The sequence below is a fragment of the Saliphagus sp. GCM10025317 genome (genome assembly GCF_042663665.1).
Classification (GTDB): domain Archaea; phylum Halobacteriota; class Halobacteria; order Halobacteriales; family Natrialbaceae; genus Natronosalvus.
Genome location: NZ_JBHTAQ010000005.1, coordinates 2,256,757 through 2,466,102 on the forward strand (window position 1 = coordinate 2,256,757; position 209,346 = coordinate 2,466,102).

General features: G+C 62.6%; 198 protein-coding genes, 6 tRNA genes, 2 rRNA genes and 8 pseudogenes (1 of these 214 only partly in view). 124 read left to right on the forward strand and 90 right to left on the reverse strand.

Annotated elements, in window-relative coordinates; all coding sequences use genetic code 11:
- Both ACFQS4_RS13025 and ACFQS4_RS13030 read right to left on the reverse strand, forming a co-directional pair.
- Nucleotides 1-706 carry the start of a PQQ-dependent sugar dehydrogenase gene (locus ACFQS4_RS13025; RefSeq protein WP_497901917.1) on the reverse strand. It extends 1,595 nt beyond the left edge of the window, so the window shows 706 of its 2,301 coding nt (coding positions 1-706); the start codon lies at nt 704-706; its stop codon lies beyond the left edge, outside the window.
- 277 nt (nt 707-983) lie between these two features.
- Nucleotides 984-2,108, reverse strand: a complete 1,125-nt coding sequence (locus ACFQS4_RS13030; protein ID WP_497901918.1) for a multicopper oxidase domain-containing protein — start codon at nt 2,106-2,108, stop codon at nt 984-986.
- A gap of 877 nt (nt 2,109-2,985) precedes the next feature.
- Between ACFQS4_RS13030 and ACFQS4_RS13035 the strand changes: the two genes are divergently transcribed.
- Both ACFQS4_RS13035 and ACFQS4_RS13040 read left to right on the forward strand, forming a co-directional pair.
- The gene (locus tag ACFQS4_RS13035; protein WP_253436010.1) at nt 2,986-4,212 is read left to right on the forward strand and encodes an orc1/cdc6 family replication initiation protein; all 1,227 of its coding nucleotides are present in this window, start codon (nt 2,986-2,988) and stop codon (nt 4,210-4,212) included.
- A gap of 625 nt (nt 4,213-4,837) precedes the next feature.
- Nucleotides 4,838-5,314 (forward strand): 50S ribosomal protein L11, encoded by a 477-nt coding sequence (locus ACFQS4_RS13040; protein ID WP_497901919.1) that lies wholly within the window; start codon nt 4,838-4,840, stop codon nt 5,312-5,314.
- A gap of 193 nt (nt 5,315-5,507) precedes the next feature.
- Here the strand turns inward: ACFQS4_RS13040 and ACFQS4_RS13045 are convergent, their stop codons facing one another.
- Nucleotides 5,508-6,119, reverse strand: a complete 612-nt coding sequence (locus ACFQS4_RS13045; protein WP_497901920.1) for a hypothetical protein — start codon at nt 6,117-6,119, stop codon at nt 5,508-5,510.
- A gap of 273 nt (nt 6,120-6,392) precedes the next feature.
- Here ACFQS4_RS13045 and ACFQS4_RS13050 point away from each other — a divergent pair, with 273 nt between their 5' ends.
- The 3 genes from ACFQS4_RS13050 to rpl12p are packed head-to-tail and all read left to right on the forward strand — an operon-like array spanning nt 6,393 to nt 8,451.
- On the forward strand, nt 6,393-7,025 hold the full coding sequence (locus tag ACFQS4_RS13050) for a 50S ribosomal protein L1 (protein ID WP_254156754.1): 633 nt from the start codon (nt 6,393-6,395) through the stop codon (nt 7,023-7,025).
- Nucleotide 7,026: 1 nt separating this feature from the next.
- The gene (locus tag ACFQS4_RS13055) at nt 7,027-8,079 is read left to right on the forward strand and encodes a 50S ribosomal protein L10 (protein WP_497901921.1); all 1,053 of its coding nucleotides are present in this window, start codon (nt 7,027-7,029) and stop codon (nt 8,077-8,079) included.
- A gap of 33 nt (nt 8,080-8,112) precedes the next feature.
- Nucleotides 8,113-8,451, forward strand: coding sequence for a 50S ribosomal protein P1 (gene rpl12p, locus ACFQS4_RS13060; RefSeq protein WP_497901922.1), 339 nt, complete (start codon nt 8,113-8,115; stop codon nt 8,449-8,451).
- A 97-nt stretch (nt 8,452-8,548) separates the two neighbouring features.
- Here rpl12p and ACFQS4_RS13065 read toward each other — a convergent pair whose 3' ends face one another.
- Nucleotides 8,549-8,725: a hypothetical protein gene (locus ACFQS4_RS13065; RefSeq protein ID WP_253436028.1), complete on the reverse strand. Its 177-nt coding sequence runs from the start codon at nt 8,723-8,725 to the stop codon at nt 8,549-8,551.
- Between the two features lie 479 nt (nt 8,726-9,204).
- Here ACFQS4_RS13065 and ACFQS4_RS13070 point away from each other — a divergent pair, with 479 nt between their 5' ends.
- The 3 genes from ACFQS4_RS13070 to ACFQS4_RS13080 all read left to right on the forward strand — a co-directional run bounded on the left by ACFQS4_RS13070 (nt 9,205) and on the right by ACFQS4_RS13080 (nt 10,983).
- Nucleotides 9,205-10,449 carry a tripartite tricarboxylate transporter permease gene (locus tag ACFQS4_RS13070; protein WP_497901923.1) on the forward strand — a complete coding sequence of 415 codons (1,245 nt, stop codon included), beginning with the start codon at nt 9,205-9,207 and terminating at the stop codon, nt 10,447-10,449.
- 83 nt (nt 10,450-10,532) lie between these two features.
- On the forward strand, nt 10,533-10,712 hold the full coding sequence (locus ACFQS4_RS13075; protein WP_253436037.1) for an HVO_2753 family zinc finger protein: 180 nt from the start codon (nt 10,533-10,535) through the stop codon (nt 10,710-10,712).
- Nucleotides 10,713-10,716: 4 nt separating this feature from the next.
- Nucleotides 10,717-10,983 carry an elongation factor 1-beta gene (locus ACFQS4_RS13080; protein WP_254156846.1) on the forward strand — a complete coding sequence of 89 codons (267 nt, stop codon included), beginning with the start codon at nt 10,717-10,719 and terminating at the stop codon, nt 10,981-10,983.
- Nucleotides 10,984-11,222: 239 nt separating this feature from the next.
- Here ACFQS4_RS13080 and ACFQS4_RS13085 read toward each other — a convergent pair whose 3' ends face one another.
- Nucleotides 11,223-12,044, reverse strand: coding sequence for a YihY/virulence factor BrkB family protein (locus ACFQS4_RS13085; RefSeq protein ID WP_497901924.1), 822 nt, complete (start codon nt 12,042-12,044; stop codon nt 11,223-11,225).
- A gap of 10 nt (nt 12,045-12,054) precedes the next feature.
- Nucleotides 12,055-13,284 (reverse strand): cystathionine gamma-synthase, encoded by a 1,230-nt coding sequence (locus ACFQS4_RS13090; protein ID WP_497901925.1) that lies wholly within the window; start codon nt 13,282-13,284, stop codon nt 12,055-12,057.
- A gap of 176 nt (nt 13,285-13,460) precedes the next feature.
- Here ACFQS4_RS13090 and ACFQS4_RS13095 point away from each other — a divergent pair, with 176 nt between their 5' ends.
- The 9 genes from ACFQS4_RS13095 to asd all read left to right on the forward strand — a co-directional run bounded on the left by ACFQS4_RS13095 (nt 13,461) and on the right by asd (nt 21,123).
- Nucleotides 13,461-13,751, forward strand: a complete 291-nt coding sequence (locus ACFQS4_RS13095) for a 50S ribosomal protein L21e (protein WP_253436045.1) — start codon at nt 13,461-13,463, stop codon at nt 13,749-13,751.
- Entirely contained in the window at nt 13,748-14,104 is a 357-nt protein-coding gene (locus ACFQS4_RS13100) for an RNA polymerase Rpb4 family protein (protein ID WP_254156851.1), read from the forward strand. Before ACFQS4_RS13095 ends, ACFQS4_RS13100 begins: the two co-directional genes overlap by 4 nt.
- A 112-nt stretch (nt 14,105-14,216) precedes the next feature.
- Nucleotides 14,217-14,810, forward strand: a complete 594-nt coding sequence (locus tag ACFQS4_RS13105; RefSeq protein ID WP_497901926.1) for a DUF655 domain-containing protein — start codon at nt 14,217-14,219, stop codon at nt 14,808-14,810.
- A gap of 166 nt (nt 14,811-14,976) precedes the next feature.
- Nucleotides 14,977-15,864, forward strand: coding sequence for a 16S ribosomal RNA methyltransferase A (locus ACFQS4_RS13110; RefSeq protein ID WP_497901927.1), 888 nt, complete (start codon nt 14,977-14,979; stop codon nt 15,862-15,864).
- A gap of 6 nt (nt 15,865-15,870) precedes the next feature.
- Complete coding sequence (locus ACFQS4_RS13115) at nt 15,871-17,022, forward strand: mechanosensitive ion channel family protein (protein WP_497901928.1); 1,152 nt, start codon at nt 15,871-15,873, stop codon at nt 17,020-17,022.
- On the forward strand, nt 17,022-17,600 hold the full coding sequence (locus ACFQS4_RS13120; protein WP_497901929.1) for a HemK2/MTQ2 family protein methyltransferase: 579 nt from the start codon (nt 17,022-17,024) through the stop codon (nt 17,598-17,600). Before ACFQS4_RS13115 ends, ACFQS4_RS13120 begins: the two co-directional genes overlap by 1 nt.
- Nucleotides 17,601-17,786: 186 nt before the next feature.
- On the forward strand, nt 17,787-18,788 hold the full coding sequence (locus ACFQS4_RS13125) for a 5-methyltetrahydropteroyltriglutamate--homocysteine methyltransferase (protein ID WP_497901930.1): 1,002 nt from the start codon (nt 17,787-17,789) through the stop codon (nt 18,786-18,788).
- A complete protein-coding gene (locus ACFQS4_RS13130) occupies nt 18,785-19,864 on the forward strand; it encodes a methionine synthase (RefSeq protein ID WP_497901931.1) in 1,080 nt (359 codons plus the stop codon). Before ACFQS4_RS13125 ends, ACFQS4_RS13130 begins: the two co-directional genes overlap by 4 nt.
- Before the next feature lie 224 nt (nt 19,865-20,088).
- Complete coding sequence (asd, locus tag ACFQS4_RS13135; RefSeq protein ID WP_497901932.1) at nt 20,089-21,123, forward strand: aspartate-semialdehyde dehydrogenase; 1,035 nt, start codon at nt 20,089-20,091, stop codon at nt 21,121-21,123.
- A gap of 46 nt (nt 21,124-21,169) precedes the next feature.
- On the opposite strand, the gene ACFQS4_RS13140 is transcribed toward asd, so the two are convergent.
- A complete protein-coding gene (locus tag ACFQS4_RS13140) occupies nt 21,170-21,598 on the reverse strand; it encodes a universal stress protein (RefSeq protein ID WP_497901933.1) in 429 nt (142 codons plus the stop codon).
- Nucleotides 21,599-21,801: 203 nt separating this feature from the next.
- Nucleotides 21,802-22,551, reverse strand: a complete 750-nt coding sequence (locus ACFQS4_RS13145) for a fumarylacetoacetate hydrolase family protein (RefSeq protein WP_497901934.1) — start codon at nt 22,549-22,551, stop codon at nt 21,802-21,804.
- Between the two features lie 197 nt (nt 22,552-22,748).
- On the opposite strand from ACFQS4_RS13145, the gene ACFQS4_RS13150 reads away from it, so the two are divergent.
- Nucleotides 22,749-22,823, forward strand: a tRNA-Glu gene (locus ACFQS4_RS13150).
- A 150-nt stretch (nt 22,824-22,973) separates the two neighbouring features.
- Here the strand turns inward: ACFQS4_RS13150 and ACFQS4_RS13155 are convergent.
- Nucleotides 22,974-23,810, reverse strand: coding sequence for a glycerophosphodiester phosphodiesterase (locus ACFQS4_RS13155; RefSeq protein ID WP_500193607.1), 837 nt, complete (start codon nt 23,808-23,810; stop codon nt 22,974-22,976).
- A gap of 476 nt (nt 23,811-24,286) precedes the next feature.
- On the opposite strand from ACFQS4_RS13155, the gene ACFQS4_RS13160 reads away from it, so the two are divergent.
- Nucleotides 24,287-24,733, forward strand: coding sequence for a response regulator (locus ACFQS4_RS13160; RefSeq protein ID WP_497903199.1), 447 nt, complete (start codon nt 24,287-24,289; stop codon nt 24,731-24,733).
- Nucleotides 24,734-24,748: 15 nt separating this feature from the next.
- Here the strand turns inward: ACFQS4_RS13160 and ACFQS4_RS13165 are convergent, their stop codons facing one another.
- Nucleotides 24,749-26,470, reverse strand: a complete 1,722-nt coding sequence (locus ACFQS4_RS13165) for a carbamoyltransferase family protein (RefSeq protein WP_497901936.1) — start codon at nt 26,468-26,470, stop codon at nt 24,749-24,751.
- Between the two features lie 148 nt (nt 26,471-26,618).
- On the opposite strand from ACFQS4_RS13165, the gene ACFQS4_RS13170 reads away from it, so the two are divergent.
- From ACFQS4_RS13170 to ACFQS4_RS13185, 4 genes are all read left to right on the forward strand, one after another.
- On the forward strand, nt 26,619-26,945 hold the full coding sequence (locus ACFQS4_RS13170) for a helix-turn-helix domain-containing protein (RefSeq protein WP_425499148.1): 327 nt from the start codon (nt 26,619-26,621) through the stop codon (nt 26,943-26,945).
- The gene (locus ACFQS4_RS13175) at nt 26,942-27,208 is read left to right on the forward strand and encodes a DUF7521 family protein (protein ID WP_497901937.1); all 267 of its coding nucleotides are present in this window, start codon (nt 26,942-26,944) and stop codon (nt 27,206-27,208) included. The genes ACFQS4_RS13170 and ACFQS4_RS13175 overlap by 4 nt, the downstream gene beginning before the upstream one ends.
- A 460-nt stretch (nt 27,209-27,668) precedes the next feature.
- Nucleotides 27,669-27,944: a HalOD1 output domain-containing protein gene (locus ACFQS4_RS13180; protein ID WP_497901938.1), complete on the forward strand. Its 276-nt coding sequence runs from the start codon at nt 27,669-27,671 to the stop codon at nt 27,942-27,944.
- 141 nt (nt 27,945-28,085) lie between these two features.
- Nucleotides 28,086-28,418 (forward strand): DUF7344 domain-containing protein, encoded by a 333-nt coding sequence (locus tag ACFQS4_RS13185; RefSeq protein WP_497901939.1) that lies wholly within the window; start codon nt 28,086-28,088, stop codon nt 28,416-28,418.
- 128 nt (nt 28,419-28,546) lie between these two features.
- Here ACFQS4_RS13185 and ACFQS4_RS13190 read toward each other — a convergent pair whose 3' ends face one another.
- The 3 genes from ACFQS4_RS13190 to ACFQS4_RS13200 form a co-directional block, all read right to left on the reverse strand.
- The gene (locus ACFQS4_RS13190; protein WP_497901940.1) at nt 28,547-29,494 is read right to left on the reverse strand and encodes an HNH endonuclease; all 948 of its coding nucleotides are present in this window, start codon (nt 29,492-29,494) and stop codon (nt 28,547-28,549) included.
- A gap of 100 nt (nt 29,495-29,594) precedes the next feature.
- The gene (locus ACFQS4_RS13195) at nt 29,595-29,759 is read right to left on the reverse strand and encodes a hypothetical protein (RefSeq protein ID WP_500193616.1); all 165 of its coding nucleotides are present in this window, start codon (nt 29,757-29,759) and stop codon (nt 29,595-29,597) included.
- Nucleotides 29,760-30,317: 558 nt separating this feature from the next.
- A complete protein-coding gene (locus ACFQS4_RS13200) occupies nt 30,318-30,668 on the reverse strand; it encodes a site-specific integrase (protein ID WP_497901941.1) in 351 nt (116 codons plus the stop codon).
- A 585-nt stretch (nt 30,669-31,253) separates the two neighbouring features.
- On the opposite strand from ACFQS4_RS13200, the gene ACFQS4_RS13205 reads away from it, so the two are divergent.
- Nucleotides 31,254-31,565 carry a winged helix-turn-helix domain-containing protein gene (locus ACFQS4_RS13205; RefSeq protein ID WP_497901942.1) on the forward strand — a complete coding sequence of 104 codons (312 nt, stop codon included), beginning with the start codon at nt 31,254-31,256 and terminating at the stop codon, nt 31,563-31,565.
- 388 nt (nt 31,566-31,953) lie between these two features.
- Here ACFQS4_RS13205 and ACFQS4_RS13210 read toward each other — a convergent pair whose 3' ends face one another.
- Nucleotides 31,954-34,137, reverse strand: a complete 2,184-nt coding sequence (locus ACFQS4_RS13210; RefSeq protein ID WP_497901943.1) for a P-loop NTPase fold protein — start codon at nt 34,135-34,137, stop codon at nt 31,954-31,956.
- Between the two features lie 967 nt (nt 34,138-35,104).
- Between ACFQS4_RS13210 and ACFQS4_RS13215 the strand changes: the two genes are divergently transcribed.
- Complete coding sequence (locus ACFQS4_RS13215; protein WP_497901944.1) at nt 35,105-35,494, forward strand: hypothetical protein; 390 nt, start codon at nt 35,105-35,107, stop codon at nt 35,492-35,494.
- A 329-nt stretch (nt 35,495-35,823) separates the two neighbouring features.
- On the opposite strand, the gene ACFQS4_RS13220 is transcribed toward ACFQS4_RS13215, so the two are convergent.
- The 13 genes from ACFQS4_RS13220 to ACFQS4_RS13280 all read right to left on the reverse strand — a co-directional run bounded on the left by ACFQS4_RS13220 (nt 35,824) and on the right by ACFQS4_RS13280 (nt 48,130).
- Nucleotides 35,824-36,732 (reverse strand): hypothetical protein, encoded by a 909-nt coding sequence (locus ACFQS4_RS13220; RefSeq protein ID WP_497901945.1) that lies wholly within the window; start codon nt 36,730-36,732, stop codon nt 35,824-35,826.
- A gap of 154 nt (nt 36,733-36,886) precedes the next feature.
- On the reverse strand, nt 36,887-37,855 hold the full coding sequence (locus tag ACFQS4_RS13225) for a hypothetical protein (RefSeq protein ID WP_497901946.1): 969 nt from the start codon (nt 37,853-37,855) through the stop codon (nt 36,887-36,889).
- The gene (locus ACFQS4_RS13230) at nt 37,848-38,339 is read right to left on the reverse strand and encodes a phosphatase PAP2 family protein (protein WP_497901947.1); all 492 of its coding nucleotides are present in this window, start codon (nt 38,337-38,339) and stop codon (nt 37,848-37,850) included. Before ACFQS4_RS13230 ends, ACFQS4_RS13225 begins: the two co-directional genes overlap by 8 nt.
- The gene (locus tag ACFQS4_RS13235; RefSeq protein ID WP_497901948.1) at nt 38,296-38,973 is read right to left on the reverse strand and encodes a DUF8125 domain-containing protein; all 678 of its coding nucleotides are present in this window, start codon (nt 38,971-38,973) and stop codon (nt 38,296-38,298) included. The genes ACFQS4_RS13230 and ACFQS4_RS13235 overlap by 44 nt, the downstream gene beginning before the upstream one ends.
- Nucleotides 38,974-39,077: 104 nt before the next feature.
- Complete coding sequence (locus tag ACFQS4_RS13240; RefSeq protein WP_497901949.1) at nt 39,078-39,692, reverse strand: DUF8063 family protein; 615 nt, start codon at nt 39,690-39,692, stop codon at nt 39,078-39,080.
- Nucleotides 39,693-39,694: 2 nt separating this feature from the next.
- Entirely contained in the window at nt 39,695-42,523 is a 2,829-nt protein-coding gene (locus ACFQS4_RS13245) for an Env/VP5 family phage fusion protein (RefSeq protein ID WP_497901950.1), read from the reverse strand.
- Nucleotides 42,524-42,752: 229 nt separating this feature from the next.
- Complete coding sequence (locus tag ACFQS4_RS13250; protein ID WP_497901951.1) at nt 42,753-43,295, reverse strand: fibronectin type III domain-containing protein; 543 nt, start codon at nt 43,293-43,295, stop codon at nt 42,753-42,755.
- A gap of 3 nt (nt 43,296-43,298) precedes the next feature.
- The gene (locus ACFQS4_RS13255) at nt 43,299-43,679 is read right to left on the reverse strand and encodes a DUF8023 family protein (protein ID WP_497901952.1); all 381 of its coding nucleotides are present in this window, start codon (nt 43,677-43,679) and stop codon (nt 43,299-43,301) included.
- 61 nt (nt 43,680-43,740) lie between these two features.
- Nucleotides 43,741-44,109: a hypothetical protein gene (locus ACFQS4_RS13260; RefSeq protein ID WP_497901953.1), complete on the reverse strand. Its 369-nt coding sequence runs from the start codon at nt 44,107-44,109 to the stop codon at nt 43,741-43,743.
- Nucleotides 44,110-44,184: 75 nt separating this feature from the next.
- Nucleotides 44,185-45,945, reverse strand: a complete 1,761-nt coding sequence (locus ACFQS4_RS13265; protein WP_497901954.1) for a hypothetical protein — start codon at nt 45,943-45,945, stop codon at nt 44,185-44,187.
- Between the two features lie 492 nt (nt 45,946-46,437).
- The gene (locus tag ACFQS4_RS13270) at nt 46,438-46,566 is read right to left on the reverse strand and encodes a hypothetical protein (protein WP_497901955.1); all 129 of its coding nucleotides are present in this window, start codon (nt 46,564-46,566) and stop codon (nt 46,438-46,440) included.
- A 358-nt stretch (nt 46,567-46,924) separates the two neighbouring features.
- A tRNA-Trp gene (locus tag ACFQS4_RS13275) sits at nt 46,925-47,099 on the reverse strand.
- Between the two features lie 113 nt (nt 47,100-47,212).
- Nucleotides 47,213-48,130 carry a DUF5794 domain-containing protein gene (locus tag ACFQS4_RS13280; RefSeq protein WP_497901956.1) on the reverse strand — a complete coding sequence of 306 codons (918 nt, stop codon included), beginning with the start codon at nt 48,128-48,130 and terminating at the stop codon, nt 47,213-47,215.
- Nucleotides 48,131-48,669: 539 nt separating this feature from the next.
- Here ACFQS4_RS13280 and guaB point away from each other — a divergent pair.
- Nucleotides 48,670-50,169 (forward strand): IMP dehydrogenase, encoded by a 1,500-nt coding sequence (gene guaB, locus ACFQS4_RS13285; RefSeq protein ID WP_497901957.1) that lies wholly within the window; start codon nt 48,670-48,672, stop codon nt 50,167-50,169.
- Nucleotides 50,170-50,293: 124 nt separating this feature from the next.
- Nucleotides 50,294-52,240 (forward strand): DUF7289 family protein, encoded by a 1,947-nt coding sequence (locus ACFQS4_RS13290; RefSeq protein WP_497901958.1) that lies wholly within the window; start codon nt 50,294-50,296, stop codon nt 52,238-52,240.
- Between the two features lie 61 nt (nt 52,241-52,301).
- Here the strand turns inward: ACFQS4_RS13290 and ACFQS4_RS13295 are convergent, their stop codons facing one another.
- Together ACFQS4_RS13295 and ACFQS4_RS13300 are read right to left on the reverse strand one after the other, a co-directional pair.
- On the reverse strand, nt 52,302-53,138 hold the full coding sequence (locus ACFQS4_RS13295) for an aldo/keto reductase (RefSeq protein ID WP_497901959.1): 837 nt from the start codon (nt 53,136-53,138) through the stop codon (nt 52,302-52,304).
- Nucleotides 53,139-53,221: 83 nt separating this feature from the next.
- On the reverse strand, nt 53,222-53,959 hold the full coding sequence (locus ACFQS4_RS13300) for a proteasome assembly chaperone family protein (RefSeq protein WP_497901960.1): 738 nt from the start codon (nt 53,957-53,959) through the stop codon (nt 53,222-53,224).
- A gap of 147 nt (nt 53,960-54,106) precedes the next feature.
- On the opposite strand from ACFQS4_RS13300, the gene ACFQS4_RS13305 reads away from it, so the two are divergent.
- Entirely contained in the window at nt 54,107-55,021 is a 915-nt protein-coding gene (locus ACFQS4_RS13305) for an RsmB/NOP family class I SAM-dependent RNA methyltransferase (RefSeq protein ID WP_497901961.1), read from the forward strand.
- Complete coding sequence (locus tag ACFQS4_RS13310) at nt 55,021-55,536, forward strand: DUF7122 family protein (RefSeq protein ID WP_497901962.1); 516 nt, start codon at nt 55,021-55,023, stop codon at nt 55,534-55,536. Before ACFQS4_RS13305 ends, ACFQS4_RS13310 begins: the two co-directional genes overlap by 1 nt.
- Before the next feature lie 63 nt (nt 55,537-55,599).
- On the opposite strand, the gene ACFQS4_RS13315 is transcribed toward ACFQS4_RS13310, so the two are convergent.
- The 3 genes from ACFQS4_RS13315 to ACFQS4_RS13325 all read right to left on the reverse strand — a co-directional run bounded on the left by ACFQS4_RS13315 (nt 55,600) and on the right by ACFQS4_RS13325 (nt 59,625).
- On the reverse strand, nt 55,600-55,719 hold the full coding sequence (locus ACFQS4_RS13315; RefSeq protein ID WP_497901963.1) for a DUF7989 family protein: 120 nt from the start codon (nt 55,717-55,719) through the stop codon (nt 55,600-55,602).
- Nucleotides 55,720-55,946: 227 nt separating this feature from the next.
- Complete coding sequence (locus ACFQS4_RS13320) at nt 55,947-56,252, reverse strand: HalOD1 output domain-containing protein (protein ID WP_254156908.1); 306 nt, start codon at nt 56,250-56,252, stop codon at nt 55,947-55,949.
- A gap of 106 nt (nt 56,253-56,358) precedes the next feature.
- The gene (locus tag ACFQS4_RS13325; protein ID WP_497901964.1) at nt 56,359-59,625 is read right to left on the reverse strand and encodes a PAS domain-containing protein; all 3,267 of its coding nucleotides are present in this window, start codon (nt 59,623-59,625) and stop codon (nt 56,359-56,361) included.
- A gap of 155 nt (nt 59,626-59,780) precedes the next feature.
- Here ACFQS4_RS13325 and ACFQS4_RS13330 point away from each other — a divergent pair, with 155 nt between their 5' ends.
- Nucleotides 59,781-60,062 carry a ubiquitin-like small modifier protein 1 gene (locus ACFQS4_RS13330; RefSeq protein WP_500193638.1) on the forward strand — a complete coding sequence of 94 codons (282 nt, stop codon included), beginning with the start codon at nt 59,781-59,783 and terminating at the stop codon, nt 60,060-60,062.
- A gap of 56 nt (nt 60,063-60,118) precedes the next feature.
- Here the strand turns inward: ACFQS4_RS13330 and ACFQS4_RS13335 are convergent, their stop codons facing one another.
- Nucleotides 60,119-61,807 carry an aldehyde ferredoxin oxidoreductase C-terminal domain-containing protein gene (locus ACFQS4_RS13335; protein WP_497901966.1) on the reverse strand — a complete coding sequence of 563 codons (1,689 nt, stop codon included), beginning with the start codon at nt 61,805-61,807 and terminating at the stop codon, nt 60,119-60,121.
- 510 nt (nt 61,808-62,317) lie between these two features.
- Nucleotides 62,318-63,766, reverse strand: coding sequence for a short-chain fatty acid transporter (locus ACFQS4_RS13340; protein WP_500193641.1), 1,449 nt, complete (start codon nt 63,764-63,766; stop codon nt 62,318-62,320).
- A gap of 62 nt (nt 63,767-63,828) precedes the next feature.
- On the opposite strand from ACFQS4_RS13340, the gene ACFQS4_RS13345 reads away from it, so the two are divergent.
- The gene (locus ACFQS4_RS13345) at nt 63,829-65,088 is read left to right on the forward strand and encodes an MFS transporter (RefSeq protein WP_497901967.1); all 1,260 of its coding nucleotides are present in this window, start codon (nt 63,829-63,831) and stop codon (nt 65,086-65,088) included.
- 5 nt (nt 65,089-65,093) lie between these two features.
- On the opposite strand, the gene ACFQS4_RS13350 is transcribed toward ACFQS4_RS13345, so the two are convergent.
- The gene (locus ACFQS4_RS13350) at nt 65,094-67,124 is read right to left on the reverse strand and encodes an AMP-binding protein (RefSeq protein WP_497901968.1); all 2,031 of its coding nucleotides are present in this window, start codon (nt 67,122-67,124) and stop codon (nt 65,094-65,096) included.
- A 111-nt stretch (nt 67,125-67,235) separates the two neighbouring features.
- Here ACFQS4_RS13350 and ACFQS4_RS13355 point away from each other — a divergent pair, with 111 nt between their 5' ends.
- The 4 genes from ACFQS4_RS13355 to ACFQS4_RS13370 all read left to right on the forward strand — a co-directional run bounded on the left by ACFQS4_RS13355 (nt 67,236) and on the right by ACFQS4_RS13370 (nt 72,462).
- Nucleotides 67,236-67,823: a GNAT family N-acetyltransferase gene (locus ACFQS4_RS13355; protein WP_497901969.1), complete on the forward strand. Its 588-nt coding sequence runs from the start codon at nt 67,236-67,238 to the stop codon at nt 67,821-67,823.
- 69 nt (nt 67,824-67,892) lie between these two features.
- On the forward strand, nt 67,893-69,764 hold the full coding sequence (locus tag ACFQS4_RS13360; protein ID WP_497901970.1) for a formate/nitrite transporter family protein: 1,872 nt from the start codon (nt 67,893-67,895) through the stop codon (nt 69,762-69,764).
- Between the two features lie 89 nt (nt 69,765-69,853).
- Complete coding sequence (locus ACFQS4_RS13365) at nt 69,854-71,536, forward strand: acyl-CoA mutase large subunit family protein (protein WP_497901971.1); 1,683 nt, start codon at nt 69,854-69,856, stop codon at nt 71,534-71,536.
- Nucleotides 71,537-71,628: 92 nt separating this feature from the next.
- Nucleotides 71,629-72,462: an aldo/keto reductase gene (locus ACFQS4_RS13370; RefSeq protein ID WP_497901972.1), complete on the forward strand. Its 834-nt coding sequence runs from the start codon at nt 71,629-71,631 to the stop codon at nt 72,460-72,462.
- A 60-nt stretch (nt 72,463-72,522) separates the two neighbouring features.
- On the opposite strand, the gene ACFQS4_RS13375 is transcribed toward ACFQS4_RS13370, so the two are convergent.
- A complete protein-coding gene (locus tag ACFQS4_RS13375) occupies nt 72,523-72,837 on the reverse strand; it encodes a YbjQ family protein (protein ID WP_497901973.1) in 315 nt (104 codons plus the stop codon).
- Between the two features lie 155 nt (nt 72,838-72,992).
- On the opposite strand from ACFQS4_RS13375, the gene mce reads away from it, so the two are divergent.
- Nucleotides 72,993-73,376, forward strand: coding sequence for a methylmalonyl-CoA epimerase (gene mce, locus ACFQS4_RS13380; protein ID WP_497903201.1), 384 nt, complete (start codon nt 72,993-72,995; stop codon nt 73,374-73,376).
- 69 nt (nt 73,377-73,445) lie between these two features.
- Here the strand turns inward: mce and ACFQS4_RS13385 are convergent, their stop codons facing one another.
- Together ACFQS4_RS13385 and ACFQS4_RS13390 are read right to left on the reverse strand one after the other, a co-directional pair.
- Nucleotides 73,446-74,093 (reverse strand): hypothetical protein, encoded by a 648-nt coding sequence (locus tag ACFQS4_RS13385; protein ID WP_497901974.1) that lies wholly within the window; start codon nt 74,091-74,093, stop codon nt 73,446-73,448.
- A gap of 69 nt (nt 74,094-74,162) precedes the next feature.
- Nucleotides 74,163-75,440: an HAD family hydrolase gene (locus ACFQS4_RS13390; RefSeq protein ID WP_497901975.1), complete on the reverse strand. Its 1,278-nt coding sequence runs from the start codon at nt 75,438-75,440 to the stop codon at nt 74,163-74,165.
- 127 nt (nt 75,441-75,567) lie between these two features.
- Here ACFQS4_RS13390 and ACFQS4_RS13395 point away from each other — a divergent pair, with 127 nt between their 5' ends.
- The 4 genes from ACFQS4_RS13395 (at nt 75,568) to ACFQS4_RS13410 (ending at nt 78,542) form a co-directional block, all read left to right on the forward strand.
- On the forward strand, nt 75,568-76,635 hold the full coding sequence (locus ACFQS4_RS13395; RefSeq protein WP_497901976.1) for a glucose 1-dehydrogenase: 1,068 nt from the start codon (nt 75,568-75,570) through the stop codon (nt 76,633-76,635).
- On the forward strand, nt 76,632-77,279 hold the full coding sequence (gene gfcR, locus ACFQS4_RS13400; RefSeq protein ID WP_497901977.1) for a transcriptional regulator GfcR: 648 nt from the start codon (nt 76,632-76,634) through the stop codon (nt 77,277-77,279). The genes ACFQS4_RS13395 and gfcR overlap by 4 nt, the downstream gene beginning before the upstream one ends.
- 155 nt (nt 77,280-77,434) lie before the next feature.
- Nucleotides 77,435-77,782, forward strand: coding sequence for a glutaredoxin family protein (locus ACFQS4_RS13405; RefSeq protein ID WP_497901978.1), 348 nt, complete (start codon nt 77,435-77,437; stop codon nt 77,780-77,782).
- A gap of 175 nt (nt 77,783-77,957) precedes the next feature.
- On the forward strand, nt 77,958-78,542 hold the full coding sequence (locus ACFQS4_RS13410; protein ID WP_497901979.1) for a DUF7110 family protein: 585 nt from the start codon (nt 77,958-77,960) through the stop codon (nt 78,540-78,542).
- A gap of 109 nt (nt 78,543-78,651) precedes the next feature.
- Here the strand turns inward: ACFQS4_RS13410 and ACFQS4_RS13415 are convergent, their stop codons facing one another.
- Nucleotides 78,652-78,981, reverse strand: coding sequence for a hypothetical protein (locus ACFQS4_RS13415; RefSeq protein WP_497901980.1), 330 nt, complete (start codon nt 78,979-78,981; stop codon nt 78,652-78,654).
- A gap of 246 nt (nt 78,982-79,227) precedes the next feature.
- On the opposite strand from ACFQS4_RS13415, the gene ACFQS4_RS13420 reads away from it, so the two are divergent.
- Nucleotides 79,228-80,199 carry a phosphoadenosine phosphosulfate reductase family protein gene (locus tag ACFQS4_RS13420; protein ID WP_497901981.1) on the forward strand — a complete coding sequence of 324 codons (972 nt, stop codon included), beginning with the start codon at nt 79,228-79,230 and terminating at the stop codon, nt 80,197-80,199.
- Between the two features lie 77 nt (nt 80,200-80,276).
- Entirely contained in the window at nt 80,277-80,471 is a 195-nt protein-coding gene (locus tag ACFQS4_RS13425) for a cold-shock protein (RefSeq protein ID WP_179259303.1), read from the forward strand.
- 186 nt (nt 80,472-80,657) lie between these two features.
- Here ACFQS4_RS13425 and ACFQS4_RS13430 read toward each other — a convergent pair whose 3' ends face one another.
- Entirely contained in the window at nt 80,658-80,855 is a 198-nt protein-coding gene (locus ACFQS4_RS13430; RefSeq protein ID WP_497901982.1) for a DUF7333 family protein, read from the reverse strand.
- A gap of 92 nt (nt 80,856-80,947) precedes the next feature.
- Complete coding sequence (locus tag ACFQS4_RS13435; RefSeq protein WP_497901983.1) at nt 80,948-81,721, reverse strand: hypothetical protein; 774 nt, start codon at nt 81,719-81,721, stop codon at nt 80,948-80,950.
- Nucleotides 81,722-81,877: 156 nt separating this feature from the next.
- Between ACFQS4_RS13435 and ACFQS4_RS13440 the strand changes: the two genes are divergently transcribed.
- On the forward strand, nt 81,878-82,261 hold the full coding sequence (locus ACFQS4_RS13440) for a PaaI family thioesterase (protein ID WP_254156935.1): 384 nt from the start codon (nt 81,878-81,880) through the stop codon (nt 82,259-82,261).
- 82 nt (nt 82,262-82,343) lie between these two features.
- On the forward strand, nt 82,344-82,874 hold the full coding sequence (locus tag ACFQS4_RS13445) for a hypothetical protein (RefSeq protein ID WP_497901984.1): 531 nt from the start codon (nt 82,344-82,346) through the stop codon (nt 82,872-82,874).
- A 36-nt stretch (nt 82,875-82,910) separates the two neighbouring features.
- Here ACFQS4_RS13445 and ACFQS4_RS13450 read toward each other — a convergent pair whose 3' ends face one another.
- Both ACFQS4_RS13450 and ACFQS4_RS13455 read right to left on the reverse strand, forming a co-directional pair.
- A complete protein-coding gene (locus ACFQS4_RS13450; protein ID WP_497901985.1) occupies nt 82,911-84,686 on the reverse strand; it encodes a YcaO-like family protein in 1,776 nt (591 codons plus the stop codon).
- Between the two features lie 141 nt (nt 84,687-84,827).
- Nucleotides 84,828-85,523 (reverse strand): ThuA domain-containing protein, encoded by a 696-nt coding sequence (locus tag ACFQS4_RS13455; protein ID WP_497901986.1) that lies wholly within the window; start codon nt 85,521-85,523, stop codon nt 84,828-84,830.
- A gap of 272 nt (nt 85,524-85,795) precedes the next feature.
- Between ACFQS4_RS13455 and ACFQS4_RS13460 the strand changes: the two genes are divergently transcribed.
- Together ACFQS4_RS13460 and ACFQS4_RS13465 are read left to right on the forward strand one after the other, a co-directional pair.
- A complete protein-coding gene (locus tag ACFQS4_RS13460; protein WP_497901987.1) occupies nt 85,796-86,908 on the forward strand; it encodes a Gfo/Idh/MocA family protein in 1,113 nt (370 codons plus the stop codon).
- 72 nt (nt 86,909-86,980) lie between these two features.
- A complete protein-coding gene (locus tag ACFQS4_RS13465) occupies nt 86,981-88,309 on the forward strand; it encodes a hypothetical protein (protein ID WP_497901988.1) in 1,329 nt (442 codons plus the stop codon).
- A gap of 135 nt (nt 88,310-88,444) precedes the next feature.
- On the opposite strand, the gene psmB is transcribed toward ACFQS4_RS13465, so the two are convergent.
- Both psmB and ACFQS4_RS13475 read right to left on the reverse strand, forming a co-directional pair.
- The gene (gene psmB / locus ACFQS4_RS13470) at nt 88,445-89,176 is read right to left on the reverse strand and encodes an archaeal proteasome endopeptidase complex subunit beta (protein ID WP_497901989.1); all 732 of its coding nucleotides are present in this window, start codon (nt 89,174-89,176) and stop codon (nt 88,445-88,447) included.
- Between the two features lie 158 nt (nt 89,177-89,334).
- Nucleotides 89,335-89,511 (reverse strand): hypothetical protein, encoded by a 177-nt coding sequence (locus ACFQS4_RS13475; protein WP_253436193.1) that lies wholly within the window; start codon nt 89,509-89,511, stop codon nt 89,335-89,337.
- A gap of 327 nt (nt 89,512-89,838) precedes the next feature.
- Between ACFQS4_RS13475 and ACFQS4_RS13480 the strand changes: the two genes are divergently transcribed.
- The 3 genes from ACFQS4_RS13480 to ACFQS4_RS13490 all read left to right on the forward strand — a co-directional run bounded on the left by ACFQS4_RS13480 (nt 89,839) and on the right by ACFQS4_RS13490 (nt 91,568).
- On the forward strand, nt 89,839-90,195 hold the full coding sequence (locus ACFQS4_RS13480) for a DUF555 domain-containing protein (RefSeq protein ID WP_497901990.1): 357 nt from the start codon (nt 89,839-89,841) through the stop codon (nt 90,193-90,195).
- Nucleotides 90,196-90,263: 68 nt separating this feature from the next.
- Complete coding sequence (locus ACFQS4_RS13485; protein ID WP_253436198.1) at nt 90,264-90,803, forward strand: CBS domain-containing protein; 540 nt, start codon at nt 90,264-90,266, stop codon at nt 90,801-90,803.
- Between the two features lie 108 nt (nt 90,804-90,911).
- The gene (locus tag ACFQS4_RS13490) at nt 90,912-91,568 is read left to right on the forward strand and encodes an HAD family hydrolase (RefSeq protein WP_497901991.1); all 657 of its coding nucleotides are present in this window, start codon (nt 90,912-90,914) and stop codon (nt 91,566-91,568) included.
- A gap of 18 nt (nt 91,569-91,586) precedes the next feature.
- On the opposite strand, the gene ACFQS4_RS13495 is transcribed toward ACFQS4_RS13490, so the two are convergent.
- From ACFQS4_RS13495 to ACFQS4_RS13525, 7 genes are all read right to left on the reverse strand, one after another.
- Entirely contained in the window at nt 91,587-92,285 is a 699-nt protein-coding gene (locus ACFQS4_RS13495) for an HAD family hydrolase (RefSeq protein WP_497901992.1), read from the reverse strand.
- Nucleotides 92,282-92,788: a double winged helix-containing putative transcriptional regulator gene (locus ACFQS4_RS13500; protein ID WP_497901993.1), complete on the reverse strand. Its 507-nt coding sequence runs from the start codon at nt 92,786-92,788 to the stop codon at nt 92,282-92,284. Before ACFQS4_RS13500 ends, ACFQS4_RS13495 begins: the two co-directional genes overlap by 4 nt.
- A 7-nt stretch (nt 92,789-92,795) precedes the next feature.
- On the reverse strand, nt 92,796-93,740 hold the full coding sequence (gene mch, locus ACFQS4_RS13505) for a methenyltetrahydromethanopterin cyclohydrolase (RefSeq protein WP_497901994.1): 945 nt from the start codon (nt 93,738-93,740) through the stop codon (nt 92,796-92,798).
- 65 nt (nt 93,741-93,805) lie between these two features.
- Complete coding sequence (locus ACFQS4_RS13510) at nt 93,806-94,117, reverse strand: MTH1187 family thiamine-binding protein (protein ID WP_497901995.1); 312 nt, start codon at nt 94,115-94,117, stop codon at nt 93,806-93,808.
- 201 nt (nt 94,118-94,318) lie between these two features.
- Nucleotides 94,319-94,669 carry a HalOD1 output domain-containing protein gene (locus ACFQS4_RS13515; RefSeq protein WP_497901996.1) on the reverse strand — a complete coding sequence of 117 codons (351 nt, stop codon included), beginning with the start codon at nt 94,667-94,669 and terminating at the stop codon, nt 94,319-94,321.
- Between the two features lie 306 nt (nt 94,670-94,975).
- The gene (locus ACFQS4_RS13520) at nt 94,976-95,815 is read right to left on the reverse strand and encodes a hypothetical protein (RefSeq protein ID WP_497901997.1); all 840 of its coding nucleotides are present in this window, start codon (nt 95,813-95,815) and stop codon (nt 94,976-94,978) included.
- A gap of 388 nt (nt 95,816-96,203) precedes the next feature.
- Nucleotides 96,204-96,288 (reverse strand) — tRNA-Leu (locus ACFQS4_RS13525).
- Between the two features lie 148 nt (nt 96,289-96,436).
- Between ACFQS4_RS13525 and ACFQS4_RS13530 the strand changes: the two genes are divergently transcribed.
- The 4 genes from ACFQS4_RS13530 (at nt 96,437) to ACFQS4_RS13545 (ending at nt 100,135) form a co-directional block, all read left to right on the forward strand.
- Nucleotides 96,437-96,961 carry a helix-turn-helix domain-containing protein gene (locus ACFQS4_RS13530; RefSeq protein ID WP_497901998.1) on the forward strand — a complete coding sequence of 175 codons (525 nt, stop codon included), beginning with the start codon at nt 96,437-96,439 and terminating at the stop codon, nt 96,959-96,961.
- 85 nt (nt 96,962-97,046) lie between these two features.
- Nucleotides 97,047-98,282, forward strand: a complete 1,236-nt coding sequence (locus tag ACFQS4_RS13535) for an alanyl-tRNA editing protein (RefSeq protein ID WP_497901999.1) — start codon at nt 97,047-97,049, stop codon at nt 98,280-98,282.
- Nucleotides 98,283-98,383: 101 nt separating this feature from the next.
- Nucleotides 98,384-98,653: a DUF7553 family protein gene (locus tag ACFQS4_RS13540; RefSeq protein WP_497902000.1), complete on the forward strand. Its 270-nt coding sequence runs from the start codon at nt 98,384-98,386 to the stop codon at nt 98,651-98,653.
- Between the two features lie 249 nt (nt 98,654-98,902).
- Nucleotides 98,903-100,135 carry a mandelate racemase/muconate lactonizing enzyme family protein gene (locus ACFQS4_RS13545; RefSeq protein WP_497902001.1) on the forward strand — a complete coding sequence of 411 codons (1,233 nt, stop codon included), beginning with the start codon at nt 98,903-98,905 and terminating at the stop codon, nt 100,133-100,135.
- Between the two features lie 442 nt (nt 100,136-100,577).
- On the opposite strand, the gene ACFQS4_RS13550 is transcribed toward ACFQS4_RS13545, so the two are convergent.
- Nucleotides 100,578-100,739 (reverse strand): hypothetical protein, encoded by a 162-nt coding sequence (locus ACFQS4_RS13550; protein ID WP_497902002.1) that lies wholly within the window; start codon nt 100,737-100,739, stop codon nt 100,578-100,580.
- Between the two features lie 137 nt (nt 100,740-100,876).
- Between ACFQS4_RS13550 and ACFQS4_RS13555 the strand changes: the two genes are divergently transcribed.
- Together ACFQS4_RS13555 and ACFQS4_RS13560 are read left to right on the forward strand one after the other, a co-directional pair.
- Nucleotides 100,877-101,053 carry a protein translocase SEC61 complex subunit gamma gene (locus tag ACFQS4_RS13555; RefSeq protein ID WP_253436227.1) on the forward strand — a complete coding sequence of 59 codons (177 nt, stop codon included), beginning with the start codon at nt 100,877-100,879 and terminating at the stop codon, nt 101,051-101,053.
- Entirely contained in the window at nt 101,053-101,490 is a 438-nt protein-coding gene (locus tag ACFQS4_RS13560; RefSeq protein ID WP_253436230.1) for a transcription elongation factor Spt5, read from the forward strand. Before ACFQS4_RS13555 ends, ACFQS4_RS13560 begins: the two co-directional genes overlap by 1 nt.
- A 322-nt stretch (nt 101,491-101,812) precedes the next feature.
- Here the strand turns inward: ACFQS4_RS13560 and ACFQS4_RS13565 are convergent, their stop codons facing one another.
- Entirely contained in the window at nt 101,813-102,106 is a 294-nt protein-coding gene (locus tag ACFQS4_RS13565; protein WP_254156956.1) for a DUF7565 family protein, read from the reverse strand.
- A 171-nt stretch (nt 102,107-102,277) separates the two neighbouring features.
- Here ACFQS4_RS13565 and ACFQS4_RS13570 point away from each other — a divergent pair, with 171 nt between their 5' ends.
- Complete coding sequence (locus ACFQS4_RS13570; protein WP_497902003.1) at nt 102,278-103,042, forward strand: PHP-associated domain-containing protein; 765 nt, start codon at nt 102,278-102,280, stop codon at nt 103,040-103,042.
- A 113-nt stretch (nt 103,043-103,155) separates the two neighbouring features.
- On the opposite strand, the pseudogene ACFQS4_RS13575 reads toward ACFQS4_RS13570, so the two are convergent.
- The 3 genes and pseudogenes from ACFQS4_RS13575 to ACFQS4_RS13585 form a co-directional block, all read right to left on the reverse strand.
- Nucleotides 103,156-103,614: pseudogene (locus ACFQS4_RS13575) on the reverse strand (Mut7-C RNAse domain-containing protein); the annotation flags it as partial.
- Between the two features lie 72 nt (nt 103,615-103,686).
- Complete coding sequence (polX, locus tag ACFQS4_RS13580) at nt 103,687-105,438, reverse strand: DNA polymerase/3'-5' exonuclease PolX (RefSeq protein WP_497902004.1); 1,752 nt, start codon at nt 105,436-105,438, stop codon at nt 103,687-103,689.
- Entirely contained in the window at nt 105,438-105,878 is a 441-nt protein-coding gene (locus ACFQS4_RS13585) for a DUF5788 family protein (RefSeq protein WP_497902005.1), read from the reverse strand. Before ACFQS4_RS13585 ends, polX begins: the two co-directional genes overlap by 1 nt.
- 123 nt (nt 105,879-106,001) lie before the next feature.
- Between ACFQS4_RS13585 and ACFQS4_RS13590 the strand changes: the two genes are divergently transcribed.
- Nucleotides 106,002-106,928 (forward strand): rhomboid family intramembrane serine protease, encoded by a 927-nt coding sequence (locus ACFQS4_RS13590; protein WP_497902006.1) that lies wholly within the window; start codon nt 106,002-106,004, stop codon nt 106,926-106,928.
- A 90-nt stretch (nt 106,929-107,018) separates the two neighbouring features.
- On the forward strand, nt 107,019-107,852 hold the full coding sequence (locus ACFQS4_RS13595) for an endonuclease V (RefSeq protein ID WP_497903202.1): 834 nt from the start codon (nt 107,019-107,021) through the stop codon (nt 107,850-107,852).
- Nucleotides 107,853-108,115: 263 nt separating this feature from the next.
- Here the strand turns inward: ACFQS4_RS13595 and ACFQS4_RS13600 are convergent, their stop codons facing one another.
- The 3 genes from ACFQS4_RS13600 to purD all read right to left on the reverse strand — a co-directional run bounded on the left by ACFQS4_RS13600 (nt 108,116) and on the right by purD (nt 110,588).
- Nucleotides 108,116-108,832 carry an acyltransferase gene (locus ACFQS4_RS13600; protein WP_497902007.1) on the reverse strand — a complete coding sequence of 239 codons (717 nt, stop codon included), beginning with the start codon at nt 108,830-108,832 and terminating at the stop codon, nt 108,116-108,118.
- 92 nt (nt 108,833-108,924) lie between these two features.
- On the reverse strand, nt 108,925-109,164 hold the full coding sequence (locus ACFQS4_RS13605; protein ID WP_497902008.1) for a DUF8593 domain-containing protein: 240 nt from the start codon (nt 109,162-109,164) through the stop codon (nt 108,925-108,927).
- Nucleotides 109,165-109,238: 74 nt separating this feature from the next.
- Entirely contained in the window at nt 109,239-110,588 is a 1,350-nt protein-coding gene (purD, locus tag ACFQS4_RS13610) for a phosphoribosylamine--glycine ligase (RefSeq protein WP_497902009.1), read from the reverse strand.
- Between the two features lie 178 nt (nt 110,589-110,766).
- On the opposite strand from purD, the gene thyA reads away from it, so the two are divergent.
- The 5 genes from thyA (at nt 110,767) to ACFQS4_RS13635 (ending at nt 118,679) form a co-directional block, all read left to right on the forward strand.
- On the forward strand, nt 110,767-111,825 hold the full coding sequence (thyA, locus tag ACFQS4_RS13615) for a thymidylate synthase (RefSeq protein ID WP_497902010.1): 1,059 nt from the start codon (nt 110,767-110,769) through the stop codon (nt 111,823-111,825).
- Nucleotides 111,822-112,382, forward strand: coding sequence for a dihydrofolate reductase (locus tag ACFQS4_RS13620; RefSeq protein ID WP_497902011.1), 561 nt, complete (start codon nt 111,822-111,824; stop codon nt 112,380-112,382). The genes thyA and ACFQS4_RS13620 overlap by 4 nt, the downstream gene beginning before the upstream one ends.
- A gap of 175 nt (nt 112,383-112,557) precedes the next feature.
- Nucleotides 112,558-115,293 carry an aconitate hydratase AcnA gene (gene acnA, locus ACFQS4_RS13625; RefSeq protein WP_497902012.1) on the forward strand — a complete coding sequence of 912 codons (2,736 nt, stop codon included), beginning with the start codon at nt 112,558-112,560 and terminating at the stop codon, nt 115,291-115,293.
- Nucleotides 115,294-115,523: 230 nt separating this feature from the next.
- On the forward strand, nt 115,524-116,288 hold the full coding sequence (locus ACFQS4_RS13630; protein WP_497902013.1) for an Ig-like domain-containing protein: 765 nt from the start codon (nt 115,524-115,526) through the stop codon (nt 116,286-116,288).
- Nucleotides 116,289-116,519: 231 nt separating this feature from the next.
- Nucleotides 116,520-118,679, forward strand: a complete 2,160-nt coding sequence (locus ACFQS4_RS13635; protein WP_497902014.1) for a thioredoxin domain-containing protein — start codon at nt 116,520-116,522, stop codon at nt 118,677-118,679.
- Between the two features lie 443 nt (nt 118,680-119,122).
- Here the strand turns inward: ACFQS4_RS13635 and ACFQS4_RS13640 are convergent, their stop codons facing one another.
- A complete protein-coding gene (locus ACFQS4_RS13640) occupies nt 119,123-119,503 on the reverse strand; it encodes a TlpA family protein disulfide reductase (RefSeq protein WP_497902015.1) in 381 nt (126 codons plus the stop codon).
- Nucleotides 119,504-119,626: 123 nt separating this feature from the next.
- Between ACFQS4_RS13640 and ACFQS4_RS13645 the strand changes: the two genes are divergently transcribed.
- Nucleotides 119,627-120,619 (forward strand): PLP-dependent cysteine synthase family protein, encoded by a 993-nt coding sequence (locus tag ACFQS4_RS13645; protein ID WP_497902016.1) that lies wholly within the window; start codon nt 119,627-119,629, stop codon nt 120,617-120,619.
- A gap of 89 nt (nt 120,620-120,708) precedes the next feature.
- On the opposite strand, the gene ACFQS4_RS13650 is transcribed toward ACFQS4_RS13645, so the two are convergent.
- Both ACFQS4_RS13650 and ACFQS4_RS13655 read right to left on the reverse strand, forming a co-directional pair.
- Complete coding sequence (locus ACFQS4_RS13650; RefSeq protein ID WP_254156979.1) at nt 120,709-120,909, reverse strand: hypothetical protein; 201 nt, start codon at nt 120,907-120,909, stop codon at nt 120,709-120,711.
- A 189-nt stretch (nt 120,910-121,098) separates the two neighbouring features.
- Nucleotides 121,099-121,740 (reverse strand): DUF5804 family protein, encoded by a 642-nt coding sequence (locus ACFQS4_RS13655; RefSeq protein ID WP_497902017.1) that lies wholly within the window; start codon nt 121,738-121,740, stop codon nt 121,099-121,101.
- A gap of 136 nt (nt 121,741-121,876) precedes the next feature.
- On the opposite strand from ACFQS4_RS13655, the gene ACFQS4_RS13660 reads away from it, so the two are divergent.
- The 5 genes from ACFQS4_RS13660 to ACFQS4_RS13680 all read left to right on the forward strand — a co-directional run bounded on the left by ACFQS4_RS13660 (nt 121,877) and on the right by ACFQS4_RS13680 (nt 128,384).
- The gene (locus ACFQS4_RS13660; protein WP_497902018.1) at nt 121,877-123,490 is read left to right on the forward strand and encodes a SufS family cysteine desulfurase; all 1,614 of its coding nucleotides are present in this window, start codon (nt 121,877-121,879) and stop codon (nt 123,488-123,490) included.
- Between the two features lie 123 nt (nt 123,491-123,613).
- Nucleotides 123,614-124,060: a UPF0179 family protein gene (locus ACFQS4_RS13665; protein WP_497902019.1), complete on the forward strand. Its 447-nt coding sequence runs from the start codon at nt 123,614-123,616 to the stop codon at nt 124,058-124,060.
- Between the two features lie 114 nt (nt 124,061-124,174).
- Nucleotides 124,175-125,341, forward strand: coding sequence for a hypothetical protein (locus ACFQS4_RS13670; protein ID WP_497902020.1), 1,167 nt, complete (start codon nt 124,175-124,177; stop codon nt 125,339-125,341).
- A gap of 115 nt (nt 125,342-125,456) precedes the next feature.
- A complete protein-coding gene (locus ACFQS4_RS13675; RefSeq protein WP_497902021.1) occupies nt 125,457-126,803 on the forward strand; it encodes a plastocyanin/azurin family copper-binding protein in 1,347 nt (448 codons plus the stop codon).
- A gap of 168 nt (nt 126,804-126,971) precedes the next feature.
- A complete protein-coding gene (locus tag ACFQS4_RS13680) occupies nt 126,972-128,384 on the forward strand; it encodes a sulfite oxidase (RefSeq protein WP_497902022.1) in 1,413 nt (470 codons plus the stop codon).
- Between the two features lie 21 nt (nt 128,385-128,405).
- On the opposite strand, the gene ACFQS4_RS13685 is transcribed toward ACFQS4_RS13680, so the two are convergent.
- A complete protein-coding gene (locus tag ACFQS4_RS13685) occupies nt 128,406-129,008 on the reverse strand; it encodes an FKBP-type peptidyl-prolyl cis-trans isomerase (RefSeq protein WP_497902023.1) in 603 nt (200 codons plus the stop codon).
- Between the two features lie 226 nt (nt 129,009-129,234).
- Between ACFQS4_RS13685 and ACFQS4_RS13690 the strand changes: the two genes are divergently transcribed.
- Nucleotides 129,235-129,576, forward strand: a complete 342-nt coding sequence (locus tag ACFQS4_RS13690) for a hypothetical protein (RefSeq protein ID WP_497902024.1) — start codon at nt 129,235-129,237, stop codon at nt 129,574-129,576.
- 66 nt (nt 129,577-129,642) lie between these two features.
- On the opposite strand, the gene ACFQS4_RS13695 is transcribed toward ACFQS4_RS13690, so the two are convergent.
- Nucleotides 129,643-130,044, reverse strand: coding sequence for a winged helix-turn-helix transcriptional regulator (locus ACFQS4_RS13695; protein ID WP_497902025.1), 402 nt, complete (start codon nt 130,042-130,044; stop codon nt 129,643-129,645).
- A gap of 242 nt (nt 130,045-130,286) precedes the next feature.
- Between ACFQS4_RS13695 and ACFQS4_RS13700 the strand changes: the two are divergent.
- The 8 genes and pseudogenes from ACFQS4_RS13700 to ACFQS4_RS13735 all read left to right on the forward strand — a co-directional run bounded on the left by ACFQS4_RS13700 (nt 130,287) and on the right by ACFQS4_RS13735 (nt 139,580).
- Nucleotides 130,287-130,902 (forward strand): annotated as a pseudogene (locus ACFQS4_RS13700) (flavin reductase family protein).
- Nucleotides 130,903-130,981: 79 nt separating this feature from the next.
- The gene (locus ACFQS4_RS13705) at nt 130,982-131,530 is read left to right on the forward strand and encodes a hypothetical protein (protein ID WP_497902026.1); all 549 of its coding nucleotides are present in this window, start codon (nt 130,982-130,984) and stop codon (nt 131,528-131,530) included.
- A 138-nt stretch (nt 131,531-131,668) separates the two neighbouring features.
- Nucleotides 131,669-132,580, forward strand: coding sequence for an ABC transporter ATP-binding protein (locus ACFQS4_RS13710; protein ID WP_497902027.1), 912 nt, complete (start codon nt 131,669-131,671; stop codon nt 132,578-132,580).
- A complete protein-coding gene (locus ACFQS4_RS13715) occupies nt 132,577-134,457 on the forward strand; it encodes a PrsW family intramembrane metalloprotease (protein ID WP_497902028.1) in 1,881 nt (626 codons plus the stop codon). The genes ACFQS4_RS13710 and ACFQS4_RS13715 overlap by 4 nt, the downstream gene beginning before the upstream one ends.
- Nucleotides 134,458-134,470: 13 nt before the next feature.
- Entirely contained in the window at nt 134,471-135,532 is a 1,062-nt protein-coding gene (locus ACFQS4_RS13720) for an ABC transporter permease (RefSeq protein WP_497902029.1), read from the forward strand.
- An 83-nt stretch (nt 135,533-135,615) separates the two neighbouring features.
- Nucleotides 135,616-138,204 carry a penicillin acylase family protein gene (locus tag ACFQS4_RS13725; protein ID WP_497902030.1) on the forward strand — a complete coding sequence of 863 codons (2,589 nt, stop codon included), beginning with the start codon at nt 135,616-135,618 and terminating at the stop codon, nt 138,202-138,204.
- Nucleotides 138,201-138,566: a hypothetical protein gene (locus ACFQS4_RS13730; RefSeq protein ID WP_497902031.1), complete on the forward strand. Its 366-nt coding sequence runs from the start codon at nt 138,201-138,203 to the stop codon at nt 138,564-138,566. The genes ACFQS4_RS13725 and ACFQS4_RS13730 overlap by 4 nt, the downstream gene beginning before the upstream one ends.
- A 39-nt stretch (nt 138,567-138,605) precedes the next feature.
- Complete coding sequence (locus ACFQS4_RS13735) at nt 138,606-139,580, forward strand: aldo/keto reductase (protein ID WP_497902032.1); 975 nt, start codon at nt 138,606-138,608, stop codon at nt 139,578-139,580.
- Between the two features lie 25 nt (nt 139,581-139,605).
- On the opposite strand, the gene tenA is transcribed toward ACFQS4_RS13735, so the two are convergent.
- Together tenA and ACFQS4_RS13745 are read right to left on the reverse strand one after the other, a co-directional pair.
- The gene (gene tenA / locus ACFQS4_RS13740; RefSeq protein WP_497902033.1) at nt 139,606-140,304 is read right to left on the reverse strand and encodes a thiaminase II; all 699 of its coding nucleotides are present in this window, start codon (nt 140,302-140,304) and stop codon (nt 139,606-139,608) included.
- 109 nt (nt 140,305-140,413) lie between these two features.
- A complete protein-coding gene (locus ACFQS4_RS13745) occupies nt 140,414-141,073 on the reverse strand; it encodes a glycerophosphodiester phosphodiesterase (protein WP_497903203.1) in 660 nt (219 codons plus the stop codon).
- 214 nt (nt 141,074-141,287) lie between these two features.
- Here ACFQS4_RS13745 and ACFQS4_RS13750 point away from each other — a divergent pair, with 214 nt between their 5' ends.
- From ACFQS4_RS13750 to ACFQS4_RS13770, 5 genes are all read left to right on the forward strand, one after another.
- Entirely contained in the window at nt 141,288-142,001 is a 714-nt protein-coding gene (locus ACFQS4_RS13750) for an SDR family oxidoreductase (protein WP_497902034.1), read from the forward strand.
- A gap of 205 nt (nt 142,002-142,206) precedes the next feature.
- Nucleotides 142,207-143,337: a branched-chain amino acid ABC transporter permease gene (locus ACFQS4_RS13755; protein WP_497902035.1), complete on the forward strand. Its 1,131-nt coding sequence runs from the start codon at nt 142,207-142,209 to the stop codon at nt 143,335-143,337.
- A complete protein-coding gene (locus ACFQS4_RS13760; protein ID WP_497902036.1) occupies nt 143,334-144,641 on the forward strand; it encodes a branched-chain amino acid ABC transporter permease in 1,308 nt (435 codons plus the stop codon). The genes ACFQS4_RS13755 and ACFQS4_RS13760 overlap by 4 nt, the downstream gene beginning before the upstream one ends.
- Nucleotides 144,634-145,494 carry an ABC transporter ATP-binding protein gene (locus ACFQS4_RS13765; protein WP_497902037.1) on the forward strand — a complete coding sequence of 287 codons (861 nt, stop codon included), beginning with the start codon at nt 144,634-144,636 and terminating at the stop codon, nt 145,492-145,494. Before ACFQS4_RS13760 ends, ACFQS4_RS13765 begins: the two co-directional genes overlap by 8 nt.
- Entirely contained in the window at nt 145,491-146,324 is an 834-nt protein-coding gene (locus ACFQS4_RS13770; protein ID WP_497902038.1) for an ABC transporter ATP-binding protein, read from the forward strand. The genes ACFQS4_RS13765 and ACFQS4_RS13770 overlap by 4 nt, the downstream gene beginning before the upstream one ends.
- Nucleotides 146,325-146,463: 139 nt before the next feature.
- Here the strand turns inward: ACFQS4_RS13770 and ACFQS4_RS13775 are convergent, their stop codons facing one another.
- The gene (locus ACFQS4_RS13775; protein WP_497902039.1) at nt 146,464-147,774 is read right to left on the reverse strand and encodes an ABC transporter substrate-binding protein; all 1,311 of its coding nucleotides are present in this window, start codon (nt 147,772-147,774) and stop codon (nt 146,464-146,466) included.
- A 315-nt stretch (nt 147,775-148,089) separates the two neighbouring features.
- Between ACFQS4_RS13775 and ACFQS4_RS13780 the strand changes: the two genes are divergently transcribed.
- A complete protein-coding gene (locus ACFQS4_RS13780; RefSeq protein ID WP_497903204.1) occupies nt 148,090-149,634 on the forward strand; it encodes an acyl-CoA carboxylase subunit beta in 1,545 nt (514 codons plus the stop codon).
- Nucleotides 149,634-149,987 carry a DUF8022 family protein gene (locus ACFQS4_RS13785; protein WP_497902040.1) on the forward strand — a complete coding sequence of 118 codons (354 nt, stop codon included), beginning with the start codon at nt 149,634-149,636 and terminating at the stop codon, nt 149,985-149,987. The genes ACFQS4_RS13780 and ACFQS4_RS13785 overlap by 1 nt, the downstream gene beginning before the upstream one ends.
- A 35-nt stretch (nt 149,988-150,022) precedes the next feature.
- Here the strand turns inward: ACFQS4_RS13785 and ACFQS4_RS13790 are convergent, their stop codons facing one another.
- Nucleotides 150,023-150,769: a hypothetical protein gene (locus ACFQS4_RS13790; RefSeq protein WP_497902041.1), complete on the reverse strand. Its 747-nt coding sequence runs from the start codon at nt 150,767-150,769 to the stop codon at nt 150,023-150,025.
- Nucleotides 150,770-151,001: 232 nt separating this feature from the next.
- On the opposite strand from ACFQS4_RS13790, the gene ACFQS4_RS13795 reads away from it, so the two are divergent.
- Nucleotides 151,002-152,837, forward strand: coding sequence for an acetyl-CoA carboxylase biotin carboxylase subunit (locus ACFQS4_RS13795; protein ID WP_497902042.1), 1,836 nt, complete (start codon nt 151,002-151,004; stop codon nt 152,835-152,837).
- A gap of 100 nt (nt 152,838-152,937) precedes the next feature.
- On the opposite strand, the gene ACFQS4_RS13800 is transcribed toward ACFQS4_RS13795, so the two are convergent.
- The 7 genes from ACFQS4_RS13800 to ACFQS4_RS13830 form a co-directional block, all read right to left on the reverse strand.
- The gene (locus ACFQS4_RS13800) at nt 152,938-153,504 is read right to left on the reverse strand and encodes a DUF7529 family protein (RefSeq protein WP_497902043.1); all 567 of its coding nucleotides are present in this window, start codon (nt 153,502-153,504) and stop codon (nt 152,938-152,940) included.
- Between the two features lie 64 nt (nt 153,505-153,568).
- Nucleotides 153,569-154,018 (reverse strand): DUF7555 family protein, encoded by a 450-nt coding sequence (locus ACFQS4_RS13805; RefSeq protein WP_497902044.1) that lies wholly within the window; start codon nt 154,016-154,018, stop codon nt 153,569-153,571.
- A gap of 9 nt (nt 154,019-154,027) precedes the next feature.
- A complete protein-coding gene (locus ACFQS4_RS13810; RefSeq protein ID WP_497902045.1) occupies nt 154,028-155,383 on the reverse strand; it encodes an ABC transporter ATP-binding protein in 1,356 nt (451 codons plus the stop codon).
- Nucleotides 155,380-156,756 carry an ABC transporter ATP-binding protein gene (locus ACFQS4_RS13815; RefSeq protein ID WP_497903205.1) on the reverse strand — a complete coding sequence of 459 codons (1,377 nt, stop codon included), beginning with the start codon at nt 156,754-156,756 and terminating at the stop codon, nt 155,380-155,382. Before ACFQS4_RS13815 ends, ACFQS4_RS13810 begins: the two co-directional genes overlap by 4 nt.
- Before the next feature lie 5 nt (nt 156,757-156,761).
- Nucleotides 156,762-158,492, reverse strand: a complete 1,731-nt coding sequence (locus ACFQS4_RS13820; protein WP_497902046.1) for an ABC transporter permease — start codon at nt 158,490-158,492, stop codon at nt 156,762-156,764.
- Nucleotides 158,489-159,544 carry an ABC transporter permease gene (locus ACFQS4_RS13825; RefSeq protein WP_497902047.1) on the reverse strand — a complete coding sequence of 352 codons (1,056 nt, stop codon included), beginning with the start codon at nt 159,542-159,544 and terminating at the stop codon, nt 158,489-158,491. Before ACFQS4_RS13825 ends, ACFQS4_RS13820 begins: the two co-directional genes overlap by 4 nt.
- Nucleotides 159,545-159,700: 156 nt before the next feature.
- Nucleotides 159,701-161,566: an ABC transporter substrate-binding protein gene (locus tag ACFQS4_RS13830; protein ID WP_497902048.1), complete on the reverse strand. Its 1,866-nt coding sequence runs from the start codon at nt 161,564-161,566 to the stop codon at nt 159,701-159,703.
- 357 nt (nt 161,567-161,923) lie between these two features.
- On the opposite strand from ACFQS4_RS13830, the gene hisC reads away from it, so the two are divergent.
- The 4 genes from hisC (at nt 161,924) to ACFQS4_RS13850 (ending at nt 164,898) form a co-directional block, all read left to right on the forward strand.
- Nucleotides 161,924-163,075 (forward strand): histidinol-phosphate transaminase, encoded by a 1,152-nt coding sequence (gene hisC / locus ACFQS4_RS13835; protein WP_497902049.1) that lies wholly within the window; start codon nt 161,924-161,926, stop codon nt 163,073-163,075.
- Nucleotides 163,072-163,638 (forward strand): adenylate kinase family protein, encoded by a 567-nt coding sequence (locus ACFQS4_RS13840; RefSeq protein ID WP_497902050.1) that lies wholly within the window; start codon nt 163,072-163,074, stop codon nt 163,636-163,638. Before hisC ends, ACFQS4_RS13840 begins: the two co-directional genes overlap by 4 nt.
- On the forward strand, nt 163,635-164,249 hold the full coding sequence (locus ACFQS4_RS13845; protein ID WP_497902051.1) for a CDP-alcohol phosphatidyltransferase family protein: 615 nt from the start codon (nt 163,635-163,637) through the stop codon (nt 164,247-164,249). Before ACFQS4_RS13840 ends, ACFQS4_RS13845 begins: the two co-directional genes overlap by 4 nt.
- 109 nt (nt 164,250-164,358) lie before the next feature.
- The gene (locus ACFQS4_RS13850; RefSeq protein WP_497902052.1) at nt 164,359-164,898 is read left to right on the forward strand and encodes a multiprotein bridging factor aMBF1; all 540 of its coding nucleotides are present in this window, start codon (nt 164,359-164,361) and stop codon (nt 164,896-164,898) included.
- Nucleotides 164,899-164,937: 39 nt separating this feature from the next.
- Here ACFQS4_RS13850 and ACFQS4_RS13855 read toward each other — a convergent pair whose 3' ends face one another.
- Complete coding sequence (locus tag ACFQS4_RS13855) at nt 164,938-165,912, reverse strand: ABC transporter permease (RefSeq protein ID WP_500191502.1); 975 nt, start codon at nt 165,910-165,912, stop codon at nt 164,938-164,940.
- Between the two features lie 159 nt (nt 165,913-166,071).
- Here ACFQS4_RS13855 and ACFQS4_RS13860 point away from each other — a divergent pair, with 159 nt between their 5' ends.
- The 7 genes and pseudogenes from ACFQS4_RS13860 (at nt 166,072) to ACFQS4_RS13890 (ending at nt 171,612) form a co-directional block, all read left to right on the forward strand.
- Nucleotides 166,072-166,857 carry a hypothetical protein gene (locus tag ACFQS4_RS13860; RefSeq protein WP_497902054.1) on the forward strand — a complete coding sequence of 262 codons (786 nt, stop codon included), beginning with the start codon at nt 166,072-166,074 and terminating at the stop codon, nt 166,855-166,857.
- The gene (locus tag ACFQS4_RS13865; RefSeq protein WP_497902055.1) at nt 166,854-167,309 is read left to right on the forward strand and encodes an ABC transporter permease; all 456 of its coding nucleotides are present in this window, start codon (nt 166,854-166,856) and stop codon (nt 167,307-167,309) included. The genes ACFQS4_RS13860 and ACFQS4_RS13865 overlap by 4 nt, the downstream gene beginning before the upstream one ends.
- A complete protein-coding gene (locus tag ACFQS4_RS13870) occupies nt 167,302-168,342 on the forward strand; it encodes an ABC transporter ATP-binding protein (protein ID WP_497902056.1) in 1,041 nt (346 codons plus the stop codon). The genes ACFQS4_RS13865 and ACFQS4_RS13870 overlap by 8 nt, the downstream gene beginning before the upstream one ends.
- Before the next feature lie 6 nt (nt 168,343-168,348).
- Nucleotides 168,349-169,685 (forward strand): annotated as a pseudogene (locus tag ACFQS4_RS13875) (ABC transporter ATP-binding protein).
- 31 nt (nt 169,686-169,716) lie between these two features.
- On the forward strand, nt 169,717-170,361 hold the full coding sequence (tpiA, locus tag ACFQS4_RS13880) for a triose-phosphate isomerase (protein WP_497902057.1): 645 nt from the start codon (nt 169,717-169,719) through the stop codon (nt 170,359-170,361).
- A 151-nt stretch (nt 170,362-170,512) separates the two neighbouring features.
- Nucleotides 170,513-170,947 (forward strand): DUF8159 domain-containing protein, encoded by a 435-nt coding sequence (locus tag ACFQS4_RS13885; RefSeq protein WP_497902058.1) that lies wholly within the window; start codon nt 170,513-170,515, stop codon nt 170,945-170,947.
- 45 nt (nt 170,948-170,992) lie between these two features.
- A pseudogene (locus ACFQS4_RS13890) lies at nt 170,993-171,612 on the forward strand (toll/interleukin-1 receptor domain-containing protein).
- Nucleotides 171,613-171,615: 3 nt separating this feature from the next.
- On the opposite strand, the gene ACFQS4_RS13895 reads toward ACFQS4_RS13890, so the two are convergent.
- The gene (locus ACFQS4_RS13895; protein ID WP_497902059.1) at nt 171,616-172,329 is read right to left on the reverse strand and encodes a J domain-containing protein; all 714 of its coding nucleotides are present in this window, start codon (nt 172,327-172,329) and stop codon (nt 171,616-171,618) included.
- Nucleotides 172,330-172,489: 160 nt separating this feature from the next.
- On the opposite strand from ACFQS4_RS13895, the gene ACFQS4_RS13900 reads away from it, so the two are divergent.
- The 3 genes from ACFQS4_RS13900 to ACFQS4_RS13910 all read left to right on the forward strand — a co-directional run bounded on the left by ACFQS4_RS13900 (nt 172,490) and on the right by ACFQS4_RS13910 (nt 174,467).
- A complete protein-coding gene (locus ACFQS4_RS13900) occupies nt 172,490-172,927 on the forward strand; it encodes a DUF3054 domain-containing protein (RefSeq protein WP_497902060.1) in 438 nt (145 codons plus the stop codon).
- Nucleotides 172,928-173,203: 276 nt separating this feature from the next.
- Complete coding sequence (locus ACFQS4_RS13905; RefSeq protein ID WP_254157053.1) at nt 173,204-173,419, forward strand: DUF8015 family protein; 216 nt, start codon at nt 173,204-173,206, stop codon at nt 173,417-173,419.
- 43 nt (nt 173,420-173,462) lie between these two features.
- Nucleotides 173,463-174,467 carry an ornithine cyclodeaminase family protein gene (locus ACFQS4_RS13910; protein WP_497902061.1) on the forward strand — a complete coding sequence of 335 codons (1,005 nt, stop codon included), beginning with the start codon at nt 173,463-173,465 and terminating at the stop codon, nt 174,465-174,467.
- Between the two features lie 43 nt (nt 174,468-174,510).
- On the opposite strand, the gene ACFQS4_RS13915 is transcribed toward ACFQS4_RS13910, so the two are convergent.
- Entirely contained in the window at nt 174,511-176,037 is a 1,527-nt protein-coding gene (locus ACFQS4_RS13915; protein WP_497902062.1) for a DUF7289 family protein, read from the reverse strand.
- A 320-nt stretch (nt 176,038-176,357) separates the two neighbouring features.
- Between ACFQS4_RS13915 and ACFQS4_RS13920 the strand changes: the two genes are divergently transcribed.
- Nucleotides 176,358-176,759: a hypothetical protein gene (locus ACFQS4_RS13920; RefSeq protein WP_497902063.1), complete on the forward strand. Its 402-nt coding sequence runs from the start codon at nt 176,358-176,360 to the stop codon at nt 176,757-176,759.
- Between the two features lie 98 nt (nt 176,760-176,857).
- Here the strand turns inward: ACFQS4_RS13920 and ACFQS4_RS13925 are convergent, their stop codons facing one another.
- From ACFQS4_RS13925 to dnaK, 3 genes are all read right to left on the reverse strand, one after another.
- Nucleotides 176,858-177,607, reverse strand: coding sequence for a hypothetical protein (locus tag ACFQS4_RS13925; RefSeq protein WP_497902064.1), 750 nt, complete (start codon nt 177,605-177,607; stop codon nt 176,858-176,860).
- 125 nt (nt 177,608-177,732) lie between these two features.
- Nucleotides 177,733-178,896, reverse strand: a complete 1,164-nt coding sequence (dnaJ, locus tag ACFQS4_RS13930) for a molecular chaperone DnaJ (RefSeq protein WP_497902065.1) — start codon at nt 178,894-178,896, stop codon at nt 177,733-177,735.
- A 204-nt stretch (nt 178,897-179,100) separates the two neighbouring features.
- On the reverse strand, nt 179,101-181,017 hold the full coding sequence (gene dnaK, locus ACFQS4_RS13935; protein WP_497902066.1) for a molecular chaperone DnaK: 1,917 nt from the start codon (nt 181,015-181,017) through the stop codon (nt 179,101-179,103).
- A 458-nt stretch (nt 181,018-181,475) separates the two neighbouring features.
- Between dnaK and ACFQS4_RS13940 the strand changes: the two genes are divergently transcribed.
- Nucleotides 181,476-183,395 carry a right-handed parallel beta-helix repeat-containing protein gene (locus tag ACFQS4_RS13940; protein ID WP_497902067.1) on the forward strand — a complete coding sequence of 640 codons (1,920 nt, stop codon included), beginning with the start codon at nt 181,476-181,478 and terminating at the stop codon, nt 183,393-183,395.
- Between the two features lie 200 nt (nt 183,396-183,595).
- Here the strand turns inward: ACFQS4_RS13940 and ACFQS4_RS13945 are convergent, their stop codons facing one another.
- A complete protein-coding gene (locus tag ACFQS4_RS13945) occupies nt 183,596-184,345 on the reverse strand; it encodes a peptidoglycan DD-metalloendopeptidase family protein (RefSeq protein ID WP_497902068.1) in 750 nt (249 codons plus the stop codon).
- A 352-nt stretch (nt 184,346-184,697) separates the two neighbouring features.
- Nucleotides 184,698-184,771, reverse strand: a tRNA-Lys gene (locus ACFQS4_RS13950).
- Between the two features lie 149 nt (nt 184,772-184,920).
- Between ACFQS4_RS13950 and ACFQS4_RS13955 the strand changes: the two genes are divergently transcribed.
- The gene (locus tag ACFQS4_RS13955; protein ID WP_497902069.1) at nt 184,921-186,390 is read left to right on the forward strand and encodes a DHH family phosphoesterase; all 1,470 of its coding nucleotides are present in this window, start codon (nt 184,921-184,923) and stop codon (nt 186,388-186,390) included.
- A gap of 54 nt (nt 186,391-186,444) precedes the next feature.
- Here the strand turns inward: ACFQS4_RS13955 and ACFQS4_RS13960 are convergent, their stop codons facing one another.
- A complete protein-coding gene (locus ACFQS4_RS13960; protein ID WP_254157076.1) occupies nt 186,445-186,738 on the reverse strand; it encodes a PRC-barrel domain-containing protein in 294 nt (97 codons plus the stop codon).
- 169 nt (nt 186,739-186,907) lie between these two features.
- Between ACFQS4_RS13960 and ACFQS4_RS13965 the strand changes: the two genes are divergently transcribed.
- From ACFQS4_RS13965 to ACFQS4_RS14010, 10 genes and pseudogenes are all read left to right on the forward strand, one after another.
- Nucleotides 186,908-187,633, forward strand: a complete 726-nt coding sequence (locus tag ACFQS4_RS13965) for an HD domain-containing protein (protein ID WP_497902070.1) — start codon at nt 186,908-186,910, stop codon at nt 187,631-187,633.
- The gene (locus ACFQS4_RS13970) at nt 187,557-188,420 is read left to right on the forward strand and encodes a cyclase family protein (RefSeq protein ID WP_497902071.1); all 864 of its coding nucleotides are present in this window, start codon (nt 187,557-187,559) and stop codon (nt 188,418-188,420) included. The genes ACFQS4_RS13965 and ACFQS4_RS13970 overlap by 77 nt, the downstream gene beginning before the upstream one ends.
- Complete coding sequence (locus tag ACFQS4_RS13975; protein WP_497902072.1) at nt 188,420-188,785, forward strand: hypothetical protein; 366 nt, start codon at nt 188,420-188,422, stop codon at nt 188,783-188,785. Before ACFQS4_RS13970 ends, ACFQS4_RS13975 begins: the two co-directional genes overlap by 1 nt.
- 102 nt (nt 188,786-188,887) lie before the next feature.
- Nucleotides 188,888-189,427, forward strand: coding sequence for a peptide-methionine (S)-S-oxide reductase MsrA (gene msrA, locus ACFQS4_RS13980; RefSeq protein WP_497902073.1), 540 nt, complete (start codon nt 188,888-188,890; stop codon nt 189,425-189,427).
- 82 nt (nt 189,428-189,509) lie between these two features.
- Nucleotides 189,510-190,262 carry a helix-turn-helix transcriptional regulator gene (locus ACFQS4_RS13985; RefSeq protein WP_497902074.1) on the forward strand — a complete coding sequence of 251 codons (753 nt, stop codon included), beginning with the start codon at nt 189,510-189,512 and terminating at the stop codon, nt 190,260-190,262.
- A 69-nt stretch (nt 190,263-190,331) separates the two neighbouring features.
- Nucleotides 190,332-191,137 (forward strand): annotated as a pseudogene (locus ACFQS4_RS13990) (cob(I)yrinic acid a,c-diamide adenosyltransferase).
- A gap of 105 nt (nt 191,138-191,242) precedes the next feature.
- Nucleotides 191,243-192,007 carry an ABC transporter ATP-binding protein gene (locus ACFQS4_RS13995; protein ID WP_497902075.1) on the forward strand — a complete coding sequence of 255 codons (765 nt, stop codon included), beginning with the start codon at nt 191,243-191,245 and terminating at the stop codon, nt 192,005-192,007.
- Nucleotides 192,008-192,059: 52 nt separating this feature from the next.
- Nucleotides 192,060-193,490, forward strand: coding sequence for a hypothetical protein (locus ACFQS4_RS14000; protein WP_497902076.1), 1,431 nt, complete (start codon nt 192,060-192,062; stop codon nt 193,488-193,490).
- Between the two features lie 51 nt (nt 193,491-193,541).
- Complete coding sequence (locus ACFQS4_RS14005; protein ID WP_497902077.1) at nt 193,542-194,936, forward strand: bifunctional metallophosphatase/5'-nucleotidase; 1,395 nt, start codon at nt 193,542-193,544, stop codon at nt 194,934-194,936.
- A gap of 35 nt (nt 194,937-194,971) precedes the next feature.
- Nucleotides 194,972-195,382 carry a universal stress protein gene (locus ACFQS4_RS14010; protein ID WP_497902078.1) on the forward strand — a complete coding sequence of 137 codons (411 nt, stop codon included), beginning with the start codon at nt 194,972-194,974 and terminating at the stop codon, nt 195,380-195,382.
- Nucleotides 195,383-195,490: 108 nt separating this feature from the next.
- On the opposite strand, the pseudogene ACFQS4_RS14015 reads toward ACFQS4_RS14010, so the two are convergent.
- Nucleotides 195,491-196,485, reverse strand: a pseudogene (locus tag ACFQS4_RS14015) (mechanosensitive ion channel family protein).
- A gap of 125 nt (nt 196,486-196,610) precedes the next feature.
- Between ACFQS4_RS14015 and trmB the strand changes: the two are divergent.
- Both trmB and ACFQS4_RS14025 read left to right on the forward strand, forming a co-directional pair.
- A pseudogene (gene trmB, locus ACFQS4_RS14020) lies at nt 196,611-197,668 on the forward strand (HTH-type sugar sensing transcriptional regulator TrmB).
- A 146-nt stretch (nt 197,669-197,814) separates the two neighbouring features.
- Nucleotides 197,815-198,906 (forward strand): aminopeptidase, encoded by a 1,092-nt coding sequence (locus tag ACFQS4_RS14025; protein ID WP_497902079.1) that lies wholly within the window; start codon nt 197,815-197,817, stop codon nt 198,904-198,906.
- A gap of 249 nt (nt 198,907-199,155) precedes the next feature.
- Here ACFQS4_RS14025 and ACFQS4_RS14030 read toward each other — a convergent pair whose 3' ends face one another.
- Together ACFQS4_RS14030 and ACFQS4_RS14035 are read right to left on the reverse strand one after the other, a co-directional pair.
- Nucleotides 199,156-199,629, reverse strand: coding sequence for a hypothetical protein (locus tag ACFQS4_RS14030; protein WP_497902080.1), 474 nt, complete (start codon nt 199,627-199,629; stop codon nt 199,156-199,158).
- Between the two features lie 166 nt (nt 199,630-199,795).
- A complete protein-coding gene (locus tag ACFQS4_RS14035; protein WP_497902081.1) occupies nt 199,796-200,413 on the reverse strand; it encodes a hypothetical protein in 618 nt (205 codons plus the stop codon).
- Between the two features lie 191 nt (nt 200,414-200,604).
- Between ACFQS4_RS14035 and ACFQS4_RS14040 the strand changes: the two genes are divergently transcribed.
- From ACFQS4_RS14040 to ACFQS4_RS14050, 3 genes are all read left to right on the forward strand, one after another.
- Nucleotides 200,605-200,994 carry a ribbon-helix-helix domain-containing protein gene (locus ACFQS4_RS14040; protein WP_497902082.1) on the forward strand — a complete coding sequence of 130 codons (390 nt, stop codon included), beginning with the start codon at nt 200,605-200,607 and terminating at the stop codon, nt 200,992-200,994.
- 46 nt (nt 200,995-201,040) lie between these two features.
- Nucleotides 201,041-201,280, forward strand: coding sequence for a DUF5816 domain-containing protein (locus tag ACFQS4_RS14045; protein ID WP_253436462.1), 240 nt, complete (start codon nt 201,041-201,043; stop codon nt 201,278-201,280).
- Between the two features lie 112 nt (nt 201,281-201,392).
- Nucleotides 201,393-201,698, forward strand: coding sequence for a DUF7116 family protein (locus ACFQS4_RS14050; RefSeq protein ID WP_497903206.1), 306 nt, complete (start codon nt 201,393-201,395; stop codon nt 201,696-201,698).
- Nucleotides 201,699-201,724: 26 nt separating this feature from the next.
- Here ACFQS4_RS14050 and ACFQS4_RS14055 read toward each other — a convergent pair whose 3' ends face one another.
- Nucleotides 201,725-202,927: a pyridoxal-phosphate-dependent aminotransferase family protein gene (locus tag ACFQS4_RS14055; RefSeq protein ID WP_497902083.1), complete on the reverse strand. Its 1,203-nt coding sequence runs from the start codon at nt 202,925-202,927 to the stop codon at nt 201,725-201,727.
- A gap of 360 nt (nt 202,928-203,287) precedes the next feature.
- On the opposite strand from ACFQS4_RS14055, the gene ACFQS4_RS14060 reads away from it, so the two are divergent.
- The 5 genes from ACFQS4_RS14060 to ACFQS4_RS14080 all read left to right on the forward strand — a co-directional run bounded on the left by ACFQS4_RS14060 (nt 203,288) and on the right by ACFQS4_RS14080 (nt 207,783).
- Nucleotides 203,288-206,200 (forward strand): 23S ribosomal RNA (locus ACFQS4_RS14060).
- Between the two features lie 139 nt (nt 206,201-206,339).
- A 5S ribosomal RNA gene (rrf, locus tag ACFQS4_RS14065) occupies nt 206,340-206,461 on the forward strand.
- Between the two features lie 116 nt (nt 206,462-206,577).
- Nucleotides 206,578-206,652, forward strand: a tRNA-Cys gene (locus tag ACFQS4_RS14070).
- A gap of 218 nt (nt 206,653-206,870) precedes the next feature.
- Nucleotides 206,871-207,110: a DUF8231 family protein gene (locus ACFQS4_RS14075; protein WP_497902084.1), complete on the forward strand. Its 240-nt coding sequence runs from the start codon at nt 206,871-206,873 to the stop codon at nt 207,108-207,110.
- Nucleotides 207,079-207,783, forward strand: coding sequence for a DUF8231 family protein (locus ACFQS4_RS14080; protein WP_500193740.1), 705 nt, complete (start codon nt 207,079-207,081; stop codon nt 207,781-207,783). Before ACFQS4_RS14075 ends, ACFQS4_RS14080 begins: the two co-directional genes overlap by 32 nt.
- A gap of 505 nt (nt 207,784-208,288) precedes the next feature.
- Here ACFQS4_RS14080 and ACFQS4_RS14085 read toward each other — a convergent pair.
- Nucleotides 208,289-208,362, reverse strand: a tRNA-Lys gene (locus ACFQS4_RS14085).
- Nucleotides 208,363-208,444: 82 nt separating this feature from the next.
- Here ACFQS4_RS14085 and ACFQS4_RS14090 point away from each other — a divergent pair.
- A pseudogene (locus ACFQS4_RS14090) lies at nt 208,445-209,346 on the forward strand (M20/M25/M40 family metallo-hydrolase); the annotation flags it as partial.

Here is a 209,346-nt window from a genome sequence, read left to right on the forward strand (position 1 = left end):
TCGGTTCGCCACTGTCGCTGTCGACGTGGTAGATCTGGCCTGGTTGATCGTGCACGTAGTAGCAATTTTGCTGACCGGGCGCCACCTCGAATCCGACCGGCGAGACGAACCCGTCGGCGACGCGCTCGAGTCCGATCGTGGGTCCCTCGCCGATGACGTCGGTCGTCTCCTCCTCGGTATCTTCGCCGTCGTCACCGTCGGCTGGTTCTCCGATCTGGATGTCGCCGCGCATCGTCCCCGGGTGGACCGAACAGTAGTACTCGGCCATCTCCTCGGTCGCCTCGAACTCGAGGGTCTGGGTTTCGCCTTGCTCACTCATGATTTCCGTCCCGACGATGTCATTGCCGTCGGCGTCCAGGATGATGATGTCGTGAGGCAAGCCGTCGACGTTCTCCCAGGTTATCGAGTACGTCTGTCCGGCCTCGAGCGTCAGCGTCGGGTTCGTCTCCCCTTCGATATCGGTTGGCGACCGCCCCTCCCAGCCGGAGGTGTTGCCGCCGAGTTCGATCGTGGTTTCTTCCTGGGCGACGGTAAGTCCGCTGAGGCTGGCTACGGCGCCCGCCGTAGCGGTCGCCCGAAGAAAGGTTCGCCGTGACGGCCACGTTCGTCGACTCGTCCCGTCGCGTAATTCTCTCTCGAGTGTCGTCCGTGCGGTGTCGGACGCCTGCTCGTTGTCAGGTGCCCGTCCGTTGTCGTTTGGTTTCATGTCCCTTCGAGAACAACTCCTGATACCGGAATAACGTGAAGCGACTGTTACGGTGGGTAATCGAGGCTTCGTCGAGGTAGTGATCCTTTTCTTCGAGAAACAGTCTCGAGCGGTGTCGGTGATTGAATAGGATGCGGAGAGCCAGACTCGGGCGAGAGTTGAACTCGAGGAGAGAGTAGATGCAGTGAGAGTAGATGCAGTGAGAGTAGATGTAGGGAGAGTCGATTCAGGAAGAGTAGATACAGGAAAGAGCGTCTGAGATCAGGCCACGACTTGCTCAGCCCTCGTAGCCTGCGTGCCCCATGAGTTCGCTGAAGATGTCGGTATCCATGACGTCTCGGTAGACGATCGCACTGACCATGCCGCCGGGATAGAAGTTCCCGTTCATCGCGTGGTCGACCTTGTGACAGTGCATCAGGTAGATACCGGGATCGGCGTTCGCCTCGAACTCGATCGTGTGGCGCTCCGCGGGCGCGACGTTAGTGATGTCGCGCTCGTACTGCGCCGCTTCGGGGATCTGGCCGCCGTCCTTCTCGACCAGACGGAAACGGTGGTTGTGCGTGTGCAACGGGTGAGACATGTACCCGGCGTTGACGAAGTGGAGCCTGACCGTGTCGCCCGAATCGACGATCATCGGCGAGCCGTCTTCGGGGTGGAGCGTCCGGGGAAGGCTCTTTCCGTTGATCGTGAACACGTCGGGGTTACGCTGGCGAGGGCTGTAGTCGACGTCCTCACCATTCATCTGCCTGGGGACGCGCGAGTCCCAGTCCTTGACCGTCATGAAGTACTCCTTGTCGGCTGGTTCGTACCCCTTCGGATCGACGCGGAAGATGCCGTACATCCCCATGTCGATGTGCCGGTTCGTCTGGTAGTGACAGTGGTAGAGGTGCGTCCCCGGAACGTTCGCCGGGATCGTGTAGGTGTGTTTCTCGCCCGGGTCGACGCGAATACCCGTCGTCGTCGGTACGCCGTCGTTCTCCCAGGTCTTGTGTGAGCCGTGGAAGTGGAGCGTGTGGGGGTGACTCCCGTCCGTGTTGTCGAGCGTCACTTCCATGTCGTTGCCCTCGGTCGTCCGCAGGATCGGCCCCGGGACGCTGGGTTCGCGATCGTCGGCCTGGAACGCCCAGACCTGCGGGAACTCAATGGGGCCGCCCATCGACTCGAGCGGGTGGACGGGATGTCGTGAAGTGACACTCCGCAACGTGACTTCACCGCCCTGCTCGTCGACCTGGACGACCGACGGCGAACTTGTCGTCGGGAGATCTGACTGGGCAGCGGCTTTCGAATTCAGGTTCATCGGTGACTGACAGCCGGCGAGGACGGCAGCGCCAGTTCCGCCGGTTGCAGCCAGATATTCGCGCCGCGAGATGCCAGTTCCAGGGGCTCCGATGTGATCGGTCATGTACACTTGACCGTATGAACTCCCGTAGTATAGCGGGCCACGCCAGTTCTTAACCGCTGGGAATACGAACGAAGATGTTCGTCTAGATGACTTAAAGAGAGAGTGGGGCCAATTCGTGGTCTGTCCGTTCGATAGGCCTTTCGTGAGGTGTCCCACCCCACCGTGTCGAGTGTTTTTGGGAGTGGGGAGCGGTGGTCGGCCGAGGGGTGGAGGGGTGAGAGACCCCACTTTGTCGAGTGTTTCGGGCTGGAGGGATAGTGGTGTCTTCGGGAAGGGAGACTTGTGACCTCTTCGGGAGGATAGCCTCGGGACATCTCCGGAGCAGGAAGATGTTCGAAGCAGCTTTAGGAAGTAAACTCGAGACAGAACGGTGCCTCGAGGGTGAGCATCTGGCAGAAGAGTAGGATAATGACGTCACCGGAGAAGAAAATCACGTCGATATTGGAATATCGAAAAGATAGTTATTGTCGAACGCAAACTCCCGTCAAAGGAACAAAACCGGCGATTCGGATGCGTCATCAGAACCGCCTCAGCAGAATCGCCGAGTGAGAGGTTCGAATCGAGTGTACGTCACTGAAAAGGTGTCTTCGGGTTACACGTGCGGTGGAAAACTCGAGGTGTGAACTCGACTATCGACGGGGTGTGAATTCAGCTATCGAGGTGGGCTATCTGGGATCTCGATACGACCCGTCTCGACGCGCCAGAACTTGACTCAAAAGGGCGACCAGGTCAAAATCCCGAGGCGTGCCGAAACACTCGACACGGTGGGGTGTCCGCCTCATCAGGGGACGACAGAGACAACCAAGGACGATCCGTCCGAACACTCGACGCACTCGACACGGTGGTTTTATATATCTTGCAGCGAGCAGTCCAACTAATGCCGCTGTTCGATCGGGACACGTCGATTTTCTCCGACGAGGACGTGCTACGGGAGGACTATCAACCGGAGTCGATCCAGGAACGAGACGAAGAGATCGACACGTACATGGCCTCTCTCCAGCCCGTCATCAACGGAGCACAGCCACGGAACCTGTTTCTCTACGGCAAGGCCGGCGTCGGGAAGACGGCCGTCACTCGCTATCTCCTCTCCCACCTCGAGCGAGACGTCGATGCTTACGACGACGTCGCGCTGACCGTCGTCTGGCTCAACTGTAACAATCTCTCTTCTTCCTACCAGGTCGCCGCGAACCTCGTCAACGAACTGCGACCGCCGAGTCAACAGATCAGTACTACCGGCTACCCGCGCCAGACCGTCTTCGACATGCTCTACACCGAACTCGAGAGCATCGGTGGTACCGTCCTGATCGTCCTCGACGAGATCGACCACATCGGCGACGATGATGGCATCCTCTACGAACTCCCGCGCGCTCGAGCGAACGGCTACCTCTCGTCGGTCAAACCCGGCATAATTGGCATCAGTAACGACCTGAGCTTTCACGACAGTCTCTCCCCGAAGGTCAAGGACACGCTCTGTGAGGAGGAGGTTCACTTTCCGCCGTACACCGCCGGCGAGTTGCGATCGATTCTCGAGCAGCGAGCGGAGAACGCGCTGTACGAAACCGCCTACGAGACGAACGTGCTCTCGCTGTGTGCAGCACTCGCCGCCCAGGACACGGGGAGTGCTAGGCAGGCACTGGATCTGCTCTACAAGGCCGGAGATATCACGCGTGCGGCGGACGAGACGACCATCAGAGAATCGCACGTGCGCGACGCCCAGCAGGCGCTCGAGCGCGGACAGATCCGCCAGGGAATGATGGAGTTGACCCGACACGGTCACCTGGCGCTGGCGGCGGTGCTCAGCATCGCGATCGGTGACGAGACGCCCGCCCGCGTTCGCGAAATCTACCCCGAATACTCGGCGATCGCCGAACGGTTCGGGACGAAGCCCCTCGTCCGTCGACGGATGCACGATCACCTCTCCGATCTGGCCATGCAGGGAATTTTGAAGCGGTACGCCCGCAACCACGGTCGGTCTGGTGGGCAGTACTACGAGTACGATCTCGACGTGACACTCGAGTTGGCCCTCGACGTCGTCGACGAACTCGAGGACGTCGACATCTCGCTCGAGGCCGTTCGTGGTGCGAAACTGCGGGGGTTACGGTGACTGCGAGGGTACGGTGACTGCGAGGGTACGGTGATCGACAACCGCCTGGACGAAAGCTACACCATCGTGAACTAATCGTCCGTTCGGGTCGAATAGTTCGCTATCTCGAGTCGCCGTCAACCTCCATTGATCCCAGTCGTCGAGTTGTCGTTTTCCATCGACCTGCCAGCCGAGTTGTTCCCATCTTCCATCGTCTCTTGAGTCGCCCTCCGTTCGACCCTCCACTAGCGTTGGCTGAACACTCGACACAGTGGGGTGGGGGTGTAATCTTCAGGACCCCCTGTCCTCGAGCCAACGGATATTCACTCTCGTTCGCCTGAATGCGATCCGAGACGGACGGTCGCCCGATTAAACACTCGACACGGTGGGGTAGGTCACCCAGATGTCCGAATATTTTAGACGTCTTCTCCTATTCTGACCGTTCCCCGCCGACGCAGGGAAACACTCGACACAGTGGGGTGGGTGAGTCACGGAAGTCGAGTAGCTCCCCTTCGATCCGACTCGGCACGGTCTCATTGAGGATTACTCGTCTCGTCTCACTCGCTACGTTACCCTCTCACACGTTTATCGGGCCGGACTGGACCGAATGGCAACCCTTAAAACTCGAGCGAGGATTCATTCGGGTATGGCTGGAACCATCGAAGCGCTCGTACCGGGTGGCCAGGCCAATCCTGGCCCGCCGCTCGGTCCCGAGCTCGGACCGACGCCCGTCGACGTACAGGCGGTCGTCAACGACATCAACGAACAGACTGCGGCCTTCGACGGCACCGAAGTGCCGGTTACCATCGAGTACGAAGACGACGGCAGCTATTCGATCGCCGTCGGTGTCCCACCGACGGCCGCCCTCGTCAAGGACGAGGCCGGATTCGACACGGGAAGCGGCGAACCGCAGAAGGACTTCGTCGCCGACCTCTCGATCGATCAGGTCAAAACGATCGCCGAGCAGAAAAAGCCCGACCTGCTCGCCTACGACACGAAGAACGCGGCCAAAGAGGTCGTCGGCACCTGCGCCTCAATGGGCGTCACCATCGAAGGCGTCGACGCTCGCGAGTTCAAAGCGAAAGTCGACGACGGCGAGTACGACGACGTTCTCGTCGAGTGACGACTCGAGCACCGAGCTGTCACCCACTTCTCCATCACATTCGGTGGTTCGAGTAGCAGCCGCTACCGTCCTCGCTTCGTCTCACTACGTCCAATTCGGCTCACCACGTCCACCTTGCCTAGTCACGTCCAATTCGGCTCACCGCGTCAAACTGTCCGTTACGTCCAGAATGCTGCAACAATCGCTCGAGTGCCTACACCTTGTTCGCCGGTGGAACGACCCGTTCCTCTGGCTGGCGAACGCCACCGTTCCCGACGAGCACTCGAGTACCGGCACCGACCCCCAGCGCGGTGGCTATCGTGACGAATGCGATTCCGAGAACCGGGACGAGCGCGGAAACCCCACCGAGGAGGCCGCCTGCGATCACCCAGACGGCGGTCCGAGACAGGCCGACTCGGGTCGCAATCGTCGCCCCGATGGCGACGTAGCCGAGTGCCGCACTCACCGGAAGTACGATCACGCCGATGCCGACGAGTGGAATCGCGAAGAAAATCCCGACCGGCGAGGACGAAAGGAGGATGCCGGTGTAGAACAGGCCGCCGAGGACGAGCGCACCTGGAAGACCGATACACAGGGAGATGACCGGACTCCGTCTGGAAACCTCGAGCGTCTTCGTCCCCGAATACCGGAGGATTCCGAGCGCAGCCCCGCCGACCAAGACGATCGCGACGGCCTGAATGACGGCCTGCTCCAGCGGCGACAGCCCGATAAACGCCGCGACCGCTTGTTCGTACACGTGAACGGACCCGCTCTCGCCCTCTCCCCCGACGCCCCCAACGATAGCGTATAAATCTATCGGCCCCATTGTCGCGTCCTACATCTGCCACGATAATGTATATTTCGGTCAATTGCACATTCATAATTTCTAATTGGTAGTCTTTTCTGAATCGGTCGGGGCGAACCACGCGCTCGAATTGCGTCGACCGCCTGGGCCAATTCGAGGCCACGAAACTCCTCGCTCCTCGAGGCGCGGAGTTCGACGGGTTTAAGTTCGCCATGACACTTTCTCAAAGCGAGACAGGCATGGCCTGTTTCACTGACCCGTAGGAGCATACCCTGCGTACTACGGAGGTGAACGATGGCAAATTCGGATATCGAAACAGCAGTCACTCGCGCACTCGAGGACGCGCCCGATCGGAACTTTACCGAGACGGTCGACCTTGCGATCAATCTGCGCGATCTAGACCTCAACGAACCGTCGAATCGTGTCGACGAGTCCGTCGTGTTGCCGTCTGGAACCGGCCAGGAGACCCAAATTATCGTCATCGCCGAAGGCGAGACCGCCGTCCGCGCCGAGGAGGTCGCGGACCAGGTGCTTTCGGGGAGCGACGTGGCCGATCTGGACGACGACGACGCCAAAGATCTGGCGGACGAAACCGACTTCTTCATCGCCGAGGAGGCGATGATGCAGGACATTGCGCGGCACCTGGGGACGATCCTGGGCCCGCGAGGGAAGATGCCGGACCCGCTCTCGCCCGACGACGATGTCGTCGAGACGGTCAACCGACTGAAAAACACCGTGCAAGTTCGCTCGCGGGACCGACGCACGTTCCACACGCGCGTCGGTGCCGAGGACATGGGCGCCGAGGACATCGCCGACAACATCGACGTCATCCTCCGGCGTCTGCACGCCGACCTCGAGAAAGGCCCACAGAACATCGACTCCGTCTACGTGAAGACGACGATGGGGCCGTCCGTGGAGGTGGCCTGAGATGAGCGCCGAAGCACAGGCGGAAGCCGAACGCAAGACCGAGAACCTTCCCGAGTGGAAGCGCGAGGAGGTCGACGAACTCGAGACCCTCATCGAGGACTACGAGAGCGTCGGCGTCATCGGCATCACCGGGATCCCCTCGAAGCAGCTGCAGGACATGCGTCGCGGCCTCCACGGCACCGCCGTGGTCCGCGTCAGCCGCAACACCCTGCAGACGCGCGCGCTCGAGTCCGGCGGACTCGACGACCTCGTCGAGCACGTCGACGGACAGGTCGGCCTGGTCGCGACGAACGCGAACCCGTTCGCCCTGTACAAGGAACTCGAGGCCTCGAAGACGCCCGCGCCGATCAACGCCGGCGAGGTGGCCCCGAACGACATCGTCATCCCCGAGGGTGACACCGGGGTCGACCCCGGGCCGTTCGTGGGCGAACTCCAGCAGGTCGGGGCCAATGCCCGGATCGAGGAGGGTTCGATCCAGGTCATGGAGGACTCGACCGTCCTCGAGGCCGGCGAAGAAGTGTCCGCGGACCTCGCGAACGTCCTCAACGAACTCGGCATCGAGCCCAAGGAAGTGGGTCTCGACCTGCGCGCCGTCTTCTCCGAGGGCGTGCTGTTCGACCCCGAGGACCTCGACATCGACGTCGAGGCCTACGAGAGCGACGTGCAGACGGCCGCGGCCTTCGCACGCAACCTCTCGATCAACGCGGGCTACCCGACGGCCCAGACCGTGCCGACGATCATCGCGAAGGCGACGGGCGAGGCCAAGAGCCTCGGCCTCCACGCGGCGATCGAGAACGACGACCTCATGCCCGACCTCGTCCGCAAGGCCGACGCGCAACTGCGCGCGATCGCGGCCCAGATCGACGACGAGGAGGCGCTCCCGGAGGAACTCCAGGGCGTCGAGGCCCCCGCCGCGGACGCGGGTGCGGCAGGGTCTGAGGAAGAATCGAGCGACGACCAGAACGGCGACGAGTCCGAGGCCGCTGATGATGACGAAGACGAGGACGATGACGACGGTGACGGCGCAGAAGGACTCGGCGCAATGTTCGGATAACACAGACACAAACACACTACGAGGATTACACCAATGGAATACGTTTACGCAGCACTCATCCTGAACGAGACCGACGAAGAGATCAACGAAGACAACCTGACCGGCGTGCTCGAGGCCGCCGGCGTCGAAGTCGAGGAATCCCGCGTCAAGGCGCTCGTCGCCGCGCTCGAGGACGTCGACATCGACGAGGCCGTCTCCGAGGCCGCTGCGGTCCCCGCTGCCGGCGCTGCCGCCGGCGGTGCGGCCGCCGCCGCCGACGAGGACGAGGCCGAGGAAGCCGAAGAGACCAGCGACGTGCCGGACACGACGGACGACGACGATGACGAGGAAGAGGAGGCCAGCGGCGAGGGCCTCGGCGAACTCTTCGGCTAAATCGGGTTTCGACGTTTCACACTGATTTTTTCGGAGTCAAACTAACGTGAGAGCCACAGCACCGTTACTGCCTAAAACCGTTGGCCGACGATAGGCCTCAGTCAAGCGGCGTCGTCAGGCTGGTCACGCCGGTCGCGAGAACCAGTCCGACGACGACCGCTGCCACTGTGGCTCCCCATCCAAGTTGGTAATAGAGCAAGAATCCGTTCATACTGACGAGGACGCACACCATCACGAGGATGACGTACGTTCGGTACTTCTCAGTTTGAGCCATGTGTTTATCCATATCTGAAAGAGGATTTATTTTACGAAACCGACGTCTAAGTCAGCGACCTCCGTTGCACCCGTCGAGATCAACTCAATCGGTCACGGGCCCGTCGCCTCGTAGAGTCTCCAACTCGCTCCTCCGGTGAGAGTGACACCAAACTTCGACCTCGAGATGGTAATCTCGAGCCATCCAAGAATCACAGCCCACGTATGTTCGTAATCGATATGAACACCAATCAGGGTGAGATAAGTTCGATTCAGTTCCGTCGAAAGGGTGGTCGAGAGACCATACCTGTCGTGAGACACTTCGGTGGTACAGGCAACGCCACCCGGTTCGTACGTGTCCGTCTTGATCGGAAGGTCGAGACTCGAGTCCGGGGATTTTCTGCCACAAAGACTCAGACAATTTCGTTATCTGGAGTCCGATCGGGGAACGACCAGTGGTCTACTCGAGTTTAAGTACTGAAACGCGCCCAGACGCGACCAATGGCACAGGCGTTCCTCGAGGTGACCGTAAATCCGACGTTCACGGCCGCCCTCCTGTGCTGGATCCTCGGCGGTGCCGCCCTCGGTTCGGTCAGCGGCCTCATTCCCGGGTTGCACGCGAACAACTTCGCCCTCTTGCTCGCAGGCGTCGCCCCGTCGGTTCCCGGTCCAACGCTGTTCGTCGGCTGTGCGATGCTCTCGGCGGGCGTCGTCCACACCTTCCTGAACGCCGTCCCGGCGATGGCCCTCGGAGTCCCCGATGCCGAGATGGCCGTTACGGCGCTACCGGGCCACCAGCTGGTACTCGAGGGCCGGGGCTTCGAGGCGATTCGGCTCTCGGCGGTCGGGAGCCTGTTGGCCGTCCTCGTGGCGATTCCGCTGGCGATTCCCGTGACCGCCGCCGTCACGGCCGTCTACCCCCAACTACGAGCCAACCTCTCGGTGTTGCTCGTGGTGATCGTTCTCGCTCTCGTACTCTCGGAGTCCACGTGGCGGCGTCGCTTCGCCGGTCTCTTCTCGTTTTCGCTCGCGGCGACTCTCGGGTGGGCGACGCTCGATCTGTCGCCCGATGCACCCCTCGAGGCCGGTGGGATGCTCGCGCCGCTGTTCGCCGGCCTCTTCGGTGCGCCGGTGTTGATCGACGCCGTTCGGGGCGGCGGCGTCCCGCCACAGGGAGGAACGATTCTCCGGATGTCCCGACCGCTACTTCTGGTGACAGCTGTCGCCGGCGCGCTGTCCGGTGCCGTCGTCGGTTACCTCCCCGGCATCTCCGCGGCTATCGCCGCAGTCGCCGTTCTCGTCGTCCTCCCAGGTGGGGCCACTGCCCGGAGTTACATCGTGGCGACGAGCGGCGTCGATACGGCCAATACGATCTTCGCGCTCTTCGCGCTCGTCGCCATCGGCCAGCCACGTTCGGGTGTCATGGTCGCCTTTCAACGCGTCGATGCACCGCTCGAACTTCCCATCCTCCTCTCCGGCATCGTCCTGGCCGGCGTCATTGGGTTCGCGCTGGTGATCGTCGTCGGGGACGCCTACCTCGAACTGGTCGGTCGACTCGAGTACTGGCGGATTTCGGCGGCGGTGCTATCGATGCTGGTCTGTCTCGCGTTCCTGTTCGCAGGTCCGATCGGCGTTCTCACGTTCGGCGTGGCCACCGTCGTCGGGCTGGTTCCCGTCCGCCTGCAGGCCAGGCGCGTCCACCTGATGGGCGTGTTGATCGGTCCGTTAGCTCTCGCCGGGCTCTGAGAAGCGACGAGGCTCGAGAGGGTGAGTGACCGCCGGTAATCCGAAAGACAACCGTTAAAAGCGACGGGCGGGAAGAAGCGAGTATGAGTTCCACGGACCGACGGGAGACTCGCTCGTGCGTCTCCTGTGGGATCAACATCGCGGGCACGAACGCCGCGTCGTTCAAGTGCCCCGACTGTGGCGCACAGATCTACCGCTGTGCCAAGTGTCGCAAACAGAGCAACCTCTACGAGTGCCCCGACTGTGGGTTCCTCGGCCCCTGATACCATGGGAAAAGTAGCCGCCAAGATCAAAGTCATGCCGCAGAGTCCCGATATCGACCTCGACGCGCTCCAGGAGCGCCTCGAGACCGCCCTCTCAGAGGGCGCGAAGATCAATGGCGTCGAGCGCGAGGAAGTCGCGTTCGGCCTCGTCGCGCTCTACCCGACCGTCATCGTCCCCGACGGTGCCGGTGGCACCGAGGGCGTCGAAGAGGCCTTCAGCGAGGTCGAGGGCGTCGAGAGCGTCAACGTCGAGAACGTCGGGCGTATCTGAGTAGGACCCGTTTACCGATTTTTCGTCCCATCGCCTCCACCTCGAGTGACGACGTTCGTCCATTGATTCGTGTCGTCGCGACCGATGACCGCCGAGCGCGAGTGTGCCTCGGTGTACTCGAGTCAGCGACCGCTCAGCGCGGTCCCATCGGATCGTTTCGACTGGCCGTCACAAATCGATTTTACTATAGAATAGATAGTTCGTCCACTACAGCAGAGGGTGCGCCGGTGATCGCGCGATCAATCGATCGTCCATCGATCCTCGGCTTCGGCCCGGCCTGCTTTGACGGCGTTGAGGACGATTCCCGCGAGCAGCGCCAGTGCTCCCAGGTACAGCCAGGTCAGGAGTAACATGACGGCGCCGGCGACGCCGTACAGTTCGACGCTTTCGGCGGTCGTCAGGTAGAGCCGGAAGCCGAACGCACCCACGGTCCAGGACACCGCCACGAGGACGGCGCCGGGCAGCGCTTCCCTGAACGTCACGGCTGACGGCGAAAACTGGTAGAACATCGGGAAGAAGACGGCAAACAGTGCAACTGCTAGGAGCGGGAGGCTCACCACTAGGGCCACCGTCTTGCCAGCAGTGGTCAGGAGGCCGACCTGCACGACGATTATCGAGACGAGGGCGAGGGCGACCGTCACGAGTACCAGGCAGGTGTCTCGAGCGGTCTGGCGAAGCGACCGTTCCGCCTGGACGCCGTAAACGTGACCGAACGCGCGGTTGATCGACTGGAACGTCGTGAACGAACTCCAGGCGAGAATGGCGGCGGCGATCGCCGCGGCCCGCCCTCGACCCGACCCCTCGCCGATCATACCGTCCATCGTGGAGATCAGCGATTCCGGGTCGGCCCCGAACGCGGGTGCCGCGAGCTGGAGGATGCTCTCGAGCCAGCCGACGGTCGTCATCCCGATGAGGACGAAGATGACCAGCGGGATCAGGGTGTTGAAGATGTAGAACGCGACGCCCGCGGCGACGAGAGCGAAGCCGTTCTCTCGAGCGACGGCGACGACACGTCGGGCGGTGGATTCGTCTATGGGGAGTGATCGTTCGAGTTGGCTCATTCGGATTGGCTCATTCGAGCGCCACTTCGATCGACTGATCGAGGTCCCCGATCAGGTCGTCGACGTGCTCGATGCCCACCGAGACGCGGATCAGGCTGTCGGTCAGACCGGCCGCGATGCGCTCTTCGCGGGGGATCGCCGCGTGAGTCATCGGCGCGGGCTGTTCGATTAGGCTCTCGACGCCACCGAGGCTCTCGGCGAGGGTGAACACCTCCGTGTTCGAGACGACGTCGCTGGCCTGCTCGAGCGTGCCGTCGAGTTCGAAGCTGAGCATGCCCCCGAAGTCGTCCATCTGCCGGGCCGCGATCTCGTGGCCGGGGTGACTCTCGAGGCCGGGGTAGTAGACGCGGTCGACGTCGGGGTGCTCGTCGAGCCACTGAGCGATGACGCGGGCGTTCTCGCAGTGGCGATCCATCCGGACGGGGAGGGTCTTGGTTCCGCGGAGGACGAGGAAGGCGTCGAACGGGCCGGGGGTCGCGCCCACGGAGTTCTGGTAGAAGCCGAAGCGCTCGTCGAGCTCAGCGTCGTTCGTCAGGAGCGCCCCGCCGACGACGTCGGAGTGGCCGCCGAGGTACTTGGTGAGCGAATGACTGACCACGTCGGCGCCCAGCTCGAGCGGGCGCTGGAGGTACGGCGTGGCGAATGTGTTGTCGATGGCGCAGATGGCGTCGTGGTCGTGGGCAATCTCGGCAGCGCCCTCGATGTCGACGATGGACATGAGCGGATTGGTCGGGGTCTCGAGCCACAGGAGTTCGGTGTTGTCCTGGAACGCCGCGTCGATCGCCTCGAGATCGGTCATGTCGACGAAGGTGAATTCGATCTCGTACTGCTCGTAGACCTGGGTGAAGATGCGGTGGGTGCCGCCGTAGACGTCGTTTCCGGTGACGACGTGGTCGCCGGACTCCAGCAGGTTGCAGACGGTGTTGATCGAACCCATGCCGCTCGAGAAACAGCGGCCGTACTCGGCACCTTCGAGGCTCGCGAGGTTAGCCTCGAGGTCGTCACGCGTGGGGTTGCCGGTTCGTGAGTACTCGTAGCCGCGGTGGTCGCCGGGGCCGTCCTGTTCGTACGTCGAGTTCGCAAAAATCGGTGTCATGAGAGCGCCGGTTTCGTCGTCGGGCTCCTGGCCCGCGTGGATCGAACGGGTCTCGAAGCGGAACGTCCCTGTGGCGTTATCTTCACCGTCACCGGCACCGTTACTATTACCGTTGCCATCGTCGGTACCGCGATCGTCACTCATACGTACGGAGGCAACCGCCGGCGGGATTACTGTTCCCTTTCTCGGTCGAGATTCCCGACTCCTCGATTACGAATTGCCTCACCTGTAGCTTCCTCGAGCGGCAGCCGTGACTCGAGACGAGACGGGTCGAGAACGTGCGTTTTATAACCGTCACCGGTCAAGAGCGTCGTACGACTATGCCGAACTCGAACGGACCTCGTCAGGGAACCCGGCGAAAGCTCTCGAACAATCCCCGCGATCGTGGGACCTCGCCGCCGCAACGTGCGATTCAGGAGTACGACGTGGGCCAGAAGGTCCACCTCAAGATCGACCCGAGCGTTCCGAAAGGGCGCTATCACCCACGGTTCGACGGCCACACCGGTGAGGTCGTCGGCAAACAGGGCAAAGCCTTCAAAGTCGAGATCACCGACGGCGGGAAGGCGAAGACGCTGATCGTCACCGCTGCCCACCTCCGCGCCCAGGAATGACGATCTTCAAAGAGATCGTCGACGAGGAGTACTTGACGGTCTCGGAGACGAAGGACCTCCTCGAGGACATCGAGACCGAACGAGCGCTCGACGACGAGCGCGAGCTGCGATACGAACTCGCGCGCGCCATCGAGCACGTCAACCGCTTCGCCATCCTCGAGACCGAGGACGCGAACGCCCTCGTCGAGGACCTCCAGGACCTCGAGAAGGTCGACGAGCCAACGGCGTACAAGATCGTGAACTTGCTCCCGCGGGACCGACAGGAGCTTCGAACCGTGTTCGCCCAGCAGCGCTACTCCGTCTCGGGTGACGAACTCGACGAGATTCTCAACGTCATCGCGAAGTACGTCTGAGGACGGTCCCATCGAGGGCGTCGTCGTGTCCGACTTCGGCTCGCTGTACGTCGTTCGCGCGAACCGTCGCTGAGCCGACTCTTTAAGTATTCCGTCGCCGTACTGCGAGTCAATGAGCGAAGCCGACAGCGATGAGACGGACGTGGACGTGCGCCGAGCGGTCGTGCTGGATTATCTGGCCCACGGGCTCTCGGGTGGCCGCCGTCGCTACCAGCAGTCACCGGCCGGCTACGCCCTCGGCGTGGACGACTTCACGCTGTACCAGGTCGCCTTCGACGAGGACGCTCGGCTCACGATTGGCACCCGAGTCGTCGTCGAGCCCTCAGCAGAGCGCGACGTCGTCGAGGAGTGTCACCCCGTCGAGTACGACGACCTCTCCTCGGGTGCCCAGTCGGAACTCGAGTACGTCATCGCCGACCTCATCGAGGAGAACGAACAGCGGTTCGTGGACTTCTACAACGATGCCCAGCCGATCACGCTTCGGCTCCACCAGCTCAACCTGTTGCCAGGCATCGGGAAGAAACTCCGGAACAACATCCTCGACCAGCGAAAGCGAAAGCCCTTCGAGAGCTTCGAGGACCTCGAGGATCGGGTTTCGGGACTGCACGACCCCGACGAGGTGCTGGCGAATCGGATCCTCGAGGAGTTGCGGGACGAGGACCTCAAGTATCGGACGTTCGTGGGCCGAGACCAGCGCGACGAGTAGCGTGCTCTCCTTTTCGTCTTCACTGCCGGTTGCGAGCAACGGCTATTCACGCGACGACTTCACGCAACGACTATTCACGCGATAGCTTTTGTCCAACGACTATTCACGCGAGTAACGCGCTCTCGAGACGGTGCGTTTACGGCCCCCTGCCACCTATGCCCGGGCAATGAGAGATCCAGACGGGTTAATCGCAAGGGCGGGGGTTCGCGGTGATCCCGACCGCGATCAACACTTTCTCGTCGACGATCGCGTCCTCGACCGGTTGCCGACGTATCTCGAGTCGATCGACCTCGACGACCCACCGGACACGCGCGAGAATTCGATCGAATCGACCCGCGAGGTGACGAGCCACCTCCTCGAGATCGGCGGCGGGACAGGTGCGCTCACGGACCGACTGCTCGCCGTTGCCGACGAAGTGACCGTCGTTGAACGAGACCGGCGGCTGGCCGCGTTTCTCGAGGAAGAGTTCGCCGAGGAGGTCACGGCTGGCCGCCTGACCGTCATCCAGGGCGACGCCCTCGAGGTCGACTTGCCCTCCTTTTCGGCGTCGGTCTCGAACCTACCCTATGGCGTGTCGAGCCAGATTGCCTTTCGCCTCCTCCCCGAAAAGCGCCCGCTCGTCCTGATGTTCCAGCAGGAGTTCGCCGAGCGAATGGTCGCCGAGCCGGGGATGCCCGAGTACGGGCGGCTGTCGGTGTCGGCCCAGCACTTCGCGGCCGTCGAAATCGTCGAGACGATCCCGAAGGAGGCGTTTTCGCCGCCGCCGCAGGTCGAGAGTGCAGTCGTCCGGTCGACCCCGCGGACGCCCGACTACGAGGTCGCCGACGAGGCGTTCTTCCTGCGGTTCGTCAAGGCGGTGTTCACCCAGCGACGGAAGACGATACGGAACGCGATTCGCAATACGGCTCACATCTCGGGGCTCGATGACGCGGACGCCGTCGTCGAGGCGGCGGACGAGGATCTGCTGGGTAAACGGGCGGGGGCCGTCACGCCCACCGAGTTCGCCGAACTGGCGACCCTCGCCGACGAGGTGGGCCGTTCGGGTGAGGGGTGAGAATCCGTGGTAGACGCGTTCACCGGGCTCGAGTGGCTCGAAAACACGTTCCACACCCAGATCCAGAAGGGAGTGGCGACGGCCGTCGTTACGGGGCTGTTCCTGCTCGTGTTGATTTTCCATCGACGACTCCAGTCCTGGATTTCCGACCGCTCGAGGGCGCTGTACGCCGATATCGTCGCGACGATTCTCCTCTTCGGGACGGGGGGATTGGCGCTATACGTGGCCGTCGGTGTCTGGGGGGCGACCGAGGAACTGTCGACGGTCCTCTCGCGGTTCGACCCGGACGGGACGTTCCTTCCTCGCATGACCGCCTCGTTCGTGATGGTCGTACTGACCTACATCGTCTGGCGATTCGTGAGGCGGCTGTTACACGACGTGGTGGCCTCCTCGACGACGGTTACGAAACACCAGGAGGAGGTGTCGAATCGCGTCATCCAGGTCTTCATCTGGTCCGTCACGCTCGTAATCGTCCTCAGTATCTGGATCGACGACCTCAGCGGGCTCCTCGTCGGGGCCGGGTTCCTGGGGATCGTCGTCGGTATGGCCGCCAGGCAGACTCTCGGTGCGTTGCTCGCCGGGTTCGTCCTGATGTTCTCCCGGTCGTTCGAGATTGGCCACTGGGTCGAGATCGACGGCCGGGAGGGGACGGTCACGAACATCTCGATCTTCAATACGCAAATTCAGTCGTTCGACGGGGAGTACATCGTCGTTCCCAACGACGTCGTCACGACGAGCATCGTGACGAACCGCTCGAAGAAGGGGCGTCTTCGCATCGAGGTCGAAGTCGGCGTCGACTACAGCGTCGACGTCGATCAGGCGGCGACCCTCGCTCGAGATGCCCTCGAGCCGATCGAGGAGGTGATGGACGTCCCAGAGCCAATGGTCGTCACGAAGCACTTCGGCGAGTCGTCGGTCGTCCTGGGCGTTCGCTTCTGGATCGATCGGCCGAGCGCGCGACGGCGCTGGACGGCCCGGACGAAGGCCATCAGCGCGATCAAGACCCAGTTCGAGGAAGCCGACGTCAAGATTCCGTACCCACAGCGGGAGTTGAGCGGACGCGAGGAGACCGACGGCTTTCGAATGCGAGTGAACGAACCGGTGAACGAAACGACAGCTCGAGGGACGGCCTCCAGTCGACCGTCGGAGGACGACTGATGGGAAAGGATCTCGCCGAGCGTCGCGGCCTCGAGACCGACGTCTACCAGCCGGCGGAGGATTCGCAACTGCTCGCGGACGCGGCCTGTGACCGACTCGAGGGCGAGGACCTGGTCCTCGAGGTCGGCACCGGTTCGGGATACGTCGCCGACCGGATCGCCACCGAGATAGGGGCTCGAGTCGTTGCCGCCGACGTCAATCCGCACGCGACAAGGAACGCGCGCGACCGTGGGCTCGAGGCGGTACAGGCGGACCTCGTCTCGCCGTTCCGAGCGGACACCTTCGACGCCGTCGCGTTCAACCCGCCGTACCTGCCCACGGACCCGGACCACGAGTGGGACGACTGGATGGAGCGCGCCCTCTCGGGTGGCGAGGACGGCCGGGCGGTGATCGACCCGTTCCTCGAGACGGTGTCCCGGGTACTGGCCCGCGGCGGCGTCGTCCTCCTGCTGGTCAGCAGTCTCACGGGGGTCGACGCGGTGGTCGAACGCGCGGGCGAGGAGGGGTTCAGTGCGGTCGCCGTCGCTGACGAGTCGTTCCCGTTCGAGACACTGACGGTACTCGAACTGGTTCGGTAATTGGGTCCGGAATGTATCTTCTGTGGCCATTCGCGTTTCGAGGTAACTGCATCGAGCGAGAGTTCCGCCGTTTCGACGCCGTCCTCGAATAGATCGAATGCCTTCTCAAGCCCACTTCAGATAACTCGTAGGCATACGAGTGTATGGAAAATATTAAGCACCGGCATAGCCTAGCCTCGTCTACGCATGACCGAGTACGTATCGACCACGCCGGGGCTGTTTCCGCTCCCGGACTGGGCGAAAGACGATTTATCCGACGCGAAAGGACACCAGAAACACGACCTCATCAGCGGCGACGAGGGTGAGACGGTCACGAACATCTACGACGAGGCACGCGCCGAGGTCGTCGAGACCCAGGTCGAGGCCGGACTGGACCTGATCTCGGAGGGCCAGCTTCGCTGGGACGACATGCTCGCTCACCCGCTAACCGTGCACGACGCCGTCGACACGGGGGGCATCGTCCGCTACTACGACAACAACAACTTCTATCGCGACCCCGTCGTCACCGACGACCTAACGTTCTCGGGCGACGTCGCAGGCGAACTCGAGGCCGCCGCCGCGTTGACGGATGAACCGCTCCAGGCCGTCCTCCCCGGCCCGTACTCGCTTTTCGACCTGGCTACCGACGACCACTACGGCGACGAGGAGACGTTCCTGTCGGCCGTCGCCGACTTCTTAGCCGGGGAAGTCGAGGCGTTCCCGGCCCACGAGACGCTCTTCCTGCTCGAGCCGTCGCTCGTCGAGAATCCACCCGGTGACGGCCTCGACGAACTCGCGAGCGAGGCGGTTGACACCGTCGCGAACGCGACCGACGCCAAGGTCATCGTCCAGCCGTTCTACGGCGCGCTCGAGGAGAAGATCTACGCCCACCTCCTCGACGCCGACTTCGACGCGCTCGGGTTCGACTTCGTGACCGAACAGGACCAGAACCTCTACAACATCCAGGAGTACGGCGCGACCGACGACGTTTCGCTGGGACTGGCCGACGGCCAGAACACCCTCCTCGAGGAGCCCGAAGCGATCCGCGAGCGGGTCGACTGGGTGTTCGACCAGATTCCAGTCACCGACTTCGAGACGACGTACCTGACGACGAACACCGAGACGTTCTACCTGCCGTACGCGAAGTTCGAGTCGAAACTCGAGGCGCTGGCCGAGGCCGCCGCGCTCGCGGAGGTGACCCACGCATGAGCCAGCACCAGAACGCGAACAAAGACCAGTTCCGACCCGAGGACCACGCGGCCGAGCACTTCCTGCTGACGACGGTCGTCGGCAGCTACCCCAAGCCCAAGTGGCTCAACCGGGCGAAAGAGCTGTACCGGGACCCGGAGCACGGCTTCGACGCCGACGACTACCAGGAGGCCAAAGACGACGCGGCGCGTCTCATCACGAACGAACACGAGCGCGCCGGCCTCGACGTGGTCGTCGACGGCGAAATGCGACGCAACGAGATGGTCGAGTACTTCGCCCACCGAATCGAGGGCTACGAGTTCAACGGCCCGGTCAAGGTCTGGGGCCACAACTACTTCGACAAGCCGTCGGTCGTCAGTGAGGTCGAGTACGACGAGACGTGGCTGGTCGACGAGTACGAGTTCACGGCGTCGGCGACCGACCGCCCGGTGAAGGTCCCCATCACGGGTCCGTACACCCTCGCGAACTGGTCGTTCAACGAAGCCTACGACGACGAAGAGTCGCTCTCGTACGACCTCGCGGACCTGGTCAACGAAGAGATCGAAAAGCTCGTCGAGGCTGGCGCTCGCTACATCCAGATCGACGAACCGGCCCTCGCGACCACGCCCGACGACCACGCCATCGTCGGCGAGTGTCTCGAGCGCATCGTCGCCGACATCCCCGAGGACGTGCGAATCGGCCTCCACGTCTGCTACGGGGACTACTCCAGGATCTACCCCGAAATACTGGAGTTCCCCGTCGACGAGTTCGACCTCGAACTCGCCAACGGCGACTACGACCAGCTCGAGGTGTTCAAAGACCCCGAGTTCACCAAGGACCTGGCCTTCGGCGTCGTCGACGTCCACGACGCCGAGGTCGAGTCGGTCGAGAACATCGAGCGCAACATCGAGAAGGGCCTCGAGATCGTCCCCCCGGAACAGTTGGTCGTCTCGCCCGACTGCGGCGTGAAACTCCTCCCCCGTGAGGTCGCTTACGGCAAGATGAAGAACATGGTCGAAGCCGCCCGCAACGTCGAACAACGGCTCGACGACGGCGACCTCGAGGTACAGTCGCGAGCGGCGCCGGCAGACGACTGAGCGACCCGGCTGTCTCGTTTTCGTGACTCGTTCTCGGCGAATTTCCCCGCCTCGAGCGACTGCCGTCCACGTCACGCGCCCCCGAACCACTGCAAACCGTGACACCCCTCGAGTCGCTGCAAACGGTGACATCACTGTAGCCACTGCAAGGTGACACCCCACGAACCACTGCAAACCGTGACACCATCCAAACCGTTTTGCGCGCCCGGTTCCCAGGGCCGACAATGACCGTACGAGCAGGCATCCTCGGCGCCACCGGCGCCGTCGGACAACGACTCATCCAGCTCCTCGAGCCCCACCCCGACTTCGAAATCGCGGCGCTCACCGCCAGCGACGCGAGCGCGGGCAAACCCTACCGCGAGGCCGCGAAGTGGCGCGTCGACACGCCAATTCCGGACGCCGTCGCCGACGCGACCGTCACCGAAACCGACCCTGACGCCGTTCCCGACGACGTCGACCTCCTCTTCTCCTCGCTCCCCTCGAGCGTCGGCGCCGCCGTCGAACCCGGTTTCTGCGAGGCGGGCTACGTCGTCTCCTCGAACTCCTCGAACGCCCGGATGGCTGACGACGTCCCGCTGATCATCCCGGAGGTCAACGCCGACCACCTCGACCTGCTTGAGGTCCAGCGCGACGAGCGCGGCTGGGACGGCGCGCTGGTCAAGAACCCGAACTGCTCGACGATCACCTTCGTCCCGACGCTCGCCGCCCTGGCCGAGTTCGACCTCGAGCGCGTCCACGTCGCCACCCTCCAGGCGGTGTCGGGGGCCGGCTACGACGGCGTCACCTCGATGGAGATTATCGACAACGCCATCCCCCACATCGGGAGCGAGGAGGAGAAACTCGAGACCGAATCGAAGAAGCTCCTGGGCACGTTCGACGGCGCGAAACTCGACCTCCACGGCGTCGACGTCAGCGCCTCGTGTAACCGCATTCCGACGCTGGACGGCCACCTCGAGAACATCTGGGTCGAAGCCGGCGACGACCTGACGCCCGAAGCCGCCGCCGAGGCACTCGAGGCGTACCCCTCGCTCGACCTCCCCTCCTCGCCGGACCCGCTGATTCACGTCTTCGAGGACCTCGAGCGACCTCAGCCTCGTCTCGACCGTACCCTGGGGGAGGGAATGGCAATCTCGGTGGGCGGGCTCCAGGAGTCGACCTTCGGCCTGCAGTACAATTGCCTCGCTCACAACACGATTCGCGGGGCGGCGGGTGCGAGCGTGCTGAACGGCGAACTGTTGCTCGAGAACGGGTATCTCTAGGTTTCGACGCCGACTGTGGACCGACAGCGGCCGACTGCGAGCCAACTCACTCCTCGACCGGCAACACCAGCACCGGGAGCGTCGCCTCTCTGATCAGCCGCCGACTCGTATCGCCGCTCAGCATCTCGACCAGCCGACTCCCCTTGCGCGGGACGAACGCGACCCCGTCGGCCCCGCGGTCGTCGGCGGCCTCGAAGATGGCGTCGACCACGTCCGTCCCGTACAGGACCTCTGTCTCGACACGGGCACCCGTCTCCTCGAGCGGGGCTCGCGCTCGCGAAAAGACGTCGTCGGCGAACTCCCGGCGAGCCTCGAGTGGCGCCTTGTCCGGCGCACCGCCTGCCTTCTCGACGACGTGGACGACCAGGACGGTATTTTCCGGGCCGATACGCGGCGCGAGCGCCCTCGCCGTTCGCTCGGCATCGTCGGGGTCGGCCACCGGAACGAGGATGGGGCCGTCGAACGTTATCGGCATTAGCACGCCTCCGTCGTCGCACGTGAATTCACGTCTCGACTCGGAGCGAACGGGCTCGAGTTCGGGGCCGTGTCTCGTCGCATACGTCTCAGTTCGTTCCCGGGGACGATAAATGTCGGTCGGACGGCGAACGATCCGGAATCGAACTCGGCGGCACCGACTCGGATGTGTACACTACAAAATTTATAGCATCGTGCGCAGCGTCAGCGAGGCGCGTCAGGGATCCGGACGTCATGTGCGAGCGTCCCGACACCCTCGACCTCGATTTCGACCGTATCGCCATCTTCGAGCGGTCCGACGCCCTCGGGGGTGCCGGTCGCGATCACGTCGCCGGCCTCGAGGGTGAGGTAGGTCGTGATCTCCGCGATGAGTTCTGGAATCGAGAAGATGAGTTGGGACCGCGAGCCGTCCTGTTTCAGCTCGCCGTTGACGCGCGAGCGGACGAACGCGTCCGCGGGCACCTCGTCGGGCGTCGCGAGCACGGGACCGATGGGCGCGGCGCCGTCGAACGCTTTCCCGCGGACCCAGTTTTTCTCCTGGCGCTGGTCGTCGCGGTTCGAGAGGTCGTTGACGCAGGTGAAGCCCTCGACGACGTCCATCGCGTCCTCTACTGGGACGTGGCGACACTGCTCGCCGATGACGACGCCGAGTTCGGCCTCGTAGTCGATTCGCTCCTTCCCGCCGGGAACGGTGACAGTATCGCCGTGGGCCGCCAGAGTGTTCGGCGGCTTGAGAAAGAGCAACGGGCGATCGGGAACGTCCGAGTCCATCTCTGCGGCGTGGTCGGCGTAATTGCGTCCGATGCAAACGACTTTCGAGGGCTCACACGGCGGGAGAACGTCGATTTCGTCGCTCTCGAGGTCGTAACTGTCTGATCCGAACTGGACGCGGTCGTTCTCGAGTCGGCCGCGTCGAATCGCTCCGGCCGGGTCGCGGAATCTGACGAACTTCATGCTGTACGTGCGTGCTCGCGCGCCTGGACGAAAAGCGTTGAGAAGGTGGCGAAGGCTCCCGGCGGAAGTGGGACTCGAGGCGCCAGCGGATGATTCGACACGATAGCGGAGGACTCGAGGCGTTCGTCACGGGCTATCACCCTCGCCGCGGAACGGAACGCTTTTTACTAGCCCCGGGAAACGATTGGATGCGACCCGCTCCGTTGGTGTAGTCCGGCCAATCATTTCGGCCTTTCGAGCCGATGACCTGGGTTCAAATCCCAGACGGAGCACTACTCGACCGAGTGTTGCGAGGGAGCCAAACGCACACGCTCTGGATTTGAATCGACGAGTCGCACCACTCGAGTGAAACTTGCGTCTACGAGGTTCGATGCCTTCGAAATCGAAATTCGGTCGGTAATCGTGACCTCTCGAGGACCGGGTTAGTTGTTGGTCGCGAAGGTGTCCATGTTTGGATAGTCCGCAATGAGGCCGTCGACGTTCAACTCGATTGGCTCCTGTGCCTCTCGCCAGCTATCGATCGTCCAGACGTTGACCTCGCGACCTTCCGCGTGTGCGGTTTCCACGAGGTCACGGTCGAGCACGCCGGTCGATGGATTGACTGCTTCAGCATCCAGCTCCCTAGCGATCGCCAGATTCTCGTCCTTGTTCCGCCCGAAAATCGGTGCCACGGCGACGCTCGGGTCGACGTTACGAACCGCTCTGAGCGCGTCCGGATCGAACGAGGACGCGTAGTAGTCGCCGGGATATCGCGACGCGATACGCAGTGTCCGCTCCGCGAACTCCTCCCAGGAGAGGGGCCCTCGATCTTTGAATTCGATGTTGATCGTGACGTCTGGTCTGGCCGCATCGAACGTTTCGGCCAGCGTCGGGATCGTCTCCCCGGAGTCGAGTACTTCCGCCTCCAGGACCGTGTCGGAGTGCGTTTCGCTGACGAGCCCTTCTTTGTCCGTGAGGTGATCGAGACGCGCGTCGTGGAAGACGACGATTTCCCCGTCGCTCGTCGCCTCTGTGTCGATTTCGATCCTATCAGCGCCGAGCCGCGACGAGCCTTCGACGGCCGCAAGCGTGTTCTGGGGGAACACGTCTCTGTACCCTCGGTGGGCCGTTATGTAGGGCCCGTCTCGTGATCCACGGTCCTTTTCTCGACCACCCTGCGCGCTTCCAGTACTGCCTAGCAATCCAAGGCCGAGTGCGCCTGCACTCGCTTTCAATACGGTTCGTCGCGACAGTCTTTCTTTCAGCATCTTTAATTGCATAATGCATATACCGACTCATTACAGTAGTATATAATCTATTACCTGTATATTTTGAGGAATACTGTTGAGTGACCCGTCAATGCATTCTCAAAATTCAGTGCCGACCGACATCCGACCTCCAGTTGGCCAGTGAGCAGCCGATCGATACCACCCACTGTTCATGAGACTACTTCGCCAGAAGCGTCTCCGCTCACGTATCAACGTTGAACCCGCCGATGACGTCGCCAATGATAGCTGTTGTGAGAACCGGGATTTCTCCCGACGGTTTCGACGCTAATTTTCTTCACGATCGATAGAGTCCGTGTTGAGGATACGCAGGTCGAAGAGGAATCGATCAGATCAATCCCCCTACGTTGCTCGAGTTCCTTCCATCGATGGTAGATGACCGCGGCGACGCGTCCCTGATCGTATTCCACCTGGCCGACTCCCCGATTCGGGCCGATATACTCATTTACCCCATCTACCGACTAGAAACGATGAAAGAAGGCGAACCCTCGGCCGACATTCTCCTCGTCGAGGACAATCCGGGTGATATTCGGCTCGTCACCGAGGCGTTCGCGACCGGCGACAGCGAGAGTACGCTCCACGTCACGAAAGACGGAATCGAGGCGCTCGAGTTCTGTCACCGGCGCGGTGCGTACGAGGACGCACCGCGCCCGGATCTCGTCGTACTCGACCTCAATATACCTCGGAAACACGGCGTGGAAGTACTCGAGGAACTCAAATCCGACCCCGACCTCATGACGATTCCGGTGATCGTACTCACCAGCTCGGAGAGCCGCGAGGACATGCGCCAATCGTACGAACGCCACGCGAACGCCTACGTCACCAAACCGGTCGATCCCACCGAGTTCATCGAGGCGATCCAGTCGCTCGAGACGTTCTGGCTCTCGGTCGTTCGATTGCCGACGTGGGTGCGGTAGTCGGCGACTCGCGTTCTACGCCGACTCTTTCTCCATGACGAGGTCCTCGAGGACGAGTACGTCCAGTCCCATTCCGTAGAAGTCCTTGATCGCGTGTGTCGGCGTTCTGACGATCGGTTCGGCGTGGTCGTTGAACGACGTATTGAGGACGACGGGAACGCCCGTGATGTCGGCGAACTCGGAGATGAGCCGGTGGTATCGTGGATGCTGGTCTTCCCGTACCGTTTGCGGTCGCGTCGAATCGTCGGCGGGGTGCAAGACCGCCTCGAGGTCCTCGATTGTCTCCGGGTTTGCGTCGAACGCGTCGATCATGAACGGGGCCGGTTCCCCATCGACCAGGTACTCCTCGGCGGCCGACTCGAGCATCGACGGCGCGAAGGGACGCCACTCCTCGCGGTGTTTGACGAACCGGTTGACTCGGTCGCGCGAGGCTGCCGTTCGCGGATCGGCGAGGATACTTCTGGCGCCGAGGGCTCGCGGCCCGAGTTCCATGCGACCCTGGAACCAGCCAACCAGGTCGCCATCGGCGATCCGTTCGGCGACGTAGCGCTCGAGGTCGTCGGGTTCGACGTAGGAGAGTTTGTTCGTCTCGAGAGTCGACCTGATCTCCTCGGTTTCGTACTCGGGGCCGAGATAGACGTGCGTCTGCCGGTCGACGTTGATTGGTCGCTGACGCGCCCAGCCAGCCCCCAGTGCGAGGCCGGCGTCGTGAGCGACTGGCTGGACGAACGTCTCTTCGACGACGGGCAACTCGCGAACGCGCTGGTTCAGCTTACAGTTGAGCGCGACGCCCCCGGCCATGGTGACCTTTCTCGTCCCGAGGCGGTCGACGGCCGCTTCGACGATGTCGACGACGGTCTCCTCGAGCAACTTCTGGGCCGTGTGAGCGAGGTCTTTCTCCCACTGGTCGAACTCGCCGGACGTCTCGCTTCGGGGGCGGTCGAACGCCTCCTCGAGCGCTTCCACGCCGTGACCGGTCCCCCAGCGTTTCGTCAGGCTGGTCACGTCGTAGTCGACGCCCGTTTCGATCAGCGTACGGAGGGTGTGTTCGATTTCGGTGTTGTCCTCGCCGTACGGTGCCAGTCCCATGACCTTCCCCTCGCCGTTGAACATGCGGTAGCCGAGGTACTCCGTGATGATGGCGTAAAACAGTCCGAGGCTATTGGGGTGTTCGTACGTCCGGGCCCGTCGGAGGCCGTCCTCGGTGGCGTGCCAGACGACCGTCGAGTCGTACTCGCCTTTCGCGTCGATCGTGAGAACGACCCCCTCGTCGAACCCCGAGGGATGGAACGCGCTCGCCGCGTGGCAGCGGTGGTGAGCGATCGTCTCGACCGGCGGCAACGGCGTACCGAAGGCCTCGAGGCGACGTTCGATCTGTCGAGTCGGCAAGAATCGGCTCCGAACCTGCGTGACGAGCGCCTCCTCGAGCGCAGACAGCGTCCGGCCGAATCCGGGTGCACGGATTGCGTCGGTCACGTAGTGAGCGGTGATCTTCCCGCGGAGCGTCGGATCGTAGGGCAAGACGATACGATCGAGTTCGGTAATATCCAGGTTGCGGTACTCGAGACACGCCTCGATGGCATTGGAGGGGAACGTTTCCGTCGCGTGTTTCTCTCGCGTGTAGCGTTCTTCCTCGACGCCGAATACGGGGACCCCGTTCTCGAAGAGGACCGCACTGGGATCGTGCTGGCCGTACAGTCCGATCGCGGGTTTAAATGCGAGTAGATAATCCGTCATGGTGGCGACTGGTTTCGATACTCGTACCGAATCGAGAGACACACAAAACACCCGTGGTCTTTTGCTGGACTGGAAAATCGCAGCTTATTTGCCGACGTTGGGTGACCGATTGGCCGTGAACCAGGAGGCAATGGGAGATTCATCGGATATGTTTCAAGTCCTGGCGGACGACTACGCCCGTCGAATCCTCGTCGCGGCTGACGACGGGCCAATGACCGCAAAAGCGCTCAGTGACGCCTGTGACGCCTCGCTCGCGACGGTGTACCGTCGGGTCTCTACGCTACAGGACCACGGACTTCTCGACGAGCGAACGTCGATCGATTCGGATGGAACGCACAGACGCGAGTTCGAAACCGTCCTCGAGGGACTCCACGTCGACCTCTCGGAAGGCGAGTTTACGCTCACCGTCGATACCTGCGATACGTTGGCGGACAATTTCACGGAACTCTGGGACGATATGCGAGTATCACGATGATCGGGCCATCGCTCGTCGCCGCTAAACTGATCACGTTCATCCTGGGACTGGCAGTCGCGTTGCTCGCGTACCACGGCTACCGTCGGAACCAGAGTCAGCCGATGCTCTACGTCTCGGCGGGATTCGTGTTCATTGCCGCCGGGGCGATCTGTGAGGGACTCATCTATCACACGTTCGGCTTCTCGATTCTTTCGGCCGGACTCATCCAGTCGGCGATCGTCTCGAGCGGACTGGTGCTCGTGCTCGTGTCGCTCGTGAAGTAACGGGCGCAGTACTCTGTGTGCTGTCAATACTGGTGCCGTCGAGCGACGGACGACTCGAGCCTCGATCCAGATGCGTTATTTTCTGCTTCTGGTGCATAGCTCCTCGCGGCTGCCACCAGCACCCAGCAGCGACTCGCCTATTCGTTGAGCGCCGCTGTGGGTTCTGGTCGCACGACGTTCTCGACGTCTCGCACGAGGACGTCGCACCCTGGGCGTTGCGTACGGGACGTCGAGACCGCTGCCAGGACAGCACTTCGCATGTGACGGAAACTGACACCGGGTTCGCGAGACGCCCGCCGAGCACTGGTGCGGAACCTACTCGTCGGGAGCGTAGCGAAGGCGCAAAGAAGAGACCAGCTGTAGCAATAGTATCGTTTAGAAGTTGTGTATTACCTGGCTGAGAGTGCCGTTTTCTGTCGTTTGACGGCAAATATTTCCCTCTGAAGTCGCAAGTAGATGCATGGGGGGTCACAATGCGGATGACGGTTCAGTACGGGAGGAGTACGACTGGTCGGTGACGAGGCCGAGCATCGCCGTAATCGACGCCGTTGCGCACGCTGAAGACGTCGAGATAACCGACGTTTCGTCCGCTCTCGATACGACGTTGTACGAACGAGTCGATCCGGACGCTCTCGATACACTCGTCTCCGCTTCTGATCACGTTTCGATCTCTTTTTCTGTCGCCGATTACGACGTCCAGATCGAGGGAGACGAGGTCGTCGTCAGCGACGAATAGTCCAGCTCTCGATTTTTGCCCGATCCACGTCTGGCGAATAGTTGATTCGACGCAGGTGGGTCGATCGGATGTAATTGTACGAGAATAACGTGAGAGGGTGGTGGTGGAGAGCGTTAAATGCTAACACGGCAAATATTGCATATGGTTACGTTGGACGAAATCTTTGAACTGTTGGAAGATCAACGACGGCGATATGCTTTGTATTGTCTCTACGAAAAAGACGGCCCAGTAGCCGTTTCTGAAGTGGTGGAACAAATAGAGACGTGGGAAGATGACCCGCCCGAGGCTGATGGGAGTCTTGATCGATTCGAAGAGATCGCTCTCGATCTGAAACACGTCCACCTGCCAAAATCTGCTGAAGTGGATTTCATCCAGTACGATCGGGAACAGGGGCTCATCCAGGTCCAGGGTTCACCCGAGGAATTCGATGCCCTGCTCACAATCGCAAAGATAGTGGAAGAACCGGAAGAATGAGGCGAAGTTTTGGCTCGAGTAGATACCAGCACTGCCCCTTACCACGTTGGAAATAGATTTCTCCTCCTGTTCTCAGTGTGTATCACAAACTCAAGTAAAATAATTCAAACTGGGGATCAACGCCGATTCTACGTGGCTGATTTGGCCTGTCGTCTAACCTTAGCTCGCAACTTAGTCCGTGAAATTCCTCCGCTATCGGCCTTCCGGTGGTGGTCAGGGCAGAGAACGATCAGATTTGAAGGGTCGTTTGGACCGCCTTCACTACGAGGCTTGATGTGATGGACCTCCGGGTGATCCGTCCGGTTATCACACCATTCGCAATGCTGGTTCGCACGATCAAAATACAGTTCATCTTTCAACGATTGTGGAGCGGGCGGTGTTCGCTTAACGTTATCCTCGTTGTCACCAGCGGTATCTGATTCGTCGTTCGAGTTTACTGTGGTGAGAAAAGTCCAAGCCTCGGCGGCCCCCTCTTGATTGTAAAGCGCGATCGCCCAGCCGAAGATTGCAAGACCTCCAAGGAGGAGCGCCGAGCTTATGTAGAACACTGGCGTTCCAAAGTCGAACGAAGACGAGAAAAGAAACAATCCACCAGCGAGCAACATTACTAACGCTATCCCACCAGGCGGAAGTTTACTATCCACACCAGACTGCCCCTCATTAGTCGAACCAGACGGATAACCCAGTCCAATTCCAGCATCAGATAGCCCGAGACTCGGGAGAACGGATGCCGAATCGGTTTCGACGATATCTTCAAAGACCGATCGGGCTTCTGCTGCTGAATCGGCCTCATACATCGGAACGCCAGCGGCGTTTCGATCGTCGAACATTCCCGGGTCGTACTTTGGCGTGGTAATAATTGCCTCTGTTCTCTCTTTGTAAGTGGCTTCATAGAGGCCGTTATCCTTTTTCTCCAGACGCCAATTCCCTTCGCGACGTACAACACCCATGCGAGCAAAGATATAACCCAGGAGAAATATAATTTTGGATGAAATTACCGCTGAGAGGATCAAGTAGGTCGAAGGGATTTGAACCACGGTCGCAGAAAAGCTGCTCTCTGGCTCAAATCCCTCCAAATCACATACCTGCCGCTCACGTGTTTGTTCGCGGCAGAGGGATGGGGTCGGAGGGCGTTGGGGAGAAGGTTTCGCCAAACCCAGACTACACAGCGGGCGATCATGCGTCCACCTCCTCGAAATCCGTCGGATCCATATGAACGCAGATATCGATGCCATCGAATTTCGTGATCCGTCGACGCAGCTCCTCGTCGAGATCGGGCCGATCGTAGTACCGCCGAATCACATCGGGAGTCGTTGCGGCCCGATCGGCAACGTCCTGCATCGACCGACCGATATTCAACTGCCAGGTGATACTGCCTCGACGAATCGGGTGCGGAGACGTTGACGACGGACACTTACTGGCGTGGGTTTGTTCCGTCCAGGTGCAGTTGTGGCGCTGTTTTCCGTGCGGACACTCCTGCATGACGCATGGAAGCGTCGCGACGTACAGCCAGTTCGTGATCGTACTCTTCGAGGGTCGACCTCGAATACTCGAAAACAACGGCTTTCGTCCGTTATCGTCTCGCTTCTTGTAGCGGTCACGCTGCACGTACTCGTTCAGAACGCGATTGGGTTCTTCCGAGAGGATTACCTTTCGCTGGTGAGTGTCGCCGCGTTTCAATCGAGTTCCTGATTCGGGTCGATTGATGAACTTCAGCGTTCGAGTCTCCGGGTCGTAGTCCTGGACGTCCAGCGCTCGGATGCACGATCGCCGCGCGCCCGTGTGACCGATGACCTCGAGGAGCGCATGGCATCGCTTTGCCCGCCACTGAATCGAGTCGCGGTAGAACTCCAGGAACTCGCGAAGAGTGTCCGGTCGGAGAATATCCGAGCTGGTCTGCTAGCTGTCCTCGAGGCGCAGCGTTTCGATGGCGAGGTGAGTCCCGACATCGACAAGACCCTGAGACTCGAGCCACTTGAGCCAGGTACGCGCCATCTTCTGCTTGCTGTAGATCGTTGCGCGTGCGTAGTCGGTTTGCACCAGCCAGTCGGTGTACTTGCCGACCTCCCAGAGGTCAAGGTCGTCGAGGGTTTCGAGATCGTGGTCCGCGGCGAAGTCCTCGAACGAATCGAGTCCCTTCCGGTACGACCGAGCCGTTTCGCCTTTCCAGTTCGGTCGCTGACGAGTGATGAAGAGTTCCGTGGCCTCGCGAATGTCGAGGTCGGGGGCATCGCGATGGTTCGGTGCCATCACTGTACCTCCACGATCGGCGTTTCGTTCGGGTACTCGCGAGCTTCGCACTCCTCGCAGAGCCAGCACGCGCCGTATTCTCGAGTGACCGCGAGTCGAGCATTACCGAGAACGTTACAGATGATGCAACGGTGGCTCACGAATCGACACCTCCTTTCGGGCCGATCGGCGCGGGCTCCTGGAGGAGTTGACGAACGACGCTATTCGATTGGAGTTTCGCGCAGCGCTTGCACGTTGGCTCCTCGAGGCGAGCGTCGAGGCCGCGTGCTCGAGCACCGCAAGCGCACGTAGCCTCTGACGTAAAACTAGCAAAATTATGGGTGCGCGATTCCTCTTGCCGTCTGTGGGGCGGATGCCCCGCAATAGTTCCGTGCTTCATGGTTCGAACGGAGCTATTTTCTGAGCGGCGTGCCAGCGCCGCTCGACTTTAGATGACAATGAGAGTCATCTTCAGCCGATTTGGTAGCTCCGATTACCATGATTAGAGGAATATTGCATAAATGCATCGGTTATTCGATCTTACCATATTTGAACCAAAGTAGCTAATTGCGGAGTGTTAGGTAAGACTATCCTAATACGGGAGTAATGAGACAATCTGGGACATGGATGACGATTTGGGACGACCGAATTCTAGAAATTATCAGAAGCGAGGATGCTGGGAGGGTCGGCGATCTGGCTGAACGGAATAGTATCAGAATTTCTCAATCATCTGTATCGAGACGCTGTAAAAAATTAGCTGAACATGGGCTTCTCACTCCTCTCGGAAATGGGGTTTACACTATCACAGATCGAGGTAGAGCGTATCTCGATGAAGAATATGACGCAGAAAATGAGGTCTATTTGAACGAGAACAGTTCAAACGATGGGCCAACGGCTAGAGGGAAATCGAAATCATGAGTGGACGGAAATCTGCCAGATGGATGTGTACACTAGATGAGCGAATATTAGAACATCTTGAAGAAGAAGATTGGTCTACTCCTTATGTTATGTCCCAAGCAATGAAATTCAATGCATCCCGTAGGCGAGTAGCTGAACGTTGCTCAATGTTAACTCAAGTGGGACTTGTAGCCCCAATCTTCGAAGGAAGTAATATGTATGAGATCACAGGGGATGGTTCAGACTATCTTAGTGGATGTATTGATATGCAGCTTCGCCCAAAACCTTCTCGTAACTCTATTCAGATAAGTGAAGGGTAAAACGGTGAATATAATGACCAGCAACTAACAGATGGCCTGAAGCAAATATCACTGAATGATTTTATAATTGAGAAATAGGCCAATTCTAATTATTCCGTATTATCCTGCTCAGACTCTTCCTGATACTCAGAAGTGCGAGCTCCCGGCCATTTCAGATCGTATAGATCCTTTTTGAATTCCAGGCCATGAGGGACAGATGTTGAATAGATCTTCTCGGCTTCCTCTGAATACTCTTCTTTATGTAGTTTTCCAACAACTTCATCAACAAAAATTGATTTGTTTGGCCCCTGATCTCTATTATCAAAGTCCCAGTTCTCTACGAGTTTAAGTAAATAGTCCGGGGCCTTGTTAGATTTCATTACCACATCATCTTTGAATATGTTTGATACTCTTTGAGAGGATCGTAATGGATCGTTGGATAATTCGCTAATTTCAAGTTCCAAGATACGGTCTACGATCTCATGGTCATATTGAGTAGCCACTTTACTTAACTGTTGAAGGAAGGGTTGTTTGTCCCTTCTCATAAACACCGACCTAGTATCCAATATCTCGTCCAATGCACTGTCACCAATAATTGATGCTACCTCGAGCCATTGCGGATACTTGTTTTTGTTAATTTTATTAATTATCCCACCATCATCAAGCAAATTCAGACACTCTTCGAAAATATCGTTATTTCGAGAATCAAGTGATCTCGAGGATTCTTGCATTCGCCCTATAACAAACGTTAAAGCATTTGCGATGTCTTCATCAGTATCATTGGTTGTCACACTATCTAATATGCGATAGCATATATCCAGACGAGTTGGTGAATCGTATTTTTGACATAGTCTGCTTGCATTGGATAGATTGCCATTATTGATGTGGTTCAAAATATCCCTCATATCATCCACTCCCGCCACGCTATCGCTTGGAGAATTCAGAGCTAAGAATGGGCGCGGATCCAGCTCATTACGATCAAATTTTGGTTGTAAATCAAATAGACCCCACCTTATGTTGCCTTCCCGTTTCTCATTGACCCACATTGAGGCATCAGTAACAAAATTCCTCAAGTCTTTATCATCACTCAGCAATTTAATCAATGCAATTCGATAAAGGGCAGAATCACTGCCCAAAATCTCATTGACCGAATGACTATCCTCGAGATCGAAATTATCTAGGTACTCTGAGCCTAGTTCTTTCATCCATTGGGCGTCGCAAAGAGCCGAACGAATTGTCCTAAGATTGGAATCAGCGTATGCAGCAGATGCCATTGCTATGCGTTCAGCTTCAGCATCTGTAATATTATAATCAATCTCTTGTGTGGTGTGATTAATCAACTCCACTATATTCTCTCGAGATAGAGGAGGCACAGGTATGACAACCTGAAACGTTTTATAAATAATATTAGGATCAATCTCGTCCTCTACATTTGAGTCAAAGGCTCTGATTACCTTTGGCCCGTCAATTGCAGCGACAAATGCAATTTCTGCACCTCCGTTATCTGGATTAAGGTAAGTTGATAATCCTGTGATGACTTCACGAATTTCCTGCTTACTGCAACGATCGATGTCATCAATAAACACGACGACCTTCTTGTTGTTATTTCCTGCTCTGTTCAGAACTTCTTTGTAACGGTCTTCAAACAGATCGATTTCACTAATTTTTGGTTCTTTAACGTCAAAGGTGGTTTTTGATGCCAATTCGGAACCTAAATCGTTTCGAGAGTATACGATAAGCGAAGTAAATAGGAGATAGGATAAGAATAAAAGCAGTCCTCCTCCAACCGAGGTTAAGATACCTGAATTTAGAGAGAATACAAGCAATCCGGCAATAAAAAATACAGATATGATAAATGAGAACGTCGCAATAAAAGTGAGTTGTGCACGAAGTGTTTTCAAGAAGTCAATGAGAAACTCGCTCATCGACTTCAGTTCTGACCTAGAAGACTCAAAATGGTACTGGGTTGTCTCTAAGATCGGATCTTTGTTAATTTCATCTGCTACCTGGTTGTCTAAGGTTTTTAGGAATGTTCGGCGTAGGGTTGTTTGATCAGGTCCATATCGCCACGGCTCGTACCAAATAGTTATAATATCGCCATTCTCTTCATCGAATTTTTCCTGAGCTAAGTCTAATATAGTGGTTTTTCCGGTCCCCCATGGCCCATTGACAGCAATATGAATCATAGGATCCTTCTTGACTTGCTGAGCAATCTGCTCCCCTAGCTCTTCTTGACCGAATTCTACGGAATTATCTGGGTTTGGCTTGTGAACAGCAGATCTTGTGGAACTCATGTTGTCTCCCAATGATTGATCCATTGAACTTTAATCATTTAAAGACACTGTTTGGTGTGCGGGTTATAAAGCATCAAGAAGCCAAAAACCAACAATGACTCTTAACCCACAGGACGAGTTATTAAAAGAGATATAATTAGAACTGACACTGAAGCCCTGTGGGATGATATCTAAGTATTCAGATAAAGATTCTAATCCCACATCAGGGTACTACAAGACTCAGGCAGCTGCTACGCTATCATTGATTCAAAAGCTGAATGAACTAAATTGGACGAACTACTTAGAACCCGTTTATAAATGGACGAGAAACGTAGATGTTTATTGAAATCTAATTCCAACCTCTCTACAATAATGGGTCTAAAGAATCATGGCGTAGGTTATTTACTCAAATTTCGATCTTCAATATATGATGGTTCAAAATGGTTGACCGACCGAATAGGGACGTTTCTGATAAGAGTTCTCAATAGAAAACATGACACAATTGGCGGAAACGTGCTGACCAAAGATTCAGGTCTTAGTCCTAGGACGATTTTTCTTCAATCATTTCATAAAAAGTTTTGTCTATATGCATCAGTGTTAATATTTATAATCATAGCCGGGTCGTTACTACCTGGGTACACAGACACGGCCGCTCTATCAATTAGAGTAGTAGGATCTTTGATCATTGCACGCGGGCTATTTCAGGGAGATGATGTAATTAAACAGAAATCAAGATCTACAGTAAATACAAGAGATGAAGATGGGAATTGGCGAGTTAATGACTTAGGTGTTGAAAGGGATACTAATCGGACGATTGATGTAATATTTGGGTCGCTATTTCTCGTCATTGGTTTTATATATCGAATACCGTCTCTGCTCTAATATCGTGAGTTAAATTATATGGTCGAATGTTTATTTCTATTTTAAACAAGCAGTTGGTTGAGGGCAAAATCGACGGGTTCATGTATTGTTGGAATACCGTTATTTCATGGTTCGAAGACGAACACTCTTGATCGGTGCCTGCGGCTTCCTTGGCTCCTTAGCAGGTTGTCTCAGTGACGAAGACAATAACAGTGAAAACGAGGAGGAAGGAAACGGAGATACAGATGAAGGAAACGGAGGTAAAAGCGAAGACGAGCCTCAAGAAGAGCATGTAAACGCAGCTGCGAGTGTAGACGGAAACACGGTTACTATAACCGACCTCGGAAACGCAGATGGACTATTCTGTAGCAGCGCAGACGTAGAAAGCGTTTCAGACATCGAGGACGGCGTTAATGGAGGGACAAGTACCGGATCATCATTCGAATGTGAGTCAGGTGATGGTGTTATTGGAATAAACAAAGCCGGTACAACTACTAGAATCACTTCAGTTGATTGAAACCATTTGAGAAACGGCCTCAGCCCCCACAAGGAGGGACTTCGGCCGCAAATTCGGCCTTTAGATTCGATCAGTATTGACGATCGACACCGACGAAGTGGGTCGGTGGGTTGGTGGGTGGCTCCTGGAGGGAAGCGCGCCGATCGTGGTCGAGGCCAACTGGATATCGCAAGAAAATCTGGAGGGGACCACACCGAATCAGGACACTCTGTTGAAGTCCATAATCGGTGATAGTTTCTTATGATTGTGCTGAATACAGGGCGCGTCTTGCAGTTTTCTCCGTGTCGAATTTCTATAAATTCGGCAATATCGAAAAAGTCTCTCCGTCGCTATGATACATAGAAGAACAGCCAATAGCTGACACCTCCATAAACCCCCATTGTTGCAAGATGGTGTGTGTTTCCTTGGAGAAACCGACTGAGCGATTGAGACCCGTATGCCAGATACCAGAACCCAGTAAGATGTCGAACGGCCATAATTGCGGTCAGTAACAGTAGACCACCTACTATAGGGAATCCAGTGAACGACAATATCCAACTCACCGTACCGTATCCCGTAACGAGTATAATTCCGCTTGCAAAAAACATCCGAGCCGCACTCGGGTGCGACTGTTCATCCTTGTCCATTTCTTCGACAAATTCACGAAGAGAATTCCACTTCTTAATGTCCTTCTCAGGGATAACGCCGGGTTCCTTCAAAATGAGGTATGCAAACTTATAGTAAAAAGTTGCCAGTACAGACAGTGACAGGTGATATAACGGATTATCGGTCTTCTCCTTCCCATTCTGAACGGCCAATCCTTTCGTGAAAAACGCTGAACCCCACCAGATTCGATAGTCTCTGAAAATAAGTTCCTGTAGCACTACAACGAACAAGACCGTCCCTATCAGTATGAGGGAAACCACAATGGGCCTTGTCGCCCAATCCCCCGCTACACTTAGAACCGTGGTGCTAATCTGAAGCACGCATACGATTGTTAACAGCTCAACCAGTCGTACAGTTCCGTTTAGGATTGACTCTTCTTCGGCAAATTTTCCAATAATTCCCATCCTACGAACGAGAGTTAACACAAGCAAAAAAAGAGCACAGAGGGTAATTATCAACGAATGTCTTGTTTCCGAATTGATGGAAGCAAGAGTAGCTGTTGCGACTAAGGCAGTGAACGCTATCTCGAAATCAACGGACTCCGGTTGCTTTTTCTCAAATATTAAATCAACTAATCGGTTAGAGTCCGCCATCTCTCGAAACATTCTATCCTGACGATATGAATCCTCGCATTCCTGAAACAGTGAACAGCAGCAATCAGTTCCGAACTTTGAGGTGCGTTCCAACAAATCTCCGTTATATTGGCTCGCTTTCCCGGTATATGGGTAAATATCTAAGTAAGGTCAATCAGGAGTCAACCGGTCCCGATTCGTGAAGCAATTCGAGCAGTTCGTTCCAGTTCAAGTCTTCAGCGAACAGCCCAGCGCGGAGGTTCCACGCCCAGGGTGCAGGTTCATCCGGGTCATAGCCCGTCGAGGTCGCCTCAAGGTTCTCGAGCGAACCACCGAACAGACGATCAGCCGGGAAATCGCTTTCAGCAGGCCACTCAGAGAAGAACTCAGCCGTTTCGGGAGCCGACTTAAACAGCGCCAGATTCGTCAATCGCTTCACTTCTGGGTCGACGTCCTTTCCCGTATGGCCGATCACCGCGCAAACCTCCACACCGAGTTTGCTCATTCGCTTGATCAGCGGAGACCACTGATTCGCCACCTCGTAAGAATACGTTCGGGCGTCGAAGTGCGTCGATCCTTCGTCGACGACGACCATTTTCGGGACGTCGCGATGCTCGAGCAGGGTAATGACGAGATCGTGCGCTGAGGTCACGCGATGATCTACGATATCTGCCCGTGCGTTCGAGATAACGAGGAGGTCCGACCACCAGGCCTTCGCGATCTCCCCGAGCAACCAAACGCTATTCGTCTTACCAGAGTTCGGAGCTCCAGCAGCGAGAATCGTCGCCAGTGCGCCGTCAGCCTCGAGCTGCGCGATGATCCTCGAAGGAAGTGACACCGACGAGGCGTCGAGGTCCTGTTCCGTTACGCCGACCAGGTAGGATGCGAGCGCGAAGTCTTTCGATTTCACCGCCTGCGTTGCCGCTTGCGTTTTTAGATTCGGGAGTACGACACTCCCGAGATCTGAGTCACGAAACTGGACCTGGTCGGCATCGGCGAGCACGTCCTCGACGAATGAGAGCGCCGCCGTGTGTTCAGTCGTGTAGGCCGCGTGCGGACGAATATCGTCACCGCCGTCTAGGCGACCAGCAATTTGTTCTTGTAATTTGGCTATCGTGAGCAGGTTTTCGTCGGTATCAGTCATGGGTGAATTTCGGTTTCAGGTACCGAGACAGTCCGAACGCGAGGCCGAGCACCGCCGTCGCGAGCAGCAGGCCAGCGATGATATCACTCCAGTAATGCACACCGATGATTACGCGAGTGAGCGCGATCGACGAACCGAGCAGCGCCGCGATCGTGGTTCGCCAACCGATCGATCGGTCCTCGAGCAGTGCGATCGAGGCATAGGTCACGAGCGAAACCGTCGCGTGACCGGACGGAAAGGCGTAGCCGCCAGCCGTCGCACCTGGAGGCCGTGGGACTGCGAAGTGGGTCTTAAGTGCAGTCACCAGCACAATAGCACCGAGTGTCAAAACCAGAGGCCGAACGTCTCCTGGACGAACCACGAGCGCGAACGCGATCGAGATAGCGACCAAAACATGATAGTCACCGAGATTTGTCAGCATTGCCGCGAGTGAAACGAGATCAGTCATCGGCAGGCCTCGGTAACGTTTCTTCGGGTTGCTCAAAATCGAGGTCGTCCAGGTCAGCCTCGAGGTCGAGGTCGTCCTGATCGAGTTCGTTCATCTTCTCGAGAAGGCCGAAGTCTTCGAGTGCGTCGTTGACCGCCACGTCGACGCCTTCGCCCCGATCGGGAAGCGTCCCTTCCTCGAAGGTTTCGACGACGGATTTGGTCGCGTCTTTCGTCGCCCGATAGACGATCGACCACAGGTTAGCCTCGAGCGCGAATAATTTTCGAGCGTCCTCCTCGAGCATTCCGCGACACTCAGCCACGGCCTGTAGTCCAGTCAGGAGCTCGCGATCGGAGAGCGTTCCGACCCACGTTCCTTCATATGTACTTTCGTCGAGATCGACACCACGAACCCAGTACAACATGGGAGCCGCCTGGTGCGGAGAACCATCCGTACAAGTCATCGCCTGAAAATCACTGGGCGTTATTTCGATGAGTCCACCGTCGGTGAGCTCACGTTCGACGTCCACGAGGTAGACGAACGTTGGTTCAATCTGCTCTTTGACTACGTCGCCAGTATAGAGACCAGGGAAGATGAACGCAAGGAACGCCAGCCCGACAATCTTGTGCCACCGTTCGAGCGACGGCGTGTAGCCGAGCACGATGAGCACGGCGACGCCGAGCAGGAGCACCGATAGTATCTTAAATATATTATTCGAGATATATCGGAACACCTTCAGGCGCGACGGCTCATCATCCGGGCCCGGTGAGTCGGTGGATTGAGTTTGTTCAGTCATTAGGCCAACCTCTTTGGATCGAGATCGAGTCCCGTCTTTCGTTTCAACACCTTCCAGATCACACCACTCATCACAGCGAGCCCGGCGCCGATCGCCGAGTACTGCGAGTCCTTGTGCGTCCAGGGGCCGCCGATCAGCGCGTCCGAGCCCTTGTCCAGCGTGGCGTACTCCTGAGTGGTGAAGACGTTCTCGGTAACGACCATCACGTCGCCGTCAGCCTCGATCGTGACCGTGCGCGAGTTCTCGCCGTCCAGGGCGATGACGCGAGCGTTCAGCGTGCCCGAGTCCTGGTCCTCGGAGTCCAGTGGTTCCATGACGATCACGTCGACAGCCTCGTCGGCGTCGACGGTGACGGTGAAGCGACCGTCATCGTACGACCACGATTCGACCCAGGCGTACTGGTCGATCTCGGTGTACGTCTCCGATCGGTTCTCGTTCTGGTCGTCGTCGCGATCGTCCTCGAGGCCGGGTGCGCCAGCGTCCGGTCCGTTGGGGTCGCCGGGAAGATCGTCATCGACGGGCGTCGAATTGTTTTCTTGTGCGGCTGCGCCGCCAGCGAGCAGCGCGAGCGCCATCGCTACGGCGAGCAGCAGCGAAAGAAATGTTCGAGACATGGTTAGTTGCGGGTGTTGGTGCGACCGCCGTCGCCGTCGTCGGACAGCATCGCGAGGCCAGCAGCGCCCGCGAGGAGCATCACGATGATGCCGGTGTTGCCACCGCCCCAGTCGGACCACGGCCACGAGAAGCCGTCGCCATCTCCAGACGACGTATCGTCTTCCTCCGTTCGGAGTTGTTCGAGGTACGTCTCAAGTTTGTTCAGGTACTCTGCGAACTCGGCAGAATTATAAGTATCATACTCAGGCTCCCGCCAGTCCGGTTCGACGACTACCACGTCGTTCGAGTCGTCTTCGCCGACGCTCGTCGAGTCCTCGATCCCGTAGTGCTCGAGAATCGCGAGGACGTGTTTCGTGTACTTGATATCATCAACGCTGTCGAACTGGTCCATCTCGGAGACGATCGTGTCGATCGAGTCCGGCGTGCCAGACAGCGCCTCGAGGTCGGAGATCGTCTGGTCGTCGACGTGGGTGATCGTGGCGTTGCCAGCGTCCCACATCTCTGTGACCTCGAGCACGCCGTGCCAGAGGTCGACCGGCCCCTGGCCGTTCGTCTTGTCGGTCGACTCATCGAACATGATCGCTTTCGACGCGATGCCGTCGAGGTCATCGACCCGTTGGTAAGCTGGAGAGTCAGCGCCAGAGTTACCCGAACGGAGTTCTTCGCCGGTGGTGATATCCCGGACGGAGATACTGGAACCAGACGCACTGACCAGATAGCCGTCAGGTGATACCGTCAGACCCCCCGACGGCGCATCGGCGTCATTCCATAGCGACGTGTTGGTGAAATCGTAAGCCCTGAGACTGTCACCGTTCACCAACAGAGTGTCATTTGTTAGTGCCACAGCATTCCGCGTACCCGCACCATCATTGCCGAAGACTTCCGTCCCGTCCGAGGTGTCGAGGACGGCATAGGATCGGTAAGTCGTGTTCGAGAGACCGTCACAGCCGAGGTAATTCCCGTCAGGAGACAACGCGAGATTACTCGCGTAATAGATATTTCTATTACTGATCCAAATTGTAGAACCATCAGAGGTATCGTATGCCTCCACCTCGTTCGTACCCTGGTTCGAGACGTACACGATCGAACCATCGGGCGTCATCTCGAGAGCGTCAACGTTCCCGGCGCTGATCGTCTGCTGAACAGACCCATCTGCATCACCGATTATGGCTACAGTGCTGTCAGTGCTCCGACCAGCGGCGATCGTGCCGGTCGAGGCCGAATAGACCAACTGATCAACAGCCGTCGTATCCGCACTCGTCCACACCTCGGAACCATCGGAGATATTGTAACAGGCGACACCGTCGGGACCAGCCGCGTAGATCACGCCGTCTCCGACCGCCACATCGTTTGAATAGGCGGTTTGGATCGCGAATTTGAACTCCAACGAGTGATGGTCGTATGCCCGAATCTCACCGTCTCCAACGCCGTAAACTAAGTTTCCGACGTAGTACCGGCCACCAGTTTGGAACCCGGAGCCAGGGAGATCGGCCCCGAACAGCACACCAGAATACGATTCGTTCTCGACGAATCCATCAGGGTGTGCGTGGCGGTCAGAGAGATTCGGGTCCGGGTCGACCCAGGTCTCGGTCGCGCCCGTCCAGTTGACCGACATTCCACGAATCTTCGAGAAGTCCGGTTGCACCATCCCGAGTTGCTGAAGCATCGAAATGCGGAATCGTTCATCCGACACGTCATCCGTCCCCGAGAGGAACCGTGCGATACCTTCCGGCGAACGTACCTGGTCGGGCGTGATGTTACCAGCGTCCAGCTCGGCGTAGATGTCGGAGACGAACGACTCAGAGTAGTTGCCCGTCACCGTATCCGAGAGCGACTTGATTTCGTCGAGCAGTTTGAAGAACTCCCGTCCGTCGAACACGCGAGCCGATTGCAGGTCGGCAGCACTGACGCTCTTGATTGTGAAGTCCAGGTCTGTCGAGACAGTCGTCCCGTCGCTCAGTTCATACGTGACCTCCTCGTTCGTCGCGTCCCAGGAGTCGACGACCGACTGGTCGAGAATCGGCGCCTCCTCGAGCACCGTGCTGCTCGAAGTGTCGTAGAACTCGACCCGAGGGATTTCATACGGCGTTTTGCTACCGTCGCCGAGGACCGGTTCGATTTCCTCCTCCGACGGCGAGACATTCCAGATGGCCGTCCCATCGTGGAGCGAAATGTCGGCAGCCTCGGTCGTGCTCTGTAGCCGGAGTTGAATCGTGTTACCGCCGTCGTCAGTCCCGACAGCGGCAGCCCAGGAGTCGTCGTCGAGGTCGTCCTTCGCAACTCCAGCCGCGAAACCGAGTTGCAGGAGCGACTTAGCCGTGACATGGTAGTGGTTGTACTCAGGGAGTTCGTAATACTGGCGAATACGTTGCATCGCCCGGTCGTAGGCGACACTGGAGCTATCGCCATCCTCCCAGGCCGACGCGATCCCGTGACGCGCCTCGAGCGAGGCGACTGGGCGCGTATCCGTCAGCCGGTTCGAGAACGTGACCTCGTGGGTCGTGAGCGATTCGTACTCGGACACACCGAGGTTGTGTAAGATTGCTTCGTCGCCACTCGGCGACTCGTTCACGTCGTTTTTGAGCAGCGTGTAGCCGACGAGGCCGAAGAAGCCGACCGGCGAGATCGTGGCGACCGCGTAAGCTCCAGCGCCTTCGGACGTGGCCGCGCCAGCGATCGACGAGACGACGCCATCGACGAGGCCATCAGCCGCGAGCGCCGAGCCGCTCGAGGCCGCCCCGGTGGCCGTCGCGAGCGCGAGCGTTGACGCTGCCTTGAGCGCCTGTCGGCGCGTCAGCGTGCAGCCGTGATCGTACGCGTCGGTAGACACTCAGATCACCCCCGCTGCGCGGAGGCCGACGAGCACGACGACGAGCGCCGAGGCCGTGACGTTATAGCCAGTGATTGTCTTGCTGTACCACTCTGCTTTCGATTGTGGTTTCGTGAAAAATTGCATAGTGATCGCTAGATCAGGCCGTACGAGATCGCCACGTAGGCGATCAGCGCGAGGCCAATGAGTTTCTTGATCGGCAGTACGCGGAGCGCCAGAAGTGGGACCATCAGCTACGTCCTCTGCTGCCTCCGTTCGAGCCGTTCTTTCCACTGAACATGATCGCGCCACCGACGATGATGCCGAGCACGATCGCCGTGCCCGTGAGGCCACCATCGGCGCCGAACAGCAGACCGCCCGAGGAGCCATCGTTCAGCGCCACCGAGGCGCTGGCGATGTCATTAGCGTCGCCGTCGACGACGACCTGATACGAGGCGTTCTGATCGAGCGCGGATTCGTCCTCGAGCACGTACGCCGTCGTGTTCGAGTCGCCTTCGTCGACGGAGATCGAGTCAGTGAGCAGCGCCGTGGCATTCGCCGAGTCGTTGGCGTACTCGTCGGCGTCGTAGAACGTCACGTCAGCAGTGGTCGAGTTCTGCCCAGCTGCGGCGCCCGCGAACGTCTCGTTCGCGTCGATCGTTACGTCGATCGACTCGGTGTCATTCGTCGTGTCAACGGTTTCGTTGAGGAGTTCTGCCGCAGCGACGATCCCGCCAGTCGCGACGAGCGCGACGAGCACGACCAGCGCGGCGACGGTGCGTTTCCCGATCATAATTTATTGAGTCGCGACGGCTAATCCGCCCATCGCGATCAGGAACGCGAGAATCTGCGTCAGCGGCTCCGAGGTGTTCACGAGGTCCGTAACGGGCTGGACGTACTCGTGGCCGAGCACGACGATCGGGGAGCCAGCGATGAGTGCCTTTTCCCAGTCCTGGTAGTGATCGAATGAAGTCGTCTCGGACGACATGAACGCCACCGCGTAGATGACGATCGAGCCGAGCGCCGCGTGTTCTGTGGTCAGCGTGTAGTCGATCCAGGCGAACGTGATGTCGCCCGAGATTGCGCCGAACTGGAACAGCGAGAGCAGTCCGAAGAACATCCCGAGCGCCGCCGGGAGCGTCCTCATGTTGGCGTAGTCGTTGAGCAGTCCGTTCATCGATTGTCGTCCGTAGCTCCGGTGAGTCATGGGTAATGAAGTGGTGTGTCAGCAGCAGCGGTTATTCGCGAGTGTAGACGGAGTAGCCGCGCCGGCTTTCCCCGTCGATCTCGAACGTGTCATCACAGACGACGGCGATCTCCTCGCCTCGAGAGATATCGTTCTCCTCGAGGGCGGCGTCGATGCCGTTAGTCGACCAGAAGCAGACGAGTGCGCCATCTTCGAACTCGCCGTACGGTTCGGAGAGGCGCATTTCGATGACAGTCGTGTCGTGATCGCCGCAGTCCGGCTTGAGATTCAGGAGCGTTCCCTGGACCAGCTCGCCGAGCGCAGGGCGATCGACCCATTCGGTGTCGAAGTCGTCGTCGTTCTGTTGCGGTGCAGTAACCTTCGTGAAGCCTTCAGGGACTTCGGCTGGTTCCGTTGCCATGCAGCTAGATATTCTAGGAATCTAGTGATAAACCTGAAACACCCTGGGTGAAAGTGAAAGCGACAAACGGAACGGTCATGATTCGGAAACCGGTACAACCGGTGTTTCAAATTCCTCAGGGACCGGTTTCCCGTTCCATTCAAATTGCACCAGATGATCAACCATAGCAGGGTCTTCAATATTGTGTTTATGATAGAAATGACCCGCAATCGAGGAAGCCCCGTATAACGCTACGTTACAGCGTCGGCAGCGTGTTTTCGGTGACGCGATATCATCGTAATACTGTAACCGGGTTGTTTCGAGAATATTGGTGATCGGGAGATGAGTCTCGACGAGATCGACGCCACCGCTCGAGGAAGGTGAATGTTCTTCCCCATCTTCGTCGATGAACGCCTCTATTTTCCATTTTCCACTTTCTTCAGGAACCGAAAAGCTATCTCGTATCGGTTCTGGCGAGTCTCCTGAAAGCACTTGTTTCACAAGTGGCAGATGTTTCGGATTGAGATCTAGCGCACCGAGAAGATGAGCTGGTGTAGTATCGCTTCCGTGTACGTCCACATAGCGTTCAATTTGGTTTCTCAAATCTGCATCAACGACCGGTTCACCGTACCGCGCTCCGGCAGTATCAGGTCGTTTCTCGAGGCCGTTCCAGTCCGTTTGATCGTCGTCGACGAGCTGGTCACCGCCGTTGGTGGTGGCACGATCGACGCGATCGCCCTCGAGGCGGAGTTCGGAAATCGTTTCCGAGGTCTGGTCAATACCAAAACCACTACCACAGCAGGCACAGACGATCTGCGATCCCCGACCAGACGAGTGTTTCAAACGGTCTCCGTGATTGTGTTCCTGCTCACTTCTGGAGTCACGGTACTCCGCCGCGCATTGATCAGCCGCGATGGCCTCGTTCAGAACTTTCGATCGGCCCATCCGTTGGCGATTCATCGACCAGATCACTGCACCCCACGCGACATACTCAATCGGGCGCTCGATGAGGTCTTCATCGCCGTACGTCTGTGCGTAGGCGCTCAGATAGGAGCCCATGTTTGCCACATTCGAATTTACTGAAATAGGGCGCTCATCGGGGTTTTCATGGGTGTAGTTGTGGGCTTCAATCGTCGCGAAATCGCACACTTCTACGTGTTTATCTATCGCCTTTCGAAATGCCTTCTCGATCTTGAATTCTGCGTGCTCGAGGTCGCTTCCGTACCGCTCTTCGAGATCGAGATTGAGATAGACGCCGATATGATTGTGGCTATAACAGGCGTTCGGACCAGGGTTTTTGTCTGGATCAGAAGCTGCACCGACTCCGTGTGGCTCACCAAACCGTAGATACCCCCATTCGTGCGATTCAAGACCAAGGTCAGTCTCGCAGATGTTGCGTACTGTATCACGAGTCGCGCCGTAACTCCAGGCGTCTGAGACGGCATCGAAGTGGTCGACCGGAGCAACCCGTTCACCATCCGGAATGCTCGATCCCGTATTGGTGAGCATCACCGTCACGAGGTTATCCCATTCTCCTTCGATTTCCGTTCCGTCAGGGTGTTTGCCGCCCGTCAACTGTCGTTCGAACGCCATCGCCCTGGCGTATTCCTTATTCGCGTACTCTTCCCCCCAGCTATCTTGTAGCGGCACCTCAAATTCGATCTCTTCGCCGGAATCGTCGATGCCCGAAAACCGCACGCTCATTCCTTTCTCATACCGTTCGTGTGCATCGAGGAACGCGAATACAGCGTCTTGCCATGTCGCGGCGCGCCGTTCGCGAAGGCGGTACGTGACGAAACCGTTCTCCCATTCGCGTTCTGGTTCGACGTACTCCGGTTCGTAGTCGGCTTCAGTCACCTCTCGACGGAGTGATCGACCGTGCTTTTTGGTCAGCGGAAGGTGCGCCAGGTGTGGGTAAACCTCCGCGAACTCCTCGGCACGATCGAGGGGTGTCGGGCGGTAGTCACCAGAGGGTGTAACACCAGGCTCCGCCGCGACGGCGCTTCCGGTTGTCGCGCCGTCTCCGTGGGTTACACAGTTAATCTGGGAAGGCCAAGACCGCGAAGTACCCTGCCCTTCGGAAGATGCTGATAGCTCTCCCGCCGCTTCGAACTCGTTTGAGCCCGACATTAGTCACGATTCAAGGGCGGGGCGTGATCCGCCAGGTCGATTACCTCGAGCTGAAGCTCTACGTCGCGATCGTGGTACCCACAGGTTTCACAGTACCAAGGGCGAGTTCGATCACGGAGTAGATTAACCGAAGAGCAGAATGGACACGACCACCGAGGAGACGGATCCCAGGTGATCCGTGTCATCGTGACCACCAGCCATCAGCTAGCGGTTGGTCAGCTACAGAAACGGAACACCCTCGAGGCGCTCCCTGGCCGGAACGAGGCCGGTCGCTCGCTTCGCTGCGCTCCCTGCATTCCGGGCTTCCGCTCGCGCTTTCAGCGCTGCGCGTTCCGGGCATCTGCCCATCCGGCACTCGCGCCTCTCGGTCGATGCTGGAAACAGACCGCCTTCGGGACGTGACCGCCGGAGTGTTCCCTGAGTGAGTCTGGTCACCGGGCTCGTGATCGGTGCGTTCGAGGTCAGCGGGACTGTGACAGTATCGACACTTGCCCGCTTGTGTGCAGCTCTCGTCGAGGTAGTTGAGACATTGAGATCGGCAGCTCCGACAGCGGTAGCTCTGGAGGCGATGCCAATCGGTCACGCCGACCACCTCGGTACCCAAAACCGAGCCAGGGTAGTCGAATTAGATAATGGATGTGGTAGTAGAAGGGTTTGTACTAAGCCCCCTTCTATCCACAGTATTAAGATATAATTAAGGTGAGGATGGGGTCGGAGGGATTTGAACCCCCGATCGACTGATATCTCCGGTGCGCCTCGGAACTCCAGAGGGTCATCACACGGACACTGATCAGGTGCCCGATCAGTATATCAGTCTGGAGTGTCGTCCCGGGCGCGGGACCTCTGGAGTCAGTCGCCATGCCTGGCTTGGCCACGACCCCTCGAGCAATCGTTGGGTGATCCAGCCTAAAGCAGTTACGATTCAGGTGAGAGTTTGCGACCGGACCGAACAAGCGACTCGAGCGCTCAGCATCAGGCGAAATCCGACTCGAGCCTAGAGCCAGGGGGCACGTCCAGCAGTCGACGTCGTGTCGTCGCCCGGGTACGGATCGGTGTCGCCGTTCGACTCGTCGACGGTCACGTCCGCGTCCTCGTGTTCGGAGTCGGTCGCTTCCGCCGCCGATTCCGAACTGACGCCGCCATCGGCCCGCGTTCCGGAGCTGGTTGACGAGTTGGACGCTTCGTCATCAGTGTCGGGATCCAGCGCGAACAACGCGGCGACGACCAGCGCAGCCAGTGGGGCCTGCCCGAAGGCCATCCCCATAATCGAGAGGGGCAACAGACCGAGGGCGACGGCGCTCCCGAACCGGAACCGGTTGAGGTCCATGTACTCGCGCAAGTACGGGCCGCTGACGGCCACGGAGAGGGCGAACGCCACGCCGATCACGGCAGCCAGCGTTGCGTTGGCGACCAACTGCGGGTCGTCCATGAGCGCGAACTCCGCACCCGTGGGCTCGAGACTGGCGACGAGTCCCAGTCCGATGATGACGCCAGGGCTCGGCAGGTACTCGCCGACGGTGGCGCTCGCGGTCTTGGCGGCGATCGCCAGGATGACCAGCGCGGCGAATCGCTCGAAGGTGGCCGTCTCGATCACGCTCTCGATCGCCGGTGCGAGCGCGGCCTGGATAGCCGCGAGCACGATCAGCGGGATGCCGACGATCAGCACGACGCGAACCTGTTCGCGGACGGTCCCCTGCATCTCCGCGAGGATGACGGCGAGGGTCGCACTGCCACCGAAGATGAGGAGGCCGACCTGAACGGCGCTCGTCGGCGTCTCGAGGGCGCCGGCCAGGATCAGGGCGACGAAGATGCCGTCGACCAGCGGGAGGGCCATCACCAGGGCGAGGAGTCTGGCGTCACCGCCGACTAACCGCTCGAGGCGGAGGGCGACGGGGTGTTGTGACGTACTCATCGATCACGAACGATGGCCGTGACCCGAGGCCTGGGGATGGGGGTAACGAGGTGAACGGTCCCGCAGCGACTGCTGGAGCGGAAGCCAGTCCATCGGCATCGGCGTCGGCGCCGACGTCGACGAGGAGCGTTTCCGCCCGAACCGAAGACCTCGCGCTGTGAGTGGGCAATTCCCAAAGAAAATCGCGGCTACGGAGTCGAACGTCGTCCGGCCGGCGAGTCGGGAATCGCGGAAGTTCACAGCGTGCATACTCGAATCGAGTGGACCTGTATTATTAAACGTTGTGTGAGATGGCTGAACACGAACCGTGAAATCGTAACTGAAACGCGAGTAGTATCGACGAATAGTTCCTGGCACGAGTGATTGGATGAGAGTTTTCAACACAGGCCGTCCTCGAGGGGCAATAATTGCCCGTCAGAACCTGAAACGTCGAATTGTGTTAGCGCTGGTATCGGTGTCGACCATCGAGAACGCCAATAAGTACCACACACTCGAGGGAGTCTCGGAACGCTTTTTACCGACGGTTCCGGACAGTTTACATGGCGAACGACGTTCCCGAGCACGAGCCGTATTCTGCGAAATTACGCGTACCGGAAGCGCTGACGTTCGACGACGTCTTGCTCCGGCCGAAGGAGAGTCGTGTCGAGCCCGACGAGGCGGATCTCACCTCGCGAGTGTCTCGAAACGTCGAGGTCTCGGTTCCGATCATCTCGGCAGCGATGGACACCGTCACCGAGAGCGAGATGGCGGTCGCGATGGCCCGTCACGGCGGACTCGGCGTCCTCCACCGGAACATGAATATCGATGAAATGGTCGAGGAGATCAGTCGCGTCAAGCGCGCCGACGAACTCATCATCCCCTTCGACGACGTGGTGACGGCCGACCCGGAGATGACCGTCCGCGAAGTCGACGAGATGATGGTCAAGGAGGGCGTCGGCGGCGCCCCCGTCGTCAACACCAACGGCGAGGTGCTGGGCATCATCTCGAGTACGGACATCCGCCCGCACCTTGAGGTCGGCGAGAACGACCCGGTCACGGAGGCGATGACCGACGAGGTCATCACGGCGCCCCAGGACATCGACGCGCGCGACGCGTTCGACCTGATGTACGAGCACAAGATCGAGCGCGTTCCCGTCGTCGACGACGAGAACTTGCTGGTCGGCCTGGTCACGATGCAGGGTATCTTACAGCGCCGGGAGTACAAGCAAGCCGCTCGAGACGAAACCGGTCGCTTGCGATGTGGCGTCGCCGTCGGTCCGTTCGAAACGGACCGCGCGGTTGCGGCCGACGAGGCGGACGTGGACGTGCTCTTCATCGACTGCGCCCACGCACACAACCTGAACGTCATCGACGGGGCCCGCGAGATCAAAGAGTCCGTCGACGCGGACGTCGTCGTTGGAAACGTCGGCACGCGAGAGGCTGCGGAGGACCTGGTGGACTTCGCCGACGGCATCAAGGTCGGCATCGGTCCGGGCTCGATCTGTACGACGCGGGTCGTCTCCGGCGCTGGTATGCCCCAGATCACCGCTGTCGCACAGGTTGCAGACGTCGCGAGCAAGCACGGCATCCCGGTGATCGCCGACGGCGGGATTCGGTACTCCGGCGACGCGATCAAGTCGATCGCCGCCGGTGCCGACGCCGTGATGCTCGGGTCGTACTTCGCGGGCACTGACGAGGCCCCGGGTCGCGTCGTGACGATGAACGGCAAGCGCTACAAGCAGTACCGCGGGATGGGGTCGGTCGGAGCGATGAAGTCGGGTGACGGCGACCGATACCTGAAGGACGATCCGGAGGACGACGAGGAGTACGTCCCAGAGGGCGTCGAAGCGGCGACGCCGTACAAGGGAACGCTCCAGTCAGAACTCCACCAGCTCGCAGGCGGGATGCAGTCGGGAATGGGGTACGTCGGTGCCGAGACGATTCCCGAGTTCAAGGAGCGAGCGGAGTTCGTTCGTGTCTCCTCGGCGGGTCAGGCCGAGGGGCACGCCCACGACGTCGTGATTACGGACGAGGCGCCGAACTACTCACCGAGCGAGTGATGGCTACGGTTGCGTAACGCGGGCTCTCGAGTTTCGTATTTTGACGTGCTTTCGAGACTGGTTCTACGATATAGTACCCCAAATCGGCCGATACTATCATATTGCCTGATTATCGAATACGCGTATGAGCGACGACGCTGACCACGGAGACGATACGTTACTGCCGAAGGGATATTCCCGTGGACAGGCCGAAGTCATTGCAGTTGTTGTTCTGCTTGGATTCGTTATTATCGCCGCGATCGGCATCGTTGCGGTCGGGCAAACCGCCCTCGCACAACTCGAATCACAGAGTCGCGACGAGGCCGCCACACAATCGCTCGATCAGGCGAAAATGGAGTTTGCCTCACTTCAAACTGGAGAAACTCGAGAATTCACGTTCAGTGAGTCGATTCAACGGGATACGCGAGTTGAGCCGGACGCGGGGTCGGTGACTATATCAGTGGAAGGATTTGACGCCATTTCAAACGAATCGTTCCAACTGGGTTCGATCATCTACGAACACGAGGGATCTCACGTTGCGTACCAGGGCGGTGGCGTCTGGAAGCGAACCGATGGTCGAACTCAACTCGTCAGTAGCCCGGATATCCAGATCGAGACGACAGAGAAGGGGCTCTCGAGTATACGAGTCGACGTGACGAGCGTGCGTGGTACTGAGGCCCAATCGAATAATTTGAAGGCGACATCGGATGGTCTCAACGAAACGGCTCTTGGCTTACCTGATCGACTACCTGCGGGCCCGATGACACTCGAAATCCAATCGGAGTACTACGACGGGTGGGCCGATTACTTTGCCAACCAGGATGGAATTGAAAAAGGAGAAGAGGGCGAAATCGGTTCAGTACAAGTCGATGACGCGACGCAGACGATGATACTCGAAGTGGACATCGACCACTCTATTCCCGAGGTTCACTCCGCTCGTATCGGTAGTTCTGAGGCAGGGTCACAGCCAGTCGCATTCGAAAACGGAAGCGAGATTAACAGCTACAACTCGGCAACGGCCGGCAACACGGCGCCAAATGGATCCGATTTCACCAATAGCACGAGTGTCGCAACCTGGTCCGGTACCGCGAAAAATTCGGACATGTCCTTCACGCTCGGCGGTGATTTCTACAACACACTCGGCCAGCATTCCAATGGTTCGGGGGACGAAATCCGACTCGGTGATGATGCAGTAATCACTGGTGACGTCCACAGCGACTATCTCTTCGACGTTGGTTCTGCGACGGTCGAAGGATCACTCTTCATCAACACCACTGGAACTACAGGCGGCTTAACTATCGACGGAGGAACGGTCGGTGGAGATGTTCACGCCATCGATGGTGCAATAATCACGTCGGGCAGTACAATCGGTGGCGATGTCCGAGTAGACGGCGATCTCGAAATTGACGCTAGTACGAACGTCACTGGCGATGTGTACGTTACCGGCGAAATCACCGGCGAAACTGATGGAGTCCAGGGAAATGCCTCGGAGGGAATTGAAGACGCTGAAACAGAAGAACCAACTGACAAAATCCAATCAGAGCCGGGCACACGATGGTATCCAACTGAGGGCGAATACGACGAATTGCCGGACGAATGTACCGATTCGGAAAGCATCTCTGTGAAAGGTGGTGATACTTGTTCAGTAGAGTCCGGGATCTACAAAGCAGACTCGCTTGTGGTCGAAAATGACGGCACATTGGAACTGGACACCAGCGATGGCGTGATCATCCTTCATATTACCGGGGACTTCGAGCTCGCGTCGGGGGCATCGGTTGAGCGACCTCACGAGCCGTACGATTCGACTGCGATTGAGGTAATCGTGGAGGAAACTGAGAAAAACAGTAAGAATACCGTGAGTATCTCCGAGGATTTCGTTGGACTCGTCGATGCTCGAGATAGCTCAGTTGAAATCCACGACGGGGCAGCGATATACGGAGCAGTCATTGGAAACCAGGTCACGCTCGACAGCGGCAGTGGGATCTACTTTGACGAACAACTCCTCACCGAAGACGGCGTAGACCCTCGATTCGCTCGTGCATCTGAGTTCGTCTTCTTCGATGTCAAGATACAAGAAATATCGATAGAGTAGCTCGCTTTGCGATTGACGCTTTCTGTCTTCTCCATATCATTTAAGAATTAATGGATTAAGATCAATTCCACGGCGCCATACCCGGATCGACCTCTCGATGCACTTCCTCGAGCCCGTCGATCCTCTCGAGATCCTCACTGTCCAACTCTACGCCTAACGACGCCCAGTTGTCCGAAATGTGATCATCGCCGGTCGCTTTCGGAATCGCGGTGACGCCCTTCTCTCGGAGCCAGGCGAGACTGACCTGGGCCTCACTCGCATCGTGCTTCTCCGCCACGGACTGCATCTCGGGCACGTCGAAGACCTCGCCTCGAGCCAGCGGCGAGTAGGCGACGAGTTCGACGTCGAGGTCGGCACAGACCGAGCGAAGCTCCTCCTGGGGGAGCAGCGGGTGACACTCGATCTGGTTCGCGAAGAGGGGCGCGTCGAGGAGGTCGATCGCTTCCTCGAGGTGACGAGGCTCGAAGTTACTGACGCCGACGTTGCGGATCAGGCCGTCGTCGTAGAGTTCGTCGAACGCGGCCAGCGTCTCCTCGGCGTCGTAGGTGTTGACCGGCCAGTGGACGTACAGCAGGTCGACGGCGTCGACGCCGAGTTTCTCGAGGCTCTCCTCGGTCGTCTCGAGGACGTCGTCGTGGGCGAGATTGGAGGTCGATACCTTCGTCGCCAGGAAGACGTCCTCGCGGTCGACGTTGGCGTCGGCAATCCCTTGACCGACGTACTCCTCATTATCGTAGCCCTGGGCGGTATCGACGTGGCGATACCCCATCTCGAGGGCGGTTCGAACCGAGTCCGCACACTGGTCCGGATCGGTGTTCTGCCAGGTGCCGAGGCCGAGGATGGGCATGCCGTTCGCTGCAGGGCAGTCAGCGGGGGTCAGATCTGTGTCGGAAGCCATACTCGAGCGCTAGCGGATGAGTCGAAAAGGCGTTGGGTTTGCGGGTGCCACCTCTCGTGACGGGCTGGGCGTGGATGCGTCGGCTACTGGTACATCCGCAACGGCTGGGCCTGCGTACTCTCGGCGGATTCGACCTCGCGCATCCGTTCGGCGAACGCCTGGCGCTGTTCCTGAATTTCCCCCGCCCGTTCGATCAACGCCTCGACGTCGAGTTCGACATCGGCGATGGGACAGATGCCGTCCTCGAGAAGGACGCTCGCTGCCTCGGGGTCGGGGAACTGCGGGCTGCACTCGACGACGAGTCCGAACGAATCGGTACCGAGTTCGGCCGCCCGGTTGAGCAGGGCGCCGGTCGGACCGCTGATGACGCCGTCCTCCGTCGGGCTATCGATGTCGTAGGTGTCGACGGCGTCGGCGTCGCCGGTCGTGACGCCGAACAGTTGGGGCGGTTCGTCTCGCTGGGAGGGCAAGCCGCTGAGGTACACCGGCGTCGCGTCGTGGTCGACCGCCCAGCTGGTCAGACAGCCGGCGACCGACTCGAGCGCTTGCGTGCTGATTGGAACGTCGCTCTGGAGGGCGATGACGTCCTCGTCCTCGCTGACGTAGAGACGGACGGGCGGCTGGATGGTCGTCGATCCGTCGCGGTAGATCCCGATTCGGGGGAGCCCGTCGCAGTGGACGCTCGCGTAGTAGCGCATCTCAAGCTGGTCGATCAGGTGGTCGGTTGCGATTTTCCCGACGAGACCGATGCCGGGAAACCCTTCGACGAGCACTGGCTCCTCGAGTTCGGCTTCCGGCCCCTGTCTACGGATCTCTGACATAGTCGAGGTGACGCCGTCCGACGACTTAAAACCGGCCGCGGCAGGCGCCCGCGGCCGTCGATCCCAAGGCGCCGACCCTGTGGCACCAGCCCCGTGGCGCCAACCGCTTCGAAACCCACAAACGAAGCGCCCTCGAATCACGTCTCAATGGAGCCACTCGAGCGGTACCGGCCGATCGTCGACGACTTCGAGGCGTTTCGGGCGGCCTGTGAGCGGCCGCTCGGAATCGCCGTCCGGGTGAACACAATCAAGGCCTCCGTCGAACGGGCAATAGCGACCCTCGAGCACGACGACATCGAGTACGAGCAGGCCGCGTGGAATCCGCGGGTACTCCGCCTCAAGACCGACTCGCCAGGGTCGACGTGGGCCTCGTTTCACGGGTTCATCCACACGCAAGAGGAGGTCTCCGCGGTGCCGCCCGTCGTCCTCGACCCCGAGCCCGATGAGACCGTGTTCGACGCCTGTGCAGCCCCCGGCGGCAAGGCGACCCAGCTGGCCGCGCTGATGGACGACCGGGGCACGGTCGTCGCCAACGACAGCAACCTCGGTCGCCTTTCGGCGCTTCGATTCAATGCCGAGCGTCTCGGCGCGACGTCGCTGGCGGTCACCCACCAGGACGCGCGGAATTTCTCGTTCGCGCCGCTGGCGGTCGACCAGTTCGATCACGCGCTCGTCGACGCCCCCTGTTCGTGTGAGGGGACGATTCGCAAAAATCCGACGACGCTCGAGGAGTGGTCCGAGGACCACGTGCACTCGGTGGCGGGCATTCAGAAGGGCATTCTCAGGCGAGCGGTACAGGCGACCCGGCCGGGTGGCACCGTGGTCTACTCGACGTGTACGTTCGCGCCGGAGGAGAACGAAGCGGTCGTTCAGCACGCCCTCGATGCCGAGGACTGTCGCGTCGTCGACGTGGATCTCGACCCCGACCTCGAGTACGCTCCCGGCGTCACCGAGTGGAACGACGAGACCTACGACTCGAGCCTCGAGCGGGCGATCCGCATCTATCCCCACCACAACGACACCGGCGGCTTCTTCGTCGCGAAACTGGAGGTGGGCGCCTGATGGCCGACGGCCTCGAGGCGAACGTCGGTCAGCAGTTCGATCGGCTCCCGGCGACGGACGCCGACCGAAGCGTCGAGCGTCGGGCCTCGCGAGAAGCGGTGCTCGAGTACTTCGAGGACCGCTTCGGCATCCCGCCGGAGACGTTCGAGGAACACACGTTCTGGGAGAAAGGGTCTGGGAAAATTTGGATATACAGTGGGGAAAGCCCGTCACCGGCCGAAATCGAGGCCCTGGGGATGACCTGTCTGCGAACGCGACAGGAGCACTGGAAACCGACGACGGATTTCGTACAGCGGTTCGGGCGTCACGCCACCCGGTGTGTTGTCGACCTTTCGGACGTGGAAGCGACCCGATTCGCCGACGGCGAGGACCAGTTGCTCGAGTGGGACGGCGACTGGGGGTATCTCATCGCCGCACACGAGGTCGACGGCGACCGCGAACCGATCGGCGTCGGACTCTACCTGCACGGCGAACTCAGGTCGATGATTCCGAAGGGGAGACGGCGGTCGCTCTGAAGGCAGTGGTTTCGTTTTCGGAGCGAGAATGGATCCAGGTTAGCGGATAGACGCCAGTTGCTTTTACTCGTCCGATTCGTCGTCTGGTCGGCCGCGGTGCCAGACGTTCGTGACGGAGTCTCCTGCTGGCGGGGTGTGGCTAACGTCTTTCATCGTTTCGGATGTGGGGGTCTTCGATGACATGCACAGACGTAGCGAGACGTCCTATAAAGACGTTTCCTATGGGGAATGAATACAATATAGTGTGTTAATATCACACTATATTTTGAGTGCGGCGATTACTCGCTACATGCTGTTCGTTTCTCGTCAGTTGCTACTCCTCGGTATTCGTAAGGTGCTACTCGGTACTCGCTCTCCGACAGCGATGGCGTCGCTCCCCGTCTCACTCGCTCGAGAAAATCCAAAACCGATCAGTCGTCGAGCGACTCGACGTTGATTTCGCCGCCAGCAGAGACGGTTACGAGACACTCGTTGTACGCAAACGAGACCGTTCCGTCAGATCGAAGCCCCTCCGCGCGCGGCTCGAAGAGGCGCTCGAGCGCGTCGGCGTCGATCGCGTAGTGAAGCGGATCGAGTTCCGTGACGTCGAGTCCAGTAAATGTCGCTACGGCGTCGGCGACGGTGACGCTCAGCGGCTCGTCGTCGAGTCGATCGAATTGAACCGAGTACGATTCAGTCGTTCCAGCGCGAATTTGTGGCGAAGATGTTTCAGTCATCGTGAATTCAACCCCCCGTAGAGATGGGAAGACAATTTACCGTTTGCAGGTGTGGGTAAAGAGTCTGGCTGTTAACTCTATAACGAAGTCGTAGGAAGAGGGTTAATCAGTTAACCCTACTCCACTCGTGATCGAAAACGGCGGTGAAGAGCTTTCGCTCGGCCGATCGCACGTGGTTGTGGAATGCTGGTGGCGAAATCCCGAGCGACCCGGCGAGTTCCTCGCCCGTGGTCTCTCGCGGCCACTCGAAGAAGCCGCCGTGATAGGCGGTCTGAACGACTTCTCGCTGGCGATCGGTCAACAGCGACAGGAACTGGTCACGTTCGCGCGTCCTCGGGTCCCCGGCCAGGCGTTCGTTTTCACCCGACCGCTCCCGGCGGGCGACCATCGACGCCGAGAACCCCCGTCGATTCATCTCGGCGAGAACTTCGCGGACGGCGACGGAGTTCGGTATTTCCAGCGTCGTTCGCGTTCCCGTCTCGGGGTGGACCGTAAACGATCGAAGCAGGCCGCCGTGGCCGTCGACGACGGCGACGAGGAACGGCTCCGTCAGCTCGGGCTGGATCACCGTTCGGTCGTCGGTTCGACTGATGATCGTCCCGTCGGTGACCGTCTCGATCGAGTCCAGGTCGTCGGGGTCGACGTCACTATCGACGCTCGCGAAGACGGTCGACGTGCCGTCGTCCTGTTGAATAATCCCCTCGAGTTCGACGCGGGCGTCTGCGACGCGGGAGAGCGCTGCCAGCGGCGTCTCGGTCGTCACCTCGAGTTCGACTTCGGTCGTTGCCCCGCCCAGGAGCGCCTGTTTTCGCTGCACGGCGTTGATCGTGTAGGCGACGGTCTCGCCGAGGTCGTCCAGGACGGACCGGATGGGTTCGTCGAACCCCGTTCGGTCCGTACTGTAGAGCGTCAAAACGCCGTACAGGAAGTCGTCGTAGACGAGCGGCACGGCGTAGACGCTCTGGAAGTCCCGCGAGAGGGCTTCGGTTCGCCAGGCGCCGTGACGGAGGTCCTGGGCGACGTTGTCGACGTTCGTCGGTTCGAGCGTGCGAGCGGTTCGACCAGCCGGTTCGGCGGCCGGATCGTCGACGGCCGTCACCGTCACCGACTCGAGATAACCGCGGCCGTACCCGGCTTCGTGACGAGCCAGTATCTCGTTGCCGCCGGGATCTGGTTCGCCGATCCAGACGTACGAACAGTCCTCGAGGTCCGTGAGTCGATCGCAGAGCCCGGTCTCGATTTCGTCCCTCGAACTCGCGCGTAACAGGAGCGACTCGATCTCTTCGCGGAGGGAACTGGCCTCGTTCAGGCGCTCGAGGTACTCGTTCTGGCGTTTGAGTTCCTGTTCGCGTTCGTGCAGTCGCTGGGTTCGACTGATCCGGTCGAGAGCGGCTTCGGCGGTCGCGCCGAACACCTGCGCGAGGTCGACCGTTTCGTCGGTGAACTGGCCCTCATCGGTCGACAGCGTCGCCAGCACGCCGTGTTCACCGAGTGGGACGAAGAGTCCGCTTCTGACGGCGGTCTCCTCGTCGTAGACGTGTGGCGACGTTCGAATGTCGTCGAAGACCTTCGCTTCGCCGTCGACGAACGTCTGCCAGGAGATGCTTTTGTTGGGCCCTAACCGTGGTGGCGAGCCGATGTCAGTCAGGAGGTCCGTCGTGTACGCGGCCGGAACGAGTTCGTTCTCCCGGTCGTCGAACCGGAACACGACGACGTTCTCCAGGTTTAGTACGTCGGTGGCGACGTCGACGATGTACTCACAGGCGGTCTGTTTCGATTCGACCGTCAGTAGGTGCTGGGTCGCTTCGTACAGCGTGTTGAGCGTTTCGTCGTACTGGCGGCGCTCGGTGACGTCGACGCCAATGCCGATGATCCGTTCGACCGTTCCACCGGTGACTACCGGTCGATACCAGGTCTCGAAGATTCGATCCTTGATCCGCTGGAAGCTGTGGACCGATTCGCCGCCGAGCGCTCGGTTGACGTCGCCGATGACCGACGGATGCTCCGCGTACACGTCGTATATCGACTGGCCGGCGACCGACCCGGATTCGACCCCGATTCGTTCGAGGCCGCGCCCCTCCGAGAGGGTGAACGTGCCGTCGTCGTCGATGACAAACAGGACGACGGGGACGTTTTCGACCAGCACCTGGAGCCGCTCGGACCGCTCGACCAGCGCCTGTTCGCGCCGAACTCGTCTCGACACGTCTCTGAAGTAAATCGACAACCCCGTCGGTGACGGGTACATCCGGGCTTCGATCCACCGATCGAACGGTTCGTAGTAGCTCTCGATCGTTCGCGCCTCCTGTGATTGCAGGGCTGCAATCGCCTCTCGCTGGAAGTCACCGCCTTCGGCTTCCGGGAAGACGTCGACGAACGACCGTCCCAGGGTCTCCTCTTTCGGCGTCTCGAGGAGCTCTTCGGCCCTGTCGTTGAGGTACGTGAATTCTCCGTCCGTGTCGAGTGAAAAGAACGCGTCGGTGACGCGGTCGAACGACTCGTTTAGCTCGCGTTCGATCCGCCGGTAGTCCGTGATGTCTCGCGCCGAAACGACGATTCCGTCCACGGCCGGGTCCTCGAGGCGATTCGTGAGGACCGCCTCGTGGACGTGCCAGGTTTCGTCGGCGTGACGATACCGATACTCGCAGGTCTTCGACGTGCCAGCGTCTGCATCGCGAACGGCCTCGAACGCCCGGTAAAACGAATCACGGTCGTCGTAGTGGATGCGTTCGTCGAGGGGGTGGTCGACGAGCGCATCGGGGTCGGCGCCGACAACGTGGGGCGTGGACGGCCCGGCAAAGGTTACTCGCCCGCCGTCGTCCAGGACCAGGAACAGCGACTGCGACTTCTCGATCAACGTCCGACACCACGTGTTCGCTTCTTCTGCGGCCGCCGTCGCTCGCTGGCGCTCGAGAACGGCCGCGAGGCGTCGTCGGAACAGACCGGGGTGGGCGGCCGTCGTGACGTCGACGACGTCGCTCGCACCGGCGTCGAGCGCGGCCTCGAGGTGTGCCGCCAGCGAGTCGCCGTCTCGGTTCCGACTGCGGCCGGGGACGGTCGATCGATCGGCTGGTGGACCGACGACCACGGGGACGTCTTCGAGTGCTGCGGAGGCGGCCGAAACGGTCTCGACGGCGTCGGTAAGGACGCAGTCGACCGCCTCGAGCGACTCGAGTTCCGGCGGCCGCTCGTCGACGGCCGAAACCGGGCCGTAAACGGTAACGGAGTGATCGGCTCGCTGGCTCCCGTCTTCGCCAGCCCACGTCCGCTCGCTCTCGGATTCAGCCGGTGGGCCGATGCCCTCGAGCCAGGACGCAGTGCCGACGGCCAGCACCGTCCCCGTCGCCGCTTCCATCGCGTGGCGCATAGACTCCATTGCGCGTAGATCACTAAAAGGGCGCCGCTACGCCAATCCGGTGGTTCCGGTTGTGACCTGGTGACTCCGGATACGACTCAGTGGCTCCGGCTACGATCGGACGAACGGGCACCGAAACCCGTACGTACAAGAACGAACGGCCCCTCCCTCGAGACGTGCAACTCGAGTGTGTCTTCTTCGGACCGTTTCGCGAGGACACCGACGAGACGGCGACCGAGTGGGAGCCGGACGGCGAGACCGTCCGCGACCTGCTCGTCGAACTCGAGGCCGCCTATCCGGTGCTCGAGGGCCGCCTGCTCGACGACGAGGAGGGATCCCTCGCCGGGAAGACGGTCGTGACGAAGAACAAGCGGGACGTCAGACACCTCGACGGCCTCGAGACGGAACTCGAGGACGGCGACGTGTATCGGCTCGTGCCGTCGGTGTACGGGGGCTGACGGCGAGATCGATTCTGCCTCGTCGATCACCTACCGAATACGGAACCCGCGGACGATCAGTCCGCGGAGGGAGCGACCGAATCGACTCGCTCTGCCGGAACCGTCCCGTCGTCGTTCCAGCCGCGAGCCTCGTAGTACTCATCCACTGCGGCCTCGAGGTCCGGCAGGTCGTACGGGGTTCGGTCGTCGTCGACGCCGAACCCGCGCTGGTTGTTGAAGTGGCGCTCCCGTTCGACCGTGCGAGCACCGATGGCCATGAGGTCGTCGTAGTCGGCGTCGAACAGTTCCTCGAGTCGCTCGTCGGTCACGTAGTCGCCGCCGAACGCACAGACGATTCCCGTATCTCGGAACGCCGACGAGTTCTCCTCGTCGACCAGCGTCTCGGCTTTCCCGAGTGTACCCTCCGGGTCGAGTTCACCGCTGTACTCGAGGCTCAGCATGCCGGCGTACATGTGGTCGCCGCCGCGGTTGGCGACGGCGTAGGAGAGGCCCTGCCCGTGGAGGACGCGGCCGTCGTGAGCGGCGAACTCCATCCCCTTGACGGTGTAGTCGTCGACGCCCAGTTCCTCGTGACAGCGGTGGACGCCCTCGGCGAGTACGTCGCCGATGCCGTCGCGATAGGCAATTCGCTCGGTGATCTCGTGGGCGAGGTCGGCGTCGCCGAAGGCGTCCTCGCTCTCGAGGTAGGCGGCGACCGTCACGCCGGCGGAGATGGTGTCCATCCCCAGCGTGTCACAGAGTTCGTTCCCCTTCATCACGTCGACGACGTCACCCACACCCTGCAGGGAGCCAAAGGAGTAGACCGTCTCGAACTCCGGACCCTCGGTCTCGAGGCCGGTCTCCTCGTCCCGAGTCGGGAGTTTACAGCCGTAGGCGCAGGCCGAACAGGCTGCGCGCTTGTACTTCTTCTCCTCGACGGCGTTGCCGCCGATGTCGGCCACGTGTTCGAACTCGTAGTCCCGGAAGTACCGCGTCGGCAAGGAGAAGTTGTCGTTGATGAACTCGGTGCCGCCAGTCGTCCCCTGGCGTTTCATCAGGTCGTCGGACTCGGCGGCTTCTTTGTGAACGTCCATCTGGACCGGCGGGAACTCGACGTCGGGCGCGGAGTCGCCCTCGAAGGTGACGCACTTGACGTTCTTCGACCCGAGCACGGCCCCGAGCCCGCCCCGACCGAACGCTCGCGAGTCGAAGGTCATCACGCTCGCGAAGCGCACGAGGTTCTCGCCGGCGGGGCCGATGGCGATGCAGTGTTCGGGGCCGAGGTCCCGGGTGTCGGCCATGTAGTCGGAGATTTCGGGCACGAGCGCGTTCTCGAGTTCGGGCACTGCTTCGAACGCGACTTCGACGCCGCCCTCGCCGTCGCTATCGCCGTCCGTGACGTGAACCGCGAGCAACTCGTCGCTCTCGCCGACGACCTCGAGGACGCTGATGCCCGTTCCCACGAAGTTTCGGGAGAGGTAGCCGCCGGCGTTGGTCGAGACCAGGCCATCCGTCAGCGGTGAGAGGCCGGTCATGTTCATCCGGCCGGTGAAGGACATTCGGCTCTGCTGGAGCGGCCCCGTCGAGAGGTAGGCGCGATTCTCGGGGCCGAACGGATCGGCGTCGAACGGGATGCGGTCGTGGGCGAGGGCGGTGGCCGTCGCGCGACCGCCGACGGTTCGCTCGAGCACGTCGTCGATGTCGGTCGTAGTTGCGGTCCGGTTGCTCACGTCGACCGTGAGCAGTGGACCCCGTGCGTGGCGCATACACGTGGGGTCGGACTCGAGTCTCTTATACTATCGGCTGCCGGCCGGTTTCGGTCCTCTGGCCCGTCCCGGTCGTGTCCGGCCGATCACGCTGTCTCGATGGTGTGACCTCTCTCGGAGATTGATCCGCGAAAAGTATTGTATCGCACTCCGTTCCAGCACGTGGTGCGATAAGGTGTGTCTGTGGGGGATCGCGTCCGTTGGGGATCGCGCGTGTCCGTGTGATCGCCGTCGAGTTCGCTTCACTCGCTCGCTGTCTCTCGAGTCGATACACGATCTGCCTCCGTGGTCCCATCTGTACCAGTTGGAAGCAGATCATCAGTATGTGGGGTGGTGACACGGAAGCGTGTTGTGCCGTCGATAGCAGGCATCGCCGCCTCGGTGGATTCGTCGTCGGACGGACCGATTCCTCGGGCGGCGAATTCCTCACCGATCGCTCGAGCCAACCTCGCGGTTCTCGGTCTCGAACTCAAGAGAAGATACCGTTTCGCTCGGCCCAGTCGTCTCGAGTCAGTACGGGATGAACGTGAGCGCGAGCGCGAGGAACGGCGTCAGCAGGAGCATCATCGCGATCGCGTAGCCGAACATCTCCCGCGCCTTGATCCCCGTGATCGCGAGCAGCGGAAGCGCCCAGAACGGGTTGAACAGGTTCGTGTGTGCGTCGCCGACCGCGTAGGCGATGGTGGCCTGGCCGACGGGGACGCCGTGGCCCTGTGCCGCCTCGACGACCGAGGGACCGAGGACGATCCACTCGCCGCCGCCGGAGGGCACGAAGAGATTGACGATGCCGCCGGCGATCCAGGCGACGATTGGGAACGTCGCCGGCTCTGAGATGGCGAACAGGCCCTCGGCGATCGACGACGAGAGGCCGGAGGCGTTCATCATTCCCTGGATACCAGCGAAGAACGGGAACAGGAGGATGATGCCGGCGGCGGCCTCCGCCGCCTCGCCGAACCGTTCGCGATAGTAGGCGGGGCGCAAGAAGACGAGCAGGCCGGCGAACAGGAACGCGAAGTTCACGAGATCGAGGTTCCAGGCGTCAAGACCCTCGCTCGCGAGGAGGTAGCCGACCATAAACACACCGCCGAAGGCGATCAATCCGCCGAGGAGTCGGCTGTTGTCGATCTTCTCTGCCGGCGTTTCGTACGTCTTCACACCGCCGTCGGGGACGGTGTCACTGCCCGACCCCGACTCGTCGAACAGGTTCTTCTCGTCGACGAATTCCGTAATCGAGCGCGTCCGCCCCGCCCCTGGCGCGAGCAGGTACAAGAACGCGGCAGCGACGACGATCGAGGAAATCGTCAGCAAGAGGGCGTAGCTGCTGAAGATGGTCTCGCTGGCCGGGACGATTCCGTCGATGTAGCCCCCCTCGATGAACTCGTTTTCGGGTGTGTTGAGCAACAGCGGGGCCGACGCCGACAGCCCCCAGTGCCAGGTCAGGCCGAGGCCCATGTACCCAGCGACGCACAGCAGCGGGTAGTGAACCGGCATTCCGTTTCGATGGGCCGTCTTCCCCATCTCTCGAGCGAAAATCGCCCCGAGGATGAGGCTGAATCCCCAGTGAATCCACGCCACGGCCATCGAGAAGACGCCCACCAGGACGACGGCCTGTTTCCCGGAACTTGGAAGCTGGGTCAGACCCTTGAGCAACGCGTTCACTCGCGGGTGATACGCGAGCACGAAGCCCGTCATCAGGATGAGCGTCATCTGCATCGCGAACCCGAGGAACGCCCAGAACCCCTCGAACCAGTAAGTGGTCATCTCGAGTGGACCTGATCCCTCGAAAACCATGCCGGCGACGAACACGATGTACGACAGGAGAATCGCGAACAGGAACGGACTCGGCATCCACCGTTCGACGACGTCTGCGAGCCCTTTTCCGGCCCGTTCGAAGAGTCCTGGTTTCGAGTCGCCACCACGATTCGTCCCTCCGCTAGCACCATTGGCTCGTGTTGCCATGATCCGTGGTATTTGGTAACTGTATTAAATATTTATATGTCGAACCGACCAATTCGGGGACAGTGACGGGGCCAGATTCGACGAATGACGGCTACTACTACGGCTGGGTCGTGACGACAGCCTGCTTCATCGGCACCTTCGTCATCTTCGGCGTGTCTTACTCCTTCGGCGTGTTTTTCGAACCGCTGGCGAGCGATTTCGACCTCTCTCGAGGCGCGACATCGCTCGTGTTCTCCGTACAGACCCTGATGATCTACGTTGGCGCAGCGCTCTTCGGCGGCGTCGCCGACCGCTACGGCGTCAGGCGAGTCATGGGCACCGGTGTAGTGTTGCTGGCGCTCGGATTGCTCTGGACGAGCGAGGCGAACTCGATCACGACGCTTGGCCTCGCCTACGGCGTCATCACGGCCCTCGGCATGGGGCTAATCTACGTCGTCTCGTACGCGACCGTTCCTCGGTGGTTCGAGCGCCGTCGCGGCTTCGCGAGTGGGATCGCCACCGCCGGCCTGGGTGTCGGCATGGTCGCCGTCACGCCCGTCGCGACACTCCTCATCGCCCGCTACGGCTGGCGACGCGCCTATCTCGCCCTCGTCGCGGGGCTGGTCGCCCTGCTCGTCGTCGCCACCGTGCTGATCGAGGACGACCCTCGAGAGAGAGGGGTTCCGGCGAGCGAATTTCCCGCCGGTTACCCGGAGACGCGCTCGCGGTCGAGAGGGTGGCTCGAGCAGGCTCGAGACATCGTGTCGATAGCCACCGGCCGTCGGTTCCTGCTGGTGTTCTTCGGCTGGATACTCATCTACGGGACCCTGTACGTGACGCTGGTCCACCTGGTGGCTCACGTCACGGACCTCGGGCTCGACGCACGAATCGGCGCGCTCGCGCTCACGATCATCGGCGCCACGACCGCCGCCTCGCGAATGGCAATCGGATTCGCGTCGGACCGCCTCGGCCGGAACCGAACGTTCATCGGGTGTTCGATTCTGATGGCCGTCTCGACGTTCGCCTTACCCGTCCTGTCGTCGCCGGCCGGGTTCGTCGCCTTCGCGGCCGTCTTCGGCGCGGCCTACGGCGGGAACGGGGCGTTGCTGTCCCCGCTCACCGTCGACCTGTTCGGCCCCGACGACGCCAACGCCCTCTTCGGCGTCGTCTCGCTCTCGTTCGCCGTTTCGGGACTGTTCGCCCCGCCGCTGGCCGGCGCGAGCTACGATCTCTTCGGGACGTACACGCCGGCGTTCGTCGCCGCCGGGGTTGCCGGTCTCGCGGGTGCGGCGCTCACCGGTCTGGCGACGTGGAGAACCGGCACGCGATCGCGAGCAGCCTGACCGCCCTACCGGGCGTCCTCGAGCGCCTCGAGCGCGTCCGGGTTCTCGAGACTCGAAAGGTCACCGAGGTCCTCGCCGGTGTAGGCGGCCTCGATGGCCCGGCGGATGATCTTGCCCGACTGCGTCTTCGGGAAGGCGTCGACGAAGAGGATCTCGCGGGGTCGGAACGGTTTGCCGTGCTCCTCGCCGATCTGTTCCCGGAGTTCCTCGCGGAGTTCCTCCGATTCGTCGACGCCGTCCTCGAGGATGGCGTAGGCGACGACTGCGGTGCCGGTCGTGTCGTCGGGAACGCCCACCGCTGCGGCCTGGTTGACGGCCTCGTGATCGATCAGGACGCCCTCGATTTCGGCGGGGCCGACCTTCCGACCCGCCACGTTCAAGGCGTCGTCGGCCCGACCGTGGAGGAACCAGAAGCCGTCCTCGTCCTTTTGGGCCCAGTCGCCGTGGTCCCAGAGATCCTCGAACGTGGACCAGTACTCCTCGAGGTAGCGCTCGTCGCCGCTCCACAGCGATTTGGTCATCGAGGGACACGAATCGCGGGCGACGAGGAAGCCGCGCTCGTGATCGTCTTTCACCGAATTACCGTCCCGGTCGACGATATCGATATCCATGCCGAGGCCGGGGCCGCCCAGGGTACACGGCTTGAGCGGCTGGTCGGGCATCGGCATCAGGAAACAACCGCAGATCTCGGTGCCCCCGGAGATGTTGACGATCGGTGCCTCGCTCCCGCCAACGTTCTCGTAGAACCACTGCCAGCTCTCGGGGTCCCACGGTTCGCCCGTCGAGCCCAGTATTCGAAGGGAGGAGAGGTCGTGGCCCTCGAGCCACTCGTCGCCGTGTTTCCGAAGTGCGCGGATAGCGGTCGGCGAGATGCCGAACTGGGTGAGTTTGTGGCGGTCGATCATTTCCCAGAAGCGGTCGGGGTTCGGGTAGTCGGGGGCACCCTCGTACATGAAGACGGTGCCGCCGAAGGTGTGGACGCCGATCAAGGTCCAGGGGCCCATCATCCAGCCGATGTCGCTCACCCAGAAGAAGCGGTCGGCGGGCTTGAGGTCGAACCCGAAGTGGAGTTCCTTCGCACATTGCGTTTGCACGCCCGCGTGCGTGTGGACGATTCCCTTCGGCGTTCCCGTGGTGCCCGAGGAGTACAGCAGCATCGATTCCTGGCTCGAGGGCAGTGACTTGCTCTCGTACGCGTCGTCCTGGTTCTCGACGGCGTCGTGCCACCACGCGTCGCGGGCGTCGTTCCAGGGGATTTCGACGTTGACGGCCGAGTTATCGTCGCTGGCGTCGCCGCCAGCGTCGCTCGATCCCAACCGATCGAAGACGACCGTGTGCTCGACGTGGCCCGCCTGGACGATGGCGTCGTCGGCGCTCTCCTTGAGCGTGATCTGGCTTCCTCGGCGGTAGAAGCCGTCGCCCGTAAAGAGCACCGAGCACTCGGCGTCTTCGATGCGGGTGGCGACAGCGTCGACGCCGAAGCCCGAAAAGATGGGGACGGCGATGGCGCCGACTTTGAAACAGCCGTACAGAATCGACACCACTTCCGGCACCATCGGCATGTACAGCCCGACGGTGTCGCCGGTTTCGACCCCCGCCGACTCGAGGTAGTTCGCTACCCTGTTAGCCTGTCGGTGGAGTTCGTGGTAGGTGATCTCCCGGACCTCGCCGTCTTCGCCCTCCCAGATGGTGGCGACCCGGTTTCGGTTCGCGGCCTCGAGGTCGGCGTGACGGTCGACGGTGTTGTGGGCGATGTTGAGCTCTCCGCCGGAATACCAGTCGGTGAACTGCGGGCCGTCGCTGTCGTCCCGGACCTGGTCGTAGTCCGCGTAGAAGTCGATGCCCAGGTAGTCGACCAGTTCGTCCCAGAACCACTCGACCCCGCTCTCGCCGTCGCCCCGGTCGGTCGTGGTGCGCTCGATCAAGTCGTCGTAGTCCTCGATGCCGTACTCGCGCATGAACGCCCGGACGTTGGTGGACTCGGCGAACGCCTCGTCGGGTTCGTGGACCACCTCGTCGATCAGGTCCCCTTCCATGTCACTGGCAAGGTTTACCGTCCCGTGTCATGAACGTTACCGTCTCGAGACGGGCCGAAACCTGCGAGTACCTCACAAACGCTTTTGGCCGCGGCGGCCCTAGCTCGAATCATGTACGTACGGGACGCGAAAAACCGGGAAGAGGTCTGGCTTCTCGACCACATCGAGGCGATGGGGCTCGACGACACGGCGTTCCGCTCGCGCGACTACGTGGTCGCCATCGACGAAGAGTCGGGGGAGAAGGCGGGGTTCGGCCGTATCCGCATCCACAAACCCGACGACGCCGACGACGTCTGCGAATTGACGAGCATCGGCGTCCTCGAGGAGTGGCGCGGCCAGGGCGTCGGCGCCCACGTGGTCGAACGGCTGGTCGAGTACGCCGGCGACGAGGGCTTCGAGACGGTCTACACCCTCACCGGGGAAGGGGCCTACCTCGCGCAGTTCGGCTTCAATCGCATCGAGGAATCGGCCCTCCCTGCCGTGTTACAGGAGCGACTGGCGGACAAACGGGAGGGCGTCGATCCGGACGCGGTCCCGTTCGCGATCGACGTCGACGGATTCGAGATGCCCGAACGGCTGCGGGACGCGTTCAAGGAGGCGAACGAACCGGAGCGCGGCGACGGCGAGGAGGAAACCCCCGAGGACTTCGGTATCGACCCCGACACGGCGACCTACAAGTACGATACGGGCCGTCGATGACGCTCGAACCCCGGCACGGACGGTCCGATGAAGAAAGTCACTTAGCCCTTCCATGAGTGAGGGTCGACAATGAGTGACGACGACGATTCCGCAGTGGAAATTCCACAGCGAGCCGAGAGTGGCGCGCCGGCGTACGGGACGGTCATGCCGGACCGGTTTTCGTCCGATGAAGTCTTCCAGCGCGTCGTCGCGGACGCCGATCACGAGATCACTTCCGGGACGCGCGAACTCTTCTTCAGCGCGCTCGCCGGCGGTTTCGCGATCACGCTCACGTTCCTGATCTACGCCTCGATGTCGACGAAGACCGACAGCGAGATCGTCGCCGCCCTGCTCTACCCGCTGGGGTTCATCTACATCATCATCGGCGGCTACCAGCTCTACACCGAGAACACCCTGCCGCCCGTCGCGCTGGTCCTCGAGCGCCTCTCGTCAATCCCGACGTTGCTTCGCCACTGGGTGATCGTCCTCGCCGGAAACTTCGCCGGCGGCGCGCTCGGGGCGGTGACTCTCGCCTACGGCGGCGTCTTCGACGCGCCATCGGCGGAGATGGCGATCTACCTCGCCGAGAAGGGCATCGAAACCCCGGCGACGAGTCTCTTCTTCAAAGGGACGTTCGCCGGTCTGGTCGTCGCGGGCGTCGTCTGGATCAACTTTGCCGTTCGCGACACCGCCTCGCGATTGCTCGTGGTCTACCTGGCTTTTCTGACGGTTCCACTGGGCAACCTCTTCCACGTCGTCGTCTCCTTCACCGAGGTGGTGTACCTCACCCTTGCCCTCGGTGACATTGGGGTGATATTTCCGGCAATGACCCAGTTCGTGATCCCGGTGTTGCTCGGGAACACCCTCGGCGGCGTCCTGCTCGTCACCGTCGTCAACTACTACCAGACCAGCGAGCGACGACTCGACATCGACCGGTACGAGAACACCAGGCGACTCACCATCCGGGAGTGGCTCCTCGGCTCGCTCTCGGGGCGAACCTACGTCCCCGTCGTCGACACCGTCGAGACGATCGTTCGCGACGAGGACTCCTACCGGATCCTCGTCCCCATCGCCAACCCGCGAACCGAATCCCAGCTCGTCGAATTCGCCTGCGCGCTGTCGGAAACGAAAGAGAAGGGGCAGGTCCACGTCGTCCACATCGTCCAGGCCCCCCAGCACGTCGCGGACAGTAGCGGCCATCACGACCGAATCCTCCGCGAGTCAGACCGCCTGCTCGAGGACATTCGACGAATCGGCGACGGCTACGACGTCGAGTTCGGAACGTCGACCATCGTCTCTCCCCGGTCGTTCGAGGAGATCTTCGACCGGGCCAGGCGGACCCGCCCCGACCTCGTGCTCATGGGGTGGGGACAGGACCAGCTGTGGACCTCCGCCCGCGCCGAGAGCCACCTCGACGAACTCACGAATCGGCTTCCGACGGACTTCCTCGTGATCAAAGACCGCGGGCTCGATCCGTCGCGGGTGCTCCTCCCGACCGCCGGCGGCCCCGATTCAGATCTCAGCGCCGAAATCGCGCAGGCCCTCGAGAACGGTGCCGACGCCGAGATCACCCTCTTACACGTCGTCGACGACCCGGCCGATCGAGCAGCAGGCGAGGCGTTCCTCTCCGACTGGGCGAACGATCACGGACTCGACGATGCAGAAATCGTCGTCGACGATTCGGGCGACGTCGAGCAGGCGATCTGTCGCACGGCCAGGGACCTGGACGCCACGATCGTCATGATGGGCGCGACCGAGCGTGGCCTGCTCTCTCGGCTCGTTCGGGACTCGCTCCACATCGACGTCGCGCGCGTCGTCGAGGGGTCGGTGCTACTCTCGGAGCGGCCGTCCGAGCGAACGTTTACCGAGCGGCTGTTCGGGGCGGGTTCGAGGGACGAGCGTCGCCTCGAGGAGTATCGCAACCGGGAGGAAAACGCCGAGGCGGCCGAGCCCAGAACGTAGCGTAGCGCCCGACGAACGCGGCCCATTGCGTTTCCGTCGACCGACTCGTTTGTCAACCTTCAAGCCACAGGAAACCGTCGTCATCGATAATGTTCGATGCCGAGGATCTCGAGGCGATCCGCGAGGGGAAAGAAACCTGGCACGACGAGCAGGTCGAACCGGTGATCGACCGCTTCGGCGAACGCGAGGAGACGTTCACGACCGACACCGGGGGCCAGGAGGTCGATCGACTGTACACGCCGGCAGACATCTCCGACCTCGACTACCAGGAAGATCTGGGCTATCCCGGGGAGGCGCCCTATACTCGCGGCGTCTACTCCACGGGCTACCGGGGTCGGCTGTGGACGATGCGCCAGTACGCCGGGTTCTCGACACCCGAGGACACCAACGAACGATTTCACTACCTGCTCGATCAGGGCCAGACCGGGCTCTCGATGGCGTTCGACCTGCCGACCCAGATGGGCTACGATTCGGACGCCGAGATGTCCGCCGGCGAGGTCGGCAAGGCGGGCGTCGCCATCGACTCGCTCGAGGACATGGAGACGGTGTTCGACGGCATCCCCCTTGACGAAGTGTCGACGAGCATGACGATCAACGCGCCCGCGTCGGTCCTGCTGGCGATGTACATCGCCGTGGGCGACCGCCAGGGCGTCGACCGCGCTGAACTCAGGGGGACCATCCAGAACGACCTCCTCAAGGAGTACGTCGCCCGGAACACCTACATCTACCCGCCCGAGCCGTCGATGCGGATCATCACGGACATCTTCGAATTCTGCGCCGAGGAAGTGCCCAAGTTCAATACCATCTCCATCTCGGGCTATCACATCCGGGAGGCCGGCTCGACGGCCGCCCAGGAACTCGCCTTCACCCTCGGAAACGGCCTCGAGTACGTCGAGACCGCCATCGACGCCGGCCTGGACGTCGACGACTTCGCCCCGCAACTCTCCTTCTTCTTCAACGGGCACAACAACATTTTCGAGGAGGTCGCGAAGTTCCGCGCGGCCCGACGAATGTGGCACGACCTGATGGACGAGCGCTTCGACGCGCAAAATCCCAAGTCCCGGCAACTGAAGTTCCACACCCAGACGGCGGGCTCGATGCTCACCGCCCAGCAGATCGAGAACAACGTCGTCCGGGTAGCGTACCAGGCGCTGGCGGCGGTTCTCGGGGGTACGCAAAGCCTCCACACCAACGGCAAAGACGAGGCGCTGGCTCTACCTACCGAGAAATCGGTCCGGACCGCCCTCCGCACCCAGCAGATCCTCGCCCACGAGTCCGGCGCGGCCGACACCGTCGACCCGCTCGCGGGCAGTTACTACGTTGAGCACCTCACCGACGAGGTCGAATCCGAGGCCTACGACCTCCTTGAGGAAGTCGACGAGCGCGGCGGGATGCGGCGAGCGATCGAACAGCAGTGGGTCCAGCGCCAGATCCAGGACACCGCGTTCGACCGCCAGCGCGAGATCGAAGACGGCGAGCGCATCATCGTCGGCGTCAACGAGTTCGAGGTCGACGAAGACCCCGAGATGGACGTCCAGGAAGTCACCGAAGAGGATGAGCGACGACAGATCCGGAGCCTCGAGTCCGTCCGCGGGGATCGCGACGAGGAGGCCGTCGAGGCGGCGCTCGAGATCCTTCGGGAGGCCGCGCAGGGCGACGACAACCTCATGCCGGTCATCGTCGACGCGGTCAAGGCGTACGCGACGGTCGGAGAGATCTGTAACATCTTCCGCGAGGAGTTCGGGGAGTACACGCCGGGAAGCGCGGTGTGAGTCGAACACCGGCTACCTGAATCGAACACGCAACTACCCCGACCGGCGAGTCGAAGCCGTCGTTTCATAACCCGGAAGGGTGTCCTGCTACCATGTCGCAACTGACCATCGACTCGACCGTATCGGCTGGCGGTGCGTCGATCCCCGCCCTCGGCTTCGGCACCGCCCGAATCACCGGCGAAGACTGCACGCGAGCCGTCGAGTGGGCCCTCGAGGCCGGCTACCGCCACCTCGACACGGCGACGATGTACGACAACGAATCGGCCGTCGGCGACGGCCTCGAGCGCGCGGACGTCTCCCGCGACGAGGTGTTCGTCGTCACGAAAATCGATCCCGAGGACGCGGCCTTCGACGACGCGCTCGAGTCGGCGCAGGGGAGTTGCGACCGACTGGGAATCGAGACGATCGACCTCCTGTTGTTGCACGCGCCGAGCGACGAGGTGCCCCTCGAGATCACCCTCGACGCGATGAACCACCTCCAGGACGAGGGCGTCGTCGACCACATCGGTGTCAGCAACTTCTCGGTCCCGGAACTCGAGGAGGCCGTCGACCGGTCGGCGACGCCCATCGTCACGAACCAGGTGAAGTACAACCCGTTCAACCGCCAGGACGCGTTGCTCGAGTACTGCCTCGAGGCGGGCGTCTCGCTCACGGCCTACTCGCCACTGGCGAGGGGAGACGTCGCCGACGACGAGCGCCTCGAGTCCATCGGCGAGCGACACGGCAAGTCGGCGGCCCAGGTCGCGTTGCGGTGGCTGCTTCAGCAGCCGTCGGTGGTCGCGATTCCGAAGGCGGCGAGTCGGGAGCACGTGGAAGCGAACGCCGACTGCTTCGACTTCGAACTCTCGGAGGAGGAGATGCGCGAGGTGTTCGAGATCTCGGGAGAGTCGCCGTCATTCGCGCTGGAGGGCGACGATAAGTCGTGATTCGGCGAATGTTCGACAGGACAGTGTTCGGCCGAGTGAAGATGGGAGAGACCGGTACCGTCACCGAAGCCGAACAGCCGTCCCGTAAGCCATGACCTCGGAGCCGCCGTCGATGATCTGGGAGGTCTCGAGACGGACGTTGACGACTGCGTCGGCGCCCATGCGTTCGGCGTCGGCCTCCATGCGGTCGACGGCCTCGTCCCGCGCTTTCGAGAGCAACTCGGAGTAGGCCTTGAGTTCGCCGCCGAAGATGTTGCGAATCCCCTGGGTGATGTCGCGGCCGACGTTTCTGGCTTCCACAGTGTTTCCGCGGGCTACGCCGAGGACTTCGTCGATCTCGCCGTCCGGAACGGTTTCGGTGGTAGTAATCTGCATTCGCTCGAGTATCTGTTGTTTCCCTACTAACACCTTTGGATTCGATCGACTCTCGCGTTCGTGATGGATCGGTCGTCACGGCGTCTGCACGGCAATTTCCGAAGTGAGACTCGAGCGCAACACTGACGACGCTGGTCGATTCATCTCGAGACATGATGCGCTTCGACCACGCGGGAATCGCGACCGAGGACGCCCAGGCGCTAGCCGACCTGTACGTCGACCTCTTCGACGTCGATCTCGTCCACGAGGAGACGTTCGACGGGATGACCGTCGTCTTCCTGGCGTTCGAGAACGGCTACTTCGAGCTGCTCGAGCCCCAGGAGAAGGGCACCATCGCGTCCTACCTCGGGCGAAACGGGGCCGGCATCCACCACCTCGCGGTCGAGACCGACGACGCGACGACGGCCCTCGAGCGCGCTCGGGACCTCGGCATCGAGTGTATCGACGACGAACCGCGGCCCGGCGCCTGGGGCCACGACGTGGCGTTCCTGCATCCCCGGGATACGGGCGGCATCTTGCTCGAGTTCGTCGAGCACTGATTTAGCGATCGGCATTGTCTTCGCTGTACTCCTGGCCTTCGTCATCTCCACTGTTGCCGTCGTCTCCACCTATTCGTCGTCCGAACCCGTATCGTTCTTCACACCGCCACCATCCTCCTGGTCGCTCACGGCCGGCCACTCCAGGCTCAGAACCGTCCGCGGATCCGCGAACGATTCGTGGACCAGCCTGAACGCCTCGGGTCGGGCCTCGAGGTCCGAAAACGTAACTGAGAGGCAGTAGGTCACGGTACCGACGCACTGGATACAGGCCTCGTCGGCCGGTTGGTCGGGACGGAGACGGACGACCAGTTCGGTCGTGCTCCGGTCCGGGTGCTTATCGCCATTGCCATCGCCATCGTTGCCGTCGGCCTGATCATCCTCGTCGTCCGGACGGTCGTCGCCACCGCGCTCGCGAACGACTGCCGACTCGAGGACGACCTCGTGACAGGGTGACGGCGTCTGGAGCGCGGTCTGGACCTGCAATCCGTCCTCGAGCAACCGCACCGCTGGATAGGCACCCGTCCCGCCGCTTAGACAGTCGCCCTCGAGGGTCTCGATGTCGATCTCGATGTCGATTGAGCCCGACAGATCTTCGTTCTGACCCACGGAATCGCCCCCGTCCTGGTCTCGAGTCTCGCACTCACCGTCGCTGGCACCCACTACGCCGGTGGCCGTACCCACACCCCCGAGTCCAGCCAGCAGTGTTCGACGTCGCATACGATCACGTCACGACGCGGGTGAAAACCACTTTTTCACGGTCTCGAGACGGTCCGTCCCACCGACCGGTCAGCGCTCGAGGCGAGCGAACCGGTTGAGCGCGTACACCGTCCGCAGGACGTCGACGCTCTTGCCGCGGTCGAAGACGAGTTCGTCCGAGCCGAGGACGTGCTCGAGGACGTCCTCCGAGGCGTGCTCCGGCGCGGCGGCGATGCCAGCGTCGTTCCTCGCGACCCACTCCATCACGCGCAGGTCGCTCTTCGAGTCGCCCATGACGAGTGCGAACGGATCCTCGACGTCCAGGACCGACAGCGCGCGCTCGACGCCGGCGACCTTGTCGAGTTCGAGACTGCCGATTTCGGCCGCATCGGCTTCGTAGTAGGCGACGTCGATGCGCTCGAAGACGTCCACGAGTGCGTCGGGCACGCTCGAACGATCGACGTCGGGGTAGGCGCCGCACTGCTCGAGGACGCTCCTGATTTCGGGGTCCTCGATGGCGTAGAACGCGCGAGCATAGTCGTTCGGTTCCGGGACATCGACGTCCTCGCCCGGTTCGGTCGTGTCGTCCCAGTCCACTGCCTCCGCGACGGCACCACCCAGCAGGTCGATCATGTACACGAGCGCGTCGTCGATAATCTCGCGAGCCCGACTCGAGCCGGTCTCGTAGTTCGGTTTCATCGTGACGTTGAACTCGTTGCCCTGCAGGTGACAGCCCCGGCGGAGGTCCTCGGGGGCGTCGGTGAGGACGCGCGCGCGAACGTCGTCGAAGACGTCGCGAATCTCCGCGTCGAGGTCCTCGTAGAGCAGTTGCTTGGTGTCGGCGCCGTGGCCCGGCGTGAAGACGCCGTTGCCCGTCTCGTAGACGATCGAGAGGTTTCCCGAGTGGACGATTTCACTGCCCAGCCCCTGGATGGCGAACCCCTTGACGTTCTCGAGGGTCTGGCCGGTGCAGATGACGATGGGGAGTCCCGCCTCGTGAAACTCCGTGAGCACGTGGAGGGTGTCGCGGGGAATCTCGTTGTCCGTGCCGCCCGCGGACCGAAGCGTCTCATCGACGTCGAGAACGAGGACGTTCACCGCCCGGCCGTACCTGGCCTCGAGGTCGAGCGCCGTGAACGCCTGGTCGCGCGTGGTTCGCGCGGCGACTTCGGCGAGTGTCTCACCGGCGGCGAACGCCGAGCGAATCTCGTCTTTTCGGGACTCGAGTTCCTCGCTCGCGTCCTGCCAGTGCTCGAGGGCCACCCGGGAGTCGATCGGCGGGAAGACGTCGACGAACTCCTGGTACTCCCGGAGCGTCTTCGTGTCGAACTCGTCGTAGAGTCGGTAGACGAGGTCGTAGCGTTCCATGGTGGGAATTGACGTGGTGGCGGGTTAATCGTTTCCGCTGGTGCGATAGTAACCACCTCTCGGCAGTGAACGCGATCTTTACTCGAGATAGAATAAACTTTTAGTCGTCGGGGCACGTGGTATCGGTATGAAAACGATCGCAGTCGAGCCGGGCTCGGGCGAGCCAGTGATGCTCGAGAAGCCGGTTCCCGACCCGGCTGACGGCGAAGCCCTCGTTCGCACGCTCCGCGTCGGCGTGGACGGGACCGACCACGAGGTCATCGCGGGCGAACACGGCGGCGTCCCCGAGGGCGAGGACCACCTCGTACTGGGCCACGAGGCCGTCGGCGTCGTCGAGGACGCGAACGGGACCGAACTCGAGGAGGGACAGCTCGTCGTCCCGACGGTTCGACGGCCGCCGAACGGCTCGAATCGCTACTTCGAGTCGGGATATCCTGACATGGCACCTGAAGGCGAGTACCACGAACGCGGTATCGTCGGCGCCCACGGGTTCATGGCGGAGTACTTCACCAGCCCCGCCCAGTACCTGGTTCCGATTCCGGAAGAACTGGCGCCGCTCGGATTCCTCGTCGAACCGATCACCATCTCCGAGAAGGCCATCGAACACGCCGTCGCCAGCCGCTCGGCGTTCGACTGGCAGCCCGAATCCGCGATGGTCCTCGGCAACGGCTCGCTCGGCCTTCTGACGGTCGCGATGCTCGCGGAAACCCTCGAGTTCGATCGGACGTACTGCCTCGGCCGGCGAGATAGGCCGGACCCGACGATCGACATCGTCGAGTCTCTCGGGGCGACGTACGTGGACTCGCGCGAGACGCCGGTGTCCGAGGTGCCCGAGGCCTACGAGGGGATGGACTTCATCTACGAGGCGACGGGGTACGCCCCCCACGCGTTCGAGACGATCGAGGCGCTCGCGCCCAACGGCGTCGGCGCTCTGCTCGGCGTTCCCTCAAGCTGGACGTTCGAAATCGACGGCGGCGCGCTCCACGAGGAGTTCGTGCTCCACAACAAGGCGCTGGTCGGGAGCGTCAACGCCAACCGCGGCCACTTCGAGGCCGCCATCGACACGCTCACGCAGCTGCCGTCGTCGTTCCTGGACGACCTCGTGACCGGGATTTACGACGTCGAAGTCTTCGAGGCGGCATTCGTCGACGACGACACGACTATAAAAACGGCGGTCGAATTCGACCGTATATGAAGAACGTCGACGACCTGATCGAGAGTGCGGCCGACCTCGCCGAACGCGGCCTCTCGAAGGGCGAGATCGCAGACGAGTTGAACGTCTCCCGCGAGACGGCGAGCTGGCTAGTCGAACGCAGCGGCACCGCACCGCAACCGTCGGCCCCCGAGACGGCCGATACCGCCGGATCGGCGGACATCCACGTCGACTGGTCGGCCATCGGCCGGGACTCGAAGCGGATGGGCTACGTCGCCAGCGCGATGGCCGACCTGCTCGCCAAACACGGCGAAGACGTCGACCTGACGATCGGAATCGAGAAGGCCGGCGGCCCCATCGCAGCGCTGGTCGCCCACGAACTCGAGACCGACCTGGGAACGTACACGCCGGCGAAACACCAGTGGGAGGAGGGCGACATCGACGAACTCGGCGGAACCTTCTCGCGAAACTTTGCGACGATTCGCGGCCGGGAGTGTTACGTCGTCGACGACACGGTCACCAGCGGGACGACCATGCGTGAGACCATCGACGCGATTCGGAAGGAAGGCGGCGAACCGCTCGCGTGCGTCGTCCTCGCGGACAAGCAGGGCGTCGACGAACTCGACGGCGTCCCCGTCTACTCCCTGTTGCAGGTCATCAGCGTCGGGAAAGACGCGGACGAGTGACCCCTCGCCCGGCGCTTCGATTCGTCGTCGAGTAGCCTGTTTTCGTCCGAACGCGGGTTCCGATACTATATTTTCTATAGTGTTGGGGGGGGGGGGGGGTGCGACGCCGTCCGTACGGCGCAAACACTTTCCATCCCACGCCCCTACGAACGCCCATGACGTTTCAGCCAGAAAGCAGCCTCGAGCAAGACGAGGTCGACGAGATCGTCGAAACCGCCCTCGACGAGAACGACGTCGTTCTCTTCATGAAGGGCAACGAACTCATGCCCCAATGTGGGTACTCCCAGCGCGCCCTCGAGTTGATTGGCAAGCACCGAAGCGATATCGAGACGGTGGACGTGCTCGAGTCCCTGCCCGAGTTCCGGGAGGCGCTCTCGGAACACAGCGGCTGGGAGACGATCCCACAGACCTACGTCGACGGCGAGTTCGTCGGCGGGTCGGACGTCCTGGCCGAACTCGACGAACGCGGCGAACTCGAGACGACGCTCCAGGCGAGTCCCTGAACGAGTACCCCGAATCTTGACCACCCGATGGGGCCGCCGTCGGCGAGGTCTGCGGCGACCTGTTCGCGAACACCCATATGAATTCCAATACGTCACCCGGGGAGATAATAGCAGGTCATATATGGGGAGCGACCGTACTAGGAACCAGACGACTATCGCCCACCCCCTTCCAGATATGTCAACAGAGGAATCCAGACACGTGTATCGGCTGCACTCCACGCTCGAACTCCCGCTCGAGGACCTCGAAGAGCACCTCGAGACGGCGACCTACCCCGACGGCGTCACCGACGTCGAGCTCACCCGCCGAAACAACACTCTCATTCTCAAAGCCGTCTCCAACGACGACACGGTCAGCAAGTACACGCCGACGGCCCAGTTGAAGGCTAGCGTTACGGAGAACCGCGTCTACGAGGAGGATCCGGAGGAACGCCGGCAGAACTCGTTCCGCTGGGACGAAGACGAGGAAGAGGAGATCGAGTCGGAACTCGTCGAGTTCGCGGCGTTCAAGGGCGATCGCGAGACTGTACTCCAGAACTCGCTTCTCCAGTACGAGATGTTCAAGGTGCTCTGTGACATCGCCCTCCAGACCGAGAAGGGGACGCTGACGGCGATTTCCGAGCGCGACGGCGACCTCGAGGCGACCCGGATCGTCGACGGCGAGGCCAGACCCGCCGACGTCGAGGTCGTTGAGGGACCGCGCGAGCGCAAGTCGGCCTCGAGTGGGGTCAACTGGCGGGACAACAAGTTCATCAGCGACTGAGGGGACGGTTTCGACACGATTCGTCAGTGTGACGATTGTATCGCAATTCGAGTAGGTCTCGAAGACTCGACGGTAAGAGTACGAAACGACGAGCGGAGCGGCGCATTCGTCATCGGCCGCTATTCTCGAGCCACCCCTCCAGGCGGCAAATCACGATTTCTGCAACCGCGTCGGCGATCCGCTCGGACGATTCCGAGAGGTTCCACACGTAATCGCCGACGCGGGTAACCCCCTCCCACTCGACGTAACCGTGGCGGTCGAGTTCGATGAGCACCCGCTCGAGGGCCATCTCGTCGAGCCGGTAGCCGATCTGTTCTTCCAGTCGATCGGCGAGTTGTGGGGTCGTCAGCACGGCTCTATCCTGGGGAGACGAGTTGCCAGTCGGGACGACGGACGGCTTCGATGCCGGCGTCTGCGGTGACTGCGGCCGCTGGGTCATTGTCGATGTCCGGTTGTGGTCGAGACGGCATAAGAACCGGCGTGAACAGACGTGATCATCAAGTGCGAACCGTCGAAACGAATACGTCCTGGGTCCGTGTACGAGGGAATCGTCAGCGTCAATCGTACGACCGAGTGCGATCAGCAGTTTTTGCTAGCATTTCCCACGTGAAGACCGAACGGCGGCGACAGCACGTTCCGCCGGCGTAAGGACTTTAACCCTCGTAATTATATGTAATTACACCGTATGCCCGACGATTTCCCCACGTACGTCGACGTCGATTACGAGGACGGCACCGACGAGGACCCCGAAGACTACCCGCAGATCCAGGACAAAATCGAGAAGGCCATCGAGGTCACTCGACAGGGCCTCGAGCAGTACGAGAACCCGGCCGTGATGTGGACCGGCGGCAAGGACTCGACGCTCGTCCTGTACTTCGTCAAGGAGGTCGCGGACCGCTACGACCTCGAGGTACCTCCCGCGATTTTCATCGACCACTACCAGCACTTCGAGGCGATCCACGACTTCGTCGACCACTGGGCCGACGAGTGGGACCTCGAGGTCATCTACGCGCGAAACCAGGACATTGGCAATTACGTCGAGGAGAACGACCTCGAGCCGGGCGACGACATTCCCGTCGACGAACTGTCCGAGCACAATCGCCATCACGTCGAGAACATCTTAGAGTACGAGGAGGACACGTTCCCGTTCCTGCTCGACACCTACGCCGGGAACCACCTGCTGAAGACGGTCGCGCTCAACGACGCGCTCGAGGAGTACGACATCGACGGCATCCTCTCGGGCGTCCGCTGGGACGAACAGGAGGCCCGCGCCGACGAGACGTTCTTCTCGCCGCGCCACGATCCGGACATCTATCCACCCCACGACCGCGTTCAGCCCATTCTCCAGTTCGACGAGGCGGCCGTCTGGGAGGCCTTCTGGAACTTCGTCGTCCCGGACACCGTCGAGGCGTTCCCGGACGAGGGCTACGTCCCGCAAAGTGCCGACGACCTGCCAAACGACCTCGAGCCTAGCGATACCCCCGTCTCGCCGAAGTACTGGGAAGGCTTCCGCTCGCTCGGGAGCGAGATCAGCACCGAGAAGACTGAGGACGACCCCGCCTGGCTCCAGGACCTCGAGGGAACGACCGAACGCGCTGGCCGCGCCCAGGACAAGGAGGACCTGATGGAGCGGTTGCGAGACCTCGGCTACATGTAGGACAGGGCGGGAGCGACCGTCGTGGTACCGCGACCCTCGCAAGGGTTATCCGTGTCCCGGGTGAACGTTTGTTTGCAATGGCAAACGGAAAGGTTGATTTCTTCAACGACACAGGCGGCTACGGTTTCATTTCGACGGACGACGCGGACGATGACGTATTCTTCCACATGGAAGACGTCGGCGGCCCGGACCTCGAAGAAGGCACAGACATCGAATTCGACATCGAACAGGCCCCCAAAGGCCCCCGCGCGACGAACGTCGTCCGCAACTAAGTTCTGACGCCGGGCCGTCGTCACCGACCGCCCGGACGATTACTTCGTTTACGATACGCTCCTAGCGAGCGCACGCTCCGTTTCGAGCGGTCCATTGGTAGGAAGCGACGGCTCACGAAAGGCGTCGTTACGACTCGAGACTCATCCTCGAGACCCGCACTATACGCTCGAAAACGAGTGCCTCGATCAGCGCGTCGCCCGGTATTCCCCGTGTTTGACGCCGATCGCGAGCATGATCGCGCCGAAGAAGGCCATCGACGGCAGGACCATCGTCAGGATCGTTCCGGTCGTCATACCCGGCATCATCGTGAGGGCTACGGTCCCGACGGCGATGATCGCGACAAACGCACCGACGGTCTTGACGAGGTCGAACTCGAGTGCCATGTGCGGACGTCGGTTCCGAAGATTCCTAAGAATACCGAAACGACGCGCCCGTTTCCGTCGGTTGCCGGAGTTGCTGGACGGCGAGCAGTCGATTACTCGCCCGACGGCCGGACGACGTTCGCCAGCGAGACCATCGTCCCGAGGAACCAGCCCATCGGGAACGAGAACCCGAGCCACATGGCCGCGTAGGCCGCGCCCTCGAGCTGGTAGTTCTCGCGCAGGTACTGGTTGAGGTCCCCGACGACGAAGACGGTGTCGAGGAGCCACACGGCGAGGTCGTAGCTGGGTTCGAGGACGTACGGCTCGAGCGAGGGGGTGACGAGCGCGGCGACGACTGGAGGCAAGAACAGGGCAGTCATCGCGAAGGGGTAGGCGAGGATCACCGAGAGTGCCCGTCCGCCGAACTTCGAGCAGGCGGCGGCGAGCGCGGTCGAGATCGTCGCGACGCCGCTCGCTGCGGCGACGGCGTAGACGGCGTCGAGCGGGACGTCGACTTGCTCCATGTACGACATCGCACCCCAGGCGATGGTCAGTAGGCCCCAGCCGAGGAGGGCGACGGCGGTGACGCCGACGATGCCGAATCGCGTTCGCGTCGAGTCGAGTTTCGCCGCGTAGTAGCGGGTCGCGAGGCCGATTACGGTGAACGGATACACCAGAAGCAAACCGAGGGCGCCGACGAAACTCCAGAGATAGTAGCCCACTTTCTGTGGGAGCGATTCCGGTTTCCACTTACCCATGACGGAGTGACCCCGGCCGCGTTGGCGGGGGAAGACGAGCTCCATCCACGCTCCGTGGAGCCGTGCCAGGTCGACTTTCACCGCGGCGACGAATCCGCCATCGCCACGGGAGTGTGCGCGCGTAGACATACCCAATCCAAAATACTGTGATACCGTAAGTTTTCCTCCTCGAGACCGTCTCGATTTCGTGATCGTTTCGCGATCGTCTCGAAAGCGGTTCGTGACAGTCTCGACCGTCACGCGAGACCCCCATCGTTTATGCGCCGTCCCGAACCATCCTCGAGTATGGACATCGAGTCTTTCTTCGAGGAGATGCCGTTCGCCGACCTGCTGGGCGTCGAGGTCACCGAAGCCGCAGACGGCCACGCCGAAGGCCGCCTCGAGATGCGCGAGGAACTGTCCTGGAACGCCGATCGGCTGATGGCCCATGGCGGGGTGACGTTCACCCTGGCGGACACCGTCGGCGGGGCGGCGCTCGTCTCGGAGGTCGACCAGCCGGTGCCGACGATCGACATGCGCATCGACTACCTCTCGGCAGGCACCGGCGACCTCTACGCCGAGGCCGACGTCGTCCGCTGTGGCGGGGACGTCGGCGTCGTCGACGTCGAGGTCTACAGCGAAGATGACACGCTGATCGCGGACGCTCGAGGCGTGTACAAGACCGGGTGACGCTCGAGGCGTGTACAAGACCGGGTGACACTCGAGGCGACGAATCAGCACGCTTAGGAGAGTCCACTCCCTAGCTAGCGGTGTGAACCGTCGGAACGTCCTCCAGGCGATCGGTGTCGGCGCGAGCGTCGGACTCGCCGGCTGTTTTCAGGGTCTCGGTGAGTTCTTCACGGGCGGTGGAATCCAGCCGAACGTGCCGATACAGCTCTTCAGCGAGGCCGAACGTTCGTACAACGTCGCGATCGAAGCCCAGGAAGTCGAGACCGGACGCAAGACGCACGACGATGGAATCAACATGATTCCGGGCGAGCGGGCCGTCACCGGCCGTATCGAACGAAGCCCACAGCAGTTTCGCGTCACCCGGTACGGACGCGACGGCGCGGAAGGGGGTCCAGGCGAGGACCTCGTCGAGACCGGCCAAATTACGGAGGAAACCCAGCTCGTGAGCATCCGAATTTACGACGATGCCCTCGAACTCGAGATCATCGAGGACGAAGACGAAGCCGAGGCCGAGCAGGAGGAACTCGAGGAGGAGGCGAACGACTCGAGCGAGAATACGTCGGGCTCGGGCGAGAGTACGACCGAATCGGACGGTAACTCGACGGACGACTGATCGTTCGACCGGCGCCGCCGAAACGCCGAGACCGACCTACGGATAGGGGTGAAACGCCCGATCGAGCCGCGGCTCGAACCCCAGGTCGTTGGGGACCGTCTTGGCTCGAGGCGCGAAGTACGGCTCGCTCGTAAACAGCGGCTGGGCTTCGGGGACGACGACGCGCACGGCCTCGAACCCGATTCGCTCGACGTCTCTCGTCGTGAATCGGGCGGCGTACGGCGTCAGTCCGGCGTCGGTCACGCGCTCGAGGAGCGCCTCGAGTCTCGCCGCACCAGTCGGTACGGGTTCCGGACCGACGGACGATGTTGAGACTCGCTGGGCGTCGCTCACGTCGACGAACTCCCTGGCCCGGTCGGGAAACGATCCGTACTTGCCGATGGCGCCGCTCGCGTTTTCGGCCTCCTCCGGTCCCATCCCTCGAAGTTCCATCCAGTTCTGGAGGGCCTCCTCGAGCGCGCTCGTCGCGGCAGCGCCGGCGTCGAGTCCGGCGGCGGAGCCGACGGCGAAGTGGGGCCACGGGTCCGCGTACTCCTCGGTGGGAGTCTCCGAGTCTCGGTGAACGGCGACCGCGACCACGGGGACGTCCACGTCTTGCGAGCAAAGCAGCGCGGTCGTCTCGAGTCCCTCGCTCCTCGCCCGCCTGGCGAGCGTCTCGTAGGCCTCGGTCTCGGCATCGACCTCGAGGGCCAGCGGTTCGAACGTGGAGTACCACGCGAGCATCGTGGCGTCGCGCTCGACGACCTCCGTCAGCCCGGAGCGGAGCGCGTCGACCGTCGACGATCCGAGGCCGAGTCCGGTCGTGATCGACGGCACCAGCGAGTCACCGGGCTGGGGAAACTGGACCGCCGCCGCCGGGAGGTGGACGGACTCGCCGCTCTCGAGGTCGATGCCCTCGACCCATCGGCAGTCCTCGCCGGGGTCGTACTCGGGGGCCGACTCCGGTCGAACGAGGTCGGTCGGTGAGACGGCGTCCTCGAGGCCGGCTTCGCTAGCGTGAACGAAGTCCGCATCGCGATAAGTTCCCGCGCAGTATCGTTCGAGGCCTTCTCCGACGGCCTTCATCAGCGCCGCGTTCCAGTCGACGGCGACGCCGGCGGCCTGGGTCGGCGCGCTCGCGTCGCTGTAGGCCGTCGTGTCGGCCACCGTCGCGAGGTAGTAAGGAGCCGGGAACGACTCGAGTTCGCCGATCGATTCGACGATCCCGACTCGCTCGTCGATGGCGAGTTCGGCCCGGTCGACGGCCGCCTCGAGGTCCAGGGACTCGTCGTCCTCGAGATCCAGGGACCGATCCCGATCCGACGGCTCGCACGCACAACCGGGAACGGGAAGCACCTGTCGCCTGGCGTGGGGAACCTCGCGAACCTGCCCGATGATCGTCGGTTCCTCCCCGCTGAACAGCCGAATGCACTCCCGGCCGGCGATGGCCCCCGCGAGCCTGGCCGCGCTCCGGTTCGCGCGGGGGCGGCCGTCGCCGACGTCCTCGTCCTCGAACGTCGACTCGACGCGCGCCTCGAGACACGAGAAGCAGGCCGTGTCGGCAGAGAACCCCGAGATTGCGGCGTCGACTGCCTTGAGCGGGTGACCCCCGACGCCGCCGACTTCGACGGCGATCCAGGGCGTGTTTCCCTCGCGAGCGGCCGCGTTCGCGCGCTCGAAGGTCTCGGCGCCGACGACGTCGCTCACGACGGCGAATCGAGCGTCGCTCAGATCGTCGGGGGTCGCGTCGACGGCCGATACCGAGTCCACGTCGTCGAACGCGGCGACGACGGCCGCGCGAACGGGGTCGTCACCGACTACGTGTACGTCCATACGCGAGCGTCTCGCGCCGGCGGCAAAAACGCGCCGCTCGAGCTCGAGGTGGAGATCAGGTACGAACTCGAGAACACGATTCAGGCGAACTCGAGACTGTGGCCGCGTCAGAGAAGGCTCCAGGCCAGGACGAACGCAGACTCAGTCTCGCTCACCGAACGTCCACGAGGCGCCCTCGTTCGGCGTGGCCCACTCGACGGCGTTTCGGATCACCCGCTGCACGTCTTCCTTCTCGTAGATCGGGATCGTCTCGTGGCCGGGCCGGAAGTAGAAGATGCGGCCGCTCCCGCGACGATAGCAACAGCCACTTCGGAACACTTCACCACCCTCGAACCAGCTCGTGAAGACCAGGCGGTCGGGTTCGGGGACATCGAAGGGTTCGCCGTACATCTCCGTCTCGGGGAGTTCGATATTCTCGTCGAGGCCGTCTGCAATCGGGTGACCAGGGTCGACGACCCACAGGCGTTCTAGGCCGTCGTCCTCGCGCCACTGGAGGCTACAGCTGGTCCCCATGAGCCGCTTGAAGATCTTCGAGTAGTGGCCCGAGTGCAACACGAGCAGGCCCATCCCCTCGAGGACGCGCTCCTGGACTCGGTCGACGATTTCGTCTTCGACCTCGTCGTGGGCCGTGTGTCCCCACCAGAGCAGGACGTCGGTTTCCTCGAGCACGTCCGAGGTGAGTCCGTGTTCGGGTTCGTCGAGCGTCGCCGTGGTCACCTCGTGGTCGCCCTCGAGGAAGTCGGCGATGGTCGCGTGGATTCCGTCGGGGTAGACGGCGGCGACCTCGTCGTTCTCCCGTTCGTGTCGATACTCGTTCCAGATCGTGACAGTGGCCATCGTGAAGCGGTTCGACATCGAGAGTGAAAGCGTGGGCGGTCCCGGCGGTGGCTGACGGGGCCGTAAGCTGGCACTAGCAGTAGGGACGCTGACATTTGTCGGCCCACCGACAAGAATTCGAACTCAACTGGTACGAATATATAGGTGACCTGGGTCACAACCCTTATTTTGATTGCCACCCCGGGTTTCTCTATGGGAGCGTTCTTTCGCATTCGTTTTCAGATGAAATCGGGCATTACCCGAACACGAGCCGGTAAATCGGGGGTTACTCGATGACCGGCGTCGGCACCGGAATCGGCGTCGGGATCGTTGGCCTCGGTGGGATGGGGCAACTCCACGCCTCGAACATGCGCCAGGAGGGCGCCAATATCGTCGCCGGTGTCGATCTGATTGCAGAACAGCGCGAACGGTTCGGTGCCGAATTCGGCGCCGAAACGTACGACTCTCACGACGCCATGCTCGAGGACGAGCGCGTCGAGGTGGTCGTCGTCACGACGCCAAACAAGTTCCACGAGCCGATCGCGGTGGCCGCGCTCGAGGCCGGTCGCCACGTGCTGGTCGAGAAGCCACTCGGGCACACTCTCGAGAGCGCCGAGCGTCTCGCCGAGGCGGCCGAACGGGCGGACGGAATCTGTATGGTGGGCTTTCACAACCGCCACGCCGCGTCGGCCGCGATGTTCGACGCGTACAAGGCTCAAGGCCGATTCGGCCGTCTAACCCACGTTGAAGCCAACTACATCCGTCGGCGCGGCGTTCCCGGCCCCGGTTCCTGGTTCACGAACCCCGACCTCGCTGGGGGCGGTGCGTTACTGGACATCGGCGTCCACGCTATCGACCTCGCGCTCTACATGCTCGACTTCCCGGACGTACTCGAGGTCTCCGGCACGGCCCGGAGCACGTTCGGAACCCAGAAGGAGTACGCCGATCCCGACGGCTTTGGCAACAACTGGGACGCGCAGTCAGAGGCCTACGAGGTCGACGATTCCGTCAGCGCGTTTATCCGCTGTGCCGACGGGCGAACGATCACCCTCGAGGCTGGCTGGGCGACGAACCGCGACCCCAGCCAGGAGTTCCACGTCCGGGGGAGCAACGCCGGCGCACGGTTCGAAATCGGCGATTCGGATCTCGAGTTGCTCGAGGCGGGCACCGCGGGCTGTGACCACTACGCGGACACCCAGCTCACCGGCGACGCGTCGGTAACCGGCCACTACGAACAGGATCGCGTCTTCCTCGAGACGGTCGCCGCGGGAGAGGAAGCGACGGTCAACACGGTCGACGAGGCCCTGGCCGTTCAGCGGGTCATCGACGCGATCTATCGCTCGAGCGAGACGGGGCGCGCAATTCGCCTCGAGGACACGCCCAGGGCGACCCGTCGGATGGACTAACTCAGGTTGGCCCGACGCTCGTATCATTTAGAAATACTTTTCGCCCTGTATTCAGGAGTGGAGCGTATCGTAATGAATGATGCTGGCCGAAGACGGTTGTTGCAATCACTGGCCCTCGGTGGAGTCACCGCGGTCGCGGGGTGTCTGACGTCCGATTCTCGAGACAGTGACGACGACGCGAACAACGAACGCTCGAATTCGACCGTTGACACCGACGGCGTCGATGACGAGTCCGAAACCGACGACCAGTCCAACACCGACGACGAGGCCGAGGAGACCTATGAAGCACGTGACGAACCGCTCTTTCGCCAGTGGACGCCGGCGGTGGATGCCTACGATTACGATGGGACTCCAGGATTCCTCGAGATCGACGTCCAGGCCGCCTACGACATGTCTGCCACGGCCTCGAGCGTCGACCGAGCCGAACTCGAGAAGGCCGTCGAAGCGTACAGCGCACTCGGCATCTCGAGTGAAGAGTTGGACCGGTACCTCAATCTAAACGTGGGTGAGATTCTTTACGGTTCGTTCGATCCGAGTGGCGTCACCGACGCCATCGAAACAGCAGGGTACGCCGACGCGAGCAGCCACGGAGCGTACGAAGTGTACGACGGCGTCTCCATCCAGGACGGCGACAGGGTACTGCTGGAGGACTCGGCCGTTGCCGTCGGTCCGTCCACCCTCGTTGCCGCGCCCACAGCGGGGCCGATCGACGAGAACGCTGTGGATTCGTCGACGTTGTCGGTTGGGTCGCTCCTGGAAACGGGAGGGGCGTCAGGCGCCACACTTCCCGAGACGCACGACGACGTCGGCACGCTCCTGGAGGTGCTCGAGGAAGCGATCGTCCCGAGCGGGGAAAGTTCGTATTTATTTTGTCTCGCTACTGACAGTACCGGGCGACCATCGTACGAACCGGGTGGGTTCATCGTTTCCTGGTCGTTTGGGGCCGAACGCACGGAGCTATCGACCGCCTGGATATACGATGATCTGGAAACGCTCCACGAAGAGCGCCCACGCTCCCATATCGAATCGTGGCTTCCACTCGAGTACTACAACGAGACGTCGGTGTGGACGACCGACCGCGTGGCCGTCTACGAGGGGTGGATCGAGACGACGGCGTTCAACTATTTCGAACCGCCGGCGGACGTGATGCGCCATACCCGACCACAGGCGGGCCTCAGCCTGAACGAGAAGGACGGTGAGGCCGTGATTACGGTCACCGCGATCGAACACCTCGACGGTCTGCGGATCAGTCGAAACGGGGAGACGGTTCGAACCGACGACGATCCCTCGGTCGGCGCAACCTACACGATCTCGACCGACGCGGAAGACCGGATCGTCGTCGTCGGTGTGAACGGCAGGATGGAGGCGATCTTGCTCGAGCAAGTTGTCAAGGGGTACTGAGTCGCTATCGGCTTTGGGTTACGGATCGATCGACACGACCACTCGAAAAGACGCCCAGCACACCTCAGGAAAGACGCGACGCTCAATACTCACAGAGGACGGGAAAATGGGTTCGCTCGCTCAGACCTCGCCCACTCAGATGACTTCTTCGAAGTCGTTGTGGCCGTGGATCTCGACGCCGTCTTCGGTAATCTCACAGAGGAAGACGCCGTTGCCGGAGCCAGTGTCGCGCTCGGCGGCGGACTTGATACTCCGGGCGGCGATGGTCATCGCCTCGTCGTTCGAAAGGCCCTCCTCGTAGGCCTGCTCGAGGTGGCCGTAGGCGAGTTGCATGCCGGAGCCGGTGACGGTGTAGTCGTCTTCCATGACGCCGCCGGCGGGGTCGATGCTGTAGACGTGGCTCCCTTCCGCGTCGACGCCGCCCAGGATGGGGTGGATGGCGAAGAACGGGCCGCCGCGGGCGAAGTTGCCCGCGAGAGTGGCGAGCGCGTCGATGCTCATCTCGTCGCCGCGTCGGGCGCTGTAGAGGTTGACCTCGGCGCGGAGGCTCTTGATGAACGACTGGGCGCCGCCGACGCTGCCGACCATCGTGAGCGCGCCGGTCGGGTGGATCTGCTCGACCTTCTGGACGTTCTTGTTCGAGACGAAGCGACCGCCGAGGCTCGCGCGCATGTCGGTCGCGATGACGACGCCGTCGGCCGTCGTGATGCCGATCGTCGTGGTCCCCGTCTTGTTCACGTTGTCCAGTTCGGCCTGCGAGAGGCCGTTCTGGGGGAGCGAGCCGAGTTCCGGCTCGTACGGCGAGGGCTCGTTCGCCAGCTGGTCGACGGTGCGAGAGAACTCGGAGTCGTGGGATGGCGTTCGCATTATCCGCATGTTACGGCCGACAGGGTATAAAACATCGGCGGTCACCGCGCTTCGTTCCGGTTTCGCCGCGTCGCGTAACGCGGAGGCTCGAGGTCGGGTCGTTCACGACGGCTCGAGGTTCGAGGTTCGAGGTATGGAAGGGCAGAAACGGTGTACGTTCAGGGCTCCGGCTGGGCGTTCTCGTAGGCCTCACCGACGGTGGCGAGCATCTTGTGGATCGGGATCGAGATCCCGGCCTGGCGGGCGGCGACCGCGAGCGGCATCATGACGATACCGACTGCGATGCACAGTTGATACAGTGCGAACAGGGACGCGTAGTACACGCGGGATATCATCGGCGTTCGGTCGATGGTCAGATCAGGTGTATATATAAGCCTTGTTGCCCCGACAGCGAGTTGATGATTAATCAGGGAGGATTGAAGTCGCCGCCGTATTGCGGTTCAAGTACAGTTGTGGAAAGAGAAACTGGACCCGCGTTTCCGCTCGAGGGATGGGTATCCAGACGCCAATACACCGGGGCAATTTCCATAACTTATGGCCAACGTAGGCCAACCGTGCGCGGTGATCGGCCGTACGAGCACTCGGCTCCAAGGTCGGTTTCGGCAACGAATGGAGCGCGGCCAAACCGCAAAGCAGGAAACCCCGGGGCCCGACCAATGGGTATGGCCAACTATCTCGTCGCAATGGAAGCCGCGTGGCTCGTTCGCGACGTCGAGGCGATTGACGACGCAATCGGCGTCGCCGTCAGCGAAGCCGGAAAGCGACTCAACAGCGAGAATATGGAGTACGTCGAGGTCGAGGTCGGCGCGACGGGCTGTCCCGCCTGCGGCGAACCGTTCGACTCGGCGTTCATCGCGGCCGAAACCGCGCTCGTCGGGCTCGCCCTCGAGATGGACGTCTTCAACGCCGACAGCGAGGAGCACGCCTCCCGGATCGCGAAGAGCGAGATCGGCGGGGCGCTTCGGGACGTGCCACTGTCGGTCGTCGAAATCTTCGAACTCGACGAAGACGACGACTGATCCCAACGGCGGATTCTCGAGACCGTCCCACCCAAACACATTTCTATAACCCGCGGTTATGTGCCGGTATGGACCTGCCGACGCCGACGGACCTCAGACAGCGCCGGAACGAACTGGAACTCACCCAGAGCGAACTGGCTAACCGGGCCGACGTCTCCCAGCCACTGATCGCCCGCATCGAGGGCGGCGACGTCGACCCGCGACTCTCGACCCTGCGTCGGATCGTCAACGCTCTCGAGGACGCCGAGGGCGACATCATCCGTGCGGACGACCTCATGCACGAAGACGTGGTCAGCGTCGCCCCCGACGATCCGGTCAGCGAGGCCGCCCACCAGATGGAACGGGAGGCGTACTCGCAACTGGCGGTCATCCAGGACGGAATTCCGGTGGGGTCGATCAGCCAGACGGAACTGGTACACCTGGACGAGGAGGACCGTAACGAACCCGTGGCCGAACACATGGCCGAGAGCTTCCCGACGGTCTCGAAGGATGCGACCCTCGACGAGATTAGCAACCTCCTCGAGCACTACAAGGCCGTCATGATCACCGAGGCGGGCCAGACCGTCGGCATCATCACCGAGGCGGATTTGGCGGCGCGGCTGTCCTGATCGTTGTCTTTACCGACTTAACTCTCCGGTGTCTCTCCCGGTTCGTCTCTCCGGACATTGTACGCACGAACCGAAACGACCTTTTCGAATCGCTCTCCTCGTCTCGCCATGACGACGACCGTCTACTTCGACCTCGACGGCACGCTCCTCGAGTACACGACGCCGTTCGACGAGTTGCTCGCCGGCGTCCTCCCCGAGGACCCGTCCCCGGAACTGGCCGAATTCTTCTCCGATCGGGTGCTCGAGGGCATTACCGGGATCGAACCCGATCCCTACGAGCAGGCGTTCGAAGCGGTCTACGAACGCTACGGGATTTCGGGGGATCCGCCGTCGCTCGCCGCTGAGTACGTCGCCCTCGAAGCAGCGTCGATGACCATTAACCCCGCGGTTCGCCGCCTCCTCGAGACCGTCGCCGACCGACATCGGACGGGCATTCTCACCAACGGGGATGGACCCATGCAGTGGCGCAAGATCGAGGAGCACGGCCTCGACGAGATCGTCGACGAGGTCATCGTCTCGAACGACTTGGGCGCCCGAAAGCCCGACCCCGCCATTTTCGAGGAAGCGAAGGCGCGCCTGCCAGCGGACGTGTACCTCTACATCGGAGATACGTACGAACACGACATCGTCCCGGCCCAAGAGCAGGGGTTCGAGACGGTGTACGTCGGTGACGAGGAGCGACCCGACGCGTCGGTCGCTGCCAGGGGGACGGACGCCCTCGCCGCCATGCTCCTTCCGCTACTGGAGACCGGCGACGATCGGTAATTGCTGGGCCAGACGTCGTTACGACTCGAGCCAGGGTGGCTGCTCGAGATTCGCCAGCGACTCGAGCGTGTAGTCCGGGCAGGGCGTCGGCTCCGCGGGAGCGTCTGGCTCCGGGGGCACCCAAACTGACCGAATCCCGGCCGCTCGAGCACCCGCGACGTCGCTCGAGAGGGAGTTCCCGACGTACACCGCGCGATCCGGATCCGTCTCGAGGGTCTCGAGCGCCCGTCCGAACGGCTCCGGGTCGGGCTTCGGCGCCGTGTCGTAGCCCGCGAAGACCGTCGTCTCGAACGCGTCGGTGAGGCCGACGGCGGCGAGTTTCTCACGTTGCATTTTGGGGTCGCCGTCGGTCACGAGGCCGAGTCGGTACTCCTCGCTCAGCGTCTCGATGACGTCGGGAACGCCCGAAAGCGGATCGACCGCTCGCTGGTCGCGCTCGGCGGCGAACGCCTCCGCGACGGCGACACCGACGTCCCGCTCGAAGTCCGCTTCGACCGCCAGGTCGCCGAAGCACCGTTCACGCAGGTCAGCGACGCTCGAGCTATCTTCCAGGTAGTCGTCGTACCGGTCGTGGTACGCCGACGGCTCGAAGAGTGGGTCGACGCCGGCGCGCTCGAACGCTCGCTCGAGGACGGCCGCCGGCGACCGGCGGTAGCGACAGAGGGTGTCGTCCAGGTCGAACAGTACGGCGTCGACGGGCGTCGTGGGCGCGGTCATTCGTTCCCTCTCCCTACGTCTCGAGCGTACCCCTCGGACGTTCGCTCGGCAAGGTCGAACAGGACCGCCCACTCGAGCAGTCGCCGGACGCGCTCGCCCCAGATTTCCTGCAGCCGGGTTCGGTGTTTGTGTTGTTCGTAGGCCGGGATTTCGTCGCGGAACGTCTCGAAGACGGCGTCGACCGAGAGCAGTCCGTCGGTGGTCTCGAGAATCCCGAGGACGGCGGGCACGCCGTAAACGCGCTCGCGGAACGCCTCGCGGAGGTGGTCGGGGTCGGGGTCGACCCGTTCGCGGTAGAACCCGGCCTGTCCCTCTCGAGCGAGTTCGAGCGCCCGGAGGAAGGTTAGCCAGGTCCGGGCCTCGTCTCGCGGGCCGATTCCCGTCTCGCGCATGATCCGGGCGCAGCAGTCGTCCTCGGTGCCGGGAACGAGGGGAACGGCTTGCTGGACAGTTTCAACGTACGCGAGGTCCTCGGGCGCCTCGGGGACGAGTTTGAACTGCATACGGACCTCAGCGGTCGGCGTCGAGGCCGAAGGAGTCGACCAGGACGTCCTCGTCCGTCTCGCCGTAGACGTACGTCGGGCCGCCGAGGACGTCCACGGTCACCTTCGCCGGGCCGAACAGGTCGGCCGACGTCTCCTTGAACGACCAGTCTCGATCCTCGAAGATGTCGGCGAACGGCGTGCCGTACTCCTCGCGCGCGCTCGAGACGACCGCGTCGAAGGCGTCGAAGTCCTCGCGGACCACGAGGTGGGCCGTCCCGCCGTAGGCGACGGCGTCGTTCGTCCGGCCGATGGCCGCCTGCTCGTCGTCGGCGACCGGCGGCACCGGCGCGCGCCCGGTCGCGGAGACGACGTCGAGCGGATCGTAGCCGAGTTCGACGAGGTTGAACGTCGCGTGCTCTGCCACGCGGGCCGCGTTCGTGACGCTCCCGACGACGCTGGCAGTGGGGTAGGCCAGCAGGAAGACGCCGCTGGTCTCGACGCCCGTGAGGGCGGCCACCTGCTCGGAAGCGGCCTCCGTCGGTTGCTCGTCGGTCTCGAGGGCGAGCGCCGTCAGGTCGAAGGCGTCGGTGTAGCCGATGCGGCGGAACTCCGTCTCCTCGGCGACGAGTGCGCGGGCTGGACCGCTCCCCAGTGCCTCGAAGTCCTCGGTCGCGAGTTCCCAGCTCGCTTTCTGTGAACAGAGTAACGCCAGTCCGGGCTGGTCCGTCGAGAGTTCGACGTGCGGGATGGGCGCGCCGCCAATCTCCGTGAGGTCGCGACTCGGGGTCGCGAGTCCAGCCGTCTGGATCTCCGTACACAGCAGTCCCGCTTCGATACCGCCGTCGAACTCGAGGCCGAAGTCGAGCACCGTCGTCTCGTTCTCGAGTTCGTACGCGCCCACGTTCAGCTCCTCGGTGAACTCGAGGGCCTCGTCGACGAGTTCGATGGCCATCCGGTTGAGACTCTCCATGGCTCGGGCTACTCGCTCCGCCTTCAAACCGTTTGTTAGTTGTGGCCAGGGGCGATTACTCGCGACTACTCACGACTTCTCGCCGGACGCTCGAGGTGGGACTCGACAGCGTCGACCTTCGCCGCCGCCGACTCGTCGCTTGTCCGCTTGTCGTCGATCTTGAGGAAGGTACTGACGCGGTCGCCGTCGACGGCCTCGTGGGCCGCTTGCGCCGCGGCGAACAGCTCGCCGACGTCTTCGGCCTCGATGGTCGTTCCCATCGGACCAGTTTCGTACTCGACGTCGTAGTCCTCGAGCGCGTCGATGGCGTTCGCGACCGCTTCGGACATGCTGTCTTCGACGACCGGTGCCGTGCTCAGAAAGCCGATGACCGTCATGGTCGATCCGATACCGAGCGAATAGAAATACCTGTCCGTTGGGCGGGGTTGTGAATAGCCCAATGTGGAGACCAGTGTCTCGATGACGAGTTCGACGATACTGAGGTCGACGAAAATCGAGAATGCAACGCTCGAGTAGCCCGGGGCGGTACCGATACGGGTGGTATGGCTGACGCTGGACGCCACTACCAGTGTCGGTCGTCAGCGAAGCGGTGACTGGCCGCTGCCAGTCGGCGGGTAGACGAAGATATCGCCGTTGGCGAAGACGTACACTTCGTGCTCGAGCGCGCTGAAGCACACGTGGCCGTCGAGTCGTCGTCCGCCGTCGTTCTTCGGGCTGAACAGTCGCTCGAGGGCGTCGGGGTCGATGCTGTCGTACAGCGAGAACTCGCCCTGGGAGACGTCGACGTTCGCGATGCTCGAGAGGGCGTGTACGATCGTCGTCGTCAACGTCGCCGTGCCGTCGGGGTCGTAGCGAAAGACGTACCGGCCGTTCGCCTGGTCGTAATTCGAGTCGTTCGTGCTGTCTGGGGGAGGGATTTCAGTTTGCATATCGGTACAAAGGGCTACGCAGTTTTCCAGGTGTCCGTACCGGGTCCGGACACAAAAGTCAATCGGCCCGAGAAACGGTTCGGCGGCCTGTATTGCTCTCGAGAGACACCGTCAACACCTCGTGACGGTTTCCTGGGTCGACCGGAAAACTACGATCGTTCAGATCAGACGCGCGCTCGTCAACACAGTGTATGCTTGAGCGTGGTGCCGAGAGACCATCCTCATGGGTTCGATCTAACCATCGAATTGGTTGTCACCTACCAGAGGAAACCCGTGTCTGGCCATTCACCAGATCCAACAACAATGTCACCTGGAAGTGGTTACTGTGTCACACTTCTCGACTTTCTGCTGGCTGGCAGCCTCATCGGTCTCGCCACCGACAGCGACAGGACCACCACTCGCACTATACGTGAACGTATACGAAGCTATCTTGCCGGACGAATGGAAGATTCCGATCTCTCCATTCCGTTCTGTGCCGTCACAAGCACCGTCAGGTGCGCCATCCACAAACGCAAAGGGGCGATATATTGTTTCGAACGGAACAGTCTCGCCCGGGCCAACAACGAGATCTGTCCTCGATGGATTGAGCGGCCGGCTACGACCAGCGCCAACGACACCTGGTCCTAGTTCGAAAGAACCGCGATCAAACGACTCACTCTGGAGATCGACAGTCGGGTTTGGAACGTTCCCATACATTCCGACAAACCGGACCAGAAGAGGAGCGGTGCCTGTATTGTGAATATCGAAGGAAGCCCTTCCGTCTGATTGCACCTCAATATTTTGTGCGACTCCATGGACTGGTTCCCAAACCCACTGACTAACCCAACCGTCAGAGGTTTTGGCTTCCACGTAGAGGTCTTTCGAAATATACGACGCTAGTCTGTCAGGGAACACGACATCAAACCGAACGCTATCAGAAGGGTGACTGATAGTTTGATATTGCTCATCAGCGGTTCGGTCGACCAGTACGGCCTTCTCGACCGTAGCCTCGTCTTGGAATCTTACCACTAGCTCTGTTCGCTCGTAGCTATAGCTCTGGAAGACGTCTGAACTGTTTTGGTTGTTACCTGTTGACGATAACCCTGTACAGCCACTTGCCAGTGATAGTCCACTGGCAATGATAGCAGCAAATTCCCTCCTCTTCATGATTCCATTAATATTTAAGGAGTGATATCTCCATCGGCCAAGAGGGGGAAATATCTAGATCGATCCCCGTATCTCGCTTTCTCACTGGCGGGTAAATCAATAGACACCGAAATCAGGCTTCGGCTAGCGAGCCTACGAAACACAATACTTGCGTTAACGTTCACAGATTGTACGGAGTACGGATACCAGCCGCCCGTAGACGGCGCTCGCGCTCGACGGACAAATGGCTCACCGGCAACCCCTACGGGACAGCGCTGTCGCTCGAGTAAGTGGTTCGTCGGAAAGGATTATGCGTGGGTGATGTCCGCGAAGGGAAATCACCTGCATCGTCTCGTTCGGCGGCGTTGCCGCCTCACGTTTCGCGGTCGTGATACGACCGCGCATGCGATGCGTGGGACCGGATTTGAACCGGCGGACCCCTACGGGACAGCGCCCTCAACGCTGCGCCGTTGGCCTAGCTTGGCTACCCACGCTCGCGGCGTCTTTCTGCACTTTCCGATATCCAACGGGCATATAAAAGCCCTTTCTTTTGCCGCGGACTCTGGGGGGCCGTCACACAGAAACCGGTAATCGACGGGCAGTGAACGGTGCCTTGAAATGTCGGACCGGCCAATGGTAGTCATGGCAAAATACTCGACCGGCTCGTCGTCCGGCGGCGGCGGGACGAACTGCGAGCTCTGTGGCGCCGAAAGCGACTCGCTGCGTCGAGCGACCGTTGCCGGCGCCGACCTCGAGGTCTGCCCGAACTGTGCCCCCCACAGCGACGAGCAAAAGCAGCGTAGTCGTCGATCGGGGGGCTCCGGCTCCAGCGGCTCGCGATCCCAGGACGAACCCAACCGCAAGAAGAAGGCCGCCCAGAACGTCGCCCGCGCGAACCCGATCTGGGACGGCGACTCCGAACACTGGGAGAAAGAAGGGACAAACTACGACGACGACCCGCTGCCGTACCTCGTCTCCGGCTACGGTGAACGCGTCGAGGCGGCCCGCCAGGAGGCCGGACTGAAGCGCGAAGAACTCGCCGAGGAACTCGGCTGTCGCGAATCCGATCTGCTGGCCGTCGAACAGGGACGAGCGACCCAGGCCGGCGTCGGCGGCGGGCTCATCACGGCTCTCGAATCGTATCTCGAGGTCGAACTCGCCGAATAGTGCCCATACTCGCACCAATTCGTTCCGCAGATCCAGAGACGCCCCGGCGAGCAGACTTTTATCGGAGGCCGACGGAGTGCCACCAATGAGCGGTCAACGGGCAGCGGCCGAGCCCTACACAACGCGATTCGAAACCGAGGTGACGGCAGTCGACGGGAGGCGCGTCTGGCTCGAGACGACGTACTTCTACGCCGAGGGCGGCGGCCAGCCAGCCGACCGCGGGCGGATCGGCGACGTCCCCGTCGAGGACGTCCAGATCGTCGACGGCGAGCACGTCCACGTCCTCGCGGACCCACCGTCGTTCAAGGCCGGCCACCGCGTCATGTGCTCGATCGACTGGTCGTTCCGAATGTACTGCATGCGCGCACACACCGCCAGCCACGTCCTTTACGGTGCCGGACGGCGCCTCCTCGAGGACCTCGGCTACGGCGGGTTCGACATCGGCGAGGAGAAGATCCGCGTCGACCTCGAGACGACGACCGAACTCGACGACGACGTCCTGATCGAACTCGACGACCTGGTCAACCGGGCAGTCTGGGAATCCCGGCCGGTCTCCTGGGAGGATGTACAGGTCGCGGACGCGCGCGAACGCGATGAGATTGCGTTCAACGAAGCCACGGAGGAAGGCGCCTTCTCCAGGGGGCAGGTCCGCGTCGTCACGATCGGCTCGAAAGACGACAACGGCCGGACGACCAATGGCTCGAGCAACCCCTGGGACGTCGCGGCCTGTGGTGGAACTCACGTTCGAAACACCCGGGAAATCGGGCCCGTCACGGTCCTCGACCGGTCGAACCCCGGAGAGGGACTCACGCGCGTCGAGTTCGCCGTCGGCCCGCGAGCGATCGAACGTCGAGCAGCCGAAAAGCGAGCGGCGTTCGCGGCGAAGCGGACGCTGGGGGCGGACGTCACCTCGATATCGGACGCCCTCGAGGAGACCGTCGAGCGCCAGGATACCCTCGAGGCCGACAAGCGAACACTCGAGGCCGAACTCGTCGAACGAGCGCTCGAGGCGGCCGATCACGTCGAACGGGACGGCGAGAGGTGGCTCGTGACGAGCGTCGACGGACTCGAGCCTGAAGCGCTCGGGGACGCCGTTCGCGAAGCGCCAGACTCGCACGCGGACGTCCTCGCCGTCGTCGGCGAAACCGACTACCCCTTCGTCGTGATCCGAAGCGACGAGGCCGTCGATGCGGGAGCGCTGGTCGACGACCTGACGGTCGAGTTCGGCGGCGGTGGCGGCGGTTCATCGTCGTTCGCTCAGGCCGGCGGCTTCGATTGTTCCGCTGATGCCATCCTCGAGGCGCTCGTGGACGGACACTAGGGCAGCGTCGCGTGCTCGAGTGGGTGCTCCGACGGTGGCTCTCGTATTCTCGTCCGGAAGTGGGGGAATCGATTATAGTCTCGGCCGAAAAATGTCCTGGTATGACTCGCACGGAACTCGCGGCTGCCAGCGACACCCTTCGGGAGGCCGCTACCGTGGCAGCCTCCGATCTGGCGACTCGACTCGACGAGCAGGCCGAGACGGTGGCCGACCTGGCCGACCGAGCAACTGGCCCGGACCACGGTCGCCTCGCTCGACTCGAGCACTCCCTGCGTGATATTCAGCGCGAAGCGGACGAGGACGTGGCTCACCGAATCAACACCGCGCTCGAGGAAATTCGGGCCTATCGAGCGACCGTCGAGGGGGTCTAACTCCACGTCACTACATTCGATCCGGTACCGACGAGCGGTCGCGGGCTGACGTCGACGAACCATTCGGGTGTTCAAGATCAAACCCGAATTCCGACCCGCTCGACCGGCGCACTCGAGAAAGTGCGCTTGCAAGGAAAGGGGGGTACTCCTTTTCTGCCCCGCAGATTCCATAACTATAGGCGCATTCTCTCGGCTCTTGCGGACAGGATAAGTGTAAGGTTTTACTACTATGCGAGTCAATGGTGGCGCATGGGTATCGATTACTCGCAGCTACACGATCCGAACGCGGAGTATACGATGCGAGAACTGTCGGCGGAGACGATGGGCCTCGCGGCGAAACGCGGCGGCGGCCGGGACGTCGAGATCACCGACATTCAGACGACGATGGTCGACGGGAACTTCCCGTGGACGCTCGTCCGCGTATACACCGACGCGGGCATCGTCGGCACCGGCGAGGCCTACTGGGGCGCTGGCGTCAGTGAACTCGTCGAGCGGATGAAACCCTTCCTGCAGGGCGAGAACCCGCTCGACATCGACCGGCTCACCGAGCACATGGTCCAGAAGATGTCCGGCGAGGGATCACTCGCGGGCGTGACGGTCACGGCGATTTCGGGCATCGAGATCGCTCTCCACGACCTCGTTGGAAAGATCCTCGAGGTGCCGGCCTACCAGCTGCTGGGCGGGAAGTACCGCGACGAGATGCGGGTCTACTGCGACTGCCACACCGAGGAGGAAGCCGATCCGATCGCCTGTGCCGACGAGGCCGAACGCGTCGTCGACGAACTCGGCTACGACGCGCTGAAGTTCGACCTGGACGTGCCCTCGGGCCACGAGAAGGATCGGGCGAACCGCCACCTGCGCGACGTCGAAATCGAGCACAAGGCGAGCATCGTCGAGGCCGTCACTGAGGCCGTCGGCCACAAGGCCGACGTCGCCTTCGACTGTCACTGGACGTTCTCCGCCGGTAGCGCGAAGCGACTGGCCAGGCGCCTCGAGGAGTACAGCGTCTGGTGGCTCGAGGACCCCGTCCCGCCGGAGAATCACGACGTTCAGCGCGAGGTCAGCCAGTCGACGACGACGCCGATCACAGTGGGGGAGAACGTCTACCGGAAGCACGGTCAGCGTCGCCTCCTCGAGGGGCAGGCCGTCGACATCATCGCGCCCGACCTGCCGAAAGTCGGCGGGATGCGCGAGACGCGCAAGATCGCGGACCTGGCGGACATGTACTACGTCCCCGTCGCGATGCACAACGTCGCCTCTCCGGTCGCGACGATGGCCGCGGCGCACGTCGGTGCGGCCATCCCGAACTCGCTGGCCGTCGAGTACCACAGCTACGAACTCGGCTGGTGGGACGACCTCGTCGAGGAGACGGTGATCGAGGAGGGCTACATCGATATCCCCGAAGAGCCGGGACTTGGCGTCACCCTCGACCTGGACGCCGTCGAGGAGCACCTGGTCGATGGTGCGGAGTTGTTTGACTGAGCGTAGCGAAGTCAAACTCGAAAATCAGAGATTTTCATTGTTCGACAAAGCGTGAGCTTTGTCGTGCCCGTGAGCTGTGCTCAGAGGTGTTCGACGAAGCATGAGCTTCGTCGTGCTTGCTGAGCTGTGCTCAGCGGTGTTTGACCGGGCGCGCAGGTGTCGTCGATCTCACCAGGCACACGCAGCGTCGTTCGTCCGATTCGGCGGTCGAGTTCCACCGGGACTCGAGCCTGCTTCGACTCCTCGACGCTCGACGTTTATACTATAGATTATATAGTATTGAGTTCGAAGCGACCGTCTCTCGAGAGACCGCGGCTCATGGTGGGGGAGCTGGCCCTGTCAGGTTCGCACCTGTTCGAGGTTTGGAGGTTCGCACGCTCGAAGGTTTGAAAGCTTGTAGGCTCGAGCGGGCAATAGGAGTGCACGACCGTCGCCTCAGCCGTCAGGACTCGTCGTCCGCTCGACGCGGCGCACTCTGCTTGCCGAGGTCGCCTCCCTCGTCGACGTCGTCCGGATCGCGATCGATTCGCTCGAGTTCGTCCTCGATCTCTGCCTCTCGTTCGGCCTTGTACTCGTCGGATCGGTCGGTATCGTCTTCGGCCATACGTGAAGTGCGCAGTCCAGGGTCAGGAAAGCGCGGCCGTCATCTGCAACGTGGGTGTGCTCCAGTGGGTACAGACCAGCGATTGACCCCCGGAAGAGAAAGACAGATAAAAGGCCCCGCATTGTGAACACACAGATATGGACGTTCCCTACGATCTCACCTCGTACGTGCGGGTACTGAAGATGGCGACGACCCCCACGCGGGAGGAATTCGTGCAAGTGTCGAAGATCGCCGGGGCGGGAATCCTGCTCGTCGGCCTGCTCGGATTCCTCATCGGCGTGGTCATGCTGTTCCTCACCGGTGGGGGCTTCTGATGCCGATCTACGCTGTCAAGACGACGGCCAGCCAGGAACAGACCGTCGCCGACATGATCATCAACCGCGAGGAACCGGACGTACACGCCGCGCTCGCCCCTGACTCGTTGACCTCCTACGTGATGGTCGAGTCCGACGGCCACGCCGTTCTCGAGCGGATCCTGGAGGACATCCCTCACGCTCGAACGGTCATCCCGGGCGAGTCAGACATCTCGGAGGTCGAGCACTTCCTCTCGCCCAAGCCGGACGTCGAGGGGATCGCCGAAGGCGACATCGTCGAACTCATCGCCGGGCCGTTCAAGGGCGAGAAGGCGCAGGTTCAGCGCATCGATGAGGGTAAGGACCAGGTGACTGTCGAGTTGTACGAGGCGACGGTCCCGATTCCGGTGACGGTGCGGGGCGATCAGATTCGCGTCCTCGACTCCGACGAGCGATAGCGAGTCGGTTCGCTCGGCGGGAGCGAAGCGAGCGCCGAGGGAGTTTTAGACTAAATTTTGCGAGGAGTGGTAGCCAATGCAGAGCGAGGCTACCCGACGACGGAAAATTTAGGTGCGCGACGGTGCCGATTCCGGTGACGGTTCGCGGGGACCAGATTCGCGTCCTCGATTCCGACGAGCGATAGCGTTCGGCGTTTTTTCTGGGACAGTCGAGTTTGGTCCCTCCGACTCGAGGCTCTCCTGTCAAATTCAACGACTCGTGAGCAGGTGGCGTTCATCCGATTCGGTGGCGCTCGAGGCTTTGGGGCCGTTCGAAGGACACCTAGCTCTCGAGGTGGTCGGCTAGCCGTTGCTGATCGACGACCTCGTCGATTTCCTCGAGGAGGCCCTCCCGCTGGCGTACGTCCTCAGCGCCGGCGCCGTAGGCGCGGACGTACTCCGCGCGGCTGTGTTCGGAGAAGACGTGGCGGATCGCCAGGTAGCCGTCGGGGACGATGGTTCCACAGACGCCACACTCGAGCCGTTCGTGGGCGGTCACCTGGTGGGCGATGGCCGACTCGACGTCCTCGAACACCGAGCCACAGTCGTCGATCCCACATTCCCAGGCCGTATCCATTCAATCGTGATACTTGGGCCGGTCATAAAGGTTCTTTCGGCAATAGTTCGCTCTGCGAGCGGGGCATCGCGAGACGATCGGTGGTGACGAGGGGAAAACGCGTCTCCGGCAGTGATTCCGGGGAGCCGATAAATCAGAATTCATAACTCCTCGGTTGGCGTACCACGAATCGTGAGCGACGGAGAGCAGGTCCGGGTCGACCTCCACGTGAAGGTGTTGAACGAGCGGGTAATCGAGAACGCCCGTCGGGCGGGAATCGGCGTACTCGTCTACGCCCCCCACTTCACTCGCCTCCCCGAGATTCGAGAACGGGCGAGCACGTACAGTACCGACGACGTGACCGTCGTGCCCGCACGGGAGGTGTTCACTGGTTCCTGGAACGACCGAAAGCACGTCCTCGCGATCGGCCTCGAAGAGCCCGTTCCCGATTTCATCACCCTCGAGGGGGCGATGGCGGAATTCGAACGACAGGGAGCCGCGGTGCTGGCGCCACATCCCGAGTACCTAACGGTGTCGCTGACGGAAGGCGACATCCGGTGCTTTCAGAACGGTATCGACGCCGTCGAAATCTTCAATCCGAAACATCTGCCCACGCACAACCGTCGAGCGAGTGACCTGGCCGACCGTCTCGACCTCGCCCCGTTTACCTCGTCGTACGCCCACCTCTCGAGTTCAGTCGGCGCAGCCTACGTCGCGTTCGAGCGGACGATTGAATCCGAGACCGACCTCGTCTCGGCGCTCAAAGCCGACGCGCCCCGACGGGTCGTCTACGCCAACGGCCTCCGGCGCTGGCGGACGACGGCGGCCGAACTGGCCCACCTCGCGTACGAGAACACGTGGAAGAAGGTCGATCGGCTGTACCTCTCCGGTACGGAGCCGACCCACCCGAATCACGTCTTCTACGACGGGCGGTTCGACGACGCCTCAGTCTACTGATCGCTGCCGCGTTCGTCGTCCGCGGGGTCGCTCTGGTCACCCATAGGGCCGATTTCGTCACCCGCACGATCGTTTTCGTCGCCCTCGAGGCCGCGTTCGCCCGCCGGTTCCCTGCTTCGCACCGCCTCGAGCGTTCGCCGAACCCGATCCCAGTGGCTCCCTTTCCAGAAGTGCTGGCCACAGTTACGACAGGCCCACACCGGCACATCGCTCGAGTCGGGTGCGTACGACGGCGTGTCGGTCGTTCCCGCTTCGGACACGCGCTCGAGCGGGCCGTTACACCGTCCACATCGGCGCGGTTCGTCGGGGAGCGACAGGTCGATACCGCGGCCCTGGAGGGTTCGCAGTTGCTCGTCCGTATCGCGTGACTCGAGCAGGATGGCACGTTCGCTTCGGCCGGCCAGGTTGACGTCTCGCGTGACGATCGTTCGATCTTCATCGGTCGCGACGTCGAGAAGCCGATCGTCCGCCTCGAGGTCGCGGTCGCCAGCGTACAGCGTGTCGTGGCCGCACATCCGGCAGTAAACGACGATGCCGCCGCACATGCCGTCGACGAGGAGTCGTTCGGTCACGGTGGATCACGTGGTTAGTGTGTTAGGGCAGGAACAGGATCAGTGCGTCAGTGCAGGAACGGAACCAGTACATCAATGCAGGAACTCGCGCAACTCCTCGAGTTCCCAGGCGTTGATCACGTCCGCGGGTTCGGCCCACCCGCGCCGGGCCGTGTGGGCCCCCCAGCGGACGTACTCGAGGGTCGCCGGGCTGTGCGCATCGGTGTTGACGGCAATCGCCGCGCCCTTGTCGATCACGGCCTGGACGGCGCTTCCCCACAGGTCGAGTCGGTGGGGATTGCTGTTGACCTCGAGGGCAGTGTCGTTCGCCGCGGCAGCCTCACCCAGCGCGGCCGCGTCGATTGAGAGGCCCTCGCGCTGGTTGAGCAGGCGGCCGCTGGGGTGGCCCAGGACGTCGATGGCCGGGTTCTCGATCGCGCGAATCAGGCGCTCGTTCGCCGCGTCCGAATCCTGGTCGAGCGCGCTGTGGGGAGAGGCGACGATCACGTCCAGGGCGTCGATGACGTCCTCGGAGAGGCCGATTTCCCCCTCGGCGTCGACGTTGGCTTCGATCCCCGCGAACACCTCGAGGTCGGCGGCGGCGTCCACCTCGCGGATCGCCTCTACCTGCTCCAGGATCTCGGTGTCCGTGAGCCCCATGCCGCCGACGACGCCCGGCCCCTCTGCGTGGTCTGCGATCGCGTAGTAGTCGTACCCCTGCTCCGCGGCCGCGGTGACCATCTCGTCGATCGAGTTGTTGCCGTCGGACCACTCGGTGTGGGTGTGCAGGTCGCCGCGGATATCCTCGCGTGTGAGGAGGTCCGGCAAGGTACCGTCCGCAGCGGCGTCGATCTCGCCGCGATCCTCGCGCAGTTCCGGGGGCATCCACTCGAGGCCGAGTGCCTCGTACATCCCTTCCTCGGTTTCGCCAGCGACACGCTCGCCGACGCGCTGGCCCGCCTCGTGGTCCTCAACCTGGGAAACGTCGAAAGCGCCGTACTCGTTGAGCTTCAGCCCACGATCGATCGCGTAGTTCCGCAGGGTCACGTTGTGATCCTTGCTCCCAGTGAAGTACTGGAGCGCAGCCCCGAACTCCTCGGGCACCACGACGCGCAGGTCCACGCGGACCTCGCCGACGCGGACGCTCGCTTTCGCCGACCCGGACTCGATTTCGTCGTCGACGGAGTCCCAGGAGACGAACGCGTCGACGACGTCCTCGGCCTCGTCGGTGGCCGCGAGGACGTCCACGTCGCCGATCGTCTCGCGCCACCGACGGATCGAGCCGGCGACCTCACAGCGCTCGACCGTCTCGAGCGACTCCAGGAACGCGAGCACGTCGTCTGCGAGCGGGCGGGCCTCGCCGAGCAGTTTTCGTTCGCCGATCTCACGGGCGAACGGGATGTTCTCGAGGATGTTCTGTTCGGTCTTGGCGCCGAACCCCGACACTTCGCGGATCTCGTTCGCCTCGGCGGCCGCCTCGAGGTCGTCGAGCGTCCGGACGTCGAGTTCGCGGTAGAGTGTGCCGACCGTCTTCGGACCGACGCCCTCGACGCGGGTGAGATCGGCCATGTCCACGGGGAGGTCCGCCCGTAGCTCCTCCAGTTCCTCGATCTTCCCGGTTTCGACGTACTCGACGATCTTCGACCCGATGGCGTCCCCGACGCCGTCGATGTCCTCGATCGCCTCCTCGTTCCCCGCGTTCACCAGGTCGGCAATCGGCGCGGGGTGGGCGCCGATCGCCTCGGCCGCCCGCCGGTAGGCCCGTGGTTTGTACTCCACGTCGTCGGCCTCGAGCAGGTCCGCGAACTCCTCGAACCGGGCGGCGAGTTCGGCGTTGGTCGCCATCAGCGACCCCTCCGCGTGCCCGCGTCGGTCTCCCGGCCGAGCGCTTTCTTCAGGAATGACATCCAGCGCTTCTTGTCCGCCGTGTTCTGCGCCTGTTGCTCGCGCTCGAGGTCCGTCGGGCCGAGGTTCTCGAGGGCGTTGAGCGCCCGGTCGATGCCGACGATCGACCGGACGAGTTCCTCGCCCTCCTCTCGACTGATGTCGCCCTCTTCGATCAACTCGAGTCGCTCGAGGCGCTCCCGCCTGAGGTTCCGTTTGGCCTGCTCGACGCGCTCGCGTTCGCCTGCCGGAACCGTCTCCCGGCGCTTGATCTCGAAGACGAACTGCCGGAGATCGATCGACTCGTCCTGGATCGTGATCTCCTCGGGAATGTCCGCGCCGATGGTCGCGCCATCCCGGTTGACGCGCTCGAGCAACTGTTTTCGCTCGTAGTCTTGCACACGTCGTCGTGGGACTCGAGGGGGCAAAAATCCTCGTCACGCGCTCGCACGGCCGCCGATATCTGGCCTGAGGGGCGAGTGAAACCCCAAACCCCATAGCGACGCGTCACATACGGGGCGCCAATGGCAACGTGTGACGTGTGTGGGAAAAACGAAAGCATGCCGTACAACTGTCGGCACTGCGGGGGGACCTACTGCAGCGAACACCGCCTGCCGGAGAACCACAACTGTACGGGGCTCCACAACTGGAACGATCCGCAGGGGGTCTTCGACAGCGGGTTCGACGATAGCGTCGACAGCGGCGGGAAGACGGCCTCGAGTCTGAGCGACAAATTGCCGTTCAACACAGGGCCTGGTGGGCCGCTGGGGTACTTCCGGGGGAACATGACGTACACGTTCCTGGCGCTCATGTGGATCACGTTTCTCGCGCAGTGGATTGTTCTTCTAGTTGCCGGGACAACCGCTCACCGTGCTATCTTCATGCTCTCGACAGCGAACCCGGAGTACGTGTGGACGTGGGTGACCTCGATTTTCGCCCACTCGCCGGTCAACATCTTCCACATCGTGTTCAATAGCATCGTGATATTCTTCTTCGGGCCGCTCGTCGAGCGGTACGTCGGTTCGAGAAAATTCGCGATTCTGTTCGTCGTCAGCGGCGTTCTCGCTGGCCTCGGTCAGATCGCAATCTCCGCTTATCAGGGCGTTCCCTCGAACGTGCTCGGAGCGAGCGGCGCCGCCCTCGCGATCATGGGCGTTTTGACGATTCTGAACCCGAACCTCAAGGTCTACCTGTACTTCATCCTCCCCGTACCGATCTGGCTCCTTGCGGCCGGAACCGCTCTCGTCAGTATCTTCTTCATCGGCGGCGGAAGCGCTGGCGGTAGCGGCGTTGCACACGCAGCCCACCTCGTCGGTCTCGTGGTCGGTCTCGCCTACGGCGAGTACATCAAACGGACCCAGAACGTGCGAACGGCGAATCAATTCCAGCTCGGCGGCGGCGGTCCAGGCGGCCCCGGCGGTCCCGGCGGACCAGGCCGCAGACGATTCTAACGCGTCCGTACCCGAGCGTCATCGTGCTCCCCACTTCCGACCAGTTCACGACGCACACACGTCACCCCTTTCACACACGTTACGACTATGATACGAATCCGCCGTCCTGACCTCGTCCCCGATCCCGCGCTCTCGAGAGCCGACATGGAAGCCATGCAGCACGAAATCGCTCGCGAGGCCGTCTTCGAGGACGACTTCGCGTTCGACCTCGAGACGTTGACGAATCCGCTGGCGGCGACTTCGACTTCGAGCGGGGGTGGTAGCGGTAACGGGAGCGACGGCAACCCCGATACCGGACCAACCACCCAGCCAGTCGTCGCCGGCGTCGACCAGTCCTTCCTGCTCAATTCGGAACCCGAACGTGCGCTCAGCGCCATCGTCGTCATGCAAGGTGGCGAGGTCCTCGAGCGCGTCTTCGCCGTCACGCCCCTCAAGATCCCCTACGTCCCGGGCCTGCTCTCGTTCCGCGAGGGCGGCCCGATCCTCGAGGCCGTCGAGAACGTAACGACCGACCCCGACGTGTTCCTGTTCGACGGGAGCGGCCGCATCCACTTCCGGGAGGCCGGCATCGCGACTCACATGGGCGTCGTCCTGGACGTCCCCAGCGTCGGCGTCGCCAAGAGCCTGCTCTGTGGCGAGGCGACGGGCGACCTCGAGAACCTCGCCGCCGGCACCCGCGTCCCAATCGAAGCGAACGCGCGCGTCGAAACCGATCCGGGAACGCTCCTGGGGTACGCCGTTCAGACGAAGCAGTACGACTCACCGAACCGCTACGTCAACCCGCTGTACGTCAGTCCCGGTCACCGCGTCGGCCCCGAAACCGCGGCCGATCTGGCCCTCGCGCTCTCGAGGGGCTACAAGCTCCCGGAGCCGGTTCGACTGGCCGACAGCTACGCCGACGAGGCGAAAGGCGAGTTGGACTAGTCGCCTCGAGTTGCGGCTGCACCGTGAAACCAGGGAACAACGGGTAAGTGCTTCGTCCGGCCCTGTAAGGTATCCGTCCGGACGGATACGTCGGCTAATGGGGTACGCGACGACCTGAATGCTGGGATCGACGCCATCGTCCACTTCGCGATCATCGGTGGCATTGCCTGGGCGACCGGTCGACCGTTCCTGTTCCCGAGTCTTGGCCCTTCGGCGTCCCTGTGAGTTCGGCGACGAGGCCGGGGCTCGAGGCGCGACTTGTTTCACTCGACAGAGTGGGGTGGGTCGTCCCGTTCTCGCGTCGTCTCCGTCTCGCCGTCGGTTTCGTCGGTGGTCGCGTCGAGTTCGCTGTCGCGGTCGACTGCGAGCCCTTCGTCCCCGTCGATTGTGTCCTCGGTGTCGCTTCGCTCGCTCGAGGTCGAATCCGAATCCGAATCCGAACCCGGACCCGGACCTGAGTCCATCATCGTCGTCGCCGGCACCCCCGCCACGATTTCGCCCGGCGGAACGTCCCGCGTCACGAGCGAGTTCGCCGCAACGCTGGCGCCGGCGCCAATCTCGACACCGGGGAGGATGATCGCCCCGGCGCCGATCATCGCCCGCTCGCCGACGACTACCTCCCCCGTTCGATACTCGTCCTGGAGGAACTCGTGACAGAGAATCGTGGCGTCGTAGCCGATGATGGCATGATCCTCGAGCGTGATGAGGTCGGGCCAGAACACGTCGGGCGTGGCCTCGAGGCCCCACGAGACGCCCTCACCGACCGTGACGCCGAGGCGTCGCATGAGCCAGCGCTTGAGTTTCAGGCTCGGCGAGGTCCGGATCAGCCAGACGACGACGTAATTGATTGCCACGCGAAGGGGGTGGCGGGCGCTCGTCCAGTGGCCCAGCGAGTTCGTCGGGCCGGGCGTCGGGTGGCGGTGCACGCGGTCGTGTCTGCGTTTCTGATTGTGCTCGCGCCTCGAGGGGTCGTTAGTCACTGCCACGGCGTTCGTTCCAATCCTACAAGAAACCAACTGAACGGGTGAGCAGATCGGTTTTCTGCTCCGTTACCGAACCCTCGCCGCCCCGTTCAAAGCTGCCCGAGTCGAATCTCGTCGTCGCCGATGTGGTCGACGTTGCTCGCGTCGAGTTCGTACGTGTCCTCGCTGGCGTCGCCCCAGCCGAGTTTGGACTTGATCGTGTCGGTCATCCCCGGATCGGGGTTCACGTGTGCGGTATCACCGTGGACGGATTCGACCATCCCGATTCGGTCGCCGTTTTCGTTCACGACTGGCTTTCCTTCGTCGTCGTCCGTAAAGCGTGCGGACATACGACACTCTCCGCCGTTCAGTCGAATATAACGCGGGCTTGAAACTGCGCGGGGGAAGGTACAGAATCGCGGTTTTACTTCCCGCGCAGTTCGTCCATGTGGTCGATCCGGCGCTGAACCAGGTCGGCTTTCCCGATGTCGTGACGCACGTGCAGGCCTTCTTCGCCGGCGTCGGCGAGCGCGTCCTCGGCGATTTCCTCGGCCTCGACGATGGTGTCCGCGAGCCCAACGACGGCGAACGACCTCGAGGTCGTGGTGTAGATGCCGTCGTCACGTTCGTCGACACTGGCGTAGTAGAGCAGGGCGTCGCCAGCGCTCTCTCGCGCCTCGTCGCCGCTCGAGTCGTCCGAGGCCCTCGCCGCGCGCGCCACGCTCTCTTCGTCGACCTGCACCTTCGCTCCCGCCTCCGGGTCGGTTGGATATCCCGCAGGAACCGCGTACTTACAGACCGTGGCCTGCTCGGCGAACTCGAGTTCGGGCAACGGATCGCGGTTTCGCGCTGCCGTGAGCACCTCGAGGAAGTCCGTCTCGAGGACCGGCAGGGTGTTCATCGCCTCGGGGTCGCCGAAGCGGGCGTTGAACTCGACGACCTTCGGCCCCTCGGCGGTGAGCATGAACTGACCGTAGAGGATGCCCTTGTAGCCCTCGAGGGCCCCGACAGTCTCATCGATGATGTCGACGGCGTCGTCGTAGTCGACCGCCGTCATGAACGGCAATTCGCGCGTGGCGTCCGAATAGCTCCCCATTCCACCGGTGTTCGGCCCCTCGTCGCCCTCGTAGGCGCGTTTGTGGTCCTGGACCGCTGGGGCCGTGCGGACGTCGCCGTTCGCGACGAACGCCTGGACGGTGAACTCCTCGCCGACGAGTCGTTCCTCGAGGACGAGGCGGTCGTACTCGGAGTCCCGGATGTACTCCTTGCCCTCCTCGGCGGTCACCTGGTCCCCGATGACCTTGACGCCCTTCCCGCCCGTGAGGCCGGCGGGCTTGATCACGAGGTCGCCGTCGTAGCTATCGATGTACTCGCAGGCGGCCTCGCCGTCGTCGAATGTCTCGAAATCGGGGCAGCCCGTGATGTCGTTCTCCCGCATGAACCGACGCTGGAAGGCCTTGTCCGTCTCGATTCGGGCCTCGTCCTGGTTCGGCCCGAAGGCGTAGACGCCCGCGTTCTCGAGCGCGTCGGCCACGCCGGCCTGGAGCGGCGCTTCCGGGCCGACGACGGCGATGGTCGCGTCGACGGACTGGGCGTACTCGACCACCGCGTCGGGGTCGGTCGTCTCGAGCGTCTCGAACCCGCTCGCCAGGTCGGCGATTCCCGGGTTTCGGTTCCCCGCGCAGGCGTACAGGTCGGCCTCGCTGTCGGCCAGGGCGCGCGCGATGGCGTGTTCGCGCCCGCCGCCCCCGATCAGCAGTACGTGCTCGCGCATGATCGAAGTCGGTACGCAGGAACATGTAAAAGTTGTCCTTTCTCGAGATCTGTATGTGCACGAACGTGCTGAATCGGGAAGGGAGTCCGTCGACCGTGGGCCGGGTTACTCGATTCCAGTGAGACGATCGAGTCGGATGGATCAATGGTTATAGGCATTCGCTCGAAACCCAGTCTCAATGCAACAGTACCTCGACCTCGTCGATTCGGTGCTTTCGGAGGGGGCGTACAAACCCAACCGAACCGGCGTCGACACCATCTCCTCGTTCAGCCAGCACTACGAGATCGACCTCCAGCGAGGCTACCCGCTCCTGACGACCAAAAAGATGGACGGCTACCGCTGGAACTCGATGATCCACGAGATGTGCTGGTACCTCTCGGGCGAGGAGCACATCCGCGACCTGCGCGAGGAGACGAAGATCTGGGACGCCTGGGCCGACGACGAGGGGCAACTCGACACGGCCTACGGTCGCTTCTGGCGCCGATTTCCGATTCCCGACGACGAGAGCCGGCTCGAGGGCGAGTCCTGGGCGGACACCGTCTCCGACGACGACGCCAGCGGAGAGCCCGCCGGAAGCCAGTGGGTCACTCGAGAGGCCGACGGCCGCCAGACGTTCGACCAGCTCCAGTACGTGATCGACCAACTCTCCGATAATCCGAACTCCCGTCGACTGGTCGTCAACGCCTGGCACCCCGCGAACGCCGCCGTCTCGACGCTCCCGCCCTGTCACTACTCCTTCGTCTTCAACGTCCAGGGCGACCGACTCAACTGCCACCTCACCCAGCGCTCGGGCGACGTGGCCCTCGGGATTCCGTTCAACATCGCGGCCTACGCCCTCCTGACGAAACTCGTCGCCCAGCAGACGGGCTTCGAGGCGGGCACCTTCGGCCACACCATCGTCGACGCCCACGTCTACTGTGGGACCGGCGACCGCGGGCGTTGGTACGCAGACAACCTCGAGGCGTTGCAGGACCGCCTGGCCGAGGTCGACCCTCGAGATGACCGCGAGGCCTATGCCGACGTGCGTGAGTGGCTCCTCGAGAAAGCCCCGGACGAAGCCGAGGGCGAGGAACGATACGATCACGTCCCCAACCTGCTCCGGCAATGCACGCGCGAGCCGCTCGAGCGCCCACAACTGAAACTCGCGGACGTGACGATCGACGACCTCTCGGCCGACGACGTCGAGCTGGTCGACTACGAGTCCCACGACGGACTCCGGTTCGCGGTCGCCGAATGACGGGTTCGTCGCCCGACTCCGACTCGGCCCTCGAGACCGACCTCGAACTCGTGGGAATCGTCGCCGTGGCCGAGAACGGGATCATCGGCCGCGACGGCGAGATGCCCTGGCACGTCCCCGAGGACCTGGCTCACTTCAAGCGCCAGACCACGGGTCACCCAGTCATCATGGGTCGGGTGACCTACGAGGGAATCCTCGAGGGACTGGGCGAGCCCCTGCCCGGTCGAACCTCCATCGTCCTCACGAGTCGCGACCTCGAGACACCCGAAAACGTCGTCGTCGCCCACGAACTCGAGGCTGCGCTCGAGGAAGCCGAGCGCGCGGCCGATGACCGCCACGACGGCACCGACCGTGCGTTCGTCGCAGGGGGCGCGACGGTCTACGAGCAGTTTCTGCCCGCGCTCGATCGACTCATCGTCACCGAGATTCGGGACCGCCCCGAGGGTGACACCTCCTTCCCCGAGTGGGACCGCGAGGAATGGACCGAAGTCGAGCGCGAAGACCACGAGGGATTCTCGTTCCTCGAGTACGTCAGGCCAGACCATTCACGGGAGTGAGGGCTTCGAACGGTCGGAATCCGAGCACTGCGAACGTGAGTACTCCGCCGAATTGACAGCTGATCACACGGGCAAATATAGCACTGGTCGCGGCCGTTCGAACCTGTTCGGCAAGATTTGCACTGGAAGACCGATAGGTTCACACCTGCGCATTTCCTCAGTTTAACCAATATCGATGACGAACGACTCCACAGCCGATCCGTTCGGGGCGATTCGCGAACTCGAGCGAGACGGCGAGACGTACAAATTCGCCGACCTCACCGTGCTCGAGGAGGAAGGGCTCTGTGACCTCTCGAGTCTGCCCGTCAGCGTTCGCGTGCTGCTCGAGTCGGTGCTCCGCAACGTCGACGGCGAAATGGTTACCGAAGACGACGTCCGAAACGCCGCGTCCTGGCAACCCGACGTGCCCGACGCCGAGGTGCCGTTCAGTCCCTCGCGAGTCGTCCTGCAGGACCTGACCGGCGTCCCCGCTGTAGTCGACCTTGCCGCTCTCCGCTCCGCGGCGGATCGCGCGGGCGAGGACCCCACGATCGTCGAACCCGACGTCCCCTGCGACCTCGTGATCGACCACAGCGTCCAGGTCGACTACTTCGGGAGCGAGGACGCCTACGAGCAGAACGTCGAACTCGAGTACGAGCGCAACGAGGAGCGCTACCGCGCGATCAAGTGGGCCGAACAGGCCTTCGACGACTTCAACGTCGTGCCGCCGGGAACCGGCATCGTCCACCAGGTCAACCTCGAGTACCTGGGTCAGGTCGTCCACGACCGCGAGGTCGACGGTGAGCAGTGGCTCCTGCCCGACACCCTCGTCGGCACGGACAGCCACACGCCCATGATCGGCGGCATCGGCGTCGTCGGCTGGGGCGTCGGCGGTATCGAGGCCGAAGCCGCGCTCCTGGGACAGCCGATCACGATGACCCTGCCCGACGTCGTCGGCGTCCGCCTCTCCGGCGAACTCCCAGAGGGTGCGACCGCGACCGACCTCGTGCTCCACATCACCGAGAAGCTCCGTCAGGTCGGCGTCGTCGACAAGTTCGTCGAGTTCTTCGGCCCCGGCGTCTCCCAGCTCTCGGTCGCCGACCGCGCGACCATCTCGAACATGGCGCCCGAACAGGGTTCGACCATCTCCATGTTCCCCGTCGACGAGAAGACGCTGGACTACCTCGAGCTCACCGGGCGCGACGACGATCACATCGCGTTAGTGAAGGAGTACCTCGAGGCCCAGGGTCTCTTCGGCGATCAGGACCCCGAGTTCACCGAGGTCGTCGAGTTCGATCTTGGTGAAGTGGAACCCAGCCTCGCGGGCCACAAGAAACCCCACGCCCGCATCCCAATGGGCGATCTGGACGAGCACTTCCCGACGTTGCTCGAGGAGGAAGGTGTAATTGATAGTGGTGCGGCGGAGAGCGACGGCGGCCTCGTCTCCAAAAAACAACCCGCCCTCGAGGAGAAGGTCCCTGTCACTCTCGAGGACGGCACCGAGGTCGAGATCGGCCACGGCTCCGTGCTCGTGAGCGCCATTACGAGTTGTACGAACACCTCGAACCCCTCCGTGATGGTCGCCGCGGGCCTGCTCGCGCGCAACGCCGTCGAGGCTGGCCTCGACGTGCCCGAGTACGTCAAGACGAGCCTCGCGCCCGGCAGCAAGGTCGTCACCGAGTACCTCGAACAGGCCGACCTGCTCGACGACCTCGAGGAACTGGGCTACCACGTCGTCGGCTACGGCTGTACCACCTGCATCGGCAACGCTGGCCCGCTCGCCGAACCCATCGAGGCCGCCATCGACGAGTACGACCTCTGGACGACCAGCGTTCTCTCCGGGAACCGCAACTTCGAGGCGCGCATCCACCCGAAGATTCGCGCGAACTACCTCGCCAGCCCGCCGCTCGTGGTCGCCTACGGCCTCGCCGGCAAGATGGACATCGACCTCGAGGAGGAACCAATCGGCACGAACGCCGAGGGCGAGGAGATCTACCTCGAGGAGGTCTGGCCGGACCCGGAAGAGATTCGACAGACGATCCACGACAGCGTCTCCCCCGAGATGTTCGAGTCGAAGTACGCGAGCATCTTCGAGGGTGACGAGCGCTGGGAAGCCCTCGAGGCCCCCACGGGCGACGTCTACGAGTGGGACAACGACTCGACGTACATCCGCGAGCCGCCGTTCTTCAAGGACTTCCCGCTCGAGGAACCCGGCGTCGAGGACATCGAGGGTGCGCGCGGGCTCATGATGCTCGGCGACACCGTGACGACCGACCACATCAGCCCCGCGGGGCCGTTCAGCGAGGCCCTCCCCGCAGGCCGATGGCTCGCCGCCCAGGGCGTCGAGCCCTACGAGTTCAACACCTACGGCTCCCGCCGCGGCAACCACGAGGTCATGATGCGCGGCACCTTCGCGAACGTCCGCATTCAGAACGAGATGCTCGACGGGAAGGAAGGTGGCTACACCATCCACCACCCCACCGGCGAAGAGGTGACCGTCTTCGAAGCCTCCGAACGCTACCGCGAGGAGGACACCCCGCTCGTCGTGATGGCCGGCATCGAACTCGGCACCGGCTCGAGCCGGGACTGGGCCGCCAAAGGCACTGACCTCCTGGGCATCCGCGCGACCATCGGCGAGAGCTACGAGCGAATTTACCGCGACAACCTCATCGGCATGGGCGTCCTGCCGCTCCAGTTCGAAGAGGACGAGGGCTGGAAGGAACTCGGTCTCGACGGCTCGGAGTACTTCGAGATCCGAGGGCTGGAGGACGGCCTCGAGCCCAACCAGGAGCTCACGGTGATCGCCGAAGCAGAGGACGGGGAGACGACCGAATTCACCGTGACCGCGCAGGTCAGTACACCCGCCGCGGTGAAGTACATCGAGAACGGTGGCGTGCTCCACCTCGTGCTGCGTCGTCTGCTGACGGAGTAAATCCGCGGCTCGAGGCTGAAGAACGCGTCGTTCAGTGACGTAATCGATTTTTCTGACTCTGTTGAAATAGTTTATGACCGACATGATGTGGCTGCTGAATAGAGAGAATTAGTGCAGCACGACGACCTCGTTTGTTTCACACTGAAATCGTTGAACCATCTGCTTACTACACCTGCGTACTAATCAATTATCCAATTAATGTTATAACCACTGCTAAATTATCATTACGTATGGATCGTCGAACACTGCTCGGGTGTGTTGGAGCAACGGTTCTTGTGTCTGGTGGTGGGTGTTTGGGAGATGTGGGCAGTGGAACGGGTCAAAACGGTCTCAAAGAGAAGGACTTTCCAGAGAAGCCAGATCCGGTTACGAAAGGAAGCGCTACCGGATTCGTCGCGGAATATGAGGAAGTCTGGATGCACAATGACATGCTTTCGGAGAACACGACAAAGATCACCGTTGGGTGTCCCGCCGCAGTAGACGCAGAGGCTGATGGTGGATATTATCTCATCACTATCTGTCGTGGCAGCCAAACAATCGATCGAGAGGGAAGTGAAGCCGTTGGTCATCTCGGTCCGAAACCGAAGTTCTATTTCGTCTCAGATGACTCTGTCCAGCGCATCGATACCGAGCATAGGAAGTCAGAGCCAGCTCCGGAAACGTATGGAAACGGGACAGGTGGTCGTGAAGTACAGGGATTTCGGCTGGTGAACTTTGACGAGACGAGTCACGAAGTCACCGTAACCGTGACCCACCGAAAAGAGAACGAAACCATCTTCGAAAGAACGTACGATCTCGTCTCCGAATCGTTACTTACCCGGTCGGGATTGACGGCAGTTGAAGGAATCTACGATCTCACTGTCGAACTCAAGACGGGCGAATCAGCGACGTATGAGTGGCATATAGACGATATTAGGCCTCCGTTCGGCGTAAATATCTACATCTCACGTAGTGGCGCTATACATTTTGGGAGGAATACCGATCCGGGAATGTGACCTAACTCGGAGTGATATATGTGTCGCCTGAACTGACCGGTCACTACCTTTCGAAAATCGGCTCTCAATTTGTGCAACATTCGCGCTCTATATTCAGCAACCATCCTAGAACGTATCACCGACCGAGGGGTTCGACAAGCCCGTTTTCCTGTATTCGTTTTTGCGGGTCCAGAAGCTACGGACTCGAGGCGTACGCCGCGCTTTTACAGCGCCCGCACGTAGACGACGTCAATGAGCACACCCACCGAGCGCAACCGCCTTGAGGACGCGGCCAGTCCCTACCTGCGCCAGCACGCGGACAACCCCGTCAACTGGCAGCCGTGGGACGACCAGGCCCTCGAGACGGCCAAAGAGCACGACGTGCCAATCTTCCTCTCAATCGGTTACTCGGCGTGTCACTGGTGTCACGTTATGGCCGACGAGAGCTTCGAGGACGACGGCGTCGCCGAGTTGCTCAACGAACACTTCGTTCCGATCAAGGTCGACCGCGAGGAACGCCCGGACGTCGACAGCATCTACATGACCGTCTGCCAGCAGGTCACCGGCCGCGGCGGGTGGCCGCTGTCGGCGTGGCTCACCCCCGACGGCCGCCCGTTCTACGTCGGGACCTACTTCCCGAAGGAACCCCAGCGTGGGATGCCGGGCTTCCGGGACCTCCTCGAGAACATCGCCCACTCCTGGGAGGTCGACCGCGAGGAGATGGAGAATCGGGCCGACCAGTGGACCGCCGCGGCGAGCGACCAGCTCGAGGCCACGCCCTCGCCCCCAGAGGGGGTCGAAACGCCGGGCAGCGAGTTGCTCGAGTCGGCCGCCGGGACGGCCCTCCGCGGCGTCGACGAACAGTACGGCGGCTGGGGCTCGAGCGGCCCGAAGTTCCCCCAGCCCGCGCGGCTCCACCTCTTGTTCCGGGCGACCGATCGCACGGGGCGAAGGCAGTACCTCGAGGCGGCAGTCAGGACCCTCGACGCGATGGCGGGCGGTGGCCTGTACGATCACGTCGGCGACGGCTTCCACCGCTACTGCGTCGACCGGGACTGGACGGTGCCCCACTTCGAGAAGATGCTCTACGACAACGCCGAGTTGACGCGTGCCTACCTGGCGGCCTACCAGGCCGTCGGCGACGAGCGGTACGCCGACGTAGCCCGGCAGACCCTCGCGTTCGTCGAGCGCGAACTGACCCACGAGGACGGGGGCTTCTTCAGCACGCTCGACGCCCAGAGCGAGACCGAGGCCGGCGAGCGCGAGGAGGGTGCGTTCTACGTCTGGACGCCCGACGAGATTCGGGACGCACTCTCGGACCTGGACCGTTCGGAGGAAATCGACGTCGACGACGAGACTGTCTCAGATCTGGTCTGTGACCGGTACGGCGTGACGTCCGGCGGTAACTTCGAGGGGAAAACCGTGCTCACGATTTCGTCCTCGCGATCGGACCTGGCCGACCAGTACGACCTCGAGGCCTCGACGGTCGAGACGGTGCTCGAGGCCGCCCGCGATCAGTTGTTCGAGGCTCGCGAGGAGCGACCGCGCCCGAATCGAGACGAGAAGGTGCTCGCCGGCTGGAACGGCCTGATGATCGCCGCGTTCGCGGAGGCGGCGATCGTCCTCGGCGACGACGCCTACGCCGAAACCGCCACCGACGCGCTGGCGTTTGTTCGCGAGCACCTGTGGGACGACGACGGTACCCTCTCTCGGCGGTACGAGGACGGCGAGGTCGGCATCGACGGCTACCTCGAGGACTACGCCTTCCTCGCTCGCGCGGCGCTCACGTGTTACGAGGCGACGGGCGACCTCGAGCACCTCTCGTTCGCGCTCGAGTTGGCTCGAACGATCGAATCCGAGTTCTGGGACGGCGAGCGCGAAACGCTGTACTTCACGCCCTCGAGCGGGGAATCGCTGGTCGCGCGTCCGCAGGAACTCACCGACGCCTCGACGCCCTCGTCGACGGGGGTCGCCGTCGAGACGCTGCTCGCGCTCGAGCACGTCGCCGACGAGTCGTTCAGTGACGTCGCGGAAGCGGTCCTCGAGACCCACGCCAGCCGGATGCGCTCGAGCCCACTCGAGTACACCTCGCTCGTGCTCGCGGCTGATCGGCTCGCGACCGGCTCGCTCGAGTTGACGGTCGCCGCGGACGAGGTTCCGCGGGACTGGCGAGACGAAATCGGCTCGACGTTCCTCCCGGACCGCCTGCTCGCCAGGCGGCCGCCGACCGACGACGGACTCGAGGCCTGGCTCGACGCCCTCGACCTCTCGGAGGCACCATCGATCTGGGCCGGGCGCGAGGCGAGAGATGACGAACCGACGCTCTACGCCTGTCGCCAGCGGACCTGCTCGCCGCCCAGCCACGACGTCGACGAGGCGCTCGAGTGGCTACTGGGACATTCCGAGAACTGATCGGCATTGTGGCCCAGGTTCGGTGGGTGGCTCGATCGTCCTCGTCGTTCGATTACCCCTCCCTTCGTCTTCGTTCGGCCGTATATCCTCACGATATCTTATGATTTGTATATAAAAGACGAACATTTTCAAACGTGTGTCTAGACTTACTATTCTAGATGGTCGAATGTTCACAAAGTATTTACCGTCCGACTCGCGACTGCCGGACGAACGCCCACATGACACTGACTACTCTCGCGGCAAACTGGATCAGGCGAACCTGGGACCGTCATCGCCAGTCGTCTCTCTACCACGAGTGCCGTCGATGCGGGACGTCACTGAGTCAACCCCAACATTCCTGCCCGGCGTGCGGGTCGGGTGAAGTCGCTGCGATCTCTTTGCGGTAGGCTGTCTCGTGACCTCCTGGTAGCGTTTCAGACCGTCTCGTGTCTGTCTGGTACGTCTCAGGCCGTCTCGAGCGCGCTTTCGATCTGTTCTGCGAGGTACACCGACGGGGGGAGCGACTCGCTCTCGACGAACCGGGTAACTTCGGTCCCGTCGTCGTCGAGCACGACGACCGTCGGAATGTACTCGACGTCGTAGTCGTCGACCTTCGGGCCCTGTTTGTCCGTGTCGACGGCGAGTTCCTCGATCCGGTCGTCCGGAATGTCGGCAGCCTCGAGCGCCGCCGCGAAGTCCGGCAGGAGCGCTCGACAGTCCTTACACCAATCGCCGCCCCAGACGAGGTACGTCAGGTCCTCGCGGTGGGCCGCGAGCGTGGAAACGGTCTCCTCGTAGGCGGCGCTGTCCCAGGTCGGGTTCGGTCGCATCGTCTCGAGCGTCACGTCCGCTAGTTTCGACGCGAACGGCTTAACGGATTTGTTCGTGGCATCCCATCCTATTTCGTCACCGGCACGTCCTGCCGGGGTCCGCCACGCGTTTACCGTTCGAGTCCCTACCGATGGACAATGAAAGGCAGTATCCTGGACACGATCGGCTCTCCGCTGGTCCAGGTCGACTCGCCCGAGGGGGCGACGGTCGCCGCCAAGGTCGAGTCGTTCAACCCCGGCGGGTCGGCCAAGGACCGCCCCGCGCTCGCGATGGTTCGCGCCGCCGAGCGCGACGGCGTTCTCGCGCCGGGCAACCGCCTCGTCGAACCGACCAGCGGCAACACGGGCATCGGCCTCGCGCTCGTCGCGGCGGCCCGGGGCTACGACCTGACGATCGTGATGCCAGCTTCGAAGTCCGAGGAACGGCGCCGGATCATGGCCGCCTACGGGGCCGACCTCGAACTCGTCGAGGGAGACATGACCGACGCGCGCGATCGCGCCGACGAACTCGAGGGCGAGGGCGCCGTCCAGTTGGGACAATTCGAAAACGCGGCGAACCCCGAGGCCCACTACCGGACGACCGGCGAGGAGATCGTCGACCAGGTCGGCGAGCGCGAGGTTGACATCTTCGTCGCCGGCGTCGGCACCGGCGGGACGCTCTCGGGCGTCGGCCGTCGGCTCCGCGAGGAGTTCCCCGACGTGGAGATCGTCGCCGTCGAACCCGAGCGCAACGCCGTGCTCTCGACGGGCGTATCCGGAAACGACGAGTTCCAGGGCATGGGTCCCGGATTCGTCAGCGACAACCTCGACACCGATCTGATCGACCGCGTGGAAACCGTTGCGCTCGAGGACGCCGAGGAGGAGTGCCGTCGCCTGGCCCGCGAGGAGGGGATCCTCGTCGGGCAGTCGAGCGGTGCGACGAGCCTCGTCTCACAGAAAGTGGCTCGCGAGATAGCCGATCCAGCCCTCGAGTGTCCGGAACTCCCCGACACGTTCGACGGTCCGCTCACGCCAGCGACCCAGACCCAGACTCGGACCGACGGTGGCCAGATGGAGGACGACTGTCCGCTGGTCGTGACCGTCTTCTGGGACAGCGGGGAACGATATCTCTCGACAGGTCTGTTCGACTGACGGTTCCGGTTTCTGTGGGGTTAACACCCCGAACGTCACTGCACGCGTACTCTTCGCTCGACCTCGAGGCGTCCGTCTCGATGGGCGACCTATGTGTCGATGTGATGGACCGCGTCCGGGGACAGGAGTCGACCAGTGGGTAGTTCGACCCATCCGTTCGCCAGCAGTCGAACGTCCCCCTCGTGCAGGATCGTTTCCTGCTCGAGATCGGCGTACACGACTGCGTCCTGATACTCCCGTCCGAGACCGTCGACGAGTTCCTTCCACGCCGGCTCTGTCGAAATGACCATGGAGTGTGTTTCTCGAGTAGAGTAGTGAATGTTCGCTGTGTGCGTGGCTCTCTGACGGACCGACGGACCGTTGAACTACTGAATTGCTAAATCGACGAATCGCTGAATCGACGAACTGTCAGAGTCCGCTCGGGGGACGACGAACTTTGAGGAAGGACGACGGGGACTCGAGCGACGGCAAAACCCGAGCTATGGCGAAAATTCGGATTCGGTGAGTCGCACGATCAGTGTCTCCTCGACGTCCCTGAGGTCGTACGTGGGCGTCTCCCCGTCCGTTCGGCGGACGTAGAGCGGTTCGACGAGTTTCGGCGGGCCGCCTGGCTCGACTCTGTTGCCGGCCCGATGCGTCGTCGCCTGTGCAGGCCCGGAAATCGAGTCGGCGTCGGTCGCCTGTTCGTCTCCGGCGCCGGGTTCGTCGCTTCGTGTGTCGGTCGCACGCTGTCGATCGTCGGGCTTCCCGCCGTCACCCGTCGAAGTCTCGAGCCCCGGCGCTTCGGGTCGCTCGAGCCCGAATATCTTCAGGTGTTCGCCGGTTTCCGCAGGCTCGAGGTCGCCGTTTCGAAGCGCGACGGCCAGGTCCCGCGAGAGCCACTCGTCGTCGCTCACGCTCGGCTCCTGGATCAGGACCTCGTCGACGAACCGGACGAGGTACCACTGGAGGTCGTTACACAGCGAGACGGCGGCCCCGAGGCTGACAGTCCGAACCGCCAGCGAGTTCTCGAAGGGGCGAGCCAGGTCGTACGTGGACAGGGCCTCCCGGGACGTCTCTCGGGAGAGGAGCTCGTACTGGAGCGAGACGTCGGGCGAGCCGACGAGGCAGACGCGCGTCACTGTTCGTTCGTTGGTACAGTCGTGCGTCCGGGTAATGTGGGTTTCGTCTCGACACTCACGACTACTGGCCTGTCTCGAGTGATGCGTAATTCGACGCCGTCACAACTACTTTAATCAATGGGGATAATCACGAGATATGACCGATTCCGTTCGATCGGACTTTCCGATCCTCGAGCGCGACGTCGACGGCCAACAGTTGGTATATCTCGACAACGCGGCGACGACCCAGACGCCGCAGCAGGTCTACGACGTGTTCGAGGAGTACTTCTCGACATACAACGCGAACGTTCACCGCGGGATTCACACGCTGAGCCACGAGGCCTCGATCGCTTACGAACAGGCCCACGACAGACTGGCCGAGTTCGTCGGTGCCAGCCGCGGGCGCGAGGAACTCATCTTCACGAAGGGGGCAACCGAGAGCATCAACCTCGTCGCTTACGGCCTGGGGCTCAACGAACTGGGCCCCGGCGACCAGGTCGTGACGACGGAGATGGAACACCACGCCTCGGTCGTGACCTGGCAGCAGGTCGCGAAGAAGACGGGCGCCGACATCGACTTCGTCCGGGTGACCGACGACGGCCACCTCGACCTCGAGCACGCCAACGAACTCATCGGTCCGGACACCGCGGTCGTCTCGGTCGTCCACGTCTCGAACGTCCTCGGGACGATCAACCCGGTCGCCGAGCTGGCCGAGATGGCCCACGAGCACGACGCCTACGTCGTCGTCGACGGCGCCCAGTCCGCACCGAACCGACCCATCGACGTCGAGGCGATGGGCGCGGACTTCTTCGCCTTCTCGGGCCACAAGATGGCCGGCCCGACGGGTATCGGCGCCCTCTACGGCAAGCGAGAGATCCTCGAGGAGATGGAGCCGTTCCTCTTCGGCGGCGAGATGATCCGGCACGTCACCTTCGAACGCTCGACCTGGAACGAACTCCCCTGGAAGTTCGAGGCGGGCACCCCGCCCATCGCGGAGGGGATCGCGCTCGCGGCCGCGGCGGACTACCTCGAGGAGATCGGCATGGACGCGATTGCGGCCCACGAGAACGAGCTCGCCCAGTACGCCCTCGAGCGACTCGAGGCGCGCGACGACGTGACGACCTACGGGCCGCCCGCGGGCGAGGAGCGATCCGGCCTGGTCGCGTTCAACGTCGACGGCGTCCACGGCCACGACCTCTCCTCGCTCCTGAACGACCGCGGGATCGCCGTCCGGGCGGGCGACCACTGCACCCAGCCACTGCACGACGCTCTCGACATACCTGGCTCCGTCCGCGCGTCGTTCTACGTCTACAACACGCGCGAGGAGGTAGACGCCCTGCTCGAGGCGATCGACGACGCCTGCGCGAAGCTGGACGCCTACCTGCGGTCCGATCGGTATCACGACGTCCTCTACGACCACCACTGCGACCCCCGGAACGCGGGCGGCCTCGAGAACCCCGACCTCGTCAAGTCCTCCGAGGAGACCTCCTGTGGCGACGACGGGGAGTTCCACGTCGACGTCGCTCCCGACGGTACGATCGAGGCCATCGCCTTCGAGAGCGAGAGTTGCGCCGTCAGCAGCGCCGTCGCGAGCATCCTCTCGACGGAACTCGAGGGAATGACCGTCGAGGAGGTCGCCGCCATCGACGGGCTAATCGCAGGCCGACTCGAGGGCCAGTACCCGGCGCTCAGGCGCGATTGCGTCGAGGGCCCCGAGGACGTGATCCGGATCGCGGCCCAGGACTACCTCGAGAGCGCCGGAGCCGACTGATCGGTAAGAACGACCGCATTGACCACGTCGCCCCACCTCGACAACCTCGACCAGCGAGCCACTGGAGCAGACTCGAGCGAGTGACGTGAGGCTTAACCGGTCGCGGTCCGAAGGAGACTACCAATGACCACCGTGACCCTCCTCGGGACGCGCCTCGCCGACCCTGGCACCGAGTTCGTCTACGAGGGTGAGGCCGACGGCTGTACCGGCTGTCCCTACCGGAGCCAGTGTCTCAACCTCGAGCCCGGCCGCCGCTACCGCGTCACCGACGTCCGTGAGAACGCCCAGACGCTCGAGTGTGCGATGCACGACGATGGCGTCCGCGCCGTCGAGGTCGAACCGGCGACCGTCACTGCGAACGTCCCCTCGAAGGGCGCGTTCAGCGGGAGTAAGGCGAGTCTGAGCGGCCCCTGTCCGTACATCGACTGTCCGAGCCACGCCCTCTGTGAGCCCGACGGCGTCGAATTCGACCGCGAGTATCGGATCCAGCAACTGCTCGGCGACCCACCACACGAGGTCTGTCACCTGAATCGCTCCCTCGAGCAGGTCGAACTCGATCCGGCAGAGTAGTCGAACTCGAGTCCGTCGTTCTTACCGATTCTGTCGCGTTCGTCCCAAACCAACGGTGAAATCGTTGTTTGACCTTCCAGAGAGCACTTATCGTCTCCGGCGAGAGTATCGCGTATGGACCCCTCCAGACGAACGATTCTTCGCTCGGGCGCACTCGGTGTCGGGCTCACCGTCGCCGGCTGTCTCGACGCCAGTCCGACCGGCTCGAGCCCCGGCGATGAAGACGGTGAGGACGACCCGAACGACGGTGACGGGGCGAACGGCACTAACGGCACCGACGACTCGGACAGCAACGATGATGACGGCACTGGCTCGAGTCCCGAAATTACTGCCATCGAGACCATTGCCCTCGAGCCCCGAACCGACGAACCGCCGTGGGCCTCGGATGGGATTGGTACGGTCGCGCTGATCACCGACGCCGACGTCCTCGAGCGACTGGACGCCATCGCGACGAACCGAACCGCCGAAACCGTGGACCCCTTCCTCGAGGAGACTGACTTCGAGACGGAGGTGCTCGTGCTCGTCGAATCCGGTGGCCCGACGATCTGCCACGACAGCATCGAGGTCAGCGACGTGAACTTCGACGCCCAGGAGAGCGCGATCACGGCGACGGCGACGGTCGTCGACTCGAGCGACGGCGGCTGTGGAGAGGCGCTAGCCTACCCGTCGTCGCTCACGCGGGTCTCGTTCGACGGCGACGGGATGTGGCACCACAACGCCGTCGTCACGCTCACCGATGGCTGGGGAGAAACCGAAACCGTCGAGGCGGCCCACGAGCGCGTCATCGACCCGGTCGGACTCGAGGGTGGCGTCGAGCCTGACGGCGATCCGGCGACGATTCCGGAACCACTCGAGTGCTCGGACGACGACTTCAAGCGTCTCTCGTCCGCCGAGTCGGTACACTGGGGCGACGCCGACGCGTTCGCCATGCGCGTCGACCCCCTCGAGGTCGCTCGCGGCGAGTCGGTGTCGGTCACGATGCGGAACCTCACCAGCGTCGAACAGGGCACCGGCAACGACCGGAAGTTCTCGCTCGAGGTCCGGACCGAAGCGGGCTGGCAGGAGGTTCGCGGCCACCGTTCAGAACACGGCATCGGCTACACCGACGAGGGAATCATCCACCGTCCCGGCGAGGGATTCGACTGGGAGCTCGAGCTATCCGAAGCGGCCGTCGAGGACCTGTACTCGGGGCTCGAGGTCTGCCCGGGGCTCCCGGCCGGCCGGTACCGGTTCGTCTACTGGCCGCTCGACCTGACGGTGGCGTTCGACGTGCTCGAGTGATCGGCCTCTAGTTGGAAAAGAGCTCCCCGGCCGAATTCGTTCTCGAGACGCTGTCAGTCACGTACTCGTGGAATAGCATCTTTGTCGGCGCCACCTTTGGGTAGATTGGATTCACATGAGCGACGCGAGCACCCGACGGCGCTTTCTGCGCCACCTCGGAGTGGGCAGCGCCCTGACCGCAGCCCTGGCCGGCAAGGTTGGTGGGACAGTCGGCAATCGATTCCAGGACGACGGAGACGGTGACGGAACGGAGGACGAAGGCGAAGGCGAAGACGAAGGAGACGGCGACGAAAGCGACGGAACCGACCGCGAAGACGACTCGAGCGACGACCCTGCCGTGACACAGGTCGTCGCCGGCCCCGACGGTGCCTGGCGGTTCGAACCCGAGGACGTCGAAATCGGTCTCGGAGAGGCGGCCGAGTGGACGTTCGCCAGTGCAGGCCACAACGTCACATCCCTTCCCGGGGCGTCGGACAAGAATCGAAACCCACCGAACGCGGAGCCGTTCGCCTCCTACGAGGGCGACGCCCACTTCTCGGTCGCTCCGGAGGGTGAGACATACCGTCACGTCTTCACCACCCCCGGCGAGTACGAGTACGTCTGCGTCCCCCACGAGAACACGATGGTCGGTACCGTCGAGGTGGACGCCTGCGCGGACGAAACCGTTGTCGTCGCCCCCGACGGCGACCGTCGATTCGAACCCAACGCGCTCGAGATCGGGCTCGGGAACACGGTGGAGTGGCAGTTCGAGGAAGAGGGGCACAACGTGACTGCGCACCCGGACGCCTCCGACAATACGTCGGTGCCGGAGGGGGCCGAGCCGTTCGCCTCCTACGACCTCTCGAACAGCGAGGACGAGGACGAGGGTGAAGGCGACGGCGAGGACGAGGGTTCTCAGATCGACAACGAGGCCACCCGCGAGGCCGACGAAACGTTCGCTCACGCGTTCGAGACCCCCGGGACGTACGAGTACGTCTGTGCGATTCACGACGAGGAGATGGTCGGCACGATCGAGGTTCTGGACGAACCGGACGCGACCGTCACCGTCGCACCGGACGGCGAACTCGCGTTCGATCCGGCTTCGCTCTCGCTCGAGGTCGGCGATGTCGTCCGCTGGACGTTCGAGGAGGAGGGACACAACGTTAGCGCCCACCCGGAGGCATCTGCCAACGCGTCGGTGCCCGAGGGAGCCGAGCCGTTCGCCTCCTACGACCTCTCATCCGGTGCGGACGAAAACGGAGAAGGGACACACGAAACTGACGACGGAGATGGAGAGGGCGAAACCGACGAAATCGATCACCAGGCCACCCGCGAGAGCGGGGATACCTACGACCATCGGTTCGTCGCCGTCGGGCAGTACGAGTACGTCTGTGCGATCCACGACCAGGAGATGATCGGGACTATCGAGGTCGAACCGTGTAGTGACGGGGACGACGAGTCGAACGAAGCGGCCGACGACTAACCGTTTCCTCGACCTCGAGCGACGTTTCGTTCCGAACTCGAGGGACCGGAAGCCGGTCGACTCGCGGGACTCTCTATTGGAGTGATCGGTAGACCGTTTATCGAGCGGGATTCGATACGGCAGGATTATGTTAGCTATATCGCCGTCAGGAGTGTGCGTGCGTTTGTCATGCAGGGACAGTCAACGAGCGGCGGGGACGAGCAGTCGGGCGAGACCGAACGACGACGACGGCGATTACTTGACCGGCGAAGGTTCATGATGGCATCGGGCGCACTCGCGGGACTGAGTGTAACCGGGTCGGTGGTAGCGAGACAGGAGCAAGAGGAATCGGAGTCCGACGAGGGCGAGGGCGACGGCGGACCAGAACGGGGGACGCCGGAGTACCTGGAGGAGCACTATCCAGGATTACGAATTTACTCACCGGATCCGGAGAACGCGGAGGCGGCGGCCCGCGAGACGTACACGAGTTACCTCACGCCGAAGGAGGAACACTACATCCGGAATCACTACCTGTCGCCCCAGCTCGACGCCGAGGAGTGGGAGATCGAACTCAGGTTGGGCGAGGAGACTGTCTCGCTGTCGATGGAAGACCTCGAGCGCGAGTACTCGACCGAGTCGGTGGCCCACACGATGCAGTGTTCGGGCAACGGTCGCTCCTACTTCGACCCCGAGGTGGCGGGCAATCCCTGGACCTTCGGTGCGGTCGGTAACACCATCTGGACCGGTGCGCCGGTGAGCGAAATCCTCGAGGCCCACGACGCCGACACGAGCGACGGGAAGTGGCTGATGGCTGCCGGCGGGGATCACCCGGAAGGCGAGCGAATCTTCGCGCGCTCCATCCCGATGCAGAAGGTGATGGACGACTGCCTGCTCGCCTACGAGATGGACGGAGAGCCGTTGAGCGCCGAACACGGCCACCCCGTTCGGCTCCTCGTCCCCGGCTGGATGGGGAATAACAACGTCAAGTGGCTCCGCGAACTCGAGGTCATGGACATGATGATGATCGGCGAGGAGTGGGAACAGTACCTCCACTGGCAGCAGAACTCCTACCGGATCATCCCCGAAGGCGAGGAGGCCGAGCACAACGAGACGATCGACGAGTTCGACACCTGGGCGCAGATGGAAGCAGCCGCCAACGGCGAACTCGACCACCTGCCGTACATCTACGATCAGGTCGTCAAGTCGATCATCGGCTATCCCGGCGAGGAATCGACGGTGTCGCCGCGCGCCCAGGACGGCAGCGTCGAGGTGCTCGGGGTCGCCTGGGCTGGCGACGACCGCGTCGAGTCCGTGGAAGTTTCCACCGATGGTGGCGAGAGCTGGGAGGAAGCGGAGTTCTTCGGCCCCGACCTCGGCCCTGGCGGCTGGCGACAGTTCCGCTACCTCTGGGAGGCCGAGGCGGGCGAGCACGTCCTGTACTCGCGGGCGACCGACGAGAACGGGTACACGCAGTTCGGGCCGATCTCAGACCCAGGCGCAGGACTCGAGGCCATCTCCGACGACCAGTTCCCCTGGAATCAGGACGGATACGCCTGTAACGCCTACGAACCGCACGGAGTGACGGTGACCGTCGAGGAGTGATCGCTTCTCGAGAGCGAAGCGTCAATCCGCCTTTTCCTCGGCTGCCTCGTTCGCGTTCGTCTCGTCAGCACCCGCCTCGTCCGCATCGACCTCCTTCGACCTCGAGAGCAGGCGCTCGTCAGCGAGGAGTTCGTCCGTCGCTCCCGTCGAATCGTCGCTCACCGCCAGCACGTGGAGGTCGCACTCGATGGTCGTTCCGGCGAGTTCGTGGTTGAAGTCCACGACGGCCCGGCCGTCGTCCTCGACCGCCTGAATCCACCCGGTTTGGCCGTTGTCGTCGCGAACGAGTGTTCCGGGTTCGAGCGCCGACGGATCCGACGTCAGCGTTTCAGCGGGCACCTCGAGCACGCGCTCCTCGCTGTAGGCCCCGAACGCCTCCCCGGGCTCGAGTTCGACGGTTCGTCGCTCGCCGACGGCCATCTCCTGGAGCACGCGGTCGATGCCCGGGAGGATCTTCTCCTCGCCGACCCTGACCTCGAGTGGTTTGTAGTCGCGGTGATCGTGGTAGATACCTTCCTCGAGGGCGACGTCGACGTCGGTCGTGTCGAAGACCTCGCCTGCGGCGTCCCCCTCGGCGATGCGGCCGGTGAAGTGAATCGCGGCGACGCGTCCGGGAGCTACCATGGGTCGAAGAGTGAGTGATGAGCCATCGTTCGTGTGTGAGCGTACCGCACGTCTCCCACTCGCGGCGCCATCAATCATTTCGTCAGCACCCGTGACCGACTCGAGTGTCGACTCGTTGTCCGTCAATGACCGGCGAGAGGACGGCTCGAACGGGAACGACGGACGTCATAGAACCGTTGAACACGCAAGGGTCACGCCAATTTTTCGAACTAGTGAATTTGCCTCTATGACCGACTACGAAATGCACGAACCAGACTTCTCGGGAACGACAACCGAGAACTGGGACGACCCCCAGCTAGAAGACTTCGACACCGACGACCTGGACGAGGTAGCGGACCACTTCATCCTCTCGTCGTCGGGCTTTCCGCCGGAGAACTTCACCGACCTCAAACTCCCCGTGGTCGGTCCCGACGGGAACCTGAACAAGAACGCCTTCGCTACGGCGAAAAGCGGCGGCCGCGGCGTTGGCGCAGTCGAAGACCTGAACGACGAGGCGGCGGACGAGATCACGGACCTGATCGACGACCTGGCTAACGAGCACTTCGACGACGCCGATTTCGGGGAGTGACTCGTACGTCTCCGGCAGAACGCAGTCACGGTCGCGGTCGCAGAGGACGTCGCAATCGCGAGAGGTCTACTCGTCTCCGGATGCTGACTCCTCGAGCCAGCTTCCCGCCCAGCACTCGATTTCGTCGAAGACCGGTTCGAGCGAGTGCCCCTTCGGCGTCAAACTGTAGTAGGTCGCGATGGGCGCATCCTCCTCGATCCGCCGGTCGACGAACCCGAGTTCGCCCAGGTCCTCGAGCACCCGCGAGAGCGTCCTGGCGTTGGCGTCGGTCGCGCGCTTGAGTTCGTTGAAGCGGTACTCGCCCTTCTGGAGTTCGTGGAGGACGGCGAGTCGCCACTGAGAGCCGATCTGCTCGATCGAATCGATGACGGGGCATGGAGAGTCCTCGGGTTCGGATCCGACGGCGACGTCGCCGTCAGTGGACGTTTCAGCGCGCTCGACCTCGAGTGGAGTGGATTCGGATGACATCGTGGGTATCTGATTCCTTTTCGTCTCGAAAGCCTATAGCAGTTCGGTATCGTACCAGCTAACACGAGGCAATCACTAACGATGATAGCCGGCCCAACCGAGCTACCGACGACGGAACTGCACCATGTCACTAACAGCTGCACCGACGTTGAAACTACGAAGGCGTTTTGCGAGGACGTTCCTGGAAGTAGTTTCGTTGATCCGCGAAACGAGAGCCGCGGCGGAGGCGCTGATCGGCAGTGATCGATCCCACGACGTCAACCGACGCGATCGAAATCGACGTCGACGAACGGGAGGGGTCGCTCTATCGAGTCCTCTCGAGCGCGGTCGTCCCGCGCCCGATTGCATGGGTCAGCACCCGAAGTGAGGCCGGCGTCGACAACCTCGCCCCCTACAGCTTTTTCACCGTCGCCTCGGTTGAGCCACCGGTCGTCGTCTTCGCGCCGGTCGACGGTGCGGACGGCCCCAAGGACACGCCGCGGAACGTTCGCGACACCGGCGAGTTCGTCGTCAACCTCGTGACCGAGGACCTCGCGGAAGCGATGAACGAAACCAGCGCCACCCTCGAGGCCGGCGACAGCGAGTTCGAGCACGCCGGTCTCGAGCGCGCCGAGTCGGCCGTCGTCGCACCGCCGAGAGTCGCGGATTCGAAGGTTGCCCTCGAGTGCACCCGCAGAGACCTGCTCGACGTTGGCGGGTCCACGCTCGTCCTCGGCGACGTTCGCTACGTCCACCTCGACGAGGAGGTGACGACCGATGGGAAAATCGACGTAGCGAACGTCGACGCCGTCGGACGATTGGCCGGGAGCTGGTACGCGAAGACCGACGAACGATTCTCCCCTCGAGCGACCACCGTAGCCGGGTTCGACGGACTCGAGCTTCGCGAACGGTCCCGGAAGAAAGCTTTTCGACGTACCGGGGACAATCCCCGAGCAACGTGAGCGACCGACGAGGCGATGCTTCCGGCGAGAACCCGGCGGCTCCCGGGGAGACGGTCCCTCGAGCGGAGTCGTTGCCCCTCGTCGACGTCCTCGAGACGGTCGCAGTCGGTGCCACACCGCCGCCGGCGCTGGGGCTATTCGCGCTGGTGGTGCCGTCGGTGCCGGTCGGCCAGGCGGTCTTCGTCGGCGTCCTGGTCGGCGCGATCCTCGCGACGTACCGACGAGGGATCGAGGCCGTCAGAGCCGAAGACGGAGACGGGGACGGGATAAAACGTCGCCTCCGCATACCCGGCGCCGACGACCCCAAGGGCGATGGATTCTCGCTACTCGCTCGTCTGACCGCTCGAATCGAGGGCACCGTCCTCGAGTGGGTCGTCGTCGGGGTCGTGGGGGCGATCGGACTCGCTTCCACCGTCGAACTCGCTACCGTCGGATTCGAACGGGTTGCCCCTCGAGTGCTCCTGTTCGGGTTGCTGTGTGGGCCGGCGGCCCTGTTCGCAGTCATGGTGCGATTCAGTGCGCCGGATAGGCAGGGCTCGGGTTAGAGACGGGAATAGAGGAGAGGGAGAGAGCCAGGGAAAGCCACCGCGTGACACGCCCTCGCGCTGCACGAATTGCACTCGCTCGAATCACGACCGGCCGCTAGCCTTTTCTGCGGGGTCTCCTTCTATCGATACAATTGAATGATTGACGTTGCGGATCTACGCAAGGAGTACGGCGGCTTCGTCGCCGTCGAGGGAAGTTCGTTCTCGATCGACCGCGGTGAGGTGTTCGGCGTCGTCGGCCACAATGGCGCCGGCAAGACCACGACGCTGAAGATGCTCGCGGGGTTGATCGAACCGACCGACGGTACCGCGGTGGTGGCCGGACACCCCGCCGGATCGTCGGCGATGCAGCGCCGTCTGGGCTTCCTCCCCGAGGAGTCGCCGCTGTACGAGGAGATGACGCCCATCTCCTACCTCGAGTTCTTCGCCGACCTCTACGACGTTCCGGACGACGTGGCGAGCGAGCGCATCACCGCCCTGCTGGATCGCCTCGACCTCGAGCACCGCGATCGAGAACTGGGAAACATGTCGAAGGGCATGAAGCGCAAGGTCGCCATCGCCCGCGCGCTGGTCAACGACCCCGACGTGCTCATCTTCGACGAACCCGCCTCGGGGCTCGACCCGCTGACGACGAACGCCATCCTCGAGTTCACGCTGGAACTCAGCGAGGAGGGCAAGACAGTCGTCTTCAGTGCGCACAACCTCTTTCACGTCGAGAGCATCTGTGACCGTCTCGTCATCATGGCCGAGGGGGAAATCGTCGCTCGCGGGACCATCGAGGACATCCGCTCGACTTACGGTGGGACGAGTTACCACGTCTTCGTCTCATCTGGCGGGACCGAAGTGGTGGGAAGCGACGCGATCGCCGCCCCCGTGACCGAGATCGTTCGCGAGAACGGCGACCTGCGATACGTGGTTCGAGACCTCGAGGGCGTCGACGCCGTCCGCGACGCCGTGGAGGCGGCCGGCGGCTCCGTCACCGACATCCAGACGAAGACGCCGAGTCTCGAGGAAATCTTCCTCGAGGTAGCCGGGGAGGCGGCTGCGTGACGGTCGGTTCCGACTCGAGCGATCCTCGAAGCCAGCGCCAGGACACGAACGACAGCCCGTCGAGAGCGGACGCCGTTCTCGGATTCGTCCGCCGAACCGCTCGGATCGCGCGCTGGGAAGTCTCGCGGAGCGCCGGGACGGTCGACCGAAAGACGGTCCTGATCGTCCTCGCGCTCGCCCTCGTCGTCGGTATGGTGGGTGTCGCGACCCTCGACGAAGGCGTGGGTCTCGAGGATGGCCTCTATACCGTGGCCGTCGACGAGGACAGCCCCTATCACGCGGTCGCCGTCGAGAATCCGACGTTCACGGCCGTCGAACCGGGCACCGACGCCGACGTGCAGGTGTACCGCGGCGACGTCATCGATCCCGACAGGGCACAGACCTCGAAAGAGAGGGCCGCCTACGCCGCGTTCGCCGACGCCGTCGAGACCTACAACGAGGAGCGAATGTACGCGGAGGACGACCGGACCGCAGCGTTCCCCGTCTCCGTGACGCTGACCTACCAGCAGCGATCCGGCCTCGATTCGGCGAGCGGAGGGACCGACTCGAGCAACGGCGGATCGACCGGATCCGGCGCCGGTTCGACGGACGGTGGCGACGGTTCGACGGACGGTGGCGACAGCTCGAGCGACGGTGGCGGCGCTCCCGCGGACTCGAGCGACAGCCCTGGTTCGGGCATCAGCGTACCTGAGTTCGGCGGCGGTTCGATCGAGGCGTCGAGCCAGCCCCAGACGCCGGGCTCGATCACGCCGCCGTTTCCCTTCCGGTCACTCGTGCTCGCGTTCCTCTTCGTCGTCCCGATGAACATCGTGATCCAGTCCTACGGGAGCACGATCATGGACGAACGGATCAAGCGCCGCGGCGAGTTGCTGCTGGTTTCGCCCGCCTCGCGATACGAAATCGTCGCCGGGAAGACGCTCCCGTACCTGCTGGGGCTCCTGGGAATCGTCGTCGCGATCGCGTACGGGATCGAGGGGAGCTGGCTGTCGGTCGCCGCCGTCGTCCCCATCGCGCTGGCCTTTCTCGCGGCCACGTTCGTCGGGGCGATGTTCGCCCGCTCGTTCAAGGAACTCACGTTCGTCACGGTGACGGTTTCGGTGGTGCTGACGACCTACACGTTCGTTCCGGCGATCTTCACGAACGTCACGCCGATCTCGCTCATCTCGCCGCTGACACTCGTCGTCCTGGACCTCCAGGGCGAGAGCGTTCGCCTCGGGGAGTACCTCTTCTCGACCGGACCGCTGTCTCTCGGCGCGCTCGTCCTCTTCGGACTGGGGCTCGGGAGCTACCGCGAGGAGGACATGTTCACCCAGAAGACGATCCCGTCGAAGGCGGTCGACGCTGTCGCCGCCCACGTCAGCGGGTACGCCAGCGTGCTCGCGATGCCGATCGTCTTCATTCCGTTCGTCTTCGCCGGCCAGTTGCTCACCGTCGCGCTCGTCTTCGCGCTCCCGCAGACGGTGTCGCTCCCGGTCGTCTTCGTCGTCGCCGCGCTCCTCGAGGAACTCGCCAAGAGCCTACACGTCTACGCGGGCTACGCCCACTCGCGGTTCGAGGCGTCCGTCCGAACCGCCGTCGCCCTCGGGGCGCTCTCGGGACTCGGCTTCTTCCTGGGCGAGAAGCTCACCCACGCCGTCCAGTTCGTCGGGCTTCCCGACTTGCTCGAGGGGCAGGCCGCGTTCGGTCCCTCGCTGTCCGGCGCCCCCGTTGCCGTGGTAGTTGCCGTCTTCCTCGCACCGCTAGCGTTGCACGCCGTGACGGCGATTATCGGGGCACTCGGCGCCAGTCGAGGCCGGACCGCGTACGCACTCGGCCTCACCGCCGCGACGCTCGTTCACGCGGTCTACAACCTCGGGGTGATCGCGCTTGTCGCGTGAGCCTCGAGCGGACGTGGACGACTCTACCCTGCACGCTCGACTGGCCATCGTCCGCCGCGAGTGGCACTCCCTGCGCTCAGAGAAGACCATCGTGCTCGCGCTGGCGATCCAGCTGGTCATCGCCGGCTTCTCGGGCTTCCTGGTCGTCGGCCTCGTCTCGCTGTACGACCCCGGCGCGGTCGAGGGCCAGGAGATGACCGTCGCGCTCACCGGTGACGACAGGGACGCCCTGCTCGAGGCCGTCCACCATCGAGAGGCCATCGAACCGCGGCTCTACGACGACCGCGGAGCCGCCTACGCGGACTTCGATCGGCGAGCCGTCGCCGCCGTCGTCGAGACCAACCGCCTCGAAAACGGCCGGCTCTCGGTCGTGGTCACGGCACCCGACGAGGGGATTGGGACGACGCTGTTGATCTCGGGACTCCAGGAGACGTTCCGCACGGTGGAGTTCGAGGAACGGCGGGCGAATGCCGACCGGCTCGAGTCGCCACCCCTGTCCGTGCCTACGACGAGCGCGACCCCGTACTTCGGGTTCACCTACACCATCCTGGTGCCGCTCTTGTTGTTCCTGCCGGTGTTCATCAGCGGCTCGATCGCTGTCGATTCGCTGATCGAGGAGCGCCAGCGCGGCACGTTAGAGTTGCTCCGGGTGGCGCCGCTGTCGTTCCCGGACGTGATCGACGCGAAACTCGTCGCGACGGCCAGCCTGGCCCCGTTACAGGGACTCGCCTGGCTCCTCCTGCTCGCGTTCAACGGAACGGCGATCGCCAACCCGGCGGCGCTGATCGTCTTCGTCGCCGCGTTGGCGTTGCTCATCGTCGCGCTCGGAATGGGTGTGGCGCTGTACGCCCCGGATCGACGCCAGGCGCAGTTGCTCTACTCGGCGGGCATCGTCGGCCTCCTGGTCGTCACGAGCCTGCTGCCAGAACATCCCGCGAACACGGTCGCGAAACTGGCCATCGGAAGCGAGACGCCGACGACCTGGCTCCTGTTCGCCGGCTACGTGGTGACCGGTTTCGGGGCGTACCTGTTGCTCCAGTGGTGGCTCGAGCGGGTGGACCAGGCGGCCCTCTAAGGGGATTCGGAGTCGGCACGCCCGCCGACCCTCCACCGCCGCGACCCGAGTAGTTATACGCTACCCACCGAATGTCATCGGCCGTGAACGAAGGAATCACCCGCCGGGGTGCACTCGCCGCGGGCGTCCTCGCGGGCGTCGCCGGTCTCTCGCTCTCGTCCGCGAGCGACCTCCTCGAGCAGTTCGCGCCGCTCTCGGGCAATGCGTGGAACGCCGCCGATCGGGAACGCCCGGAACGCGTCGAGAGTCCCTACGGCGACGCGACCGTTCGAATCGACGACGAGGGGGTCCCCCACGTCGAGGCGGACGACGAACGGGCGGCGTACTTCGCCGTCGGTCACCTCCACGGGTTCGATCGCGGCTTCCAGCTCGACCTTCAGCGTCGGCAGATGCGGGGCGAACTGTCGACCGTCGTCGGCGAGGCGACCCTCGAGAGTGACGAGTTTCACGTCCGGATGGACTTCGCTGAGGCCGCAGAAGCCACCTGGAACGCCCTCGAGGGGACCCACGCCGGGTCGCTCATCGAGGCCTACGCCGACGGCGTGAACGCGGCGCTCGAGGGCACGACGCTCCCGCTCGAGTTCGAACTGCTCGAGTTCGAGCCGGACCCGTGGGTGCCCGCCGACACGCTCTTGATGGAGAAACAGATCGCCTGGACGCTCACGGGGAACTTCAGCGCGCTTCGGCGCCGGGTACTCGAGGATCGGCTCGAGCCGGCAATTCTCGAGGCGCTGTTCCCCGAGCGGATGGACCACGACACGCCGGTGCTGCGAACGGATCCCGAGCACGTCGACGATCTAGGAGAACTCCGGGGTGTCCGTACCGGCGAGGACAGTTCGGAAGACAGTGCGGCCGACGCCGGCGACGAAGACGGGGAGGACCGAGGGAACGGCGACGGGAGCGACGAAGACGGGGAGAACGCGGAGAACGGGGACGGAACCGACGCCGAGGAATCCGGCGCCGGGAACGAGGAGACGACTGACGCTCACAACTCGAGTACCCCCTCCCTGGCGACGTGGCTCTCGCGATTCGAGTCACCGCCCGGGGTCGGCTCGAACAGCTGGGTGGTCTCGGGCGAGCACACCGAGAGCGGGACGCCTATCGTCGCGAACGACCCGCACCTCCAGTTGATGACGCCGCCGCTGTGGTACGAACAGCACGTCGAGACAGCCGAGACCTCGGTCCGCGGCGTGACGTTCCCGGGCGTCCCCTTCGTCATCATCGGCGCCAACGAGGTCGCCGGCTGGGGCTTCACGAACGTCGGCGCGGACGTCCTCGACTGTTACACCTACGAGATCGACGACGAGAACGAGCGCTACCGGTATCGGGGCGAGTGGCGCGAGTTCGAGACCGAGGAACGCGAAATCGCCGTCTCGAGCGGCGAGAATCGAACGATCACCGCCAGGAAGACCGTTCACGGCCCGTTGCTCGAGCGCGAGGGCGAGACGGTCGGCGTCGCCTGGACGGGACTCAGCGCGACCCGGACGACCGAGGCCGTCTACGACCTGACGGTCAGCGAGGGCGTCGACGACGCGCTCAGGGCCGCCAGCCGGTTCGACGTGCCGACCCAGAACCTCGTGTACGCAGATGCGGACGGACGGACGCTGTACGTCGCCGTGGGTCAGTTGCCGATCCGCCGGGATGGCGACGGCTCGAGCGGCGACCCAATCGCGGACAATCGCGTCTTCGACGGTTCCGCGGGCGAAGGCGAGTGGACGGGGTACGCGCCCTACGGCGTCTCCGACTGGGAAGCTGGCGGGTTCGTCCCCTTCGAGGAACAGCCCGCGGCGATCGATCCCGAGTTGCTGGCGACGGCGAATCAGCGGACCGCGGACGACCCCGAGCATTACGTCGGTACCGCCTTCGCGATGCCCTATCGTGGTCGGCGGATCTACGACGTGCTCGATGCCAAGGCCGACGAAGGCACGGCAACCAACCTCGCCTTCCACCGGGAACTCCAGACCGACCGCCGCGACGAGCGCGCCGTCGACACGGTTCCCGACTTGCTCGAGGCCGGAATCACGGCACTCGAGGATGGGGCGGTCGACGATCCCAACCAATTCGAGGACGCTCTCGAGACGCTCGAGAACTGGGGCCCGGAGTACGAGATGGTGCGCGACTCACGCGGGGCCCTCCTCTTCGCCCGCTGGTTCGAGCACCTTCGAACGGCCGTCCTGGAGCCGATCTTCGAGGCCGTCGACCTCGGTTCCGAGTACTACCCGAACGACTGGGTCGTCGCGACGCTGCCAGCCGAGAGCCCGGTCTTCGAGAACCGCTCGCGGGAGGCGATTCTCGTCGAGGCGCTCGAGACGACCCTCGAGGAACTCGAGGAGGAGGGGTGGGACACCTACGGCGACTGGAACACGACCGACCCCGTCGCTCACCCCTTCGGCAGCGAGGCGCCGTTTCTCAGCTACGAGGAACGTTCCACCGACGGCTCTCGGGCGACGATCGACAACTACCGCGTCGAGAGCGCCGTCGGCGCCAGCTGGCGGATGGTGGTCGAACCCGGTGCCGAAGCCTGGGCGATCCTCCCCGGCGGGAACTCGGGCGACTACTTCTCGCCTTACTACGACGACCAGTTCGGGCGGTGGGCCGACGGCGAGTACAAGCCGATGGACCTCGAGGCGAGTGGCGAGACGGCGACGCGGTTCGAGGGGGTGGACCGATGACGACTCGCGAGGCCGGGAACGGGGCGTCGACGACGGCACGAGCGACGCTGGCTCGAGTTCGAACCGAACGCCCGATTCACCTCCTCGCCCTGCTCGTCGCCGTCGGCCTCGGTCTCGTCCTCTCGTGGCTCCACTGGACCGGTCTCGTCGCCGGGGGCGTTCTCGTCGGCCTCGTCGCACGGAGCCTCCTGCGGGCGCTCGGCTACGGCCTCGGTTTCGGACTCGTCGTGCTCGTCGTCTTCGCGTTCGTGCTCGGTGGTGGTCGAGGTCCGGCGCTCGAGATGGCACCCGCCATCTACCTCACCGTCGGTGCGGCACTTGGACTCCCCGTGCTCGGGTCGCTGGCTCGCGGCGTCGTCTGAAACGAGTGGCTATTTGGCTCCGACGGTCGATCATCCCGCATGGAGTACACGACCCTCGGCTCGACCGGCATGGAAGTCAGTCGCCTCTGTTTGGGCTGTATGAGCTTCGGCTCGAGCGACTGGCGACCGTGGGTGCTCGACGAGGAGGAGAGCCGCGAGATCATCGAGCGGGCGGTCGACCTCGGGATCACCTTCTTCGATACGGCGAACATGTACTCGCGAGGCGAGTCCGAGCGGATTCTCGGGAACGCGCTCGAGGGCCACCGCGACCGGTCGGTCGTCGCCACGAAGTGCTACTTCCAGATGGACGAGGACGACCCGAACTCGGGTGGACTCTCGCGGAAGGCCATCGAGCAGGAACTGGCGGCCAGCCTCGACAGGCTGGGGATGGACACGATCGATCTCTACCAGATCCACCGCTGGGACGAGGACACGCCGATCGAGGAGACCCTCCGAACGCTCGACGACGCCGTCCGGCGAAATCAGGTTCGGTACCTGGGCGCTTCCTCGATGTGGGCCCACCAGTTCGCGGACGCGTTGCACGCGAGCGAGCGACTGGGCCTCGAGCGGTTCGTCACGATGCAAAACCACTACAATCTCGTCTACCGCGAGGAGGAGCGAGAGATGCTACCGCTGTGTCAGAAGCAGGGCGTCGGCGTACTCCCCTGGTCGCCGCTTGCTCGAGGCTACCTGACCCGACCGGACGAACGGGTGGATGCGACGACCCGCGGCGACGCCGAGGAACAGCTGTACGCCCACCCGTACCGCGAGGGCGGCGGCCGTGAGATCAACGTACGCGTCGAGGAACTGGCCGAGGAGAAGGACCTCACGATGGCCCAGGTGTCGCTGGCGTGGCTCCTCCACCAGGAGTGGGTCGACGCGCCGATCGTCGGCACGACGAGCGTCGAGCACTTAGAGCAGGCCGTCGAGGCGCTCGACGTCTCGCTCTCGCGTTCGGACCTCGAGTACCTCGAGGAGCCGTACGAGCCGATTCGCGTGTCCGGTCACGACTGATAGGAATCCAGCTACGACTGATAGGTTACTTCGAGTCCACGTGGTTTCGTTCTCCGGTCGCTCCCGACAGCCCCCAGTCTTCTCGCTGGTAGGCCATCTCCCAGAACCGGTACTCGAGTTTCGCACTCGTCAGGAACGCGCGTTCCATCGCCTCGTGTTCGCCCGGATACCGTTCGCCACAGCGGTCGACGAACGCGCGCATCCAGGCGACCGAGTCGCGAAACTCGTCGCTCGTGTACTTCTCGATGAACGGCGTGTAGCGGTGCTCCTCAGTCGCGAGGTCGTCCATGTGGGCCGCGATGTCGAGGTAGCCCTGGCCGCAGGGATAGATCGCGGCGGCGATTTCGGCGATCGACCCCTCGTAGGCCGTCCGGAGGAGGAAGTTCGTGTACGCGACGCACGTCGGCGCCTTCTCGGTGGCCTCGAGGTCCGCCTGCGAGAGGCCGTACTCCTCGGCGAACGAGCGGTGTAACTCGAGTTCGTCGCCCAGGATAGAGTGCGCGACCGAGAGCAAGTGTGCCCGCGTGTCGGGGTCTCGAGACTTCGATCCCGCGATCGAGAACGTTCGCGCGTAATCGAGCAAGTACCGATAGTCCTGGCGTACCCACGCGCGGAACGCCTCGTCCGCGAGCGTTCCCGCCGCGAGCTCCCTCACGAAGGGATGGGTCTGCTGGGCCTCCCAGATCGGCGTGCCGGTCTCGAGTAGCTGGTCGCTAAACGCCATCGTGGGGGACTCCGCACTCGGGCGATATAACTTGGTAGTATTCGTCGAGAATACCGAGCTCGAGATCGGAGTCGTTCACCTGGATGGCCACGGAGTGTCAGTGGGGCGGCTACAGATTTAGCGGCCGATCGGCGGAGATACAATCGACGCCGCGATATCCCAATGCACGGGCGAGGAGTTCGTGCTCGATCGACCAGGCGTGAACCTCGAGGCCGAGCGCCTTCGCTCGCGGCACTAGCCGAGTAGCGAGACAGCGCCAGTAGTTCGCCCCGATCACGTCGCAGTCGAGTTCGATGGCGGTCGTCACCGGGTGCTCGAGGTGGCGACTGGCCAGGAGACCGGTCGGCTGGTCGGGATCGAGTTCGCGTATTCGTCGGAGCTCGGGGTGGAGAAACGAGGTCGTCACGACTCGGTTTTCGACCCACTCGAGCGCCTCGAGTACGTCCGCGGCGATGCCGAGTTCCTTCATCTCGAGGTTGACCTCGAGCGACGGCGGCAGCGCCTCGAGGACCTCCTCGAGCGTCGGAATCGTGTCCTCGGAGTCCAGGACGGTGAGCGCTCGCAGTTCCTCGAGCGGGCGATCCGCGATGGCGCCGGACTCGACGGTGACGCGTTCGAGTGTGTCGTCGTGGAAGACGACGAGTTCGCCGGAGCCACACCGTCGAACGTCGAACTCGACGGCGTCGGCGTACTCCGCTGCCGATCGAATTGCGGTGATCGTATTTTCGGGGGCCGATCGGGCGAATCCGCGGTGAGCGATGAGTCGCATTGCCTGCGTGGACACACTGGACGAACGTGCTTGAAGTCTGCCCTGTCGATTGCCGCCGTGGTCTTTCGCATCGGAGTGTGATTTCGGTCGTTCCGCACTCGAGAGCGACCTCGGCCATTCCGCACCGACGTTCGAGTTTGGTCTTTCGCCCTCGAGTGTGATCTTACTTCACTCGCCCTCTAGTTTGATTCGGCTGGGCGTGGACGGGTCGCTCATGTCGACACCGATACTCGAGTTCGACGGAACCGTCGCGGTTATCACGGGCGCCAGCGGTGCGCTCGGAAGCGCTGCAGTCGACCGCTTTCGGGACGCAGGCGCGACCGTTTGTGCCATCGACGTCGTCGAACCCGACGACGAGGACGCCCAGCTCGACCCCGACGCGGATACCCACTTCTACCAGGCCGACCTTACGGACGAATCCGCCGTCGAGTCCCTCGTCGAGACGGTACTCGACGATCACGGCCGGATCGATCACCTGCTGAACATCGCCGGGACCTGGCGTGGCGGGAATCACGTCGAGGAAACGCCGCTCGAGGAGTTCGAACTGCTGGTCGACGTCAACCTCAAGTCGGCGTTTCTGGCATCGAAACACGCCCTTCCACATCTGCAGGAGACCGGAGGTGCCATCGTGAGCGTGAGCGCGCGCTCCGGGCTCGAGGGTGGGTCGGGCGACGGCCCCTACCGGATCACCAAAGCCGGCGTGAAAATCCTGACCGAGACGCTGGCGGAGGAAAATCGCGGGACGGTCAGGGCGAACTGCGTCCTCCCCAGCGTGATCGATACGCCTGCCAACAGGGAGATGATGCCCGACGCGGATCACGACTCGTGGGTCGACCCGGCCGACATCGCCGGGGTCATGGCGTTTCTCTGTAGCGACGGCGCCTCGGTGACCAGCGGCGCGGCCGTTCCAGTGTACGGCGAGGCCTGACCGTTCGCGCTTCTCGGGACTCGAGTGAAGAGGCCTTTTATAGCCCACTCGGAACCGATCTGATCGTACGCGGGGTACGGACCGATCGACGAATCCTCAATTGACCTAACTGTTTTGTACCCCGACACTGTCTCGTGATCTCGTGCCACTGAGACCGAAGAGTTATTTATACCTGCACTCGCTTGGTTACGTGATAGCTTCACACATGGGAGGTTCAGAATCATTAACTTGGGGAGCCCGCATACGCGAGCAGCCGTTTCTGTTCGTGGCGATTCTTGCGGGCGTGTTGCTGGTGCTCGACCTGATAGCCAGGCTCGCAGGGGTCGAAATACCGATGATCGGCGGACGAACGTTCGGTGGGCAACTGACGTTCAGTCGATTCAGAGGACTCGTCTGGAACGGCATCGTCGTCGGCCTCATCTTCGGCCTCGCTGGCATCGGACTCTCGATGACGTACAGCATTCTCAACTTCGCGAACTTCTCTCACGGCGATCTGGTGACCACTGGTGCGTTCACCGGCTGGGGTGCGGCGCTGCTGGTCGCCGGATGGGGAACGGCGGATACGGGATTTCTGTTGCTGGTTCGCTCGGGGAGCGGCCCGAATGTAAACGAAATCGGCGGCTCCATCGTCGAAGCACCGCTCGGTATCTTACTCGGTGTCGTCGTTGCCGCCGTAGCCACCATCCTCGTGACGGTGCTCATAGATAGGCTCGTCTACAAACCGATGCGCGACAGGGGCGGCATTTCCCTGTTGATCGCCAGCATCGGTGCGGCGCTCGCGCTCCGGTACGTAATCCAGCTCGTCTACGGTGGCTCCAACCGCGGCGTCACCTCGACTCAAGATGTCGAAACGGAGATCCTCGGCCTCTCCATCGACCTCCACGAGGCGTCGCTGGTCATCGTCGCCGTCGGGTTGATGCTCGGGATGCACCTCATGCTCCAGCGAACGAAACTGGGGAAAGCAATGCGGGCGATGGCCGACAACAAGGACCTCGCGCTCGTTACCGGTATCCCGACCGAACGCGTCGTGACGGCGACCTGGATCATCGGCGGGGCGCTCGCCGGTATCTCCGGCTACCTGTACGTGCTCGAGCGCGGAACCATCGAGTTCAACCTCGGCTGGTTCCTCCTCCTGTTTATCTTCGCCGCGGTCATCCTCGGCGGGATTGGCTCGATTTACGGGGCGATCGCGGGCGGGTTCGTCATCGGCTTCGTTCACGAGGTCTCGCTCGTCTGGATTCCCCCGGACTTCAACGCCGCTGCGGCGTTCGTCATCATGATCCTCGTCCTGCTCTACCGTCCGCAGGGCATCTTCGGCGGGGTGACGACCGCATGAACGTCGAGACCGAAAGTGGCGAACCGTCGGGCGCCGACGACCCTTCGAGCGACGAACCGACCAACGTTCGCGCTGTCTTGGCCCAGGAACTGGCCGCGACAGATTTCCGGCTCATCCTGGTCACGCTCCTCGGCGTGTACGCACTGTTCGCCGTCTTCACGTTCGCCTCGGGTAACGGTATGGGGGCACTCAAATCGCAGTACACCCGGTTGTCGTTCCTGTTCGCCGCCTACGCCGTCCTCTCGCTGGCTCTGAATCTCCAGTGGGGGTACACCGGCCTGTTCAACATCGGCGTCGCGGGGTTCATGGCCGTCGGCGTCTACACCATGTCGCTGCTATCGACGCCTCCGGACGCGATTTCGGGCCAGGGTCTGGGCCTTCCGCTACCAATCGGCGTCGTCGCCGGCATGATCGTGGCCGCGCTGGTTGGACTCATCGCAGCCGTCCCCGCGTTGCGCCTTCGCGCCGACTACCTCGCCATCGTAACCCTCGGCCTTTCCGAGATCATCCGCCTCACGGCAAACTCAAATAATCTCTCGGAATGGACGGTAGCGACCTTCGGGTTCGGTACCGGTGGCGGGAGCGGGACGGACCTTCCTGCCCGCCCGACCAACGCGCTCGTCGAGACCTACTATGCGGCCAACAATACGCTCGCTCAACGCGCTGCCTGGGTCATCGTGATGGTCGGGTTCGTCATCGTCATCTACTGGCTCCTGGCACGTGTGGGTAACTCCCCGTTCGGGCGAGTCCTCAAAGCGATTCGCGAGGACGAACTCGTCGCCCAGTCGCTCGGTAAGGACACCCGCTGGTTCAAGATCAAGGTGTTCATGCTCGGGTGTGCCCTGATGGGACTGGGCGGCATCCTCTGGCAAGGTTCCCAGAGTTACGTCAGTCCGGACTCGTTCCGTCCCATCCTCACGTTCTACGTGTTCATTGCCGTCATCATCGGCGGTTCGGGATCGAACACGGGGAGCGTCGTCGGGTCGATCCTCTTTGTCGGCCTCCTGTTCGAGGGACCACGGACCCTCGGGAACATCGTCTCGAGTACGGTCGACATCGGGACTGCACCGGGAACGTTCGCCGGCGCGGTCGAACCCCTGTTGTTCTTCAACTTCGCGCCGCTCCTGGCGTTCCTGATCGACAACATCTCGGCGTTCCGATTTATCCTGCTCGGCATCGTTCTCGTTATCATTATGCAAAAACGACCGGAAGGGATGCTGGGCCATCGAACTGAATCGGCCGCCGCAGTCGACCTCGGCCGTGACACTCGTGCCGGAACCACCGGAGGTGACCGCGATGAGTGACGCGACCCGCACCGACGCGGAGGATGCGGCCCGGGCGGCGGGGACAGAGGGGACGACCGACGATCGCTCCGATCTGTCCACCGACGTCCCACTCCGAATCGAAAACTTGCGGAAGACTTTCGGCGGCATCGTCGCCGTCGACGACGCGACCTTCGAGGTCGAGGCCGGATCGCTCACCGGACTCATCGGTCCGAACGGGGCCGGCAAGTCGACGACGTTCAACTGCATCGCCGGTGCACACACACCCGACTCGGGCACGGTCACGTTCCAGGGCGAGGACATCACGGGGCTCCGCCCCGAACAGATCGCCAACCGAGGACTCGTTCGTACGTTCCAGATCGCGCGCGAACTCGAGGAGATGACCGTCCTCGAGAACCTGATGCTCGCCCCGAAGGGCCAGCTAGGCGAATCGCTGTGGCGCTCGGTGACGCCGTTCGCTCGCGGCGAGGTTATCGAACAGGAAATCGAGATACGCGACCGCGTCTGGGAGATGCTCGACTTCTTCGAGATCGATCACATCGCCCACACACAGGCGGGCACCCTCTCGGGCGGCCAGCGAAAGCTGCTGGAGATGGCGCGAGCACTAATGACGGACCCCGAAATGTTACTGCTCGACGAACCGCTCGCGGGCGTCAACCCGACGCTCGAGGAAAAGTTGCTCGATCGAATTCACGAACTGCGCGGGCAGGGATACACGTTCCTGCTCGTCGAGCATGACATGGACGTTATTATGGAAAACTGCGAACACGTGATCGTGATGCACCAGGGATCGGTTCTGGCAGAAGGCGAACCGGAAACGATCCAGGAGAACGAACGGGTGGTCCAGGCGTACCTGGGGGAGATGGACGTATGAGCGCCGATCAGTCACAAACGAAATCGCAATCGCAATCGGCCGAGACGGAGTCGAACCGAGCCGCCGAACCTACCGGAGATGACGCCGTCTCCGCCCTTCGCGACCCGCTCGCGACGGTCCCCGACGAGACCATCCTCACCGTTCGCGACCTCGACGCCGGCTACGGCGACCTCCAGATCCTGACCGACGTCGACCTCGACGTCGGCGAAGGCGAGTACGTGACTATCGTCGGACCGAACGGCGCCGGGAAGTCGACGCTTATGAAATCCGTCTTCGGATTGACGGCACACATGGGCGGATCGATCACGTTCCAGGGCGAGGAGATTCATCCCCTCGCTCCCGAGGCGATCATCCACAAGGGCATCAGCTACGTCCCCCAGAACGAGAATATCTTCGGGACGCTCACCGTCGAGGAGAATCTCGAGATGGGCGCGTACATCCTCGACTCGGTGCCCGAGGATCGACTCGAGGCCGTGTACGAACGGTTTCCGGTGCTTCGAGAGCGCAAGGACCAGAAAGCCGGAACGATGTCCGGCGGGCAGCGACAGATGGTCGCGATGGGACGGGCGCTGATGCTCGACCCCGACCTGTTGCTGCTGGACGAACCGTCGGCCGGCCTCGCCCCCGACCTGGTCCAGGACATGTTCGACCGGATCGACCGGATCAACGACGACGGGAAGGCAATCTTGATGGTCGAGCAGAACGCCAAAACCGCCCTCGGACGCTGTGATCGAGGCTACGTGCTCGCCCAGGGTGAGAACAGCTACACCGACACCGGGGACCGGTTGCTGGCAGACGACGAGGTACGCCAGCAGTTCCTCGGCGGGTGATCGGTTCCCGGAAATCGGCGAACCTCTTTCGTACGGTGTTTTGCGGGCTCACTGTTTCTCGAAGGCGGATATCGAAACCGTGACAGCCACGGCTCGAGTCGGGGCACCGAACGCTAAAAAATAGCCCGCGGACGACCGATTATTCGGCTTCGAAGTCGATCGTGTCCTGCACTTCGATGCTGCCACCCTGGTATCGCATGACGTCGTAAGCGACGCTCACCTGGTCGCCGTTGTCGTCGAAGTCGACGGGCGAGGAAGCACCCACGTAGTCGATTTCCTCGCCACCGGCCACTGCGGCGGCGGCGTCGGCGAGTTCGCTCGGTCCATACTGATCTCCCTCGGGGTTTGCGACTACGGGAATGTTGTCACGGACTGCCGTTCCATCGACCTCGTCGCCACCGGCCGAAATCGTCGCAAGGGTGATGACGGCGGCCGCGTCGTAGGCCTGAGCGTTGAAGACCTCAGGGGCGGAGCCGAACTCCTCCTCGTACAGGTCGGCGAAGAAGTCCGCACCAGGGCCGGCGGCGCTCGGGGCCGTCCCCCAGACGTCTTCCATCTCGTTCCCGACTTCGCCCGGCAGTTCCGAGTCGATGAGGCCGTCGGGAACGATGATGGAACCGTCCCAGTCGTCCGCGTAGTCGCTGTAGTAATCGCGGAAGAGCGTAATGCCCGACTGCGGGAAGCCGACGACCATCAGTACGTCCGGTTCCCCGTCGAGGGCGTCACCAATCTGTGAACTGTAGGTGGACTGTTCGGCCTCGAACGACACCTGGTTCATCACTTCGCCACCGGCTTCCTCGAACGCGTCGACGTACGAAGACTCGAGCGCCTGCCCGTAGTCGTCGTTCAGATACAGGGTCGCGGTCGAACTCCCCTCCAGGTCCTCCTCGACGACCTGCGCCATGACGGGGCCCTGGAGCGCGTCGCTCGGACACGTCCGGAAGATGAAGCCGTCGTCCTCGAGGTCCGTGACCGCCGGTGCGGTCGAGGAGGGCGACATACCGACGACCTGGTTCGGGATGAAGGCCTGTCGGGTCACCTGGAGGTTGACGTTCGAGGCGGCCGGACCGACGACAGCGGGCATGCCGCTGTCGACGAGACTCTGTGCGGCGGACTGACCTGCGGAGGGGTCGGTTTCGGTGTCGCCGGTCTGGACGTCGAAGTCGAGAGAGTCGCTGAGCTGGCGTTCGACCAGTAGCGCCCCGTCACGCATCGTCCCTCCGAGACTGCCGAGGTCGCCCGTCTCGGGCATCAAGACCCCGTATCGAACGGTTCCACCGTAGTCAATCTCAGCACCGCCGTTGTCGGTATCGTTCCCGTTCCCGTTCCCGTTCCCGTTCCCGTTCCCGTTGCCGCCGTCTCCCTGCCCATCGAGGCAGCCAGCAACACCGAGTGCACCTGCCGCACCGATACCGGTTAGCACCTTCCGTCGTGGTAGCTTCTGTACCATGTTCCCTGATATCGCGGGGGATACAAAGACTTTATGCGTGTAATTGATCATGTCCCGATATTTTACTCCCCTGTCGTGGCAAATCCGAGCCCGAGAGGATCAACGCGTCCTGTTTTTGCTGACACTATCGTTGCCAAGAATTGATTTCGAGAAGGGCGAGCAATGTAGTCGCTACACTGGACGGGAAACTGGCAGATGCTGCTGCGGGCGTCAAACGGCGGCTGCCTGGTAACAAATGGCCATCCCAGAACGCTTTTTGTGCCCCTGGTCGTTCCCTCGGGCAATGAGCAGACACGGGTGGAACGACCGATGACGATGGAAGAGCGTATCGAGGAACTCGAGTCCATGCGCGAGGAAGCGCTGCTCGGCGGCGGCGAGGAGCGGATCGAACGCCAGCACGAGAAGGGGAAGATGACCGCGCGAGAGCGCATCGAGTACTTCCTCGACGACGACACCTTCACCGAGTTCGACCAGCTCCGGACCCACGAGGAGCGCAACTTCGGGATGGAAGAACGCAAGGTCCTCGGCGACGGCGTCGTCACGGGCTACGGCGAAGTCGACGGACGGAACGTCTTCGTCTTCGCCCACGACTTCACCGTCTTCGGTGGCTCGTTAGGTGAAGTCTTCGCCGAGAAGGTGACGAAGGTGATGGACATGGCGATGGAGGTCGGGGCTCCGGTCGTCGGCCTAAACGACTCCGCAGGCGCGCGCATCCAGGAAGGCGTCAAGAGCCTCGCGGGGTTCACCGAAATCTTCCGCCGGAACCAGCAAGCCAGCGGCGTCGTTCCCCAGATTTCCTCGATCATGGGACCGTGTGCCGGAGGCGCCGTCTACTCCCCCGCGATCACCGACTTCATCTTCATGGTCGAGGACTCGAGTCACATGTACATCACCGGTCCCGGCGTCACGAAGACCGTCACCGGCGAGGACGTCACCCACGAGGAACTCGGCGGCGCGCTCACGCACGCGAACAAGACGGGCGTCGCCCAGTTCGCCTGTGAATCCGAGGAACAGGCCTTAGACGACATCCGGCGACTCCTCTCGTACCTCCCACAGAATAACGTCGAGGACCCGCCCCGCGTCGAACCGTGGGACGACCCCGACCGGCGGGACGAGGCCCTCGAGTCCATCGTCCCCGACAACCCCCAGAAGCCCTACGACATGACCGACGTCATCGGGACGGTGATGGACGAGGGCTCGTTCTTCGAGGTGGCCGAGAACTACGCGAAGAACCTCGTCGTCGGCTTCTCCAGGCTCGATGGCCGATCGGTCGGCGTCGTCGCGAACCAGCCGCGGGTCAACGCCGGGACGCTCACCGTCGACGCTTCGATGAAGGGGTCGCGATTCGTCCGCTTCTGCGATTCGTTCAACATCCCCATCGTGACCTTCGTCGACGTGCCCGGCTACATGCCCGGGACCGACCAGGAACACCGCGGGATCATCCGCCACGGGGCGAAACTGCTCTACGCCTACTCCGAGGCGTCGGTTCCGCTCTTGACGGTCATCACCCGCAAGGCCTACGGCGGCGCCTACTGCGTGATGGCCTCGAAGAACCTCGGCGCGGACATCAACTACGCCTGGCCGACGGCCGAAATCGCCGTCATGGGCCCGAAGGGCGCAGTCAACATCCTCTACCGCAAGGAACTCGCCGAGGCTGACGATCCGGACGCACTGCGCGAGGAACTCATCGAGGAGTACCGCGAGGAGTTCGCCAACCCCTACACCGCCACGGACAAGGGCTTCCTCGACGACGTGATCCGCCCGACCGAAACCCGCCCGCGGCTGATCCGGGACCTCGAGATGCTCGAGACCAAACGCGAGGACACGCCCGACAAGAAACACGGGAACATCCCCCTGTGATGACGGCGAACGACTCCGAGGCACTCGAGGTCGAGGGTGGCTCGGGCGAGCGAGCGAATGACGAACCCACCGACACCGCCATCGACGTCGACGTGACGCTCGAGGAATCCGTCTCGATCACGCTCCCGGCGGACGCCACCAGCGAGGAGGCCGCGGCCATCGCCGCGGCGATCGGTGCCCACCTCCGGGACCTCGAGGCTGCGGCGGCCGCCCAGACCGACGAGGAGACCTGGGACGGCAAGCGCTGGTCGTTCGCCGGCCGGATCGACGCCCAACAGGGTCGAACCGTTCGCGTCCCGACTCGAGCACCGACGAACCCCTGGGCTGCGGCGGGGCGAGCCGATCGGTTCTGAGGGCGTTGCGGGCGTTGCGAGCGCCTCGCCTCCTTCTACGCCGCGTAGTCGAGATTGGGTCGTAGCGATTCGATCAACGTCGTTGCGACCGTCTCGATTCCGTCGATGCAGGCGTCTTCGTCGCGGTCGTCCGTGAACTGGACGATCACGCCGCGGGCGCCGTCGCCGTCGTGAGCGGGGAGCAGGAAGCGCCACTGGCGATTCTCCTCGCTGCTCTGGGTACTCTGGTAGACGTCGATCTGTTCGTCCTCGTAGGTAAAGGTCCAGTCGATGAGTTCGTTCGTGCCGAACCCGGTCACCCAGTTGGTGGTAGCCTCCTCGTCGTCGATGGGGCGTTTGTGCTGATGGACGAACACGTTAACCGGGTACGAGGCGCCCCGCTTCGACGCGACGTGACCCAGTTGTGCGGCGATTCCGCTCTCCGACTCGTTGATCCCCTCGTTGTACTGCTCGAACGTGTCGGGGTGGTCGAAGTGAATCGGGAACGATCGTTCGCCCTGATCGAAGAGAATCCACGCGCCCTCGAGGCTGGCACAGGAATCTGTCACGTCTCCGTCGTCGCTCTCCTCGTTCTGGTCGTTCTCGTCACTCTCGTCGTTCTCGCCCTCAATGTTCGCGTCACCGTCGCCATCGCCATCAGGTTCGTCGCCGAGATCTCCGTCGTTCTCGTCTGTGCCTCCCGTACACCCAGCGAGCGCGGTGGTCCCCGCGAGTCCCACCAGAGCGAGGAGTCGTCGTCTACTGTACCGACCGTCCGAACGTGACCCTGAATCGGTGTGCATGAATTCTCCGTCGAACGCACGAGTCGATCGGTTCCGACTGCACTCGCGTCGTTCGTCCCGAACGGACAAACGACAGCTCGAGCGATATACTCACCCCGTGACGAAAATTCGTGGGGTGAACGCTCTGCGTCTGCCGCCTCGAAGTGGGGCGTATCGGCGAGAACCCGTTTCACCGCTGACTCGTTCCGTTGCGAAAAAGTAAGGTAGGCCCCTTCCGTCGATTCGAACAGGAATGTTCAGGAAGGTTCTGGTCGCGAACCGAGGCGAGATCGCGGTTCGAGTCATGCGGGCCTGTGAGGAATTGAACGTTGGAACCGTCGCCGTCTACTCCGACGCCGACAAACACGGCGGCCACGTCCGCTACGCCGACGAAGCCTACAACGTCGGCCCCGCCCGCGCGGCCGACTCCTACCTCGACCACGAGGCGGTCATCGAGGCCGCACAAAAGGCCGATGCCGACGCGATCCACCCCGGCTACGGCTTCCTCGCCGAAAACGCCGAGTTCGCCGCCAAAGTCGAGGAGGTAGAGGGCATCACCTGGATCGGTCCCTCGAGTTCGGCCATGGAGAGTCTCGGCGAGAAGACCAAGGCCCGAACGATCATGCACGAGGCCGACGTGCCCATCGTGCCCGGCACCACCGACCCCGTCACCGACCCCGACGAGGTCCGTGCCTTCGGCGACGAACACGGCTACCCGATCGCGATCAAAGCCGAGGGTGGCGGCGGCGGCCGCGGCATGAAGGTCGTCGAGGACGAGAGCGAGGTCGACGACCAACTCGAGAGCGCCCAGCGCGAGGGCGAAGCCTACTTCGGCAACGACTCGGTCTACCTCGAGCGCTACCTCGAGAAGCCCCGCCACATCGAGGTCCAGATTATCGCCGACGAGCACGGCAACGTGCGCCACCTGGGCGAGCGCGACTGTTCGCTCCAGCGTCGTCACCAAAAGGTCATCGAAGAAGGCCCATCGCCCGCACTGTCGGACGAACTGCGCGAGCAGATCGGCGAGGCCGCCCGCCGCGGGGTCGCCGCCGCCGACTACACGAACGCCGGCACCGTCGAGTTCCTCGTCGAAGAAGAACCCGGGCGCGAGGGCGTCCTCGGCCCCGACGCAAACTTCTACTTCCTCGAGGTCAACACCCGTATCCAGGTCGAACACTGCGTGACCGAGGAGATCACCGGCCTCGACATCGTCAAGCGTCAGATCCGGGTCGCCGCGGGTGAGGAACTCGACTTCGAGCAGGACGAGGTCGAGATCGACGGCCACGCGATGGAGTTCCGGATCAACGCCGAGAACGCCGCGAAGGACTTCCAGCCGGCTTCCGGGGGGACGCTGACGACCTACAACCCACCAGGTGGGATCGGCGTCCGCCTCGACGACGCCCTCAGCCAGGGCGACGACCTCGTCACCGACTACGACTCGATGATCGCCAAGCTCATCGTCTGGGGCGAGGACCGCGAGGAGTGCATCGAACGCTCGCTTCGCGCCCTGCGGGAGTACGAAATCGAGGGCATCACGACTATCGTCCCGTTCCACCGCCTGATGTTGACCGACGAGATGTTCGTCGAGGGCCGACACACCACGAAGTACCTGGACAACGAACTCGAGCAGTCCAGAATCGAGCAGGCCCAGGAACAGTGGGGAAGCGAGGAGTCGACCGCGACCGACGAGGAGGTCGTCGAACGCGAGTTCACCGTCGAGGTCAACGGGAAACGCTTTGAGGTCAACCTCGAGGACCGCGGCGGCGCCATCCCGCAGGCGGCCAGCAACGGGGGGTCGAGCACCGCCGGAGCCGGCGGACCGCCACAATCTGCCAGCGGCGACGACTCGAGCGGTGACGTCGAGATCCAGGGCGACGGTGAACGCGTCGACGCCGAGATGCAAGGGACGATCCTCTCCGTCGAGGTTGCAGAGGGCGACGAGGTCGCCGCCGGCGACGTCGTCGTCGTCCTGGAAGCGATGAAGATGGAAAACGACATCGTCGCCTCGACGGGCGGCACCGTCTCGCAGGTGGCCGTCGAAGAAGGCCAGAGCGTCGACATGGGCGATACGCTCGTCGTCCTCGAGTGAGTGGCGACGATAATCGGAGACAATATCGGAGACGAGTAACGTACAACAAACGCTGATTTCCAACACCGACTGACGATTCTCGAGGTGCTACTCGGTGTTGCTAGCCTTCGTGCTCGTCCTGCTCGTCCTGCTCGTCCTCAACACCGATCTGGGCCTTGATATGCCCGAGATCCGGGACGAACGCGCCGACGTCCTCGTGCGTCGCCATCGCGAGTTCGGTCCCATCGATGAGTTTGACCCGGGTCTGTAGTTCGCCCTCGTCGATCGCCGAGGCGATCATTCCGCGAGCGAGGTGGAGGTCGTACTGACTCGCAATGAGAATACCAGTCTCGGAGTCCGGATCGAGCAACTCGGTGACGAGATAGACGAAGCCGTCGACCGTGTTCCGGTAGGCCTCGCTCCTCGGGAACGACCCCTTCTCGTAGGCCGCCCGAAACGTATCGGCGTGATTATCTGCCAGCACGTGAATGAGTCCGAACCGATCCTCGCTCCCGTCAGCTTTCGACAATACGGACGTCTGAATCGCTGGAAGTGTCGTCATCTCCCACCCTTCGGACCGTCGCTCCTCGGCGATCGCCTGCATGTCCTCGAGCGTTCGCTTCCAGGCCTGTGACGCCGCCGGGGTACGAGCTCGAATCCCGACTGAATCGTCATCCGGTTTTGGCATATGGGGACACAGAATCGGGACTCGGTTAATGGTTTCGAGTCAACTGCTTTCCAGGCGAAACGACCTAGACGACGCCGAACACCGTCTCCATCAGATACGAGATCAGCAGGACCCCCAGGCTGCTCCAGAAGAGCTTTCCCGCAGACGAGAGTTCTCGATCCGGCGGCGGCGACTCGAGCCAGCGAGCGGGCGGAAGCGCTCGAGCGAACCGCTGGAAGCGGGTATCGTTCGATCCTGTCGGTGATGCCGATAGCCCAATTGTATCCGCTGCGTCCGTCGATCGACCGGACACCTCCTCGGGCGAGCTCGGCCAGAGGCGAACGGTCGCGTACGCGAGCAACAGGAACCCGGCGAAAAACAGGACGACCTTGGCCCCGCCGAACCCGCCACCGACGGCGAGACTGACCGGGACTGCCGTGAGCGTCGCCACGACGACGACGGCGAACACGTACGACATCGCGTCCGCACAGACGAGGGCGAGCAGGCGCCACTGCACAGATTCGAGCCGGGTCATCACAGTGCCCTACTCGTTCGGGACGTAACCGTGCCGTTCCTCGAGAACTGGCTCGGGGTCTCGGTAGGCGTCGTCGTGGCGATGGCAGAGACTGACCCGTTCGCTCTCACCCACGGGGTAGTACTCGGGGTGTTCGCTTCCGCAGACGCTTTCGAAGTTTGCAGCCACCACCTTGAGTGCAGTAGCCTCGTCGTTTCGCCGGACGTGTTCGGCGATTTCGTCGAGGACCGACTGTACCTCCTCGGGAACCGAAACGTCGCTGAAGAGTTCGTCGTAAATCTCGTCGATCGTCCCAAATCGAGTCTCCCTTCCGAGTAATTCCTTGACTCGCTCCGAAACCGACCGTTCGGCCCGTTCACGTTCTCGAAGGATTTCCTGAAGGGTATCCAGCCGCATCCAGAGTTCGTTCGACAGATGTTTGTACTCTTCTGGCCGGATCCGCGCCGGACACCGCGTGCTGAACGGACACCCCTCGGGAGGGAATCGGGGGTTTGGCGGCGTTCCCTGTAGCGTGATTCGGTGTTTCTTCGAGGTCGGATCCGGTTCCGGAATCGCCGAGAGCAGCGCGTGCGTGTACGGATTCGACGGATCGGTGAACAGTTCCTCGGTCGGTCCAATTTCCATGATATTCCCGAGGTACATGACCGCTACCCGGTCACAGATGTGCCTGACGACCGAGAGGTCGTGGGCGATGAACAGGTAGGTGAGCCCGAACTCGTCCTGTAAGTCCTCGAGGAGGTTGATAACTTCGGCTTGCACGGAAACGTCGAGCGCACTCACCGGCTCGTCGAGGACGATGAACTCCGGTTCGAGCGTCAGCGTTCGGGCGATACCGATCCGCTGACGCTGGCCGCCGGAGAACTGGTGAGGATAGCGGTAGTAGTGTTCGCGCTGGAGTCCCACCTTCTCGAGGAGTTCGCGAACGTGCTGGCGGCGCTCGTCGGGTGTCTTCCAGTCGTGAACGTCGAGCGGTTCGCGAACGATTTCGCCGACGGTCATCCGATCGTTCAGGCTCGAGTCGGGATCCTGGAAGACGATCTGGGCGTCTCGACGCCAGGCCTTGAGTTTCGGACCCCTGAGTTCCGTGATGTCGGTTCCGTCGAAGCGGATCTCGCCGCCCGTCGCCTTTTCGAGCTGGACGAGCGTCCGTCCGAGGGTCGTTTTCCCGCAGCCGGATTCCCCGACGAGCCCGAGCGTTTCGCCGCGTTTGATTTCGAAGGAGACCCCGTCGACCGCTTTGACCGGGTTTCCACCCAGTAGGCCCCCTTCGTCGTAGTACGTCCGTAGATTCGATACCTCGACCATGACGTCCTCGTCGGCGCGCATAGCCTCGTCGGTATCTGTGCGTAGCGATTCCTGGCTCATTGATCTTCGTTTGCACCTCTTTCAGTCGACGGCGACTGTGCCGCCTGGTCTGTGTGATGATCGATCCGTTCGAGTTCGGACTTCCCCTCGGGATAGAGGAGACAGGCCGCCGTGTGGTCGTCGGCTCCTTCTCGGACCGGAATCGAAGCGGGATGGATCTCGTTACAGGCGTCGAACGCCTCCGGACAGCGCGGCGCGAATCGACAGTATGTCGCCGGCTCGTTCGGCGTCGGCACGTTCCCCTCGATGGTCTGGAGCCGTTCTCCGGTCTGTCTGCCGGGGATCGATTGGAGTAGCCCCTGCGTGTAGGGGTGTTTCGGTGAAGCGAACAGCGTCTCCGCGTCCGCCGTCTCGACGATCTCGCCGGCGTACATGACGTTCACCCGATCGGAGACGTCGGCGATGACACCCATGTCGTGGGTAATGAACATGATCGCCAGGTCGCGTTCTTCCTGCAGGTCCTCGAGCAGTTCGAGGATCTGTGCCTGAATTGTCACGTCCAGCGCCGTCGTCGGCTCGTCACAGATTAGTACCTCCGGTTCGCAGGCGAGCGCCATCGCGATGACGGCTCGCTGTCGCATACCGCCGGAGAACTGGTGTGGATACTCTCTGACGCGTCGTCGGGCGTCCGGAATCCCGACGGCCTCGAGTAACTCGACGGCCTCGTTGGTCGCCTCCCCGCCGGTCATTCCCTGGTGGAGTCTGAGCGCTTCCTTGATCTGGTTCCCGACGGTGTACACGGGGTTGAGACTCGTCAGCGGATCCTGGAAGACCATTGCAATCTTGTTACCGCGCATGGCGCGCTGGGCCTTCCCCTCGAGACGAGTAATCTCCACGAATCCGGACTCGATGCTCGAGGGGTCGTCGGGTGACCCCTCGGTCACGAAGACGAAATCGTCGGCGTCGACGAGGCCGAGCGATTCACCGTATCCGGAGCCGAGGAAGTCGACGATCGATGCCTCCTCAGGCGATTCGTAGCCGAACGCCGCGGGCGTCATGTCGACTTCGGGCCGGTCGAACAGCTCCGCCGGGTCGTGGGCTTGCTCGAGCGCATTCACATCGACCGCGTTCCCCGAGAACCGCCGGGCGAACTCCCGGACAGTCTCGAGGTGGTGAAAGCGAATGCTGCTGCCGGGCAGGATTCGTCCAGGGCTGTCGATGAGCCCCATGATCGAGCGTGCGGTGACGCTCTTTCCGGATCCGCTCTCGCCCACGATGCCGACCGTTTCACCGGTTTCGATGTCGTAGGAGATTCCATCGACGGCCCGAATCACCTCCTTGTCGGTGAAGAATGCGGTCTGAAGGTTTCGAACCGAGAGGATCGTCTCAGACTGGTCTGTTTTTGTCTGCGTTGTTTGCGTCTCTGTATTCATGGACATCACGCACCACCTCCGGTCGTCGCCACGTCACCTTCGCCGGCTTCGCTCTCTGGATCCATCGCGTCTCGGATTCCGTCACCGAGGGCGTTGAACCCCGTGACGACGAGGACGATCAGAATCCCCGGAATCGTCGCGATGTGCCAGGAATCGGTCGAGACGTACGAGCGACCGTCGGCGATGATTCGCCCCCATTCGGGCGTCGGTGGGTTGATACCCAGACCGAGGAACGAGAGAGCGGCGGTGACGATGATGACGCCGCCCAACAGCAACGACGCGTAGATCATGATGTAGCTGAAGATGTAGGGCGCCATGTGTTTTCTCATCGTCATCATCGGCGTTTGCCCGTAGCTCTTCGCGGCGTCGACCCACTCCTGTTCGGCAACCTGGAGCGAGGGGCCGCGTATCGAACGCCATAATCCTGGCCAATACAGGCCAGCGAAAATGAGCGCCAGGAGTAACCCGCCGTTGTAATAATCGGCAATCGGGTGATTCCCCTGCTGGAACACGACCGAGAGTAACAGGACCATCAGGAACACCGGAACGGCGATGAGCGTATCGCTGACGATCACGGTCGCGAGGTCGACGAGTCCCTTGTAGTAGGCGGTGAGGAGGGACAGTCCCAGCGCGATGAATGTCGCCAGTCCGATCGAGACGATACCGATAACGAGTGATGTCCGGGCCCCGAAGACGAGGTACGTGAACAGATCCTTCCCGTCGCTGGTCGTCCCGAACGGCGCCCACCGGTCGTAGTTATCGTAACTCAACGGACCAACAGGATCGGACCCCTGGGATCGGGCATCGAGGTTAGCCGTCCCGTGGTTGACCGTTTCGAGTTCACCAGTCTCCTGGTCCAGGTACTGGAACTCGTGGCCGTACGGACTGTATATGTTCTCCTGCGGACCGACCGGACCGAGCGCCGGTGCCCACAGTGCCATTACCACGAACATGAAGACGACGATGAGCCCAAAGACCCCCCAGTAGTGGTTCCGGAACCGGTTGACCGAATCGTCTCGGGGCGTCCAGTCGGCCTCCCGATAGTGTTCCCGGAAGATCGTATACCCTTTCCAGAGCCACACGAGCGCTGTGAAGGCGTACACGTAGACGAGGACGACCCGAGTCGCCCAGGCCCATGCCGGGGATAGCCCCAGGAAGGTTCCTTCCCAGCCGCCACCGGGCGTTCGGTAGCCCTGGTTCGGAATCGTTTCCGGGCTCGTAATCGACCACAGCGACGCGATCCACTCGAAGAACGCCGTAAGTGCACCGACGACGAGGTCGACGGCGATCCCAGCCGGCGTCATGGTCACGAGGAACGTTATCGCTGTTAAAACGGCGAGCAAGATGATTCGCTCCAGCCGTTCATCGGTTACGTAAGTGCTCTCGAACCGATCGTGGTGAATCCCGAAACGGTCGGCGAGTGAGCCAGTGACGACCGTCGCCCTGAGAATCAACGTGACGACCGACAGGATGAGCACCGCGGTGACCGCGAACGAAATTTCGGCGGCGATCAGTCCCGCCGAGTCGTGTACGTTTCCGTAGACCCAACCGGGAATCGAGGCGAAACCGGCCAGAGCAACGCGGATTGCCCCACCCATTTTTACGACGCCCGCTCCGACGCGGCCTATCTCAAGCAAGATCAAAACGGCTATTCCGGCGGTCCAGATCGCGGCCGGACGCGGGTTTGCGGCGATCCGTTCGCGAAGTGTCGTCCCCTCGTCTAGCTCGGAACTCATTGATCGTACCCCACACGCGGATCTAGAATCGTGTACAGGAGGTCCTGTATGATATTCATACTAATCGTTATGATGGTGAATATGTACACCAGTGCTCCTGCGAGCGGCAAGTCACCCTGCGTCAGCGAGATGAAGTACAGCCGACCGAGTCCGTTGATACCGAAGAGGACCTCGACGATGACCGACCCACCCAGAAGCAAGAACGCTTCGTTAGTAATGATCGGCACTAGCGGGATCAATGCGTTCCGGAAGACGTGCTTCCAGATGATGACTCGATTCGAGAGCCCCTTCGCTTTGGCCGTCTCGACGTAGTTCGAGTTGATCGTCTCGAGCATCGCCGTTCGTCCAATTCGGAGTTCGGTGGCCATCGACGCCGAGCCGAGAACGAGCGCCGCCGGAAGGATTACCTTGATTGCGACGGCGAGCGTCCCCCCGTCGAAGAAGAACCCGCTCGGGAACGGGAGCAACTGTTCGAAGCCGATGAAGTTGAGCGGTGGCGTGCCGATGATGCTCCTGATATCGGGACCGAGAGTGTACCAGTCGAACCCGAGGAACCCCCCACCCTGCGTTCGACGCAGAACGGCGAGGAACATAATTGCGAGCCAGAAGTTCGGCATCGCCAGCCAGACGATTCCCGAAAATGAGGCGATGTAGTCGCCCCAGCTGTTCGAGTTGAGCCCGGCGTAGAATCCGAGCGGGATGCCGATGAACAGAGGGAGCAGGATCGCCCAGAATCCGAGCCAGATCGTTCGTGGCGCGTAGATCCTGATCATCGACGTTACGGACCGACCCCGCTGGATGACCCACGATTGGCCGAGGTCGAAGGTGATCAACCCGACCATGAAGTCGATGTACTGTTGCCACAGCGGCTCGTTCAAGCCCATGTTTTCGCGAATCTGTGCTGCTGCTGCGCCGCTCGCCTCTGGCCCGAGCATCGCCGCAACCGGGTCGAGCGGCCCCATTCTGAGTATGACAAACAGCATTGTCATTACGAGGAAGAGGACCGGAATTGAGAGCAAGACCCGCTGGAAAAAGTATCGCCAGCGAGTCATGGCGCATCACACGTGTCCCAGACGTTTACCATATTTCGCACTATTGGATCGGTATGCATTCGAGGGTAATAGGTATCATGATTTCCTCGGAAGCGGCTCCGAGGACGGATAATTTCACCGGCGGGTCCGATCCGCCGGCGGTGGTCGCTTTTCGTGTTATTCTTCGTTTTCGAGTTCGGCTTCCCAGTTGAGGTAGTAGCCGTCCGCTTCTCCCTGGGAGATCAGATCGGTGTTGGTGTTGGCCGGTTCGAAGCCGAACAGGCCGTAGGCGACCGAGGGGTAGCTCCAGATCCAGCCGAGCGAGTACATTTCGAGGTCGCCATCCTCACCGCGGCTGATCAGCGTGGAGAACTCTGCTTCCTCGGTTTCCAACTCGATTCCCAGGTCCGAAACCTTGTCTCGAGTGATTCCTGCGGCTTCCGAGAACGTTTCGCTCTCGTAGGTCGTCAGCGTCAGCGCGAACGGATCGTCCGCCGTGTGGCCGCCCTCTTCAAGAACCTGCTGTGCGGACTGGCGGTCGGTATCGTTTGGCGAGTACTGCCACTCGTCGACGAAGGTCTGATAGGCCTCGTTTCCACCCGGGAAGATTCCCGGCGGCGTGAAGCTGAACGCTTCGACTCCGCGTCCTTCGAAGACCTGGTTGATGAGTTCCTCGTGGTCGGTGACGTACGCCATCGCCTGCCGGACCGACTTCGGCACCTTGGCGGCGTTGAACGCGAAGTAGAACGTCGACATCTCGCTCACGCCGAGGTAGTTGACGACGGTTTCGCCGTCTTCGAGGGGACCGTAGGTCCCGACGTCGCGACCCATGTCGTCCTCCTCGGCGTCGATGTTCTCCTGGTCGTAGTACGCCGTTGGAATGCCGAAGATGTCGGCGTTTCCTTCGTTGACGTACGTCCAGATGGTCTCGTCGTCCTCGATGACCTGCCAGTGGATGCGGTCAAGGTTCGGCGCGCCGTCGTGGTAGTCGCCGAAGGCCGTGATGATCTGTTCCGTTCCGGGCTCCCACGATTCGAACTGGAAGGGGCCGCAGCCGACCATCACTTCCTGGGAGATTTCCTCCTGGGTGTACTGGCCGTCGTAGCCCTCGATGTCGCCGACGAGTCCTTCTGGCATCGCCGCGAACGAGTCGTAGGTGAGGATGTCGAGCGCGGACGGCTGTGGTTCCGTGAGCGTCACTTCGAGCGTACGGTCGTCGACGGCCTCGACACCGAGGGAGTCCGGGACGGTCGTTGCTTCTTCGCCTTCGCCCTCTGTCTCGTGTTCAACAGCGAGGAAGCCGGGTTCCAGCAGGAAGTTCGCACGCTCGCTGGCGGCGGACTCCGCGAGACGACGCCAGGCATACACGAAGTCGCTGGCGGTCAGCTCGCTGCCGTCGTGGTACTGGGCCTCCTTGATGGTGAACGTGTACGTCAGCAGGTCGTCGGAGACGTTGACCTCTTCGGCGAGCTGGTTCTCGACTTCCGGAACGCCGTTGCGGTAGTGAACGAGGTTCTCGTACACCTGGTTGATGATAATCGCGGAGGCGGTGTCGGTCGACTGGATGGGGTCCAGCGACGTAACCGTCGAGTTGATCAGGTTCAACTCGCCGTCTTCGGTGCTGGTCTCGTTGTGCTGCTGTCGGTGACCGCCGAGCGAGCCCGTGGGTTCGACATCGACGTGGTCGTACCACATCCGCTCCGTCAGGCCGTGGTACAGCGGCAGCAGGACCATGTCATCGCGAACGGCCTCTTCCATCTCGAGGTACGCTTCCATCCGGGTCTCCTCGTCCTCCGGCGCAGGGTTGTCCTGGGCACGCTCCCAGGCCTGCTGCGCCTTCTCGACGTTGGTCAGATCCCCGTCGCCGTTGCCGTTGCCGTTTCCGTTGCCGTTTCCGTTGCCGTTGCCGTTGCCGTTACCGTCGCCGTTCCCATCGCCATTTCCTTCGTCGCCGCCAAAGCACCCGGCCACCGCCGCGGTGGCTGCACCGGCGCTCGTGGCCTTCAGGAATGATCGTCGGGATACACCGTTGTCGTTGGGCATCGACTGGCAAAATTCTCTCGAGTCGTATAAGTTTTGCCTTTGGGAGCGACTGATACGCACACTGGCATATAATAGCACGCGAGTTTACATGAATTGAAGTATCCAATACGAACACACTATGATCAGATATGACCAATATAGAATTAAAACGACCATTATATACCAGATATTTACATTCCAGACACTCCTTCGCGCGCCCGAAAAATGATGATAAATGATTGCGTGAATCGATTCACGATTCGGTCGAGCCAATCATCGCTCTCCGTCGCTTTCGACCGTAGTACCAGATGGTCGTCGGATGGACAACGCTCGTCACAGGTAAGCACGCTTAAGCGTCGCGAGGAAAAGGTTTCACGTATGCATCCGCGCGATCTGTCCGACCACGTCGCCTATCAGGCGGGTCGAGGCATCGAGGAGGTTGCCCGCGAACTTGGGCGCGACCCCTCGACGTTCGTCAAACTCGCTTCCAACGAGAACGCCCACGGCCCCTCGCCCGCAGCCGTCGATGCCATCGAGGACGCCGCTAGCAGCGTGAGTTCCTATCCGAAGGCGGCTCACGCCGACCTCACCGCCGCCATCGCCGATCGCTGGGCCGTCGCGGACGATCAGATCTGGCTGGCAAACGGCGGCGACGGCGCCATCGACTACCTCTCGAGGGCGACCCTCGAGCCGGAAGACGACGTGCTCGTCCCCGCACCAGGGTTCGCCTACTACGGCATGAGCGCTCGGTTCCACCACGGCGACGTCACCGAGTACGCGCTCGCGCGCGATGACGGCTTCACCCAGGACGCCGAGACAGTCCTCGAGGCCTACGAGGACGAACGGATCGTCTACCTCACCAGCCCGCACAACCCCTCGGGATCGACGATCGACCTGGAGGCCGTCGCGGATATCGCGGATCGAACGGACGAGGAGACGCTCGTCGTCGTCGACGAGGCCTACGGGGAGTTCGCCGACGTCGACAGCGCCGTCGCCCTGATCTCGGGTCGCGACGGGTTCGACGCCCGCGACGACGTCGCCGTTCTCCGGACGTTCTCGAAGGCGTACGGCCTGGCGGGCTTGCGACTCGGATACGCAATCGTTCCGTACGCGTGGGCTGACGCCTACGCCCGCGTCAACACCCCGTTCGCCGCGAGCGAACTCGCCTGCCGGGCCGGCCTGGCCGCCATCGAGGATGACGAACACGTCGAGCGGACGGTCGAGACCGTCGCCGAGGCTCGAGCGACCATGCGCGAGGAAATCGACGCCCACGTCTGGCCGAGCGACGGGAATTTCGTGCTCGTCGACGTCGGGCAGGCGACGCCGGTCGCCGAGGCGATGCAGGAGCGGGGCGTGATCGTCCGCGACTGTACGAGTTTCGGGTTGCCGGAGTGCGTTCGCATCACCTGCGGTACGCCGTCCGAAACCGAACGGGCCGTCGAGACGCTCAACGAGGTGCTCGAGGACCGAGGGCACCAGCGCGAACTCGGCGCTGACGGCGGAATCCCAACCGAGGTGAACGGCGCGTGAGAGTCGCAGTTACCGGCACCCCGGGAACGGGGAAGACGACGGCAACGACGATCCTCGAGGATCGATTCGGTGATCGCCACGAGCACCAACTCGGCGATCGCCACGAGGACCGACTCGAGGACTACGACGTGATCCACCTCAACGACCTGCTCGAACGCGAGGGGCTGTACACGGCCGTCGACGAAGAGCGCGACAGCAAGGTCGCCGACCTGGATGCCCTCGAGGAGCGACTCGCGGAGCGAGACGACGTCCTGATCGAGTCGCACCTCGCCCATCACCTGCCGGCCGATCGCGTCGCCGTCTTGCGGTGTGAGCCGACAGTGCTCGAGGACAGATTGAGAGAGCGCGGTGAGAGTGCGGCTAAGGCTCGCGAGAACGCAGAGAGCGAGGCGCTCGACGTCATCCTCTCGGAGGCCGTCGACCGCCACGGACTCGAGTCCGTGTACGAAATCGACACCACGGACCGCGAGCCCGCCGCGGTGGCCGACGAACTCGAGGCCGTCGTCCGGGGCACACGAGCGCCGAGTGTCGGCGAGGTCGACTTCGTGGGGTACCTGACATGACCCTCGATAAGTTCCGACCGTACATCTCGAGGTTCCTGGATCCATTCGTCCGTGGGTTCGACCGGGTCGGAATGAGTCCCGACGGCGTGAGCGTTATCGCCGGGTTCGTGGCGATTGCCGCGGGCCTCGTGTTTTACCTCGGTGGCGTCGCCCACCCCGTCTGGTACGCCGTCGGCGCGGCCCTCGTTTTCCTGAACGGCTGGTTCGACATCATCGACGGCGCACTCGCTCGAGCCCAGGGCGTCTCCTCCCCCGCGGGGGACCTGCTCGATCACGTCCTGGACCGGTACGCCGACATCGTGATCATCGGTGGACTCGCCGCCGGCGTCGGCGACTACTGGCTGGGCTTCCTGGCGGTTACGGGCGTCGTCATGACCTCCTACCTCGGCACCCAGGCCCAGGCGGTGGGCCTCGACCGGGTCTACGGCGGGCTCGTCGGCCGTGCCGACCGGCTGGCGATCATCGGAATCGTCGGCTTCCTCGCCTATCCTCTCGAGTCGTTCGACGCCGGTGGCCTCTCGCTCGTCGGCTGGCTGCTCGTCTTCCTCGCCGTCGTCGGCCACCTGACGGCCTTCCAGCGGTTCTTCTACTCCTGGAGCGCGCTCGAGTAGCGTCTGACAAGGTCCGACCCCTCGTCCGGGGCGGGTATCGAGTTCGATACGACCCGTCCGGATCGCTGGCGCCGTACCCTTTATCACGCGTGGTGCGTTAGACCCGACCATGGTTCAGTGCGAGATGTGTGGCGCCGAGACGTCGTCCCCGAAGACCATCAAAGTCGAAGGCGCGAAGCTGGACGTGTGTTCGAACTGTACCGACTTCGGCACCGAGGTGAAGACCGCCTCATCCTCGAGCACGTCGACGAAGTACTCGACGGGCTCTGGATCGGGATCCGGGTCGGGGTCCAGCGACACGTCCTCGAGCGGCGGTCGCTCCTCGGGGTCCGGTGGCTCGCGTCGCCGAGACATGTTCGACGAGATGGACGAGATTGTCACCGACTACGACGACCGCATCCGGCGGGCGAGAGAGAAGAAGGACCTCAGCCAGTCCGACCTCGCGAACGAACTCAACGAGAAAGCGAGTCTGATCCGCAAACTCGAGCGCGGGGATACCCTGCCCAGCGACCGGGTCCAGAGCAAACTCGAGCGATTCCTAGAGATCAGCCTCACCGGCGGATCCGGGTCGAGCGAGGACAGCGACTGGGAGGGTGGCTCCTCGAGCGGGAGTTACACGCTTGGTGACGTCGTCAAGCGAAAGGATTGATCGAGCGCCGACCAACATTTTCCCGATCGCCGGTGTTGTTCACTGCGACCCGGTGTCCACTCGAGGGTCGAGCAGCGAGTACGCGAGGTCCTGAACGACGTTGCCGACGACGCCGAAGGCGACGATGACGACCGTCACGCCCATCATGACGGGAAGGTCGCGCGTCCAGACGGCGTTGTAGAAGAGCGAGCCGATCCCGCCGATGCCGAACACGGCCTCGATGATGATCACCGAAATCGCGAGCAATGCGAGCGTCTCCGCGAACACGAGCGAGAGCAACGGGATCGCCGCGTTTCGCAACACGTGTCTGGCGACGTCGAGCCGCCCACCGCCTTTCGCGCGAACGAGTTTGGTGAGGTCCGCGGTGTAGTACTGGCGAGCGTACGCTCGAGCGTAACTGACGATGGCAGCGAGCAGGGTCGTCGTAACCAGGACGACCGGGAGGACCCGCCCGTAGAGAAACGGCAACTCGGTCACCGTGATGTAGTTGAATTCGCTGCCCCAACTGAAGGCGGCAGCGGCAGTCGCGGACGCGCTCAGGATGAGGAAGCCGGCCCAGAAGTTCGGGATCGCGAACAGCAGATACACGATACCCATGGTTCCGTCGCCGCGAATCGAGCGCACGTTCATCGCGGCGTAGGCGCCGACGGTCAGCCCGAGCGTCGTCGCCAGCACGATCGCCGGGACGACGTACAGCGCCGTCTCGAGGGTGGCCTCGCGGACCAGCGGAAACACTGCCTCGCCGCTCTGGAAGGAATCGCCCCACTCCAGGGTGATCATGTTCCTCATCCAGTCGACGTACTGCTCGGTGAGCGGTCGGTCGAGCCCTCGGTCCGCGAGGTACGATTGGCGAATGGACTCGAGTTTGTCGGGATCGGCACCGCCGTAGGCCGCGAGCGCGAGTTGCCTGTCGAGCACCCAGTCTTCGGTCGCGGCGAACAGCGCGAACATCACCGTGAGCACGGCCCAGGCGGCGATCGCTCCCAGTGCCAGACGCCGAGCCAGAATTCGCACCACTCTCACTGGCGGTCACCTGCGAGTGGACCAGACGTGATGACGGAGTCGCGAATCACGAGTACTGCACACATGCCAGCCAGGGAAATATGAGTGTTGCGGTCGTGATGGAACAGAAACACTTATTCGCGGAGGCGACAGGTTCCTGCACGACTCGCAATGACGGAACCGGGATCGAACGCATCCGCCAGAGACGAACCGTCGGGGCAGACGGACGTCGCGGCGCTCGAGCGAATCGACTGGAATCGGGTCGACTCGTCGAAGCGCCGGTTTTCGCCCGAACGAATCGCGCTTGTAATCGGCGTCCTTACCGTCGGGCTGGCGTACCTCTACTACCGCTGGAGAGACAGCATCTATCTCGTCGCTCGATGGTACGTCGGCCCCGAAGATTGGCTGCTACTGCTCGCCCTGGCCGTGATCGTCGCCTACGGCGCCGTTCCGATGGTCCTCGATCCGTCCCGCGGCCGGCGACTCCTCGCTCGACTTCGACGACGGTGGGCAACCGTCGCGACCCTCACAGTTCTCGTGATCGTCACTCTTACCGCGCTCTACACGATGATAACGGGGTTCCAGCCCCGGCTGACGTTATACTCGGGGACGGCCGGAACCGACAAACTCCAGCCGCCGGTCGGCTTCAGCGGTTCCTACCTGGAAACGGGAAAAGACTGCGTGGGCATGGTTACCGGGGACACGATATACGAACAGCAGTGTCACGGGAGCTGGGAGTACGTGCTCGGAACCGACCGCTGGGGGTACGAAATGGTCGACCTCCTCGTGGTCGGCGCTCGACCTGTGGCCTACGCCGTGCTCGTCACGGCCGGCATTATCGTGCCGCTGGCGACGATCGTCGGTCTCCTCGCGGGGTACTACGGCGGTTCCGTCGACGACCTCCTGATGAGCTACGTCGACGTCCAGCCAGCATCCCAGCGATCGTCATCTACATGATCGCGTACCTGTTCATCGGGGACTCGTTTTTCGTCCTCCTCGCCGCGTTCGGCCTGCTATCCTGGGGCGGGATCGCCCGTATCGTCCGGAGCGAGACGCTACAACGACGCGAGGAAGGGTACGTCCTCGCCGCTCGAGTGCTCGGGGCCTCGAGGCCGTACGTCCTGCGACGACACGTCCTGCCGAACATTACCAATAGCGTGATCCCGGCGGCGTTCCACCTGATGGCCGTGCTCGTCCTGACAGAGGCGGCGCTCGCGTTCCTCGGGTTCCACGCCACGTTCCAGTCGTGGGGCATGACGATGGGCGAGGGGCTGTTCAGGGCGTCCCCGCTCGACGCGTGGTGGGTCTCGACGTTCCCCGCCATCGCCCTGGGACTGACGGTCGCGGCGTTCAAGGTGGCCGGCGACGGACTGCGAGACGCGCTCGATCCACGGGGGACTCATGACTGACACAGATCCACTGCTCTCCGTCGACGACCTGCACGCTCACATCGCGACCGCCGACGGTCCCATTCGGGCCGTCGACGGGGTGAGCTTCGACGTCCAGCCCGGCGAAACCGTCTGCCTCGTCGGCGAGAGCGGGAGCGGGAAGACGCTGACCTGTGATTCGATCACTGGTCTGGTCTCGAGTTCGCAGGTCGACGTCTCCGGATCCGTGACGTTCGAGGGCGAGGAGTTGCTCTCGGCCGACGAAAGCCGACTTCGATCGATTCGCGGCAACCGTATCGCCTATCTCTTTCAGAACGCCCAGAACGCGCTGGATCCGGTGTACACCGTTGGCGATCAGCTCGTCGAGGCGATCACGTTCCACCGAGACGTCAGCGACGAGATCGCGCGAGAGCGAGCGATCGACCTGCTGCAGACCGTCGGCCTCTCGCGACCGGCGGAGCGACTCGACGCGTATCCCCACGAATTCTCCGACGGCATGCGCCAGCGCGTCCTGATCGCCATCGCCCTGGCCACCGAGCCCGACCTGCTCATCGCCGACGAACCGACGTCCGCACTGGACGTCACGATTCAGTCCCGAATCATCGACCTGATCGACGACCTCCGACGAGAGCGAGCGCTGACGATGTTGCTCGTCACCCACGATCTCAGGGTCGTGGCCTCGCTGGCCGACCGCGTCGTCGTCATGTACGCCGGGAACGCCGTCGAGCGCGGGCCGGTCGAGGCCGTCCTCGAGCGACCGGGACACCCCTACACGCAGTCGTTGTTCCGGAATTTCGTGGGGCAGGGTAGGGCGGACGGGCCGGACCGCCGTACTGATACTGTCGGAGGTGACGAACCGGCTCCGCCGGACGGCTGTCGCTTCCGTCGGGAGTGCCCACACGCCGTCGAGGCGTGTCGCGCCGACGAACCGCCGTTCGAACCGGTCGCCGGCGTCGAAGACCACCGTGCGGCGTGCATCTACCACGGCAACCGACAAGATGCGAGAACGGTCCTCGACACTGTTCCCGATTTCGGCGCTGCGGGGAAGGGGTGACCGAGGATGACTGAGGCGGATCCGTTGCTTTCGGTCAGGAACCTCGAGAAGCACTACCCGATCACCAAGGGCTCCTTCGGCGCGAGGTCGGGACCGTTCGGGCCGTCGACGGCGTGAGCTTCGACGTCCAGCCCGGCGAGGCGTTCGGGCTCGTCGGCGAATCCGGCTGCGGGAAATCCACGACCGCGCTGTCGGTACTCCGTCTCGAGGAGCCGACCGGTGGCGAGGTCCGGTTCGACGGCGACGACGTTCGCGCGTACGACGACGACGAACTGCGTCGCTTTCGCCGACGCGCACAGCTCGTGCTCCAGGACCCGGACTCGGCGCTCAACCCGCGTCGGACAGTCGGCGAGTCAGTCGAAGAGCCCCTCCGCATCCACGGCTTGCACGGTTCCCAGCGGCGCCGACACGTCGTCGAGGACACGCTCGAGCGCGTCGGGCTCTCCGCCGCCGCGGCCGACCAGTACCCACACGAGTTCTCCGGCGGGGAAAAACAGCGCATCGCCATCGCCCGCGCGCTGGTGTTGAACCCGGATCTGCTCGTCGCCGACGAGCCGGTGAGCGCGCTCGACGGCCGAACCAAGGCCGACGTCCTCGAGTTGCTGGGACGTCTCCAGCGGGAGTTCGACGTCGCGATCGTCTTCATCAGTCACGACGTCGAGCTCGTGCGTCGGTTCTGCGACCGGGCGGCGGTAATGTACCTCGGCGAAATCGTCGAGTCCGGGGCGGTCGACGACGTCTTCGAGGACCCTCGCCACCCGTACACGCAACTGCTCGTGTCGTCGATTCCCAGCCTCAACCCGAACGCGTCGCGCTCCAGCGTCGAGTCCCTGACCGACGACCTCCCCGACGCGTCCGACCCGCCGTCCGGCTGTCGGTTCCATCCCCGGTGTCCGGCGATCATCCCGCCTGCCGACGCAACGATCCCTCGTGACCAGTGGCGAGGACTCGTGCGGTTCCGCTTTCGGCTCGAGAACGACTGGACGACCGCGGACGACGTGCGGGCCGCCGTCGCCGGGCCCGAGTCGGACGGTACAAACGGTCCTGCGACCATCGAGTCTGTCCCCGCCACCGACGACGCCGTTCGATCGAGGTTCGATCTGCCCGCGGAACTCGCGGATCCGGACCTCGAGGCGGCGCTCACGGCGACCGTCGAATCCATCGACGACGGCGACCTCGTAATGGCTCGAGACCACCTCGCGGCACCGACCGAAACCGTCTGTGAGCGCGAGTCGCCGACGCTCGAGACCCGCACAGAGGGCCGACCGGTCGCCTGCCACCGGTACGATCCGTCGGTACCCGGCGAGCCCGAGACGGACCTCGAGACGACGACCACTCGGTAACTATTTTGGTCGCGAGGGCCTCCTCTCGAGCATGTTCGTTCTGATCAACCTCAAGACGTATCCGTGTGACTCCGTCGCCGTCGCCGAAGCCGCGCGTGACGTCGACGAGACGACCGACGCTCGCATCGCCGTCGCCCCGCAGGCGACCCACCTCGAGCGAGTCGCCGAGACGGGCGTCGAAACCTGGGCCCAGCACGTCGATCCGATCGACTACGGGAGCAACACTGGGCACACGCTCGCGGAGGCGGTCGCGGATGCGGGCGCAGTGGGCACGTTGATCAACCACTCCGAGCGCCGCCTGAAACTCGCCGACGTCGACGGCGCGATCCGGGCGGCCGAACGTGCCGGCCTCGAGACGGTCGTCTGTGCGAACAACCCGGCCCAGATCGGGGCGGCCGCGGCGCTCGGCCCCGACGCCGTCGCCGTCGAACCGCCGGAACTGATCGGCACCGGGACGCCGGTCAGCCAGGCCGATCCGGACGTCGTGGAGGACGCCGTCGACGCCGCCGCTCGGGTCGACGAGGACGTCACCGTGCTCTGTGGCGCGGGGATCAGTACCGGCGAGGACGTCGTCGCCGCAGCCGACCTCGGCTCGAATGGCGTCTTGCTCGCCAGCGGCGTCGCCAAAGCCGACGACCCCGCGGCGGCGCTCGCGGATCTGGTCGAGCCGCTGTGAGCGGGGATGGAAGCGAAATGGGGACGAGGATGAAGACGACAACGAGACCAGGGACGAGAACGAGAACGGAAATACGGACGAGAGCCAAAGTGACAGCACCGCCAGAGCCCGATACCTTTTCCCCACCGAACGTGAACTCGAGGCATCACCGATGAGCGACGATGACCGGAACTCACACTCTCACTCGCCCGCGAACGCAAACGCGAACTCGAATCCCGACGACACGTCCGACGCGCACCCACTCGAGGTTACCCTCGAGAACCGCCTAATGGGCCAGGGCGTCTACGTCAATTCGCTCGAGCGAACCGACGACCGAACGCGACTCGAGTACGAAATGGTGCACGACGTACCGGGCGTGACCACCCACGAGGTCAGTACCGTCGTTCGAATCGTCCTGACGGTCGCGGAGGAGCGCGAGTGGGAGCCAGGAACGCTCGAGGCAATCTCTCGATCCACCGACGGGGACCGGCGCGGGACGTGGCGAGTCGAACGCGAGTGGTTCGATCAGCTGGGGGACGAACTCTTCGAACTCGAATTTTCGGACCTCGTTCTCGATACAATTACTCACGCCGGGGATAAGAAGTAGTTACATTCATTACGGATTGCTGTCTTCGGTTCCGTAGAGCTACTGATGACCGGAGAGCAGGTGTTCGTCTCCCACGCACCCGTCGACCTCGACCTCGTGCAGGAACTGTTCTCGACGGTCAAGAACTTCCCGTTCGGCGTCCACATCGCCCTCGAGGAGATCGAATCCGGTCGAACGCGCAAGCGACTCGAGGGCCGACTCGCCAACAGCGACGTCGTCGTCGCCGTACTCACTGAGGCGTCGGCGACCAGCAACTGGGTCAACCAGGAGATCGGCTACGCGCTCGCGAAGGGCATTCCGGTTCTCCCGCTGTACGACGAGGAGGCGTTCCGCGGCGGGTTCATCGCCGACGTCGAAGGAGTCGCCATCGATCGTGAGAACCTCTCGTTCACGATCTTCAACCTGCTCTGCCGGCTTCGGAGCGAACTCTCTCCGCTCGGAGCACTGTCAGTCCCCAACTGGTACGTCCGATTCCCGTGTACTGTTCCGGACTGTGGCCACCCGGTCACGCTGACATCACGCAGGGCCAGACGAAACTCTGGAAACTCTCGGAACACGGTCAGTTACTCGAGGCCACCTGCGAGGTCTGCGACGCCGCCTACGCCTTCGATCCGGCGACGATCGGGTTCGTCAGGCGTATGGACGGCCTCGAACGCACAGCGTGACAGTCACTTCAGCCGGTCGTAAGCCTCTTTGACGAGTTTGAACGCCGACTCGCTGCCGCTCTTCTTGTCCGGGTGGGCGTGTTTGATCTGGGTCAAGAATGCCTCGCGAAGCTCCTGACTCGTCGCGTCGTCGTCGACACGAAGGATCTCCCGCGCCTCAGACTCGCGCATCTCGACGCTGCTGACGACCCTTTTCTCCTCGGCCAGCGCCTTGCAGTCCGGACACATCTCCTCGGTCCGGCCGTCGATCGTCGTCACGTGATAGAGCTCTTCGTCGACGTACTCGTGACACTGGCTACAGAGCGTTCGACGGGTCGCGAGGTGGGTCGTCTCCGTCGCTTCGTCGGCGGGTGCGGCCCCATTGCCGTCCTCCGCCTCGGAACTTTCCGCCGTAAAGCTTCCCGACCTGGAGCTTCCCGCATCCCCGTGACCGGGAACCTCCTCGAGACAGTCGGGACAGCACGTGATCACCGTTCCGTCGGGTAAAACGACGTCCTCGAGATCGTTTCGCGAAACGCTCGAGTGGCAGCCATCGCACGTCCCGCGCGGTCGGTCGATCGACTCGAGTTTCCGGGCGGCCTCGCGGGCGTGGGGCGCACACGTCGGGCAGCACGCCAGCCGTTCTCCGTCCGGCATCGTCACGGTGGTCAGGTTCTCGAGCGCGACGGCCCGTCCACACCCATCACACCGTTCACGGCGTTGGTCGACCACAGCCATCTGTCACATCGTTTGTATTCGAACTATATTATTGTAGTCATCTCCTGAATCGCACGACGGACGGTTCGAGAGCGACGGGCGTTACCGAGCGAACCCAGCGATAGCGACGCCAGGTCCAGAAACCGTGACACCAATACGGGCTCCGCTCGGACCGATGAACATGGGAGCGCTACCTACCGTCTTCGATACCGATCGTCCTGGACAGCGAGCTATCGCGCTAGTCGGGGCGGTCGACCTCGCCCTCATCACGGCGATCATGATGACCGGCCGACGCCAGCACGGCCTGCCGATCGCAAGCGAACCGGGAGCCGCCCTCGAGACCGCCTTGCCGTTTCTCGTCGGCTGGACGGTCGTCGCCCTCCTGGCTGGCGCGTACGCTCGACGTGCGATCGCGTCGACGAAGACCGCCGCCGTGGTCACCACCGTCGCGTGGCTCGGCGGGGCGAACGTCGGCCTCATTCTTCGCTCGTCGCCGTTCTTCGACGGCAATGCGCTGTGGGCGTTCAACGTCGTCATCACCGCCATTGGGCTGCTCGTGCTCGGAATCTGGCGCATCGGGCTCTCGGTGGGGCTCCGTAATGCGGGCTGGCTCGAGTGACCCCCGGTCAGAAACGAGGGCCTCGAGTGCAGGTCGACCCGGATCAAATCGTTTGTCGAAGCGATCGACGATTTAAAACCGGCCGTTCACGGCTCGAGTGTGCACTGAGCTATATCGGTTTTGAGAGGGGATTTCGACCCAGGCCACTTTTGCCGATTGGAACCACTCGATAAGTTACGAGGATAATCCCCCCTCTATCTGAATCAGGGACAAATTCAATATCGGCTAATTATGGGAAACGCTTATATGCCTATTCCTCATAGAATGTAATAGATTATGGCTGGCTATTATGACATTGTTCTCGGACTTATCCCGGTCGCACTGCTCGGTATCACCGCTGCCCTGACCGTCGTCGGCGTCTCGTTGACGGCTGCGGTCCCGATTAGCGCTACCGTCGCAATCGGCGTCATCGGTCACGCGATGTTCGTCAACGGTCCCGTCGATTCCGTCGAGGACGCCCCAGCCACGCGCCCCAGAGTCAACTCCGAGTAACCCCAGCCACGCGGTTTTTATCTCTCAGTCTCCTCGTGGGAGTATGACCGACGTCCTGTTTCTCACCAGCGAAGAGACGGTCGGCCTCGCCTCGCCCGCAGACTACGTTACTGCCGTTCGAGACGGCTACCGCCAGCGCGGCGCCGGCGCATCCGCCAAACCCCGAACCAAACTCTTTCGCGCCGACCCAGGTGGGCTCCTGACGACCTACTCCGCCGTCCTTCCGGAAACCGGCGCGATGGGAGGCTACATGTACAGCGCCGGGTTCGGATCGGGCGACGCCTGGTTCGTCACGCCGCTGTTCGACGCCGACAGCGGTGAACCGATCGCCCTGCTCGACGGCGCCCACATGAACCCCTTCAAGACCGGCGCCGCCGGCGCGGTCGCCGTCGACGAACTCGCTCGCCAGGACGCCACCACGCTCGCCGTGATCGGCACTGGCCCGCAGGCACGCGGACAGGTCCACACGACGGCGACCGTTCGCGATTTCGAGACTGTTCGCGTCTTCTCGCCGACGGCGTCCAATCGGGAGGCGTTCGCTGCCGAGTTCGACGACAAGCTCGCCGCCAGCGTCACGGCCGTCGACTCGAGCGCCGCCGCCGTCGAGGGTGCCGACGTCGTGATCACCGCGACGACGGCGAGCGAACCCGTCTTCGACGGCTCGCTGCTCGAGCCCGGAACCCACGTTACGGCGATGGGGCAGTATCACCCGAAGAAGCGCGAACTCGACGTGGAGACGATCGAACGGGCCACCTACGTTCCCGACCTTCGGGACCGGGCGACCTACGACGCAGGCTCGTTTCTCGCGGCGCTCGAGGCCGGCGCGATAGCCGAAGATCACGTTCACGCCGAACTGGGCGACATCGTGGTTGGCGAGGCGTCTGGGCGAACGAGTGACGACGAGATCACGGTGTTCGACAGTGGAGGGACCGGGATCGAAACCGTCGCGGCCGCGGCGATGCTGTACGAACGGGCGACGGAGGAGGGACTTGGGTCGACCATTTCGTTCGCACCCGCGAGCGAAGCGCTGACTGGGCGACGTTCCTGAAACAAACGGCGAGAGAGCGGTCGAGCGAACGACCGGTTACTCGTCACTCGCTCTCGACGGCTACCTCGTGGACGACGACCGTCAGATGATTGAGTTTCGGTGGCAGGTGCTCCGGTGGGATCGCGATCGTCGGTTCGACGGTCGAAAGCGACCGATCGTACGTCAACTCCGCGTTCTGGGCGATCGACATTGGCCCCGAAATGATCGATCCCGTGAAGTCGACGCTCCCCGTTCCGATGCAGACGTCGGCCCAGTCGGCCTCGGGCGAGCAGTCGGCGTTGTTCAGGTACTCGTCAACGAGTTCGTTCGTCCCCTCGGCCGGTTCGTCCCGTGGCGCGTAGATGGTTCCCGTGAACGTCCCCTGGCCGATCGCGAACTTCATCTCCGAGGTTCCGTAGAGCTGGAAGCGCTGGGGATCGTCGGATTCGACGGTGACGCCGCCACTACCGCCTCCCATGGCTACGTCGCCGGTCGTGTAGACCCTCGCAACGTGATCCGTTCCCGCACCGTCGACGACCTCGATTTTCGCGTTGTCGAGTCCGATGTTCCCGTCGACGAGGACCGTCACGTCCCCCTCGCTCAGATCGACCTCGAGGTCGTCGTCTCGAAGCAACTCGTCCGCGTAGTAGGTCCCGTTCTCGAGGGTCGATCCGTCGATCGATCGGGCGTCCTCCGCCGACGTCTCGAACAGGTACGCGATGTCGTCGTCGAGCGGCCGAAGGTCCACTTCTTCGCCGCCCGTACAGTTGGCAGGCGCCTCGCAAGAGATACTCACGTTTCCGGTCGCCGAGATAGAGCCGTTCACGGAGGGGTTCCCGCCGTTATCGAGCACGTCCCCGACGGCGGTGACCGCTCCGTCGTAGGACCCGTCGGGATCGGGTTGTCCGAGGAGGACGGCGACGGTCTGGTTCGCGTGGTCGACCGTCACGTACTGGTCGCCAACCTGTCGCTCGTAGTGGGCCGCCCAGCCAGCGTAGTACGGGCTCTCGATCGTGATCGTGACGAACCGGCCCGCGACGCTCGGGATATCGTGGCTCGGCCGATCGCTCCGCACTTTCGAGAGACGAACCCGGTCGTTCGACACCGATTCGACGCCTTCGAGTCGCGTGATCGGCAGCCGGAAGGCGTCCTGGCGATACTCGGCCTGTGGCGCGGAGACGATTCTCGCCTGGGCGCCCGTGCCGCGGAAGACGCCACCGCCCTCGTAGGCGACGACCGTCTCGCCGTCGCGATACTCGATCGCCCGAATGGGTTCGTCGATAATGGGGTCCTCGAGTCCGGACGCGGTCACCGTAATGTGGCCCGATTCCACGAGCGAGACGCCGCCATTGGCGTCTGCCAGGCCGAGCGCGACCGACCGCGTGTCGTCGCTCGAGGCGGCGACCGTGTTCAGTTCCGAGCCGAGGTTGACGAACGACTGTTCGACGCGTTCGTCCTCGAGCTGGTCCGACGACGTCGTGAGGGCCCCGGTTCCCACGAGGACGATGCCGATGCTGGCGACGGCGACCATGCCGATGATGATCGTCAGGGCGAGTACCGGCGTTAGCCCTCGGTCGGCGCGGTCGATCATCGCGTGCCTCGCGATAGAACGCTACGTTGATCGCGGTTTCGCCGTCCCCACGGACCGCCCGGCGTGCTCCCTCCCTCCCCCCGGAGCTGATGGAGCAATTGAGTCATACACGCATTCATGACCGTCACCGATAATGATGTTTCCCATACGTTCCAGTTCCTGGACATAAATGTTGTGGGTGTCCTCGAGCATAGTGTATCCGCGTTCTCGAAATCAATTATCGTCTCATCGCTCTATCCGAGCCTCGAGGTCAGTGTCCGACCAGGTTCGTCGGGCCACGAATCGAAACGGTTAGGAACGCATTCGACGACCGACGGGACGTGGCTCGAGGTGAGACGGGAAGCGGCGACCGTTCACGTCGACTGGCGGGAGCGATGGTACTCGTCGTCGCCGGCGGACTCGCCTTGTTCGCCCCGACCGTCCGCCTCCTGCTGGCCGGCCTCGTCCTGCTGGCCGGCCCGGTGTCGATTTACGGGGGCCTCCTCGCGTTCCTCAGAGGGAATCTCGGAATGCGCAGTGCGTTTCGACTCGTCCTTGGGCTAGCGGTCGGGACGCTCGCTCCGATGTTACTCGTCCTGGCGCTGATCGCGTCGGGGACCTTCGCGTTAGTCGTGGGTGTTCTCGGTGGCTCGTGTAGCGTGCTGGCGCTCGTGTTCGCGTCGACCGCGTTCAGTCGCGAACGAACGCCGGCCGAGCGGTACGTCCCGCCGACCGACGGCTGACGGCTGACGTCGACCAGGGCGGATACGATCGACTCAACCAACCACGCAGAACAGTCGAGCGCTCGAGTGCTCGAACGGTCGAGAATATCGAACGCCGTCTACTCGAGTTGGATCGCAGAGAGTGACCGTACCGGGCCAGCTGTGCGAGAGCGGTCGTCTTCGGTCGTAACGACGAAGTCGACGTCCGTATCGACGTCGTCGACCGGAGGCTCTGAATCCGAATCCGAATCCGAATCGGAGAGCACGGTGACCGCATCCACGAGCAGCGGCGCGACGACGCCCCCGACGACCGCTCGCGGATCCGAAAGAGGCGCCCGCAGCGCCACCCGATCGCCAGTCTCGAGCCCCCACTCGTCGACGACATCGGTAGCCGTCTCGAGTACCGTCAGATGACTGTACCTGCGCCGGCCGTCGACGAGCAACGGCGTCCCGGGATCGATCTCGAGCGGCGGAAACGATGGGTTCTCGCTCCAGAGACCACTCTCGAGGTGACGGACTCCTGGATCGTCGGGGCGCTCGCCGTAACCGACTCGCTGAGCACCTTCGGGGAGGGCGTATTCCCCGAGGTCGCTAACCGGCGCGACGAGCGTTCGCAGATCCTCGCTCCCTCCCAGGTCGTGGGGCGGATCGAACCTGGTCCGGGACTCGAGCAGCGCTGTCCCGAAAAACGAGAGTAGCGCGAGCGGACCCGATCCGACGACGCCGACGGTGACGCCCCGGCGAACGCCCGTGTGGCGCAGAAAGTTCCCGGCCTTCCACGCCGAGGTACGAAGCCAGTGGGCGTCGTACGTTCGACCGGTTGCGTCCTCGAGTGCCGCCGCTCGCTCCGTCGTTCGCGTTCGAAACACGCAGCCAGCGTTTCCATACCCGACCTACTCACCGCGATTACAAAAGCGCCGTCACTTTCGCGTGGGTTCGGGGGAAGGGATGTAGGAATTAGAGACGAGAAGTGAGAGACTCGAGAAACGAGAACTTAGAAACTCCGCTTGATCTTCTCGAAGAAGCCCTCGCTCACCTCGATTTCCTCACCGCCAGCCTCGGCGAACGCCTCGAGCGCCTCTCGCTGCTCGTCGTTGAGCGACTCCGGCGTGACGATCTGCACGCGGACGTAGAGGTCCCCCTGGCCGTACCGCCGCAGGCGCGGCATCCCCTTGCCCTCGAGGCGGAACGTCTCCCCGCTCTGGGTTCCCTTCGGCACCTCGAATTCAACTGATCCCTCGAGCGTCGGCACCTGCACGCTGTTGCCGAAGGTGGCCTGCGGGAACGAGATCGGCAACTGGTAGTGGAGGTCGTCGCCCTCGCGTTCGAACTCGGGGTGGTCGGCGATCGAGATGTCGATCAACAAGTCGCCGTGGGGCCCCCCGTTCGGACTCGGGGCGCCCTCGCCCTCCATCCGGAGGGTCTGGCCGTCGTCGATGCCCGCTGGAATTTCGACGGACAGCGAGGCCTCGTTGCGAACGTACCCCTCGCCGCGACAGTCGTCGCAGGTTTCGGAGTACAGCGTCCCCTCGCCCTCACACCGGGGACAGGTCGTCGTCTGCTGGACCCGGCCGAGCGGCGTCTGTTGGACCTGGGTTACCTGCCCGCGACCCTGACACTCCGGACAGGTCGACGCCTCGGCCTCGGGCGGATGGCCCTCGCCGTCGCAGGTCTCACACGCCTCGGGGCGCTCGACCGTGAACTGCTTTTGGACGCCCTCGAACGCCTGCTCGAGGTCGATCTCGAGGCCCGTTCGGAGGTCTCGGCCCTTGCGGGGCCGGTTGCGACCGCGGCCGCGGCCACCGCCGCCGAAAACCTGCTCGAAGATGTCGCCGAGGCCGCCGCCCATGCCACCCATACCGCCCATGCCGCCGAACGGATCGCCGCCCATGCCGCCTGGGCCACCACCGCCGGCATCGAACCCGTGTTTCTCAGCCTGTTCGTACCGATCGTGGCCCATCCGGTCGTAGGCCTGGCGCTTCTCCTCGTCGGTGAGCACCTTCTTCGCCTTCTGGATCTTTTTGAACTTCTCTTCGGCGTCCGGATCGTCGCTGACGTCCGGATGGTACTCCGTGGCCTTCTTCCGGTACGCCTTTTTGATTTCCTCGGCGGAGGCGTCCTGGCTCACGCCGAGCACGTCGTAGAAGTCCTCGCTCATTCGTTATCCACTGGTATACCGTTGAGACACTTGAAACGACCGTTCTGCGTTCACTGCTCGAGCGAGGATAGAGTCGTGAAAGCGAGACAGCGAAAATCAGCTGATCGCTGACGGTCGGTTCAGATTAGCTTTCTGCGTTCCTCCTCGCTTTCGTCGGTTTTGTCGACATCGTCAGAGGCAATCTGACGAAACGACGAAACCGCCTCAGTCTTCGTCCTCTTCGTCGACGTCTTCGAAGTCGGCATCGACGAACTCTTCGCCCTCGTCGTCGCCAGCCGCACCGCCGGGGCCGGGGTTCGGGCCGCCACCCATGCCCGCGCCGGCTCCAGCGGCGCCCGCACCGCCTGCGCCACCAGCGCCGCCGGCACCCGCCGCAGCCGCCTCCTGGTAGATCTGCTTGCCGATCTCCTGAAGCTCCGTGCTCAGGTCCTCGGTCGCCGATTCGATCGCCTCGGCGTCGGCGTCCGAATCGTCGATCGTCTCCTCGAGATCGTCGACCGCGGCCTCGATGCTCTCGCGGAGGTCGTCGTCGACGTCGTCGTTCTCCTCGAGGAGCGTTTCGGCTCGCTGGATCGTCGCCTCGGCCGTGTTTCGAGCCTCGATACGGTCGCGACGCTGCTTGTCCTCCTCGGCGTGTTCCTCGGCCTCGCGCTGCATGCGCTCGATCTCGGCGTCCGACAGTCCGGCACCGCCCTCGATGGTGATCTCCTCGCTGGTGCCGGTTCCCTTGTCCTCTGCGCTCACGTTGACGATGCCGTTCTCGTCGATGGAGAACGTGACCTCGATCTGGGGCGTTCCCGCGGGCGCGGGCGGAATACCGGTCAGGTGGAACTCGCCGAGCATCTCGTTCTTGTTCGCGAGTTCGCGCTCACCCTGGAAGACCCGGACCTGGACGGACGTCTGGTTGTCCGCCGCGGTCGTGAAGATCTTCGACTCCTCGGTCGGAATCGTCGTGTTCTTCTCGATGAGGCGCTCGAAGAGGCCGCCCTTGACCTCGATTCCCAGGCTCAGGGGGGTGACGTCGAGCAGGACGATGTCGTCGACCTCGCCGCCCAGCACGCCACCCTGGATCGCTGCGCCCAGCGCGACGGCCTCGTCGGGGTTGACGTTCTTCTGGGGCGCCTCGCCGATCAACTCCTCGACCTGTTCGCTGACCTGAGGCATCCGAGTCGAACCGCCGACGAGAATGACCTCGTCGATGTCCTCTTTCTCGTATCCCGCGTCCTCGAGGGCCTGTTCGGTCGGTTCGACCGTGCGCTCGATCAGATCCGAGGTGAGCGATTCGAACTTCGCGCGTGTGAGGGACTTCTCGAGGTGGATGGGGCCGTCGTCGGTGGCCGTGATGAACGGCAGGTTGATCTCGGTCTCCTTGCGCGAGGAGAGTTCGATTTTGGCCTCCTCAGCGGCGTCCTTGAGCCGTTGGAGGGCCTGTCGGTCCTCGCGGAGGTCCATACCGTGTTCGTCCTCGAACTCCTCGGCCAGCCAGTCGATGATCGCGTGGTCCCAGTCGTCGCCACCGAGGTCGTTGTCCCCGTTGGTCGCGACGACCTCGTAGACGCCGCCACCCAGGTCGAGGATGGAGACGTCGAAGGTACCGCCACCGAGGTCGTAGACGAGAACCGTCTGGTCGGAGTCGTCGTCGAGACCGTAGGCCATCGACGCGGCCGTTGGCTCGTTGATGATGCGCTCGACGTCGAAACCGGCAATTTCGCCGGCGTCTTTGGTCGCCTGGCGCTGGGTGTCAGAGAAGTACGCCGGGACCGTAATGACGGCCTTCTCGACGTCGTCACCGAGGTACTCCTCGGCGTCGCGCTTGATCTTCTGGAGGATCATCGCCGAGATCTGCTGGGGCGTGTACTCCTCGCCCTCGATCTCCACGGTGTAGTCCTCCTCGCCCATGTGGCGCTTGATCGACGCGATGGTCTTCTCCGGGTTCTGGATCGCCTGGTTCTTCGCCGGTTTGCCGACGAGGCGCTCGTCGTCATCGGTGAACGCAACGACGGAGGGCGTCGTTCGGTCGCCCTCCGCGTTGACGATAATCTCCGGATCGCCGCCTTCCATCACCGCGAAGGCGCTGTTCGTCGTCCCGAGGTCGATTCCGAGAATCTTGTTACTCGCCATCTGGTCCCCATTTGTGCGCACTTTGGTTTAAAGGTTACTACACGACTCGAGGTGGCGAATATAATCCACGTTTAGCGGCGTGCTCGCCGGATTGCGGTGGCCTACGAGTGATAGACGGTCGGTGGGACGATGTCGACTCGTTCTCGAGAAGACGGTATTCCTATCGAAGTGATGGTACTCGTCGAACGACCGTTATCAAGGTCTGTAATGCGGATTAAACAGGTTCGTTCGCCTCGAGAGAACAACGTCGAGAACAGTCCGATCTTCGTAGAATTCCATTCAGGGGCATCGAGTATTTCGATGCTAATCGGACGCAGAGACGACTTACATTAGCTCAAGAGTTCTTTCATGTACGGCTTAATTAATAGCTATTCATTCACACACCGTTGAATATCACAACAAATGCCCAATTATTGGACGAGAAAGTTTATGTATCATTGGTAAAGTCCCCTGACTGTATGGCACGCGACACTCCGGTCGACTCGAGTAGCGATCAGCTACCTAAACGTAATCAACGCCAAACGACTGATGGAATCCTCCATCGGCGTTCGTATCTCAAACTCGCTGGCTCGGCCGTTGGCCTAGCCGCCGGGGCAGGAACGGCGGCGGCCGCCACTGACGCCGAAGCCGACGTCAACATCGTCGATGCTGGTGCGGATAATTCCGGGAACACGTCGATCAACGACGTTCTCGAGTCCGTTCATGAGAATGGTACGACGATTTACTTTCCACCAGGAGAGTATCGTCTCGATTCCTTCCGGAACGGGGCGGACAACTGGACGTGGGTTGGCGAGGACGCAACGTTCGTCGTTCCATCCCACGTCACCGAGGGGTACCTCCACCTGACGGGCAACGGCTGGACCATCGACGGCATCGACATCGACTTGTCCGCCGATGGCGCGGCCCCAGTCAACTTCCTTCACGGCGGCGACTGGACGTTCAGGAACGTCGAGTTCGTCGGGCGGATGAGCGACCCCTCGAGTCGCGCCAACTCGGAGCTCCTCTACATGGACGCCGAACGCAGCACCCAGGGGCTCGTTGAAAACGTCCGCGCGATGGACGGCTCTGCGGCCGTCGACGACTCGTCGAATCGCGGCGGACTACAAATCGTCGGCTCCGAGGGTGACCTGACGCTGCGAAACGTAGCGGTCTCGGGCTTCGCGAACAACTCGATGTACTTCCACAACATGCCCGGTCACCTGTTGATCGACAACTGCTACCTCGAGGACACGAACACGGGTATCAGAATCGGTGGGAACACGACGGTTCGAGATACCGTGTTCAACCAGTCGCAAGCCCCACCGGCACGATGGTCTGGTGCGAGCGCGGCGCGCGGTATCTGGATCAACTCGAATAGCTCGACTTCGGGTGACATCACCATCGAAGGCTGTGAGTTCGTGATGAGCGATCCGAGTGGTGCCCACGCGATTTATACGTCGAATTCCCACGAGGGAATCGAGATCCGCGATTGCGTGATTCGCCAGGATAGCAACTTTTACGCTGTTCAGCTCGCCGAGGGCGGCTCAGGACAGACAGTCATCGAGAACGTCTCAATCACCGGCGACTCCTCGAAGGCGGGCATCTACCTCAGCGGTCGGAGCGGTGCTCGACTGCGCAATCTTTGTCTTCAGAAAGCCGGAGACGGCATCCGCGTTCGGAACTCGAGCGACGTTCAGATCGAGAACTCGACGATCAACGTCACCGGAACGTCCATCAGTGGAAGCCCGGCCACGAGCGGCATCTCGAATAACGGGACGTGTCCGGTCCCGGACGGCGACGGGGCACCGGAGGAGACGAACGACGAAAATCCTGGGAACGACGACGAACAAGAAGAGACGACGGAACCCGACGGAACGCCGATCCGTCTCGAGGGCGAAGCTGAGTACCGAATCGCCGTCAGCGGTGACATCCAACCGGCACCCGAGATCGCCCAGTGGGTAACCGAGGGCGAACAGTACGGGGACAGCGAGGTCGACTGGTACCTCACCGGCTCGTGGACGGAGTGGTACTTCACCGGCGAGATCGAGGCGTTCGAACTCGAGAACGTCGAGGAGCTCACCGTCTACCTCGACGGAGAGGAGGTGAACCCGGACGATCTCGGGGCGTCCAACGACACCGGATCGGCGGAGAAGACTATTCGACTCGAGGGCGAGTGCGACTACCGGATCACTGTCAGCGGTGACATCCGTCCGGACGAGTCGATCGCCCATTACGTGACTGAAGGCGAGCAGTATGGCGACGGCGAGGTCGACTGGTACCTTACCGGCTCGTGGACGGAATGGCACTACACGGGCGAGATCGAGACCTTCGAAGTCGACTCGACGGACGACCTCTGCGTGTACGTCAACGGCATCAGAGTCAACACGAACCGGTTGTAGTCATCGATAATCGCGGTCATTTCTCGTTTTCTCCAGTTAAACTCTCCCGAGGTCGAATTCTCCCGGTTCCTCGAGAGAACCAGAAACGGTGTACCGACGGTAGGATCCGGATACCGGCTAGTAAAACCGCTTTAGCCCTCGAACGTCACTGACGGCCTCAGTGGGTTCACCTAGTACTGACACTACGGCAGGCTGTAAGTTCAGATATCGGGATAGTCTTTCGGTATTCTGGTGCCTGCAGTGACGGTTTCGCCGTCGTAGCCAGGAATCGAGAGGTGGTTGCCGTTTCGTTCGATCGTGAAGTGCAGGTGAGGACCGGTCGAATTACCGGTGTCGCCCATGCCACCAATCTTCTGACCACGCGCGACGCTCTCTCCTTGCACCACGTCGAAGCTGTTCAAGTGGCAGTACATCGTCTGGTAGCCATTTCCGTGCCCCAGTTTGAGGTAATAGCCACAGCCATCCGCCTGGTAACTTCGGACGTCCACGACGCCGCTGTGGGCCGCGTAAATCGGTTCGCCGATGTTGCCGTTAGCGCCGAAATCCACTGCGTAGTGACCAGGACGAGCGCCGTACGGAGACGTAATGTATCCGGTAATCGGCCAGTCGAAGTCCGATTCCGAACCACCGCCGGAGGTGGACTGGAGGTACCGTTCGACCGACCAGCCCCACACGTTCCGGTCGAGCCAGTGGACTCCCCACCACCGGTAGCCGTCCTTGTCGATCGGTCCGTTCATAATCTCGCCGACCTCGCCGTTGTTCAGTGTGGCGACGATTGGTGAGTCGGTGCCGGGTTGTTCCCGAGTGTTCAGTGCGCTCGCGGTAACTTCGACGCGCTCGCCGTCGCTAAACGCGCTCGCCGAACCGCTCAGGGCCGCGGTTCCGGTGATTCCGGTCGCGGCAATTCCGATCGATTTGACGACTGAACGCCTGCTGAATTTTCGCGACATAGCCAGACACAAAATATAGTCGTGCATGTTTAATAGTTACTGTTTTTGACACCTCTATTATATAAATTTCTAATTAATAGACATTCAACTATTGATAGATTCGCGCTGTGTCTTCAGTGATACTGTGAAAACACGTCGCACCTCGAGGATTTCATCAGGCCCGAATTTCCTCTGTGGCTCAGAACGTCTCTCTTCCGCAGGGTAGCGCTTGAATCGGAGTCCGATACGCTAGCGCAGAAAGCGGTCCGGGCACGATTTGAACACACGGTCGTTCCGCTTCGCTTCACTCCCTGCGTTCAAATCCCGCCGGATCCAGTACCTGTCGCTCACGGGTTTGTTCGCGACAGGATAGCGGGCCGGGCGCGATTTGAACACGCGACCGTCTGATTAAGAGTCAGACGCTCTGCCTAACTGAGCTACCGGCCCTGTACATTCGAGTTTTTGCCCGCCGCTCAAATAGGTTTCCTTTAGGAAGCAATGTGGCACGCACGGACACGCCATCGGCCGGACAGTGCAACGACAACCGTAACCGTCTTCGGGAACGTTAAGTACAGTCGGTTCAACCGGACTGTCACATGAGTACGGGGGTTACAATTTCGTCGATTTCGGACTACGCGATCCTCGGGTGCGGGAGCGTCGGCTACGCCGTCGCCGAGGAACTCGCCGAGCAGGGAAAAGACGTCCTGATCATCGACCGCGACGAAAACCGCGTCGAGTCCCTCCGTGACCAGGACCTCGACGCCAGAACCGCCGACATTCGCGAGGTCGAGGCTGCCAACCTCGTCGCCGACCGCTCGGTCGTCCTCATCCTCGCCTCCGACGTCGAGGCCAACAAACAGGCCGTCGAGCACATTCGCAACGTCAACGGCGACCAGTTCATCGTCGCGCGCGCGAGTGATCCCGTCTCCGGCGACGAACTCGCCGACCTCGGGGCCGACATCGTCATCAACCCCTCGACAGTTATCGCCGACTCCGCGCTGCGGGCCCTCGAGTCCGGCGAACTCGAGCACAACGCCGCGACCCTCGCGGGCCTGCTCGAGGAGACGACGGGACGGCTGGCGATCCTCACCCAGCCCAGTCCCGACCCCGATTCGATCGCCAGCGGAGCGGCGTTGCAGGCGATCGCGGCCCACCTCGGCATCGAATCCGACATCATCTATCTCGGAGATATCGGCCACCAGGAGAACCGGGCGTTCGTCAACTTACTCGGCATCGACCTTCTGCAGTGGGACGACGTCGAGGACCAGTCGGTCTACGACACCGTCGCGCTCGTCGACCACACGAGCACCGAGGACCTCACGCTCGAGGTCGACGTGCTAATCGACCACGCCGAGCCCGAGGAGGGTCTCGAGCCCTTCTTTACCGACATTCGACCCAACATGTCCTCGACCTCGACGATCATGACGAAGTACATCCAGGAGTTCGACATGAACGTCTCCGAGGAAGTGGCGACGGCGCTGCTCTACGGCATCCGCGCCGAAACCCTCGACTTCAAGCGCGACACGACGCCGGCCGATCTGACTGCTGCCGCATACCTCTATCCCTTCGCGAACCACGACACGCTCGAGCAAGTCGAGTCGCCCTCGATGTCGCCCGAGACGCTCGACGTGCTGGCCGAGGCCATCGCGAATCGGGACGTCCAGGGGAGCCACCTCGTCTCGAACGCTGGCTTCGTCCGCGACCGGGAGGCGCTGATGCAGGCCGCGAGCCACCTCCTGAACCTGGAAGGCGTGACGACGACGGCCGTCTTCGGGGTGGCGGAGGAGACCATCTTCCTCGCCGCTCGCTCGAAGGACATCCGAATGAACATCGGGAGCGTGCTGGCCGACGCCTACGGCGAGATTGGCGAGACGGCGGGCCACTCGACGCAAGCCAGCGCGGAGATTCCCCTCGGGATCTTCACGGGAATCGAAATCTCCGACGACACGCGCGAGACGCTCCTGACGCTGACCGAGGAGGCCGTGAAGCGAACACTGTTCGACGCGATGGGCGTCGAGGGCGAAGGTAACGGGAGCAGGACGGCCCGTTCTCGTCGGGAGAGATAGAAGCGAGTTTGTGAACCGCGTCCGTGTCCGTATCCGTATCCGCGTACCGCCAGCCTACGCGACCAGTTCGTCTTCTTCCTCGTCCGGTTCCTTGACGCGTTCGACGACGTCGGTCACGAGGATGATGTCGCCGACGGATCGTACCCACCGGTACGGCAGAATGACGCCGCGAGCGGTGGTGACTTCGTCGCCGAAGAGTTCGTAGTTGAGTCCCCCCAGTGCCAGTCCGGTGACGGCTTCGCCGCCGACGTTCAGTCGCAGGTCCTCGACTTCGCCGACGAAGACGCCGTTGTTCGAGTAGACCTCGCGTCCGACGAGCGAGGTAATCTCCTGTGGAGTGTCGTCCATGTATCCACCCATGCACGGCGGACTCTTAATTCTTAGTCAGACAGTCCGGCGTTCGAGTGGGTGTTCGTCGGTCACTCGATCACTCGAGCTCCCGAGTTCGCGCGGCCGGTCGAGGATGACCCGGCAGCCGTTCCCGAACGATTTTGTCGGCGGCCACGAACGAGTGCCCATGAACGACGTTTTCGAGCGGGTTCGTCCCGTCGCCAGAACCTACTTCGACGACGCGGTGACGCCGGCCCACGACTGGCACCACGTCAGGCGCGTCGAAACGAATGCGCGCCGCCTCGCTGCCGAACGGACGGACGTCGACCAGGACGTACTGCTGTTGGCTGCGGTTCTCCACGACATCGGCCGACCGAAGGAAGATGCGGGCGCCATCGACGACCACGCCGAGTGGGGCGCCCGCGAGGCCCGGACGATTCTCGAGTCGGTCGACCACCCTCCAGAGTCGATCGACGCCGTCGCTCACTGCATCCGCGCGCACCGCTTCTCGAACGACGTCGACCCCCGGACGGCCGAGGCACGCCTCCTCTCGGACGCCGACAACCTGGACGCGCTCGGAGCCATCGGCCTCGCGCGCACGTTCTCCTACGGGGGCGAACTCGGAACGACGATTTACGATCCCGGCCTCCCGCCGGCCAAGGACGACACGCGCGCCGGCGCGACCAGCGTCAATCACGTTCACAAGAAGTTGCTTCGATTACCCGAGCGAATGTACACGCCAGAGGGGCGGGCCGTCGCCGAGGAGCGCGCTCAGGTCGTCGAATCGTTCCTCGAAACGCTCGAGCGCGAGGTGAGCGGCGAGGACGAGGTGAGTGGTGAGCCGAGCAACCACGACTCGAGCAGCGAGCCACTGGCGCAAGACTCGAGCGAGGAGCAAGGGGACGGAGCGTGAGTCGATGACCGTCCACGACCTCTCGTACCCACTCGAGACCGGCATGCCCGTCTACCCCGGTTCGCCGCCGGTCGCGGTCGAACCCGCGACGACCGTCGCGGACGACGGCTACGCGACCACGGACCTCTCGTTCGATTCTCACACGGGGACGCACGTTGACGCGCCCGCACACATGCGGGCGGACGGCACGACGCTCGATCACTTCGACGTGGAACGGTTCCGATTTCGGGCCGTTCTCGCGGATTGCCGCCCGCTCGAGCCTCGAGAACCGATCGGGGCGGGCGACCTCGAGCGGACGGTGGCTGAAAGTATGAACGTAGACGGAGACCCCGACCTCCTCATCTGCCGAACTGGCTGGGAAACCCACTGGGGAATCGATCGAGCGTTCGACCATCCCTACCTGACCGCGTCGGCCGCCGACTGGCTAGCCGAGCGCAAACTCGACCTCGGCATCGACGCGATGAACGTCGACCCGACGCCAGGAAGCGACCCCGCCCCGGACGAACCGGACGGCTACCCATTCCACCGTACAATGTTCGCCGACGACCGGGTTCTCCTCGAGAACCTTCGGGGCTCGAGGCGCTCCCCACCGGCGAGGCGTTCACCGTCCACGCGTACCCGCTCGCGGTCGCGAACGCCGACGGCGCCCCCGTTCGGGCGGTCGCCGTGCTCGAGTAAGACGGGAGAAAGCGAGATGGGCGAGGGTGAGATAATTGAGAGCGAGACGACCGAGAGCGAGCCGTCGTCTCAGAACGCTTTTCCCCCGATCGGTCCTTGCTCGAGGTGATGGCAGATCCCGCCCAGTTCCTGGTCGCCCTCGTCGGCGCCGTTCTCGTCGCCGTCGCCACCATCGTCGTCTACCGGGACGCCGACCGCCTCGAGTTCGAGCGCCCGTGGCTGTGGGCCGCCGTCGTCGCCGCCCCGATGCTCCTCGCGCTGTCGCTCCACATCGTGATCGGGACCGTCCCGATCCCAGGCCTGCTCGTGCTCGTGGTCGCGGGGCTCGCCTTCTACGCGTTCGAACGCGACGACGCGGTCCACGGCGACGATACTGCCGATCCACACGTCCTCCCTGGCGGGTCCGATGCAGGTGATGGGACTCCACCAGGCGAATCCGATGCGGAGACCGGCGAAGGCGAAGGCGATCGGTGACCGACGATTCAGATACCGGCGAACGCGACGACGATCGGTAACCTGATGTCAGAACGACCGAAATCCCGCCACACCTTTTGCCGGCCAGCACGTACGGCGTCCATGGAACGAGCGACCCTCGGCGGCGGCTGTTTCTGGTGTATCGAGGCGGCGTACAAGGAACTCGAAGGCATCGCGTCGGTCACGTCGGGCTATGCGGGCGGCCACGTCGAGGACCCGAGCTACGAGGCCGTCTGCAGGGGCGAGACCGGCCACGCGGAAGTCGTCCAGCTCGAGTACGACCCCGACGTGATCGGGTACGACGAGATACTCGAGGTCTTCTTCACCGTCCACGATCCGACACAGGTGAACCGACAGGGACCGGACGTCGGCACCCAGTACCGATCGGCAATCTTCACCCACGACGACGAGCAACGCGAACTCGCGACGGCGTTTATCGAGGAACTCGAGGCGGAGGGCGTCTACGACGACGAAATCGCGACCGAGATCGAACAGCTCGAGGCGTTCTACGAGGCCGAGGCGTACCACCAGGATTACTTCGAGAAGAATCCCACGGATGCCTACTGTCGGATGCACGCCGCGCCCAAAATCGACAAGGTTCGCGAGAAATTCACCGAGCGTGTAGCCGAATCGACGCAGTAGGAGTGGCAGACGGAACCGTTTCGAACCTGGCAACTCCCGAGAGTTATTACTCCTCGCCACGAACCACGAGACGAACTGATGCATGGACGAGTTACTTGCAGCACGAAACGCCCTCCTCGAAGCCCTCCTCGAAACGCCACGGACGAAACCCGAACTCGTCGACGAGCTGTCCACGTCCCGGTCGACGATCGACCGCGGGATCGCGTCGTTGCTCGAGACCGGGTGTATCGAACGACGCGACTCGGCGTACCTCGCGACCGAGACTGGCCGACTCGCCTGTCGCGCTCGACGAGACTATCTCGCCGACCTGGAGCAGATCGAACGGGCCGAACCGATCCTGACGGAACTCCCCCTCGAGTCGATCGACCTATTGTTCCTTCGCGAGGCATCGATCGACGTGCCGAGTCCGCAGGCGCCGTGGACGGCCCTCGAGACGAGCATGCGTCACATCCGTGATGCGTCGGCGGTGTACGGTACGGCCCCAGTGGTCTTCGACCTCTACTTCGACGAGTTCCTGGAATCGATTGAGAACGGCGGGTTACGCGCGGAATTGATCCTCGACCGGAACCTGTTTTCCTCGCTCGAGGACGACCAGCACGACCGGCTTCGGGAGATTATCGAAGCGGACTGCGGTCGGCTGTACACGACTGCGCTCGAGACGTCGTACGCTATCTGGATCGCCGAAGGGGAGACCGTCGTCGCCGGACTAACGGTGTACTCCGAAAACGGGCTCGCGGGCGTCCTCCGAACCGACGACCCCGAGAGCGTCGACTGGGTTCGCGAACAGTACCGCGAACGCCGAGCCGAGTCCGAACTCGTCTGGAACCCCGACTGAGGTCGGTCGACGCGGGGAGACAGCGTTCGATGGCACAAACGGTTAGGTCGTGACGGCCCGAGATGACCCATGGACGGACCAGAGGTAAACGGCGGCGAGCGTGAGGGCGACAGCAATGGTGAGAGTCAGGGCGACAGCGATGGCGGGCCGGAAGCCGGGACCGACGTCGACAACGCACTGGAGGCAAGGGCTGACATCGAGAACGAGTCCGACGTCTTCGAGAACACCCCTGGTGGCGGAACCACGCCCACCGCTCGACCGATCACGCCCGATGCCCCCTCGGAGTTCGGCCTGGTGCAGGTGTGGTGGGGCGACGGCAAGGAAAGACCACGGCCGCGATGGGACTGGGGCTGCGGGCCGCGGGAAACGGCTTTCGGGTCCACATGCTCCAGTTCATGAAAGGCGGCGCCTCGAGCGTCGAGGCCGTTCGCGGCGAGTACAACGCCATCGAGTCGCTTCCCGGGTTCAGCTACGAGAACCTCGGCCACTACGGCTGGCACGGGATGGCCGACGGCAGCGACGACGTCGACCACGAGCGCGAGGCCAGATCCGGACTCGAGCGTGCTCGCGACCTGGTGGCGGCGGCGAACGAAGCCGACCTGACGACGCCGTTTCCGCTCGACTCCGATCCCGACGACGGCGTCCACATGCTCGTTCTCGACGAGATTCTCTACGCGGTCGAGAGCGAGCTCATCGAGCCCGAATCCGTGGTCGAACTTCTCGAAACTAAACCGGACTCGCTCGAGGTCGTGCTTACGGGCGGACACACCGAACCGGCGTACCTCCTCGAGCACGCCGACCTCGTGACGGAGGTCGCCAAGCGTCGTCATCCCTTCGACGACGGCCAGCGGGCGCGGCGCGGGACGGAGTACTGACGCTGGACTGTGTGCTGACTGTCCGAAAACGACCCGTCGTGCTGTCACTCCTCGACAAAACGGACAGTACAGTTATGGGGAACGCCCGATGAATCCTCCACAGCAATGGTCGCGCTCCGCGTCACCGGACTCGAGAAGTCGTTCGGGTCGGTGACCGCACTCTCGGAAATGAGTTTCGCCGTCGAGTCGGGCGAACTCTTCGGCTTTCTCGGCCCTAACGGCGCCGGCAAGACGACGACGATCGGCATCCTCACGGGCCGACTCGCGCCCGACGCGGGCGAGGTGTCCGTCCTGGGGACCGATCCCACGAGCGAGCCGGTCGAGACGCGCCGACGCGTCGGAATCCTCCCCGAGCAACAGTCGCCGCCGAGCTTCCTGACGCCGCGCGAGTACTTCGAGTTCGTGGGCTCGATCCGCGGACTCGAGCCCGACACCGTTTCCGCCCGCGTCGACACCTGGGCCGACCGCCTCGGCTTCGCGAGCAAACTCGAGACGCTGCACACCGACCTCTCGCGAGGCCAGCAACAGAAGGTCATGATCACGCAGGCGTTCCTCCACGAACCCGACCTCGTCTTCATCGACGAACCGCTCGTCAACCTCGACCCACTCGTCCAGGAGCGGGTGAAAGCGTTCCTGCTCGAGTACGTCGACCGCGGACACACGATTTTCGTGTCGACGCACAACGTCGACGTCGCAGAGGCCATCTGCACCCGCGTCGGGTTCGTTGCCGACGGGACCTGCCGGATCGTCGAGACGACCCCCGACGGTGGCGGACTTCGCGAGCAATTCCTCGCGTACGTCGAGACGACCGATTCCGAGGACGTACCGACGCTCGAGGGTGAGGACTCGACCCCGGCGCCGCGACAGTAGCCCCGCTGACCCACGAACCCACGTACTACCGTACTCACGAACTACCGATCCCATGTCCACGTCCCACGATTGGCTCGTCTTCCGCGCGCTCGCCCTCGAGGAGTGGCGACTCCACGCCCGACTGTTCGGCGGCCGACGGTTCTACGCCTTTCCGCTCGTCGTCGCGACTCTCGTCGTCGCTGGCGGGTTCGCCCTGCGCGAGACGGGCTACGCGACCGATTCGATTCTGGCCGGCGTCCACGTCGCCGCCCTCGCGTTCGGCCTCTACAGCGGCACCGCCGCCTTCGCCGGCTCGGACATGCTCGAGAACGTCTTCGGCGACCTCTCCTTGCTCCTCTCGAGTGCGGACACCCTGCCGCTGTCCCGACGACGGTTGCTCGCACACTTCCTGCTGAAGGACGCCCTCTTCTACGGGGTGACGATGATTCTGCCGCTCTCGCTGGTGGTCGTACCGCTCGAGGGGCTCTCGGTTTCGACGCCAGGGAACGTCATCGGGCTCTGGCTCTCGCTGTGGCTCGTCTTCGCTGCCGGAATGACGGCGACGCTCGCCCTCATCGCTCTCCGAACCCGAGGACTCTCGACCCGGGGCGGACTGCTCGGCGTCCTCGCAGTCGGCGGCGCGTGGTTGGTCGCGGGCCGCCCGCGCCCCTCCGTCTCCGTGACCGACCTCGTCCTGACCGGGGTGCCGCTCTGGCTGACTGCCTCCCTCGTCGCCGTGCTCGTCGTGACCGCCGCACTCTCCGTGCGAGTCTACGATCCCGCGTACGCGCGCCCGACGCGGACGTACCGCCAGCGCTTTCGGAGCCTCGAGTCGTTGCCCGGAAGCGACCCCCTCGTCGCGAAGACGCTGCTGGACCTGGCGCGCTCGAGCGGCGGCATCTGGAAGCCGCTCGTGTCGGTGGGAATCCTCCTCGGCCTCGTCGTCGTGCTCGTCGGGGTCGTTCGAGACGGTGTCGGGATCGAACCCGCGCTCGGCCCGTTCTTCGGGAGCGTGCTCGGCCTGTCGGCCTTCACGACCTACAACTGGCTGACCCAGTTCGACGCGGTCGAGTCCTACGCGGCCTACCCCGTCTCGGTTACGGCTGTCTTTCGGGCGAAGCGAGTCGCCTTCTACCTCGTCGGCCTCCCGACCATGACGCTCGCCTACCTCGTTGCACTCGCCTGGGCTCGACCGCCGCTTCTCGACGCTGCCGTCGGGTTCGTGCTCCTCGTCGGCCTTGCGCTGTACTACTACGGATTGACCGCCTTCGTCGCCGGCTTCGACCCCAACGAGTTCCTCTTCGACGCGGTCCGGTTCGGCGCGTTCACCCTCGGCGTCGCCATCGCCCTGGTGCCGACGCTCGTCGTCGGCTTCGTCGCCGTGCCACTTACTACCGCCGTCGCGGCCGTACTGACTGCGATCGGCTGTATCGCCGGGGCGCTCGGGTGGTGGCTCGCCGTCCGTTCGGAACCGCGGTGGACGCGTCGGTACCGCCGCGGGTGACGATGACCCAAACCGACGGAGCAAAGACCGTCGAATCGAAAGGACCGTCGAATGCCCGCTCGCGTCCTCCAGTACTCCGACGTCGAAAACGCCTGCGACGAGCCCGCACGGATCGGACGGCTCGCAGCCGCCCTCCAGCGGTACCGGGACGAGGACACGGTGGTCGTTGGCACCGGTGACAACACGGCACCCGGCGTGTTGCCGCTCGTGATGGAGGGGAGACAGGCCCTGGAATTTTACGACGCCGTTGACCCCGACCTCGAGACCTTCGGCAACCACGACTTCGATTTCGGCGTCGATGCGACTCGCGAAATAGTCCGCCACTCCCCGCAGACTTGGCTGACCGCGAACGTGCGGCGCAACGGCGGCCCGTTCGGGTCGGACGTTGGCGTCCGGCCGTGGACCGTGCTCGAGCGAGACGGGACGCGGATCGGTTTCACGGGAGTCACGACGCCGCGGACGGTGTCGCTGAACCCGATGGCGACGGACATCGACGTTCGCGACCCCGTCGAGACGGCGCGGGCGGCGATCGACGACCTTCGCGACGAGGGGGTCGACTACGTCGTCGTCTGCTCACACCTCGGGCGAGGCGACGACGCCCTCGCTCGGCAGGTCGACGCCGACGTCGTCCTCGGGGGGCACGTTCCGAGCGCCCGGAACGAGGTCGTCGAGGGGACGCTACTCACGCGACCCGGCGACGGCGGGACGGCGATCGTGGACCTTACGTTCGAGCGCGACGGGCCGACTGCAACGATTCGGCAGACGACCGAACTCGAGCCCCACGAGGACGTGGTCCGGTCGTTCGAAGCCCTCCAGGCCGAGACGGGACTCGACGAAGTAATCGCCCGCGTCGACGAACCGCTCGATCGGTCCGAGACGACGCTCTTTGGCGGCGAGGCCAGGCTCGGGAACTTCGTCACCGACGCCTACCGCTGGAAGACCGGGGCCGACGTCGCTATCCAGAACAGCGGCGGGCTCAGGACCGGGACGACGCTCTCGGGTGACGTCACGGTCGCCGACGTGATCAGCCTCGTCCCGTTCGAGGAACCCGTCGCCGTCGCCGAGGTCAGCGGTTCGACGCTCGAGGCCATTTTCGAGGGTGGCGCCGGACTCGACCTGGGCTTCGCCGAACCGGACTGGTGGCACGCCCAGGTGAGCGGCGCCGTCCTCGAGTGGAACCCGACGGATCACCGCGTCGTCGTCGACAGCGTCGGCGGAGAACCGCTCGATCCCGACCAGTGTTACCGCGTAGCAACCTCCGATTACCTCTTTCACACCGACGACGAGTTTCCCGCGCTCGACCCGGCGGATCGCGTCAAGCGAACCGAGGTTTGCCAGTACGACGTGCTGGTCGAATACGCCAGACGGCACGGCATCGACCCCGCTATCGAGGGGCGCGTGCGTCGACTCGAATCACGACTCGAGTCGAGCGAACGCACCGAGTGAAACGTTTACCACTACGGACCGCGTTTCCTCTCGTGATGACTCTGGTCGTGGTCCCCGTTCGGTACCCATTAACGAACAATTCTCGCCGCACGCTCGAGGAGGCCATCGAGGTCGCCCGCGAGCGGAACGCGGCTCTCTCGGTGTTGCACGTCAATCTCTATCAGAACGGCAAGACGGTGACGCGGTCGGATCTGAAATCGGCTGTCGAACGCCAGTTCGGTCGTCTGGAGAACACTCGATACGTCGTTCGATCGGGATTTCTCGTCGAAGAGACGATTCTCGACGAAGTCGCCGGCGAAGAGGCGGACGTCGTCGTCGTGGGCACCAAACAGGTGAGCCGCTGGCGACGCATCATCGGACGGGTGATGGACAACCCTAACATCGAGCGGTACCTCAAGAACCACCTCGAGTGCGAAGTGATCACGGTCGGCCAGGCCATCGCGTAGGCTGAGTCAGGGACCCTTTTGTGGCGAGACTGCCCCGCTCGTTGTAACCCGGGCTGGACGGCTACTGGTCGAGATCGGAGTCCGTGTCTCGAACGGGTCGATCGTGGGCTATTCGTTCCCGTCTCCATCCCCGTCGGCAACCTGTTCGTGTTTTCGGCTCGTCGGCCGGGGCTCGAGTTCGCGGTCGACCTGCGCGACCCGGGCAGTACCACTGGTTTCGTCGAAGACGTGGTGGGTGTGCGGGTAGGCGAACTCGACTCCTCCGCGCTGAACCGGTCGCGGATTGCTCGATTGACCGCCGAGCGGACGACCGTGATCTTGTACGGGTGGTTCACCCAGAACCGGACCTGTAGGGTGACGCCGCTGTCGCCATACTGGAGGACGTCACACGTCGGCGAGGCGGCGTACCGGGCGCTCCCGATGCGAATGTCCGGGCCGCCGGCGATCACGTTGTCGACGCCTCGCGTTGCTCGTTCGGAGACGCGTATAGCCGTCTCGAGGTCGCTCTCGTAGGTAATCTCGAACGAGACGGACAACCGTGTCCGTTCATCCTCCGCGGAGAAGTTGACGACGTCCCGGGCGTTGATCTCCGAGTTCGGGATGACGATGAACGTGTTCTCGAGCGTGAATATCTTCGTGTAGCGGATCGTGATGTCTTCGACGAACCCCCGGTGGCCGCTGTCGGTGACTTCGATCATGTCGCCGATTTCGTAGGGCTGGTCTGAGAGGACGAACAGGCCGTTGATCAGGCTGCCGACCAGGGGCGCGAGCACGATACCCACCATGGCCGAGATGACCGTCACCGGAAGCAGGATTTCGACGCCGGTCAGACCGAGGATGTTGGCCGCAATCAGGACCGTGAATGCGATGACCGTGATTCGAACGGCCCGAAGGACCGTTCGCGTCACCGACGGCCGTTCGATTTTTTGGGCGATCGTCCGGCCAGTGAGACGAACGACGACCTTCGAGAGGTACCAGCCGACGAGCAGCACGAAAACGGCGAACGCCAGGTCGACGACCCCGGGTGGAATCCAGTCGGGAGCGAGTGACCGGAGCCCCTCCTCGACGGCCGTCTCGTTGCCACCCGTGGCGTTCTGCAGCATACCCTCACTGTCAGGGGCGTCGTGGTTAAGCGTTCTGAAGGGTTCGACACTGGGTACTCTGTTCTGGAATCAGGTGCTACTCGAAACATAAAAAATGTTTTAGCGGTCGCGTTCGATGACCGCGTATGGCCACTGACGAACTGCGTTCGACGGTCGAACGCGTGGGCGATCGATTCAATCTCGGCGAGTACGAGATCGACGCCTACCTGACCGTCCTCGCACACGGACAGCTCACGGCGAGCGAAATCGCCGATCGAACCGACATCCCACAGCCGCGCGTCTACGACACCGTCCGCAGTCTGAGCGACCGCGGCCTGGTCGAACTCCGCGAATCCCGCCCGATGAAGATCGTCGCGATCGACCCCGGCGACGCCTTCGACGACGTCCAGGACGCCCTCGAGGAGATGGTCGACGAACTCGAGGCCCGGTACACCGCTCCGGCGCGAGAGACCGAGGCCGTCTCCCTCGTGAAATCGCGATCGACGATCCTGCGCTACCTCGAGGAGATCATCGAGCAGGCCGAGTACGAACTGGCGCTCTCGTTGACCCCCGACCTGCTGATCCGCTTCGAGGACCAGCCCGGACGGCGACGAGCGCCGACGTCAGCGTCGACCTGATCGTGACGCCCGCCGTGGAGGCGCCCCTTCCCGCGGAGTTCGACTACGAGGCCGTGGCGACGACGGCCCGTGCCCGCCGCGGGATCACGACTCCGGTCATCGCCGTCGCCGACGGCAACTACTCGATGTACGCGACCCAGGACGCCCTCCGGGACGACCAGGACCGCTACGGTGTCATCTTCAACCGCTCCGCGCTCGGCTTCCTGGTGTCGGGCTTCTTCGGCACCGTGCTCTGGACGACCGCCGAGCAAATCCTGGGTGAGAACAGCGAAGGTCGTCCCTATCCCCGGAAGTACGCCTCCATCCGCCGCTGCGTCAAGGACCTCATCGAGGACGGCGGCGAGTTCTACGCTACTATCGAGGGGCGTGACGTCGAGCGCGGGGGTTCGCGAGTCGTTCGTGGCCAGGTCGTCGACGTCTCCTTCGAGGTGAGCGAGGAGGTCGCCAGCCTGACCCTCGAGACCGACGACGGCTCCGTGAGCGTCGGCGGTCGGGTCGCCGCGATCGAGGACATCGAGGCTCACGAGATTCACATCGGTCGCCAGGAACCGCCGACGCTCGAGTAGTGTGAGTCGGTGGGTGCGTGACGCGGTGGGCGTGTCCAATCGAGCGTCGAGTCGGACTCGAGGAGCGAGTCGGTACCCGAACCGCGAACGCCGCCCTCGACGACCGAATGATAAAGGTTCTTGATGGGATTCCCCGACTAACGGGTATGGACCCACGCGTCCGCGAACACGCCGAAATCATCGTCGACCACTCCGTCGACGTACAGAAAGGCGACAACGTCAGAATCAGCGCACCGCCGATCGCCCAGGACCTCGTCGTCGCGATCCACGAACTGCTCGGCGAACGCGGTGCCCACCCATTGCTCAGCGCGTCGAACAGCGCCGCCAGCCGCGCCTACCGGCGAGCCGTCGATCCGGAGGACCTCGAGTGTCCCAGCCACGTCCTCGCGGCCGCCGAGGAGACGGACGTCTTCATCTCGATCCGGGCCTCGGAGAACACCTACGAGACGAGCGACGTTGACCCCGAAGTCACCGCAGCGTTCGGCCAGGCTTACAAACCCATCCAGGACGAGGTCATGGGCAAGCGCTGGGTTGGGACCCAGTACCCCGCGCCGGGGAACGCCCAGGACGCGGAGATGAGCACCGAGGCCTACGAGGAGTTCGTCTGGGGCGCGATCACCAGAGACTGGGACGCCCAGCGGGAGTTCCAGCAACAGCTGGTCGAGATCCTCGATCCCGCCGACGAGGTTCACATCGTGAGCGGCGACACGACGGACGTGACGATGTCGATTGCGGGGAACCCGACGCTCAACGACTACGCGGAGAAGAACCTCCCCGGCGGCGAGGTGTTTACCGCACCCGTCCCCGACAGCGTCGAGGGCGAGGTCCTCTTCGACAAGCCGCTGATGGCCCAGGGCCGGGAGATCACGGACGTGTACCTCGAGTTCGAGAACGGCGAGGTCGTCTCCCATGCGGCCGAGAAGAACGAGGAGGTGCTCTCGACGGTGCTCGAGACGGACGACGGCGCCCGTCGACTTGGCGAACTCGGCATCGGGATGAACCGCGACATCACCGAGTTCACCTACAACATGCTGTTCGACGAGAAGATGGGCGACACGGTTCACATGGCGGTCGGTCGCGCCTACGACGAGACGGTCGGTGAAGGCAACGAGCGAAACGACAGTTCCGTCCATATGGACATGATCGTCGACATGAGCGAGGATTCGTTCATCGAAGTGGACGGCGAGGTCGTGCAGCGGGACGGAGCGTTCGTGTTCGAGGACGGCTTCGAGGGCTGAACAGCCGCTTTTTGGTCCAGCTTTTGCGAGCAAGTCGCGGAGCGACGAGCGAGGCAAGGTGGGCGCAGGTCGTGCAGCGGGACGGAGCGTTCGTGTTCGAGGACGGCTTCGAGGGCTGAGCGCGTACATCTCGTCATCCATTCTCAATGTCGTACGTCGACTATCTCTTCGCTCGAGACACGGGCTACTTCGTGTGTGAACCGAACGGCTTGGCCCGTATCGGACAAATCAACCGGACAGACGCTCGTCTCACTGATCTACAGTTACGAGGTCGTGTAACGAGGAGTTGCACTGTTGCTCGCGGTCGTCGAGATCGACCGTTTCCCAGTGGGGAATGCCATTGCCATCGGGCCCGATCCAGTACGCGATCTGGTAGGCGGATTCCCCGGACTCTTCTTCAGAATCGATCGTCACCCACTCCGTGTGATGGTCCATGCGCATATGAACGCGGAAGTGGCCTGGATCGTCTGGCCAACTCCGTGGGATCCATTGGTATTGAAGCGACTCGCCCATTCGACTGCCATCGATGCTGTACGAGTCAGCATACACCTCGTCGCCCTCGTAGTCGACACGGAGATGAACGGTGTGTGGCGTATTACTTGCACTCACGACCTCGATGCAGTTGAGAACCGAGTTCTCGCTCCGTAAAACTGCCGAGGCACATCCAGCAGAGATTGTCACCGACGAGGAGACGCCCGCGAGAAGTGCACGCCGTGAAACCATATTTTCCAGAAAGGTCGCCATACTATGTATTTTACGAATAATGATGTGGCGAACGATACGAACGATCTGTATCGATCGTTACTCGCCGTAAAATGCCACGTTCTACGGTAGTCAATGCACCCCGTCCAGTGTGCGTGGATGACGCCACAATGGCCGAAACAGATAGTTACAGTCGACGCATGAACTCGGGCAAGACCCCGCGCTCGTCGGAGTCACCGCCCGTGGGCGCGGGTCCGGCACCCAGATGACCACTGCTCGAGTCCTCGCTCGAGACGTCTGGTCCGGACTCCGTTCCGTCCTCCGTGCCCTTCTCACCTTCGTCAGTCGCGGCCACGGCCTCCTCGAACTCGTCGGGCGAGCCCGGCCCGAAGTAGTAGGGTTCGGTGGGCTCGAGGGTCGCCATCAACTGGAGGTTCACGTAGCCAGCGAGGACGAGCGCCAGTGGAAAGACGACATCGGGGAGCAATATGACCAGGAAGACCGACAGCGGCGAGTAGACGAAGAAGGCGGCGACCCGAAACCAGTTCGCGACGTAGGCGTCGACCACGTAGGCGTAGAGGCCGTACGCGCCGATTACGACGCCGATGTCGAGGTAGAGTCCGACCGGCATCCAGACCCCGCCTGCGATGACCGAGTGGGTGTAGAGAGCGATCGCTCCCGTCAGTACCGTCGCCCGATTGACGTAGGTCTCGTCGAGAGCCATCCCGAAGACGAGGATACCGAGCTGTAACAGTGGCGCGGCGATCCACCACGGCAGCGATTCGAAGATGAGTCCAGAATACACGTGGGTCTCCCTGTCGTCGTCCGAAGAGAACCTCGGAGACCCCTAAAACGTTCGCGCCGTTTCGAGCGTCGATACGAGTCTCGAGTCTCAATCTTCAGGCTCAAATCTCGAGTTTCGAGTTCGAGGAGCTTATATCAGAAGTTCGACTTTTCCCGCAACAATAATGCTGTCGTAGCAGTGAGATGGAAGGTATGGCAAAAGATACCGTCCGATATCCCGACGACGTCGTCGAAGCCATCGACAACCTCGTCGACGACGGTATGTTCGAGAGCAAATCGGAGTTCTACCGGTTCTCCGCGGAGTACGTGCTGACCATGATCAACCCGGACCACAAGGTCGAGACGTTCAACTTCGACGAGATCAAGAGCGAGTTAAACATCGACCGACCGGCTCGAGCCGAGGAGGTGGGCGCAGACGGCGGGACGTTCTTCCTCGACGCGCTTATCACCGTCCGAAAGTACGGACTTCGCGGGAACTACGAGGACGCCGAGGACTTCATCGACATGCACTACGAACCGACCGACCAGGAGTGTCTGGTTCTCGAGGAGGTGCTCGGCACCTACCGCGAACGGTCGGGCTGAGACCCGGAAGGACAGCCATTTACCCGCCGATTCCGTAGCGGGCGGTATGCAAGCGGTGGCTACCGACGATGGGGACACGGTCTACGTCGAAACGACCGACGGCGACCGCGGATCCAAGGGACCGTTCCTGGTCGCCTACGAGAGCCGCGAGCGGAGGCGTCGCTACGGCTGGTTCTGTTCGAATTGCGAATCGATCGACAACGCGATGGACCCGATGGGACGCATCCTGTGTAACCGGTGTGGCAACCTCCGGAAACCGACCGAGTGGGACGCCGCCCACGAGTAATTACCAGAAGCAGCTGAAGGTAGCGACGTCCTTCGAGATGTCCATTGCCTGTCGCCGTGCAAACGTTTATCATGGTGTCCGATGTAGTTCTACTCGAATGGGTCCTGTTAACATGCGACTCGTCGAGCAGGCCAGGTCGATCTTTGCTGAACTCGGCTACACGGTCGAGGGCAACGGACCGGATTTCCGAGCAGAACGGGCGTGGAAAGTCGTTCACGTCAACGCCGTCTCCGACGTTGAACAGCTTCCCCGATGCTCGGGACAATTTCACTGTTTCGTCACCGAACCCGGTGACGTAGACGACCTCGAGGACCGACTCGAGAGCCTGGATCCGGGCTACGAGTGGGCCATCATCGCCGCCGACGGCGAGGATTATCAGGTCGAACGCGCACCGCCAGGACCGACAGTCACTGTCTAACGACAGTCCCCGCACCCACTTATCGATTATCGGAGGGCCTCACGACACGCAGCGACGCCGCCGTCCGGCTCGACGTCCGCACCGAAATCGTCGAGCACGTCGGCCAGCGCCGCGACGAGGAGCGTAACGTTCTCCGGACTCGCGGAGTGGCCCATACAGCCGATGCGGAAGATTTCGCCAGCGAGGTCGCCCAGGCCGCCCGCAATCTCGAGGTCGTAGCGCTCGAGGAGTTCGTCGCAGACTTCGCCGTCGTCGACGCCGTCAGGAACCCGGACGGCGTTGAGGCTCGGGAGCCAGTACTCGTCGTCCGGATTCATCTCGAGGCCCATCCCCTCGGCGCCGGCCTTGAGCGCGCCCGCGAGTCGTCGGTGGCGTGCCCAGCGATTCTCGATGCCCTCCTCTGCGACCAAGCGGAGGGCCTCCCGGATCGAGTAGACGTTCGTGATCGGCGCCGTGTGGTGGTACGCTCGTTCGTCGCCCCAGTAGCCCTCGAGTAAGGAGAGGTCGAGGTACCACGACCGGGATGGCTCCTCGCGCGAGAGGACCTTTTCCATCGCCTCGTCGGAGAGGGTAAGCGGACTGGCCCCTGGCGGACAGGAGAGACACTTCTGCGGGCCGGAGTAGGCCACGTCGATGTCCCACTCGTCGACCCGGAGTTCGACGCCGCCCAGCGAGGTGACGGTGTCGGCGATCACGAGCGCGTCGTGGTCGTGGGCCGCGGCGGTGAGTTCGGGGACGTTCGGCTGGCGGACGCCCGTGCTCGTCTCGGCGTGGACGAATCCGAACACGTCGGGATCGTGTTCCGCGAGCGCGTCCGAGACCGCCGCTGGATCGAGCGGTTCGCCCCACGGCGCGTCGACCTCGACGACCTCGCCGCCCGCACGGCGAGCCATCGACGCCATGCGCCCGCCGAAGTAGCCGTTGGTCGGGACGAGCATCGTGTCTCCCGGCTCGACGACGTTGCCGATCGCGGCCTCCATCGAGGCCGAGCCGGTCCCCGAGACGGGGATCGTCCACTGGTTGTCCGTCTGGAAGGCGTATCGGAGTAGTTCCTGCACCTCGTTCATGATCTCGATGAACGACGGATCGAGGTGCCCGACGAGGGGCGTACTCATCGCCCGGAGTACGCGCGGGTGCACGTCGCTCGGCCCTGGTCCCATCAGGGTTCGCGTCGGCGGCGTCAGTTCGCCGACGTCCGGTGCGCTCGAGTCGTCGCTAGCTGGTGGCATGGCATAGTGTGGTGTGGGAACCACCAAAAGCGTTCACTCCCCGGCGAATCTGTGTCTGGAGGGCGAGGGCGTCTCAGCGTTCCCGGAGTACGTCTTGGCTCGAGTAAAACCCCGTGCCAGTGGTGGCCATGTGGGGGCATCACCAGGCGACGTCGAATCCGTGCCCTTAAGTACGTGACCGAAAGAGAATACAATCCGTAAGCAAAACTGATGCACCTCCCGGCGCAAGCGAGGAGGGAAGGTCGATGCCACCAGCCGTCTACTGGTGGCAGATGAAGACCGTATGTACGTGTAGTCCAGGCGTCCACTGGACCCGTTCCCGGGTCACAACCGCTGCATTCTGTGCAGCACCGATCCGAAAGAACGTGGCTACTGTGCCAACTGGTGGATCGCTCGGCTCGAGAGCCGATGACGGACGTGCCAAGCTGCGATAAGCCCAAGGGACCCGCACGGAGGGGAAGAACTTGGGATCTCCGAATAGGAATCCTCTTGCAATTGCTTAGCGCAATGGGGAACGTCGAGAATTGAAACATCTTAGTATCGACAGGAAAAGAAAGCAAACCGCGATGTCGTTAGTAACGGCGAGTGAACCCGACACAGTCCAAACCGAAGCCCTCACGGGCAATGTGGTGTTCGGACTGACCTGCAACATCCGACCATCGACGAGAAATCCCTTGGAATAGGGTACGAAACAGGGTGACAGTCCCGTACCGTCGATCAGTACGATGGGAGTCAGCCCAGAGTAGCGGGGGTTGGAAATCCCTCGTGAATCCCGCGGGCATTGACCGCGAAGACTAAACACTCCTCGAGACCGATAGCGAACAAGTAGCGTGAGCGAACGCTGAAAAGCACCCCAAAAAGGGAGGTGCAATAGGGCGTGAACTCAGTTGGCGATAGAGCGACGGGGCATACAAGGTCCCTCTCACAATGAACCAGGTGCGAACCTGTAGTAAGCCGAGAGGGAAGCCGGTGTTCCGTCGTACGTTTTGAAAAACGAACCAGAGAGTGTGCCTGTCTGACGAGTCTAACCCGAGTATCGGGGAAGGCAGAGGAAACCGATATGACCGCAGTCTTACGACCAGGGTCACCGTGTTCAAGCGCGGGGAGTCAGGCGGGCACGACCCGAAACCGGATGATCTAGGCATGGGCAGGGTGAAGCGTGGCGAAAGCCACGTGGAGGCCCGCTAGCGTTGGTGTCCTACAATACCCTCGCGTGACCTATGTCTAGGGGTGAAAGGCCCATCGAATCCGGAAACAGCTGGTTCCAACCGAAACATGTCGAAGCATGACCTCCGCCGAGGTAGTTCGTGGGGTAGAGCGACGGATTGGGGGACCGGACTCCGAGAGGAGTTCGCCCCCCTGTCCAACTCCGAACCTACGAACGCCGTCGACGCGGGGAGTCCGGTGCGCGGGGTAAGCCTGTGTACCGTGAGGGAGACAACCCAGAGCTGGGTTAAGGTCCCCAAGTATGGACTAAGTGCGATCGAAGGTGGTCGCAAGCCCTAGACAGCCGGGAGGTGAGCTTAGAAGCAGCTACCCTCTAAGAAAAGCGTAACAGCTTACCGGCCGAGGTTTGCGGCGCCGAAAATGATCGGGGCTCAAGTCCATCACCGAGACCTGCGACGTGCGTCACAGCACGATTCCGTAGGTTGGCGTACTGTTCGGGTGGAAGCACGGAAGAGATTTCGTGTGGACCGTGCAGTAACGAAAATTCTGGTCATAGTAGCAGCGTTAGTCGGGTGAGAACCCCGACGGCCGAACGAGTAAGGGTTCCTCAGCAATGCTAATCAGCGAGGGTTAGCCGGTCCTAAGTCAGCCCGCAATTCGAAGCTGACAAAAGGGAAATAGGTTAATATTCCTATGCCAGTGTGCACTCAAAGCCGACGCTTTGGGGCCGCCTCTCCGGGCTTTCGCCCGGGTGAACAGTCCAAGACCGTGGAAGCCGTAATGGCACGAAGCGGTCGAATGGCTGGATAACGCAAGAGAGGTCAACCCAGAGCCCGTGAAAAGGCAAGCACACTGTCCGTACCGAGATCCGACACAGGTACTCGTGGCGGCGAAAGCCAAGGTCTGTCGGGAGCAACCGACGTTAGGGAATTCGGCAAGTTAGTCCCGTACGTTCGCAATAAGGGATGCCTGCCACGGAAAGTGGCAGGTCGCAGTGACTCGGGCGCTCCAACTGTCTAGTAACAACACAGGTGACCGCAAATCCGTAAGGACTCGTACGGTCACTGAATCCTGCCCAGTGCAGGTATCTGAACACCCCGTACAAGGGGACGAAGGACCTGTTAACGGCGGGGGTAACTATGACCCTCTTAAGGTAGCGTAGTACCTTGCCGCTTTAGTAGCGGCTTGCATGAATGGATCAATGAGAGCGCCACTGTCCCAACGTTGGGCCCGGTGAACTGTACATTCCAGTGCGGAGTCTGGAGACCCCCAAGGGGAAGCGAAGACCCTATAGAGCTTTACTGCAGGCTGTCACTGAGACGTGGTCGCCATTGTGCAGCATAGGTAGGAGCCGTTACACAGGTACCCGCGCTAGCGGGCCACCGAGGCATCACTGAAATACTACCCGATGGTGACTGCGACTCTCACTCCTGGCGGAGGACACTGGTAGCCGGGCAGTTTGACTGGGGCGGTACGCGCTTGAAAAGATATCGAGCGCGCCCCAAGGTTTCCTCACTCGGGTCGGAGACCCGAGAAAGAGCGCAAGAGCATACGGAAGCCTGACAGTGTCCGGCACAACAACGGACGCTGACGCGAAAGCGTGGTCAGCGAACCAATTAGCCCGCCCAATGCGGGCAATTGCTGACAGAAAAGCTACCTTAGGGATAACAGAGTCGTCACCCGCAAGAGCACATATCGACCGGGTGGCTTGCTACCTCGATGTCGGTTCCCTCCATCCTGCCTGTGCAGAAGCAGGCAAGGGTGAGGTTGTTCGCCTATTAAAGGAGGTCGTGAGCTGGGTTTAGACCGTCGTGAGACAGGTCGGCTGCTATCTATTGGGGGTGCTACGGTATCTGACGGGAACGTTCGTATAGTACGAGAGGAACTCCGAATGGGTGCCACTCGTGTACCGGCTGTCCGAGAGGGCACGTGCCGGGCAGCGACGCACCACGGGGTAAGAGCTGAACGCATCTAAGCTCGAAACCCACCCGAAAAAGAGATGCCACCGAGATCACTCGTAGAAGACGAGTTCGATAGACTCGGGGTGTACGCACCGAGGCAACGAGGTGTTGAGCCCGCGAGCACTAACAGATCAAGCCACCATTCATTTCGCATGGATCAACCCGTAAGAACGGGTCCAGGCGCTAATTGGACTACACGTACAACACGGTCACAACCGACCAGAGAACCTTAGACACCGTAACCGACCCTGGTACTGTCGCGGTTCGACTCCGCGAGTCGGCATTACGGCGGCCAGAGCGGCGGGGCACCACCCGTACCCATCCCGAACACGGCAGTTAAGCCCGCCCGCGTTTCGGCCAGTACTGGCGTGGGAGACCCGCTGGGAACCCCGGCTCGCCGCCGACCCACTCATACCACATACAGCATCCACCGATACTGGCGCTCGCGGCGGTTTTCGTCATTAGAGCGGGCAAATCGGCGCCACGCTTGGGCCAACGAACACGGTGGATACATCCGAGCGCGCCAGGTGGCAGAGATCGGCCGAACGCACTTGCCTGCAGAGCAACCCATCGCCGGTTCAAATCCGGCCCTTGGCTCTTTCACGTTTTGTACCCTGATCCGGTCCCTTTAGACCGCTTCATCTCCTCCCTTCGAGCGCGTCGGTTTCAATTCCTGGAGCCACCTTCAAATCGTCGAGTACCAGTCAATCGCGGTCGATCTCGACCAGGCTCGGCTCGAAAGCGAATGCGATCCCTGGCTCCACTCTTTCGAGAACTTAGTAACCGTTATACGACGCGCGGACAACGCCTCATACATGCAATTACGCGCAGGGATCGTCTACGCCGTCCTGTTTATGGTGGTCGCTGCGGGCGCGTACGCCGTTATCGCGACCGCGGAATCACCGCAGGTGACGATCGACGAAGCCGATGCGGACTACCAACTCGAGCAGGGTGACGAGATAACGATCGAGGATCGGACGTACAACGTGTCCGAGCCTGGACGGGGCTGCTGGAACGGGGACGTTGGAATACGTCAACGATTCCGTTCCAACTGACGTGGCGTGGTCCGGTGCGAGCGCTGCAAATGGTGACGCCTGGGACGATGGCGATACGGTTCAGTTCGAGGAAGAGGGGACGGAGTATTCCGTCTACATTTACGCGCCGCCAGGAGAGGGTGACGGAAACGAGAGTGCCGACGGTGGTGACGGAAACGAAAGCGAGGCCCAACCGGAGACGTTCTTGCTGATCGAATCGGTCGATTCCGAGGAGTACACGTTCCTCGAGCGACCCGACGGCGTCTACGTGATCGTCGAAGAGGACGGCCAAGAGGTCGTTCGCCACGTTACGGAGGTTGACGATATCGACACCCAGGAGTACGCGGTTGGAGATGAGGTGACCTTCTACGAATCCGAGATGGAAGAACAGGTTGACGCTGAGGTGACGACAATCGAGACGGACGAGGTGACCGTCGAGTACACCGGTGAGGATGTCACGGAGGTATCGCTCTCCCACAACGAGGAAGTGATGATCGAGCAGACGCCCTACGGCGTTCACTTCCCAAGCGAGGACGTCGTTTACCTGACCGAGGACGTCGAGAGTTTCCAGGCTCAACACCAGGCAGTCGATGAGCACAACGAGCGAATCCACGGGTTCTGGTGGGCGATCGGACTGTCGGTGATCGCGATCGTGTTGCTGGCCGGGTTGGCGTTCATGCCGCTGCGAGGCTGAGGGCTCGAACTTATAGACGACCACGGTTCGCGTGCCGTTTCGTCAGTGTGGTTGGTATCGGTGTGTTTTTTATCGGTTTTCGGTTTGCGGTGTCTGTAGTCTTTGGCCGTTCTCGAGTGGCAACTGCGGCTCGTTCGGTGCGGTTCGATGCGGTCCGATGCGGTTCAGTGTGGTTCGGTGCGGTTCGACACTTTCGAGGAACGCTCGTGTCGCTGACGTGGATTGATCTGAACTCGCTGCTCACGAACGTGTTCGCGGCAGGAAAGCGAGACGGGTGCGATTGTGAACCACGCCCAGAAATGCTCGCTTCGCTGTGCCTTTCTGGTCTCTTTCAGATCGCTGTATGATCGCGTTGCTCCTCGCGGTTCTGCTCGGAGCAAGGGGCCAGGCGCGATTTGAACACACGGTCGATCGCTTCCTCGTTCACTTCGTTCGCGAGACTGCGCTCTCCTGCGTTCAAATCGCAGGGCCGTTTTGCCACTCACGAATGTGCTCGTGGCAAAAGCGGGCCAGGCGCGATTTGAACACGCGACCGTCTGGTTAAAAGCCAGACGCTCTGCCGAACTGAGCTACCGGCCCCGTACTCTCCTCTTTCGGGGACGCGTGGTTAAACGTTTCTTTCTCCCACGGTATTATATCGGGGTCCGACGTGGTCTCGCACATGAATTTCCGCATCTGGGACGACGACCTTCGGGAGTTCGTCGACACGTGCTGTTCGTTCGAGACGACTGCAGGAAACGAGAAGCCGGCCCAGGTGTGGCTGCGCGAGGAACTCGAGGCGGCGGGCTTTCGGACCTACACCTGGGAGGCTGACCCGGCCGTTCTAGCCGAGCATCCGTCGTTCCCGGACGACCCTGACGACATCGAGACGGCGGATCGGCCGAGCGTTGCCGGAGTTTTCGAGTTCGGAGATCCTGACGCGGGGCCGACGCTGGTGTTGAACGGGCATGTCGACGTCGTCCCTACGGGGTCGGGGTGGGAGGGTGATCCGTTCGAGCCCCGGTGGCGCGACGGTCGCCTCGACGGCCAGGGGTGCGGCGGACATGAAGTCGGGGCTGGGGGTGTGCGTGTTTGCGGCGCGTCACCTGGCAGAGGTCGCTACGAATACTGACCACGACCCCAACCTGAACGGTCGGATCGTCGTCGAGAGCGTCGCCGGCGAGGAGGAGGGCGGGATCGGTGCAGCCACGGCAGCACTCGAAAATCCCTATCCGTTCGAGCGAGACGCGGCGATTGTCGCGGAACCGACGGAGTTGCGTCCGGTGGCGGCGGTCGAGGGAAGCCTGATGATCCGGATCGGCCTCGAGGGCCGGTCGGCACACGCGGCGACGCGGTGGCGGGGAGCGTCGGTGTTGCCGGCGTTCGAGCGCGTTCGCGAGGAGTGCGAGGCGTTCGAACGGGAACGAAGCGAGGCCATCTCCCATCCGTTGTACGACGAGTTCCCGATTCCGTGGCCGATCTGTATCGGGCGAGTCGAGCAGGGCGGTGGGCGTCCTCGGTCCCGGACGAACTGACGGCGGAGGTTCGGGTCGGCGTCCCCCGGGGAGACGGTGACGGACGTCG

What these genes read in the sequence shown, in the direction of transcription:
- ACFQS4_RS13030 (WP_497901918.1), bottom strand. Translation starts at nt 2,108, where the DNA reads ATGACCGATCACATCGGAGCCCCTGGAACTGGCATCTCGCGGCGCGAA.
- ACFQS4_RS13035 (WP_253436010.1), top strand. Translation starts at nt 2,986, where the DNA reads ATGCCGCTGTTCGATCGGGACACGTCGATTTTCTCCGACGAGGACGTG.
- ACFQS4_RS13040 (WP_497901919.1), top strand. Translation starts at nt 4,838, where the DNA reads ATGGCTGGAACCATCGAAGCGCTCGTACCGGGTGGCCAGGCCAATCCT.
- ACFQS4_RS13045 (WP_497901920.1), bottom strand. Translation starts at nt 6,119, where the DNA reads ATGGGGCCGATAGATTTATACGCTATCGTTGGGGGCGTCGGGGGAGAG.
- ACFQS4_RS13050 (WP_254156754.1), top strand. Translation starts at nt 6,393, where the DNA reads ATGGCAAATTCGGATATCGAAACAGCAGTCACTCGCGCACTCGAGGAC.
- ACFQS4_RS13055 (WP_497901921.1), top strand. Translation starts at nt 7,027, where the DNA reads ATGAGCGCCGAAGCACAGGCGGAAGCCGAACGCAAGACCGAGAACCTT.
- rpl12p (WP_497901922.1), top strand. Translation starts at nt 8,113, where the DNA reads ATGGAATACGTTTACGCAGCACTCATCCTGAACGAGACCGACGAAGAG.
- ACFQS4_RS13065 (WP_253436028.1), bottom strand. Translation starts at nt 8,725, where the DNA reads ATGGCTCAAACTGAGAAGTACCGAACGTACGTCATCCTCGTGATGGTG.
- ACFQS4_RS13070 (WP_497901923.1), top strand. Translation starts at nt 9,205, where the DNA reads ATGGCACAGGCGTTCCTCGAGGTGACCGTAAATCCGACGTTCACGGCC.
- ACFQS4_RS13075 (WP_253436037.1), top strand. Translation starts at nt 10,533, where the DNA reads ATGAGTTCCACGGACCGACGGGAGACTCGCTCGTGCGTCTCCTGTGGG.
- ACFQS4_RS13080 (WP_254156846.1), top strand. Translation starts at nt 10,717, where the DNA reads ATGGGAAAAGTAGCCGCCAAGATCAAAGTCATGCCGCAGAGTCCCGAT.
- ACFQS4_RS13085 (WP_497901924.1), bottom strand. Translation starts at nt 12,044, where the DNA reads ATGAGCCAACTCGAACGATCACTCCCCATAGACGAATCCACCGCCCGA.
- ACFQS4_RS13090 (WP_497901925.1), bottom strand. Translation starts at nt 13,284, where the DNA reads ATGAGTGACGATCGCGGTACCGACGATGGCAACGGTAATAGTAACGGT.
- ACFQS4_RS13095 (WP_253436045.1), top strand. Translation starts at nt 13,461, where the DNA reads ATGCCGAACTCGAACGGACCTCGTCAGGGAACCCGGCGAAAGCTCTCG.
- ACFQS4_RS13100 (WP_254156851.1), top strand. Translation starts at nt 13,748, where the DNA reads ATGACGATCTTCAAAGAGATCGTCGACGAGGAGTACTTGACGGTCTCG.
- ACFQS4_RS13105 (WP_497901926.1), top strand. Translation starts at nt 14,217, where the DNA reads ATGAGCGAAGCCGACAGCGATGAGACGGACGTGGACGTGCGCCGAGCG.
- ACFQS4_RS13110 (WP_497901927.1), top strand. Translation starts at nt 14,977, where the DNA reads ATGAGAGATCCAGACGGGTTAATCGCAAGGGCGGGGGTTCGCGGTGAT.
- ACFQS4_RS13120 (WP_497901929.1), top strand. Translation starts at nt 17,022, where the DNA reads ATGGGAAAGGATCTCGCCGAGCGTCGCGGCCTCGAGACCGACGTCTAC.
- ACFQS4_RS13125 (WP_497901930.1), top strand. Translation starts at nt 17,787, where the DNA reads ATGACCGAGTACGTATCGACCACGCCGGGGCTGTTTCCGCTCCCGGAC.
- ACFQS4_RS13130 (WP_497901931.1), top strand. Translation starts at nt 18,785, where the DNA reads ATGAGCCAGCACCAGAACGCGAACAAAGACCAGTTCCGACCCGAGGAC.
- asd (WP_497901932.1), top strand. Translation starts at nt 20,089, where the DNA reads ATGACCGTACGAGCAGGCATCCTCGGCGCCACCGGCGCCGTCGGACAA.
- ACFQS4_RS13140 (WP_497901933.1), bottom strand. Translation starts at nt 21,598, where the DNA reads ATGCCGATAACGTTCGACGGCCCCATCCTCGTTCCGGTGGCCGACCCC.
- ACFQS4_RS13145 (WP_497901934.1), bottom strand. Translation starts at nt 22,551, where the DNA reads ATGAAGTTCGTCAGATTCCGCGACCCGGCCGGAGCGATTCGACGCGGC.
- ACFQS4_RS13155 (WP_500193607.1), bottom strand. Translation starts at nt 23,810, where the DNA reads ATGCAATTAAAGATGCTGAAAGAAAGACTGTCGCGACGAACCGTATTG.
- ACFQS4_RS13160 (WP_497903199.1), top strand. Translation starts at nt 24,287, where the DNA reads ATGAAAGAAGGCGAACCCTCGGCCGACATTCTCCTCGTCGAGGACAAT.
- ACFQS4_RS13165 (WP_497901936.1), bottom strand. Translation starts at nt 26,470, where the DNA reads ATGACGGATTATCTACTCGCATTTAAACCCGCGATCGGACTGTACGGC.
- ACFQS4_RS13170 (WP_425499148.1), top strand. Translation starts at nt 26,619, where the DNA reads ATGTTTCAAGTCCTGGCGGACGACTACGCCCGTCGAATCCTCGTCGCG.
- ACFQS4_RS13175 (WP_497901937.1), top strand. Translation starts at nt 26,942, where the DNA reads ATGATCGGGCCATCGCTCGTCGCCGCTAAACTGATCACGTTCATCCTG.
- ACFQS4_RS13180 (WP_497901938.1), top strand. Translation starts at nt 27,669, where the DNA reads ATGGGGGGTCACAATGCGGATGACGGTTCAGTACGGGAGGAGTACGAC.
- ACFQS4_RS13185 (WP_497901939.1), top strand. Translation starts at nt 28,086, where the DNA reads ATGGTTACGTTGGACGAAATCTTTGAACTGTTGGAAGATCAACGACGG.
- ACFQS4_RS13195 (WP_500193616.1), bottom strand. Translation starts at nt 29,759, where the DNA reads ATGCAGGACGTTGCCGATCGGGCCGCAACGACTCCCGATGTGATTCGG.
- ACFQS4_RS13200 (WP_497901941.1), bottom strand. Translation starts at nt 30,668, where the DNA reads ATGGCACCGAACCATCGCGATGCCCCCGACCTCGACATTCGCGAGGCC.
- ACFQS4_RS13205 (WP_497901942.1), top strand. Translation starts at nt 31,254, where the DNA reads ATGAGACAATCTGGGACATGGATGACGATTTGGGACGACCGAATTCTA.
- ACFQS4_RS13210 (WP_497901943.1), bottom strand. Translation starts at nt 34,137, where the DNA reads ATGAGTTCCACAAGATCTGCTGTTCACAAGCCAAACCCAGATAATTCC.
- ACFQS4_RS13215 (WP_497901944.1), top strand. Translation starts at nt 35,105, where the DNA reads ATGGTTCGAAGACGAACACTCTTGATCGGTGCCTGCGGCTTCCTTGGC.
- ACFQS4_RS13220 (WP_497901945.1), bottom strand. Translation starts at nt 36,732, where the DNA reads ATGGCGGACTCTAACCGATTAGTTGATTTAATATTTGAGAAAAAGCAA.
- ACFQS4_RS13225 (WP_497901946.1), bottom strand. Translation starts at nt 37,855, where the DNA reads ATGACTGATACCGACGAAAACCTGCTCACGATAGCCAAATTACAAGAA.
- ACFQS4_RS13240 (WP_497901949.1), bottom strand. Translation starts at nt 39,692, where the DNA reads ATGTCTCGAACATTTCTTTCGCTGCTGCTCGCCGTAGCGATGGCGCTC.
- ACFQS4_RS13250 (WP_497901951.1), bottom strand. Translation starts at nt 43,295, where the DNA reads ATGATCGGGAAACGCACCGTCGCCGCGCTGGTCGTGCTCGTCGCGCTC.
- ACFQS4_RS13255 (WP_497901952.1), bottom strand. Translation starts at nt 43,679, where the DNA reads ATGAACGGACTGCTCAACGACTACGCCAACATGAGGACGCTCCCGGCG.
- ACFQS4_RS13260 (WP_497901953.1), bottom strand. Translation starts at nt 44,109, where the DNA reads ATGGCAACGGAACCAGCCGAAGTCCCTGAAGGCTTCACGAAGGTTACT.
- ACFQS4_RS13270 (WP_497901955.1), bottom strand. Translation starts at nt 46,566, where the DNA reads ATGGGCAGATGCCCGGAACGCGCAGCGCTGAAAGCGCGAGCGGAAGCC.
- ACFQS4_RS13280 (WP_497901956.1), bottom strand. Translation starts at nt 48,130, where the DNA reads ATGAGTACGTCACAACACCCCGTCGCCCTCCGCCTCGAGCGGTTAGTC.
- guaB (WP_497901957.1), top strand. Translation starts at nt 48,670, where the DNA reads ATGGCGAACGACGTTCCCGAGCACGAGCCGTATTCTGCGAAATTACGC.
- ACFQS4_RS13290 (WP_497901958.1), top strand. Translation starts at nt 50,294, where the DNA reads ATGAGCGACGACGCTGACCACGGAGACGATACGTTACTGCCGAAGGGA.
- ACFQS4_RS13295 (WP_497901959.1), bottom strand. Translation starts at nt 53,138, where the DNA reads ATGGCTTCCGACACAGATCTGACCCCCGCTGACTGCCCTGCAGCGAAC.
- ACFQS4_RS13300 (WP_497901960.1), bottom strand. Translation starts at nt 53,959, where the DNA reads ATGTCAGAGATCCGTAGACAGGGGCCGGAAGCCGAACTCGAGGAGCCA.
- ACFQS4_RS13305 (WP_497901961.1), top strand. Translation starts at nt 54,107, where the DNA reads ATGGAGCCACTCGAGCGGTACCGGCCGATCGTCGACGACTTCGAGGCG.
- ACFQS4_RS13310 (WP_497901962.1), top strand. Translation starts at nt 55,021, where the DNA reads ATGGCCGACGGCCTCGAGGCGAACGTCGGTCAGCAGTTCGATCGGCTC.
- ACFQS4_RS13315 (WP_497901963.1), bottom strand. Translation starts at nt 55,719, where the DNA reads ATGTCATCGAAGACCCCCACATCCGAAACGATGAAAGACGTTAGCCAC.
- ACFQS4_RS13320 (WP_254156908.1), bottom strand. Translation starts at nt 56,252, where the DNA reads ATGACTGAAACATCTTCGCCACAAATTCGCGCTGGAACGACTGAATCG.
- ACFQS4_RS13325 (WP_497901964.1), bottom strand. Translation starts at nt 59,625, where the DNA reads ATGGAGTCTATGCGCCACGCGATGGAAGCGGCGACGGGGACGGTGCTG.
- ACFQS4_RS13335 (WP_497901966.1), bottom strand. Translation starts at nt 61,807, where the DNA reads ATGCGCCACGCACGGGGTCCACTGCTCACGGTCGACGTGAGCAACCGG.
- ACFQS4_RS13340 (WP_500193641.1), bottom strand. Translation starts at nt 63,766, where the DNA reads ATGGCAACACGAGCCAATGGTGCTAGCGGAGGGACGAATCGTGGTGGC.
- ACFQS4_RS13350 (WP_497901968.1), bottom strand. Translation starts at nt 67,124, where the DNA reads ATGGAAGGGGACCTGATCGACGAGGTGGTCCACGAACCCGACGAGGCG.
- ACFQS4_RS13355 (WP_497901969.1), top strand. Translation starts at nt 67,236, where the DNA reads ATGTACGTACGGGACGCGAAAAACCGGGAAGAGGTCTGGCTTCTCGAC.
- ACFQS4_RS13360 (WP_497901970.1), top strand. Translation starts at nt 67,893, where the DNA reads ATGAGTGACGACGACGATTCCGCAGTGGAAATTCCACAGCGAGCCGAG.
- ACFQS4_RS13365 (WP_497901971.1), top strand. Translation starts at nt 69,854, where the DNA reads ATGTTCGATGCCGAGGATCTCGAGGCGATCCGCGAGGGGAAAGAAACC.
- ACFQS4_RS13370 (WP_497901972.1), top strand. Translation starts at nt 71,629, where the DNA reads ATGTCGCAACTGACCATCGACTCGACCGTATCGGCTGGCGGTGCGTCG.
- ACFQS4_RS13375 (WP_497901973.1), bottom strand. Translation starts at nt 72,837, where the DNA reads ATGCAGATTACTACCACCGAAACCGTTCCGGACGGCGAGATCGACGAA.
- mce (WP_497903201.1), top strand. Translation starts at nt 72,993, where the DNA reads ATGCGCTTCGACCACGCGGGAATCGCGACCGAGGACGCCCAGGCGCTA.
- ACFQS4_RS13385 (WP_497901974.1), bottom strand. Translation starts at nt 74,093, where the DNA reads ATGCGACGTCGAACACTGCTGGCTGGACTCGGGGGTGTGGGTACGGCC.
- ACFQS4_RS13390 (WP_497901975.1), bottom strand. Translation starts at nt 75,440, where the DNA reads ATGGAACGCTACGACCTCGTCTACCGACTCTACGACGAGTTCGACACG.
- ACFQS4_RS13395 (WP_497901976.1), top strand. Translation starts at nt 75,568, where the DNA reads ATGAAAACGATCGCAGTCGAGCCGGGCTCGGGCGAGCCAGTGATGCTC.
- gfcR (WP_497901977.1), top strand. Translation starts at nt 76,632, where the DNA reads ATGAAGAACGTCGACGACCTGATCGAGAGTGCGGCCGACCTCGCCGAA.
- ACFQS4_RS13405 (WP_497901978.1), top strand. Translation starts at nt 77,435, where the DNA reads ATGACGTTTCAGCCAGAAAGCAGCCTCGAGCAAGACGAGGTCGACGAG.
- ACFQS4_RS13410 (WP_497901979.1), top strand. Translation starts at nt 77,958, where the DNA reads ATGTCAACAGAGGAATCCAGACACGTGTATCGGCTGCACTCCACGCTC.
- ACFQS4_RS13415 (WP_497901980.1), bottom strand. Translation starts at nt 78,981, where the DNA reads ATGACCCAGCGGCCGCAGTCACCGCAGACGCCGGCATCGAAGCCGTCC.
- ACFQS4_RS13420 (WP_497901981.1), top strand. Translation starts at nt 79,228, where the DNA reads ATGCCCGACGATTTCCCCACGTACGTCGACGTCGATTACGAGGACGGC.
- ACFQS4_RS13425 (WP_179259303.1), top strand. Translation starts at nt 80,277, where the DNA reads ATGGCAAACGGAAAGGTTGATTTCTTCAACGACACAGGCGGCTACGGT.
- ACFQS4_RS13430 (WP_497901982.1), bottom strand. Translation starts at nt 80,855, where the DNA reads ATGGCACTCGAGTTCGACCTCGTCAAGACCGTCGGTGCGTTTGTCGCG.
- ACFQS4_RS13435 (WP_497901983.1), bottom strand. Translation starts at nt 81,721, where the DNA reads ATGTCTACGCGCGCACACTCCCGTGGCGATGGCGGATTCGTCGCCGCG.
- ACFQS4_RS13440 (WP_254156935.1), top strand. Translation starts at nt 81,878, where the DNA reads ATGGACATCGAGTCTTTCTTCGAGGAGATGCCGTTCGCCGACCTGCTG.
- ACFQS4_RS13450 (WP_497901985.1), bottom strand. Translation starts at nt 84,686, where the DNA reads ATGGACGTACACGTAGTCGGTGACGACCCCGTTCGCGCGGCCGTCGTC.
- ACFQS4_RS13455 (WP_497901986.1), bottom strand. Translation starts at nt 85,523, where the DNA reads ATGGCCACTGTCACGATCTGGAACGAGTATCGACACGAACGGGAGAAC.
- ACFQS4_RS13460 (WP_497901987.1), top strand. Translation starts at nt 85,796, where the DNA reads ATGACCGGCGTCGGCACCGGAATCGGCGTCGGGATCGTTGGCCTCGGT.
- ACFQS4_RS13465 (WP_497901988.1), top strand. Translation starts at nt 86,981, where the DNA reads ATGAATGATGCTGGCCGAAGACGGTTGTTGCAATCACTGGCCCTCGGT.
- psmB (WP_497901989.1), bottom strand. Translation starts at nt 89,176, where the DNA reads ATGCGAACGCCATCCCACGACTCCGAGTTCTCTCGCACCGTCGACCAG.
- ACFQS4_RS13475 (WP_253436193.1), bottom strand. Translation starts at nt 89,511, where the DNA reads ATGATATCCCGCGTGTACTACGCGTCCCTGTTCGCACTGTATCAACTG.
- ACFQS4_RS13480 (WP_497901990.1), top strand. Translation starts at nt 89,839, where the DNA reads ATGGCCAACTATCTCGTCGCAATGGAAGCCGCGTGGCTCGTTCGCGAC.
- ACFQS4_RS13485 (WP_253436198.1), top strand. Translation starts at nt 90,264, where the DNA reads ATGGACCTGCCGACGCCGACGGACCTCAGACAGCGCCGGAACGAACTG.
- ACFQS4_RS13490 (WP_497901991.1), top strand. Translation starts at nt 90,912, where the DNA reads ATGACGACGACCGTCTACTTCGACCTCGACGGCACGCTCCTCGAGTAC.
- ACFQS4_RS13495 (WP_497901992.1), bottom strand. Translation starts at nt 92,285, where the DNA reads ATGACCGCGCCCACGACGCCCGTCGACGCCGTACTGTTCGACCTGGAC.
- ACFQS4_RS13500 (WP_497901993.1), bottom strand. Translation starts at nt 92,788, where the DNA reads ATGCAGTTCAAACTCGTCCCCGAGGCGCCCGAGGACCTCGCGTACGTT.
- mch (WP_497901994.1), bottom strand. Translation starts at nt 93,740, where the DNA reads ATGGAGAGTCTCAACCGGATGGCCATCGAACTCGTCGACGAGGCCCTC.
- ACFQS4_RS13510 (WP_497901995.1), bottom strand. Translation starts at nt 94,117, where the DNA reads ATGACGGTCATCGGCTTTCTGAGCACGGCACCGGTCGTCGAAGACAGC.
- ACFQS4_RS13515 (WP_497901996.1), bottom strand. Translation starts at nt 94,669, where the DNA reads ATGCAAACTGAAATCCCTCCCCCAGACAGCACGAACGACTCGAATTAC.
- ACFQS4_RS13520 (WP_497901997.1), bottom strand. Translation starts at nt 95,815, where the DNA reads ATGAAGAGGAGGGAATTTGCTGCTATCATTGCCAGTGGACTATCACTG.
- ACFQS4_RS13530 (WP_497901998.1), top strand. Translation starts at nt 96,437, where the DNA reads ATGGCAAAATACTCGACCGGCTCGTCGTCCGGCGGCGGCGGGACGAAC.
- ACFQS4_RS13535 (WP_497901999.1), top strand. Translation starts at nt 97,047, where the DNA reads ATGAGCGGTCAACGGGCAGCGGCCGAGCCCTACACAACGCGATTCGAA.
- ACFQS4_RS13540 (WP_497902000.1), top strand. Translation starts at nt 98,384, where the DNA reads ATGACTCGCACGGAACTCGCGGCTGCCAGCGACACCCTTCGGGAGGCC.
- ACFQS4_RS13545 (WP_497902001.1), top strand. Translation starts at nt 98,903, where the DNA reads ATGGGTATCGATTACTCGCAGCTACACGATCCGAACGCGGAGTATACG.
- ACFQS4_RS13550 (WP_497902002.1), bottom strand. Translation starts at nt 100,739, where the DNA reads ATGGCCGAAGACGATACCGACCGATCCGACGAGTACAAGGCCGAACGA.
- ACFQS4_RS13555 (WP_253436227.1), top strand. Translation starts at nt 100,877, where the DNA reads ATGGACGTTCCCTACGATCTCACCTCGTACGTGCGGGTACTGAAGATG.
- ACFQS4_RS13560 (WP_253436230.1), top strand. Translation starts at nt 101,053, where the DNA reads ATGCCGATCTACGCTGTCAAGACGACGGCCAGCCAGGAACAGACCGTC.
- ACFQS4_RS13565 (WP_254156956.1), bottom strand. Translation starts at nt 102,106, where the DNA reads ATGGATACGGCCTGGGAATGTGGGATCGACGACTGTGGCTCGGTGTTC.
- polX (WP_497902004.1), bottom strand. Translation starts at nt 105,438, where the DNA reads ATGGCGACCAACGCCGAACTCGCCGCCCGGTTCGAGGAGTTCGCGGAC.
- ACFQS4_RS13590 (WP_497902006.1), top strand. Translation starts at nt 106,002, where the DNA reads ATGGCAACGTGTGACGTGTGTGGGAAAAACGAAAGCATGCCGTACAAC.
- ACFQS4_RS13605 (WP_497902008.1), bottom strand. Translation starts at nt 109,164, where the DNA reads ATGTCCGCACGCTTTACGGACGACGACGAAGGAAAGCCAGTCGTGAAC.
- purD (WP_497902009.1), bottom strand. Translation starts at nt 110,588, where the DNA reads ATGCGCGAGCACGTACTGCTGATCGGGGGCGGCGGGCGCGAACACGCC.
- thyA (WP_497902010.1), top strand. Translation starts at nt 110,767, where the DNA reads ATGCAACAGTACCTCGACCTCGTCGATTCGGTGCTTTCGGAGGGGGCG.
- ACFQS4_RS13620 (WP_497902011.1), top strand. Translation starts at nt 111,822, where the DNA reads ATGACGGGTTCGTCGCCCGACTCCGACTCGGCCCTCGAGACCGACCTC.
- acnA (WP_497902012.1), top strand. Translation starts at nt 112,558, where the DNA reads ATGACGAACGACTCCACAGCCGATCCGTTCGGGGCGATTCGCGAACTC.
- ACFQS4_RS13630 (WP_497902013.1), top strand. Translation starts at nt 115,524, where the DNA reads ATGGATCGTCGAACACTGCTCGGGTGTGTTGGAGCAACGGTTCTTGTG.
- ACFQS4_RS13635 (WP_497902014.1), top strand. Translation starts at nt 116,520, where the DNA reads ATGAGCACACCCACCGAGCGCAACCGCCTTGAGGACGCGGCCAGTCCC.
- ACFQS4_RS13645 (WP_497902016.1), top strand. Translation starts at nt 119,627, where the DNA reads ATGAAAGGCAGTATCCTGGACACGATCGGCTCTCCGCTGGTCCAGGTC.
- ACFQS4_RS13650 (WP_254156979.1), bottom strand. Translation starts at nt 120,909, where the DNA reads ATGGTCATTTCGACAGAGCCGGCGTGGAAGGAACTCGTCGACGGTCTC.
- ACFQS4_RS13660 (WP_497902018.1), top strand. Translation starts at nt 121,877, where the DNA reads ATGACCGATTCCGTTCGATCGGACTTTCCGATCCTCGAGCGCGACGTC.
- ACFQS4_RS13665 (WP_497902019.1), top strand. Translation starts at nt 123,614, where the DNA reads ATGACCACCGTGACCCTCCTCGGGACGCGCCTCGCCGACCCTGGCACC.
- ACFQS4_RS13670 (WP_497902020.1), top strand. Translation starts at nt 124,175, where the DNA reads ATGGACCCCTCCAGACGAACGATTCTTCGCTCGGGCGCACTCGGTGTC.
- ACFQS4_RS13675 (WP_497902021.1), top strand. Translation starts at nt 125,457, where the DNA reads ATGAGCGACGCGAGCACCCGACGGCGCTTTCTGCGCCACCTCGGAGTG.
- ACFQS4_RS13680 (WP_497902022.1), top strand. Translation starts at nt 126,972, where the DNA reads ATGCAGGGACAGTCAACGAGCGGCGGGGACGAGCAGTCGGGCGAGACC.
- ACFQS4_RS13685 (WP_497902023.1), bottom strand. Translation starts at nt 129,008, where the DNA reads ATGGTAGCTCCCGGACGCGTCGCCGCGATTCACTTCACCGGCCGCATC.
- ACFQS4_RS13690 (WP_497902024.1), top strand. Translation starts at nt 129,235, where the DNA reads ATGACCGACTACGAAATGCACGAACCAGACTTCTCGGGAACGACAACC.
- ACFQS4_RS13695 (WP_497902025.1), bottom strand. Translation starts at nt 130,044, where the DNA reads ATGTCATCCGAATCCACTCCACTCGAGGTCGAGCGCGCTGAAACGTCC.
- ACFQS4_RS13710 (WP_497902027.1), top strand. Translation starts at nt 131,669, where the DNA reads ATGATTGACGTTGCGGATCTACGCAAGGAGTACGGCGGCTTCGTCGCC.
- ACFQS4_RS13730 (WP_497902031.1), top strand. Translation starts at nt 138,201, where the DNA reads ATGACGACTCGCGAGGCCGGGAACGGGGCGTCGACGACGGCACGAGCG.
- ACFQS4_RS13735 (WP_497902032.1), top strand. Translation starts at nt 138,606, where the DNA reads ATGGAGTACACGACCCTCGGCTCGACCGGCATGGAAGTCAGTCGCCTC.
- tenA (WP_497902033.1), bottom strand. Translation starts at nt 140,304, where the DNA reads ATGGCGTTTAGCGACCAGCTACTCGAGACCGGCACGCCGATCTGGGAG.
- ACFQS4_RS13745 (WP_497903203.1), bottom strand. Translation starts at nt 141,073, where the DNA reads ATGCGACTCATCGCTCACCGCGGATTCGCCCGATCGGCCCCCGAAAAT.
- ACFQS4_RS13750 (WP_497902034.1), top strand. Translation starts at nt 141,288, where the DNA reads ATGTCGACACCGATACTCGAGTTCGACGGAACCGTCGCGGTTATCACG.
- ACFQS4_RS13755 (WP_497902035.1), top strand. Translation starts at nt 142,207, where the DNA reads ATGGGAGGTTCAGAATCATTAACTTGGGGAGCCCGCATACGCGAGCAG.
- ACFQS4_RS13760 (WP_497902036.1), top strand. Translation starts at nt 143,334, where the DNA reads ATGAACGTCGAGACCGAAAGTGGCGAACCGTCGGGCGCCGACGACCCT.
- ACFQS4_RS13765 (WP_497902037.1), top strand. Translation starts at nt 144,634, where the DNA reads ATGAGTGACGCGACCCGCACCGACGCGGAGGATGCGGCCCGGGCGGCG.
- ACFQS4_RS13770 (WP_497902038.1), top strand. Translation starts at nt 145,491, where the DNA reads ATGAGCGCCGATCAGTCACAAACGAAATCGCAATCGCAATCGGCCGAG.
- ACFQS4_RS13775 (WP_497902039.1), bottom strand. Translation starts at nt 147,774, where the DNA reads ATGGTACAGAAGCTACCACGACGGAAGGTGCTAACCGGTATCGGTGCG.
- ACFQS4_RS13780 (WP_497903204.1), top strand. Translation starts at nt 148,090, where the DNA reads ATGGAAGAGCGTATCGAGGAACTCGAGTCCATGCGCGAGGAAGCGCTG.
- ACFQS4_RS13785 (WP_497902040.1), top strand. Translation starts at nt 149,634, where the DNA reads ATGACGGCGAACGACTCCGAGGCACTCGAGGTCGAGGGTGGCTCGGGC.
- ACFQS4_RS13790 (WP_497902041.1), bottom strand. Translation starts at nt 150,769, where the DNA reads ATGCACACCGATTCAGGGTCACGTTCGGACGGTCGGTACAGTAGACGA.
- ACFQS4_RS13795 (WP_497902042.1), top strand. Translation starts at nt 151,002, where the DNA reads ATGTTCAGGAAGGTTCTGGTCGCGAACCGAGGCGAGATCGCGGTTCGA.
- ACFQS4_RS13800 (WP_497902043.1), bottom strand. Translation starts at nt 153,504, where the DNA reads ATGCCAAAACCGGATGACGATTCAGTCGGGATTCGAGCTCGTACCCCG.
- ACFQS4_RS13805 (WP_497902044.1), bottom strand. Translation starts at nt 154,018, where the DNA reads ATGACCCGGCTCGAATCTGTGCAGTGGCGCCTGCTCGCCCTCGTCTGT.
- ACFQS4_RS13810 (WP_497902045.1), bottom strand. Translation starts at nt 155,383, where the DNA reads ATGAGCCAGGAATCGCTACGCACAGATACCGACGAGGCTATGCGCGCC.
- ACFQS4_RS13815 (WP_497903205.1), bottom strand. Translation starts at nt 156,756, where the DNA reads ATGAATACAGAGACGCAAACAACGCAGACAAAAACAGACCAGTCTGAG.
- ACFQS4_RS13820 (WP_497902046.1), bottom strand. Translation starts at nt 158,492, where the DNA reads ATGAGTTCCGAGCTAGACGAGGGGACGACACTTCGCGAACGGATCGCC.
- ACFQS4_RS13825 (WP_497902047.1), bottom strand. Translation starts at nt 159,544, where the DNA reads ATGACTCGCTGGCGATACTTTTTCCAGCGGGTCTTGCTCTCAATTCCG.
- ACFQS4_RS13830 (WP_497902048.1), bottom strand. Translation starts at nt 161,566, where the DNA reads ATGCCCAACGACAACGGTGTATCCCGACGATCATTCCTGAAGGCCACG.
- hisC (WP_497902049.1), top strand. Translation starts at nt 161,924, where the DNA reads ATGCATCCGCGCGATCTGTCCGACCACGTCGCCTATCAGGCGGGTCGA.
- ACFQS4_RS13845 (WP_497902051.1), top strand. Translation starts at nt 163,635, where the DNA reads ATGACCCTCGATAAGTTCCGACCGTACATCTCGAGGTTCCTGGATCCA.
- ACFQS4_RS13850 (WP_497902052.1), top strand. Translation starts at nt 164,359, where the DNA reads ATGGTTCAGTGCGAGATGTGTGGCGCCGAGACGTCGTCCCCGAAGACC.
- ACFQS4_RS13860 (WP_497902054.1), top strand. Translation starts at nt 166,072, where the DNA reads ATGACGGAACCGGGATCGAACGCATCCGCCAGAGACGAACCGTCGGGG.
- ACFQS4_RS13865 (WP_497902055.1), top strand. Translation starts at nt 166,854, where the DNA reads ATGATCGCGTACCTGTTCATCGGGGACTCGTTTTTCGTCCTCCTCGCC.
- ACFQS4_RS13870 (WP_497902056.1), top strand. Translation starts at nt 167,302, where the DNA reads ATGACTGACACAGATCCACTGCTCTCCGTCGACGACCTGCACGCTCAC.
- tpiA (WP_497902057.1), top strand. Translation starts at nt 169,717, where the DNA reads ATGTTCGTTCTGATCAACCTCAAGACGTATCCGTGTGACTCCGTCGCC.
- ACFQS4_RS13885 (WP_497902058.1), top strand. Translation starts at nt 170,513, where the DNA reads ATGAGCGACGATGACCGGAACTCACACTCTCACTCGCCCGCGAACGCA.
- ACFQS4_RS13895 (WP_497902059.1), bottom strand. Translation starts at nt 172,329, where the DNA reads ATGGCTGTGGTCGACCAACGCCGTGAACGGTGTGATGGGTGTGGACGG.
- ACFQS4_RS13900 (WP_497902060.1), top strand. Translation starts at nt 172,490, where the DNA reads ATGGGAGCGCTACCTACCGTCTTCGATACCGATCGTCCTGGACAGCGA.
- ACFQS4_RS13905 (WP_254157053.1), top strand. Translation starts at nt 173,204, where the DNA reads ATGGCTGGCTATTATGACATTGTTCTCGGACTTATCCCGGTCGCACTG.
- ACFQS4_RS13910 (WP_497902061.1), top strand. Translation starts at nt 173,463, where the DNA reads ATGACCGACGTCCTGTTTCTCACCAGCGAAGAGACGGTCGGCCTCGCC.
- ACFQS4_RS13915 (WP_497902062.1), bottom strand. Translation starts at nt 176,037, where the DNA reads ATGATCGACCGCGCCGACCGAGGGCTAACGCCGGTACTCGCCCTGACG.
- dnaJ (WP_497902065.1), bottom strand. Translation starts at nt 178,896, where the DNA reads ATGAGCGAGGACTTCTACGACGTGCTCGGCGTGAGCCAGGACGCCTCC.
- dnaK (WP_497902066.1), bottom strand. Translation starts at nt 181,017, where the DNA reads ATGGCGAGTAACAAGATTCTCGGAATCGACCTCGGGACGACGAACAGC.
- ACFQS4_RS13940 (WP_497902067.1), top strand. Translation starts at nt 181,476, where the DNA reads ATGGCACGCGACACTCCGGTCGACTCGAGTAGCGATCAGCTACCTAAA.
- ACFQS4_RS13945 (WP_497902068.1), bottom strand. Translation starts at nt 184,345, where the DNA reads ATGTCGCGAAAATTCAGCAGGCGTTCAGTCGTCAAATCGATCGGAATT.
- ACFQS4_RS13955 (WP_497902069.1), top strand. Translation starts at nt 184,921, where the DNA reads ATGAGTACGGGGGTTACAATTTCGTCGATTTCGGACTACGCGATCCTC.
- ACFQS4_RS13960 (WP_254157076.1), bottom strand. Translation starts at nt 186,738, where the DNA reads ATGGACGACACTCCACAGGAGATTACCTCGCTCGTCGGACGCGAGGTC.
- ACFQS4_RS13965 (WP_497902070.1), top strand. Translation starts at nt 186,908, where the DNA reads ATGAACGACGTTTTCGAGCGGGTTCGTCCCGTCGCCAGAACCTACTTC.
- ACFQS4_RS13975 (WP_497902072.1), top strand. Translation starts at nt 188,420, where the DNA reads ATGGCAGATCCCGCCCAGTTCCTGGTCGCCCTCGTCGGCGCCGTTCTC.
- msrA (WP_497902073.1), top strand. Translation starts at nt 188,888, where the DNA reads ATGGAACGAGCGACCCTCGGCGGCGGCTGTTTCTGGTGTATCGAGGCG.
- ACFQS4_RS13985 (WP_497902074.1), top strand. Translation starts at nt 189,510, where the DNA reads ATGGACGAGTTACTTGCAGCACGAAACGCCCTCCTCGAAGCCCTCCTC.
- ACFQS4_RS13995 (WP_497902075.1), top strand. Translation starts at nt 191,243, where the DNA reads ATGGTCGCGCTCCGCGTCACCGGACTCGAGAAGTCGTTCGGGTCGGTG.
- ACFQS4_RS14000 (WP_497902076.1), top strand. Translation starts at nt 192,060, where the DNA reads ATGTCCACGTCCCACGATTGGCTCGTCTTCCGCGCGCTCGCCCTCGAG.
- ACFQS4_RS14005 (WP_497902077.1), top strand. Translation starts at nt 193,542, where the DNA reads ATGCCCGCTCGCGTCCTCCAGTACTCCGACGTCGAAAACGCCTGCGAC.
- ACFQS4_RS14010 (WP_497902078.1), top strand. Translation starts at nt 194,972, where the DNA reads ATGACTCTGGTCGTGGTCCCCGTTCGGTACCCATTAACGAACAATTCT.
- ACFQS4_RS14025 (WP_497902079.1), top strand. Translation starts at nt 197,815, where the DNA reads ATGGACCCACGCGTCCGCGAACACGCCGAAATCATCGTCGACCACTCC.
- ACFQS4_RS14030 (WP_497902080.1), bottom strand. Translation starts at nt 199,629, where the DNA reads ATGGTTTCACGGCGTGCACTTCTCGCGGGCGTCTCCTCGTCGGTGACA.
- ACFQS4_RS14040 (WP_497902082.1), top strand. Translation starts at nt 200,605, where the DNA reads ATGGCAAAAGATACCGTCCGATATCCCGACGACGTCGTCGAAGCCATC.
- ACFQS4_RS14045 (WP_253436462.1), top strand. Translation starts at nt 201,041, where the DNA reads ATGCAAGCGGTGGCTACCGACGATGGGGACACGGTCTACGTCGAAACG.
- ACFQS4_RS14050 (WP_497903206.1), top strand. Translation starts at nt 201,393, where the DNA reads ATGCGACTCGTCGAGCAGGCCAGGTCGATCTTTGCTGAACTCGGCTAC.
- ACFQS4_RS14055 (WP_497902083.1), bottom strand. Translation starts at nt 202,927, where the DNA reads ATGCCACCAGCTAGCGACGACTCGAGCGCACCGGACGTCGGCGAACTG.
- ACFQS4_RS14075 (WP_497902084.1), top strand. Translation starts at nt 206,871, where the DNA reads ATGCAATTACGCGCAGGGATCGTCTACGCCGTCCTGTTTATGGTGGTC.